This window comes from Paenibacillus sp. FSL H7-0942, from assembly GCF_045040715.1.
Lineage (GTDB): Bacteria > Bacillota > Bacilli > Paenibacillales > Paenibacillaceae > Paenibacillus > Paenibacillus amylolyticus.
This window is the reverse complement of record NZ_CP150279.1, coordinates 576,712-807,397: the sequence shown is the minus strand read 5'-3', so window position 1 is coordinate 807,397 and position 230,686 is coordinate 576,712. Positions and strand designations below refer to the sequence as shown.

General features: G+C 47.0%; 206 protein-coding genes, 3 rRNA genes and 2 riboswitches (2 of these 211 running past the window's edge). Of the genes, 56 read left to right on the top strand and 153 right to left on the bottom strand.

Annotated elements, in window-relative coordinates; genetic code table 11:
* Nucleotides 1–1,082, top strand: the 3' portion of a protein-coding gene (locus tag MHI48_RS03740) for an endospore germination permease (protein ID WP_340019195.1). The gene continues 43 nt to the left of window position 1, outside the view; the window shows 1,082 of its 1,125 coding nt (coding positions 44–1,125); its start codon lies beyond the left edge, outside the window; it ends in the stop codon at nucleotides 1,080–1,082.
* 99 nt (nucleotides 1,083–1,181) lie between these two features.
* Nucleotides 1,182–2,309, top strand: a complete 1,128-nt coding sequence (locus MHI48_RS03735) for an endospore germination permease (RefSeq protein WP_340388925.1) — start codon at nucleotides 1,182–1,184, stop codon at nucleotides 2,307–2,309.
* Between the two features lie 91 nt (nucleotides 2,310–2,400).
* Here the strand turns inward: MHI48_RS03735 and bcp are convergent, their stop codons facing one another.
* The 4 genes from bcp to MHI48_RS03715 are packed head-to-tail and all read right to left on the bottom strand — an operon-like array spanning nucleotide 2,401 to nucleotide 5,544.
* Nucleotides 2,401–2,865: a thioredoxin-dependent thiol peroxidase gene (gene bcp, locus MHI48_RS03730; protein ID WP_405143049.1), complete on the bottom strand. Its 465-nt coding sequence runs from the start codon at nucleotides 2,863–2,865 to the stop codon at nucleotides 2,401–2,403.
* 45 nt (nucleotides 2,866–2,910) lie between these two features.
* Entirely contained in the window at nucleotides 2,911–3,696 is a 786-nt protein-coding gene (locus MHI48_RS03725) for an ABC transporter permease (protein WP_036668209.1), read from the bottom strand.
* A 5-nt stretch (nucleotides 3,697–3,701) separates the two neighbouring features.
* Complete coding sequence (locus MHI48_RS03720; protein ID WP_036614077.1) at nucleotides 3,702–4,496, bottom strand: ABC-2 family transporter protein; 795 nt, start codon at nucleotides 4,494–4,496, stop codon at nucleotides 3,702–3,704.
* Nucleotide 4,497: 1 nt separating this feature from the next.
* Nucleotides 4,498–5,544, bottom strand: a complete 1,047-nt coding sequence (locus tag MHI48_RS03715) for an ATP-binding cassette domain-containing protein (RefSeq protein WP_036614079.1) — start codon at nucleotides 5,542–5,544, stop codon at nucleotides 4,498–4,500.
* Nucleotides 5,545–5,756: 212 nt separating this feature from the next.
* On the opposite strand from MHI48_RS03715, the gene MHI48_RS03710 reads away from it, so the two are divergent.
* Nucleotides 5,757–6,800, top strand: coding sequence for an LCP family protein (locus tag MHI48_RS03710; RefSeq protein WP_047841428.1), 1,044 nt, complete (start codon nucleotides 5,757–5,759; stop codon nucleotides 6,798–6,800).
* Nucleotides 6,801–6,931: 131 nt separating this feature from the next.
* Nucleotides 6,932–8,251, top strand: coding sequence for a glutamate-1-semialdehyde 2,1-aminomutase (locus tag MHI48_RS03705; RefSeq protein WP_405143046.1), 1,320 nt, complete (start codon nucleotides 6,932–6,934; stop codon nucleotides 8,249–8,251).
* Nucleotides 8,252–8,389: 138 nt separating this feature from the next.
* Here MHI48_RS03705 and MHI48_RS03700 read toward each other — a convergent pair whose 3' ends face one another.
* Nucleotides 8,390–9,784, bottom strand: coding sequence for a PLP-dependent aminotransferase family protein (locus MHI48_RS03700; protein WP_405143044.1), 1,395 nt, complete (start codon nucleotides 9,782–9,784; stop codon nucleotides 8,390–8,392).
* 159 nt (nucleotides 9,785–9,943) lie between these two features.
* Here MHI48_RS03700 and MHI48_RS03695 point away from each other — a divergent pair, with 159 nt between their 5' ends.
* From MHI48_RS03695 to MHI48_RS03680, 4 genes are all read left to right on the top strand, one after another.
* Nucleotides 9,944–10,879 carry a DMT family transporter gene (locus MHI48_RS03695; RefSeq protein ID WP_405143042.1) on the top strand — a complete coding sequence of 312 codons (936 nt, stop codon included), beginning with the start codon at nucleotides 9,944–9,946 and terminating at the stop codon, nucleotides 10,877–10,879.
* A gap of 220 nt (nucleotides 10,880–11,099) precedes the next feature.
* On the top strand, nucleotides 11,100–12,206 hold the full coding sequence (locus MHI48_RS03690; protein ID WP_405143040.1) for an endospore germination permease: 1,107 nt from the start codon (nucleotides 11,100–11,102) through the stop codon (nucleotides 12,204–12,206).
* Nucleotides 12,187–13,656, top strand: a complete 1,470-nt coding sequence (locus MHI48_RS03685; protein ID WP_076254884.1) for a spore germination protein — start codon at nucleotides 12,187–12,189, stop codon at nucleotides 13,654–13,656. The genes MHI48_RS03690 and MHI48_RS03685 overlap by 20 nt, the downstream gene beginning before the upstream one ends.
* Nucleotides 13,653–14,810: a Ger(x)C family spore germination protein gene (locus tag MHI48_RS03680; protein ID WP_405143038.1), complete on the top strand. Its 1,158-nt coding sequence runs from the start codon at nucleotides 13,653–13,655 to the stop codon at nucleotides 14,808–14,810. Before MHI48_RS03685 ends, MHI48_RS03680 begins: the two co-directional genes overlap by 4 nt.
* A gap of 86 nt (nucleotides 14,811–14,896) precedes the next feature.
* Here MHI48_RS03680 and MHI48_RS03675 read toward each other — a convergent pair whose 3' ends face one another.
* The 14 genes from MHI48_RS03675 to MHI48_RS03610 all read right to left on the bottom strand — a co-directional run bounded on the left by MHI48_RS03675 (nucleotide 14,897) and on the right by MHI48_RS03610 (nucleotide 30,743).
* Complete coding sequence (locus MHI48_RS03675) at nucleotides 14,897–15,313, bottom strand: sensory rhodopsin transducer (protein WP_405143036.1); 417 nt, start codon at nucleotides 15,311–15,313, stop codon at nucleotides 14,897–14,899.
* Nucleotides 15,314–15,790: 477 nt separating this feature from the next.
* Nucleotides 15,791–16,999 carry a rhamnogalacturonan acetylesterase gene (locus tag MHI48_RS03670; RefSeq protein WP_405144577.1) on the bottom strand — a complete coding sequence of 403 codons (1,209 nt, stop codon included), beginning with the start codon at nucleotides 16,997–16,999 and terminating at the stop codon, nucleotides 15,791–15,793.
* A 105-nt stretch (nucleotides 17,000–17,104) separates the two neighbouring features.
* Nucleotides 17,105–17,944 (bottom strand): carbohydrate ABC transporter permease, encoded by an 840-nt coding sequence (locus MHI48_RS03665; protein ID WP_017690747.1) that lies wholly within the window; start codon nucleotides 17,942–17,944, stop codon nucleotides 17,105–17,107.
* 2 nt (nucleotides 17,945–17,946) lie between these two features.
* Nucleotides 17,947–18,849, bottom strand: coding sequence for a carbohydrate ABC transporter permease (locus tag MHI48_RS03660; protein WP_047841423.1), 903 nt, complete (start codon nucleotides 18,847–18,849; stop codon nucleotides 17,947–17,949).
* Between the two features lie 139 nt (nucleotides 18,850–18,988).
* Nucleotides 18,989–20,272, bottom strand: coding sequence for an ABC transporter substrate-binding protein (locus tag MHI48_RS03655; protein ID WP_405143034.1), 1,284 nt, complete (start codon nucleotides 20,270–20,272; stop codon nucleotides 18,989–18,991).
* A gap of 222 nt (nucleotides 20,273–20,494) precedes the next feature.
* On the bottom strand, nucleotides 20,495–22,048 hold the full coding sequence (locus MHI48_RS03650; protein ID WP_405143032.1) for a response regulator: 1,554 nt from the start codon (nucleotides 22,046–22,048) through the stop codon (nucleotides 20,495–20,497).
* Nucleotides 22,023–23,810, bottom strand: coding sequence for a histidine kinase (locus MHI48_RS03645; protein ID WP_339189917.1), 1,788 nt, complete (start codon nucleotides 23,808–23,810; stop codon nucleotides 22,023–22,025). Before MHI48_RS03645 ends, MHI48_RS03650 begins: the two co-directional genes overlap by 26 nt.
* Before the next feature lie 250 nt (nucleotides 23,811–24,060).
* Nucleotides 24,061–25,383 (bottom strand): stalk domain-containing protein, encoded by a 1,323-nt coding sequence (locus tag MHI48_RS03640; protein WP_339189919.1) that lies wholly within the window; start codon nucleotides 25,381–25,383, stop codon nucleotides 24,061–24,063.
* A 305-nt stretch (nucleotides 25,384–25,688) separates the two neighbouring features.
* The gene (locus MHI48_RS03635; protein ID WP_047841418.1) at nucleotides 25,689–25,979 is read right to left on the bottom strand and encodes a hypothetical protein; all 291 of its coding nucleotides are present in this window, start codon (nucleotides 25,977–25,979) and stop codon (nucleotides 25,689–25,691) included.
* Between the two features lie 24 nt (nucleotides 25,980–26,003).
* Nucleotides 26,004–26,867: an inositol monophosphatase family protein gene (locus MHI48_RS03630; RefSeq protein WP_197997992.1), complete on the bottom strand. Its 864-nt coding sequence runs from the start codon at nucleotides 26,865–26,867 to the stop codon at nucleotides 26,004–26,006.
* A gap of 107 nt (nucleotides 26,868–26,974) precedes the next feature.
* The gene (uvsE, locus tag MHI48_RS03625) at nucleotides 26,975–27,976 is read right to left on the bottom strand and encodes a UV DNA damage repair endonuclease UvsE (RefSeq protein WP_036614105.1); all 1,002 of its coding nucleotides are present in this window, start codon (nucleotides 27,974–27,976) and stop codon (nucleotides 26,975–26,977) included.
* Nucleotides 27,977–28,131: 155 nt separating this feature from the next.
* Nucleotides 28,132–28,455, bottom strand: coding sequence for a hypothetical protein (locus MHI48_RS03620; RefSeq protein ID WP_017690758.1), 324 nt, complete (start codon nucleotides 28,453–28,455; stop codon nucleotides 28,132–28,134).
* A 30-nt stretch (nucleotides 28,456–28,485) separates the two neighbouring features.
* Nucleotides 28,486–29,586, bottom strand: a complete 1,101-nt coding sequence (locus tag MHI48_RS03615) for a D-alanine--D-alanine ligase (protein ID WP_036614110.1) — start codon at nucleotides 29,584–29,586, stop codon at nucleotides 28,486–28,488.
* Between the two features lie 137 nt (nucleotides 29,587–29,723).
* Nucleotides 29,724–30,743: an amidase domain-containing protein gene (locus tag MHI48_RS03610; RefSeq protein WP_197997991.1), complete on the bottom strand. Its 1,020-nt coding sequence runs from the start codon at nucleotides 30,741–30,743 to the stop codon at nucleotides 29,724–29,726.
* Nucleotides 30,744–31,105: 362 nt separating this feature from the next.
* Here MHI48_RS03610 and acnA point away from each other — a divergent pair, with 362 nt between their 5' ends.
* A complete protein-coding gene (gene acnA, locus MHI48_RS03605) occupies nucleotides 31,106–33,820 on the top strand; it encodes an aconitate hydratase AcnA (RefSeq protein WP_405143027.1) in 2,715 nt (904 codons plus the stop codon).
* 140 nt (nucleotides 33,821–33,960) lie between these two features.
* Here the strand turns inward: acnA and MHI48_RS03600 are convergent, their stop codons facing one another.
* The 5 genes from MHI48_RS03600 to MHI48_RS03580 form a co-directional block, all read right to left on the bottom strand.
* Entirely contained in the window at nucleotides 33,961–34,170 is a 210-nt protein-coding gene (locus MHI48_RS03600) for a hypothetical protein (RefSeq protein ID WP_076329847.1), read from the bottom strand.
* Nucleotides 34,171–34,183: 13 nt separating this feature from the next.
* Entirely contained in the window at nucleotides 34,184–34,744 is a 561-nt protein-coding gene (locus MHI48_RS03595) for a VanZ family protein (RefSeq protein ID WP_076329848.1), read from the bottom strand.
* Between the two features lie 28 nt (nucleotides 34,745–34,772).
* A complete protein-coding gene (locus tag MHI48_RS03590) occupies nucleotides 34,773–35,636 on the bottom strand; it encodes a M15 family metallopeptidase (protein ID WP_076329849.1) in 864 nt (287 codons plus the stop codon).
* A gap of 99 nt (nucleotides 35,637–35,735) precedes the next feature.
* On the bottom strand, nucleotides 35,736–36,824 hold the full coding sequence (locus MHI48_RS03585; protein ID WP_076329850.1) for a HAMP domain-containing sensor histidine kinase: 1,089 nt from the start codon (nucleotides 36,822–36,824) through the stop codon (nucleotides 35,736–35,738).
* On the bottom strand, nucleotides 36,817–37,512 hold the full coding sequence (locus MHI48_RS03580) for a response regulator transcription factor (protein ID WP_076329851.1): 696 nt from the start codon (nucleotides 37,510–37,512) through the stop codon (nucleotides 36,817–36,819). The genes MHI48_RS03585 and MHI48_RS03580 overlap by 8 nt, the downstream gene beginning before the upstream one ends.
* A gap of 84 nt (nucleotides 37,513–37,596) precedes the next feature.
* Between MHI48_RS03580 and MHI48_RS03575 the strand changes: the two genes are divergently transcribed.
* The 4 genes from MHI48_RS03575 (at nucleotide 37,597) to MHI48_RS03560 (ending at nucleotide 40,945) form a co-directional block, all read left to right on the top strand.
* The gene (locus MHI48_RS03575; protein WP_036614123.1) at nucleotides 37,597–38,547 is read left to right on the top strand and encodes a YafY family protein; all 951 of its coding nucleotides are present in this window, start codon (nucleotides 37,597–37,599) and stop codon (nucleotides 38,545–38,547) included.
* Between the two features lie 73 nt (nucleotides 38,548–38,620).
* Nucleotides 38,621–39,442, top strand: a complete 822-nt coding sequence (locus tag MHI48_RS03570; RefSeq protein WP_076329852.1) for a zinc ribbon domain-containing protein — start codon at nucleotides 38,621–38,623, stop codon at nucleotides 39,440–39,442.
* Nucleotides 39,443–39,905: 463 nt separating this feature from the next.
* Nucleotides 39,906–40,073 (top strand): hypothetical protein, encoded by a 168-nt coding sequence (locus MHI48_RS03565; RefSeq protein WP_155985120.1) that lies wholly within the window; start codon nucleotides 39,906–39,908, stop codon nucleotides 40,071–40,073.
* Between the two features lie 182 nt (nucleotides 40,074–40,255).
* On the top strand, nucleotides 40,256–40,945 hold the full coding sequence (locus MHI48_RS03560; RefSeq protein ID WP_076329853.1) for a hypothetical protein: 690 nt from the start codon (nucleotides 40,256–40,258) through the stop codon (nucleotides 40,943–40,945).
* 381 nt (nucleotides 40,946–41,326) lie between these two features.
* On the opposite strand, the gene thiC is transcribed toward MHI48_RS03560, so the two are convergent.
* A complete protein-coding gene (thiC, locus tag MHI48_RS03555; RefSeq protein WP_143781522.1) occupies nucleotides 41,327–43,111 on the bottom strand; it encodes a phosphomethylpyrimidine synthase ThiC in 1,785 nt (594 codons plus the stop codon).
* Nucleotides 43,112–43,526: 415 nt separating this feature from the next.
* A riboswitch (TPP riboswitch) is annotated at nucleotides 43,527–43,640 on the bottom strand.
* 149 nt (nucleotides 43,641–43,789) lie between these two features.
* Entirely contained in the window at nucleotides 43,790–44,533 is a 744-nt protein-coding gene (locus tag MHI48_RS03550; protein ID WP_017690772.1) for an IclR family transcriptional regulator, read from the bottom strand.
* Between the two features lie 359 nt (nucleotides 44,534–44,892).
* On the opposite strand from MHI48_RS03550, the gene MHI48_RS03545 reads away from it, so the two are divergent.
* Both MHI48_RS03545 and MHI48_RS03540 read left to right on the top strand, forming a co-directional pair.
* Nucleotides 44,893–45,918, top strand: a complete 1,026-nt coding sequence (locus MHI48_RS03545) for an alpha/beta hydrolase (protein ID WP_076329855.1) — start codon at nucleotides 44,893–44,895, stop codon at nucleotides 45,916–45,918.
* Between the two features lie 148 nt (nucleotides 45,919–46,066).
* A complete protein-coding gene (locus MHI48_RS03540) occupies nucleotides 46,067–47,347 on the top strand; it encodes a Fe-Mn family superoxide dismutase (RefSeq protein ID WP_076329856.1) in 1,281 nt (426 codons plus the stop codon).
* Nucleotides 47,348–47,495: 148 nt separating this feature from the next.
* Here MHI48_RS03540 and MHI48_RS03535 read toward each other — a convergent pair whose 3' ends face one another.
* The 8 genes from MHI48_RS03535 to MHI48_RS03500 form a co-directional block, all read right to left on the bottom strand.
* A complete protein-coding gene (locus tag MHI48_RS03535; protein WP_036614132.1) occupies nucleotides 47,496–47,720 on the bottom strand; it encodes a hypothetical protein in 225 nt (74 codons plus the stop codon).
* Nucleotides 47,721–47,790: 70 nt separating this feature from the next.
* Nucleotides 47,791–48,645 carry a biotin/lipoate A/B protein ligase family protein gene (locus MHI48_RS03530; RefSeq protein WP_083677605.1) on the bottom strand — a complete coding sequence of 285 codons (855 nt, stop codon included), beginning with the start codon at nucleotides 48,643–48,645 and terminating at the stop codon, nucleotides 47,791–47,793.
* Between the two features lie 188 nt (nucleotides 48,646–48,833).
* Nucleotides 48,834–49,427, bottom strand: a complete 594-nt coding sequence (gene folE / locus MHI48_RS03525; protein WP_036668229.1) for a GTP cyclohydrolase I FolE — start codon at nucleotides 49,425–49,427, stop codon at nucleotides 48,834–48,836.
* Nucleotides 49,428–49,531: 104 nt separating this feature from the next.
* A complete protein-coding gene (locus MHI48_RS03520) occupies nucleotides 49,532–49,795 on the bottom strand; it encodes a YneF family protein (protein ID WP_017690778.1) in 264 nt (87 codons plus the stop codon).
* A 165-nt stretch (nucleotides 49,796–49,960) separates the two neighbouring features.
* Nucleotides 49,961–50,992, bottom strand: a complete 1,032-nt coding sequence (locus MHI48_RS03515; protein ID WP_017690779.1) for an HD-GYP domain-containing protein — start codon at nucleotides 50,990–50,992, stop codon at nucleotides 49,961–49,963.
* A gap of 15 nt (nucleotides 50,993–51,007) precedes the next feature.
* A complete protein-coding gene (gene queG / locus MHI48_RS03510; RefSeq protein ID WP_339196899.1) occupies nucleotides 51,008–52,888 on the bottom strand; it encodes a tRNA epoxyqueuosine(34) reductase QueG in 1,881 nt (626 codons plus the stop codon).
* A 172-nt stretch (nucleotides 52,889–53,060) separates the two neighbouring features.
* Nucleotides 53,061–53,645, bottom strand: a complete 585-nt coding sequence (gene lepB, locus MHI48_RS03505) for a signal peptidase I (protein WP_339199897.1) — start codon at nucleotides 53,643–53,645, stop codon at nucleotides 53,061–53,063.
* Between the two features lie 347 nt (nucleotides 53,646–53,992).
* Nucleotides 53,993–54,418 (bottom strand): GNAT family N-acetyltransferase, encoded by a 426-nt coding sequence (locus MHI48_RS03500; RefSeq protein ID WP_017690782.1) that lies wholly within the window; start codon nucleotides 54,416–54,418, stop codon nucleotides 53,993–53,995.
* Between the two features lie 420 nt (nucleotides 54,419–54,838).
* Here MHI48_RS03500 and MHI48_RS03495 point away from each other — a divergent pair, with 420 nt between their 5' ends.
* A complete protein-coding gene (locus MHI48_RS03495; RefSeq protein WP_036614138.1) occupies nucleotides 54,839–55,450 on the top strand; it encodes a superoxide dismutase in 612 nt (203 codons plus the stop codon).
* A 316-nt stretch (nucleotides 55,451–55,766) separates the two neighbouring features.
* On the opposite strand, the gene mutY is transcribed toward MHI48_RS03495, so the two are convergent.
* Complete coding sequence (mutY, locus tag MHI48_RS03490) at nucleotides 55,767–57,134, bottom strand: A/G-specific adenine glycosylase (protein WP_405143019.1); 1,368 nt, start codon at nucleotides 57,132–57,134, stop codon at nucleotides 55,767–55,769.
* Nucleotides 57,135–57,163: 29 nt separating this feature from the next.
* The gene (gene acpS / locus MHI48_RS03485) at nucleotides 57,164–57,562 is read right to left on the bottom strand and encodes a holo-ACP synthase (protein WP_076216711.1); all 399 of its coding nucleotides are present in this window, start codon (nucleotides 57,560–57,562) and stop codon (nucleotides 57,164–57,166) included.
* A 250-nt stretch (nucleotides 57,563–57,812) separates the two neighbouring features.
* Here acpS and MHI48_RS03480 point away from each other — a divergent pair, with 250 nt between their 5' ends.
* Entirely contained in the window at nucleotides 57,813–58,628 is an 816-nt protein-coding gene (locus MHI48_RS03480) for an alpha/beta hydrolase family protein (RefSeq protein ID WP_405143017.1), read from the top strand.
* Nucleotides 58,629–58,789: 161 nt separating this feature from the next.
* On the opposite strand, the gene nadE is transcribed toward MHI48_RS03480, so the two are convergent.
* From nadE to MHI48_RS03465, 3 genes are all read right to left on the bottom strand, one after another.
* On the bottom strand, nucleotides 58,790–59,599 hold the full coding sequence (gene nadE, locus MHI48_RS03475) for an ammonia-dependent NAD(+) synthetase (protein WP_047841401.1): 810 nt from the start codon (nucleotides 59,597–59,599) through the stop codon (nucleotides 58,790–58,792).
* A gap of 139 nt (nucleotides 59,600–59,738) precedes the next feature.
* A complete protein-coding gene (locus MHI48_RS03470; RefSeq protein WP_017690788.1) occupies nucleotides 59,739–60,173 on the bottom strand; it encodes a BrxA/BrxB family bacilliredoxin in 435 nt (144 codons plus the stop codon).
* Nucleotides 60,174–60,395: 222 nt separating this feature from the next.
* On the bottom strand, nucleotides 60,396–62,072 hold the full coding sequence (locus MHI48_RS03465; RefSeq protein WP_405143014.1) for a nitrogen regulation protein NR(II): 1,677 nt from the start codon (nucleotides 62,070–62,072) through the stop codon (nucleotides 60,396–60,398).
* A 213-nt stretch (nucleotides 62,073–62,285) separates the two neighbouring features.
* Here MHI48_RS03465 and MHI48_RS03460 point away from each other — a divergent pair, with 213 nt between their 5' ends.
* On the top strand, nucleotides 62,286–63,554 hold the full coding sequence (locus MHI48_RS03460; RefSeq protein ID WP_405143012.1) for an NAD(P)/FAD-dependent oxidoreductase: 1,269 nt from the start codon (nucleotides 62,286–62,288) through the stop codon (nucleotides 63,552–63,554).
* A 141-nt stretch (nucleotides 63,555–63,695) separates the two neighbouring features.
* On the opposite strand, the gene MHI48_RS03455 is transcribed toward MHI48_RS03460, so the two are convergent.
* The 3 genes from MHI48_RS03455 to MHI48_RS03445 form a co-directional block, all read right to left on the bottom strand.
* A complete protein-coding gene (locus tag MHI48_RS03455; protein WP_076329860.1) occupies nucleotides 63,696–64,079 on the bottom strand; it encodes a hypothetical protein in 384 nt (127 codons plus the stop codon).
* A gap of 275 nt (nucleotides 64,080–64,354) precedes the next feature.
* On the bottom strand, nucleotides 64,355–65,602 hold the full coding sequence (locus tag MHI48_RS03450; protein ID WP_076329861.1) for an ABC transporter permease: 1,248 nt from the start codon (nucleotides 65,600–65,602) through the stop codon (nucleotides 64,355–64,357).
* Nucleotides 65,603–65,623: 21 nt separating this feature from the next.
* Entirely contained in the window at nucleotides 65,624–66,355 is a 732-nt protein-coding gene (locus MHI48_RS03445; RefSeq protein ID WP_076329862.1) for an ABC transporter ATP-binding protein, read from the bottom strand.
* Nucleotides 66,356–66,550: 195 nt separating this feature from the next.
* Here MHI48_RS03445 and MHI48_RS03440 point away from each other — a divergent pair, with 195 nt between their 5' ends.
* Nucleotides 66,551–66,844: an AbrB/MazE/SpoVT family DNA-binding domain-containing protein gene (locus MHI48_RS03440; protein ID WP_179086607.1), complete on the top strand. Its 294-nt coding sequence runs from the start codon at nucleotides 66,551–66,553 to the stop codon at nucleotides 66,842–66,844.
* A 1-nt stretch (nucleotide 66,845) separates the two neighbouring features.
* The gene (locus MHI48_RS03435) at nucleotides 66,846–67,238 is read left to right on the top strand and encodes a type II toxin-antitoxin system death-on-curing family toxin (protein WP_076329864.1); all 393 of its coding nucleotides are present in this window, start codon (nucleotides 66,846–66,848) and stop codon (nucleotides 67,236–67,238) included.
* Nucleotides 67,239–67,318: 80 nt separating this feature from the next.
* On the opposite strand, the gene MHI48_RS03430 is transcribed toward MHI48_RS03435, so the two are convergent.
* The 3 genes from MHI48_RS03430 to MHI48_RS03420 form a co-directional block, all read right to left on the bottom strand.
* Nucleotides 67,319–69,136 (bottom strand): hypothetical protein, encoded by a 1,818-nt coding sequence (locus MHI48_RS03430; RefSeq protein WP_405143008.1) that lies wholly within the window; start codon nucleotides 69,134–69,136, stop codon nucleotides 67,319–67,321.
* A gap of 49 nt (nucleotides 69,137–69,185) precedes the next feature.
* Nucleotides 69,186–70,535, bottom strand: coding sequence for a hypothetical protein (locus MHI48_RS03425; RefSeq protein WP_405143006.1), 1,350 nt, complete (start codon nucleotides 70,533–70,535; stop codon nucleotides 69,186–69,188).
* A gap of 207 nt (nucleotides 70,536–70,742) precedes the next feature.
* Nucleotides 70,743–72,074: an MFS transporter gene (locus MHI48_RS03420; protein WP_339196877.1), complete on the bottom strand. Its 1,332-nt coding sequence runs from the start codon at nucleotides 72,072–72,074 to the stop codon at nucleotides 70,743–70,745.
* A gap of 347 nt (nucleotides 72,075–72,421) precedes the next feature.
* On the opposite strand from MHI48_RS03420, the gene MHI48_RS03415 reads away from it, so the two are divergent.
* A complete protein-coding gene (locus MHI48_RS03415) occupies nucleotides 72,422–72,883 on the top strand; it encodes a MarR family winged helix-turn-helix transcriptional regulator (RefSeq protein WP_017690799.1) in 462 nt (153 codons plus the stop codon).
* Nucleotides 72,884–73,354: 471 nt separating this feature from the next.
* On the opposite strand, the gene MHI48_RS03410 is transcribed toward MHI48_RS03415, so the two are convergent.
* The 3 genes from MHI48_RS03410 to MHI48_RS03400 form a co-directional block, all read right to left on the bottom strand.
* Nucleotides 73,355–74,860, bottom strand: coding sequence for an MDR family MFS transporter (locus MHI48_RS03410; protein ID WP_405144574.1), 1,506 nt, complete (start codon nucleotides 74,858–74,860; stop codon nucleotides 73,355–73,357).
* Nucleotides 74,861–75,061: 201 nt separating this feature from the next.
* Complete coding sequence (locus tag MHI48_RS03405; RefSeq protein ID WP_036668244.1) at nucleotides 75,062–75,634, bottom strand: GNAT family N-acetyltransferase; 573 nt, start codon at nucleotides 75,632–75,634, stop codon at nucleotides 75,062–75,064.
* A 199-nt stretch (nucleotides 75,635–75,833) separates the two neighbouring features.
* Nucleotides 75,834–76,130, bottom strand: coding sequence for a hypothetical protein (locus MHI48_RS03400; RefSeq protein WP_036614170.1), 297 nt, complete (start codon nucleotides 76,128–76,130; stop codon nucleotides 75,834–75,836).
* A gap of 185 nt (nucleotides 76,131–76,315) precedes the next feature.
* Between MHI48_RS03400 and MHI48_RS03395 the strand changes: the two genes are divergently transcribed.
* Nucleotides 76,316–76,813 carry a GAF domain-containing protein gene (locus MHI48_RS03395; RefSeq protein ID WP_036614172.1) on the top strand — a complete coding sequence of 166 codons (498 nt, stop codon included), beginning with the start codon at nucleotides 76,316–76,318 and terminating at the stop codon, nucleotides 76,811–76,813.
* 151 nt (nucleotides 76,814–76,964) lie between these two features.
* Here MHI48_RS03395 and MHI48_RS03390 read toward each other — a convergent pair whose 3' ends face one another.
* From MHI48_RS03390 to MHI48_RS03345, 10 genes are all read right to left on the bottom strand, one after another.
* Nucleotides 76,965–77,777, bottom strand: coding sequence for a TipAS antibiotic-recognition domain-containing protein (locus tag MHI48_RS03390; RefSeq protein ID WP_169482775.1), 813 nt, complete (start codon nucleotides 77,775–77,777; stop codon nucleotides 76,965–76,967).
* A gap of 369 nt (nucleotides 77,778–78,146) precedes the next feature.
* Complete coding sequence (locus MHI48_RS03385; RefSeq protein ID WP_405143003.1) at nucleotides 78,147–79,571, bottom strand: aldehyde dehydrogenase family protein; 1,425 nt, start codon at nucleotides 79,569–79,571, stop codon at nucleotides 78,147–78,149.
* A gap of 233 nt (nucleotides 79,572–79,804) precedes the next feature.
* Nucleotides 79,805–80,227 carry a universal stress protein gene (locus MHI48_RS03380; RefSeq protein WP_036668248.1) on the bottom strand — a complete coding sequence of 141 codons (423 nt, stop codon included), beginning with the start codon at nucleotides 80,225–80,227 and terminating at the stop codon, nucleotides 79,805–79,807.
* Between the two features lie 18 nt (nucleotides 80,228–80,245).
* Nucleotides 80,246–81,466, bottom strand: coding sequence for an MFS transporter (locus tag MHI48_RS03375; RefSeq protein ID WP_036614180.1), 1,221 nt, complete (start codon nucleotides 81,464–81,466; stop codon nucleotides 80,246–80,248).
* 230 nt (nucleotides 81,467–81,696) lie between these two features.
* Nucleotides 81,697–82,149: a MerR family transcriptional regulator gene (locus tag MHI48_RS03370; protein WP_036668251.1), complete on the bottom strand. Its 453-nt coding sequence runs from the start codon at nucleotides 82,147–82,149 to the stop codon at nucleotides 81,697–81,699.
* 1,443 nt (nucleotides 82,150–83,592) lie between these two features.
* On the bottom strand, nucleotides 83,593–83,994 hold the full coding sequence (locus tag MHI48_RS03365; RefSeq protein ID WP_036614185.1) for a hypothetical protein: 402 nt from the start codon (nucleotides 83,992–83,994) through the stop codon (nucleotides 83,593–83,595).
* The gene (locus MHI48_RS03360) at nucleotides 83,991–84,500 is read right to left on the bottom strand and encodes a MauE/DoxX family redox-associated membrane protein (protein WP_036614188.1); all 510 of its coding nucleotides are present in this window, start codon (nucleotides 84,498–84,500) and stop codon (nucleotides 83,991–83,993) included. The genes MHI48_RS03365 and MHI48_RS03360 overlap by 4 nt, the downstream gene beginning before the upstream one ends.
* A 256-nt stretch (nucleotides 84,501–84,756) precedes the next feature.
* Nucleotides 84,757–85,200, bottom strand: a complete 444-nt coding sequence (locus MHI48_RS03355; RefSeq protein ID WP_036614191.1) for a hypothetical protein — start codon at nucleotides 85,198–85,200, stop codon at nucleotides 84,757–84,759.
* 26 nt (nucleotides 85,201–85,226) lie between these two features.
* The gene (locus MHI48_RS03350) at nucleotides 85,227–85,835 is read right to left on the bottom strand and encodes a winged helix-turn-helix domain-containing protein (RefSeq protein WP_162158989.1); all 609 of its coding nucleotides are present in this window, start codon (nucleotides 85,833–85,835) and stop codon (nucleotides 85,227–85,229) included.
* 385 nt (nucleotides 85,836–86,220) lie between these two features.
* Nucleotides 86,221–86,877 (bottom strand): winged helix-turn-helix domain-containing protein, encoded by a 657-nt coding sequence (locus MHI48_RS03345; RefSeq protein WP_405142999.1) that lies wholly within the window; start codon nucleotides 86,875–86,877, stop codon nucleotides 86,221–86,223.
* Between the two features lie 332 nt (nucleotides 86,878–87,209).
* On the opposite strand from MHI48_RS03345, the gene MHI48_RS03340 reads away from it, so the two are divergent.
* The 4 genes from MHI48_RS03340 to MHI48_RS03325 all read left to right on the top strand — a co-directional run bounded on the left by MHI48_RS03340 (nucleotide 87,210) and on the right by MHI48_RS03325 (nucleotide 90,937).
* Nucleotides 87,210–87,659, top strand: coding sequence for a hypothetical protein (locus tag MHI48_RS03340; RefSeq protein ID WP_405142997.1), 450 nt, complete (start codon nucleotides 87,210–87,212; stop codon nucleotides 87,657–87,659).
* Nucleotides 87,660–87,662: 3 nt separating this feature from the next.
* Nucleotides 87,663–89,417, top strand: a complete 1,755-nt coding sequence (locus MHI48_RS03335; protein WP_036614196.1) for an ABC transporter ATP-binding protein — start codon at nucleotides 87,663–87,665, stop codon at nucleotides 89,415–89,417.
* Nucleotides 89,392–89,829 (top strand): hypothetical protein, encoded by a 438-nt coding sequence (locus MHI48_RS03330; RefSeq protein WP_036614199.1) that lies wholly within the window; start codon nucleotides 89,392–89,394, stop codon nucleotides 89,827–89,829. The genes MHI48_RS03335 and MHI48_RS03330 overlap by 26 nt, the downstream gene beginning before the upstream one ends.
* A 103-nt stretch (nucleotides 89,830–89,932) precedes the next feature.
* Entirely contained in the window at nucleotides 89,933–90,937 is a 1,005-nt protein-coding gene (locus MHI48_RS03325; RefSeq protein ID WP_036614202.1) for an LCP family protein, read from the top strand.
* A 925-nt stretch (nucleotides 90,938–91,862) separates the two neighbouring features.
* On the opposite strand, the gene MHI48_RS03320 is transcribed toward MHI48_RS03325, so the two are convergent.
* Both MHI48_RS03320 and MHI48_RS03315 read right to left on the bottom strand, forming a co-directional pair.
* Nucleotides 91,863–92,249: an SdpI family protein gene (locus tag MHI48_RS03320; RefSeq protein ID WP_051449564.1), complete on the bottom strand. Its 387-nt coding sequence runs from the start codon at nucleotides 92,247–92,249 to the stop codon at nucleotides 91,863–91,865.
* A gap of 175 nt (nucleotides 92,250–92,424) precedes the next feature.
* Nucleotides 92,425–94,758: a heavy metal translocating P-type ATPase gene (locus tag MHI48_RS03315; RefSeq protein ID WP_036668253.1), complete on the bottom strand. Its 2,334-nt coding sequence runs from the start codon at nucleotides 94,756–94,758 to the stop codon at nucleotides 92,425–92,427.
* Nucleotides 94,759–94,985: 227 nt separating this feature from the next.
* On the opposite strand from MHI48_RS03315, the gene MHI48_RS03310 reads away from it, so the two are divergent.
* Nucleotides 94,986–95,357, top strand: a complete 372-nt coding sequence (locus tag MHI48_RS03310) for a metalloregulator ArsR/SmtB family transcription factor (protein ID WP_036614212.1) — start codon at nucleotides 94,986–94,988, stop codon at nucleotides 95,355–95,357.
* A gap of 151 nt (nucleotides 95,358–95,508) precedes the next feature.
* Here the strand turns inward: MHI48_RS03310 and MHI48_RS03305 are convergent, their stop codons facing one another.
* From MHI48_RS03305 to MHI48_RS03255, 11 genes are all read right to left on the bottom strand, one after another.
* Complete coding sequence (locus MHI48_RS03305; protein WP_036614215.1) at nucleotides 95,509–96,669, bottom strand: AI-2E family transporter; 1,161 nt, start codon at nucleotides 96,667–96,669, stop codon at nucleotides 95,509–95,511.
* A 309-nt stretch (nucleotides 96,670–96,978) separates the two neighbouring features.
* Nucleotides 96,979–98,013 (bottom strand): LLM class flavin-dependent oxidoreductase, encoded by a 1,035-nt coding sequence (locus MHI48_RS03300; protein ID WP_051449565.1) that lies wholly within the window; start codon nucleotides 98,011–98,013, stop codon nucleotides 96,979–96,981.
* Between the two features lie 159 nt (nucleotides 98,014–98,172).
* Nucleotides 98,173–98,484: a helix-turn-helix transcriptional regulator gene (locus MHI48_RS03295; RefSeq protein ID WP_036668255.1), complete on the bottom strand. Its 312-nt coding sequence runs from the start codon at nucleotides 98,482–98,484 to the stop codon at nucleotides 98,173–98,175.
* A 113-nt stretch (nucleotides 98,485–98,597) separates the two neighbouring features.
* On the bottom strand, nucleotides 98,598–99,179 hold the full coding sequence (locus tag MHI48_RS03290) for an NAD(P)H-dependent oxidoreductase (protein WP_036668256.1): 582 nt from the start codon (nucleotides 99,177–99,179) through the stop codon (nucleotides 98,598–98,600).
* A gap of 167 nt (nucleotides 99,180–99,346) precedes the next feature.
* Nucleotides 99,347–99,790: a MarR family transcriptional regulator gene (locus MHI48_RS03285; RefSeq protein ID WP_327196762.1), complete on the bottom strand. Its 444-nt coding sequence runs from the start codon at nucleotides 99,788–99,790 to the stop codon at nucleotides 99,347–99,349.
* Nucleotides 99,791–99,950: 160 nt separating this feature from the next.
* Nucleotides 99,951–100,628, bottom strand: a complete 678-nt coding sequence (locus MHI48_RS03280) for an NAD(P)H-dependent oxidoreductase (RefSeq protein WP_036614223.1) — start codon at nucleotides 100,626–100,628, stop codon at nucleotides 99,951–99,953.
* 211 nt (nucleotides 100,629–100,839) lie between these two features.
* Nucleotides 100,840–102,585 (bottom strand): methyl-accepting chemotaxis protein, encoded by a 1,746-nt coding sequence (locus MHI48_RS03275; RefSeq protein ID WP_405142992.1) that lies wholly within the window; start codon nucleotides 102,583–102,585, stop codon nucleotides 100,840–100,842.
* Between the two features lie 196 nt (nucleotides 102,586–102,781).
* Nucleotides 102,782–103,240, bottom strand: a complete 459-nt coding sequence (locus tag MHI48_RS03270; RefSeq protein ID WP_036672736.1) for a DUF523 domain-containing protein — start codon at nucleotides 103,238–103,240, stop codon at nucleotides 102,782–102,784.
* A 59-nt stretch (nucleotides 103,241–103,299) separates the two neighbouring features.
* Complete coding sequence (locus MHI48_RS03265) at nucleotides 103,300–104,577, bottom strand: hypothetical protein (protein ID WP_036672738.1); 1,278 nt, start codon at nucleotides 104,575–104,577, stop codon at nucleotides 103,300–103,302.
* Nucleotides 104,574–105,152 (bottom strand): RNA polymerase sigma factor, encoded by a 579-nt coding sequence (locus tag MHI48_RS03260; protein ID WP_405142989.1) that lies wholly within the window; start codon nucleotides 105,150–105,152, stop codon nucleotides 104,574–104,576. Before MHI48_RS03260 ends, MHI48_RS03265 begins: the two co-directional genes overlap by 4 nt.
* A gap of 231 nt (nucleotides 105,153–105,383) precedes the next feature.
* Nucleotides 105,384–106,118, bottom strand: coding sequence for a bifunctional 2-polyprenyl-6-hydroxyphenol methylase/3-demethylubiquinol 3-O-methyltransferase UbiG (locus tag MHI48_RS03255; protein WP_036672742.1), 735 nt, complete (start codon nucleotides 106,116–106,118; stop codon nucleotides 105,384–105,386).
* A 162-nt stretch (nucleotides 106,119–106,280) separates the two neighbouring features.
* On the opposite strand from MHI48_RS03255, the gene MHI48_RS03250 reads away from it, so the two are divergent.
* Nucleotides 106,281–107,636 (top strand): MATE family efflux transporter, encoded by a 1,356-nt coding sequence (locus MHI48_RS03250; RefSeq protein WP_036672743.1) that lies wholly within the window; start codon nucleotides 106,281–106,283, stop codon nucleotides 107,634–107,636.
* 157 nt (nucleotides 107,637–107,793) lie between these two features.
* Here MHI48_RS03250 and MHI48_RS03245 read toward each other — a convergent pair whose 3' ends face one another.
* The 12 genes from MHI48_RS03245 to MHI48_RS03190 all read right to left on the bottom strand — a co-directional run bounded on the left by MHI48_RS03245 (nucleotide 107,794) and on the right by MHI48_RS03190 (nucleotide 121,995).
* Nucleotides 107,794–108,147: a FlxA-like family protein gene (locus tag MHI48_RS03245; protein ID WP_036672744.1), complete on the bottom strand. Its 354-nt coding sequence runs from the start codon at nucleotides 108,145–108,147 to the stop codon at nucleotides 107,794–107,796.
* Between the two features lie 252 nt (nucleotides 108,148–108,399).
* Nucleotides 108,400–108,516 (bottom strand): 5S ribosomal RNA (gene rrf, locus MHI48_RS03240).
* Nucleotides 108,517–108,595: 79 nt separating this feature from the next.
* Nucleotides 108,596–111,523, bottom strand: a 23S ribosomal RNA gene (locus tag MHI48_RS03235).
* A 309-nt stretch (nucleotides 111,524–111,832) separates the two neighbouring features.
* A 16S ribosomal RNA gene (locus MHI48_RS03230) occupies nucleotides 111,833–113,385 on the bottom strand.
* Together the 16S, 23S and 5S rRNA genes form the textbook arrangement of a ribosomal RNA operon.
* Before the next feature lie 538 nt (nucleotides 113,386–113,923).
* The gene (locus MHI48_RS03225; RefSeq protein ID WP_036613154.1) at nucleotides 113,924–115,144 is read right to left on the bottom strand and encodes a TraB/GumN family protein; all 1,221 of its coding nucleotides are present in this window, start codon (nucleotides 115,142–115,144) and stop codon (nucleotides 113,924–113,926) included.
* Between the two features lie 1,099 nt (nucleotides 115,145–116,243).
* Nucleotides 116,244–116,669 carry a MarR family winged helix-turn-helix transcriptional regulator gene (locus tag MHI48_RS03220; RefSeq protein ID WP_036613157.1) on the bottom strand — a complete coding sequence of 142 codons (426 nt, stop codon included), beginning with the start codon at nucleotides 116,667–116,669 and terminating at the stop codon, nucleotides 116,244–116,246.
* Nucleotides 116,670–116,761: 92 nt separating this feature from the next.
* Nucleotides 116,762–117,106, bottom strand: a complete 345-nt coding sequence (locus MHI48_RS03215) for a DoxX family protein (protein WP_036613160.1) — start codon at nucleotides 117,104–117,106, stop codon at nucleotides 116,762–116,764.
* A 573-nt stretch (nucleotides 117,107–117,679) separates the two neighbouring features.
* Nucleotides 117,680–118,975, bottom strand: coding sequence for an ABC transporter permease (locus MHI48_RS03210; RefSeq protein WP_036613163.1), 1,296 nt, complete (start codon nucleotides 118,973–118,975; stop codon nucleotides 117,680–117,682).
* Complete coding sequence (locus tag MHI48_RS03205) at nucleotides 118,968–119,870, bottom strand: ABC transporter ATP-binding protein (protein ID WP_036613228.1); 903 nt, start codon at nucleotides 119,868–119,870, stop codon at nucleotides 118,968–118,970. Before MHI48_RS03205 ends, MHI48_RS03210 begins: the two co-directional genes overlap by 8 nt.
* A 20-nt stretch (nucleotides 119,871–119,890) precedes the next feature.
* Nucleotides 119,891–120,787: an ABC transporter ATP-binding protein gene (locus tag MHI48_RS03200; RefSeq protein ID WP_036613165.1), complete on the bottom strand. Its 897-nt coding sequence runs from the start codon at nucleotides 120,785–120,787 to the stop codon at nucleotides 119,891–119,893.
* Nucleotides 120,788–120,802: 15 nt separating this feature from the next.
* Nucleotides 120,803–121,192: a GntR family transcriptional regulator gene (locus MHI48_RS03195; RefSeq protein WP_036613231.1), complete on the bottom strand. Its 390-nt coding sequence runs from the start codon at nucleotides 121,190–121,192 to the stop codon at nucleotides 120,803–120,805.
* An 89-nt stretch (nucleotides 121,193–121,281) separates the two neighbouring features.
* Entirely contained in the window at nucleotides 121,282–121,995 is a 714-nt protein-coding gene (locus tag MHI48_RS03190) for a hypothetical protein (RefSeq protein WP_036613234.1), read from the bottom strand.
* Nucleotides 121,996–122,188: 193 nt separating this feature from the next.
* Between MHI48_RS03190 and MHI48_RS03185 the strand changes: the two genes are divergently transcribed.
* Entirely contained in the window at nucleotides 122,189–122,533 is a 345-nt protein-coding gene (locus MHI48_RS03185; protein ID WP_405142985.1) for a hypothetical protein, read from the top strand.
* 110 nt (nucleotides 122,534–122,643) lie between these two features.
* Here the strand turns inward: MHI48_RS03185 and MHI48_RS03180 are convergent, their stop codons facing one another.
* The 9 genes from MHI48_RS03180 to MHI48_RS03140 all read right to left on the bottom strand — a co-directional run bounded on the left by MHI48_RS03180 (nucleotide 122,644) and on the right by MHI48_RS03140 (nucleotide 130,259).
* On the bottom strand, nucleotides 122,644–123,015 hold the full coding sequence (locus MHI48_RS03180; protein WP_036613171.1) for a hypothetical protein: 372 nt from the start codon (nucleotides 123,013–123,015) through the stop codon (nucleotides 122,644–122,646).
* 142 nt (nucleotides 123,016–123,157) lie between these two features.
* Nucleotides 123,158–123,622, bottom strand: a complete 465-nt coding sequence (locus MHI48_RS03175) for a DUF420 domain-containing protein (RefSeq protein WP_036613174.1) — start codon at nucleotides 123,620–123,622, stop codon at nucleotides 123,158–123,160.
* Between the two features lie 34 nt (nucleotides 123,623–123,656).
* Nucleotides 123,657–124,580, bottom strand: coding sequence for a cytochrome c oxidase assembly factor CtaG (gene ctaG, locus MHI48_RS03170; protein ID WP_036613176.1), 924 nt, complete (start codon nucleotides 124,578–124,580; stop codon nucleotides 123,657–123,659).
* Between the two features lie 108 nt (nucleotides 124,581–124,688).
* Entirely contained in the window at nucleotides 124,689–125,009 is a 321-nt protein-coding gene (locus MHI48_RS03165; RefSeq protein WP_036613178.1) for a cytochrome C oxidase subunit IV family protein, read from the bottom strand.
* A gap of 3 nt (nucleotides 125,010–125,012) precedes the next feature.
* Entirely contained in the window at nucleotides 125,013–125,639 is a 627-nt protein-coding gene (locus tag MHI48_RS03160; protein WP_047840264.1) for a cytochrome c oxidase subunit 3, read from the bottom strand.
* Nucleotides 125,636–127,486, bottom strand: a complete 1,851-nt coding sequence (ctaD, locus tag MHI48_RS03155; protein WP_370511460.1) for a cytochrome c oxidase subunit I — start codon at nucleotides 127,484–127,486, stop codon at nucleotides 125,636–125,638. The genes MHI48_RS03160 and ctaD overlap by 4 nt, the downstream gene beginning before the upstream one ends.
* A 71-nt stretch (nucleotides 127,487–127,557) precedes the next feature.
* Entirely contained in the window at nucleotides 127,558–128,610 is a 1,053-nt protein-coding gene (gene coxB, locus MHI48_RS03150; protein WP_036613183.1) for a cytochrome c oxidase subunit II, read from the bottom strand.
* Nucleotides 128,611–129,175: 565 nt separating this feature from the next.
* Entirely contained in the window at nucleotides 129,176–129,937 is a 762-nt protein-coding gene (map, locus tag MHI48_RS03145) for a type I methionyl aminopeptidase (protein ID WP_036613186.1), read from the bottom strand.
* A gap of 133 nt (nucleotides 129,938–130,070) precedes the next feature.
* Complete coding sequence (locus MHI48_RS03140; RefSeq protein ID WP_017690840.1) at nucleotides 130,071–130,259, bottom strand: hypothetical protein; 189 nt, start codon at nucleotides 130,257–130,259, stop codon at nucleotides 130,071–130,073.
* Between the two features lie 399 nt (nucleotides 130,260–130,658).
* On the opposite strand from MHI48_RS03140, the gene MHI48_RS03135 reads away from it, so the two are divergent.
* Both MHI48_RS03135 and MHI48_RS03130 read left to right on the top strand, forming a co-directional pair.
* Nucleotides 130,659–130,934 (top strand): hypothetical protein, encoded by a 276-nt coding sequence (locus MHI48_RS03135; protein ID WP_036613189.1) that lies wholly within the window; start codon nucleotides 130,659–130,661, stop codon nucleotides 130,932–130,934.
* 192 nt (nucleotides 130,935–131,126) lie between these two features.
* Nucleotides 131,127–131,465, top strand: coding sequence for a DUF4870 domain-containing protein (locus MHI48_RS03130; RefSeq protein WP_036613192.1), 339 nt, complete (start codon nucleotides 131,127–131,129; stop codon nucleotides 131,463–131,465).
* A gap of 96 nt (nucleotides 131,466–131,561) precedes the next feature.
* Here the strand turns inward: MHI48_RS03130 and MHI48_RS03125 are convergent, their stop codons facing one another.
* From MHI48_RS03125 to MHI48_RS03115, 3 genes are all read right to left on the bottom strand, one after another.
* Nucleotides 131,562–132,374 carry a DUF418 domain-containing protein gene (locus tag MHI48_RS03125; RefSeq protein WP_179087977.1) on the bottom strand — a complete coding sequence of 271 codons (813 nt, stop codon included), beginning with the start codon at nucleotides 132,372–132,374 and terminating at the stop codon, nucleotides 131,562–131,564.
* A 736-nt stretch (nucleotides 132,375–133,110) separates the two neighbouring features.
* A complete protein-coding gene (locus MHI48_RS03120; protein ID WP_036613194.1) occupies nucleotides 133,111–134,472 on the bottom strand; it encodes a nucleobase:cation symporter-2 family protein in 1,362 nt (453 codons plus the stop codon).
* A gap of 1 nt (nucleotide 134,473) precedes the next feature.
* On the bottom strand, nucleotides 134,474–135,061 hold the full coding sequence (locus MHI48_RS03115; RefSeq protein WP_036613196.1) for a xanthine phosphoribosyltransferase: 588 nt from the start codon (nucleotides 135,059–135,061) through the stop codon (nucleotides 134,474–134,476).
* 57 nt (nucleotides 135,062–135,118) lie between these two features.
* Here MHI48_RS03115 and MHI48_RS03110 point away from each other — a divergent pair, with 57 nt between their 5' ends.
* Both MHI48_RS03110 and mscL read left to right on the top strand, forming a co-directional pair.
* The gene (locus MHI48_RS03110) at nucleotides 135,119–135,265 is read left to right on the top strand and encodes a hypothetical protein (protein WP_155985102.1); all 147 of its coding nucleotides are present in this window, start codon (nucleotides 135,119–135,121) and stop codon (nucleotides 135,263–135,265) included.
* Between the two features lie 96 nt (nucleotides 135,266–135,361).
* Nucleotides 135,362–135,461, bottom strand: a riboswitch (purine riboswitch).
* A gap of 271 nt (nucleotides 135,462–135,732) precedes the next feature.
* Nucleotides 135,733–136,227: a large conductance mechanosensitive channel protein MscL gene (gene mscL, locus MHI48_RS03105; protein ID WP_036613199.1), complete on the top strand. Its 495-nt coding sequence runs from the start codon at nucleotides 135,733–135,735 to the stop codon at nucleotides 136,225–136,227.
* Between the two features lie 239 nt (nucleotides 136,228–136,466).
* Here the strand turns inward: mscL and MHI48_RS03100 are convergent, their stop codons facing one another.
* Entirely contained in the window at nucleotides 136,467–136,769 is a 303-nt protein-coding gene (locus MHI48_RS03100; RefSeq protein WP_017690846.1) for a hypothetical protein, read from the bottom strand.
* 79 nt (nucleotides 136,770–136,848) lie between these two features.
* Between MHI48_RS03100 and MHI48_RS03095 the strand changes: the two genes are divergently transcribed.
* A complete protein-coding gene (locus MHI48_RS03095; RefSeq protein ID WP_036613203.1) occupies nucleotides 136,849–137,544 on the top strand; it encodes an NUDIX domain-containing protein in 696 nt (231 codons plus the stop codon).
* A gap of 269 nt (nucleotides 137,545–137,813) precedes the next feature.
* Here MHI48_RS03095 and MHI48_RS03090 read toward each other — a convergent pair whose 3' ends face one another.
* Together MHI48_RS03090 and MHI48_RS03085 are read right to left on the bottom strand one after the other, a co-directional pair.
* Complete coding sequence (locus MHI48_RS03090) at nucleotides 137,814–138,620, bottom strand: TrmB family transcriptional regulator (RefSeq protein ID WP_036613206.1); 807 nt, start codon at nucleotides 138,618–138,620, stop codon at nucleotides 137,814–137,816.
* A gap of 73 nt (nucleotides 138,621–138,693) precedes the next feature.
* On the bottom strand, nucleotides 138,694–139,509 hold the full coding sequence (locus MHI48_RS03085) for a zinc ribbon domain-containing protein (RefSeq protein ID WP_036613209.1): 816 nt from the start codon (nucleotides 139,507–139,509) through the stop codon (nucleotides 138,694–138,696).
* A 349-nt stretch (nucleotides 139,510–139,858) separates the two neighbouring features.
* Here MHI48_RS03085 and MHI48_RS03080 point away from each other — a divergent pair, with 349 nt between their 5' ends.
* From MHI48_RS03080 to MHI48_RS03070, 3 genes are all read left to right on the top strand, one after another.
* Nucleotides 139,859–142,441 (top strand): UvrD-helicase domain-containing protein, encoded by a 2,583-nt coding sequence (locus MHI48_RS03080; RefSeq protein WP_405142979.1) that lies wholly within the window; start codon nucleotides 139,859–139,861, stop codon nucleotides 142,439–142,441.
* A gap of 31 nt (nucleotides 142,442–142,472) precedes the next feature.
* Nucleotides 142,473–142,778: a hypothetical protein gene (locus MHI48_RS03075; RefSeq protein ID WP_036668596.1), complete on the top strand. Its 306-nt coding sequence runs from the start codon at nucleotides 142,473–142,475 to the stop codon at nucleotides 142,776–142,778.
* A 95-nt stretch (nucleotides 142,779–142,873) separates the two neighbouring features.
* The gene (locus MHI48_RS03070) at nucleotides 142,874–143,242 is read left to right on the top strand and encodes a hypothetical protein (RefSeq protein ID WP_036668594.1); all 369 of its coding nucleotides are present in this window, start codon (nucleotides 142,874–142,876) and stop codon (nucleotides 143,240–143,242) included.
* 90 nt (nucleotides 143,243–143,332) lie between these two features.
* On the opposite strand, the gene MHI48_RS03065 is transcribed toward MHI48_RS03070, so the two are convergent.
* Both MHI48_RS03065 and MHI48_RS03060 read right to left on the bottom strand, forming a co-directional pair.
* A complete protein-coding gene (locus MHI48_RS03065) occupies nucleotides 143,333–144,403 on the bottom strand; it encodes a Gfo/Idh/MocA family protein (protein ID WP_036613216.1) in 1,071 nt (356 codons plus the stop codon).
* A 47-nt stretch (nucleotides 144,404–144,450) separates the two neighbouring features.
* Nucleotides 144,451–144,927 carry a GNAT family N-acetyltransferase gene (locus MHI48_RS03060; protein ID WP_017690853.1) on the bottom strand — a complete coding sequence of 159 codons (477 nt, stop codon included), beginning with the start codon at nucleotides 144,925–144,927 and terminating at the stop codon, nucleotides 144,451–144,453.
* Nucleotides 144,928–145,176: 249 nt separating this feature from the next.
* On the opposite strand from MHI48_RS03060, the gene MHI48_RS03055 reads away from it, so the two are divergent.
* Together MHI48_RS03055 and MHI48_RS03050 are read left to right on the top strand one after the other, a co-directional pair.
* A complete protein-coding gene (locus MHI48_RS03055) occupies nucleotides 145,177–146,247 on the top strand; it encodes a copper amine oxidase N-terminal domain-containing protein (protein WP_036613219.1) in 1,071 nt (356 codons plus the stop codon).
* A 144-nt stretch (nucleotides 146,248–146,391) separates the two neighbouring features.
* Complete coding sequence (locus MHI48_RS03050; RefSeq protein ID WP_405142976.1) at nucleotides 146,392–146,607, top strand: hypothetical protein; 216 nt, start codon at nucleotides 146,392–146,394, stop codon at nucleotides 146,605–146,607.
* Nucleotides 146,608–146,947: 340 nt separating this feature from the next.
* Here the strand turns inward: MHI48_RS03050 and MHI48_RS03045 are convergent, their stop codons facing one another.
* The 12 genes from MHI48_RS03045 to MHI48_RS02990 all read right to left on the bottom strand — a co-directional run bounded on the left by MHI48_RS03045 (nucleotide 146,948) and on the right by MHI48_RS02990 (nucleotide 162,126).
* The gene (locus MHI48_RS03045; protein ID WP_036613221.1) at nucleotides 146,948–147,349 is read right to left on the bottom strand and encodes a RidA family protein; all 402 of its coding nucleotides are present in this window, start codon (nucleotides 147,347–147,349) and stop codon (nucleotides 146,948–146,950) included.
* Between the two features lie 234 nt (nucleotides 147,350–147,583).
* Nucleotides 147,584–148,558 (bottom strand): D-alanyl-D-alanine carboxypeptidase family protein, encoded by a 975-nt coding sequence (locus MHI48_RS03040; RefSeq protein WP_036613223.1) that lies wholly within the window; start codon nucleotides 148,556–148,558, stop codon nucleotides 147,584–147,586.
* Nucleotides 148,559–148,965: 407 nt separating this feature from the next.
* The gene (locus tag MHI48_RS03035; RefSeq protein ID WP_083677586.1) at nucleotides 148,966–149,778 is read right to left on the bottom strand and encodes a hypothetical protein; all 813 of its coding nucleotides are present in this window, start codon (nucleotides 149,776–149,778) and stop codon (nucleotides 148,966–148,968) included.
* A gap of 46 nt (nucleotides 149,779–149,824) precedes the next feature.
* Complete coding sequence (locus tag MHI48_RS03030) at nucleotides 149,825–153,028, bottom strand: DEAD/DEAH box helicase (protein WP_076319479.1); 3,204 nt, start codon at nucleotides 153,026–153,028, stop codon at nucleotides 149,825–149,827.
* Between the two features lie 227 nt (nucleotides 153,029–153,255).
* Complete coding sequence (locus MHI48_RS03025) at nucleotides 153,256–153,675, bottom strand: chemotaxis protein CheW (RefSeq protein ID WP_169480758.1); 420 nt, start codon at nucleotides 153,673–153,675, stop codon at nucleotides 153,256–153,258.
* A 122-nt stretch (nucleotides 153,676–153,797) separates the two neighbouring features.
* Nucleotides 153,798–154,004, bottom strand: a complete 207-nt coding sequence (locus MHI48_RS03020) for a hypothetical protein (protein ID WP_179087976.1) — start codon at nucleotides 154,002–154,004, stop codon at nucleotides 153,798–153,800.
* 386 nt (nucleotides 154,005–154,390) lie between these two features.
* Nucleotides 154,391–155,338 carry an aminopeptidase gene (locus MHI48_RS03015; protein ID WP_076254680.1) on the bottom strand — a complete coding sequence of 316 codons (948 nt, stop codon included), beginning with the start codon at nucleotides 155,336–155,338 and terminating at the stop codon, nucleotides 154,391–154,393.
* Nucleotides 155,339–155,431: 93 nt separating this feature from the next.
* Nucleotides 155,432–157,423: an alpha/beta fold hydrolase gene (locus MHI48_RS03010; protein ID WP_083669871.1), complete on the bottom strand. Its 1,992-nt coding sequence runs from the start codon at nucleotides 157,421–157,423 to the stop codon at nucleotides 155,432–155,434.
* A gap of 60 nt (nucleotides 157,424–157,483) precedes the next feature.
* The gene (locus MHI48_RS03005; protein WP_036607516.1) at nucleotides 157,484–158,050 is read right to left on the bottom strand and encodes a TetR/AcrR family transcriptional regulator; all 567 of its coding nucleotides are present in this window, start codon (nucleotides 158,048–158,050) and stop codon (nucleotides 157,484–157,486) included.
* A 433-nt stretch (nucleotides 158,051–158,483) separates the two neighbouring features.
* A complete protein-coding gene (locus tag MHI48_RS03000; protein ID WP_036672088.1) occupies nucleotides 158,484–159,782 on the bottom strand; it encodes an ABC transporter substrate-binding protein in 1,299 nt (432 codons plus the stop codon).
* A gap of 626 nt (nucleotides 159,783–160,408) precedes the next feature.
* Nucleotides 160,409–161,245, bottom strand: coding sequence for a carbohydrate ABC transporter permease (locus MHI48_RS02995; RefSeq protein WP_047840283.1), 837 nt, complete (start codon nucleotides 161,243–161,245; stop codon nucleotides 160,409–160,411).
* Entirely contained in the window at nucleotides 161,245–162,126 is an 882-nt protein-coding gene (locus MHI48_RS02990) for a carbohydrate ABC transporter permease (protein WP_036607341.1), read from the bottom strand. The genes MHI48_RS02995 and MHI48_RS02990 overlap by 1 nt, the downstream gene beginning before the upstream one ends.
* Nucleotides 162,127–162,269: 143 nt before the next feature.
* Here MHI48_RS02990 and MHI48_RS02985 point away from each other — a divergent pair, with 143 nt between their 5' ends.
* Both MHI48_RS02985 and MHI48_RS02980 read left to right on the top strand, forming a co-directional pair.
* The gene (locus tag MHI48_RS02985) at nucleotides 162,270–164,099 is read left to right on the top strand and encodes a sensor histidine kinase (protein WP_036607344.1); all 1,830 of its coding nucleotides are present in this window, start codon (nucleotides 162,270–162,272) and stop codon (nucleotides 164,097–164,099) included.
* A 5-nt stretch (nucleotides 164,100–164,104) separates the two neighbouring features.
* Entirely contained in the window at nucleotides 164,105–165,733 is a 1,629-nt protein-coding gene (locus tag MHI48_RS02980) for a response regulator (protein ID WP_036607347.1), read from the top strand.
* A 91-nt stretch (nucleotides 165,734–165,824) separates the two neighbouring features.
* On the opposite strand, the gene MHI48_RS02975 is transcribed toward MHI48_RS02980, so the two are convergent.
* The gene (locus MHI48_RS02975; protein WP_076319480.1) at nucleotides 165,825–166,055 is read right to left on the bottom strand and encodes a hypothetical protein; all 231 of its coding nucleotides are present in this window, start codon (nucleotides 166,053–166,055) and stop codon (nucleotides 165,825–165,827) included.
* A 39-nt stretch (nucleotides 166,056–166,094) separates the two neighbouring features.
* Complete coding sequence (locus MHI48_RS02970; RefSeq protein ID WP_405142970.1) at nucleotides 166,095–167,057, bottom strand: arsenic resistance protein; 963 nt, start codon at nucleotides 167,055–167,057, stop codon at nucleotides 166,095–166,097.
* Between the two features lie 232 nt (nucleotides 167,058–167,289).
* Between MHI48_RS02970 and MHI48_RS02965 the strand changes: the two genes are divergently transcribed.
* Nucleotides 167,290–168,048 (top strand): tryptophan-rich sensory protein, encoded by a 759-nt coding sequence (locus tag MHI48_RS02965; protein WP_405142968.1) that lies wholly within the window; start codon nucleotides 167,290–167,292, stop codon nucleotides 168,046–168,048.
* Between the two features lie 116 nt (nucleotides 168,049–168,164).
* Here the strand turns inward: MHI48_RS02965 and MHI48_RS02960 are convergent, their stop codons facing one another.
* From MHI48_RS02960 to MHI48_RS02945, 4 genes are all read right to left on the bottom strand, one after another.
* Complete coding sequence (locus MHI48_RS02960; protein WP_017690870.1) at nucleotides 168,165–168,539, bottom strand: RidA family protein; 375 nt, start codon at nucleotides 168,537–168,539, stop codon at nucleotides 168,165–168,167.
* Between the two features lie 148 nt (nucleotides 168,540–168,687).
* Nucleotides 168,688–169,374, bottom strand: coding sequence for an oxidoreductase (locus tag MHI48_RS02955; protein WP_405142965.1), 687 nt, complete (start codon nucleotides 169,372–169,374; stop codon nucleotides 168,688–168,690).
* Between the two features lie 106 nt (nucleotides 169,375–169,480).
* A complete protein-coding gene (locus MHI48_RS02950; protein ID WP_235193865.1) occupies nucleotides 169,481–170,638 on the bottom strand; it encodes an MFS transporter in 1,158 nt (385 codons plus the stop codon).
* 208 nt (nucleotides 170,639–170,846) lie between these two features.
* Entirely contained in the window at nucleotides 170,847–172,262 is a 1,416-nt protein-coding gene (locus MHI48_RS02945; RefSeq protein WP_338707671.1) for an ATP-binding protein, read from the bottom strand.
* Nucleotides 172,263–172,502: 240 nt separating this feature from the next.
* Between MHI48_RS02945 and MHI48_RS02940 the strand changes: the two genes are divergently transcribed.
* The gene (locus MHI48_RS02940; RefSeq protein WP_036607365.1) at nucleotides 172,503–173,156 is read left to right on the top strand and encodes a phosphatase PAP2 family protein; all 654 of its coding nucleotides are present in this window, start codon (nucleotides 172,503–172,505) and stop codon (nucleotides 173,154–173,156) included.
* 4 nt (nucleotides 173,157–173,160) lie between these two features.
* Here MHI48_RS02940 and MHI48_RS02935 read toward each other — a convergent pair whose 3' ends face one another.
* The 6 genes from MHI48_RS02935 to MHI48_RS02910 all read right to left on the bottom strand — a co-directional run bounded on the left by MHI48_RS02935 (nucleotide 173,161) and on the right by MHI48_RS02910 (nucleotide 178,462).
* The gene (locus MHI48_RS02935; RefSeq protein ID WP_405142962.1) at nucleotides 173,161–174,672 is read right to left on the bottom strand and encodes an HD domain-containing phosphohydrolase; all 1,512 of its coding nucleotides are present in this window, start codon (nucleotides 174,670–174,672) and stop codon (nucleotides 173,161–173,163) included.
* Between the two features lie 191 nt (nucleotides 174,673–174,863).
* Nucleotides 174,864–175,847: an anti-sigma factor domain-containing protein gene (locus MHI48_RS02930; protein WP_405142961.1), complete on the bottom strand. Its 984-nt coding sequence runs from the start codon at nucleotides 175,845–175,847 to the stop codon at nucleotides 174,864–174,866.
* Nucleotides 175,844–176,440 carry an RNA polymerase sigma factor gene (locus tag MHI48_RS02925; protein ID WP_036607374.1) on the bottom strand — a complete coding sequence of 199 codons (597 nt, stop codon included), beginning with the start codon at nucleotides 176,438–176,440 and terminating at the stop codon, nucleotides 175,844–175,846. The genes MHI48_RS02930 and MHI48_RS02925 overlap by 4 nt, the downstream gene beginning before the upstream one ends.
* Nucleotides 176,441–177,631: 1,191 nt before the next feature.
* Entirely contained in the window at nucleotides 177,632–177,943 is a 312-nt protein-coding gene (locus MHI48_RS02920; RefSeq protein ID WP_017690878.1) for a hypothetical protein, read from the bottom strand.
* Nucleotides 177,944–178,206: 263 nt separating this feature from the next.
* The gene (locus MHI48_RS02915; RefSeq protein WP_017690879.1) at nucleotides 178,207–178,314 is read right to left on the bottom strand and encodes a hypothetical protein; all 108 of its coding nucleotides are present in this window, start codon (nucleotides 178,312–178,314) and stop codon (nucleotides 178,207–178,209) included.
* Nucleotides 178,315–178,357: 43 nt separating this feature from the next.
* On the bottom strand, nucleotides 178,358–178,462 hold the full coding sequence (locus MHI48_RS02910; RefSeq protein ID WP_017690880.1) for a hypothetical protein: 105 nt from the start codon (nucleotides 178,460–178,462) through the stop codon (nucleotides 178,358–178,360).
* A 443-nt stretch (nucleotides 178,463–178,905) separates the two neighbouring features.
* Between MHI48_RS02910 and MHI48_RS02905 the strand changes: the two genes are divergently transcribed.
* Nucleotides 178,906–180,030 (top strand): PsbP-related protein, encoded by a 1,125-nt coding sequence (locus MHI48_RS02905; RefSeq protein WP_405142958.1) that lies wholly within the window; start codon nucleotides 178,906–178,908, stop codon nucleotides 180,028–180,030.
* A gap of 179 nt (nucleotides 180,031–180,209) precedes the next feature.
* Here the strand turns inward: MHI48_RS02905 and MHI48_RS02900 are convergent, their stop codons facing one another.
* Entirely contained in the window at nucleotides 180,210–180,536 is a 327-nt protein-coding gene (locus MHI48_RS02900; protein ID WP_076319483.1) for an MTH1187 family thiamine-binding protein, read from the bottom strand.
* 773 nt (nucleotides 180,537–181,309) lie between these two features.
* Between MHI48_RS02900 and MHI48_RS02895 the strand changes: the two genes are divergently transcribed.
* The 4 genes from MHI48_RS02895 to MHI48_RS02880 all read left to right on the top strand — a co-directional run bounded on the left by MHI48_RS02895 (nucleotide 181,310) and on the right by MHI48_RS02880 (nucleotide 187,082).
* Nucleotides 181,310–183,628 (top strand): ribonucleoside-diphosphate reductase subunit alpha, encoded by a 2,319-nt coding sequence (locus MHI48_RS02895; RefSeq protein WP_405142956.1) that lies wholly within the window; start codon nucleotides 181,310–181,312, stop codon nucleotides 183,626–183,628.
* A 209-nt stretch (nucleotides 183,629–183,837) separates the two neighbouring features.
* On the top strand, nucleotides 183,838–184,869 hold the full coding sequence (locus MHI48_RS02890) for a ribonucleotide-diphosphate reductase subunit beta (RefSeq protein ID WP_036607380.1): 1,032 nt from the start codon (nucleotides 183,838–183,840) through the stop codon (nucleotides 184,867–184,869).
* A 182-nt stretch (nucleotides 184,870–185,051) separates the two neighbouring features.
* Nucleotides 185,052–186,026, top strand: coding sequence for an SMI1/KNR4 family protein (locus MHI48_RS02885; protein WP_405142954.1), 975 nt, complete (start codon nucleotides 185,052–185,054; stop codon nucleotides 186,024–186,026).
* A gap of 21 nt (nucleotides 186,027–186,047) precedes the next feature.
* On the top strand, nucleotides 186,048–187,082 hold the full coding sequence (locus MHI48_RS02880) for a phosphotransferase family protein (protein ID WP_405142952.1): 1,035 nt from the start codon (nucleotides 186,048–186,050) through the stop codon (nucleotides 187,080–187,082).
* Between the two features lie 128 nt (nucleotides 187,083–187,210).
* On the opposite strand, the gene MHI48_RS02875 is transcribed toward MHI48_RS02880, so the two are convergent.
* From MHI48_RS02875 to MHI48_RS02795, 17 genes are all read right to left on the bottom strand, one after another.
* The gene (locus MHI48_RS02875; protein WP_405142950.1) at nucleotides 187,211–189,022 is read right to left on the bottom strand and encodes a S9 family peptidase; all 1,812 of its coding nucleotides are present in this window, start codon (nucleotides 189,020–189,022) and stop codon (nucleotides 187,211–187,213) included.
* Nucleotides 189,023–189,129: 107 nt separating this feature from the next.
* Nucleotides 189,130–189,936: a 4'-phosphopantetheinyl transferase family protein gene (locus MHI48_RS02870; RefSeq protein ID WP_405142948.1), complete on the bottom strand. Its 807-nt coding sequence runs from the start codon at nucleotides 189,934–189,936 to the stop codon at nucleotides 189,130–189,132.
* A gap of 30 nt (nucleotides 189,937–189,966) precedes the next feature.
* On the bottom strand, nucleotides 189,967–191,190 hold the full coding sequence (locus MHI48_RS02865) for a M16 family metallopeptidase (protein ID WP_405142946.1): 1,224 nt from the start codon (nucleotides 191,188–191,190) through the stop codon (nucleotides 189,967–189,969).
* Nucleotides 191,183–192,490: a M16 family metallopeptidase gene (locus MHI48_RS02860; RefSeq protein WP_405142944.1), complete on the bottom strand. Its 1,308-nt coding sequence runs from the start codon at nucleotides 192,488–192,490 to the stop codon at nucleotides 191,183–191,185. The genes MHI48_RS02865 and MHI48_RS02860 overlap by 8 nt, the downstream gene beginning before the upstream one ends.
* Before the next feature lie 24 nt (nucleotides 192,491–192,514).
* On the bottom strand, nucleotides 192,515–193,492 hold the full coding sequence (locus tag MHI48_RS02855; protein WP_211084218.1) for a hypothetical protein: 978 nt from the start codon (nucleotides 193,490–193,492) through the stop codon (nucleotides 192,515–192,517).
* A gap of 2 nt (nucleotides 193,493–193,494) precedes the next feature.
* Nucleotides 193,495–194,676, bottom strand: coding sequence for an arginase family protein (locus MHI48_RS02850; RefSeq protein WP_405142942.1), 1,182 nt, complete (start codon nucleotides 194,674–194,676; stop codon nucleotides 193,495–193,497).
* A gap of 27 nt (nucleotides 194,677–194,703) precedes the next feature.
* Nucleotides 194,704–196,092: an MATE family efflux transporter gene (locus MHI48_RS02845; protein ID WP_405142940.1), complete on the bottom strand. Its 1,389-nt coding sequence runs from the start codon at nucleotides 196,090–196,092 to the stop codon at nucleotides 194,704–194,706.
* Between the two features lie 18 nt (nucleotides 196,093–196,110).
* Nucleotides 196,111–197,079 (bottom strand): hypothetical protein, encoded by a 969-nt coding sequence (locus MHI48_RS02840; protein ID WP_036672135.1) that lies wholly within the window; start codon nucleotides 197,077–197,079, stop codon nucleotides 196,111–196,113.
* On the bottom strand, nucleotides 197,072–198,229 hold the full coding sequence (locus MHI48_RS02835; protein ID WP_051449817.1) for an acyl-CoA dehydrogenase family protein: 1,158 nt from the start codon (nucleotides 198,227–198,229) through the stop codon (nucleotides 197,072–197,074). Before MHI48_RS02835 ends, MHI48_RS02840 begins: the two co-directional genes overlap by 8 nt.
* Nucleotides 198,229–198,951 (bottom strand): hypothetical protein, encoded by a 723-nt coding sequence (locus MHI48_RS02830; protein WP_036672138.1) that lies wholly within the window; start codon nucleotides 198,949–198,951, stop codon nucleotides 198,229–198,231. The genes MHI48_RS02835 and MHI48_RS02830 overlap by 1 nt, the downstream gene beginning before the upstream one ends.
* A 15-nt stretch (nucleotides 198,952–198,966) precedes the next feature.
* A complete protein-coding gene (locus MHI48_RS02825; RefSeq protein WP_339196788.1) occupies nucleotides 198,967–199,923 on the bottom strand; it encodes a 3-oxoacyl-[acyl-carrier-protein] synthase III C-terminal domain-containing protein in 957 nt (318 codons plus the stop codon).
* A gap of 20 nt (nucleotides 199,924–199,943) precedes the next feature.
* Nucleotides 199,944–200,795: a hypothetical protein gene (locus tag MHI48_RS02820; protein WP_338707663.1), complete on the bottom strand. Its 852-nt coding sequence runs from the start codon at nucleotides 200,793–200,795 to the stop codon at nucleotides 199,944–199,946.
* Nucleotides 200,796–200,821: 26 nt separating this feature from the next.
* The gene (locus tag MHI48_RS02815; protein ID WP_036672144.1) at nucleotides 200,822–201,082 is read right to left on the bottom strand and encodes an acyl carrier protein; all 261 of its coding nucleotides are present in this window, start codon (nucleotides 201,080–201,082) and stop codon (nucleotides 200,822–200,824) included.
* Nucleotides 201,083–201,100: 18 nt separating this feature from the next.
* On the bottom strand, nucleotides 201,101–202,387 hold the full coding sequence (lysA, locus tag MHI48_RS02810) for a diaminopimelate decarboxylase (RefSeq protein WP_036672146.1): 1,287 nt from the start codon (nucleotides 202,385–202,387) through the stop codon (nucleotides 201,101–201,103).
* Nucleotides 202,388–203,776, bottom strand: coding sequence for an ATP-grasp domain-containing protein (locus MHI48_RS02805; RefSeq protein WP_405142937.1), 1,389 nt, complete (start codon nucleotides 203,774–203,776; stop codon nucleotides 202,388–202,390).
* Nucleotides 203,715–204,725, bottom strand: coding sequence for a 3-oxoacyl-[acyl-carrier-protein] synthase III C-terminal domain-containing protein (locus MHI48_RS02800; protein WP_051449819.1), 1,011 nt, complete (start codon nucleotides 204,723–204,725; stop codon nucleotides 203,715–203,717). Before MHI48_RS02800 ends, MHI48_RS02805 begins: the two co-directional genes overlap by 62 nt.
* Before the next feature lie 121 nt (nucleotides 204,726–204,846).
* Nucleotides 204,847–205,041, bottom strand: a complete 195-nt coding sequence (locus MHI48_RS02795; RefSeq protein WP_036672150.1) for a hypothetical protein — start codon at nucleotides 205,039–205,041, stop codon at nucleotides 204,847–204,849.
* 184 nt (nucleotides 205,042–205,225) lie between these two features.
* On the opposite strand from MHI48_RS02795, the gene MHI48_RS02790 reads away from it, so the two are divergent.
* Entirely contained in the window at nucleotides 205,226–206,476 is a 1,251-nt protein-coding gene (locus tag MHI48_RS02790; protein ID WP_036672152.1) for a helix-turn-helix domain-containing protein, read from the top strand.
* A 120-nt stretch (nucleotides 206,477–206,596) separates the two neighbouring features.
* On the opposite strand, the gene MHI48_RS02785 is transcribed toward MHI48_RS02790, so the two are convergent.
* Nucleotides 206,597–206,800, bottom strand: a complete 204-nt coding sequence (locus MHI48_RS02785) for a hypothetical protein (protein WP_036672153.1) — start codon at nucleotides 206,798–206,800, stop codon at nucleotides 206,597–206,599.
* Between the two features lie 135 nt (nucleotides 206,801–206,935).
* Nucleotides 206,936–207,355 (bottom strand): metallothiol transferase FosB, encoded by a 420-nt coding sequence (fosB, locus tag MHI48_RS02780; RefSeq protein ID WP_036672156.1) that lies wholly within the window; start codon nucleotides 207,353–207,355, stop codon nucleotides 206,936–206,938.
* Nucleotides 207,356–207,510: 155 nt separating this feature from the next.
* Between fosB and MHI48_RS02775 the strand changes: the two genes are divergently transcribed.
* From MHI48_RS02775 to MHI48_RS02760, 4 genes are all read left to right on the top strand, one after another.
* Nucleotides 207,511–208,410 (top strand): glucose 1-dehydrogenase, encoded by a 900-nt coding sequence (locus MHI48_RS02775; RefSeq protein WP_036672159.1) that lies wholly within the window; start codon nucleotides 207,511–207,513, stop codon nucleotides 208,408–208,410.
* Between the two features lie 124 nt (nucleotides 208,411–208,534).
* Nucleotides 208,535–210,145 carry a gamma-glutamyltransferase family protein gene (locus MHI48_RS02770; protein ID WP_036672217.1) on the top strand — a complete coding sequence of 537 codons (1,611 nt, stop codon included), beginning with the start codon at nucleotides 208,535–208,537 and terminating at the stop codon, nucleotides 210,143–210,145.
* 367 nt (nucleotides 210,146–210,512) lie between these two features.
* Nucleotides 210,513–211,520: a BMP family protein gene (locus MHI48_RS02765; RefSeq protein WP_405142933.1), complete on the top strand. Its 1,008-nt coding sequence runs from the start codon at nucleotides 210,513–210,515 to the stop codon at nucleotides 211,518–211,520.
* A 26-nt stretch (nucleotides 211,521–211,546) separates the two neighbouring features.
* Nucleotides 211,547–213,199, top strand: a complete 1,653-nt coding sequence (locus MHI48_RS02760; RefSeq protein ID WP_036672162.1) for a methyl-accepting chemotaxis protein — start codon at nucleotides 211,547–211,549, stop codon at nucleotides 213,197–213,199.
* A 1,018-nt stretch (nucleotides 213,200–214,217) separates the two neighbouring features.
* Here MHI48_RS02760 and MHI48_RS02755 read toward each other — a convergent pair.
* From MHI48_RS02755 to MHI48_RS02735, 5 genes are all read right to left on the bottom strand, one after another.
* Complete coding sequence (locus tag MHI48_RS02755) at nucleotides 214,218–215,336, bottom strand: IS110 family transposase (RefSeq protein WP_076327767.1); 1,119 nt, start codon at nucleotides 215,334–215,336, stop codon at nucleotides 214,218–214,220.
* A 280-nt stretch (nucleotides 215,337–215,616) separates the two neighbouring features.
* Nucleotides 215,617–217,296: an NAD(P)H-hydrate dehydratase gene (locus MHI48_RS02750; protein WP_405142930.1), complete on the bottom strand. Its 1,680-nt coding sequence runs from the start codon at nucleotides 217,294–217,296 to the stop codon at nucleotides 215,617–215,619.
* Between the two features lie 202 nt (nucleotides 217,297–217,498).
* A complete protein-coding gene (locus MHI48_RS02745) occupies nucleotides 217,499–218,131 on the bottom strand; it encodes an NAD(P)-dependent oxidoreductase (RefSeq protein WP_036607440.1) in 633 nt (210 codons plus the stop codon).
* Nucleotides 218,132–218,449: 318 nt separating this feature from the next.
* Nucleotides 218,450–218,878: a GNAT family N-acetyltransferase gene (locus MHI48_RS02740; RefSeq protein WP_036672164.1), complete on the bottom strand. Its 429-nt coding sequence runs from the start codon at nucleotides 218,876–218,878 to the stop codon at nucleotides 218,450–218,452.
* Between the two features lie 28 nt (nucleotides 218,879–218,906).
* A complete protein-coding gene (locus MHI48_RS02735; protein ID WP_036672166.1) occupies nucleotides 218,907–219,725 on the bottom strand; it encodes an imm11 family protein in 819 nt (272 codons plus the stop codon).
* A gap of 180 nt (nucleotides 219,726–219,905) precedes the next feature.
* On the opposite strand from MHI48_RS02735, the gene MHI48_RS02730 reads away from it, so the two are divergent.
* A complete protein-coding gene (locus tag MHI48_RS02730) occupies nucleotides 219,906–220,793 on the top strand; it encodes a hypothetical protein (protein ID WP_340031758.1) in 888 nt (295 codons plus the stop codon).
* Between the two features lie 978 nt (nucleotides 220,794–221,771).
* Here the strand turns inward: MHI48_RS02730 and MHI48_RS02725 are convergent.
* Nucleotides 221,772–224,483, bottom strand: coding sequence for an S-layer homology domain-containing protein (locus MHI48_RS02725; RefSeq protein WP_340032982.1), 2,712 nt, complete (start codon nucleotides 224,481–224,483; stop codon nucleotides 221,772–221,774).
* A gap of 364 nt (nucleotides 224,484–224,847) precedes the next feature.
* Here MHI48_RS02725 and MHI48_RS02720 point away from each other — a divergent pair, with 364 nt between their 5' ends.
* Both MHI48_RS02720 and MHI48_RS02715 read left to right on the top strand, forming a co-directional pair.
* Nucleotides 224,848–227,169: a helix-turn-helix domain-containing protein gene (locus MHI48_RS02720; RefSeq protein ID WP_340031757.1), complete on the top strand. Its 2,322-nt coding sequence runs from the start codon at nucleotides 224,848–224,850 to the stop codon at nucleotides 227,167–227,169.
* Nucleotides 227,170–227,522: 353 nt separating this feature from the next.
* Complete coding sequence (locus MHI48_RS02715) at nucleotides 227,523–229,061, top strand: extracellular solute-binding protein (RefSeq protein ID WP_405142926.1); 1,539 nt, start codon at nucleotides 227,523–227,525, stop codon at nucleotides 229,059–229,061.
* 98 nt (nucleotides 229,062–229,159) lie between these two features.
* Here MHI48_RS02715 and MHI48_RS02710 read toward each other — a convergent pair whose 3' ends face one another.
* From MHI48_RS02710 to cysT, 3 genes are all read right to left on the bottom strand, one after another.
* Complete coding sequence (locus MHI48_RS02710) at nucleotides 229,160–229,399, bottom strand: YezD family protein (protein WP_036607453.1); 240 nt, start codon at nucleotides 229,397–229,399, stop codon at nucleotides 229,160–229,162.
* 156 nt (nucleotides 229,400–229,555) lie between these two features.
* Nucleotides 229,556–230,431, bottom strand: a complete 876-nt coding sequence (gene cysW / locus MHI48_RS02705) for a sulfate ABC transporter permease subunit CysW (protein WP_076329677.1) — start codon at nucleotides 230,429–230,431, stop codon at nucleotides 229,556–229,558.
* 67 nt (nucleotides 230,432–230,498) lie between these two features.
* On the bottom strand, nucleotides 230,499–230,686 hold the 3' end of the coding sequence (gene cysT, locus MHI48_RS02700; RefSeq protein ID WP_036672173.1) for a sulfate ABC transporter permease subunit CysT. The gene runs 649 nt beyond the window's last position; only the last 188 of its 837 coding nucleotides appear in the window; the start codon falls outside the window, past its right edge; the stop codon is at nucleotides 230,499–230,501.

Sequence of the window (230,686 nt, the reverse complement as noted above, 5' to 3'; positions counted from 1 at the left end):
TCATCTTTATGATGGTGGTCGGGGATATGATGCTGATCTACCCCTCGGTCATCACGTCCTATGCCAAACAAGACTCCTGGATTTGCGCTTTTATAGGCGTTCCTCTGGGGATGGCACTGATGGCCATGTTCCTGAAGCTATGTAGCATGCACCCAGAAAAAAATCTGGTGCAGATGGCACGAAGCATTCTAGGGTTCTGGCCAGGTACTTTCTTTTCCTGCCTCTACCTGTTCTTTTTCATTATTGGCGCTTCCACACATACGAGAGAAGTCGGCGATTTCATGACCACTCAAATCTTCCCGTACACTCCCCTTCGCATCATCATTCTGATGTTCGTCATCGTGATTGCCTGGGGAGTGTCTCATGGATTAGAGGCGATGGGGCGAAGTAGTGAACTACTGATGCCCGTCGTTATTGTGTTTATTGTCGTTCTTGCAGTCTGCCTGCTTCCTCAGATTGATATCAGAAATTTGAAGCCAGTAAGTGATACGGGTGTTGTCTCTATCTCGCAAGGCATTCTGGTAAGCATTATATATCCAATCGGTGAAGTCGTTCCCATCATGATGATACTGCCCTATGTTGCCAAGCAGGCTCATCGAACACGGGACGTAATTATTGCAGCTGGCCTAGGTAGTTTGGTATTGGCAACACTCGTTACCATATCGTTGCTGGTCTTGGGTGCCTTTCTTACGCAACATAACATATATGCTTCGTTTATTTTGTCCCAGAAAATCAGTATTGGGAACTTTTTTGAACGTATTGAAGCGATTATGGCTTCTTCCTGGCTGATCTCTACGTACTTCAAAGCGATGATATACTTATACGCCTTTATTGTTGGTTGTGCGGAACTGTTCAAGCTTAAGCAGTATCAGATACTGGTACTCCCTGCGTCCATACTTGTGTTCGGATTAGCCAATCTGATCTCACCAAGCATTACTTTTATCGTGATCACCATTGTTCCATATTGGGTAGATTGGGATACTACACTGGGGATCATTCTGCCGGGTTGTCTCCTGCTGATACAATTGCTTAAGTCTTACAGAACATCATCGGTTACTCCAAACAATTCCTCACAAAAATGAGTACAAATTTTTTCGGGGAAGGAGCCTGGTATAGATGGAAAAATGGAGTCCATCCATGAAAGTCATCCATGCTGAATATAGAGAAGGAGAACGGTGTCTATGTTAATTAAGGAGAAAATCACCATTAGGCAATTTGCAGTCCTTACCTTTCTCGTCATGATTGGGGACATGATTCTACTCTACCCCTCCGTGGTTACTGCTTCCGGTAAACAGGATGCATGGATCTGTTCTCTTATCGGTCAACCGATCGGCATGCTCATCATGTGGGTGCTATACAATCTTCATCAGACGCACCCTGATCTTTCCCTTATTGAAATCTGCCAAAAAATACTTGGCCGGTGGGCAGGGTCTGTTTTGGCAGCTGCATATCTATTTTATTTCGCCATAGGCGCTGTCATATGTATCCGTGAAGTCGGTGACTTTATGACCACACAGATCTACCTTCAGACCCCCATCCGGGTCATTCTAATTATCCTTATGTGCGCTCTGGTCTGGGGGCTTATGCATGGCTTGCATACAATAGGAGCAAGTAGTGAAATGCTGACTCCAATCGTTGTTGCATTTATGATTCTATTATTTCTGGGGCTGATGCCCAAAGTAGACAGTTCAAATCTACAGCCTTACTTGGACACCCCTTGGCTTCATCTGATGCAGTCTGTCATTAGAGGGGCTTTCACTTCCTTTGGTGAACTAATCGTGATCACCATGGTTCTTCCTTATGTGATGTCCGGGCCTCACATCAAACGGGACATGTTACTCGCTACTTTATGTGGAGGGCTGTTGCTAACCACATTGTTGGTCATTTCACTGATGATATTTGGCCCCTTTCTGACACAGCATGACATCTACATCTCCTATACCCTGTCCCAAAAAATTAATATCGGCAACTTTTTTGAGCGAATTGAGGCGTTCATGGCGACCGCTTGGTTAATTGCTACCTATTTCAAGAGTCTGCTGTATATGTTCTCCTTTGTCGTTGGAACAGCTCAGCTATTTCGGTTAAAGACATATAAACCTCTCATCCTGCCATCAGCGATGTTATTATTCGCGTTAGCTGTACTGATTTCTCCCAATGTCATTTTCTACACCAATACGATCATGCCCGCTTGGGTGGATTGGGATATCACGGTAAGCTTTATTATTCCGCTATTCCTACTGCTTGTGCATCGGCTTCGTTCGGGCAAGAGCAAGAACAATTCAACCAATCATAAACGATTGCCCACCTAAAAAGGCTGTGTTCACGGTAAATTCCGCGAAGCACAGCCTTTAATGATGAAACGGTTAAGATGTATTTATTCACACATGTCTAAATCATTAATTACAATGTCTTCAAAGCCTCAAGCGCAGCCTCGATATGTCCTTTGACCCGAACTTTGGACCAGTCCTTGATCAATATCCCCTCTTCATCAATCATAAAAGTGGAGCGAACCATACCCATGTACTCCTTGCCATACATTTTCTTCAGCTGCCATACACCGTATTGCTCGGCTACAACGTGCTCTTCATCCGACAACAAGGTGAAAGGCAGTCCATATTTGGCGATAAACTTGTCATGTTGTTTCATCGGATCGGTGCTGATTCCGAGAATGACCGTGTTCAGCCCTTCAAATTCAGCATGTCGATCCCGGAAATCACAAGCTTGTTGCGTACAGGACGAGGTCATATCCTTGGGGTAAAAATAAAGCAGTACCCGCTGTCCGCGGTAATCCGAAAGCTTTACTGATTCTCCCGTACTGGACGGAAGCTCAAAATCCGGTGCCAATTCGCCTACATTTAACGTCATGTCAGTTCCTCCCTAATCTCCCCCATGAAATGCTATAGGGCGTTATTATGAACCTGCTCCGCGATACCGCTTCACGCCAAAATTCCACAACAGCAAGCCCATCGAACCAAACACCAATCCCATCACAGGTGTAAGCAGCGCCATGCGATGCATCTCGGACCTCTCCAGGAACAACGCTGCGGGATAGATCCCCACAAAGGCAAACGGAATGATCCAGGTTAACAGCACCTGAATAGCACGGTTATAGATCGTTACCGGGTAGCGTCCATATCCTTGAATGTTATACATCAACGGCAGGATACCTGTTGGCGCGTCCGAATAAAAGGATAGTGAAGTCAATGTGGTGTAGATGCCGGCATAGATCATGACTGAGCTGAGTGCCAAAATAATCAAGGCAGGGATATGCCACCACTCCAGCATCAGACCCATCTCTGCGCCACTGAAGATCATGATGATCAGGCCGATAAACGAACCCATGAGTGCAGGCGGATCTACATTTTCAAGCAATATCTGGAACAGGTTATGTGCAGGACGTGTCAGGATCCGATCCATCTCACCTTTGACGATGTACCGCTCACTGAATCCCCACAGATTGATAAAACAACTGAAGATGCCATAGGGCACCATAAAATATCCATAAACAAAGAGCACTTCACTCTCACTCCAGCCGCCCAGGTTATCCGTATGGCGAAAGACCACAAAGATAAAGATCAGGTTAGTTGCCTGGAACAGCAGATCCGATAGGATCTCCACCCAGAAATCAGCACGGTACGTGAGTCGTGTTTTCATGTAATTCTTCAAATATTCCCAGATCAGACCCATATAGTACATATCTGTTATCCCCCTTGCACGAACAGACGCTTGCGCGCCTTACGCCAGATCAATACCATCGGAAGCAGCAGTACGGCAAACCAGAACACCTGAATACCGAGTACACTCCAGATGGCGGTACCTTCCACTCTTCCAGTGAAGACGGAACCGGGCAGATACGTAATGGCCTGAAAAGGCAATACTTTCATCACCGCAGACATCCAGCCTGGATACAGGCTGATCGGGATGATTAGACCGGAGAACAAATCAACCACGACGCGTTTCATACGCATCATGCCTTCATTGTTTTCCACAAAGAATGCCGCCAGTCCCGTTATCACATTAATCTGGGAATTAATGAGGAAACTGAAGAACAGCATGACGAGAAAGCCAATCCACGCCGATGGCGCCGTAGGCAATTCAACCGGGAACAGCAGAATGGCAATGAGCATCCCCGGAATCATGAGCAGCAGGAAGCGGAAAATACCTTCGCCAAGACCCTGCATCATTTTGACCATAACGTAATTGATCGGCCTGATGAATTGAATCGCAATGGAGCCATCCCGTATATCTGCGGCAATCTCCCGGTCCAGGTTGTTAAAGTAAAAGGCACGTGCCATCCAGGATACAGCGATGTAAGTGGTCATCTGTGCTGCCGTGAAGCCGCCGAGTTCACCACTGCTACCGTAAATGGCTTGCCAGGTAAAGTAATACACGCCGATATTCAGCGTATATATCAAAATGCCGGAGTAATAATTCACCCGGTATGCCAGCATCGTTAAAAAACGGATGCGCATAAAATCAATAAATGCACTATTCATCTCAGGATACACCCACCGCTTCTTTCCCTGCTCCCACAATCTCGGGACGCTCGGCGGAACCGGATTGGTAAATACTGCGCACAATCTCATCCGTGTTGATCTCAATAATCTGAATATCGGTAATATCGGCTTGTCCAACGACACGTCCGAGTACATCCGAAACATTCAGTTCCAGCGGAATCCATACGGATGCGGACAATTCATTCTCAACCGTCCAACGTACAGGCAACGCAGCAGTCCATTCCTGCATCTGACTGATGTTGTGAGCTGAACCAAATTTGAAACGGATCTCCCGCTCCTTACCCCACTGGGATTTGAGATGATCCAGACCTCCATCATAAATGATGTTGCCTGCATCAAGCATGATCACCCGGGAACACAGTGCCTCAATGTCCTGCAAATCGTGGGTTGTGAGCAGAATGGTCGTTCCATGCTCCTTGTTCATGTCTTTCAAAAAATCCCGAATTTCCGACTTCACGACAATATCCAAACCAATAGTTGGCTCGTCCAGGAAAACAATACTTGGATTATGCAACAAGGCTGCCACTAACTCGCAGCGCATACGCTGACCAAGACTGAGCTTCCGTACCGGACGACTTAGCAGGTCCTGTAACTGCAACCGCTCAACCAGTTCATCCAGCCGTTTGCGGAAATCGACCTCTCCGACACGATATACTTTGCGCAATAAATGGAAGGATTCGATAACACCAATATCCCACCACAATTGACTGCGCTGACCAAAAACAACACCTATATTCTGTACAAACTTCTCCCGTTCCTGATACGGAACATATCCACCAACCGATATTTGCCCTGAAGTAGGCACCAAAATGCCAGTCAACATCTTGATCGTTGTTGATTTACCGGCACCGTTCTCCCCAATATATCCACATATTTCACCCTGCGGAATCTGAAACGAAATATCATTTACAGCCAATACCTCTTGGTATTGGCGTGCAAACAGGTCCTGGAATGCGCCCTTCAGCCCACCTCGGCTTTTCTGGACGCTAAACGACTTGCGCAAATCTTTGACATCAATCGCCAGCATGATTATACCTCACTTGGATTTTGTTGAAATTGCTTGTAGCCCAAAAAGAAATTATAATGGTATCAGTCAAAATTCAGCAAGCTTTAAAATAGTCTGGAGCCGCGTCCTGCCCTTATGTTGGGAAAAGACGTGTACGGAAAGCTTCGACTAGTTCTTACTTGAATACTCGAACTCGTTTTTTTATTTCATCTCAAATACAAAGGAGAGCTAGCATGACCAGAAAGACGAAGAGAACCATATGGATTTCTCTTGCCGCCTTCGTGTTAATTATTGGAGGAGCAGCGGCATATTACTTCGGTTCTATTCTCAATCAGTTGGACGGTTTGGCAAAGGACGGCGACGATTCACCATTTGCAGGCATCGAAAATGTGGAGAAAGTAAATACGCCTGACCCACCCAAATGGGAAGGCACAGAAACGGTAAATATTCTCGTTATGGGTGTCGATGCACGTGGATTGAAAAAAGGTGAAGTTCCTCGCTCCGACAGCATGATGGTTGTATCGCTCGATCCACTGACCAAAAAAATCAATCTGTTCTCCATTCTGCGCGACACTTACGTCAATATTGACGGATATGGCAAGGAGCGGATCAACACCGCTATCACCCATGGTCCTAATGCAGCGATGCAAGCTGCCGGCGACCTGCTCGGCATTCCTGTACAGTATTATGTGTATACGGATTTCCAGGGATTCATCAAATTGGTGGATGCCGTTGGCGGTGTTGATTTTGATGTGGAGAAAGACATGCACTATACAAGTAAAGCAGACAACAACGAATACGATATTGATCTCAAAAAAGGGTATCAGCATCTGGATGGCGAGACAGCGCTCATGTACGTTCGTTTCCGCCATGATGCGATGTCGGATTTCGCTCGTTCCGAGCGTCAGCGTGAGTTGCTGAAAGCTGTAACAGCGAAAATGCAGTCAACAACTACCATTGCCAAGCTGCCTGCCATTCTGGAACAGGTTAATCCTTACGTAGATACGAATCTGACACTCTCCGACATGTGGAAACTGGGTGGACTCGGATACCAGAGCAGCATGAACGGCAGTGAGCAGATTCCGCCAATGAACTTGCTGAAAGAAGAACGTACAGCAGGCGGTGCGCAAGTATTGACGGTTACCAATGAAGAGAAATTGAAGCAGCATATTCAGGATATTATTCACCCGCCTGCTACTACGGATGATAGTACAACCAGCACCGAAGATAAAACAGCCAGTGGTGACGATCAGAAGTCAGAGCAACCGGCTCAGTAATCTAAACATGCAGAGGGCAGCCATTACGCTGCCCTCTCGTTGTGCCCGGCTATACTATTATGAGAAAATCATCATATCTTTCTGTGGTTTGTACCTTTATCATATTTTGAATTACGAAAGGAAGTTATCTTATGAATACATCACGTTCCCGTTCCGAACTTCTATACGCAGAAGCACTTGAGCATATTGTAGGAGGTGTAAACAGCCCTTCACGCTCGTTTAAAGCCGTTGGTGGCGGTGCACCTGTATTTATGAAAAAAGCTCAAGGTGCCCACTTCTGGGATGTCGATGACAACCGTTATATTGATTATCTGGCCGCTTACGGTCCGATTGTTACAGGACATGCCCACCCGCATATTACGCAGGCCATTACGGAAGCAGCGGCAAATGGCGTGCTATACGGTACCCCGACTGAACTTGAGATCAAGCTCGCCAAAATGCTGAAGGAAGCCATTCCTTCCATGGATAAAGTGCGTTTTGTAAACTCCGGTACAGAGGCGGTCATGACTACGATTCGGGTCGCTCGTGCCTACACCAAACGCAACAAGATCGTAAAATTCGCCGGATGTTACCATGGTCACTCCGATCTGGTGCTTGTCGCTGCCGGTTCAGGCCCGTCCACGCTCGGAATTCCTGACAGTGCGGGAGTTCCAGCCAGTATTGCACAAGAAGTCATTACTGTGCCCTACAATGATCTGGAAGCCCTGAAGGATGCTTTGGAGCGCTGGGGTGATGATGTCGCCGCGGTCATGGTTGAGCCGATCGTTGGGAACTTCGGTATGGTTATGCCGGAGCCTGGCTTCCTGGAAGGTCTCTGTGCCATGACACGGGCCAACGGCTCACTGGTTATCTATGACGAGGTTATTACGGCTTTCCGTTTCCATTACGGTTCTACTCAGACATATGCCGGACTCAATAACCATGCGGAGATTGAACCCGATCTGACGGCTCTTGGTAAAATTATTGGTGGTGGCCTGCCAATCGGTGCTTACGGCGGACGCAAACATGTTATGGAGCAGGTTGCTCCGCTTGGGCCGGCTTATCAGGCGGGAACGATGGCTGGTAACCCTGCATCCATCTCGGCTGGTATCGCATGTCTGGAGGTCCTGCAAGGCGAGGGTGTATACGAAGAGATGGAACGTCTTGCTATCGACCTGACGACAGGTCTGCAAGCTTCTGCTGACCGTCATGGCATTGCGCTGACGATCAACCGGATCCGCGGTGCGTTCTCCACCCATTTCTGTGACCATCCGGTTACGAATTATGATCATGCTCAAGACACGGATGGAGAGCTGTTTGCTTCCTTCTTCCGTCACATGCTGGACCGTGGCATTAACCTGGCTCCATCCAAATATGAGGCCTGGTTCCTGACCACGGCTCATACAGACGAGGATGTTCAGGCTACATTGGAAGCCGCAGAAGCTTCCTTCAAGGCGATGGCTCAGGAATAAATTAGATTATTTCCATTCACAATGTAGCGTACAAGCTGCATCGTTGATAGATAGTAACTCAAGGAAAAGGCGTCCAACAAGTGATCAACTTGGGTGGACGCCTTTTGTTATTTACGGACAACACTCCGATTCTTCACGTTATCTCTGCCTGATCTGAAGTTTCAAAATTTCCTCCCGGATCTTCTGCATCCCTTCCTCGATTCGCTGCTTCGGCACATTGGAGATGTTCAAGCGCAACATTTGATCCTGATGCACCTGATATGTTCCCTCCGGATAATACCGTTCTGTCGTATCAACGATGACTCCGCGCTTTTGAAGCCGGGACAGCAGAATACGAAGCGGCATATCACCCGCCAAGGGCAATACGGTATGCTCCCCTCCTGTTCGAGGAGCGTCCATAAATGGAGCAAAGTCTGGATATGTGTCCAATTGCTCATGCACCGTGTTCATCCGGGCAGCGTAGCGGTTACGAATCACTTTCCTGTGATGAGCAAACATTCCGCTGTGGACATAGATCTCCAGAGCAGCTTGAGACAGAACGGAAGTGTCGATATCGAGCATTTTTTTGTAAGCTCCAAAAGATTGAATTAGTGGTGAGGGCAGAACAGCTACACCAATGCGCAGACCTGGAAACAAAATTTTGGAATAACTCTTCAAATAGATGACCCGGCCTTCCGTATCATAGGACCAGAGTGGGTCCTGTTTCGTATTGTCCTCCAGATCGGCCAGATAATCGTCCTCCACCAGATAGACATCGTACCGCTGTGCAAGCCGGATCAGTCTCTTCTTGTCAGCAACAGTCAACGATGTGCCAATTGGATTGTGAAAGCGCGGCATGACATAGAAAAACTTGATATCTTCCTCAGCGAACTGACGTTCAAGTGATGCCCAATCCAGCCCGTCCAGGGCACGTCTCACACCGGCAATCGGCACATTTAATCCACTCAGTAGCGAGGGCATATTGTGATAGGTCGGTAGTTCCAACAGTACTTTTCTCTTTCCATTGGGAAAAGGCATCAATGCAAGTACAGCCAGTGCCTGTTGCACACCTGACGTGATAAAAAACTGCTCCGTTCTCGTAAACACCTGATAATCCGCAAACTGCTTCTGCAACAGCAGAATAAGCGAAGGTAATCCCTGATCCGTGCCATACATGAATAACTCTGCCTGCTTCTTCTCCATCGCCTGATCCACACAATGACGAAAGTCTGCATAAGGGAAGACCCGTGGATCAGGAGCAGCCGAAGCGAAGTCCAACGCTCCCTGCCAGTCCATGTCCTGAGCACCTGTCCCGTTCTGTACGGCATAATAACCGGATTGAGGTATGGCATACACCAAATGCCGCTGTTCCAGCCACTCATATGCACGAATAGCTGTACTTACACTGCATTGATATTGTTCTGCTACAACTCGAACTGCTGGCAGTCGAATGCCCTTATCTGCCCACTGGCGACGATCCTGCTGCTGCATCTGTTCCTGAATCCATTGCTTTAACGCTTCGGCAATCACTTCGTATTTTCTCAATGCACCCATCCCTCTCCAACAACTGTACCGATACAGTTTAACCTTTTATCTATTGTAGCACGATGCACCTGGCAGTATATTGAATAAGGCCAGCACATGCCTCGAACCTGACATAATTCAGGATAATGAAAGATAAAGCGCTATGACTACTGTATTGGAGGAGCATTCATGAACACAACACACACTCGGGGATACGCCTATATCGCAGCTGTATTGTACGCAGCTATTATCGGTCTATCTTTTTTATTTGTTAAAATGACCGTCACGGTTGCACATCCAATCGATGTGCTTGCCCACCGATTCGCCCTGTCGTTGATCGTTGTCAGCATTCCTGTCATTTTTGGCTGGATCAAAATCCGACTGAGCCTTCGTGATCTGTGGCGAATCATTCCACTTGGGCTGTTATCTCCCGTCTTATTTTTTGCCTTTCAAGCCTTTGGACTCGTATCTTCCAACTCATCGGAAGCCGGTATTATTCAGGCTATGGCCCCTGTATTCACACTCGTTCTGGCTTCAGTTTTCCTGAAGGAACGCACATCCACGATGCAGAAGTTGTTCCTGCTTCTGTCTGTCGCTGGAGTGGTTTTTATTTTCATGATGCAAGGAAGCGGCGTATCTATGAGTAACCTGAAGGGCATTGCATTATTGCTACTATCCACGGTATGTTTTGCAGGGTATGGTGTGCTTGCAAGACCATTAACCCAGAAGTATAAACCAATGGAATTAACTTGGGTCACACTGATGGTTGGCTGTATTGTATTTAACGCCGCTTCCCTGATCCGACATGCGTCCAACGGCTCCATGATGGACTATATCAAACCGCTTGGAGATACATCCTACCTGGGTGCACTCGCTTATCTGGCGATCCTCTCCACCATGATCTCCACCCTGCTCGCGAGCTATGCCCTGACCCATCTGGAGGCTTCGCAAATGAGTGTATTCAGTAATCTGTCCACGCTCATCTCCATCGTAGGAGGTGCATGGATATTGCATGAACCAGTGGGTAGCCATCACTATATTGGTGCATTGTTGATTATCGCCGGTGTGTTTGGCACCAATATGAGCGGTCGCAAACATAGGCTGGTCAGTGGGATAAAAGCATGATTCCCCATATTGAGACAGCGCGGAAGTTGGTTCGCCGGTTCAACGAGTTATACGCTCCCATCCTCCCCAACCCCCGCATTTTGACTGGAGAGCGGCTCGGGAAACGATCTTAGAGGTAAAAGAAGCCATGGGTATTCGTTATTTCGACTGACGGTATGAAGCGCTCCAATCACGTTAACACTGCTGAGGACAGTCTACTGGGAAAAGGGGACCCCTCAGCATGAAACGAACACAACCTTCTTTTTTACAAGCTATGATGTTGATCATGTTGTCCGTTGGCTTGATCAGCCATGTTCTGATTATTCCTGCCCTTTTGGCTGCGGCCAAAAGGGATTCTTGGATTTCCGTCCTGTTATCAGCCGGACCATTTCTGATATTTGCGCTAATGCTCGCCTATGTCTCTTGTTTCCTCCAACATCAAAACCTGCATGAATGGTTAACATCCCGTCTCGGCAAGCCTATCGGTCTGTTCTTTCGAGTTGGTAACAGTCTCTTTTTTCTGAGCGCAATCTATTTCACCCTGCACGAAACCACGACTTGGGCCAAAACAAATTACCTGACAGAAACGCCAATATTGGTAACCAGTATTGCTTTGATGACTCTCTGTGCCTACGCTGCGTATAAAGGTATTCGCTCACTGGCATTTACGGCAGGATTGATCCTTCCACTGGTGGTACTGCTGGGCTTCTATGTTGCAATTGTGAACACTCAATATAAGGATTACAGTCGTCTACTGCCTGTGTTAGAACATGGCTGGCATCCGGTGCTGAATGGCATGATTTACAGTCTTGCAGGCATGTTTGAACTGCTGTTCATCTGGTATATCCAGCCTCATCTCACCAAACGTATACGTGTATGGCAGTATCTGATGCTCGCACTCATTCTTGTGGGACTAACAGTCGGCCCACTCATCGGGGCGATTGTGGAATTTGATCCTTTTGAGGCTGCCAAAATGCGATATCCCGCCTTTGAAGAATGGCGAATCGCCTCCTTGGGCAAATACATCGCCCAGACCGACTTCTTTTCCATCTACCAGTGGCTCGCAGGCTCGTTCACCCGGATTAGTCTCGCCATGTATATTGTAGTAGAAATATGGAATATTAAGAGCTCTACCAGAAGGCTTATCAGTTGTATCTCGTTAGGTGTCTTCTTTATTCTAACCATGTTGTATCCTCTGGATGATATGACCTTCGAAAAGCTTCTGGTCGAATACATATTTCCGTTCAATCTCGTGTATCTGAGCGGATTTGCGATTATCGCGACGACGGTTGCCTTTATCCATTCACGCCATCAGAGGAGGAAACATCATGGAGCATCAAGCGATTGACACCACGTCCCATGAGACACTGCTTGCCTCTTTGAAAGAGCAGTTCAATCCATGTGCAGATGTCGTTATTCAGACCTTTCCTGTCAAAGATGAATCTGATCAGCCCGTAATTCTGCTTTATTGCGACGGTCTCGTCGACGGTAAACAAATTAACCAATTTATTATTCCACGTCTGGAACAGCACTCCCTGATCATAGAGGAATCACATCCTAAAGAACTGGGATTAACATTGAATCCGTTGGATGACCTCACAGATACTAACAAGCTTAATATGTTGATATTTAGTGGACAACTACTGATCATTTTCGGTAATGGTGTGCAGTCCTGCAGTGTGGATATTGCTGATATCCCGGGACGCAGTCCCGAAGAATCGGCTATTGAGACATCAGTTAAAGGCCCGCGCGATGGATTCACCGAAGAACTCACTACCAACGTGGCCCTTATTCGCAAACGAATGAAAACATCTTCGATGTGTTATGAGAAATATGTCAAAGGCGGTCGTACCCAGACAGCCATTGGACTTCTATATGTAAAAGATATTATCAATCCAGATATTCTAAAAGAAGCTCGGCACAATCTGGATCAGATTGAGATTGACGGCATACTGGGTACCTCAATCATGGAGCGAGCTGTCATGGGAGGGATTCGGAGTATCTTTCCACTTACAGATAATACCGAGCGTCCTGATTTTGTCGTTGATTCCCTGTTAAACGGTCGTTTTGCCGTTTTGATCGAAGGTTCTCCTGTAGCGGTCATCGCACCAACTACACTTTTCAATCAATTGAAGTCTCCGGAGGACGAAAGTACACCCTTTTTTATCGTTACTTTTGAACGGATATTACGTATTTCAGGACTGCTGATCGCCTGTTTCTTCCCAGGCTTTTATATTGGCCTGACCAGCTTCAATGTGGAACAGATTCCCCTGCCTCTTCTGGCAACGATTGCTGGGACTCGAATGGGCCTGCCCATGCCCGTGACGCTGGAAGCGTTCCTGATGATTTTTATGTTCGAGCTATTCAACGAAGCAGGGCGTAGGTTACCACGTGCGTTGGGGCAAACGGTCAGCGTTGTTGGCGGGCTTATTATTGGGGATGCTGCCATTAGAGCCGGGATTACGTCCCCTACGATTATTGTCACGGTTGCGATCTCGGTCATCTCTAGCTATATTCTCGTGAATACTGTGTTAAGCGGGGCTACTGCCCATGTTCGGATCGGGATGTTACTCATCTCTTCCATTCTTGGATTATTCGGTTTTATGATCGGACTATTAGCCTTGTTGGTGCACCTCGTATCGTTGGAGTGTTATGGCGTATCCTATCTGTCACCTGTATCTCCCTACATTCCCGGAGACTTCACTCAAGCCGTATCCATGCCACCTTCCATGAAAAGAACCAAGCGCCCAGAAGCACTTCATACACAGGATTCTACTCGCCGGAGGAAACGTCCGTGAAACGATGGGCATCCATAAGCGGCCTTCTTATAAGCTGCTTGATCCTGCTAACGGGGTGCTGGGATTCCAAAGAGGTGCAAAGTATAAACTTCATTACGGCGATAGGAATTGACTATGTAGACAACCAGTATATTGCTTATGCCCAACTGATTGACTTCTCCAGTATTGCAAAACAGGAAACGCCAACTTCCCGGGAGACAAGGGATATCTGGACTGGACGGGGCGAGGGTACAACACTGAACATGGCTATTAACGACTTGTATGAAACGTCACAGCAGCTAACGCTCTGGACTCATGTGAAAGCTATTGTTCTATCCAAAAGAGCTTTGGATGGTCGACTGGAGGATATCTTTAATACACTTCTTCATTCAGGCCAATTGAGATATACACCCTGGATCTACGCTACAGAGCATAACATTCCGGATATACTCTCTCCCTCTGCATTGTTGAACCAATCCGCCCAGACCATTGAATTATTTGAGCCCATGAGACTATACAAACAGCATTCCGCTTACGAACCTATCCGGCTCCATCAGCTACTTGATGGATTACGGGAACCCGCTTCTGTCGTTCTTTTACCCTCGGTGTCAACGAGGAACGAGACTTGGTTCAACGGCGATAAAACGCCTCCCCTTGTTAGAATGGATGGATTTTATGTGATATCCAAAGGCACAAGTCAGGGTAGAGTTGCAGGAGCAGACGCAGATGGTACACGATACGTAAATTATGAGCGTGTACATCAGTACCCACTATATGTATATGCGAATGGTGGGAAAATTCCTGACTTAACTTTGATGCTTCATCATCCCAAGACGAGAATCACGGCGAGGAAGCAAGGTGATGGCGTAACATTTGATCTGGCGACTACGGTTAAAAGTGCCATCATTGAGGACCATGGAGCCCCGCGTACGCCTCATGCCATGGAACAAGAAGCGGAGAAACAGATCGAATCCCAAATCCGAGATACGTTTGAAAAAACCAAGGAACGCAAGATCGATTCATACGGTCTTGTGGAACACTTATATCGCCACAACCTTCCCTTATGGAAACAGGAAGTCTACAACCGGGCGGATCCACTCCAACGTTTTAAGCTTGGAAATGTGGAGGTTCACGTGGATATCCTGAATGCGAGCACGTATAAATACAGCGAATAAATGAAGAAATAGAAGCCCCGTACCTGCATTGAATGCAAGGTTACGGGGCTTCTTACCATCTCCAACTATGCTGTCGATTGGGGAAGTTATCCTAATGGATACGCCATGACACTCATCAAAGCCAATTCAGGCTGGGTCGTGTCCAAACGACTGTACTGGACGATAACGGGGATATTGCTCAAAACCGTAATCGCATAAGGTACGCCCGGCGGAATAGACTGCTCCCCGGATCGTAGCGATGCAGTGCGAATATGCTTCGTCCTTCTCGCTGGCACTTCAGCGACAATACCTTCGAGTGGTTCTCTGTCTTCAAAGTAAATCGTGATATGCAGCTCCGCATCCGTGGCACTGGTGTTCAGTACACAGATGCTCTCATGACTCTCCAATGTGCCCCGGCTCTCCGGGGGAATGTAACCATCCGGAATGACCCAGTAGGTGTGACCTGTAGCTGCTGAAACATTCTTACGGGCAGATGTGCCTGATTCTGTCTGGTCAGGTGTCATTGAAATACATCCTCCTTTTTTGCGAGTGCAATATTAAGTTAAAAATGTGGGGCTCGCGGGGCAGTCGCTTCGGCGGGCGGATCGGGCTGTGGGCCGCTGTTGGCTCGGGATTTCTTTGGCTCATTCGCGGGGGAAACTCTTAAAACCCGTGGGCTCGCGGGGCAGCCGCTTCGGCGGGCGGATCGGGCTACAGGCCGCTGTTGGCTCGGGATTTCTATTCAATTCCCCCTCAGCAGAGGAAATCCCGCTCCAAAGGCGGACGCTTCGCTCCCTCTACCCGATTCCGCCCTCCTCCGCTGCTACGCTCGCCTGTTTTTTAAAAGATTATTGCCTTCGCTCTTTCGCTGGGCAACTTTTGCTGGCTCGTTACTTCGTTTAACTCGCTTGGCTTAAATACAGACGCACAGGACTTAAAATCCTGCGGGAACTTATCCCCTAGAACAATAGAATTAGATCCTCTACTGATACTGATACTTATTACCGCAGATACATCTGCAACGGTTGCAATTGCAACTCGCGGATGGCTTCTGCCACCTGCTGGGCAAGGCGACGGGCGCCTCGTTCCTGAAAATGCGTGTTATCCTCCACGCCTGAGGGGAAGTTCACATACTCGCCTGGTAGTACCCACATAAAGTCGTCCTTGGTGCCTTCAACGCCCGCCTGCTCGAACAGAAGACGGCTGCGCTCAGCCAGATCGATCAGCGGAACATCTTCCTCTTCCGCCAGCTCACGCACGGCGATGATATAATCGCCGTGGGTATCGGTCAATGTGCCATCATCCGCAAAATAGCGACGATGCACCGGGGTTATGAGCACTGGACGAGCCTTGGCTTCGCGTGCAGCATCGATATACTTTTTCAAATATTCCTTATATGTTGTGAATGGGTCCGTCCCACGTTCAGGGTCAGGCTTCTCATCGTTATGTCCAAATTGAATAAACAGAAAATCTTCGGGCTTGATTCGCTCCAGAATGGCGCTTAATCTGCCTTCATTAATAAAGCTGCGGGAACTGCGGCCTGACTGGGCATGATTATCCACTGCCACATCATGTTTGAACTGTGCCGGCAATAACTGGCCCCAACCGCAATACGGATATCCACTTTCCGGCTGATCTGTTACGGTTGAATCCCCGGCAAGAAATACGGTCATGGTCTGATTCGCAAGAGTAATCTCCAATGCATTGATTCTCGGTGCAGGACCGGAGAATGACAGACGAAGTCTGCCGCCGCGAACAACAACCGAGAATCTAACCTCTGCGTATTGTCCGGGAAGTGTGCGAATGGTTGGCAGTACAAGCTTGCCTTCACCAGCTTTCACGCGTGTCACTGTCTCAGCCAATTCATCCCCTGCAACAAGTAATACTTGGTAGGTTCCGTCTGGAACATCCACGATGAACGATGCTTTGAGCGGAATACAGAAGCCTGAACGCAATCGGGCAGACATGGTTGTCTGCCCCGAATTGTTATGATGTTGTTTCGTGGGATTCGACACATCGTCATCACGAATGCGTTGTTTCTCATACACCAGAGATCCTGCCTCGAATCCGTACCCTCCGCGTTCCTCATATGCGGTTGTTGCAGTTACTTTCAGATAATCCCCTGTCTCATCTGCTCTTCCCGAGTCTGGTCCAAAGTTAAACTTCCAGCTGGTCACGGACACTGCCTGGCCCTCTGCCGCTGCCTCCATGGCAACGGCCTGACTACCCTGAGCTTTATTCAAAAGCGATAACCTCCTTGGTTAACTTTCGTAAACGTTCATTCGGGCGAAGATACGAAGATACAGTAATCTGGCTTATCCTTTCAATCCGCTGGTGCTCATCCCTTGAACAATTTGTTTCTGGAAGATGAAGAACACAGCTACAACCGGAACCAGACTGACGATGGACATGGCGAACATTGCACCCCAGTTGGAAGCAGATTCGCTATCGAGGAACATTTTCAGCGCCATCGACACGGTGTATTTATCAGGTGAGTTCAGGTACAATACCGGACCGAGCAGATCCTCCCATCTCCAGTAGAAGGAGAAAATGGCTGCAGTCGCCAGAGAAGACTTGATCAGCGGCATAATAATCTGGATATACAGTCTGAATTTGTTACATCCATCGATGGTTGCAGCCTCATCCAGCTCCTTCGGAATCGTTCGAATGAACTGTACCATCAGGAAGATGAAAAACGGCATTCCGAAGAATGTAGGTACAACGATTGGCAAGATAGTATTCAGCCAGCCGAGCTTCGTGAAAATGATGTACTGAGGAACCAATACCACGTCATGTGGCAACATCAGTGTTAACATCATCAAGGAAAACCAGAACGTGCGTCCCTTGAAATTCAGTCTGGCAAAACCAAAAGCGATCAGCGATGACGATATCACAGCACCGATGGTAGATATCACTACGATTACAAGTGAGTTCGTGATGTAATCCATGAACGGTCTTCCCGCTGTGCCTTTCCAGCCATCTACATAGTTGCTCCAGATCCACTCCGCAGGAAACAGGGTATCCGCTGTGACGAATATCGTACGGCTTTCCTTGAATGAACTGAAGAGCATCCAAAGTACGGGATACAACATTAGGAGGGCAAGAGCTGCAACGAACAGGTGATAAATGGGCCATTTCACATTTCTCCAAACCATCGTTACTTCCCTCCTTCAGATTCGTAGAACACCCAGTACTTGGATGTCAGGAACACAGCTACCGTGAGTATACCGATCATGATCAGCATGATCCAAGCCATGGCCGAAGCATAACCCATGTTGTTAAACATAAATGCCTGACGGAACAGATATAGAGAGTACAGCATCGTACCGTCCATTGGACCGCCTTCGCCTTTGGAGATAATATAGGCAGGTACAAACGTCATAAATGCACCAATCGTCTGCATAATCATATTGAACAGAACGATCGGGCTAAGCAGTGGCAAGGTGATGCTGAAAAATTTCCGTATAGGGTTCGCGCCATCCACACCTGCTGCCTCGTACATCTCAGTAGGGATATTTTTGAGACCAGCCAGGAAGATCAGCATGGACGAACCAAACTGCCACACAGACAGTGAGATGAGCATAACCAGGGACGCATTAGGGTCACCAAACCAGCTTATAGGCCCTATCCCGATTGCCGTTAGAGCACTGTTGATAACACCCTCATTACTGAAGAGGTTACGCCACATAATGGATACGGCCACACTACCACCGATAATGGATGGCAGGTAATACAGCGTCCGGTACGTTCCAATCATACGAGAGCCAGTGTTTAGGACCATCGCTACGAAGAGGGCAAAGATCAACCTTAACGGTACCCCAATGAATACATACAGAAACGTTACTTTGACCGAGTTCCAATATTTCGGGTCATCAAAAAACATTTTGGTGTAGTTATCAAGCCCAATCCACCGCGGAGAAGTGAACAAGTTATAACTCGTGAACGACATATATAAGGACACAAACATGGGGATGAGTGTGAAGCCCAGGAAACCAATAATAAACGGGCTTATGAACGCATATCCAGTTAAGTTTCTACGTAACGATGAATACTGCCTCAATGGAACGAACCTCCTTCATGGATCAGCTTGCTCCCTCATCGTGGCTTCGGTCATCTGGACGGGGAAAGGCCCTCGCATTTGCGAGTAGCCCCATTCCCGACCATCCCTGAAGTGGGACGAGCAAGCCATCATTCAACTGTTATTTATTGTTCGCAAGTACAGATTCGGCGTTCTTGCGGAATGTCTCTGCTGCTTGTTCAGGTGTAATTTTGCCAAAGTTCAATTCTTCAACCACATCTGCTAGGGAAGAGATTACTTCAGGTGAACCAACTGGTGGCGGAGAACTCATTGGTGAAGCCTTAGGCTCCATGGCTGCTACGAATTCAAAGACCTGTTTTGTTGCGTCACTCAGCTCAGGTGCGATAGCTTCTTTGATTGCTCCTGAAATTGGCACACCGCGCTCACCTTTGATCAGTTTGTTGGCTTCCACGTCATTCACCCAGAAATCAATGAATTTAGCTGCTTCTTCCTTCACTTTGGAGTTGGACGTTACACCCCAATACATACTTGGTTGCATATATAGTCCTTTTTCCATATCTGGTCCTGGCATTGGAGCGATTTCGAGTGGACGGTTCGCTACCTGTTGCAAGGCTACGAACTGGTTGGACCATTGCCATACGCCAATTCCTTTTTCCTTCACGAGATCCGATTCCTCAATGATGCCTTTGGTTTGGTTAGCTACATCCGGCGTAGGTGCTGCACCTTGCTCGATCATGCGGCGCATGAGTCCGAAGAACTCCACAAACAATTGATCATCATCATAGCCAAGACCTGTTCCTTCCGCATTATAAAGCGACAATCCTTTGGTACGCAGGAAGTAGTGGAAGAAAATATCCGGAGCTATCCCTCCATCCAAATACAGACCTTTATCTGCGGTTTGTTTGCCCAGTGCTTCGTACGATTCCCAAGTCATATTGTCAGGGATTGCATCCACGCCTGCTTTTTTAAGCAATGCCGGATCATATTGGAAGCCCAGAACGTTAACACCGGCAGGTACACCGTATTGTTTACCGTTAATTACACCTGTGCTGATAACATTCTCGGATACATCGTCCACTTTGATCTGGTTGCCCAGATAAGGCGCTAGATCCTCAAGCTGACCATTCTGTGCATATTGGCTGATGTAGGAAATATCCATCTGAACGATGTCAGGCAACTGATTTGCCGCTGCTTGTGGTGCGAGCTTTTTCCAGTAGTCATCAAATGAAGCATATTCCACGTCGATTTTGACATTCGGGTTTTTCGATTTGTACAGGTCGATGACCTTCTGTGTATATTCATGCCTTGCATCCGAGCCCCACCAAGCGATCCGCAGGGTAACTGAGTCATCTCCAGATGCTCCTTCATTTCCTCCACCTGAGCTACATGCCGCTGTAAACACGAGCAAAGCAGCCATCATCAGGAATATTGCCTTTTTCACCATGCCAATCTCCCCTTTTATGTTGATATGGTTGTGTGAACGAGCTATCCTTTTTATTTCTGATAACGCTTTCACAAACTTGTTAATGTCATTTTCGCAAATGTACGACCATAGTTGAATACACAAAACCGTCTTGTTGGTTCAAAAAACAGAGGAGGACAACAGTCCCCCTCTCGGCGCTGTTCGTCCTCCCCAGACATGAATCACATGATTGGTAGCTCATTGTTATATGCCGATCCTGCGGAATTCCGTAGGTGTCATCCCGGTCCATTTTTTGAACACCTGACTGAAATATTGTGAATTCCCGCCAAATCCGAACAATTCAGCAAGCTCAAACACTTTCACATCCCCACCTCTGCGAATATGGTCACATGCGCGTTCAATGCGCAGGCGATTCACGTAGTTGGAGAAATTCTCCCCTGTGACTTTTTTGAAAATCTTGCCCAGGTAATCTGGATTCATATAGAGCATCTGATGAGCGACTCCATTGAGCGAGAGATCCGCCTCTCCAAAATGACGATCCACGATATCCATCATCTTCTCCACGGCTGAAGACTGGCGGCTGATATGGTTTTTGTAATAACCGGAAGTTAATCGGGCCGCACTGCTTGCAACAAAAGACTTCAAACCAGATAACGTATCGATATGCGGCAGTTCTGCCATACGCTGGGTGAATTCCGTTGCCTCCTCAGGTGGACAGACATGCACCATCGCCGAGTAGAGCTGCACTACATAAGAGCGAGTCACTTCAATTTCCAGCTGCTGACGTGATAATAGATCAAACAGACGTTCCACCTCTACCGCTGTTTCCTCGGTATTACCCGATTTGATCAACTGACACAGTTGCTCGGCATCCTGTTCTACATGCAATCCGTCGCATTCTCCGGCCAGTACCAGATCATTCTTCGTAATCAGCTTGCCTTCACCGATAAAGAAGCGATGGTTCAGATACTGCAACGCCTCACGAAACAACCGCCGCGACTGAATCATTCGATCTGCTTCACTCAGCGCAGCGGTCACTTCCAATTTATATAGTCTGGTGAATGCAGACCGAACCTCTTCAATACTTTCTTTCAGTCCAGCCGGATCAGCTGAATCCGCGAGCAGAATGAGGAGTTTGCCTTCAATGGTTGTGCTTAACAGGACATGTGGGAGCAGGTCACTGGCAATGTTTTTGATCGCAAATAAGTGGCTGTAATCATGTTCATCTACAATTCGGAACAGCAGTAACCGAACTGCGTTCTCTTCAAGCTCCAGATCAAACAGCTCCTGATAATACTCCAGATCAACCGGACCATAGGTGCGGTTGGTCATGAACTCCAGCAGAAATTGCTCCTTTACATGCGGAAGGACTCGCTGCAATCGCTGTTTCATCTCACCTGCAACATGCTCCTTCACCTGGGCATCCTGATGTTCCTGCAACAGTTCAGTTAATGCATCATGGATCTGATTCTCGTTGCAGGGTTTGAGCAAATAATGCTTCACACCATATTGCATCGCTCTGCGAGCATATTCGAACTCCTTGTAGCCGGATAACATAATGAAACGTACTCCCGGGTATGCTTCAGATGCCTTCTCTATGAGTCCGAGACCATCCAGACCCGGCATGGAAATATCCGTAATGATAATATCCGGTCTCGACTGCCCAATTTTGTCCAATGCTTCGATCCCGTTCCTCGCCGTACCCACCAATTCCGTACCTGCTGCGGCCCAATCGACCACTTGGGAAATCCCCTCCAGAATGACACGTTCATCATCTACGAGCATCACTTTGTACATCGTCATCGTCCTCTCTGATCCAAGGTATGCTGATCGATACTACAGTTCCTGATCCGGGCTTGCTGCTCATCACCATTCCACCTTCATCACCGAAGGTCAGTCTGATTCGTTCCTGGATGTTAGATAACCCAATGCCCTGTCCTCTTGTCTGAATACGTCCTTCGTGTAGCTGTTCCAGGAATTCCGGTGTCATCCCCGGACCGTCGTCCTCAACTTCAATAATCACCTTATCTCCATCTGCTCTCGCCCGGATTCGAATCCGGCAAGGGTCAATGCTTGGTTCGAGTGCATAATGTATCGCGTTCTCCACCAACGGCTGTAATGTTAACTTCGGTATCCGTGCCGTTCCTACCTCCGGGGCAATTTCCATGTCGAAATCCAGTCTTTCCTCAAAACGTGTGCGCTGAATTGTCACGTAACTGCGGACAATGTCCAGCTCCCTTTCCAGCGTAATCCACTTCTCGGACATGTTCACAGAGCTACGCAACAGAAATCCGAGAGCCTCAACCATTTCCGAGATCTGTCGTTGCTTCTGTACTTTAGCCAGCCAGTTAATGGATTCCAGCGTGTTGTATAGAAAATGTGGATTAATCTGCGCCTGAAGCGCTTTCAACTCCGTCTCACGAATCACCAGTTGCTTCGCATAATTCTCATCAATCAATTCACGTATCCGTTGAAGCATCATCTTGAATGTGCGATGCAACAGCCCAACCTCATTCTGTGGAGATATCGGAACATTGCCGAGGGCAGCCTCCTCCAGCTTATCCAGATCTCCTTTTTCGATATTACGCATCTTTTTGATCAACTGTGCAATCGGATGGGTAATACTGCGAGAGAATCTCGCTCCAATAATAAGCGCCGCCAGAAAGATCATGATGAAGATCACCGTGACCAACTGTTTGACAAACTGGATCTTTTTAAACATCTGGTCAAACGGGGTTGTGTACAGATAGGTCCAATCCGTATAGGAAGAATGAGCACGAGCTACAAAGTGTCTCCCCTGCTCCAACATGGCAATTCCATAGGGCTGGGTACGCTTCAGTTCAGACTCAATCTCGGCTTCACTGACCGACGATTCTGTTGGATAGATCACTTCTTTTCCATCCGTAATGAGTAATTGGGAGTCCTCAGCCGGTTCTTGCATCTGGTCCTGTACAATTCGGTCCAGCCGGACGCGGATGATCAGTGTGCCAAGGTCCTCCAATGTAAATGCTCCGCCAATAAAGGATTTCACCTGTCGAACCGACAAGAGTCGGGACTGTTTATCCCCACTGGTATGCCATGCATTGGAGCCCGAGTATTGCTGTCCCAGTGCAACCAGTTCCTTTTGCTTCGACTCCGAAATTCCCTCCCGATTGCCTGCGGCCATAACGTTATTATCATTATCGATAAATAGCATGGAATAGACGTATTTTTCGGAACCGGCATATGCGACTAACCTGTTAGTAATTTTTTTACGCAATCCATTTTTCTCGTAACCCGTTTCGGCCTTTTTCAGTTGGAGCAGATATTGCTGAAGCGGCTCGTCCGACATCACCTTGAAGGAGAGATTAGAAATTTCACGAAGTTGATTCTCAATACCTACCGAAGACATATTGAGGACCTGCGAGGATTTCTCATAGATCTGGCGGTCATAGATGCTGAACACATATCGGAGTACGGACGCATAAAACGTAAAGCTGATCAACATCAAAAGTCCGATGAGAAGAATCGTTTTGTGGTGAATCGGTAGTGTTGTGAAAGCGTTTTTAATTTTGTTCATCCTAAGCGCTCCTTTGGCTTGCGAGGGGTGCCTGTCATACTATGCATTAGTGGTTTTATTGTAAGTTATTTTCATATTTACACATCCATTGGTCATCTGACAAGATATATTTATGCAACATTTTAGGTCATTAGAGAAGGTATACATCTGTGTCAGCAACGTAAAAAGAACACAAAACAGCCAGAATACCTTGAACAAATCAAGGTATTCTGGCTGTTGAATAACATCATGTTAAAACATGAAATACAATTTACGGATTAACAAAAACAGTTTTCAGCTTCGCTACATATTGCACATCAAAGCCAAGACCTTCAGCCACCATGGCAAGTGGTACATATGTTTTGGACTCTTTGCCTACCTTATTCAGGAATGCAGGTGTATCCACAGTAACCGATGCTCCATTTACCTTCACAGCATTGGCACCAATCTTCACCGCAACTTTCCGGTCTCCATATGTAATGGTTGCGGTTGAAGTTTTGTTATCCCACACCGTAGTAGCACCGACCGCATTCACGATGTCTTGAATCGCCACAAAGTTTTTGCCGTTACGGATAATCGGTTTGTACGGAGTATTTAATGTTTTGCCACTCACAATAATGTTCATCGGCTCACCTGTCGCAGGTGTAGTCAGCTTGGTGTAGTCGCCCCAGATCGTTTTGGCAAATACTTCGGCAATGGCCGCATATCCAAATTGGTTCGGGTGGAAATCACGATCTTTGATCATATGTGTCATCGTGCCTTCACCACCAACAAACTCCTTGGCCACGTGTGCGACTTTGACATCGGTACCCTGAGCAGTGAATTGTGCTGCAATGCCATCAATGGTCTGTGTGAAACCTTGGGATGCCTCCATCAGTTTGGCATAAAGTGCCTTGCCTGCTACTTCTGGCATCGGTTGATACTGGTCGGCGATGACAATTGTAGCTGTCGGATTAATTTCATGGATATCATTAATCGTTGCACTAACGTTGGCTGTATATGTTGCGAGTAATTCTTTTACCTTCGCTTGCAGATCCTGATCACTCAGTTTGTCTGCTGTACCGAGAAGCTCAGATACATCATTTCCCCCAATGGTAATTGCAACCAGATTGGCCTGTGCTACACTCTCACGGATTGCAGCAGTATTGGCTCCGATCTGTCCCGCTCTTGGATCAGGAAGACTTGGTTGAATGGCTTCAGAAGTCAGCGTTTTGCCATCCTTAATTGCAGTAGTAAAGTTTTTCAGACCACTGGTTTTCAATCCGGCAATCCCGTAGTTGTCCACCTGTGTACGTCCATGCAGCAAACCTTGCTCCTGGAGACGTTCTACATAACCATAAGGCAATTCTTTTGTGTTGGGCTCATAACCTACCGTTATGGAATCTCCCAATGTGACGATGCGGAACTCCTTAGTTACGGCTACTGCATCTTTCTTCGCTGTCAGCGAAGTCTCGTTTGTACCCGCTGGCAATACACCGGTTTTGGTGTCAGCCGCGTGTGCAGGCAATGCAGATGATGTAAAGAGCAGCATTCCTGCCAACATGCTTACCGTTAAACCGGCAGCTGTATTTTCCCATATACGTTTACGCTTCATTCAGGTAACACTCCTTCTCGCAAATCTATAATAATTTACACTAATATACGTGTTCAAAAAGGGCGGTTTTCAGTACCGAGAAGATGGGATGAAGCTAGGCATCCTTCGTAATCAAAAGCGGACTTTTTGAGCAACCTCACTAATATATAGTACATTGGTCATTCCAATGACATAGGTTGGTGTTACTCTATTCTATCATTTTAAAGTAGGCGTTGTCCTCTCTACTGAGAGCACACATGAAATAACAGACTCCCTAAAGGGGAGCCTGTTATTGGTTAAGCTCAGCTATGACGTTCAGTGATTAGTTAAGATTGCGGCTTATTCGAGTCTTCAGCAATCGAATGACCCTTGTCACTCTCCGGTTTGTTCCCGGTAGCTCGCTCCAGATACCGATCATAACGATCATCCACTTCGCGTGCCATCTTCCGGTACTTTAACGTTTCCTCGACAATTGGATCACGTTCTGTCTGGATTCGCACTTCATATTTGGGAGGAATCAGCTGGCGTTCACGCTGATTGGTGTCGCCGGACTCTTCCATGTCCCCTTCCGTCAGCATATCACTGAGCCGTCGTTCCAGTTCTTTGGATTCATCCATTGTTTTCGCTCCTTATAATGAATTTCATTCCAAGCCGGTTGCTTTCGCTTCCTTCAGCACATCCGTCAGTGCATCATGGATTTTGCCATTGCTGGCAACGACATGATTCACAGACAGTTGGTAAGGCGTTCCGATGGTATCGGTCACCTTGCCACCTGATTCTTCAACCAACAGTGCACCTGCGGCAATATCCCACGGTTTCAATCCAACTTCGGTGTAGGCGCTGAGGCGTCCTGCGGCAACATATGCCAGATGGAGGGCGGCAGATCCGCCTGCACGCAAGTTACGAACTTGCGGAGCAAGCGCCTGCACAGCCGCCATATTCAGTGGCAACGCAAAGGTTGTGTCTGCCGGGAATCCAACCGCAATCAGGCTCTGAGCCAGTTCCTGTTCACCAGATACAAGCATCCGGTTTCCGTGAACATATGCTCCTTTCCCTTTTTCCGCAACAAACATCTCATCACGGGAAGGGTCGTAGATCACGCCGACAATGACTTCACCATTGTGAGCCAATGCGATGGACACCGAATAAAACGGGAATCCGTGTACAAAGTTTGTCGTTCCATCCACAGGATCAACAATCCACAGGAACTCTTCCTCCTCGGCCTCTTTCAGTGCTTTTGCCGAAGCTTCCGGTCCCGGTTCGACGCCCTCTTCACCCAGAATGGCATGGTGGGGAAAATGCGTAAGAATCAGGCGGCGGATCATCTGCTCCGCTCCTTTATCCACTTCGGTCACCAGATCTTGGGGTGAATATTTGGTGCCAAGTTCAGCTACCGTCCCAAGACGGCTTTTGATCCATTCGCCAGCTTTGGAAGCTGCATTAATGGCAACGGCAGTATAGCTTTTGCTTGTCACGACATAAGGTGTCTTTTCCTTCTCATTCAAAGCGTTCACTCTACTTTCTATATCAATCTACGAAAAGTTGAAATACTTGTTAAAAGTATACGCCCCACAGGTCATAAAGTTTCTCGTTGCCCAGGCCCCTTTTGGCACTACGGATGAATGATGACGGTAGACTCGTCCACCCACTCTACACCCTCTTCGTGATAGAATGCCAGCTTCTGCATCAGTTGCACAAGAGCCTCATCCTTGCGTTTGGCCTCAATCATCACGTCAAGTCTTGGGGTGTCTGCTGCGATATGACGCAAGAAATCGAGCACAGGCTCTACCTCCACACCATCGGCATGACCTCGCAGATCCTTCTCACTCTTTGGACTGGAGACATGGATTTTGGGTGGCAATGGCTGATCAGCCGGTGAATCTGCCTGGGCAAGCGGTGACTGCCAGGTCTTTAGAATATCAGGCCACAGATCCCATGCCTGTTCTCCTTCGTTGTTCACCCAATGGTGATGGATATCCAGTACCATGGGCAATCCCAAGCGCTGGCACACGGCAAGTGTCTCAGGCGCATTGAACGTTTTATCATCATTTTCGAGTGTGAGCCGCTCCTGAATGTCCCGATCCAGCTTCAAAAAGTTTTCTTCAAAACGAAGCGCCGCCGAAGGCTTGTCCCCGTATGCACCACCAATATGTATATTGTTCTTGGCAGTGGCATTCAGCCCCATGGCATCCAGCATCCGAACATGATGACGAAGGTCGCGAATCGAGTTGCGCAGAACTTGCTCGCGGGGGGTACTAAGTACGGTAAAATGATCCGGATGAAAGGACACACGCATATGATTTTCCTTCACAAAATCACCAATAGCCGCAAAGTCCTGCTTCAGCGCCGGGAACGGGTCCCAGTCATTCAGGTCCTCGTGTGTTGCCAGTGGAATCAATTTGGAAGAGAAGCGATATACATGAATATGGCTACCCTTGTTGTGCCTGAGCAAACGTAATGTATTGTGCAGGTTCTCGGCTGCAATCCGTTCGAGCTTGCGGATCGCCGCTTCCCTGTCATCGATTTTGTTAAAACTCGACATGGTCATGGTCCGGGAAGGCGAGGCGTTCTCTATAAGCACGGACATTGCCACGTAACCAAAGCGTACGAGCATGAATCTCTTCCTCTCTATTAGGGCGGAGAACCCACACGGCATATTCAGCCGTCAGGATGTACCGTCACTGTATATAACCAAGTTTTACCCTAAAAGAGTGACCATAATCGTATTCTGGCAAATCCGTCCTTCCGACCCGCACTTACAGTCAACAACTACTCCTGTGCTTGCTCCCCAAAGAACATCTCATCCGCAAGGGCAGTCTGGATGCGTGATTCTTCCTCAGTCAATTTGCGGATGAGTAGCATCTCCACCTCGGTTACCTCTTGCCCCTGGAAGTTGATCTCCGCAATGGAAACCACGATCTTGACGATGGCTACAGCCACGTTATCCGGTGTGTATGCAATCACTTTCTGGCCGGTAGGAAATACCCGGAAGCCCTGTTTGACCATTTTGCCGCGTCCGTATTCAAGCAGTTCGAACAGCTCCTGCTCATTCTTGAACTTGCATACGGAATTGAATTCAGTCTGAAATCCCATGCATATCCCTCCTGATCTTGTGGTCGCAGGCTACGCCTGTACGCCGTTCTCGTAATTCAGTGCCTGCTTGCGGTTGTAACGCTCCAGTGCCAGCTCAATCATGCGATCCAGCAGTTCGGCATACGATACACCTGTCTCACGCCAAAGAAGTGGATACATGCTGTATGGTGTGAAACCAGGCATGGTGTTGACTTCATTAATAAGCAAGGCGCCGTCATTTTTCCGAATGAAGAAGTCGGCGCGTGAAATGCCGTTACCTTCAATCGCACGGAACGCCTGCAAAGCTGCCTCGCGAATGCGATCTGCGGCCTCTGGGTCCAGTGGAGCTGGAATCAGCATCTGTGATTGACCATCAATATACTTGGCTGCATAGTCATAATACTCACCGGAGGATACGATCTCACCTGGAACGGAAGCCATGGGCTCGTCATTACCGAGGACGCTGACCTCAACTTCACGGGCTTCAACGAACTCCTCAATGACAACCTTCGTGTCATACCGAAGTGCAAACTCGACAGCTGTCTTCAGCTCATCGCGGTTACGTGCTTTGGAGATGCCTACACTGGAGCCCAGATTTGCCGGTTTGATAAAACAAGGATACCCGAGCTGATCTTCGACCTGTACGATCATTTCATGCTCTGTCTGCTTCCATTGTGTCGCGTTAAAATACGTAAAGGCACATTGGTCAATGCCAGCCTGTGCAAACAGCTTTTTCATGACTACTTTGTCCATGCCGCCAGCCGAAGCGAGTACACCTGCACCTACATATGGCATATCCGCCATCTCAAACATGCCCTGAATGGTGCCATCCTCTCCAAACGTACCATGCAGCAGAGGGAACATCACGTCCAGCGCTTCTGCTCCGCCATACAAACGGCCAAACAGTGCGTTCAGCGCATCCTGCGTTCCGCCTGCCGATTGCTCCAGCTTCAAGTCTTCAATCTGCGCGAACGGCGCATGCATGACAGGTCCTTTTTTCCACGTACCCTGCTTGGAGATATAAAAAGGAACCAGTTCATACTTTTCATAATCAAATGCGTTTGTTACAGCAAACGCCGTTTGCAGCGATACCTCATGCTCGCCCGATTTTCCGCCGTACACGACGCCTACTTTTAATTTATCCATACTCATGTGTACCCTCCGATTATCTGTGCCTGATGCTGTCATGCTTGCATGCTCAGCACCCTTGTTATTCTGCTTGCATTATCTGGTCTTATTTTACACGGAACTGGATGTCTGCGTCACCGCATCCCGAAAATCTTTCGTCATCAAAACTCATCTGCAATATGAAAAAGCCGGTATACCGTCCGCTCCGTCCAAGCGTAAGAATCCCGGTAATCCCAAAATCGGTGACGGCTGCTAACCGTATGTGCGTTAACAAGCGGCATGCCGCCCGCATCAAACGCGGTCACAACGGTGCTGTGCTGAAATCGTCCATCTCCATCCCAATCGTAGAGAATAACATCGCCGAGCATCAGCTGCTCAGGACGCTCCACTTCTGTCGCGGTCAGACCCCAGCTGCTGCCTGACAAATAACGCTCCAGACTGTTGGAAACTGCCCAACTGTAACTCCACATTTCGGAGCCGTTCACATACCCTTTATACCACCAGCCAGCTTCTCTTCTACCAGTATAGTGGATGGGTGCGCCCCCTGCAAAGAGACATTGAGACACGTAATTGGTACAATCCACATCAAATTCCTCAAATGCCGGATTCCCCGCATTCCACCACCGATCTGCATAGGCAACCGCCAGATCTCTGCGATATGACTGCTGCCGTGAGCTTCTTCCTTGACCCAACACTTCCCGATTCAGCAGCGGCCGATTCATCGCCTGTACAAAATCAGCTTGTTGAAACGGACGTCCTTCCCCAGCAGGGCGACGCTCCGGCACTTCTCGCTCGACCCGTCCAATGATCCATCCACCACTCTGCCGCAGAAAGGTTAACCGCTCCCGCTCAATCCGGTCCTCCCGGTGGGTGATCCCGCTCTTCTCGTAGAACAGTCTGCTGTACAATTGTACATCCACCACCGCTTCTTCCTGGCCATCCATAAGCGTGCGCACAAGCTTGGCGCTGGTCTCGCTGCGAAGAGGCACGGCGCGCCGCTTACGATACCATTCGTCCAGCCTTGCCATACGCTCTCCCCGTTCCACCACGAAGTCAGGATCGGTAACGATCCGTTCGCTGGTCTGTGGACGGTAGTCGATCTCACAGCGATTGTACTGGTTCACGTAAGTATATAAGGCACTCTTCCATTCCCGTTCCAAGCCTATGTCCCCCTTTGGCATGAGTTCTGTCTGGAATATTTCATTGCGTATATAAACTCCTACTATTCATATGAAAGGGTCTTCGGTTGTATGTACACGGCTCAGGAGGGAGATCCGAAATTCGGCAAATACAGGTACACAAGATATCTTATTCCTGCTCGCTTCACGAAAACGCCTTCATCGGTCCAAAAGCTTGCTTGATCAGGCAAAAAGACCTTTACGTACGGAGGTGAAAACGGTATACTTAAAACTAAAGTTATGATTATGAAATTACGTTTCATCTGATGAAACTAACGAACAAGAACACGGAACGATGAAGGCCTGTTCTTCACCTAAATGAACGTTTTCTTCATCTCACCGACACATCCCAAGGAGGTACATGTATGTCAGCAAAGAATCATTTCTCCGCCGCTCGCAGTCTTGAGGTTGGAGGCAAGTCTTACCGCTACTACAGTCTCGATGCTCTTCAGGAAAACGGCCACGGCGATCTTTCCAGGCTTCCTTTCTCCATTAAAGTGTTGCTTGAAGCAGCAATTCGTCAATTCGACGGACGTGCTATCACCGAAGAACACGTAAAACAACTGACCGGCTGGGCAGATGGCCGTGACAATAACAAGGAAATTCCATTCATCCCTGCACGTATCGTTCTGCAGGATTTCACCGGTGTACCGGTTGTCGTTGACCTCGCTGCAATGCGTGATACCGTGAAAAAAGCAGGTGGCGATCCAAAACAGATCAACCCGCTCGTACCCGTCGATCTCGTTATCGACCACTCCGTTATGGTTGATGCTTTTGGTACCAACGATGCACTTGATTACAATATCAAAGTTGAGTTTGAGCGTAATGAAGAGCGTTACCGCTTCTTGCGTTGGGCGCAAACGGCATTCAACAACTTCCGTGCAGTTCCACCATCCACAGGGATCGTTCACCAGGTTAACCTGGAGTATCTGGCTTCCGTGGCAGCAACAAAAACCGTGGACGGCGAGACCGTTGTATTCCCGGATTCCCTCGTAGGTACAGACTCCCACACCACCATGATCAACGGACTTGGTGTTGTTGGTTGGGGTGTTGGTGGTATTGAGGCTGAAGCAGGTATGCTGGGCCAACCGCTTTATTTTGTAACACCAGACGTTATCGGTTTCAAACTGACAGGCAGCCTGAGCGAAGGCGCAACAGCAACGGATCTGGCACTAACCGTTACCCAATTGCTTCGTAAAAAAGGCGTTGTTGGTAAATTCGTTGAGTTCTACGGCCCAGGTCTTGCCAACATCGGTCTGGCTGACCGTGCAACAGTAGCCAACATGGCACCAGAATATGGAGCAACGATCGGTTTCTTCCCTGTTGATAGTGAAACATTGAACTATCTGCGTAACACTGGCCGTCCTGACGAACAGGTAGAATTGGTTGAAGCTTATTACAAAGCTCAAGGCATGTTCCGTACTTCAAGCACCGTTGATCCTGAATTCACAGATGTGATTGAACTGGATCTCGGCTCTGTTGTACCAAGTCTTGCAGGACCAAAACGTCCACAGGATCGCATCGAGCTGACACAAATGAAAGAAAGCTTCAACAGCATCATTCGCACACCTGTAGATAAAGGCGGCTACGGTCTGAGCGATGAGAAAATCGAACAATCCGTACCTGTGAAGCATTCGGACGGTTCCAACAGTGAACTGAAGGCAGGCGCTGTTGTGATCGCGGCGATCACAAGTTGTACGAACACTTCGAATCCAAGTGTTATGGTTGGAGCGGGACTACTGGCGAAAAAAGCAGTTGAACGCGGCCTGACCAAACCAGGATATGTGAAAAGCAGTCTGACACCAGGTTCCCTTGTGGTTACCGAGTACCTGGAAAAAGCAGGCCTGATCACGTATCTCGACAAACTCGGATTCAACGTTGCCGGCTACGGTTGTGCAACATGCATCGGTAACTCCGGCCCACTGCCGGACGAAGTGAGCGAAGCTATTGCTGAGAACGATATGACCGTAGCGGCTGTATTGTCCGGTAACCGTAACTTCGAAGGCCGTGTGCATGCACAGGTTAAAGCCAACTACCTGGCATCACCACCACTCGTTGTGGCATATGCACTTGCGGGTACAGTGAATATTGACTTTGAAACCGATCCAATCGGTTATGATACGAACAATGAGCCTGTATTCCTGAAAGACCTCTGGCCTACTTCCGAGGAAATCAAGGATACCATCGCAAGTTCCCTGAACGCTCAGATGTTCCGCAACAAGTACGAGAATGTATTTACAGCCAATGAGCGTTGGAATTCAATCTCTGTACCGGAAGGTGAATTGTACGAGTGGGATCCGAACTCCACGTACATTCAGAATCCTCCGTTCTTCCAAGAGCTTGGCGACAAGTTGAACGATATCGCAGATATCCGTTCTGCACGTGTCATGGCATTGCTTGCGGATTCCGTAACAACGGATCACATCTCGCCAGCAGGTAATATTGCACCATCCAGCCCGGCTGGACTGTACCTGAAAGAGCATGGCGTAGAGCGCAAAGACTTCAACTCCTACGGTTCACGCCGTGGTAACCATGAAGTCATGATGCGTGGTACGTTTGCCAACATTCGTATTCGTAACCAGGTGGCTCCTGGTACAGAAGGCGGTATCACGAAGTACCTGCCAACGGACGAGGAAATGTCCATCTACGATGCTTCCATGAAGTATCAGGATGAAGGACAGAACCTGATCGTTATCGCAGGTAAAGAGTATGGTACAGGAAGCTCCCGTGACTGGGCGGCAAAAGGAACATTCTTGCTCGGCGTCAAAGCCGTTATCGCAGAAAGCTTCGAGCGTATTCACCGTAGTAACCTGGTCGGCATGGGCGTAATGCCATTGCAATTCCAGGAAGGTCACGGCTGGTCCAGCCTTGGTCTGAACGGACGTGAAACGTATGACATTACTGGCCTCAGCAATCATGTGAAGCCAGGACAAGAGTTGAAAGTTACCGTAACTCGTGAAGACGGTACACAGTTCGAATTCCCTGTCATCGCTCGTCTGGACAGCATGGTTGACGTGGATTACTACCATAACGGCGGTATCCTGCAAACTGTATTGCGTCAAATGATGAAAAAAGCTTAATTACATGAATCATTAATGTGATGAAGTTATACAGAAAAGCTCCCTGCCACGTGCAATCAGCACGTGGCGAGGAGCTTTTTTGGCTTTGTTTTTTATAATAGGAATATGTTTAAAAATCAATCTTCAAAGCCAACTGCCTTTTAATGCCCAATGTGATGTGCGGCTTGATCTAACAGTTGAATTGTGCCCATGATCAGAAACAAACACGACAGAGCAATTAACGAGCCGCCAACCCATCTAGACATGATCACTCGCTCCGTGATCTGTTTTTCCGAAGCATCCGTTACCTTGTGTGGATACACGAGAAATATTAGCCCTGCGCTAATGAACAGTACAGCCATTATAATCAAGTTGTTCCCCTCCTTACACGTGACTTTCCTTAGAATTTAACTTTTTCGTCGTCACGCGGGATTCTCCTCCCACCAACACCTTACTCAGACCCATAGCCATAGTGAAAACAATATATCCAATCAAGCCGCCGAGTGTATTAAGCATCAGATCATCCACATCGAATATGCCCATGCCAGTCACTAACTGTGTCACTTCATAGCCCAGACTGAGCAGCAGGGACAGCAGGAGCACCTTTACTCCAGAGAATAACTTGTTGCCCGTCAACACAGGGATGAAGATGCCCAGTGGAATAAAGGCCAATATATTGCCTACTAGATGGATTGCGGTGCCAGGACGATGTAACGACAGACTGTTCCAATCTCGTGATATTTCCTGAAATGGTGTCAGGTTGACGGTTCGGGTATGGACCAGATCCGGTTGTTGCAAGAACGCCATCAGTCGATCCTTCACGATGCCAAAATCGACCGGGCTTCCTTTAAACAGGATCAGCTTAGTCAGCAGATATAAATAGATAGTGAAAACGGCAATCCAAAGGATGTAATGTTTGCTTTTCTTCTGGTTGTTGTGCTTCATGCTGCTCCTCCTCCTTTGTGTTGCCCTGTTATTTCTTTACGGTGACGATGACGCCATCCATGTTATCACCCGATATTTCAGTTTGGCCTTGTTCAGGTATGTACACGGTCATATCTTGGGTGGCACGGTAATAGCGGATATGATACGCCTCACCCTCTACTTCAACAGTAATGTTCTCTTTTTCTTTTAACAATTCAAGGTACTCCTCCAGCACTAGATTATTATCATGCATGACAGCACTATGGGGCAGGCCTACATATCGAAAGTGCCATGGTTCATATTGAATACCTGTAATGCGCACTTTATCCTTTGGGTAACGCAAAATAAATCCGTATTTCCATGCATTCTTCTCCAGCCATGCTCCCTCTGGTGCTTCATTCATGGCAGCCAAGCTGGAACCGACATCCAGGGATAACCCGAGATTGTGCTCACTGTGTCCCGCAGGAAGCGCATAGTCTGAACCCTTTTCCCGATAAAGCTCGTCCTGCTTCGCAAAATCCCTGTACCCACTACTGATGAGAAAATATCGGACTCCCTCTTCGCCTGCTGCTTCAACCATCTTCTGAAACTCCTGCGCCACCTGTCGTGATAACATGATTTTCTGATCCAGTATCCCATATCCACGAAGTAGATCATCCTCATGTGCCACATATACAATATCGGATTTAACTCCTTCCGGGTGAACGGGGTATTGCTTATCAACTAGTAACAAGTTGCCCTTATGTACCTGATCCTGAATGTTTCCGGTGACGGATACGGTATAACCTGCGGGATTTTCACGCGTATTCTGAATCTCAATGGGCAACTCATCCTTCTGCTGAATCCATCCCGGTGATTGCGTAACGATATATCCGATCAAAACGATACATATCAAAAAGCCCCACTTCTTCATGCTTGTTCCTCCTTTTACCTCATACATCAAGGATAGACAACACAAGTTAAAGAAAAAGCAGGGCAATTTTAAAGTTTTTCTTAAATTTGATATCAGACCTCATTGAAATACGGGCAAACGAACTTCGAACTGCGTCCGTACCACGTCGCTCTGGGCCGAAATTGTACCGTCATGCTGCTCCACAATATTGCGAGCGATAAATAGGCCGAGGCCTGTCCCACCCTCCTGAGGAGTCCGGGCACGATCTCCGGTGTAATACATATCGAAGATATGTGGCAATTCCTCCGGACGAATATGTCCACCATAGTTAATCACCTGAATGATGACCTGTTCTGCATCCCGATATCCATTAATATCTACGTACATGCCATCCTTGCCATGTCGTGCAGCGTTAATCAGCAGATTCTCGAACACACGTGCCAGCAACTCGCCATCACCGGAGATGGTAAGGTCAGTGTCTATTTTTAGTCGGGCGACTAGTTTGTTCTTTTCAAATACAGGATAGAGTTCTTCGTTCATCTGCTTCAGCAGCTCACTAAGATCCAGCTGTGTCTTGTTTATAGGTAGCCTGCCATAATTCATGCGGGTAATTTCGAACAAATCATCAATCAACTTCTCTAGACGCTGTGATTTGGTGAAGGCAATCGACGTAAAGTGCCTAACCTGTTCCTCCGTCAGATGTTCATCCTTCATCAGCAGATCCAAATATCCAAGCACTGAGGTCAGCGGTGTTCGCAGGTCATGCGCCAGATTGACAACAAGCTGGTCCTTACTATTTTCAGCAAAATCCCCTCGTTCTACCGCTTCCCTTAGCTTCTCACTCGCCAGATTCACATCCTCTGCAATCGTACCTAATTCGTCCTTGGATGAGATCTGTACACGATGCTGAAAGTCTCCATTCGCCAAATGACTGATCCCTGTAGAAATATCCTTGAAATACGTCACGTAGGGCTTGGTAAACCAGAAGAAAAATAGAATGGCGAGCGGGATAAATAAGAGCAGAAAAAAATAAATATCTCCGATACTTCTCATAAAATGACGATATTCAGCAAGCGGATCTTCTAAACGGACACCCGAATAATAGGCTTGTAAAAGCTTGTAAATGCCATAGGTAATTGCACCAGAGGCAAGCATGCTTAACCCTAGCAACATAATCATGGTTGTACGAAAACTTCTTCGTTTAGTCATTAAACGTGTACCCCACACCCCAGATGGTTTTGATAAACTTGTTCTTGTTCACATCTTCCCCCAGCTTTTTGCGCAGGGTCCGAATATGGACCATCACGGTATTCCCACTCTCGTAATAGGCTTCTCCCCAGACCTGTTCAAAAATGTTCTCAGCACTGAACACCTGCTTGGGGTGGCTCGCGAGCAGATACAAAATGTCGAACTCCTTCGGTGTTAGTTCTACTGGTTTGCCGTAGAGTTCAACGCGATGTTGATCTGGCGTGATGATGAGCCCGCCCTTCTCCAGAATGGACCTTTGCACAGGCACAGACTGGCTGAATTGCAGAGAACGACGCAACTGAGAGTTGACCCGGGCAACAAGCTCCATCGGATTAAACGGTTTGGTCATATAATCGTCCGCGCCCATCACAAGCCCCGTAATTTTATCCATATCTGACGTTTTGGCACTTAGGAAAATGATCGGTAAATGATGCTGTTCCCGAATTTTACGTGTCACCTCATACCCGTCCATACCAGGCATCATAATGTCCAGAATCGCCAAATCTATCGCTTGGGTCTGAACAGCTTGAACCGCCGCCTTCCCATCAAAGGCCTTGATGGTGTGATATCCTTCTTTTTGTAAATGTAAAGCAACCAGATCAGCGATCTCAACTTCATCGTCTGCGATCAGAATCGTAATTCGCTTCATTGCTTATTCCACTCCTATGTGTGATGCTCAACAATATAACATATTTGAATCCAACAGATAAACCAATGAAAGGAATCCATACATATGAAACTGGAGCGTTTATTAGCCATCGTGGTGTTGCTAATCAATCGTGGACGGGTACAAGCCAAAGACTTGGCAGATATGTTCGAAGTATCGATCCGGACCATCTATCGAGACATCGATACATTGGGTCAAGCAGGTATCCCTGTAGTGACGTATCAGGGGGCAAGCGGCGGGATTGGTCTGGCAGAGGGTTACCGTCTGGATCGAAACGTATTAACAGACAAGGACCTCGCTTCTATCGTCACTGCACTGCGCAGTGTATCCACTTCCCATGCTAATGCGGCGCGTGAGCTTCTGGTCGAAAAACTCAGCAGTATCGTCCCTGAATCCAAAAATGACGATTTTCAGGCTAATACCAATCGATTCATCGTTGATTATTCAACCTGGACGCATCCCGAAGCGCTGAAAATCAAGCTTGAACTTATCGAACAGGGTATGGATCAATTACGCCCCGTAACCTTTACCTACTGCAGTGCGGAAGGTATCCATACTCACCGAACTGCCGACCCTCATACCATCGTACTCAAGAAGCATTCCTGGTACCTGTACGCTTTTTGTCACGAGCGGAATCAATTTCGCATGTTCAAGCTTGTGCGCATGCAAGATGTTACACTTGCTAATGAGCACTTCGAGCGTAAAGTCATTAACCCACAGGACAGACCCTGGCAACAGGAATGGAGCCGTCCGGACAATCAAGCTAGGTTAACCTTGAAATTCCATGCTCGCGTCCGTCATATTGCGGAAGAATGGTTTGGGATCGAGAACGTCATGCCTGATGGGACAGGGTATTACATCAGCCAGGTTGCTTTTCCCGAGGATGGCTGGTTATATGGGTTCATTCTGGGCTTCGGCGCGGACGTTGAAGTATTGGAACCTCAGCATATTCGGGATGAAATCTGCCGTATCGCGGAGCAAATTGTACAAAATTATATACCTCCGACTCAAACCTGACAGACAGCTGTCCAGTTCCTACCCTTATACTTCAGATATATTCAATCTGTACATATATGAGGAGGAACTAATCATGAACGTCACTGTATGTCAAAGCTGCGGCATGCCGCTCACAACCCCTGCCCAATTCGGAACGGAAGCAGATGGAAGCACAACCCGTGAGTACTGTATCTATTGTTACAAAGAGGGCAAGTTTGAGCAGCCCGGTATGTCACTTGAAGGCATGACCGAGATGTGCACTGCCATTCTGAAGGACGAAGGCATGGATGAGGAATCCGCTCGTTCGATGCTGCGTAACCAGCTTCCTTTTTTGAAGCGTTGGCGCACGAATACAACGGATCAACATACAGAATCTCTCGCTGAAAACTCTACTGCTTCCGCTAATCCTGGTCAGGTAACAACAGAGCATTCGTTCTCTGCCCAGCCCGTTCGTTATGTCACTCTCCCTGGCAAACGTATTGCCGGCGTATCCGCCCGCACAACCAACGCCATTGAGATCAGTGGCAAAGGTTGTATTCAGGGACTCTGGAACAATTATTTTGCCTCAGAGCACCTCCCTGCACCTGAAGTTGTTGTTCGCTATGGTTGTTACACGGATTACACCGATGGGATAACCGGAGAATACACCATACTGGTAGGGCATGAGGTCAGTCCGAACGAATCATTGCCTGAAGGATTGGATGACATTCTACTCCCTCCTGCAACTTACGCCGTATTCACTTCCAGAAAAGGACCGATGGCAGAGGTTGTTGGCGAAGCTTGGGGAGCCGTGTGGGCATGGGACAAACAAAGCGATCGTACGTTCACCGGGGATTTTGAATTATATGATGAACGTAGCCTGAATCCCGAAAGTGTACAAGTGGATATATACATCGCTGTTCGCCAAAGTAGATAAAACCAACACGATACCACCTCAGACAGAATCCAAGTTTCTCGCATCCTTCTTCATATCACGTAAGCTGCCGGGTTCGCTCGGCAGTTTTTTTTATATCCGGAACTACATTACCCCCTAAACAACCCGACCATGGTACCAAGTTAGTTAGCATGCTTTGCATCATTTAACCAGATAATATGCCTCATAAGCGGGTACCATTGACTTCCTTAAAATTGGGACTATTCACATAACAACCGATTCGATCCTCCCATATCAAACCTTTCAAATCAGGTCCTTTACTCCTGAATTTTCCTAAAAACGTTTACATCTCCTTAAAACCGGGTAAAATCACTACAATCCAATTGGAATTACGCTTTAAACTCTTTTATTTCGTCTAACAAGTCACATGTACCTATATGCGCACCTGGCATGGTAACCAGTCGAAATACATAATCCAAAAAAACGCATCAAAGGAGGAACCAAGATGATCCGCATGCCTATTCAGCAAATGATCCCGTACCATCACCAATATCCGCGCAACACGGCGACCACTGCTCCTAAAAAGGAGAATGAGAACACTCAAGGTCTATCCTTTCATGAAATTCTGCAACAAAAAATGGCGAAGAAAAATACTTCTCCTTCCCTTAGATAAAAATGGACACCGGACCGACCCTAGTCGAGTCAGGTTATCAACCGTCCTTCCGTAGCTTGGCGGAAGGGCGGTTATTGGCGTTGAGCCATAAACGACTGTACAGTTCTCAGGCATGTTTCTATAATGGTTTAAATATCTAAAAGATCCATGACATATACGAACTGTAAAAGGGGACTTAGCACATGATCACCATTGGTTGTTTTCACGCTCATTATTCCAACATCGCCTTAATTGAAGAGACGCTTGCTCCTTATGAAGTTGAATTGGTCCATTACGTGGATCCAGGTCTGGACCGTCTTAAACATGACGCTGACTTTTCCGCGGTCGTCATTCACGAGAAGGTAGCCCAGACGCTCCAATGGATCGCTGAGTGTCATGCCCATGCCATTCTGGTCACGTGTACCCTGTTTGCGACAGCATTGGAGCAGGAAGCCATACAGGTCCCTGTGCCTGTGATCGGCATAGATGATCCGTTATTGCAGGAGATGCGGCGAGTACCAGGAGATTACATAATAGCATTCACCAATCCGGCAACCGTTGAAGGAACGATGGCACGGTTGAATCGGGTATTACAGCAAGAGGATGAGAATGGGCAACTACACGTTGCCAAGACATCTCAGACGGAAGCGGTGTGCATCCCTGGGACATTTGAGTTGATTATGCGTGGAGATCAGCAAGGGTATCTCGAAGTGGTACGTGAAGGCTTACAGCAGATTGCTGAGCAGCATCCGGGTAAAACGGTAGTGGCAGCCCAGCTGTCTATGGCTCCCGCTGCTGCACAAGTTACAACGAATCGTGGTATTCAGATCCATAGCCCGCTGGCATTGCTTGCAACGTATTTGGAGAAGGATTTGGGCTTGGCTCGACAGTAGCTGCTGATTTGGAGTGAAGTAACAAGTTCTATCTGAAACTATGCAACTATGAACTCACTTACTTAGTAACACCACAAATTAACGAGGTGAACTAATATGCGATTCCTCTATATTGTTTTACTGTTTATAGTAGGTTTTTCCTGTTCCGCATTTCTATACGGAGGAGCACCAAAACTCAGTGATGCTCTTTTATTCGTTATCGCAGGAATTCTGTATAAGATATGGACCACACTTAATCACAAAGCTAATTCTGATAAAGGCTGAGTATGGTTAAGAATACATACATGACATAAAACTAAAAAAAGCCGTTCTTCTCTGCAATGACAGAGAGAAACGGCTTTATCTCTATTTCAGACTGCCCAGCTTGCGCTGTACCGGCGCCTAGGAGCGTGTCCGATATTCCTCGGCCTTTTCCTGCATCCCGGCAGCTACAGCCCCATTCTCGGACAACCCTTTGTCTGCGGCAAAGGCACGAATGTCCTGCGTAATGCGCATGCTACAGAACTTTGGTCCGCACATGGAGCAGAAATGAGCTTCCTTGGCCCCTTCTGCTGGCAGCGTCTCGTCATGGTAGGATAATGCCCGTTCCGGGTCCAGTGACAGGTTGAACTGGTCCCGCCAGCGGAACTCAAAACGTGCCTTGGACAATGCGTCATCGCGGCGTTGAGCACGCGGATGGCCTTTCGCCAGATCGGCGGCATGAGCTGCGATCTTGTAGGCGATGACCCCTTCCCGCACATCATCCTTGTTGGGCAGGCCCAAATGTTCTTTTGGCGTAACATAACAGAGCATGGACGTGCCGAACCAGCCAATCATGGCTGCCCCAATGGCGGATGTGATGTGATCATATCCTGGCGCAATGTCGGTCGTTAGCGGCCCAAGTGTGTAGAACGGTGCTTCTTTACAGATCTCCATCTGCAAGTCCACATTCTCCTTGATCTTATGCATCGGCACATGACCCGGGCCTTCGATCATCACCTGCACATCATGCTTCCATGCGATCTGTGTCAGTTCCCCAAGCGTAGCCAGTTCCGCCATCTGTGCTTCGTCATTGGCATCGTAGATACTACCTGGACGAAGCCCATCTCCCAGTGAAAATGCCACATCATACCTTTTCATAATCTCACAGATTTCTTCAAAATGGGTGTACAAAAAATTCTCCTGATGATGCGCAAGGCACCATGCTGCCATAATGGAACCACCCCTAGACACAATACCTGTCATTCGCTTGGCGGTCATGGGGATATAACGCAGCAGTACACCTGCATGAATCGTAAAGTAGTCCACGCCCTGCTCTGCCTGCTCAATGAGTGTGTCACGGTACAACTCCCAGGTCAGCGCTTCCGCTTCGCCATTCACCTTCTCCAGCGCCTGATACAGCGGCACCGTACCAATCGGCACAGGTGAATTGCGGATAATCCATTCCCGGGTGGTATGAATGTTTTTGCCTGTGGACAGATCCATCACCGTATCCGATCCCCATCGTACCGCCCAGGTCATCTTCTCCACCTCTTCCTCAATGGAAGAAGATACAGCAGAGTTACCTATGTTGGCATTGATCTTCACGTGAAAATGACGACCGATCAACATCGGCTCACTCTCCGGGTGATTGATGTTGGATGGCAGAATGGCCCGTCCACTCGCCAGCTCCTGTCTCACAAATTCCGGCTCCACGCCTTCACGAATGGCGGCGAATTCCATCTCAGCCGTAATGACTCCCTGTCTCGCGTAGTGCATCTGAGTCACGCAGCGTTCTGGCTGTGCCCGCAGCGGTTTGCCACGTAATCCGGGGTACTCTTCAGCGCCGGCTCTCTTCCCTCCGGGCTTCAGTCCGTTATCCTCCGGTTTAACCATACGGCCCTGATAAGCTTCAACATCGCCACGCTCTGTGATCCAACGAGTGCGCAGAGCTGGCAGACCTGCGCGGATATCCGCATGAAATTCGGGATCGGTCATGGGGCCGCTCGTATCGTAGACACGCAGCGGTTCGTTATGCTCCACCCCTTGGGGAGTATTCGTGTCATGAAGGGCTATCTCACGCTCCGGTACAGCAATGTCCGGCCGTGAGCCCTGAATGTAGACTTTGCGGCTGCCCGGAAAGGGCTGAACCCGTCCGGCCGCCCCTGTTTCTTTTTCCACCTGCTGATCGTTATGTTCCTGTTCCATCGCTTGTTGTCCCGTTTGATTTCCTGTACTCATGTCGCTCGTCTCCTCCTCAGTGTTCGTCGCTTGTTTGGTTGGTTTCATCATTAGGTCGCTTACGTACCTGTCCAAATCATGCGCAATGCAGAGAAGAAAGAGCGATCCTACATCAGACCAGGAGAGACACTTTTCATGTACAGTATCAACAGAACGGAGGCTGCCACAGATCATCGATCTATGAGACTTCCCTCCTCATCCAAGCCCACTTTTGCAGGTTAGTGAAAAAGAAGCCCATAGAATCCGCGCTATATCGCCCGTTCCCTGTATATAAAAAAGCCGGTCCCCGAAGGAACCGACTTTTATGTCCATCACCAATAATGCACCTTCAATCAGCTCCTTAACGGAGCCCTACAAGGGTCACATCATGTGGTGGTTGTGGTCATATCGCCGATTACTTCCCTACGCTGGTATGATCCAGATCAGGTGCAAAGGGTCCGGAATCTCATGCGATTCCGTCTCAGTCCGGACAATTCGGACTCCCCCAGTAACGTTAATAAGTTGCGGCTTACATAAGTCCGCTGTTCATATTCAATGAAGCCGGCCCCGCTGGGCCGTCCATTACAGAGTAGCGCAACCGGAACATAAAAACAACCTTTATATTCCAGTACACCAACTCAATTGGAGAAAAACCTTACCTCACCATCAGGATAACATGAGCCCCATTTGCGTAGCAGCATCCTTCAACACAGGTGCGTATTCATGCAATGTCTCCTGTGAGAGTCGGCTGACAGGCCCTGAGACCGAGAGGGCAGCTGCAATATTGCCTCTGCGATCCATAATCGGTACCGATACCGCGGCAGCTCCCGGCTCACGTTCCTCGTAACTTGTGGCATATCCGTTATCCCGGATATCTCCCATCTGCGCCAAATACACTGCGGGATCAATAAACACCGGCCATTCCGGCCCGTTCATCAGTTCTTCACGATCCTCGTCCGTGGCAAACGCCATCAGGACTTTGCTGGAAGCGCCCACAGACAGAGGAAGTCTAACACCGACTGGAGCGACTCGGCGGATCGCCTGATCACTTTGCACAGCCTGAATCCGAATCCGTTCACTGCCGTCACGCAGGTACAGACTCACGGTCTCCCCCAATCGATCTCTCAGTCGCTCCATCGCAGGCAGCAGCAGAATAGCGGGATCATCACTGCGGGACATATGAGCTGACAGCTCCCAGATTCGGATACCAAGTCGGTACTTCTCTGTTGCTGCATCGCGGATCACGAACCCTCGATCCTCCAGCGTAGCCATCAAACGGTGCACTGTACTTTTGTGCAGGCCAATCTGGCTGGCAATTTCGGTGAGTCCCAGATCACTGCGTGTGGTAAAACATAATAATATATCCAGCGCCCGTTCCACAGCCCGGACGGTTAACTTGCGATCTTCCATGGCATAATGCCCTCCTCATGTTTCATCACATGAAACTTGGTTACATAAATTATATGAGAAACGGTCTCATCTGTAAACCAAAAAGAGCCAAAATCAAAATAGGCCAACGTGTAAATTTTTCCTTTTTATAAGACTTAATCCCCTGTAATTTACACACTAAGGTAATGTTACCCATATATCTTAAGAACTATATAACAATTGCGTAACAAATGCCCTCAATCAATTGACTTTGACTATATTGGAACATACGATAAAGATATATTACATTAAGATATCGCTCTGAAGCAGGCTCTGAAATCGACGCAATTCTCTTTTCATGTCGTTGTTATCTTCAACTGAACTTCAAAGGAGGGGCATTCATGTATCAATCATCCCAGAGCGAAGCCCCGCTGCAAACAAAAGTGTCCGATCTGCCCTCTTCCCTATCACCGAGGCTGATTCGGTTCAAACATATTATCGTAGCGTTGCTGCTCTCCGTTGTATTTTTTCTACTGTTTTGTTTTATCGCACTGCATGGTTATATCGCATGGGTATTATCCAATCCAACGGTAGCGCCTGTCTTCTCCAATCCGATGCAAGCCAAGAACATGAAGTATGAAGACATCACGTTCCCGGCAGCAGATGGCAGCCGCACGATGCAGGGATGGTATATACCTGCTGACAATGCTGCAAGCAAAACGATTATTTTCAGTCACGGCTATGGTGCCAATCGTGAAGAAACATGGGTACCCATGTATGACCTGGCACATTATGCTCATCAACTTGGGTTCAACGTGGTCATGTTCGATTATGGCTTCGCCTCACAGGTGAACAAAGCTGTAGCCACAGGTGGCAAAGCTGAGTCACAGCAACTGCTCGGTGCGATCCAGTTCGCCAAGCAACGTGGTGCGCAGGAACTGGTTGTCTGGGGCTTCTCGATGGGTGCCGGTACAGCGTTACAAACCGGACTGATTACGAAGGAAGTGGATGCAATGATTCTGGACAGTGCGTTCCTGCTGGAGCCAGATACGCTGTACCACAACATTCACAACCAGATCGATCTGCCACGTCAGCCTACACTGGAGATCATGAAACTGTTGTTCCCTGTTCTGAATGGTACCGGATTACAACAGATTCCATACCAGGAAGTGAAAAAGGAAGATTATCCGTTCCCGATTTTCTTCATCCATGGTACAGAGGACGAGAAGGCGCCTTATCCAATTGCGGAGCAACTCGCCGCCAACCAGACCAATCCGTACTCCGATGTATGGATTGTCCAGGATGCGCATCATGAGTTGATCTTCCGGGAGCATCCAAAGGAATATCTGCGCCGTGTCTCAACTTTCCTCAGTCATGTAACGAAAACAAGCAGTGACGATGTGCAGAACACGAATAATGGACAATAACCAAATTTCAATCATCGAATTTTTTTCAGAGCCCTCAGGGGCTCTTTTTTTGCACTCATAGGACAACAAGCTCACGGAATATACTCTTGGGACGCATGAACAGACGGTCTGCATGCAATGAATTTCATCTGAAGGAGGTTCAACATAGATGAACTGGTATGGATATGGTCACCTGCTGCCTCTGCGGACATTGGAGGAAATCCGTTTCTGGAAAGAGCAGGAGAAAGAACATACACTCGTCATCCGTGCCCTGGTTCCTGATTTGGAGCCCCCATACGTCAAGCTACTGGAGGAATGGGAGGTTACCTTTGCAAACAGTGAGCGAGTAGCCAATCAGCTTTTAAAACAACTATTGCCCGCAACCCATCCACCTGCTCCCTACATGGTTCGTTGTATCGATCAACTTGTGTTGGCAGCTCGGCAGCAATCGAGAGAGTTCATCAAACAGCTGTATGTTCTTCTGGAGCAAAGTGCTGCTGTGCAAGCTGTTCCGCTTGCCAAAGTACTCATTCTGCATTTTATTCGCGAGTCGGAGTATTTTCTGGGCGTATTGGATACGCTTGGCCAACCTGGCATCTTGCGTGAAACGGATTCGGAACCGTCACTTTTTCTGGAAAATGCTCTGCATACGTCAGGGCCAGGAAGCATCCATCGCCAAGCTTCAGAAGCCCCAACTTCTCCAGAGGGAAATGTAAATGCACCTGCCGGTTCAGCTCATATCCAATCCGCAACCATTCAACCACCTTCTACCGGAACAACACAAGCCACACCCAGCTCTACAGCACCTCCTGTAAAAGAAAAGCCGGTTCCCATTGGAGGACACACACTGCCGCCTCTCCCCTATGCGTACAATGCGCTGGAGCCACATATTGATGAGCTGACGATGCGTATCCATCATGACAAACACCATCAATCTTATGTGGACGGACTAAATGTAGCAGAGAAGAAGCTGGCGGAATCGCGAAAAAAGAATAACTTTGAACTCATCAAACATTGGGAACGTGAACTTGCCTTCAACGGGGCAGGCCACTACCTGCATACGATCTTCTGGACAATTATGAACCCTGCTGGCGGCGGCAAACCTTCCGGTATGCTCGCAGAGCAGATCAAGCGAGATTTCGGGAGTTATGAAGCGTTTAAGAATCAATTCACAGAAGCCGCGAACAAGGTGGAAGGCAGTGGCTGGGCGATGCTTGTCTGGAGCCCGAGAGCACATCGTTTGGAGATTTTGCAGGCGGAAAAACACCAGAACCTGTCCCAGTCCGATATCGTACCACTCCTGCCACTGGATGTGTGGGAACATGCCTACTATCTGAAACATCAGAATGAACGCAAAAAGTATATCGAGGATTGGTGGAACGTTGTCTACTGGCCCGCTGTGGCCGAGCGTTACGAAACGGCACGCAAGTTGTTGTGGCCGCCTTATTAAGCTTGGGGTTAGATGGTTTAGAGAAAAAAAGAGATATCTCCAGCCGAATGACTGAACGATATCTCTTTTGGTGTATACAAAAAAGCAAGCCTCCTGTAAAAAGAGACTTGCTTGTATTTTGAGAGACTTCCTATTTTTAAATGTTCACTTAAGAAGCACAGCCCTCGCAAGCCACATAGTTGTCGCCAACCTGTTTGCTAATGGAGATCAGATCGCCAAGCTTGATATCAGACTCATCTGTAAACTCCAGATCGGCTATACGTGCAACGATCAGTGCAGCAGCCTCTTCCTTGCTTGTTGCCATTTGGCTGAACTCGGATTTTTCGCCTGTTGATACAACCTCATATAAATACGTATATCTCAATGTGTCCATCCTAACACTCTCCTTCCGAAATCACATCATATCATCTCTATTAACCAATTCCAAGCCCTAGTAAAAAGTGTTAATCGTAGCGCAGCTTCATCTGCTCAGCTGTCAGGCGTACTTCTTCAGAGCCAACGCTAAGCACCCTGCTGGTCTCCGCAAGTGGATAGCGATCGCGCAGTGTCCGAACCAAAGCCGCAGTATATGCCGCAGCCGAAGGTACACCTGCCAATTCTTTCAGACTTGCCATCGTGCCAGGCTGAACATCGGGATATCCTTCACTCGCCCCGCCTGCTGCATGCTGATAGAATTGTCGCACATCTGCTGCCAATTGATCACCCTGACCGTCCACGATGATAAAAGCCGTAATGATATACGCCTTTGCCTGCCTGCGCTGGGCAATACCACAGAATTTTAGGCCACCTACACTGACATCATAATCTCCCGGGCAAAAAGCACCCTGAACCTCACCTGTCTGCGCCTGATTCGACCACGGCGTTAGCGACTCGGCAATAATCGAAGCCATCTTCCGGAAATCATCATGAATATTGATGGAATGTCCGGGATTAGGCAGAATCAGCGACACATTAACTACCCCTGGGTTCAAGGGTACTGCCGCTCCACCGGAAGGCCGAACACAGACCGCTGTCCCTTGGCTTCTAATCTGTTCCATCGCTTCTACAGCCTGTGGCAACCTGCGGTCACGCAGACCCGCTACAAAGGCATCTGGGTGTCTCCATATATGTGCAACAGGTAGATGCCCTGCCCCAACCCGCCTGCACATAACTTCTTCCCAAGCAAAAGCTTCGAGTACACTACTACCTTGTCGCATGAGTGGTGTCTCCCAGATTTGCAGACGCAATGTAGCCTGTTGATCTGCCTGTAGTCCCTTTTCCGGCTGAACCGGTTGATCTGAATGGGAAGGTACACTCATCGTTCCATTACCTCCGGCTTAACGAATTCATATGTATCCAGTATATAGGAATGACAACGCATATATAAATAAGCCGGTTCCCAGGGAACACGGCTTATTTATATCACATCCTATGGCTAGAAACTGCTGCTTCCAAAACCAAAGGAACTTACTCATCCGGCTTGTCCAACGAGTGGACATACCTGATCTTAATCTTTTACCAAAGACAAGAACTCCGCACGTTGTGCCGGATTCTCACGGAAAGAACCACGTACAGCAGACGTAACCGTCTTGCTTCCAGGTTTCTTCACGCCGCGGGAACACATGCACAAGTGCTCGCCTTCCACAACGACCATAACTCCATGAGGCTCAACGGCCTCTGTCAGAATGTCAGCGATCTGTGAAGTAATACGTTCCTGCACTTGAAGGCGACGTGTTACTGCTTCGACCAGACGAGCCATTTTGCTCAGACCAACGATCTTGCCGCTTGGTACATACCCAATGTGCACCTTGCCGAAGAACGGCGCCATGTGGTGCTCACACTGACTGTAGTAGACAATATCCTTGACGATAACCAGTTCTTCATGATTCTCGTCAAACGTGACACCGAGCACATCGCGCGGGTCTACTTCATATCCGCCAAAAATTTCTTCATACATTCGGGTCACACGTGCAGGCGTTTCAAGCAGCCCTTCACGTGTACTATCTTCTCCGATCAATTTCAGGATCTGCTCTACATGATACTCGATCTTCTCCCGATTGTCGGATACTTTTGAATTCAAATAATCTTTAACGCCAGCCACTGCCAAACGCCTCCTTTCGAACCACAATACTTTAAGAGGTTGTTCAAAAAGTACGACCCAACTTTTTGAACACGCACTTTAAGCAGTTATTCACTTAACTGCTATTATTTTCGGCGGCCCGAACTTTTACGCGCAGGATGCTGTTGCGGCTGAGGCATTTTCGCTCCTGGCTGCTGATTCTTCATCATCTGCTGGGCACGCTGCATTTGCTTGCCATTCAGGTTGTAGCCCATTTGCTTCGCCATTTTCTGAAGCATGTCCGGATTGCTTTGCATTTTCTCAAGTTGTTTACGCAAGTAGAACACCCCGATGAAAAATCCCCCGACCAGACCAACAATCAATGTAATAATCGGTATAACAATATCCATCTCTTAGACACCTCTGTATGCATTCTAAAAAGCCTGATAATCCGTGTCACTTCATGATGTTTGACACACATGTTGCAAACCTGACACAGAGCGGATTTCCTGAAAGTATCATAGCATTTCCGCACGCCTTGAGCAAACGGATTTTCCAGTTGAACCGCACACAAGCTACGTCATGACAGCTTCAATGAAAACGGTTGTATGCTGAGCCAGATCGATTTCAACCACATCCAGAGAATAACGCGTACTTCCGCGTGCCACCCTGATCACAGGTCTGCCGGGCAATCCCCGATGTTGACGCACAATGACTCCAGTCTCTTTGGTGGACAGTCGTACCGCTGTACCATTGGGATACACGGATACACTCTTGTTGAACTCAATCAGAATGTCCCGATCCAGCTTTGTACCAGACAACGCCATCATCTCTTCACAGGCCTCATGTGGCATCAAACTGTCCTTGGATAAACCATTAATGAGATTATCATAGATATTAGCCACACTAACGATTCTCGCAAACAGATGAATGTCACTTCCCTTGATCCCTCTCGGCATGCCTGTACCATCTACATGCTCATGATGTTGCAGGGCTGTATGGGCGACCAACAGACTGAACTCCCGTTTGTTCTTAATCACTTCGAATCCACGCCATGTATGATGCAGCGAAGAATTTGCAGCAGAACCACTGCCAGGAGGTTCCCCCACTTTGCCAATATCATGCAATAATGCCCCCACAGCAAGGTCCTTCAGTTGATTATAATTGAGTCCCATATTCAGTCCGATGACCGAAGACAACAAACATACATTCATCGCATGAACATACTGTGCATTGTCTTTGGTACGAATATCGGTGAGCTGCACAAGCATTTCACGTCCGTTCAGTACATCATTCAGCAACTTCTCTATACTGAGGGCAACTTTTCTCGGACTCCAGTCTTTCCCGGATCGAATGGATTCGAGTGTGACACTCATTTCATTAATTATTGCCCGTTTCGTGGTTTCATCCAGAATGTCTTCTGCATCCACATCTTTATACGCTTCATCCTGGATGTATAACATGGTCACGCCAATACGCTTCAGCGTATTGACCATGTATACGGTGAGCTGGACTCCGGCAGACAGCAGTACCGTGCCGTTACTGGAATATACCGTCTTGCCCAGAAGCTCCCCCGCTTCCACGCTCTCCACGTTTACATACTTCATGAACGTCCCCCGCTCTTACGATAGCTGCTCCAATGCGAGCAATTGCTCCTTGGTTTGCAGACCGCCTACATAACCCACCAGGGTACCGTCTTTACCACTGATACGGTGACAGGGAATAATAATCGGAATCGGATTCTTGCTAATGGCGTCCAGAACTGCACGAACAGCCTTGGGTCTGCCGATGATTTCCGCAACCTGTTGGTGTGATGAGGCCTCTCCATAAGATATATCGGACAGAACTTGCCATACTTGTAGCTGGAATGGTGTTCCAAGCCGATCAAGCTGCAAGTCGAACGTTTTTCTCTCCCCTGCAAAATACTCCTTTAACTGCTTTGAAGCTTCGCTGAGCTTCTCTTCATTCTTCTCATATCGATACTCGCCAATCCAGATGCGGGCCCATTGTTGCAGATGAGCTTCGCGTACGTGAAAGGCGCCAAAATCGATGTGACACAGCCCTTCATCCGTCGCGCATAACGTAAGAGTACCAATCGGTGTCAGTACCTCATCGTAGTATACGGGCTTGCCATGAAGACCTGTAACGGCTGAAGGTTTCCACGCTGCGGCTTCCGGTTTGTCAGGCTGTGCAGACTGCTCACTACCCGGTTCAATCCCGGCTTCCATTTTCAAATCCTGTTGTAACGCAAGTAAGGTATTGTTCTCGTTATTCTGTTCCTCTGGCTGCTTCTCACTCACTTGCCCAGCCTGTGGCTGTTTGGGTAAGGTCTCGGACGAACTCAGTCGCTCCTCGGCCTTCTGCAGCATGCTTAGTACGTTCCCATCTTGTTCGTTAGCGGCAGCTTCCCCAATTGCTCTCATGGCGTCTTCTCCTCCAATTCTGCTTAACGCCCAGGCTGCGGTTCCCCGCAACTCGGGGCGCGGATCACGTTTTAATACTTCTGTAAGTTTGGGTACAGCACTTTTGTCTTTGAAATTACCCAGGGCAATAACGGCGTTGCGTTGAATCGGCTTTTTGCCCCGCCAGGCGGCGGAACTCTGACCGAAACGTTCCTTGAATTCCCGGTTACCGATGTCTAGCAGCGGCAGTAGGAGTGGCTTCACAATCTCCGGATCGGGGTGAAACTCGGGATGGTGATCCCAGTTCTTGCCCCGGTTCTTCGGACAGACAATCTGACACGTGTCACAACCGTACAGACGGTTGCCTATTTTCAGCATAAATTCTTCATCCACGAACCCTTTTGTCTGGGTTACAAAAGAAATACAACGCTGTGCATTCAACTGCCCCGGTCCCACCAATGCTCCTGTAGGACAGGCATCAATACATTTTGTACATTCACCGCAGTCCTCGGTCACAGGTGTGTCTGGTTGAAAAGGAATATTCGTTACCAGTTCTCCGAGAAAAATCCATGAACCAAATTTGGGTGATATAATGGCACAGTTTTTGGCACTAAAACCAATCCCTGCACGCTGGGACACCGCACGATCCACCAATGCTCCGGTGTCTACCATGCTTTCGATCATGGCTTCAGGTACGCGTTCCTTTATAAAATTGACCAACTTGTCCATCGCTGCACGCAGGACCTGATGATAATCCTGACCCCAAGCCGAACGGGCAAAAATGCCTCGATACGCACCAGGCTCCGATTTCGGCGGATTAACCATTTTGGATGGGTATGCCACGGCTATTGCAATAAGTGAAGCGGGCTCGCCATCTTTTAAGGCGGGGTGCACCCTTTTTTCAATATCCGGCTCTTCAAAACCTGAAGCATACCCTTTATCCCGCGACTGCTCCAGCAGCGACTTCAGGGAAACAAAGGGATCAGCCGAAGCAAAACCGATATCATCAATGCCCAGTCCGGGGCCAGCTGCCTTGATCTCCTGTTTTAACTTTTCCCATACGGAGGCATCCTGTGCTGCCCCGGTCTGTACGCTCGTCATTTCTCTTCCCTCTCTTCTTCCGACACTTATTCCTTAAATAGTGAACGCCCGCCTCACGGTAAGAGGACAGGCGTTAATTTCTATATATGCCTTGCATACTTGAATTCAAACGGAACGAACTCTATATGGTTTAACGCAAAATGCAGTCTGAAGTTGTTGTCCTGTAAGCATTTTACAATTTCTTCAGTTCAGAAAACGGCCAGAAAATAAATTCAGCCTTGCCTACAATCTGGTCGGATGTAATACTGCCAAACACTCGGCTATCCTTACTTTTGCCTTCATGACGATTATCCCCCATCACGAAGAAATGATCCGGCTCCAAGGTAATTGGGCCAAAATCTGGGTCCTGCACCTCAATATCGGTGTACGTTTCCGCTTGTTGCTCGCCGTTCACATATAGATGGTGATCCCTAACTTCAATTGTATCTCCCGGAAGTCCAACGATCCGTTTCACCAGAAAATCCTTCTTCTCCACACCTTCGCTTGGATCACGAAGTACGATCACATCTGATCGGGAAGGATTACCCAGATGGTATACGATTTTGTTGACGAAAAGGCGATCTCGCTCAACCAGTGTCGGCTGCATGGACTGTCCCTTGACCATTGACAGATTAAACACAAACAGGTTCAGCAGCATCATAATTACAAAAGCAACAACAATCGTTTTGACCCAGTCCCACAGCTCGACAACCCAGGATTTCCCCGGTTGTTCAGGCTTTGACGGTTCATTATGTTGCTCGGAAGTCACATGTTCCATTGAATGATTATTGGAATTCAAAGGGACACCTCATTTATTAAATAGTTGAATTAAACTTGTAACATGGTGACCATACTCCCATTCAGTTTACTTCATTTGAGGGAGTGAAACAATTGGTTATGAGCACCAATACCTTGGATATCTTGAATATAACCGGGATAGTCAGGGTGATTTAAATAGAATTCAGGCACTCCGAAGCATGTTCAGAAAATGAGGAAACCAGAGGAATATGACGTGAAGAACACTCATATAAATAGAAAGGCACATCCCTCACGTTCTTACACGTTAAAGAGATATGCCTAATATGAAATGAAAATCTTTTTTTTATTTCTTTTTAAACATGCAAACTAAGCTTTGGACAAAATACTAAGAGTCTGGAAAGCGCTCATAATCTGATTGGCACCGTAACCCATTGCTTCATATAGAGGCATGGCTACTTTGTTGTGCTCATCACCCGCCACCCATACTTGGCTGACTTTACGCTGCTGGAACCGCTGTTCCATAGCCTCGACAAGTGTTTTGCCGACTCCACGGCGACGATAGTCTGGATGTACCGCAATACGGTAGATACAACCCTGGTTGTGATCAATCGTACCGATCAAAGCGCCTACGAGGTCTCCCTCTTCTTCCGCAACCATGATCAGGTCAGAATCCCATGACAATTGACGGGCAAACGGGCCCATCGTGTTCTCATAACACTCTTCCGATAGTGCAACCTGGAGAAGCTCCGTCATCTGGCTTGCATCACTCAACTGAAAGGAACGAACGTGCATGTCTTAAATCTCCCTTTTCGTTAGCTTAGATGAGGTTTTTTACAAAAAGGGAATCCCTTTTTACCAAAAACCCAATGTTCATATAATGACAAAAAACGAGAAAATACCGCTTCTTCGTCAATTAAACCATACTTTTCTCCATAAAACACGCATTTTCTTTTGAAAGCGCTTAATTGTAACCGTTTACATACGAATATTAAACTTTCCATCCATTTTAACGGCTGGAAACACATAAATAGTTGCATAAAGGGTAAAATATGTTTGTTATCTCTGGCCCATCATTAGATCAACGCCTCGGGGGACTTAATAAACAAAAATGTTGCTTAATTAGCTCGAATGCGGTTTAATATTAGTGGCAAGGGTATTATTACATATGTACCTGTTTTCAAAAAAACCTAAAATCTCAGGAGGTATTTCATTATGACTTTTCAATTACCAGCACTTCCTTACGCTAACGACGCACTGGAACCACATATCGATGCAAAAACGATGGAAATCCACCACGATCGCCATCACAATACTTATGTAACTAACTTGAACGCAGCTCTGGAAAGCGCTCCTGAACTGCAAGAAAAAAGCTTGGAAGATCTGATTGCTAACCTTGACAGCGTACCTGAAGGCATCCGCACAGCGGTTCGCAACAATGGTGGTGGACATGCTAACCACAGCCTGTTCTGGGAAATCATCGGACCTAACGGCGGCGGCGCTCCTACAGGCGATATCGCAGCAGCTATCGATAGCGAACTGGGTGGCTTTGATAAATTCAAAGAAGATTTCGCTAAAGCAGCTACAACTCGCTTCGGTTCCGGCTGGGCTTGGCTCGTAGTTGGTAAAGATGGTAAGTTGTCCATCACTAGCACACCTAACCAAGACAGCCCTCTCTTCGAAGGTCTGACTCCGGTTCTGGGTCTGGATGTATGGGAGCACGCTTACTACCTGAACTACCAAAACAAACGTCCTGACTACATCGCCGCTTTCTGGAATGTAATCAACTGGGATGAAGTGAACAAACGTTACGCTTCTGCAAAATAAGACTGTTAGCATGCAACAGTTAACATAAAAGAGAGCCTGATTCGGTCATCATGACCGTGATCAGGCTCTCTTTTTGCTACCGCTATAGTTATAGTTAATGGGTGTTTTGTTTCTAACGAACCCAGGACACGCTATTGCTCCATATTTGATCGTATCGCGAACCTAACGAATCTCAGAGTAGCTATTTCCCCAAATATGGGCTTTGATACACACTTTTGGGTTGATTTGTCTATGATAACATCACTCAGGTTCGTTAGAATTCATAATTGTGGTATATCCACATGATAAGACCTCTGGAGTTCGTTAGCTACCCCATTTAATCATTCACTTGATCATACGCACCAGCAAAATAACTGCTGATCAGCTTCAGAAATATATTCGGGAATGCCATCTTATCCATATCTTCCGGACCGATCCAGCGGTAGGTCAAGCCATCGCCTTTACCTGTCAGTGTCGGAGTACTCAGTGCTAGGTCACTAACGTCAGATGATGACATCAACATCTCTCCATCGTTAAGCGATGTTGAGATGTTCTGCGCATTAGGCGTGCCTGGCTCCGATGAATGCGTCGTGTCTGACTCAGGTGACACAGCTGATGATGAGGCTGTGCCCTCCCTTGTTGCCGCCTGTGCATCGTAGGCGGCTCTGGCTTCCGCTGCGATCAGCGGAAGCTCACTGCTCTGGTCCTGCTCGGTACACTTGTACACCTGCAGGCTCCAGACAATGTGGCTGAACACATGCTCCGCATGGGTAGCCAGCCCTTCCGGGCGGGCAGCGAAGCCTTCCGCCCACAGACTGCCGGCCAGCAATGCCATGGCCGGCTCATCCGCCAGCGGCGCCGCCTTCTTGCTTGCTGCGGCAGGCGCCGCGAGCACATGCGGCAGCTCCCACATGCGGGCCAATAGGCCCGTGTCTGGGCGCTGGCGCACAAGCACTTGGCCGCGATGAGCACCGCGGCCCTCCACAATCGCGACCAGCCGCTGCTCAGGGCGCGGCGGCTTCGCCTTGGTCTTGACCGGCAGTGTAAGCTCTCTTCCGGCGATGCGGCCGGAACATTGCTCCATGACCGGGCAAGTCAGGCAGTGCGGCGCTTTGGGTGTGCATACCAGCGCACCAAGCTCCATCAGCGCCTGATTGAAATCACGCGCCCGCCCTTCCGGAATGAGCTCTCCTGCGAGCTCTTCCATCAACACCCGGGTGCTGCCCTTCATAATGTCCTCATCGATGAGGAAGTATCGGGACAGTACCCGCATGACATTGCCATCTACCGCAGGTTGCGGCTGGTTGAAGGCAATGCTGAGAATGGCCCCGGCAGTATACGGGCCCACCCCTTTTAATGCAAAGACAGCCGGCTTGTCCTGCGGCATCTCGCCTCCGTGCAGCTCCATGACTTGTCTCGCGGCTGTCTGAAGATTACGTGCACGGGAGTAATAACCAAGTCCCTCCCAATTTTTCAACACATCCTCTTCGGGTGCCTCCGCTAACGCTTGCACGGTCGGGAAATTCCCGATAAAACGATTGAAATACGGAATTACCGTATCGACCCGAGTCTGCTGAAGCATAATCTCCGATACCCATGTGAAATACGGATTGCCGTGGCGACGCCACGGCAAATCCCGTCGGTTGACCATATACCAGTCCAGCAAATTCACGCTGAAATGTTGTTTCTGTTCCTGTAAACCCATATTTCCGTCCTCTCCTATTGCCAAGCTAACTACTTTTCCATCTGTTCCACGATCGCAAAGGCCGCTGCCAATTCCGTCTGATGTGTAATACTCAAATGAATGTCATATTGCTTATCATATGGCAGCTGCAGACGTTCCCAGGCTTGACTGGACAGCGAGGCCACTGGACGTCCTGTCCCATCAGGCAGCACCTCAATGTCAGTGAAGCCCATGACACCACCAATACCGCAGCCAAATGCCTTGGACACCGCTTCTTTCGCTGCAAATCGACCGGAAACAAACTCCGTCATCCGCTTCCCTCGACGAACTGCGATCTCCCGCTCTGCTGGCGTTAAAATTCGTTTCAGAAAAGCTTCCGCATGGCGACCGGACAGTAGCTTCCGCATACGTCCAATCTCCAGCACATCATTACCTATGCCATATATCATCAACGCTTCACCCGCTTAATCTTTTATACTGTAAGAGGTTATTCAAAAAGTTCCATCTTCTTGGTACTGAAAACCGCTCTTTTTGAACCTTCATTGTAAAAGATCTCCATTCAATCACATGATCCGTAACTCTCCGAACACGTATTCTATTGTAGCAGGAGGGACGATCAGAAGCGAGTACCTATCCGCATTACCATATATGCTAAAATATGAATCAGGAATCGTCTGAAATTCCTAGGAGGTCTGAATAATGCCCATAACTTTTGAATTGCCCACTGACGTAGATGCGATCATTCGCGGAGACTTTTTCCCTGCACAACAACCCGCTCAAGGTGTCATCGTTCTGGCTCACGGATACAAAGGCTTCAAAGACTGGGGCATGTTCCCCTATGCAGCTGCACAGCTAAGCGAGACGCATCATGTGCTGACCTTTAATTTCTCTCACAACGGTATCGGCGAATATCTGGAGCAATTCTCTGAACTTGAAAAGTTCGCAGTGAATACCTACAGCCGGGAGCTTGCCGATCTGGCCCTGGTACTGGAACATGTGGCTACACAACCTGAACTCACTGGACTTCCTGTATACCTGGTTGGTCATAGCCGCGGTGCGGGCGTAAGTCTCGTCTATGCACTGGATCATCCCGAGCAGGTGGCAGGTGTCATCTCCTGGAATGGCGTAACCAATCTGGATCTCTTCACAGCGGAGCAAAAAGAAGAAATGCGTACGCATGGCCGCAGCCATGTCGTTAACGGACGAACAGGCCAGCAGATGCCACTGGACGTGGCTATTCTGGAAGACCTGGACAAGCATAGCAAACGTTACGCTATCATTGACCGCTTGGCTTCTTCACCTGTGCGAGTCGCACTCATTCAGGGAACAGAAGATCCACAGCGTCTGCGGGACGGTTCTGCTGCACTTGTGCAAGCACGCCCTGATATCCCATGGCACCAGATTCCAGAAGGGAACCACACCTTTAATACGGTACATCCATTCAAAGAAACCACTCCGCAACTGGAGCAAGCCATCACCCAAACCCTGCAACAGATCAAAGAATTGAATAGCTAACTCATCTTTAATATAGTAGTCACCTGGATTTTTGCGGTTTCTTGTTCCACATAACAAAAAGAGTCACTGCGTGAGCAGTGACTCTTTTTGCATTCCCTAAGAGGGATGTTATTTCAATGTTAGTGTTAACAGCTTATAACCAGCATGCTTTTCCACCCGTATTAGATACCAGGAATGGCATTGCGTTTGTGATGTGTCCGCGTATAGAACGCTTCAAGGCGCTCTTGTGCAGCCGGATCGATCTGTTTGCCTTCGAGATAGTCGCTGTTTGCTTCATACGAAATTCCCAGCTCATCTTCGTCCGTCTGACCTTCCCACAGTCCTGCCGATGGTGCTTTGTCCAAAATAGCCTGTGGCACATTCAGATATGCTGCCAACTGGCGTACCTGACGTTTGTTCAGGGTGCTCAGTGGTGTGATATCCACAGCACCGTCGCCCCATTTGGTATAGAAGCCTGTAATGGCTTCAGAAGCGTGATCCGTACCTACAACGAGCAGGTTCTCTTCAAACGAAAGCGCATATTGCATAACCATACGAGTTCTCGCTTTGACATTACCTTTGCCTTGGTGAGTCATATGGCGTGGGCTGCCCAAGGATTTGAAACCTTGCTCCACTTCCAGCGCAATCTCGTTAACTGCATCTTCGATATTGGTTTCCACGACATGCTTCAGATCGTATGCTTTGGCTACAGCGTAGCTGTGATCGATATCGGATTGTTCACCATAAGGTTGGAACACACCAAGCGTTTTGTACTCTTGGTTGTTCTCTTGCGTAAGCTCGTCCGTCGCTTTTTTGCAAAGCGCCGTAGCCACTGCACTGTCAATACCGCCGCTGATCGCAATCAGCAAACCCTTGGCACCCGCATTTTTCACATACGTTTTCAGAAAATCAACACGTTTGCGTACTTCCTCTTCCTCATTAATGCTTGGTTTAACCTTCAATTCAGCGATGATCTGTTGTTGCAAACTCATCGTTCACACACCCCGTTTCTAAATGAATGAAATTTGATGTCCAGCTTGAAAGGTCCGAATGGTTCAATAACCTTATCTATCCAAAATGAAACGCCCCGGCATCGGTGATCCGAAGGGCGGGGCGTTCTATTGGAGCGAATTAACGGCAGTAACGGTCAAATGCACTTTTGAGATCAGCCGCAATATCCTCTGCAGAACGGTCTTCCACTTGATGACGCTCAATAAAGTGAACGAGTTCTCCGTCTTTCATCAGAGCGATGGACGGTGAAGATGGAGGATACGGTGCAAAGAATTCACGTGCTTTTGCAGTTGCTTCTTTGTCTTGACCAGCAAATACAGTGTACAGGTGATCCGGTGTAATATCGTGCTGCAGTGCTTGGGACACACCTGGGCGACATTGACCCGCGGCACATCCGCAGACAGAGTTAATAACAACCAGCGCTGTTCCTTTTGCATCCGGAAGACTTGCTTCCACTTCTTCAGGAGTACGCAACTCCTGGATTCCTAGACGAGTTAAATCATCCCGCATCGGTTGAACCATATCTTTCATGTATTGATCAAATGACATCGACATTCGGTTTCACTCCTTATAAATGGTTGTTCTATGATCTCGATAGAATTAAAGGCCAATAAACTCTCCAAAACAACGTTACATTCATATCGAACATTATGGATGTAATGATGTGCTATTCCTATTATACATCCATAAGCAATGAAAGCAAGATTCAGAAACCGCCTGCGGAAAGGCTTCTTCCATAATATTATGTCTCAATGTCTGGCAATATATGCTGAATGACTAACGTTCAAATGCCACTTTGAAGGTCGTGCCCTGGCCTTCCTCCGATTCCACAGTAATGGTTCCATTATGTCGTTCCACAATACTCAGGCACATGGACAATCCAAGTCCGGTTCCCTTGGCTTTTGTCGTATAGAAAGGTTCAAACAGCTTTTCCTTCTTCACTCTGGGTAGACCAGGTCCTGTGTCACGTACACACAGTTCCACCTTATCATCCACAATCCGTGTCTCCAGCGTAAGCACACCCTTCTCATTCATGGCTTCCATCCCGTTACGGGCCAGGTTCAACACCACCTGTTTGATTTCCTTAGAATTGAGATTCAGCTTTGGCACATTATGGGCCAACATGAGTTCTATACTCTGACCACGCAGGTTCGCATCCGCCCATAACAATGGACTGAGTTCATGGATGATATCGTGTAACTGGGATTCTTCTTTCTCAGCAATACGATTCTGAGCCAAAGACAAGAAATCATTAATGATACTGTTGGCCCGGTCCAGTTCTTCCAGAACGATCCGGTAATAGTGATCGAGGGAGTCAGGACTCTTTTCTTGCATAAGTTGAAGAAAGCCCCTCACAACCGCCATTGGATTACGCACCTCATGCGTAATGCTTGCAGCCATCTGCCCCACCAGACTGAGACGATCCACATTATCCAGTTCACTTCGCAACATCTCAAGCTCCGTGATATCCTGTATGATCAGCATGGCTCCTGTAACTTCTCTCGCAGACTCTGTTGAAAAAGCATAGATCGGTACGGTTCGGGACTGAAATACGTATGCACCGTAACGAACGGTCAACCCACTAATCTCACCATGAACGATGGCTCTGCGAATGCTTTTATCCATCTTATCCGCCTGACCTTGTTCAACAAATTGACTGGCAGGCTGTCCAATGAGATCAGGCGTGGAGGTACAAGGTAGCTGCTCCCTTGCCGTTTGCTCCATCATCTCATTGACAAACATCACTGTGCCTTGTTTATCTACGGTAGCAATGGAGAGAGGCACTGCGTTCAGAATCTGATGAAGTTTCTCCGTTTCAGCTATGTATCGGTGGTGGACTTCCGAGAGATGCTGCTCCAGCCCGCGATAGTGCTTCATCCGTTCCAGCCATAGCAGACTCAGACTGCCCGCAACAATGGCTCCAGCGGTATATCCAAGTGCTGTAAGTATCATGTAGGTCGCAGAGTAAGTGGATTCATTCTGGAGGGATGCGATCCATAACAGACTCGTTACAACCAGTTCCATTGTAATCAGGATGATGAGGATCGCCATTTTGCGCGAAGGTGTATTATGCTTGAATCGTTTGGCAGACAACCATACAATAGGATAGAGAAGAATGCCCGTATGAAGGAGAAATCCGTACAGATCATAGGGATGCGCAATAAGAAAATAGAAGAGAATATGTAGAATGGACAGCGTTACGCCTATAGCGGACTTACAATACAAAATAACAAGTATCACAGGTACGATGCTTAGTGATATGGGTACGGCCATCGGGCTTGCATAGAGCGCAAACAGCAGACACAATAACATGCTCAGGGCACTTGTCACAGCAAAACTGGTATGAACGGTTCCGGCATGTTCCATTTTGGCAATAGCTCGCTTGGAGAGTACCAGACGGAATAAGGGAATCAGAAATACCGCCGACCCTGCCAGCAGTACTTGTAAAAGCATGTCCTTTAACGCAACCACAATGCCATCTCCTCCTCTGCCTGCACATTCCCTCATGTATTTCTGATTAAAACATAGGCGACAGTATATTACAATATATCCCTTAAGACTGCACAATAGAACTGCTCATAACTCCATTATATTTCAGAAAAAGCCAGGAGTAGACACATTTTTCGTAAAACAGACAAATTCAATGAAAAAAGAGGGTAATAACATATGTATGATGTCATTGTAATTGGTGGTGGATCTGCGGGCCTGATGGCTTGCGTTGCTGCTGCCGAGCATGGAGCCTCCGTGCTTCTGCTGGATAAAGGAGATCAACTGGGTCGTAAACTCGGTATCTCTGGCGGAGGTCGATGCAATGTAACCAATGCCAAGGAAACGGATGAACTCATCCGGCATATTCCGGGTAATGGACGCTTTTTATATAGTTCGTTTCAAAATTTGGACAACCAGGGAATCATGCGTTTCTTCGAGAATCTCGGAATTGCCCTGAAAGAAGAAGACAACGGCAGAATGTTCCCTGTAACCGATAAAGCGAAAACAGTCGTGGATGCGCTGGTTGGCAAGATTGTCTCCCTCGGCGTTGAGATTCGCACCAAAGAACCGGTCAAGGAAATTATTCAGAATGGTCAGCAGGTACAGGGTGTTAAATTGATATCTGGTAAAACCATTCTTGGGCGCTCTGTCATCATCGCTACCGGTGGCAAATCCGTCCCCCAAACCGGATCAACCGGAGACGGTTATCCCTGGGCTGAGGCTGCGGGTCACACAATTACAGAGTTATATCCAACCGAAGTGCCCATTGTGTCTGGAGAGAGTTGGATTCAGTCCAAAGAACTGCAAGGTTTGTCTTTGAGGGATATCGCTCTATCCGTAGTGGATGCCAAAGGAAAAACAGTCATCTCTCATCGCGGGGATATGATCTTCACGCATTTTGGAGTGTCTGGACCGGTCGCACTGCGCTGCAGCCAATTTATCCGCAAGGTTCAGATGAAGACTGGAAACCCACAGGTCATTATGAGCATTGATCTGTTCCCGGAGCTGTCCCTAGGTGCATTGGAAACACAGGTGCAACAGGTATTGGAACAAGAATCCCGCAAGGCTGTCAAAAACATTTTAAAAACATGGGTTCCTGAACGTATGATTCCCTTAATGATGAAACGGGCAGAGATCAGCGATGACCTCACGTTCCACCATTTTCCCAAAGGTATGTTAAGCAACTTGTGTGGGCTAATGAAAGCTTTTACCTTCCGTGCAGACGGAACAAGATCGCTCAAAGAAGCCTTTGTTACTGGGGGAGGAATCCACTTAAAGGAGATATACCCAAAAACAATGGAATCCAAGCTGCTGCCTGGACTATTCTTTTGCGGTGAAGTTTTGGATATTCACGGCTACACCGGAGGGTATAATATCACCGCTGCATTCTCCACAGGATACACGGCTGGTATGCATGCGGCAGAATATAAACACGCTAAACTATAATAGGTATTACACACTTAAACCGTATTATGAATTAGCTCAGATGCCAAAAACCCCGATATCCACATCTGTGGACGATCGGGGTTTTTGGGCATTGTTCCATTTTAGAAAAATTGGCTCGAACTGCTCTTAGCTTGTGATGCTCTATGCTTTCACACTGCCTGAAAATCCATCAGCCGAATCATCGTATGTTGGGTCATCGCTATAGTTATGTCTGCCTTGCTCAGCCTGGCTTCCCTGGTTTCCGTTTGCATAACCCTCATTCCAATCTTCATTCACGAGATGAGCCGGAATCGATATATTCTGAAACTGATCCAGTTCTTCCGTTTGCGAGGCAAATACGGCACTACCTCCATGAGATTGTACAATCTCTACGGCAGACTGAGGATCTTGGCGATCTGTAGGGATGTACAATTCCAGCGGGCCGGACTGATATGGCTTATATCCCAACTCCTCCAAGGTTGCCCTGGCGGCATTCAACGCTGAATCGTCTGAGAAGTGCACCTGTAGTTCGCTATTATCCATCATCGTCTCTTCCTCCTTGCTACAGCTAATCTCTCATCATCCATGGATGAGATTCTTCTTCTATAGCATGGGCAGATATAGCGCACGATATGCTCTGATTTAGAAAGGAATTCCTTTAGGGCGTGTCTGAAAACTCCGAAGGAAGCAGATTTTGCCGAATTTTCGTTCCAAGCAAGGAAGTTTTCCGCAGGCGTGCCGGGGCACGTCAAGGGAAAGTGACACAGCATGGGGCGAAAAGGCGGTAAAAGATGAACTTCAGCGAGTTTTTGAGACACGTCCTAGGCCCGGGTCAGCCGAACCCATCCGGCAATAGATAAGACGCAGAGTCCAAAAGCCACCGCACCTGCAGCTGTCAGAATACCGACGATCCAGCCGAGCCAGGCCAATCCCAACGTGAATCCCATAAGAATACATATCGGGATGAACAACATCCGAACCATCATTGAACCTGCAAGATGCAGCGCCTCCGAGTCATACGTTATAAGCTGAACATAGTCGGACGTGGCAAAAACATCCCAGGAACGATAAAACATCACCGTCAACATGATGATTAATAACGCACACACGATAACATTGACCGGAAAAGGTGGTAAGGCAACTGCTGCGATGGATAGTCCTCCAAGCTGCAGATACAATTTCATCGTGGCCGAGTTCCGGAAAAATGCCTTGAATGCAATCTCCGCTGTCCGATTCGCGATGGAACGATTGTGTAACAGTTTACGCGGTTTGCGGAAGATAATAGAACGTGTTCGTGGGGCTTTCGGCTTGCTCACCGCCCGGCTTAACATTATAGCTGTAAGCTGCAGCCTGCTCCGCAGATCCTCCCGCACATCCCCTTCAAACGTTCCCTTCATCAATAGCCTCATCTGCCCGACTGTAATTAGAAGAAGCATGATAATTACAATTCCAAATATGATTTTCCACGTCTGTCCATGCATCCATGATGTCGCATTAATGGTCATATAACCTATGCCTATGACGAGAGGGATCATCTGAATCCAGCGTCGCCATCCTGTATGTCGAACCTTTGTCATATGTAGTGTTATGGCTTGGAATGAAGCTACTGCACCAAACCAGACAGCCATAAGTGCAATCTGGAGATTCGACATCTCATAGACACGGGACCACAGGGGTGCGGTCAGCGCTGTAATCAGGATCATTTTGCCCAGATGTTGCAGACAGGACCGGTAGAGCCCTTGCCTCATTAGCGTTCGCATCCACAACGGTCTTGATTTCAAAAACAATACATCCGCTTCCTCCACAAATATCAACACACCACCGGTAAGCATAACCACGTCGATCAGCCCGGTCAGTACGGGGAGCGGTAATCCTGTCGCCCATGCAGGCAGTGGTTTGGTCCACAGACTCGTGTACCATCCAATCAGATAGAGCAGACCCGGAACAAGCAGGTATACCCACACTGTCCAATCCACGACGAGTCTGAGATTTTTCATCTGTTCCCTGAAATGTTCTTTGCGTCTTCGTCTGTATAAACGAAGTGGGGTATAACGCTGGGAAGTTTCCATTCTCTCTCACCCTCTCTCTATCTAAGACGTCAGTATATCGAAACAGTCAAACAAAGAGGCTTCCGGCAATCCTGCCGCTTCACGGATCTCATCCAATGTTCCCTCGGCAGCGGATCTGCCCGAAGCAATCAGAATAAACCGGTCGCAGATTCGTTCAGCGGTATCCAGTACATGCGTAGACATAAGCACACCCGCGCCGCGGCGACGTTCATCATCAAGTAATTTTAGAAAATCCTTGGTTGCACGAGGGTCCAGTCCGATGAACGGCTCGTCCACAATATAGATATCCGGTGAAGACAGAAATCCGATCATCAACATCATTTTCTGCCGCATGCCCTTTGAAAAACTAGCTGGAAGATCATTCCGAACATGGTCCATACCGAAACGAACCAACAGTTCCTCCGCTCGGGCAACAAAAGCTTCTTCCTTCATTTCATACGCCGCTGCGGCCAGATCAAGATGTTCCCATAGCGTCATATATTCATAAAAAACCGGTTGCTCCGGGATATAGGCATAACGACCATCTCCCCCAATCGTCACTTCATAGTTCGCATGTTCCAGCAGACCAAGAAGCGTTTTGATTGTGGTACTTTTGCCCGCACCATTGGGTCCGATAATACCTACCAATTCTCCTCGCGCCACATTCATTCGAATATTGCGTATGGTTGATTGTCCCGGCTCGTATCCTGCCTCTGTAATATGTACGTCCAATATGGACTCCTGTACTTCCGTACTGTTATATTCCGTTCCCATATCATTCACTCCCTGTTCTGATCAGGCGTTTATTTCATTCTTTATGTTTTATTGTAATCGAGTTGCGGGTTGTATGTTTGATCATTTTGAGCATTTTGAAGTACAAACCATGTTATAATGTTATTACATACTAACATTAATACATACAAATGTATTACTTTCATAAGTTGGATCATACTATAGGAGGAATATATCATGAATGGTGGGGCTCAGATGAAAGAGGAGCATTCCAAAAAAAAAATTATTTCTCGCAAAATAGGCAAAATGGGAAACAGCTTGGGCATTAGCTTGCCTAAGGTTTTAATTGATAAGCTCCATGTTTCTCAGGGCGATGAGATTGAATTTATTGAAAACAGTCAGGGAGAAATTGTACTAAAAAAGGTTAAACAAATGAAAATACCCGAAAATGTAAGACCCGAAGTACTGGAAGCCTTCTTCGACGTTTTCGAAGAAGATGAGGATATCCTTAATGATTTAAGGGATCGTTAAGATGACCATATTCCTTTCCATTGAAGAAGTAGTAGCCGCTCACCATTTTATGATGAAGAAGATGAATGATACAGCACAAGCTGGGATTAAGGATTCTGCTCTGTTGGATTCTGCGATAAATAGACCTCTCCAAAGTTTGTTTGGAGAGGATGCCTACCCTTCCATATTTGATAAAGCTACTGCCTTATTAGAGTCATTGGTTAAAAACCACTGTTTCTATAACGGAAATAAACGTACAGCTTATCTTGTAACCAAGTCCTTTCTGCGAGTGAATGGCTACCATTTGCAGATGGAACGTAAATATGCCGTAGAATTTATGGTCAACATTGCCGAAGGCAAGTATACATTTGAAAAGATAGTGCGCTTATTAGAAGAACATTCAGAAGAACGCTAACTCATATGTCGTAACAATGCAAAAAAAGAAGCAGGGGTTCCGGAGTCCCTGCTTCTTCATATTAAAGTGAAAATCTCATATTACCGATTTGTTTCCACCACGGAAGTAGTTTCACTCTCTGCATCTGCATCCACGTTCAGACCGAGATCCAAGGCTCCACGGCTTTCGCTCGCGTAGTTGCTGTTTACGTTACGCTCACTGTCTTTCACGCTGTGGTTGCTTTCAGTTTGAGCCATCGTTGCACTCTCTCCTTCCGCATTCACGTTCAAACCGAGATTCAGCGCTCCACGGCTTTCGCTCGCAGTGCTACTGTTTACGTTACGCTCACGGTCATTCACGCTATTGTTGCGTTCGGATTGAGTCATCGTTGCACCCTCTCCTTCTGCTTTCGCGTTCAGACCCAGATCTAGTGCTCCACGGCTTTCACTCGCATAGCTGCTGTTGTCGTGACGCTCGCTGTCTTTCACGTTGCTGTTGCGTTCAGATTGAGTCCATGTTGCACTCTCTCCCTCCGCTTTCGCGTTCAGACCCAGATCCAGTGCGCCGCGGCTTTCGCTCGCGTAGTTGCTGCTGTCGGTACGCTCGCTGTCTTTCACGCTGTTGTTGCGTTCAGTTTGAGTCCAAGTCGCACTCTCTCCTTCTGCATTCGCGTTCAGACCAAGATCCAGCGCTCCATGGCTTTCGCTCGCATAACTGCTGTTCACGTTACGCTCGCTGTCTTTCACGCTGTTATTGCGTTCAGATTGAGCCATTGTTGCACTCTCTCCTTCTGCATTCACGTTCAGACCCAGATCCAGTGCTCCACGGCTTTCGCTCGCATAGCTACTGTTCGTGTTACGCTCGCCGTCTTTCACGCTGTTAGTGCGTTCAGATTGAGCCGTCGTTGCACTCTCTCCTTCTGCTTTTGCGTTCAGACCCAGATCCAGTGCGCCACGGCTTTCACTCGCATAGCTGCTGTTGTCGTTACGCTCGCTGTCTTTCACGCTGTTGTTGCGTTCAGATTGAGTCCATGTTGCACTCTCTCCCTCCGCTTTCGCGTTCAGACCCAGATCCAGTGTGCCACGGCTTTCACTCGCGTAGCTACTGTTTACGTTACGATCACGGTCATTCACGCTGTTATTGCGTTCAGATTGAGTCCATGTTGCACTCTCACCTTCGGCATTCACGTTCAGACCGAGATCCAGCACTCCACGACTTTCACTCGCATAGCTACTGTTTACGTTACGATCACGGTCATTCACGCTATTGTTGCGTTCAGATTGAGTCCATGTCGCACTCTCACCTTCGGCATTCACGTTCAGACCAAGATCCAGTGCTCCACGGCTTTCGCTCGCAGTGCTACTGTTTACGTTACGCTCACGGTCATTCACGCTATTGTTGCGTTCGGATTGAGTCATCGCTGCACTCTCTCCTTCGGCATTCACGTTCAGACCAAGACCCAGTGCTCCACGGCTTTCACTCGCGTAGCTGGTGTTTACGTTCCGATCATCGCGGCCTCTTGAATAGTCGTTCATCGTTGTACCTTCTCCCGACACATTGGCATTCAGGCCAAGGTCCAGCTTGCCAGAACTGTTACGCTCAACTGTGTGGTCGGAAGAATGATCATTGTAACGGTTCATACTCTCGGAAGATAAGCCGGCGTTAAGGCCAAGATCCAGATTCAATGCTCCAGTTGCACTGGATGAACCTCCGTAGCTACCATTGTTCCCGTGACCTGTGTCACGGTGTCCTGACAGAAGAGATCCCAGTTCCAGGCGCAAACCTGCATTTAGATCCAGATTACCACTGCTATTATTGCTATAGCTATCTGCGTAAGTTGCCTGCGAAGCTCCCAGCAATCCAGCCACCAACGTACCCGACAATACCGACAATTTTACCCAACGATTCACTTTTTTCATGATTATATACACTCCTTCTCAATTTTGGTTGAATTAACGCCATTGTTGCTTAAGAGAAAGAGGTATATTGCGGCGGCCTCCCAGGTGGTGCCTGTGACCATTGACTGAACCCATCGAGCCGTTCCATTCGGAAGGCAAAATCGTAATCTGGCGTAACCAGACCCGTTGTTGCTCCCGGAAGTGCAGCGGCTGGAGCGGTTGCTCCACCTCCAGTTACACCGGTCGAACCGGAGCTTGTCCCGGCGGAAGCATTAGCTGCTCCGGGAGAAGTTGCTGCAACAGACCAACTTGTTGGTCGTTCTGTGCGAGGTTGCAATGGAGATGTTGCATCAGCATTATCTTGTTTCAGATCGGCTTCCTTGTTACTCTGCACTTGTTCAGTGACAGCTGGTTTAGCAGTTGTCTGATCTACGAGGAATAACTCGTTATCGGGCAAACCTGCATTAACATCGGAATCCTGCGTCAGATCGGTTCCTTCCATAGGCAATGCCTGCGGGACAATAGGTTGTTCTGGACGTACTACTGGTTCCGGGGTGACCTCCATCACTTTACCCGTAACCTGTATTGCGTCCTGTCCTTCCTCGTCGTTCTGTGGTGAAACAGGATCTGCGAGTGCACTCGAACTGGAAATTTCAACATTCGGTGTTTTGACGAGCGTCGGCTTTTCCGGAGTGACTACAGGCGGTTCCGGCTTCACACTTGGAATCTCCACCTTTTCCTGATCAGGATTGAGTTCAGCGGATACGTCTACAACTGGAACTTCTGCTTTTACAGAGGGCAACTGTACATTTCCCTTACTCAGATCCACATGGGATGAAGAGATATTGACCGAAGTAACTTCAGGTACATCCACCTTCACGGAAGGCAATTCAACCTTGCCCTGCCGAAGGTCTGTTTTCACAGCAGACGTCTCTGCCTTGATCACATTGGGTACCTCTGCGGTAACGCCAGGCAAGGAAGCTGTACCTTCATTGAGGTTCACCTGACTGCTTGATACATCGGCTTTGAACACCGGTGTATCCGCCTGTACAGACGGCAGTTCGACGGTTCCCTTCTTCGCATCAATCCCAATCTCTGATGTTCCGGCCGATCCAAGCGGTGTATCTACTTTCAGCTCAGATACACTCAGCTTACCTGTCGATTCATTCGCTTTGATCGACGGAACTTCAACATCCAGCAGTGGTGTGGATACCGATACTGACGGAGTCAGGTTCAACCCGCCATCCGAATCACGTGAAAACAAATTTAGCGACAATCCGCTGGACGGTTCTTCAGAAGATACCTGAGCCTCGTCTGCGTATACATGTGACGATCCAAACCCCAGCATCAAAGTCCCGGCGAGTATAGCCAGTGGTATGCTTCCAAGACGCACTATCGATTTTGGTAACTTTACATTCAAGTTGCTTCACCCCCTTTCCGCTAATGCGTTGGTGGGACAAGGTATATGAGTTTTCCCCTAGGAATAATTAGAATACAGGGATTTCTGCCTGTTCCTCATTAAACGTGAAGGCGTTTACTCAAACGCTTTATAATCAAAAACTTAAAATTTGAAGTAAATTCAAACCTTCATTTCAACTGTTCTAACCTGAGCAGATCCGGCCTGTTTTCAGTCGCCTGCAATCATGGTCTTGGCTTCAATGGAGCCAGTCAGATCGGCTTTTTCCCCGCTACGTTTCATCAAATAAATCAAACCAAGCAGGGTCAGCAAAATGCCTGAACAGACAAAAGCCGGCACTACACCAAATGAAGTGACCATGAATCCGCCTACCACCGGGCCCATAATATTACTGGCTGTCATCACGCTGCCTACCGTTCCAAACACCCTGCCTGTCATCGCCTCAGGTGTCTGTTCCTGCAACAGGATCTGAAAGGGGACAATTGCAAACCCAATTCCAACACCTGCCAGGGCAAAGAGGGATACTAACAACAGATTGGCACCTAGCCCAGCGTGCGGCCAAATCCCAACAATAACTCCGGCTCCGCCGATAACCAGACCCATGAGTATGGTGCCCAGACCCATTTTCAAAACATGCCCTGCATGCTTCCACTTCCGTACACTCATCGCTGCAATTAATGTACCTGCGCCACTTGCTGCCACGCACCATCCCAGCAGATCAGTTGAAATTCCGGGAAGTTGTCTGAATAACACCACAGTCTGTGAATCGGCAAATTGCAGAAAAAGTATGGCTGAAGCAAGCAAAATCAGAGACGTTCCTACATGAGGGAGAGATGCAAGCATGCGGATACCCTCCAGTGTTTCTTTCCAAAAAGAGCCTTTTGAGCGGTTGCGAACATCCCCAGCTGGCTCTTCCTCTACTTCTGTTACGTTATGAATTGCGGTTTGGATCACCCGAGTTCCAGGAATCCACAATAAAATGATGCCGGAGATCAGAAAAGACGCTGAATCGAGAACAAAACACCAGGTAATTCCAAAGGCGGCTACCAAAAGTCCGCCAAGCGCTGGACCAATAATTTTGGACATCTGTTCGATCACCGAGCTGATGGATACAGCTTGCGCAAGTTGTTCGCGGGGTACAATTTCCTTCAGCTTTCCGTTTTTGGCCGGAGAGAAGATTACATCAAACAGGGATTTGAGGACAAGCAGTATGTAGACGTGCCAGATCTGGTCAGCAAAAATTAACGCACCCACGATGATGATCCGTGCACCATCAGCTACAATCATCAGCCATTTTCGGTTCAGGCGATCTGCAAGTGTGCCTGCGAATGGCCCTGTCAACAGAATGGGTAGTGCTGCGGAAAGTGTGACAAATGTAATCTCCCATGGCGTTGCATTCCAGCGGATACCCACGAGGGTCAGAATTGCGAGCAGATGCAGCCAATCACCCAGATTGGAAATAGCCTGTGCCACCATCAATGTTACAAAAGATCGGTTATTCTTCAGCGGTCGTTGTCCTTCAAACGTTAAATCACTTGTCATCCTTCTTCTCCTCCATTATATTCCAATTCATAGTATGAACTCATTATATAGAGCAACCCTTAACTCGACCTCCTGCCAGAGGCGGAGAAAAAGCGACATCTGAAGGATGATTTTTCAGCATGATGAATGATCAAATTTTAAATGCTAAAAATGCAAATCTTGTGACATATCGCATGTTTTTCGTAGAAATAGAAGTTTACAATTAAACCATGGCGACAACCTGAATCGTCAAACATAACTAACCAACTCATATAAGTTGAAATACTCTTTTACATGAACAGCATAACGGAGAGGACCCCTCTTCATCATTTCAACTTATAAAACTAATCTGAAAAGGCGGGATCAGCATGCTGGAATTACAAGAAATCGGAACCGAACGTTCACTTCATCTGTACCGCACCTTGGCCCAGACATTCAAGAGCGTGAATGAACACGCTGTATCCGGAAGCAAAGTGCATGGCTTCAACCCCACCGCATACGGGGTGCTCGAAGTGTTATATATGAAAGGAGCTCAGCCGATTCAACAGGTTGGCGCACAACTTCTGCTGCAAAGTGGTAATGTGACCTATGTGATCGATAAGCTGGAGCAAAAAGGATTGTTACACCGCAAACATTGTCCGCAGGACAGACGTATCATCTTTGTGGAACTGACCGAAGAAGGACAGCGCACCATGGATGACATCTATCCAGGCTATGCGTTGAAGATTGATCGGGCGGTAAGTGGACTAAGTGAGGAAGACAAGGAATTGCTGTCCGAACTCTTGGGAAGGCTTGCACATTCTGCAGACCGTTTATCAGCGAGCAGCTAGAGCGTATCTTCAAACCTGCCGAAAGCCGGAGCGGAACAGAATGTACTGGAGCAGCTATGGAGCGGGAGCGCTAACGCTAACGAACCTGTGACGTCTTATTCAGGGGTTTGAAGCGCTCGCAGCATTTTAAGGAATCTGACACACGCTATCTTTGAATAAACAGCCGTTAACAACGTCTTTTTCAGGTGATTTCGGGAAATAACTTGTCTCATGTTCCTTACAATTTAGAAAGAGGAGCAGAAGGTCAAATAAGACGTCCTCCGTTCCTTAGAAATTCGTCTGGACGATTCACCAGGATCAGCCAGCCTGTACTTCAAAATGCTTTAGACCCGGATATCCCACTAACGTATCACTTGCCTGAGTTTGAAGATACACTCTAGTCCACTGCACATGTGCCAACAAAAATAACCGGATTTGCCTGACATCGGCGAATCCGGTTTTTCATATGTTTTTCGTATATATATCTTCTTTTTACTTTGAGCCTTGTGGCTGCGGTGGAGCATCTGCATCTTCGGGTACAATTAAACGTTTGCGTAAAGCAAGCGTCGTTACCCACGAGACCAATGCAATGACAAACATAATCACAAACAAGGAATGCAAGCTTCCTTCCAGCACGTTACGCAGTAGCGCCCATTTGTCATCAGATAGGGCAGCATCCGTATGTGGTGCGAGCAGTTCGTTCAGATCACTCTCCGAAATTCCCGCCTCCGCCAGATTCTGTTCACTGGATAACGTGGAGATCCGATAGTTTAACCAAGTGCCAAAAGCCGCTGCACCAATCGTCTGTCCCAACGTACGCATGAACGTGTGCAATGCCGTAGAGGAGCCACGCTCCTTATATCCTACAGAAGACTGCGCAATAATGGTGAAGATTGTAAAAGCAAAACCGAAACCAAGACCATAAATAAAGGTCAATACAAATAGCACAGCCTGCGGGGATGTCCCGCCAACCAGAAAGAGTCCACCCGATCCAATCGCAATACCGGTTAACCCAATCAATGCGGTCATACGTGATCCAATTTTCATTAACAGACGGCCTGCCATCACACTACCAATGAGCCAACCCACCGACATCGGTGCGAGCAGCAGCCCGGATTCCGTCGCATTACCTCCCCGAACCCCCTGCACCCAGAGCGGCAAATAACTGGTCAGGCCGATCATCAAAGTACTGGTCAGCAGTCCAGCGATATTCGCCACACGGATGTCCCGAATTCGGAACAGATGTAGTGGAACCATTGGAGCCTGAGCTCTTTTTTCCACCACGAAAAATAAAATGATAAACAGAGCGGCGACCACACTCAGCACAACAATCAACGGAGAACTCCAGGCATAATATTGCCCACCCGCCGACAGGACAAACAACAATGCGGTAATGCCCACCGTGAAGGTCATCGCACCAACATAGTCAATTTTGGCTGTACGCGGAGAGATATCTTCCTTCAGATAACGAAATACAAACCACATCGCAAGCAGACCAAATGGCACATTAAAACCAAAGATCCACTGCCAGCCGAGATTATCTACAAAATAACCGCCAAGCAGCGGTCCCGCCAGAGAGGAAATGCCCCACACGGAGCTAATCCAGCCTTGGATTTTGCCACGTTCTTCAATGGCGTAGATGTCCCCAATAATCGTAAATGTAACAGGAACTACTGCACCCGCACCGATCCCTTGAATGGCACGAAAAATAATTAATTGCTCCATGTTCTGCGAAAGACAGCACAAGAGTGAACCCAGTAAAAATAAGGCACAGCCGATCAGAAATACAGGCTTTCGTCCATACAGGTCACTGATTTTACCGAAAATGGGCGTACTCACAGCCATCGTCAACAGGTATGCCGTGAAAATCCAGCTCAGCAGCTGTACACTCCCCAGCTCACTGACAATGGTCGGCCCTGCCGGACCAATTACGGTGCCTTCAATTGCTGACAGAAATGTCGCGAGCAACAGCCCCGTCAAGATGAAACTGCGCTTCAAACCTCCAGTTGCATTCACACAAACCCTTCTCTCTTCATTCTCTATATAATTGGTACGTTAATTTACACCTCTACTACGAACCAGCACAAACTTCCGATGTAGCTTTCTTTCAGAAAGCTTTAAAGGCGAACGCTTCGCTTCTCCAGCTTTGTTCTGTTTCTTCGTTTACGTGTATTTAAAAAAAATCATATATTCTCTCTTTTATTTACCTTTCTTGCGAAGGAACTCATCATACAACATGGAATACATTACCATATCCTTGTATCCGGTGGACGTATGTTGCACCTGTCGCAGCAATCCTTCCCGCGTGAAGCCGCGGTTCGTCAGGAAATCGCCGGACGCCAGATTACGCGGATCAACCAGCGCTTCAATTCGATTAAGACCCATGGTCTCATATCCAAAGGGCAGCAATGCGGAGAAAGCCTCCGTCATATAACCATGTCGCCAATAATCACGTCCCAGCTCATAACCGATCTCACCCCGGAAGGCGCCTTCAAGCTGCCATGTGTTAAAGCCACAGCTGCCGATGAGCTTGCCTGTTTCTTTGAGTTCGATCCCCCAGCGGATCGCATCCTCTTCTCCTGCCATTTGGTTGAGCAGTCCAATCATGTCCGCCGCTTCGCTTGTCCCAATCATGGGTGCAAGATTCATGTAACGGGTCACCTCGCGATCTGACCAGCATGCGAACATCTGAGCCGCATCCCGGCGACGCATTTTACGCAGACGAAGCCGCGCAGTCTCCATTTCGGGAATTCTTCCTTTGCATTTATACATATAAAGACACTCCGATCCGATCTATCTCCGCAGACCATAATATTCACTAGTCATCTAATCATAACCTGCGCCGAATGGCAACTGTTCAGTCATGCACACACGTCAAAAAACCGGGCCAATTTCGCTCCCGGTCTTGTTGTACGTATGGAACAATTCAAGTTTGAGTGAATTACGGAATCATGGCTTGTCCTAATGAATTTTAAGCTTTGGACGTTTTCTTGCCCTTTCCCAGTAATTCATCGCTAACCCGGCCAAACACAGCCGTGATTTCCTTGAATTCTTCGATGCCAGTCCCGGTCAGGCTCCATTGGTCCCCGTGGGCGGTCAGGAAGTTCTCCTGTGTCAGGTGTTCAAGCTCCTGCTTGATCTCCCGCTCTCCAACGCGATATCCCCGTTCTTCCAATAGGGGCAGTGCCTCGCTAACGTTCAAATCCTGATTTTGCGCGAAATATAGTAGATGAATCCGTACAAAAAGATTCTGTACCTCTGCATGCATAAGCCAAGCTCCTTCCCGGGTTATAGCCCTCCGTGGTTGCTAAGTAATTACCCCACGTAAGAAGCTGAGAAACAGGAGGATTCTTCAGGTATTCCCTTCCCTTTCCGAAATCCTCCGCTTGACTAACCGCATCCTCTGCACTATCTTGAAAATAAGTACCATTTTGCTCGGGAGGGTGATTTACCATGTTTCAAGCTGTTTCCTATGAAGGAACACGAAGTGAGCAGCACACCGCCGTCCTGGGACAGTTAAGTGCTCTGATCCGCGATGAACCTAGTGCGATTGCCAATCTGGCCAACGCTGCTGCGCTGCTCAATGTATTTATGACCGACACCAATTGGGTCGGCTTCTATCTGTATGATGGAAAAGAACTGGTTCTCGGGCCATTCCAAGGACTGCCTGCCTGTATCCGAATTCCATTGGGACGTGGTGTATGCGGCACATCTGCTGCGGAAAAACGTACCCTGGTCGTTGATGATGTTCATGCCTTCCCAGGCCACATTGCCTGTGATGCAGCATCGAACAGTGAGATTGTCGTACCTATTATCAAAAACGGCGAACTGTACGGGGTGCTGGATATCGACAGCCCGATCAAAAACCGTTTTGACGACGAAGACCGCGTCTTCCTGGAGAAAGCCGTAAGCCTGCTCACAGAGCAGTTGGAGGCAACCATACCCCTTTAGGAAATGATGAATAAGGTGATCGGAGTCTCATCACACACGATGATGAAGAACCCGTAATAACAAAGAGCGCAGTCCTCTCAGAGGTCTGCGCTCTTTGTTATCCATTATGATTCACACCCATGTTCTTGCTCGCCCATGTTACTTTATGCATCTAGGATAAATCATGTTCCGCTTTAATCATCATCCCATCCCGCAGGAATTCAGCCAGCCTCGGGTGGTAACCATCATACATCTGACGGAAATTTTTATGCTCTACATACAGATTGGCCAAATCCCGATAGATCTCAGCGGTGGGTGTATAATAACCTTTGATCCATTCAAGATGCCTGCCAATAATCTGTTGTACTTTTGCACTACCGGGCTCCAATCCGTCCTCAATGGCCTGTTGCAAGTCCAGATGAACTTGATCAATTTTCGCCTGGGAATCCAGATAATCTTCTTTTGACTTCAACTCCTGATTTTCAGGTAATGTGGATGAATTGGAAGATTGGATGTCGGACCTCTGAGCACCGTCTGTCTGCACATGGTTCATATCATTAGTGACTACAGCTTCAGAACCCGATTCATTCAGCAACTGGTGACGCCCCTTATTTACAAAACCGATATAAAGATCATGTTCATCAATTTCCTGTTCACCTTGCAAATGAGAGATCGTTTTGTCCAGTGTCTGAATCAATCCATGCAGACGGAGTGCCTTCTCCAGAATATCAATGCGATGTTGCTTCATGATGCGTATGACATCCTGAGGATTATCCCGTAGCATCGGGGCAATCTCATTCTCCTTCATACCTACTTCCTTACAGAAAAGGATTTGCTGGAGTCTCAACAATTCCTGCTTTTCATAATAGATGTCCTCATCTATATCCCCAAAAGCCGGATTCAGAAGACCTGTCTCCGCATACTGGCTCAGTTCGTTCAGACTTACGCCTGACATTCCCGATACGTCAACCATGGAATATGCCATTTGAATACACCTCCTGCCTGTCCTGCAACTCCAGAGTTCAGGCTTAATTCATACTGCATTTTATTTGAATAATGAGAGAATATAAGACTTTCGGCAATGCTGTACCGCTTCATTCCGCTCGTGCTCTGGATGGGTACATCATGCTTCAGTGATATGAGCGGCGTTTGGTCAGTTATGTTGCGGTATGTTAACTATGTTATACCCGTCTCATCAGATGTGAACCCGCAGTCGGCGAAGAATCCGCATGTATTTTTGAAAACTTTTTCCATGATCTTCATATAAAAAAACCTGTGCCATTATTCTGGCACAGGCGTGTGTGATTATGTTTTCATTGGAATACGGTATATCGAGTAAAATAATGGAAGAGAATCACCCTTTGTTAAACATAACAAATTTCAATTCTGTCATTTCCTCTACAGCATATTTTACACCTTCACGTCCGATACCACTCTGTTTCACCCCACCATAGGGCATATGATCCACTCGGAACGTCGGAATATCATTAATCATAACTCCGCCTGCTTCAATCTGATCGACAGCATGGAGGGCGGTATGGATATCGTTTGTAAATACGCCTGCCTGAAGCCCGTATATCGAATCGTTAACATGTTCAATACCCTCTTCAACGGAATCTACCGTATTGATCACAACGATGGGTGCAAACACTTCCTGACAGGATACCTTGGCATCACGCGGAACGTTAATCAATACCGTTGGACGAAGAATGCCTCCTTCAGCTTGACCGCCTGCTGCCACCTCAGCCCCTGCCTGTTTGGCTTCTTCAATCCAGTCGAGTGTACGCTGTACATCCTTGGAGGTAATCAGCGCAGAGACCACCGTATCCGGTCTCAGCGGGTCTCCGACCACCACTTGTTTAGCCGCTTCAGCGAAACGCCGAATGAACTCATCCGAAATATCACGATGTACGTAAATCCGCTGTAGCGAGATACATACCTGTCCCTGATACGTGAAAGCACCGGTCACACATCGAGGAACCACTTTGTCCAGATCTGCGTCCTTATCCACAATCACCGCTGCATTCGACCCTAGCTCCAATGTCACGCGTTTTAGTCCTGCTTTGCTACGAATGCTCGTCCCTACCGCTGGACTGCCTGTAAACGTAATATGAGCAACACGGGGGTGCTCCACAAGCACATCACCAATGGTTTTGCCATCACCACTCACCACGTTCAGTGCACCATCCGGCAGTCCGGCTTCCTGAAGCAGATTAGCGATGTAATAGGAAGACAGAGGCGTCTGTTCCGCAGGTTTGAGTACGATCGTATTGCCCGCTGCCAGCGCTGGGCCTACTTTGTGGGCTACCAGATTCATTGGAAAATTAAACGGCGTAATCGCACCGATGACACCTAGAGGTTGCCGCATCGTATAACCGATACGTCCTTCTCCACCTTTGGCTGCATCCATCGGAACCGTCTCTCCGGTCAGCCGCTTGGCTTCCTCAGCGGCAAAACGATATGTTTCCACCGTCCGGTCAACCTCGGCCAGTGCTGCCGTAATTGGCTTCGCCGCTTCAAGCGCAATGATTCGCGCTGCTTCTTCCTTGCGTTCTTCAAGCATGGAGGACAACTTGTACAGAATATCTGCACGCTGATGTGCAGGCATCTGGCGCATTGCCTTCCCAGCTTGAACCGCAGCTGCAACAGCAGCCTCCGCTTCCTCGGCTGAAGCCGAAGAGACTTCTGCCAGCGTTTCCCCGGAGTATGGTGCTTGAAGTGTTTTATAATCTACAGATTCGGTCGGTTGGCCACCGATAAACAGATGTTGTTTTTTCATATGCTGCATCCTCCATCCTTTTAGAGCCTATTGAACTTAAGAATATTACACTGCCACTTCGATGACAGAACAACCATAGTCTCATGTAAAAGTTCAGTTCAATTTATATAATCTATTTATACACTATTTCCGTGCCATCAACCCACTACGGTATTCGGCAATCATAGCTTGTAACGTGCCTGATGAGCCATTGTGGCAATCTTGAGCTATTGCATTATAAAGGATTTCACAACCTATTTAACCGTCAGGACGGGGCATTCTGCATGTTTTAACACGCTATGACTGACACTGCCCACGATCATCTCTGCGATCATACCTTTCCCAGCCGCGCCCATCACGATCATTCCACAATCTCGTTCACGCGCCACACGGCAGATCTCATTAACGGGATCACCTGCAATCAACAGCGTTTCATATGCAATGTCACGCCCGGACAACTGATTAGTCACCGGTTCTATAATATGTTGCCCTTCTTCGGCAATCCGAGCTTCCAGATCAACACCCAATGCAGGTTCATTGATAGAGATAGCCGGATTCACATGCACGATCAACAGACTTGCGGGTTGTTTCATATTTTCAGCCAGGATCAGTGCTTGCTCCAAAGCCTTATGCGCATGATCCGAACCATCAACAGCAACCAATATACGTTTCAACATTGCAATTCCTCCTGTGAATTAATGAGATGTAATGGCGGAATCGATATCCCGCAGATGATGACGGCGCACCAGCAGTACCACGACTCCAACCAGAACCATTAATGCACCAAAATAAAACGGCGTTTCCGGCAGGAACCACTCGGACAATTTACCCGCAAGCCATGGAGCAAGTGCACCACCCAGGAAACGAACGAAGCTGTATGCAGCAGAAGCAACAGAACGCTCTACAGGTGCAGCTTCCATAACAGCCGTTGTAATTAACGTGTTGTTAATCCCAAGGAAAATCCCCGCTACAATGACTGCCACAATAACGGTAGTTGGTGAACCCATCACCGTACCTACTGCCATAACAACCAGATCAATCGCGAACAATGTAAGCATGACACTCATGGACGGAACCGATCCGAATCGGCGTTGTAATCTTGGTGCCACGAATACCGACGTAATCGCCAGCATCAGTCCCCAGCCAAAGAATACATAACCCAAGCCGTGCTCATCCAGATTCATGACATATGGTGAATAAGCCATCAAGGTAAAGAAACCAAAGTTATACAGGAAGGCGGTAATCGCCAATGTTTTCAGTGAAGGATAACTTAATGCTTTAAACGGATCGGACAAAGAACTGCGTGTTTTCGGTTTGGCCATCTTGGGCAACATAAATGTAATGCTGATAAAGGCAATCGCCATCAGAACAGCCACCCCATAAAACGGGCCACGCCAAGAGATGGAACCTAGCTCACCACCAAGCAGCGGTCCAACCGCAATCCCGAGACCAAGCGCTGCTTCGTACAAAATAATCGCTTTGGCTGTCCCCGACGTGGACAGTCCCACAATGGCAGATAACGCCGTTGCGATGAACAAGGCATTACCCAGTCCCCAACCGCCACGGTAACCAACCAGTGCACCTACCGTGTCTGAGGTACCGCCGAGGAACGAGAAGATAATAATCAACAATATACCGCTGAGCAGCGTCCACTTCACACCAATCCGGCTGGATACGACACCTGTAATCAGCATCGCTACCCCGGTTACAGCGTTATAACTGGTAAATAGCAGTGACACCTGGCTTTTCGAAGCATGCAACTGATCTGCAATGGCGGGCAGAATCGGGTCAACCAGACCCAGACCCATAAAAGATATGATACATGCAAAAGCAACCGCCCATACCGCTCGCGGCTGGGATAACAGGCCCCCACGTGATGAAGGCAATTCGTCCGGTAATGATGGCTCTCTTTTCATACGTAATTCCTCCTGTGAATAATTTATGTGGTGAAATTTTTCATTTGAAAACAACCGTGAAAATAATGAAAACATTCTATACATTTTCAGAATTAGAGGTAACAAAAAGGCACAAATGACACCGAAACATCCGGTGTTTGTACAGGATCGCCACAGGTACTATGGTGCTCACTCCATGTAGCGATTATGTGTATACAGTTTTGTTTATTTGAAAATAGATACTAATTCGGTTAGCCGTCTTCATCACCCTGCAGATCATGTGCCTGTAACTTCTGAATACCGCTCCGAACGCGTTCACGCAGCTCTTCCAGTTCAGTCTGTACGGCATGTATGCTCTGAAGTTTCTGCTCAATCAGTTGCAGCTGACCATCCAGCGTTGTTTCCATCGCGGTAAGCTTCTCGATCCGTTCTCTTACTTCGGTCGTCTGCTGGTAGTCAAAACGTTGTTCGTTCAAGGCATCTGCTGTTGCCACATAGGTATGTAACTCCTGAAGGGAGAATCCAAGTACCTCTTTGGCGCGAACCACCTTTTTCAGATAATCGATATCCTCCCGAGTGTACAACCGCGTACCGCCATCTGTCCGCTGAGGTGAAGGCATGACACCAATCTCTTCATAATACCGAATGGTTCGCTTGGTCAAACCACATTCCTTGGCTGCGTCGTCGATTTTATATAAACTCATTCCTTCACCTCTACTTCTTTTTATATGTCTATAATGTTATGTACATAATTATATATAATATTAACGTTAACGTCAACGTTAGATTTTGTGTATGAAGTCTTAGCGAGTTTAACATCCTCTTCGCTTCTCTATCTTCAATTGAATAGGAGATTACCCATTCGTTGAATAGCCGACCTCTCACAACACCCTACGTGTTGTTCAGCATATGGCCGTATTTAAATTTACGTCTTGAGTTGTCAGTAAATACACAGAAAAGAATATGAATCAGATTTTCTGAGGTTAGGTTCGCAATAACCAAAACAGAGAGGGTTCTGAGAACTATCGTGGACGTTGGACGAAGAACCTTTTTAGTGCAGAAGAAGAAACGGCTTATCTGAAAGCGCAGGTAGAATATTTCTAAAAAGCTCAACACGAATTTGCACGGAGAGGGAAGCTGGATTTTGAAGCCCAATGCCAGCCCGTTCAAGGAATAAACAAGTGGGCACTGTGGTTGGGTGTGTAAAATTGCTTAAATTCATCGCGCAGGTCACTACAAACGGATGAAGAGTGTTGTCCTAAGAGAAAAACAAGTAGATTGGGATGCACATATAAAAGCACATATTTTTTTAGGTATTCACCAGCTTCGTCCTTATTCTGGCTACTGACGTATGCGAAACGCGTTAGGAAAGGAAGGCTTCGTGGTGAATCACAAAAAGGTTCGTCGCTTATCGAGAGAACTTCAATTATTTCTATAATTTTCATAATAATATTCTATAGTTAAACCTCCTACTCATCTTTCAATAATTTAAATATATAGTTAGATAACAAAAAGCTTTTTAACTATTGTTCATACTTCCCAAAACTGCCCCATACGATTTATCTTCTAACATAGACTACTCTTTATAAATCTGTAACACTCATTCGTATGTATTTACATATGGAACAGATAAGGACGGAATCAGTAGTACTTCCAAATGACGAAACTTACTATATGATTCAAAGAGCAAGTCAAGTCCTTTACTTTCGAAAAGAACTTGACTTGAGAAGAGAATTTAGATGATTTATATCTTGATGAAAAGGTCTCCTACTACTCTTATAACGATCATTTCGACGAAACTTGTAAACTAGACTTAAGGATGTTTACAGTCACAGCCTTCATAATCTGAACTCACATAAAAACAATTTGTAGTTCCGGATGAATTTTTGCAGCGGTCATAATTATGAACATACCCTATTCCCCAGATATCACAACCGTCTTCACATGTTCTATTTTGGTTACATTTCCCTACATAAGACCAACCACTCGGACACCCAGCCATTCTATTTCCTCCTCTTAATAATAGTTTAATTAATTCAAAGAAACGATATCCCTGTATTCCAATCATAATAATATAAAACTTATACTAGGGATATTCCTATTATATTCCACATTTAAGATTTGGAAATAAATAATATCTAAATCTTTTATAAGTAATTATTTGCATTTTCAATTATTTTTAATTTTCTTCCATTTAGAATGTAAGCAACGTTAGTTTTATAGATTGACGGTTCAACCATAACAGTAGAGGCATGTAATAAATTAATATGTTTAAATTTTTTCTGTTTGGTTTTAAATAACCATTCAGGACCATCAAAGATAACTATTGTGTTTTGAAATGTTCCAATAGCCAACTTTTCTTCAATACTTTGGAATTCCTGCGCTCGATAGTTTAAAAAAATGAAGTTATAAGAATCAGTACTACTTAGGTTAAGTTGAGAAACACATTTGGACAATAACGCCTTCTGCATATCTTTTAAGTTTTGATTAATCAAAATCAAAACAATAATTAATGCAACTAGAACAATACCTATTATTAGAATATTCATAAACTTGGCCCCAGTTTCTTGATTTTTTTCAAAGTATCCCAAATATCAAAAATCACAATAAAAATACTGTACGCCAATAATAAATATAGTGAATGTCTGATGTCTCTTTGTTGATTTGAAATAATGATTTGAACTAACGATAGAACAATAAAAAATATATTTCGCAAAATTGGGTTTTTATTTAGAAAGCTCACTTTCCCAAAACAATTACATGATTCTATTCCGCTTTCACGTTTCTTCCTGTAAGTAATAATTGTGAAAAATATGAATAAACATATTGTTGCAACTTCTTTATATGGATTAAGAACGTGAAATGCATATAGGATTGCTAACAGGAACTCCAATATAATTACAGTGACAGCAGCCACTTGAGCTAAAGATGACGGAACAATGTTGTAACTCTTGATTTCATATGAAAAGTTAAAAATATTTCTTGCTTTGAAATAAAAGGAAACGAAAAAGATAAAAGAAAAAAAATAATCTATAAGAATCAATGTTAATCCCATTATGACCTCCTGTAATCAGATCGAAAGACAAACATACATTTTAGGTTCCACCATAAAAGTTCTCTATTTTGTAACGTGAAAAATTTCAAAAAACAATTTATCTTGAAATTCAGTCGCCTTTGCGTCTAATCATAAAAATCTTCGCTAATCAGAGGAAAACTCTACTGTTAGCATACGTATTACGATTGTATGAAGATAGCTGTTTCTACTAACACTCCAATTAACTGAGCGTTGTTACAGTAAGTAGGCCTTACGTTTATGAATAATCAAAGTATGGTGGTATTGCTAAATTGTAATAATCCAGACCACAAACGTAGCTTTTTATGATAAAGCCTTCTTTATCAATACTGTATAACCATGGTATGGTACCTGTATTAAGTTGTTCTTTCATTGCTTCTGAGCTGAAGGAACAGATTTGATAACTTTTAAAAATGGTTTCTAAAAGTTCTTTCTCTCGTTCTGGAGCATCAATTAAAATAAGGACGTTAGCATCTGTATGTTCTTTACTGAATTCAACCAAAGACTCGAGTGCACTCTCACAAGATCTACAAGACACACTTAATAATAGTATCATTAGATACTCATCTTTAATAAAGTCATATAGATATGTTGTTTTCTCATGAATTAGTACATTCGGCAGCAGTTCACCAACTTGAAGTACTGAGGGTCTATAATTCATTTTTTTAAATGGTAAATTCATGATTAATCCTTCCTTTATTTCAATTTTTATAATTTCAGAATATAACCGCCACCATTTCTGGTTAATAAATATTTAGGTTTTTTTGGATTTTCCTCTATTTTTTTTCTTATTTTTTGTATAGTCATATAAACATTAGCTTCACAACCAAAGCCTTTCCAAACAGATTTCAAGAGTTCGGTTGTATAAACAACACTATTACAATGATTAATGAGAAATTGAAGAACTTGATATTCCCTAGAACTTAAATCAATACATTTATTATTTTTTAAGACAGCTTTTCTGTCAAAATCTAAATGTAATTTTGAAGCATAAATACTTTTTTTTGTATTCAGCAAAACATTTTTTTGAACATTTATTCCAATTTTACCAAGAATTCTAAATGTCTTATCAACACAATTAGTCGAATCATAATACAGATAAATATCCGCTATAGCCCCTAAGTATAAATTTATTAAATATTGCAATTCATGTTCTTTCCTAACCATTGATAAATGAAGAATTATTTTCTCTATTTCACCTAAATGAATTTTTTGCAAATCATCTTTGCTACTAACAGTAATAATAGACGCTCCATTAAATAATGATTGTACATATGCTAGGAAACTTAGGTTATCGGTCCACAATAAAATTTTCATATGAACTCCATTTCTCGGTTGGTACATAGTCATTAGCTTTACATGCATTCCAAAAATCCTAGTAATTAAAGAACACCTGCGGTATATTGCAGGCGTTCTTTCTTAATTTTTATTATCTACACTCGCAATCTTCAAAAGTACTAGTCACATAGTAGCATTTCGTTGTTCCACTTTGAGAGCAACGGTCATAAGTATGCTTATATTGGATTACAAATCCAGCATAAGCGGGATTGTCACAAGAAGATGTACTACAAGAATAGTCAGTACATGTTCCAATACGAGTCCATCCAGAAGGACATGCCATTCTATTACCTCCTCTCATTTATTCTGTCATTTACATTCATAAGTTTATAAAAAAACAATTGTATAAATCTATAAATTTATCCTAAATTTGATTTGGATAATTAAAAATGTATCCCCCTCCTTTTTTAGTGACTAATAGTTCAGGAGACTTAGGATTGATTTCGACCTTGTTTCTGATCTTTTGAATAGTCATGTATACATTTGCTTCGGAAGTTAGCCCTGACCAAACTCTTTTTATTATTTCCTCTGTATTAATAATCTGTCCTTTATTTTCAAATAGAAAATAAAATAGATTAAATTCCTTTTTAGTCATTTCAACTTCGATGTTTCCTTGAATAATCACTGATCTATTCATTTTGTTTATTTGAATCATTTCTTCACAACAAAACGATGAAGAATTAAATTCATTAAATGCAGCTTCTCTTTTTTTTAATTGGTAACGCTGATTCTTCAAGAAATTATGTAATTCCTTATTCCAGTCTTGATCAATAACAATTATATCTATACCTTGTTTCACTTTTCTTCTTAGAAAAATGAAATCATTAATTGAGAAATTTGGACAATCAAGGATGATGCACCTAATGTAGTTCTGATCAACACTTAGAAACGAATGAACATCAGAAACAATAATGAATCCTCCCGTCTCTAATAGTAGTGTGTTAATTTGTGCGGTGTATATAACTGAATAATCCTTCCATATAAGTGTCGACAATAAAATCCCTCCTTTGATTGTAGTCACGACACTCTGTGCGGATTCTGCAATTCTTTGTTTGAAGAGAGAAAGGCAGCAATGATGACATTGTTTATCTTATGGATAAAAATTAAATTTTATATTTATCTTTAATTCATACAAAGAGATTAAGTTTAGGAATCAGTACTAGCATATATTATGAAGCTATATACTAAATCCTGGTTTATACTCTATCAATATATAATAATTAACACATAATTAACAATAAAGTCTATATTTTCAACAAAATAATTAATATTATATAAAATTTAGGGCTTATTTATGTAAGAATGTTTGGTTTCTCCTTATGATGATAATTAAAAACTTAGGAGCGATATTAAATGGAAAAGCCTGAATTCTTGAAAAAATATGACTTAGATATTCTCAAAATTGATGATTTTTTACCAAACATGCCTCTCTCTGACCACACCAACTTACATGACTTAATTGAAGATCATTTAATACTATTTTTAGCAAGCACTCATTGCGACTTGTGTGAACAAACACTAGAAGTTATTGATAAGTATACTGAGATGAATCATGATCTAAATATCGTAGTTCTTTTAGACTCCGATCCATCTAGCATCGGAATGTTAATCAATCACTTTAAAGAAAGGGCTCAATTCTATTTAGTTCCACCTCATATCATGAATAAATACTTGAAAATGAGATTTTTACCTGTTGGTTTCGCAATTGATTGTAATATGAAAATTGTCACTACACATTCTGTTCAAGATATGAATTCATTTCAGGATCTGATAGAACCTTTGCAATTGGAAATTATGAGGTAGATTATGAAGTTTAATTTATTAAAAAAAGAAATTCATCATAATTCTTGGAGATTGTACGTGACAATTCTTGTGTTAGGCTTGTTAACTGCATTGCTTTCTACAAGTCAGATAGAAGTAACAAAACATTTAACAGATACGTTAGTAAGTAATTCAATTAATTCCCAACAAGTTGTTCTATGGATGGGTCTTCTTTTTTCAGTGTATATTGGCATGAATTTAATCAAAGTCATTAATACATACTTTCAAGATAAAGTACGTATTCAAATGAGCTTTAATCTGGACACCATATTCTTAAATAAAATTAATCCACAAACTATTACAAATGTAGAAACGCCTAAGTATCAAAATGAATTGAACATCGCAAAGTATGGATTCGATTCTATATCAGGTTTAACTTTATCTTTTCTACAATTTGTTAGTCTTTTATTCTCCATAACTTTCTATTTCGTTGTTATATTTCAGAAAATTTGGTTTCTTCCCTTTATAATATTATTGCTCAACTTACCTAAATTGCTCACTGAATCTAAATTGGCAGTGAAAGATTATCAATTTGTCGAACAAACTACAGAAGTTTCTAGAAAACGTTCAATCCTTCAAAGCCTCCTCTTAACACCATTAGCTATTAAAGAAATACTGATATTTTCTGCTAAGCCTTTTATACTGAACCATTGGGATCAATCGTATAGAGAAGAAATTATACAAACATTAAAATACAAAAGACATGAGTCTGTAAAAAAACTCATCCTTGGCCTTCAATCTAACTTGGGCCTGCTGTTAAATCAGTCTGTTCTAGTCTTTGCATTAATGAATAAAATAATATCATTCGGAGATTACATTTCACTTTTAGCAGCAATTACAATGATCGAATCCTCATTCTATGGTGTTGCAAGTTATTACAGACAAATTAAGCAATATCATATATCAACTAAGAAATTGGTTGATTTTTTTGGAAAATATTCTAATATAGGTATAGAAAGTAAAGATAGTGTAAGTATAAGATCAAAAGATTTATCCATACAAAACCTTAACTTCCAGTATCCTAACCAAAAATTTAAAACTCTTAATGGAATTCATCTAAATATTAAAAGTGGAGAAAAAATCTCTATTGTAGGCAGTAATGGATCTGGAAAATCGACTTTATCTAAAATTATTGCTGGATTACACGATATTGAAGCTCAAACTGTCTTTATTGGTGGAATAGATATAAAATTGTTAGATTCAACCTCATATTTTAGCAATTTTTCTATGGTAACTCAGGATTTTATGAAATACCCTTTTACATTAAAAGAAAATATCTCTCTTTCTGATAAACCTAATATTGAAAAGATTCTCAGCATTAAAAGAACATATTCAAACCTCATTCCTGATATTGATTTGAATACTGTATTGGGATACGAATATGAAGGTTCTAGACAACTTTCAGGTGGTCAGTGGCAAAAGGTTGCTTTAGCACGAGCATTATATAAAGATTGCGAATTTATGATCCTAGATGAAGCCACTTCCGCGTTGGATCCGGAGTCAGAATTCAAATTTATTAATACGTATATTCAAGAAGAACGAAGAAAAAATTTAATTTTTATCACTCACCGTTTAAATTTATGCAAACTTTTTGATCGAATTATTGTTATGGATAATGGGAGAATAGTAGAAGTTGGTACACATCATCAACTCATGAATTCAAGAGGAACATATTACAACTTATATCAGAGTCAAAAAATGGAGGAAGAATATAATGGGCTTGTTCAAACAACTATTTAAGGATGCTCAACACGGAAGCGAAAATGTAATAGAGTCATTTCGACCAGGAGAAATGTTCCCTCACCATGACCGTCAGCCAAAAAGCAATGTTGTTTTTTTATCCTTAACTTGCCAAGATTGTATTGAGGTCATCACAGCCATACAAAAGGCTAGTACAGCAGAGCACAATAAAGAAAAGATTAATCTAGTCCTATATATCGTTGCTACGGTTGAAGAAGTCAAAGAACTTGATACTTACTATAATTCGAGTTTCACCATATATGCGATTACAAAAAAAGAGCTCGTAGAGAAGTATAAAGTTCCTAGCACGCCCTACTGTTATCACACTGATCAAAATCATCAAGTAATCAGCACAACTGAATTTGACGATGTGAATTCATTTATGAAAATGATAACTGCTTTTGACTTTTGATTGTTCTCATCTATAATTTAGCGGGGTTTTCTTTGAGAAAATATATTTTTCTCCTAGAGCCCGCTTTCCATTTGTATTCATTATTAAAGGAGTGGCATAATTGATGGTATCCAGGAAACAAAAAAAACATAAAAAATTTAATAAAAAAAAATGGGCTATACTGACTCTTACAGCACTTATTCTTCTCGCTGGTTCAACCTATTTATTTAGAAAAGAATTATCTGTATTTGGGTTTAATACAGTGTTAAAGAAAGATGTAAAAAAAACGCTAGATAAATCATACAAACCCGTGGGATATGAAAGCAAAAGTCCTAAAGTAGAAGTGAGCGAACCTTTTTCCTTACTGTTGCTTGGTATCGACCAACGTGAAGGTGAACCTAGTCGGTCAGATACAATAATATACTCTGTAATACGGCCTAAAGAGGATAAAATACTACTACTCTCCATTCCTAGGGATACTTACACCGATATTATCGGAAGAGATGTAACATCCAAAATAAACTCTGCATATGCCCATGGTGGAGCAAAAATGACCATAGATACCGTGGAGAATCTTCTGAAAAATAAAGTAAATTACTATGCTGCTGTAAATTTCAATGGGATGAAAGACATTGTTGATGCAATAGGTGGAGTTAAATTACCGATAACTGAATTAATTGAAAACAAAAATCCTATTCATGAAAAATTAAGAATAGAACCCCATAAGCCAATTTATTATGGTCAAGATGCTTTAGCCTATGTCCGTTACCGTGAAGATTCTGATTTTAAACGTACCGAACGTCAACGTATTTTTATCAGCGCTTTGATGGATAAAGCTTTGGAATTGAAAAACATTTCTAAAATTCCAGAATTAATAGATATTGCTGGTTCTAATTTCACAACTAATATGGACTCTGATTTTATTCTGAACTTAGCAGAAACTGTTTACTTAAAGGATTCCTCTCCTAACTTTGAAAATTATATGCTTCAAGGTAATGGGAAAATGAGAGGAACGACTTGGTATTATGACATTGATTCTGAAGATTTAGAATACGCCCAAGATCTTATTGCAAGTTGGCTGGGTAGTTCTGATGAAGAGGGACTTCTACATCCTAAAAATATGGATTAATAGAGTTTTTAGTTGAAATAGCAAAAAAACTAGTAGGAGCATAAGCCCTACTAGTTTAATTCACGTTAGCAACATTGTGAATAATGACTATCTGCCCAATAGCAGTCAGTTGCTCCTGTTTTGTTATTTCTGCATCTGTGATACTCGTGTCTGTACCAAGTATATTCTAATACTGGTACGGTGCTGCACACTTGATTAAGGTTACAAGACCATTGATCGTTACATTGACTAGTATAAGTCCAACCTGATGGACATCCCGCCATATAAATCAGCTCCTTTCTAATATGTATTATATATCCACATAATACAAAATAACATAAATTATATATAAAAAAATACTAAATAATACAATAAATTCTTTTTTGTATAAACAATACTTTATGCAATCCTGTTTGATTATTATTTGATTGAGATAATGTTACTAATGGGAACTTTATATTATTAATAAGCCCTACTCTCTTCCTCTTCATGGTTAGCCAAGTTAGATTAGCGTTCATTCGCATAAGGACTGAAAATAGGCTGTACAAAGTTCATTTTTGGACTGGGTATTTCTACGCTTCAAACAGAATTCCGCCGTGTTTGCTTTAACATTTTCTCAAGCAGCCTTTCCTATGAATCGTTTACGTTGGTGCTGTCCGTTTCGGTTATCTTTACATGACTGCACGTTCCACCATATCCTTCGCGTTCCGCACTCTTCTTTTGCGTTAATCCCTCCTTTCCGAAGTTTAGCTGTGCTTCCTACTGTTTTAGAAACTTTCATCGACGGATACCAACTCGCGATGGATACCCTTGCTCTTTGCCTATGGGTTCTTAACTCCCCCAACAGCGAACTTTCACCACTTAACTAGTCCCCGTGATTGGTACATACAAAAAAGACCCGCTTCACACGCAGGTCTTCCTCTGTACACTATTCATTCACTTTACCTTAAACGTTCTGCTCATTCTGTTGCTGTTGAGCACGCTGCATTTGCTTCAACCGGCCTTCAACTCTGGTAAACAATCTGAACGTATAGAATCCTGTAGCAACCAGACTCAGAACCAAAGCTCGTACATCTGTAAGCCAGAAACCGATAATGCCGAATATCGTAATAATCACACCAAATTGCATCATCAGATTGGCGCTATAACTTTGCGCTTCGTCCCATAACTCGGGATTACTCATTGCACGCGGGGTCCGATAACCATATATTCCGTTAATCATTTTCGGTGGTTTTTTGAACACCATCAACCCCAGAATGAAATAACACACTCCAATGATGATCCCTACTACTGCTCCTGTCAAAACGTTCTCCCCTTCACTGTTGTCTTCCATAGACCTGCTCACATTGACACTCCGATGACAGAATAACCTGCGATGGTAGCTTCGCTTCTTCAGGTCATCTCTGTCCTCTCCGTTCTCGTGTAAATGTCTGGTTAGACTTATCTACATAAAAATATAAAAACGGCTCTACGTATATACGAAGAGCCGCCTGGATCGTTTCGTAAACTTAGATATTCTTCACACGAAGTACACGCATGGCGTTCAGGACAGCTAGCACCGTGACACCGACATCCGAGAATACCGCTTCCCACATGGTAGCTATGCCAAACACACCGAGTAACAGGAAGATCGCTTTAACTCCCAGAGCAAACGCGATATTTTGCCACACAATCATTCGTGTACGCTTAGCAATGCGGATTGCACTCGCTAGTTTCGACGGTTCATCGGTCATGATGACCACATCTGCCGCTTCAATCGCGGCATCTGAACCAAGTCCACCCATGGCCACACCCACATCGGCGCGTGCCAGCACAGGTGTATCGTTGATACCGTCACCGACAAACACCATTTTCTCCTTCGGAGATTTGGCAGCTTCCAGTTGTTCCAGTCGCTCGACTTTGTCCTGTGGTAACAATTCAGCGTAGACCTCATCCACACCCAGCTCACGTCCTACCGCTTCACCTACGGCTTTAGCATCACCTGTCAGCATGACCGTTTTGCGGATGCCGAGTTTCTTCAGCGCCTGGATGGCCGCGGCTGCGTCATCCTTCACTTCATCGGCAATGATCAGATGACCAACATATGTGCCAGCTTCAGCCACGTGGACTATCGTTCCAGCCGTCTCTGGTGTGGTATAGGATATACCCGCCTGCTTCATTAATTTGGCGTTGCCTGCCAGCACTTCCCGACCATCGACGCTCACCTTAATCCCATGTCCGGCAACTTCGTCATAACCTTCAACACCTTGCGTGGGAATGGCTTTGGCCCAAGCTACGCGAATGGATTCAGCAATCGGATGATTGGAATTGGCTTCGGCAATGGCTGCAAGCTCCATCAGTTCTTCTTCCGTGCGTCCACCTTCGGGACGAATGGCTGTTACTTTGAATACACCTTTGGTTAGTGTACCCGTTTTATCAAAAACAACAACTTTCACATCGTTCAACGCTTCAAGGTAGTTACTGCCTTTGACAAGAATCCCGTTACGTGAAGCTGCTCCGATACCACCAAAGAAACCAAGTGGAATAGAGACCACGAGCGCACAAGGACATGAGATAACCAGGAAGACCAATGCACGATAGATCCAGTCGGCAAATGTTGCACCACTAAGTATCAACGGCGGAACAAATGCAATCACGGCTGCAAGGATAACAACAACCGGTGTGTAATATCGGGCGAATTTACTAATAAAATGTTCTGTTTTCGCTTTCCGGCTGCTCGCGTTCTGCACCAGGTCCAAAATCTTGGATACCGTTGATTCACCAAACGTTTTGGTTACTTCAATCGTCAACATACCATTTTTGTTCACAAATCCACTCAGTACATCACTTCCGGGCTCCAGCTCACGAGGTACCGATTCACCTGTCAGAGCAGAAGTGTCCACCATGGAACGCCCAGCTCTAACGATACCATCCAGCGGTACTCGCTCTCCTGCTTTCACGACAATACGATCACCAATCTGTACGTCTTCCGGAGATACACGCCGGGTCTCGTCACCCGAACCCGTCAGGATATTCGCGTAGTCCGGGCGAATGTCCATCAATGACTGAATCGACTTGCGTGACCGATTAACCGCCATGCCCTGAAACAGCTCCCCGAGCTGATAAAAGAGCATGACCGCTACCCCTTCGGGATACTCTCCAATAGCAAAGGCACCCAAGGTAGCGACAGACATCAGGAAGTATTCATCGAATACCTGACCGCGGATGATGTTTTTGGACGCCTGGAGCACGATATCTCCCCCGGCAATCAGATAGGCGAGCGCATATAGAGTAAACTGTGCCCAGCCCTCCAGCGGCGACCAGATTGCGGCTGCGAGCAACACAGAACCTGCAGCAAGACGAGCAAGCAACACTTTTGTCTGTCCTGCACCATGTTCATGCGAGTGGCCTGCATGGGCATCATCATGGGTATGGCTGTGATCATGCCCAGCATGACTCCCGTGCTCATGTGTATGACCATGTTGATGTTGATCATGAGTATGCGAGTGTTTGCCATGTGAATGTGAATGTCCATGATCATGTCCAGTATGGTCATGACTGTGGTTATGCGCACCAGCTGCACTTCCTGTGTGGGTGTGCACATGTCCGTTCACGTGTTTTCCTTTTTCCGAAATGCGAATATGCGGCTCCAGCCGAAGCACTTTGCGCTTTGCTTCTTCCACTACCTGTTCATCCATGTCGGAAGTGGTGTGCAGCGATAATGTTTTGGTAACAAAATTGACAGAGCATTCGTTAATGCCCTTAATTTTTTTGACGCCATTTTCAATCTTCAATGCACAGTTTGCACAATCCAGTCCATCAAGCAGCAGTTCCCTTTTCACCTGTTCCTGTCCGGTTCCCATGTGAATTCTCCCCTTTGCAGTACAAAAACGATGTTATATTTCAATTGCATTCAATATATGAGCACTCATTCATATGTTTGGTTACCCCTATTATATGCACGCCTAAACATGAGTGTCAACAATCATTGTTGATTTTTCATACAGATTATGCTAATAGTAATCATTTCGCTTTAGGCGGGTTTTGGATATAATAGAGCTATAGTTGTTAACATAGGCGGTGATAGGAAATGGAACAACCGGTTAAAGCACCAAGCGAATGTGATGCAGCCTGCTCAGGTACTGAAGCCGACGTGCAGACGATTCGCACTTCACTCATAGATCGGGAGACGTCTTCCGAGATGGCAGATTGGTTCAAGGCATTCAGCGACCCCACACGTCTACGTATTATTGATGCGCTGTTACAGAAGGAATTATGTGTTCATGACCTGACGGTTCTGCTCGACATGGGACAGTCGGCCATTTCACACCAGTTGCGTTCACTCCGCAACATGCGGATTGTCAAGCGGCGCAAGGAAGGCAAGACCGTGTACTACTCTCTGGATGATGCTCATATTGAGCAGATTTTCCTGCAAACGCTCCAACATATTAAACACAGCTAGGCAGCAGCCAAGCTTGTTCATGAAGAAGAACCCCCGCCTCTCGGCTGTATGCCGATGGACGGGGGTTCTTCTTGGTAAGGGTACCGTTTTATACAGGATACAAAGTGACTAAATCTTCTGATTAACTATCTCTTGGAGCTTGCCACTTCGGTTATAAAAGATTGTTCTTGTTCGGGTCGTACAGGCCCGATCTGTCCTTAAACCAGTTGAAGATATGTGATACACATACTTTGAGCACCGCGTATCCTGGAACAGCGAGCAGAATGCCCACGACTCCAAACAGATTACCCGAAGTCAGAATGACAAAGATAATCGTGATAGGATGGATTTTCAGCGTTTTACCCATGATCTGTGGTGAGATGAATTTACCTTCAATTAACTGTACGATCGTCCATACGGCAACCATTTTCAGCAGCATCACCGGAGAAGTGACGAGTGCCACGATCAATGCTGGTGTAATCGCAATTGCAGGTCCCAGATACGGAACAACACTTGTGAACGATGCGATAATTGCAAGAATCAATGCATAATCCAGACCAATGACCATATAACCGATGTAGAGCAGAATACCGATGCAGAAGCTGACGATAATCTGTCCACGAATGAATGAACTGATCTGGTGATTGATGTCTTCCAGCACATGCATTGCGCCCGTACGGCTCTTGATCGGCAGGAAAGACAGAATTTTCGCTGGCAGCTTCTTGCCGTCTTTCAGCAGATAGAACAGAATGAATGGAACCGTTACGATAGACAGCACGGTCTCAGTGAAAGCTCCGAGAAATCCGCCCAATTTGGTCCAGGTCGAGTTCAGAATTTCAGTAGCCTTTTGGGAGATTGTTCCCCACCAGTCCTGCGAATTCAGATTCACCGTTTCCTGGAACTGACCGAACAATTTACTGCCCGTAAGCTCCTCAAACTGCTGTTTTACCGTCTCACTGTAGGTTGGGAAATTTTCAATCAGCCCCACAATCTGGTTACGCACAACCGGAATGACCGCCAATACTACGACTGTCAGAATGCCTCCAATCGCAAGATACAGGATCAGAATGGACCAGCCGCGCTTGATTTTCCACCTTTCCATCACATCCACAATCGGATTCAGCAGATAGTAGAGTATGCCTGACAGAATAATAGGTAGCACAATGGTTTTGATGAGTACTGCGAGCGGATGAAGAACAAAGGATACTTTGGTCAGAACCATCACGTTCAGTCCCACCAACAGCAGAATCAGCAGAAATAGGACAAACTTGTTGTTAAGAAAAAATCGTTTGAACCGCTCCGGCCAAACGCGGGGTTGCTCAGGTTGCTCCATAGGCGTGTCGTCCTCTCTTATGACCCTTATTCAAAACTAAACTATAAAGCTAAATAAATGCCCACACACGAAAAAAATACCTTGTACAAGCCAACATATGTATAACACTCTGGATTTATACGTATGGTGCTGTTTAACCGTTTCAAATTAAACCGGTAAAGTCATTTTACCCCAAAATGAGTCTTCTGCCCCACACGAATCATTTGCAAATTCTCCCTATTCAAAAACGGCCCGCCTCCCTGGGAGACGAACCGTAAATTTATAGCTATACCCTACCAATAAGCCAGCTTTTATGCTGAAAAATGAAGATTAAGCTTTTCCTGCTAATTGTGCGATTAACTCATAGGAATGCAGCCGTGCCTTATGATCATAGATCATCGACGTAATAATCAGCTCATCTGCCTGCGTCTGCCGAATGAAAGATTCCAACTGTCCACGTACGGTTTCTGGTGAACCATTAACAGCTGCCTTCAGCGTCTGCTCAACACCAGCTTTCTCACGATCCGTCCATTTGCCTTCCATCTCTGCCGGAGGCTGTACCAATCCCGTTGTGCCGCGAATAATGTTCAGGAACTGCTGTTGCATCGTTGTACCCAGCCATGCTGCTTCCTCGTCTGTATCCGCAACAACGGCGTTAACACCAACAATCACATGTGGCTCCTTCAAGCTATCAGATGGTTGGAAGTTGTTTCGATACGTTTCCAGTGCAATCCGGGTGTAATCGGGCGAGAAGTGGCTGGCAAAAGCAAACGGCAATCCCAGCTGACCTGCCAGACGTGCACTGAAATCACTGGACCCCAAGAGGTAAATTGGAATATTTAATCCTTCTCCAGGAACTGCGCGAACAGGCGCATGATAAGATGTCGCCGAAGCATCAAAGTATGCTCTGAGTTCTGCCAAAAGCTCAGGGAAATCTTCCCCACTGTTCAGATCTTTACGTAGTGCAAGCGATGTACGGCGGTCACTACCTGGTGCGCGACCCAGTCCCAAGTCAATTCTGCCAGGATAAAGGGATTCCAGAGTACCAAACTGCTCAGCGATGACAAGCGGTGCATGGTTAGGCAACATGATGCCTCCTGAACCCAGACGAATCGTTTTGGTTCCACCAGCCAGATATCCAATAACAACCGAAGTTGCGGAAGAAGCAATACCCGGCATGTTGTGATGTTCAGCTACCCAGTAACGGTGATATCCCCAACGCTCTGCATGCTGTGCCAGATCAAGACTGTTGCGCAAAGCATCAGCAGGTGTTGCACCCACAACGACGGGGGCCAGATCCAAAATGGAAAGCTTAACGTCATTAATATGTTCTTTATGGGATGAAGCCGTATTTTCAGTAGTCATTATCATTTAATCTCCTCGATGATTATATTTTTGTATATCCAGATATATAGATTAATTAAATCGCAATTGGATATGGTGATGTGTTCATAATCTAGCCGTTTACATCCGGACGGAATCCCTGCCTGCATATGCATCCTAGCTTCCGTTCCGGCATCCGGCTTATAACTCGTTCTGTACGTACTCGGCAAACTGACGGATTGTCTCCTCGTTGCGCCGATAATACGTCCATTGTCCTCTTCGCTCGGAGAGCAGCAACCCTGCCTTGAGCATAGTCAGCAGATAACTGGAGATAACCGACTGAGCCAGTCCAGCCTTCACTTGAATCGTACCAACACAGATTCCGTTCTTGCCACCATCCGGATGCTGAGATAGTTCCAGCGGTGGGAAGTGTTGCTCCGGGTTTTTGAGCCACAACAAGATTTGTCTACGTGTCTCGTTCGATAATGCTTTAAATATAAGTATAGGTTCCATGGGTAAATTATACCCCCTTTCATCCATTTTGCAAACACATGAACAAACAAACCGACTCATGATCGAGTCGGTCTGGTATCATATGGAATCCGTATCTGGATTCAACATCCATATTAGAAATTGGTTGTAATCGTCTGTTTAACCTGATCCAACATGGCTTGATATGCGGGGGCATCCAGGTATCCAATACTACCGAAGAGCAGATGATCTACGGCTTCAATACCTACAAAATCGAAGATACCTACGTCTGAAGTTAATTTCAGTCCAGCGGTCATGCCAATCTGATCATAAATTTCACTTGGTGTACCATGTGTATTGATGATGAGTCCTTTTTTGCCTGTCAGCAATTTCTCGATTCCCGCTTCACCTGCTGCATATGCAAAACCATAGGCGAATACACGGTCAACATATCCTTTCATAATGGCAGGAAGACCTGTCCACCAGATCGGATAGATGAATGTGATAACTTCTGCATCCGTAACAAACTGTTGCTCTGTTGCGATATCCTGTGGTGTCTGTCCTGCACGCATGGAAGCTGTGTCAGCTTCAGTCAGTACGGGTTGGAATCCAAGTTTGTACAAGTCACGAACAACCACTTCATGGCCTTGAGCTTCGAGAGCTTCTACAGCAGTATTGAGGATTGCGTTATTCAAGCTGTCTGTGTGTGGGTGAGCATATACGATAAGATGTTTCATGGTGTGAATCCCTCCAGGTTTGGTTTGAGTTAGGTTGCGAAAATGGGGTTACATTGATACGCTCCCGCATACATAGATATCTATGTATATGGGCAAAAAAATATTTGGGCTCCTCTGCCTCCACCCCAGTCAAATCTGAAAGGGTTGCAGACAGAAGAGTTCATTCATTATAACTTTCGGACAATAATGGATAACAAGCTCTCCAATTGCTCCGACTGTTCATCGGACAAGCCACTATAGATGATGTCATTAATCTGCTCTGATACCTGATGGAAGATCGGTTCGAGTCGCTTCCCCTGTTCGGTTAGGCGAATAATCGTCACCCGGCTATCTTCCGCACTCTTGTTGCGTTCAACATAGCCAAGCTTCTCCAGCTTGTTGACCAGTACCGTTACCGTTGGTTGCGTGCGTTGAACACGTTCAGCCAACATCTTGATCGACAGCGTCTCTTCCCGGTACAAGAACATCAATACATCTCCATGAGAAGGAACAATCCCTGTTACCTCATGCTGTTCCAATTCGTGTACAATCCGTTTGTTGACATGGTCTCTGATTCTTGCAATCAGTGCAATTGCGTTGTATTTAGGCATGACCTCATTATACATAGACATCTATGTAATTTCAAGTTCTTTTTATAAAAAAGAAAACAGCCCTTTCCATCCTGCTAACATGTGGAAAATATCGGGCTGTTTCGATTCTACTTTGATCCTGATCTATAATGTTAGATCTTAGCTAATCGTTTTTTGAATTCATGTTGGATTCATGCTGAATTCAGTTAATCCATTGCGTGATTTTCTCAACGGATTGTCGGGACTTCTCACGCTGGGGCTCCTCTGCCCGATAACCGAAGGCTGCCATCATGGAGACGCCCCATGCGCCATTTTCCAGCAAGCCCTCTTCTTCCATAATACGGTGGACGCCCTCACGGCTGAAACCTTCGATTGGACAAGAATCAATCTCGATCTGAGCTGCCGCCGTCATCATGTTGCCAAGTGCAATATAAGTCTGTTTAGATGCCCAGTCGAATAATGATCGTGGATTATCCAGAATTTTCTGGTTATTTTGAAACTTTCCATAAGCCTCACTTGTTAGCTCAAATACGTTATTAGGCATTCCCTTTGTTTCCTTCAACATGTACTCCGCATAGGGAGAATTATAACTGGCATCTGATCGGGCCAAAATAACAACAAAATGGCTTGCTGTAGCCAATTGCTTTTGAGCGCCGGAAGAGACTTCGGACAGACGCTTACGCAGGTTTGGATTTTGTACAATCAGAAACTTCCACGGTTCAAGGCCAATGGAACTTGGAGATAATCTGCCTGTTTCCAATATAAATTGGAAATCCTCATCCGAGATTTTGCGGGTATCATCAAATATCTTTGTTGCATGCCGGAAATGATACGCCTTTAAGATGTCTTCCTTTGTCTTTGACTTTGCTGTAACTTCCATGGAGCTCCACGTCCTTTTTATAACTTTTTTTATGTTGAACAATAATGTTTAAGTGGTTTCATCTCAAGTATTATTTTAGGCTCTATGTGTATAAATTAAAAGTACGCACATTATTGTTTCTTGGTTTATAAAAGTAAGTATTGGATGAAAGACAGCAATAATCCACTGGGCACATACATGGCCCTAGTAGATTATCTATGACTCTTTTCTTTTAAATCTTGAAATCTTGAACCAGCTTATTCAGATTTAATGCACTATCCTTGACTTGATCAGATTGTTTAACTACTTCCACAGATTGCGCAGCAGAGGCAACCATATGTCCTGCAATTTCCTGACTGGATGCGGCTGATTGTTCACTTGCTGATGCAATCTCGTGAATGGAGCCCACTAGTATTTTGATATTCGCAGTCACTTGTTGTGAGGTTGCATTGAGATCTTTAACTGCATTGGCATGATCAAGAGAATCGACATAATACTGTTCAGCTGTATCCTCCAATAATTTATAATCTTTGCCAACCTGATTGAACATAAAGGATAGCAACTCTTTGGCATTCGAGGACAGATTGGTTACAGACTGCATAACTTCCTCCGTGACCTGCTGAATTTGATCGGCAGCCTGTCTGGAATCATCAGCCAACTTTCTAATCTCGCTTGCAACAACCGCAAAACCCCTGCCTGCTTCCCCAGCCCTTGCAGCTTCAATGGATGCATTGAGTGCCAGCAGATTAGTCTGCGCTGTAACATCCAAAATAGACTGAGATAATATACCAATCTGATCTACAGCAGTTGCACGTTCCAGCGCTTCTGACATCTTCTTACTCGTATGATCGTACATGTCTATGGCTGCTCGGCTCGATTCGCGGGCTTCCTGCTTCAACTTTTCAGCCTTCGTGCTGGTCACATAGGCGGACTCTACTTGTTTAGATGTCTGTTCCGATATATATTCAGCTCCCTGTTGCATCTCATTAGCCGAATGATTCATATTTTCCGTATGGGCTGAAGCCTCTTCCATTGCAGCAGAGAGCTCTTCAACTGTAGCTGATACTTCACGAATTCGTTCATTCAGACCAGCCATGTTCTGGTTGGTAAGATCGCTAACCTGGTTGATATGATGAGATTCCTGAACTACACCACGAATGACATTTGTTGTGGAATCGGTCATTGTACGAATAGCTCGTGCGATGACACTTATCTCATTATTTCCCTGTGTTAGATGCGGATCTAAGGATGCCGTTAAGTTGCCTTGTGTTATTTCTTCACAATAACGGGTGATAGCTTTCATTCGTTGACGTATACTGCGAATCACTACAAATGAAATAAGAATGAGTGCTGCAAGTGAAAACAAAAGAACCGAACCGAGCACCAATGCTCGCTGCTGAATTACTTCCTGTGTATCCGCATAGAGCTTGGCTGACTCTTCTTCGTTATGCGCACTCAACAGGGTGATCGTCTCCACAATTGCTGTACTGCTTTTGTTAATTCTTCCTCTCTCTTCACTATCGTAGGTGCCCGACATCTTTTTGGTATCCATGATTTGCTCAATATCCTGATAATATGTATCCATCTTTGCTACCAAATCTGCAAATATCTCTTTTTCTTTGGTATCCAATGTTCTTGCTGAAAATTCATTCAAGCCATCCGTGATACTCTTCTTACCTTTCTGAACCTGATCGTACTGTTTGTCGGTATACTCTGCATTATCAAGAACCTTTGTATAATTGGCGCGCATATTATAGAAATTACTTTTCAGTTCAAGAACATTGGTTTGATGCTGGAAGCGGTCATTATAGAGGATGCCTTGTCCCGTTTTTGCTTCGTTCATTCCGAAAATCCCAATCAGAAAAACAGTAAACAAGCCGATTAGACTAATTACAGTCATGATGACCATCGTTGTTGTTAATTTCATATTTTTGAGTTTATTTCCTTTCTTATTTTTTGGCTTAGACTGAATTGACATGATTATTCCCCCACTTTAAATAGTAGATAGCCTTATATATCTTATATCTATATCGTATGTATCCATATTGTTTGTTAGCATTTCAGGAAAATCGACTTTATTCATTTGATGAGAAAAGTAATGGGAGACAACAAAAAAGCCGCCAGGATATAATCCAGCGGCTTTTCTGTGAATATGAAACGATAATCTGTGCGACCTATAGTTGCTGCATCCATTCATTTTCAGAAATGACGGTATATCCTTCTTGTCTCAACAATGCTGAGGTGACACCTTCTCCAGTTACCTTGTGATTGGCAAAATTCCCATCATAGATCATCTTTGTACCACAGGACGGACTAAACTCCTTCAGTACCACACACGATACATTCAATTCTCGCGCCCATTCGAGCGTCTGATAGGCTCCCTTAATATAAAGCTCTGTGACATCCTTGCCACTTTTCTCGATCACTTTTGCAGTGCCTGCCAGTACGTCCTTGCCCGTGCCACCGATAATTTCAGCTGGTTCCCGTGGAGTCGAGAATCCGCCAAGCAGCTCCGGACATACCATCTTAGCCTGCTCCTGCTCCACCAGCTCCTGAATTTTCTCATCCAGGCTCGCTGTTCCATTGTAACGGCAAGCTACCCCTGCCAGACATGAACTCACCAAATATTTCATCGTTATCTCCTTATACACATTCCATCTATGAAGTAAATTGTAACATATAAGATCAAGCTCTATAACTCGCCTCTGGTAATCATCTTGATCCGTCCATCTTCCCTGTATTCAACCTGAAAAACATCCGTGCTCGACTCCAGTTCAAATGTGACGACTCCTAATTGCTCAGCATTTCTGTGAAGTTTATAAGCATCAAAATCAATGTTAAATATCTTCTTCACTATTAGCCCCACTTTTTCTCTAAGAAGAGACTCATCTATATTATATAATTTCTCATGATAAGCCTCCATCTCTTCGATGTTGCCTATTTCTTGTTGCTCATAATGATTAGCATCCCCTACGGTATAACCCAAGCCCTCTTTTCCTTCGGTCATCTGTACAAAGTAGTTATCTTTAAAGGAAAAAAAGACTGTATCCTTGCCAATTTCATCATCTTTGCTTCGGCTTGCTCTTACCAGATCAAGATTGGCTTTACCAGACAGAGCCTCAATCGCGTTTCTGGCATCCGTCAGCGCTGCCTGGGATACCTGATCAGGACTAAGGTCGCCTGTGATCGAAACAGCCTGGTCCTGCTGCCATACAATCTCCCCATAACCATCGCCAGTCTCATTTTCTAACCATAATGTCGTATGTGATATCGGCTCCAATTCCCCTTGCTTCATACTCACAAAACGTTGGACTGACGCAGGTTTAAGCGTTGGAGTGCTGCCTATACTTTGCAAAAGCGATGGAATTTGACGCAGATAACGGTGTTCCAGCTTGCTTGGCTGCATCTCACGTCTCATCTTTACTTCACGCAGATTCCCTGTTGTCGCATCGAGCCATATCTGCGCATACTCCTTCTCGCTTTCATTTCCAGCCTCTACATATATTCTGCCGGACACAGGCAGGTCTTCCACTTTCTTAATCTTCAGCTGTTTACCGAGATCGTCTCGCATCGTAGTCGCAACATTTCTTTTCATTTTGTCGGTTAGCAGATTTGTGTTCAAACCATCGGATAACTGTAACGCTGCTGTCGGATAGACCTGCTCGATCACGGGTTTCACCAGCTGTCCATCATCCCAGATCCATAGGAACAATCCAGCAGCAATAACCAACGCACCCATACCGGCAACAAGAGGCCCTCTTCTAGGGCGACGCTTATGTGAAACGTTACCTACTTGCGGCCTGGACAAATTAGCCTTGCTCTCTGGCCTATCTCCCTTGCTTCCCTCTTCCGACTTCTTCATCCACTCCACCTGTTGAAGCACCTTTCGCTTGTGATCCTCTGTAAAAGGAGACAAAGCAAACGGTCCCTTCCGGATTTCCTTTTCCCATTGCTCATCCTTGTGTGTCATTTGCTTCGCTCCTCCCATTGTTTCCGTACCTTATTCTTACCTCGGGATAGTCTGGATTTTACTGTGCCTAAGCTGATTTTCAACATCTCAGCAATCTCACTCGTCGTAAGCTCATACTTCAGATTCAGCAAAAGAATCTCCCGGAACTTCTTTGGCAACGCCAGAACAATATCCCAGATTTCATGGATATGCTCCTTACGCATCACTTCCATCTCGGCCGAAGGATGTGCAGACTGCTCTGCAATCATGACTCTTTGGCTCGAACCCCCAAGCTCTGTCTCAATGGGTAACGTCTCTCCCCACAGACTGCTGCGAAAAAATCTGGATTTTCGATATGTAAAAGTGGTGTTTCTAGTAATCGTCAACAGCCAGGTTTTCAATGAGCAATCTCCACGATAATGAGCGATCCCCGAGTACGCCCGAATAAATACCTCCTGTGACAATTCATCTGCCTGTTCGGCACTTTTGGTCAGAAAATAAGCGTAATTCCACACGTCATTTCCGTAGTCATCCATTATGCTGCTAAGTGTGTAATTGTCTATGGTCTGAGCCTGTGCCAGTAATTGATCATCCAACTGTTTGTTCACCTCACTTAATATGACTGAGTCTAATGTGATTTGGTTCCCTATTTTGGACATTATTTCTTATTATTGTAGCAAAATAAAAAAACAGCATGTTCAACATCGCTGAACACGCTGATTCCTTCAAGTTTACTTAGTTAATAATCTCTATCAGAAAGCTTTTAGGTGAACGCTCCACTTCCACAGTTTCTTTCTGCCCTCTAGTCTAACGTATCATTTTCATCGTTATGCTTTCACCGCAGCAATCATCAGAAACATCGGTCTCCGATTCTCGTCTCTCAGGCCTGGAACCTGTTCCATCATCTCCAAAGATGGCTTGGATTCAGCTACCTGTTGAATAGCAAACCCTGCCTTAATGAGTTCATTTAGATGTGTTGCCAGTGTGCGATGATATTTAACCACATCCTGATTCAGAAAGTTCGCCATACGTTTCCCTTCATCATGGTAATCATCCACGGGCCAGTGCAGGATTTCACCTTCGGGTCCGTAATGCCAATCCTGCGCAGCGCGAGCGGTGAAGATCGGATGTTCGGAAGATAGTACAAATGTGCCCCCTTCTACGAGACAATCATTGATCTTAGCGTACACCGTGTCTAATCTTTCAATATAATGCAAGGCAAGTGAACTAATCACAATGTCGAATTGTGCCGGTGCAAAATCAATATCTTCAATCGCCAGCTGCTTGTACTCGATCTGCGGATCGTCCGTCATTTCACGAGCACGCTGAAGCATATTTTCAGACAGATCTACACCGATCACTGAACTCGCTTGTTGCTCTCGCGCATACCGGCAGTGCCAACCAAAACCACATCCCAAATCCAGCACACGCTTGTCCTTCAAATCAGGCAAAAGAGTCTGCAGTTCATGCCACTCCCCCGCTGCATCCAGCCCTTGAACGGAACGTGCCATCTTACTGTAGTTATTGAAAAACTCAGCTTCATCGTATTTATTTTGTTTCATCAAGAGATTCCTCCCGCCTTATAAATATCCACCTACTCTATCACATAAACAATATTTAAACGCAAAAGTTGCCAAGAGAATTCATGGCGTGTTATCATACAGAACGAACGTTCAGTATTATTAAATATAGAATGAACATTCAGTTTACTAACGGAGGTCATTATGAATACGAATTGGACGCATCCATTGGAAGGGCAATCTGTAGGTAAAGCTTTTATAAGTTACCTCGTGCCTTCTGTATTAGGGATGCTGGTAGTTGCTTTTAATTTTATTATCGACGGCATTATGGTTGGACACAAACTGGGTTCTACCGCAATGGCCGGGATCGGCATTGCCTCACCTGTCTACACGCTCTTTGTTGCCATGTCGCTGTGGATTGGTATGGGCGGGGCAACGTTGTACTCCAACGCTATGGGTAGAAAAGATATCACTTCAGCCAAACAAATTTTCACCAAATCCATTATGCTCATTATGTTAGTTACGGTAGCCATTGGATATGTTGCATTTACATTCAAAGACAAACTGGTATACTCCCTCGGTGCAAACGCCGAGACTTTCCCGTTTGCTTCGGACTATATGAATATCATGTTATTGTTCGGGTTCGTTTTCACCATTGAGAATGCACTCTCTGTCTTTGTACGAAACGATGGGAACCCCAACACGTCGATGTACGCTCAGATTACGTTTGCTGTAGCCAATATCATCATCAATTATATAACATTGTATGTACTTGAATGGGGTGTACGCGGTGTGGCCCTCGGTACAATTGTATCGGCGTCTCTTGCGCTACTTGTTCTGTTCACTCACTTTTTCAAAAAAACAAATAATCTCACGTTCACCCGGTTCAAGTGGAACAACAAACTGCTGGCTTCCCTGCTGCTCATTGGTTTCCCCAGCTTTCTGGCTGAACTTGGCATGTCGGTCTTCTCTGTCTCTCACAATATCTCCATGGACCGCATTGCAGGCACGGATGGTGTAGCATCCTTTACCGTGTTGAACTATATTCATGGTGTTGTATTGTTGGCTTTCCTGGGTCTCGCATCCGCTGCCCAACCTCTGATAAGCTATTATCACGGTGCCAATCAGATTAAACGGGTACAACAAACGATACGTTTAGCCACTAAAACAGCTCTCGCATGCGGTCTGTTGTTACTGGTTGTTGTTCAGATCGGTGCACCTTATTTCGTGCAAATCTTTGGAAACTTCAGTAGTGGCGTAACGAATAATGCCGTTTACGGATTACGTATATTTACATTTGCCTATGTCTTTATGGGTGTTAACTTTGTCATGAGCACCTATTTCCAATCTGTTGGTAATGCCAAAATGGCCATCTGGATTACAGCTGCGCGTGAAATGATTATCATGATTGCGTTGATTGCGATCCTCCCTTCATTCTTTGGTGTCACGGGTGTGTGGCTTGCCGTACCGCTGTCCGAAATGCTGGTTCTCGCAACCATAGCCCTGTACTATAGAAAACGATCCCTTACGGATCGAATACACGCGTTGCAGTCTGAATAACGTTAACAGGTAATAACAGCAACAGATAGAAGATCAATGGAACGTAGATAAAATGTAGGTAGACCTCATAAATAATCTAAAAAACTAATATACAAAGCCCTGCACGATCAATATAGATCGGTCAGGGCTTTTGTTTTATCCTAAATTTAGATGTAAATTAGATACGTATATCAAATCGACCATTGCTGTCTGTCATTGCGTTCGCAATCTCCTTAGGGGTAGCTACTCCCATTCCATTGGATGGTGGTTGGGCAGGTGGAGCCTCCTTCGTAGCAGTTGTACCGGCTCCTTGAGAGCTTTGCTGTGCAATCTGGTTCTCAATCTGTTTGATCTGCTGTTGAAGCTGTTTGGTCTTTGTCTCCTTAGTCTGTTCATCGTCCTTGCTGGATTGCACTTTCTCCAGCTGAGCCTCAAGCTTCGTCTTTTGTTTCTCCAAGCTGCTTGAATTGTCCGAACTCGAAGATGTCGATATGTATGATGTAGTGGAGCTGGCTGTAGAAGATATATTCATTATGATTTCCCCCCTCTTTACTTAGCTTCACTATACCCTATCCCACTGAAACGTACGTTAAATTCAACTGAAAGGTTGCTGAAGGAGCTAAGAATCAGAAGTCGAACAGAGGGAAGTATGCATACCAGCATTAATAGTCTGATCAATAATATTGAAAGTCTTAATATAAGTGAAGGATCTTATTTTCGTCTCATCTATAAAAATAGTAAAACAAAAAGACACACTCGATATCATCAAGTGTGTCTTTAGATTGCTTGGCGGCGTCCTACTCTCCCAGGACCCTGCGGTCCAAGTACCATCGGCGCTAGAGGGCTTAACGGTCGTGTTCGGGATGGGTACGTGTGGAACCCCTCCGCCATCGCCACCAAACGCGTAGCTTAGCTTACATTTCAGAGATCGTTCTCTGAAAACTAGATTCGAAACGAAACATGCGTATTACAACTTGCTATTGGATAAGCCCTCGACCGATTAGTACTGGTCAGCTCCATGCATTGCTGCACTTCCACCCCCAGCCTATCTACCTCGTCGTCTTCAAGGGGTCTTACATACTGGGAAATCTCATCTTGAGGGGGGCTTCACGCTTAGATGCTTTCAGCGTTTATCCCGTCCGTACATAGCTACCCAGCGGTGCTCCTGGCGGAACAACTGGTACACCAGCGGTACGTCCATCCCGGTCCTCTCGTACTAAGGACAGCTCCTCTCAAATTTCCTACGCCCACGACAGATAGGGACCGAACTGTCTCACGACGTTCTGAACCCAGCTCGCGTACCGCTTTAATGGGCGAACAGCCCAACCCTTGGGACCTACTTCAGCCCCAGGATGCGATGAGCCGACATCGAGGTGCCAAACCTCCCCGTCGATGTGGACTCTTGGGGGAGATAAGCCTGTTATCCCCAGGGTAGCTTTTATCCGTTGAGCGATGGCCCTTCCATGCGGTACCACCGGATCACTAAGCCCGACTTTCGTCCCTGCTCGACTTGTAGGTCTCGCAGTCAAGCTCCCTTATGCCTTTGCACTCTTCGAATGATTTCCAACCATTCTGAGGGAACCTTTGGGCGCCTCCGTTACTCTTTAGGAGGCGACCGCCCCAGTCAAACTGCCCACCTGACACTGTCCCCGCACCGGATTACGGTACCAGGTTAGAACCTAGATACGATCAGGGTGGTATCCCAACGTTGCCTCCACGCAAGCTGGCGCTCACGTTTCAAAGGCTCCCACCTATCCTGTACAGATCGTACCCAAATTCAATATCAAGCTGCAGTAAAGCTCCATGGGGTCTTTCCGTCTTGTCGCGGGTAACCTGCATCTTCACAGGTATTAAAATTTCACCGGATCTCTCGTTGAGACAGCGCCCAAGTCGTTACGCCATTCGTGCGGGTCAGAATTTACCTGACAAGGAATTTCGCTACCTTAGGACCGTTATAGTTACGGCCGCCGTTTACTGGGGCTTCGGTTCACAGCTTCGGGATTGCTCCCTAACCACTCCCCTTAACCTTCCAGCACCGGGCAGGCGTCAGCCCGTATACTTCGCCTTACGGCTTCGCACAGACCTGTGTTTTTGCTAAACAGTCGCTTGGGCCTTTTCACTGCGGCCCCCTCGTGCTATTCACACTACCGGGGCACCCCTTCTCCCGAAGTTACGGGGTCATTTTGCCGAGTTCCTTAACGAGAGTTCTTCCGCGCGCCTTAGAATACTCTTCTCGCCTACCTGTGTCGGTTTGCGGTACGGGCACCATCACCTGGCTAGAGGCTTTTCTTGGCAGTGTGAGATCATGACCTTCGCTACTATAATTTTCGCTCCCCATCACAGCTCAGCCTTACAATGTGCGGATTTGCCTACACATCAGCCTTACTGCTTAGACGGACATCCATCAGTCCGCGTCACTACCCTACTGCGTCCCCCCATTGCTCATAACGGCTTACGGTGGTACAGGAATTTCGACCTGTTGTCCTTCGACTACGCCTTTCGGCCTCGCCTTAGGTCCCGACTTACCCTGAGCGGACGAGCCTTCCTCAGGAACCCTTAGGCTTTCGGCGGATCAGATTCTCACTGATCTTTTCGTTACTCATACCGGCATTCTCACTTGTATAATGTCCAGCGCTCCTTACGGTACACCTTCAACCCTTATACAACGCTCCCCTACCCCTGATGCAAAGCATCAAGCCATAGCTTCGGTGGTGTGTTTAGCCCCGTTACATTTTCGGCGCAGAGTCACTCGACCAGTGAGCTATTACGCACTCTTTCAATGGTGGCTGCTTCTAAGCCAACATCCTGGTTGTCTGTGCAACTCCACATCCTTTCCCACTTAACACACACTTGGGGACCTTAGCTGATGGTCTGGGCTGTTTCCCTTTTGACAATGGATCTTAGCACTCACTGTCTGACTCCCGGAAGTAAGTCTATGGCATTCGGAGTTTGACTGAGCTTGGTAACCCTTGCGGGCCCCGCACCCAATCAGTGCTCTACCTCCACGACTCTGTTTTCCGAGGCTAGCCCTAAAGCTATTTCGGGGAGAACCAGCTATCTCCGAGTTCGATTGGAATTTCTCCGCTACCCCCACCTCATCCCCGCATTTTTCAACATGCGTGGGTTCGGGCCTCCAGTGCGTGTTACCGCACCTTCACCCTGGACAGGGGTAGATCACCCGGTTTCGGGTCTACGTCCACGTACTAATTCGCCCTATTCAGACTCGCTTTCGCTGCGGCTCCGGCTCTTCACCTTAACCTTGCACGGGAACGTAACTCGCCGGTTCATTCTACAAAAGGCACGCCATCACCCCTAAAACGGGCTCTGACTTTTTGTAAGCACACGGTTTCAGGTTCTATTTCACTCCCCTTCCGGGGTGCTTTTCACCTTTCCCTCACGGTACTGCTTCACTATCGGTCGCTAGGAAGTATTTAGCCTTGGCAGATGGTCCTGCCGGATTCATACGGGGTTTCACGTGCCCCGCACTACTCGGGATCCGTCTCGGAGGGAACCAACTTTCAACTACAGGGCTTTTACCTTCTTTGGCGGGCCTTTCCAGACCTCTTCGCTTAACCGGTTCCTTTGTAACTCCATGTGAGACGTCCCACAACCCCAAAGAGCAAGCTCTCTGGTTTGGGCTTCTCCGCGTTCGCTCGCCGCTACTGACGGAATCACTATTGTTTTCTCTTCCTCAGGGTACTTAGATGTTTCAGTTCCCCTGGTATGCCTCTACATAACCTATGTATTCAGTTATGAGTAACTGGAAATTACCCCAGCTGGGTTTCCCCATTCGGACACCCCCGGATCAAAGCTTGCTTACAGCTCCCCGAGGCAGTTTCGTTGTTCGCCACGTCCTTCATCGGCTCCTAGCGCCTAGGCATCCTCCGTGTGCTCTTAGTAGCTTAACCATTTTGTTCCGGTTTCGGTCGCTCGCTTCCCTTGTTTTGCTTGCGCAAAGCCAAAAGTCGCTCTCACCCGATACCATCACAAAAGCAATTTAACTACCTTTATACACTTGACTTGTTTGCACAAGTTCAGCTAAAAAGGAATGTTCTAATTCGCGTTTGTTTCGTTTCGATATCTAGTTTTCAAAGAACAAGCTCCATGCAAAAGCAAGCTGTTTGAGAGTTTGAGCTCTCAAAACCGAACAACGAGTGAGTGTTTTGCAGCTAAGCTGCGTATTTGAATGTTTCCACTCGGGAAACGATTCTCCATAGAAAGGAGGTGATCCAGCCGCACCTTCCGATACGGCTACCTTGTTACGACTTCACCCCAATCATCTATCCCACCTTCGGCGGCTGGCTCCTTGCGGTTACCCCACCGACTTCGGGTGTTATAAACTCTCGTGGTGTGACGGGCGGTGTGTACAAGACCCGGGAACGTATTCACCGCGGCATGCTGATCCGCGATTACTAGCAATTCCGACTTCATGCAGGCGAGTTGCAGCCTGCAATCCGAACTGAGACCGGCTTTGTTGGGATTGGCTCCATCTCGCGATTTCGCAGCCCGTTGTACCGGCCATTGTAGTACGTGTGTAGCCCAGGTCATAAGGGGCATGATGATTTGACGTCATCCCCACCTTCCTCCGGTTTGTCACCGGCAGTCTATCTAGAGTGCCCATCCGAAATGCTGGCAACTAAATATAAGGGTTGCGCTCGTTGCGGGACTTAACCCAACATCTCACGACACGAGCTGACGACAACCATGCACCACCTGTCTCCTCTGTCCCGAAGGAAAGATACATCTCTGCATCGATCAGAGGGATGTCAAGACCTGGTAAGGTTCTTCGCGTTGCTTCGAATTAAACCACATACTCCACTGCTTGTGCGGGTCCCCGTCAATTCCTTTGAGTTTCAGTCTTGCGACCGTACTCCCCAGGCGGAGTGCTTAATGTGTTAACTTCGGCACCAAGGGTATCGAAACCCCTAACACCTAGCACTCATCGTTTACGGCGTGGACTACCAGGGTATCTAATCCTGTTTGCTCCCCACGCTTTCGCGCCTCAGCGTCAGTTACAGCCCAGAGAGTCGCCTTCGCCACTGGTGTTCCTCCACATATCTACGCATTTCACCGCTACACGTGGAATTCCACTCTCCTCTTCTGCACTCAAGTCACCCAGTTTCCAGTGCGATCCGGGGTTGAGCCCCGGGATTAAACACCAGACTTAAATGACCGCCTGCGCGCGCTTTACGCCCAATAATTCCGGACAACGCTTGCCCCCTACGTATTACCGCGGCTGCTGGCACGTAGTTAGCCGGGGCTTTCTTCTCAGGTACCGTCACCTTGAGAGCAGTTACTCTCCCAAGCGTTCTTCCCTGGCAACAGAGCTTTACGATCCGAAAACCTTCATCACTCACGCGGCATTGCTCCGTCAGGCTTTCGCCCATTGCGGAAGATTCCCTACTGCTGCCTCCCGTAGGAGTCTGGGCCGTGTCTCAGTCCCAGTGTGGCCGATCACCCTCTCAGGTCGGCTACGCATCGTCGCCTTGGTGAGCCGTTACCTCACCAACTAGCTAATGCGCCGCAGGCCCATCCCCAAGTGACAGATTGCTCCGTCTTTCCAGTTTCCTTCAGGCGAAGAAAACAATTATTCGGTATTAGCTACCGTTTCCGGTAGTTGTCCCAAACTTGAGGGCAGGTTGCCTACGTGTTACTCACCCGTCCGCCGCTAAGTATCAAGGAAGCAAGCTTCCTATCAACTCCGCTCGACTTGCATGTATTAGGCATGCCGCCAGCGTTCGTCCTGAGCCAGGATCAAACTCTCCAATAAAGTATTGAAAAGAGCGATAAGCTCATTTTGAATCTGACGAGATTAAAAATCTCATTTGTGCTCCAGTCGATTCAAGCCAAGGCTTGTCTCAAACTTTCGCGTTCATTCTGCAAGCAGAATGTTTACTCACTCGTTGTTCAGTTTTCAAAGATCAAACTTGTTTCGTTACCGAATGTCGTTCTCTTCAGCAACTCTTATATAATATCATGTCCGAACCAACTTTGCAAGCTCTTTTTTTAAGTTTCTTTCGAAGCTTATTTCAATTGCTTGCCGCACCGTGTATCTCGTGTTTTTTTGGCCGGAAATAGAATATACCATGTAGAACACACACTTGTAAAGAGTTAATTTCAAAACTTATCAAATCCACGATCTAACCATATTAAGGACCTTCAATCTACCACGAACTCTTAGGTTCAATTTTATTATCCTGCAGCTTAATCTTCTTTATTTAAATCTGTCTTTCTTCTATATATAAGAAGGCAACCCTCTCAACTCTTATATTCGAGACGAAAGGGTTACCTTCTATAGTAATCTATATTTATTTACGTTCTACTTTATATCCCTTATCCTCAAGCAGTTTCACGATGCCGTGATCGCCCAAGTAGTGTGCCGCACCAACAACAATGAAATATTCCTCACCTTTGCCGTTTTTCAAGTAACCATCGATTTTGTCCGCCATACCAATGTTACGATCAACCAGCATTGCTTTGTTATATTCCTCGTTAGTGGAGAAGCTGTTTGTCAGTTCAAGCAGTTGCTCGTCATTACCCGTTTTCCACATCTCAGCCATTTCTTTCACACTGTTATCCAACACGTCGAAGTTTTCGATTGTCGCTTTCAGTGTTTCCTCTTGTGTTTCTTTGGAAAAGTCGTTAAACATACCAAGTTGAGATTGATAACTCTCCAACTCGATAACTGGAAGTTTGCGCTCGATCGCTTTCTGGATGAAATACAGATCCACTCCTGCTGACGCTTCGTATCCTGCCGTTGTGGACTTCAAACTTGCAAGTGTGCTCTCTACCACCCAAGGCTTAAATGCATCCAAAGCGTTAGACTCCAGACCATTTTTCTTCAATACATCACCCAGCTTTGTATACGTTTCACTGGAAATGTGGTCTTTCAGTGTTGTTCCATCTTGATACGAACCCAGACTTAGAACCAGCTTTTGCTGCTCTTCGTCAGCGGCTTTGCTAATATCAATCTCTACCCCGAGATAATCTGCTTCGGCAAAAGCTTCTTCAAACTCCGGACGCAGTGGGTAGAAGCTCTCATCCGCAATATGCATGGACCCTACCAGATAGACGGTGTTGCCATTGCTTTCAACTTCCCACATGAAGCCACGTCCACCGGTTTGAGCAGTTTCAGTTGCTCCACCTTTGGATACCAGCAGCACGGTGCGCGTTGCAGCATCCCAGCGAACTTCATAACCCGCTGCATCACCGACGATGCGGATTGGAGCATACGTTACACCGTTGATACGTGTAAGCTTGCTTTTAAGTGTAATCGTTTTGCCATCTACTACAGCCGTGATCGTATCATCTGTCGCAGTTGTTAGCTTCACATCCATAGCATCCAGCGTGGTCCGCAGTGGAACCAATGTTGTACCTTTCTCCAGGATCGGCGCTCCTGTAGCATATTTCACAGCTTGGTCATTAACCTTGACGGAAGTTCCTTGTGGAGCAGCCATAGCTGGCACTGCAGATGCAAGCAAACCTACTGAGATGGTAAGAGATAAGAGCATGCGTTTCCAATTCTTCATATTATGTATCCTCCTTTAAGGAATATAGTTGCCAATCCAATTTTTAATAGAATAGACATACTTAGATACTACGGATAAAGGTGGGAATTGGTGCCACTCCAAAACGGAGCAGCACTTTCTCCCTTCATTACTCTCATTAGAATAAGAAACAATAAAAACGAAACCGTCGTATAGGTTTAATGCTAGATATTCGCAAAATCCAAGCTATGCCAAGATAAATAGATACTGATCAGAGCCAGGAAAAAGAATGCTATAGAAACCTTCGGATTGCCCAGCAGCTTCACCCCATATGCGACGAAGAAAATAGCGATAGCTAAGCTTTGGTAGTTGCCCTGCTCTGAAAAGGCTGAACTGCTAAATACAATTGAAAGTAGTAGTGTAGTCAGGATCGATCAATGCTTTAAACCACAGAGGTTCCCTCAAAAACTGTATATAGAACCCTTTTAACTGCTGCATGATCATCGACCCTCTCCTGAACTCGATTTAATATGACCACCGACAGAGCACACCACTTGTCATAATTAGTGAGAAAAAGTCATCAATAAAGCTTATCTATCAGGACATATTTTCATGATAAGTAGGAAAAAGCGCAAAACTCATTTTGCATATTCATGCATGCTAATATATACGGATTTTTGCGATATTTTTTCTTAATTATACATAGCAAAAAGACCACTATCTAGTATTAGATAACAGTCTCATTTTAGAATACTTTATTCATTTAAATTAAAATCATTCCGTCTTCTATTCTTCTACAGAAACATAAATACTTAATCGTATGCGAATTGCCGCTATCTCAAAACCAGTTAGAATCATAATCCAGTGATCTTTCCTCCCCTTCTTTCTCTAGTAATATGTTCAGGAAAACATCAAGCAGCTCCTATCAGCTTGAGTACAACTAAAAATATTGCTGGGATAATCGAATTGATGGAATTAAATATTCAGTGAACTATGATATTCGACCATATATTTCTGATAGCTCCTTCTAAAGTAAGTAGAAGCTGGATCCTTATTCTTGCTGCTTCATTCGGAAAGAATCTCACAATTTTTGTGCTTCGGCATGTAGTTGTCATGATTCATCCTCTGGTATAGAGTCTAACTAATCTTCTTGCACATTTCGGTACAGTTTATCTAATATCGTTTTTAACTGATTTAATTCATCGTGTTCCAAACCTCGTGTAACATAGTCATGCGCGTTTTTAACTGTTAACAACAGCTTTCCTTTAACTTCTTGACCTTTAGAGGACAAATATAAATAATGTGAGCGCTTATCTTGATCATGAACAATACGTCGAACCATGCCCTTGCGTTCTAAAGAATGTATCATTCTCACTACCGTTGTTTGATCCCGATCGATGGCCTCCGCCAGCTCTTTTTGAGTCATAGCTTTATCTATATCAAGACAGGAGATAATGCTCCACTGCTCCGGTGTAACCTTGTAGGGCTTTAATTGTTTCGTAAAATAGTTTGTAAGCTTGACATCTGTACGATGGATCAAGAAGCCGGTAATATTATATAAGTCCATTGCAGTACCCTCATTTATCATTTTCTTAAATCAAATATAGTCGATCTCTCAAAGGTTACACATGAAATCCGTCAAAAATTCGTTAATTTCGTTTAGAAAAAATGATACATGGATACAATCAAGCTAAGTATGAACAAAATGAGTGCTGGAATGGCCTTCTGAATCGGGTCTTTAGCTAAGACTATTAAAGTAAACGCTCCAGCAAGCATTGTTCCGGCTAGAAGCAAGCCAGCTAAAATTGCTGCGACAGGCATCCAGATGCCAACGATCATACCAGCTGCCCCCACAATCTCGAACGACCCAGTCAAAACATTAAAGAACGATGGCAGTCCAAAACGTTTAAACTCATTGGCCATTTTACCGGAAATAATTTTGCTTCCTGTAAAAAGGAAAAAAACACCTAATAGAACCTGTAAAACTGTGATAAAAATGAACATATCTACCCCTCTTTCATAAAGTTATGCATATGAATTTAATATATGCTATAGCATGTATTTTGTTTGAAATTTTATATATTGTCAACCCTAAAATAAAGCTTTATAGATTATAGCCCTCTTATGTCCTTTTAATTTTTCTTAGATTATCGTTCCAAAGGAAGCTTTCTTTTTCACATATCGTTAATATTTCTAGCATGGATAATTCAATTTCTGTTCTTTGTTGAACTGTGGTAAATTTCTCTGTAATCAGCCAATTAAAAGCCTATGCTTCTTACTTTCAATAAATTTAGTAATAAACAAAGGTAATTTACTTAACTTATTGTCAATTCGACCTACGGAATGTAATTTAGCTTGTTTATACAAAAATCAACCATCCCAAATTAAATAAAACTTCTAAGTAATTATTCGTTCTTGACTGTTTGTATCGAACACCATTAAACAACATGTAGCGCGTTCAACATTAAATTGGCCACCAATGGCTGCAAGCTAATTTCAAATAGAGATATGCATATTTATGGATAAATATGCATATCTCTCTAATTATGACAACACACACACCTTCAAACACTCCACCTAGATCTTATATGCCTTCATGGCTTTAAACAATTCCTTAAAGGTTGGACGTTTACCGTACATCAACACACCTGTGCGATAGATTTTGGCTGCAAGCCATCCGAAGATGATAATGGATACGATGAGAATGGCTAAGGACGTTAGAATCTCCCAAGTTGGCGCAACTCCTGCGCCGATTCGTACCAGAATCGCGGTCGGCGACGTGAATGGAATGAAGCTTGCGATTTTCAACAACAGAATGTTCGGCGTAGAAATACTGAAGATCGCAATATAGAAGGAAACAAGCGACAACATCGTAATCGGCAGAACAGCCTGACCGAGTTCTTCAGTACGGCTTACCATTGAACCAATGGCAGCAAACAACACGGCATACAGGAAGTAACCCAGAATGTAGAATATGAGTCCGTACACAATAACTGCACTATTCACATCACTTACACTCATATTGAAATCACCTAATACTGCACGGTTATGCGGCAGCAAGATATTTCCGGCAACCACCGCTCCGAAGATCCCGATTTGCAGCATCCCCACCATGAAAATACCGATAATTTTACCAAACATCTGACTGAGCGGTGATACACTCGTAATCAGAATCTCCATAATACGTGAGCTCTTCTCAGCTGTGATCTCAGAGGCAATCATGTTACCTGTCATCATCGTTGAGGTAAACAGCAGGATGATCAGCAAGTACACCACAATATAGTTAATCGGGCTCATTTTACCTTCAGACTCAGTACCTGCTCCGCTCTCATCTGTACTCAAACTTTGCTCAGTGAGCTTCACAGGTGTTGTAATCAGTTCCTTCTGCTCCGCTGTGAGTACATCCTTCACAACCACATCCAGCTTCACACTCTGCAACGCTGCTTCAATGGATGCAATGATCTGAGGTGATACGTCTTCTGCTGAATATAGAATGGGCTGCGGGAACTCTTGCCCGGAAACAGCTTCAAACTTCAGATAACCATCGGTAAGCCCTGCTTCCACATCCGCCGCAAGAGCAGCCTCATCTTTGTCACCACTGGCAATGAATCGATAGGCCTGATCTCCTTGAGCCGCAGAGAAGCTCTCCAGTTTCTCGGAAACTTCAGGTTGCCCTGTACTCAAAAGACCAATATTTACAGGATTACTACTTGAAGCTCCACCAATGGAACCCCCATTAAATAAGGTAATGAAATACGGGACATTGAGTCCGATTGAAATTAAAAGTGCAAGTACAATGGTCGTTACCATGAATGATTTCGTTTTAACTTTGTTTTTAAATGTAAAACCCGTAATCGTTCCCATTTTATTCATTCGACTCACCTACCTCACGAATAAAGATTTGGTTAAGCGTTGGTTCCTTCAGTTCAAAGTGTTCCACTGTCGTCTGAGTCATGGCTGTTCTCAGAATCTCTTGAGCCGCTTCCACCTGACTAATATGTATCAGGTAACCACGCTCATTTCGCTCGACTTTCTTCACACCAGGCAACTGTTCAAGTCCTTCCACACTACCAATCGTACCCAGGAATACCTGTTCACGCGGATACCGGCTCTTGATCTCCTTGATCTCTCCTTGTACCACCGTGTTGGAACGATGCAGAATGGTGATCTGACGACACAACTCTTCAACGTGCTCCATACGGTGTGTTGAGAACAGAATGGCCGTGCCTTCGTCACGCAATTCTTTGACGGTGGACTTGAGTAATTCCACGTTGACGGGATCCAGTCCACTGAACGCTTCATCCAGAATGAGAATCTGCGGTCTATGCACTACAGCCGCGATAAAGCCCATTTTCTGCTGATTACCTTTGGATAACTCCTCGATCTTCTTATCGTAATACTCAGGTACCTCAAACCGATTCAGCCAATACTTGAGGCTCTGATCTGCGTCCTTACCATTCATGCCACGAAGTCGTGCCAGGTAATTAATCTGTTCGCTGACTTTCACCTTCGGATACAATCCGCGCTCTTCCGGAAGATAACCCATAATCTGTTGTAGCTCCGTATTATAGGGCTTGCCGTTGTACAGGATATTCCCTCCGTCAGGGTGAATCAGTCCAAGCACCATACGCATTGTTGTTGTTTTACCTGCACCATTAGCTCCGAGCAGTCCGTAAATCTCCCCCTCTTTTACATTGAGCGTAACTCCATTAACGGCTGTTTTGTCTGCATATTGCTTGACGACTTGCTTCAATTCCAATCGGTTCATCATTTATCGTCTCCCTTCGGTTATTTCCACTGTACGGGTGCATACCCGGCAATCCAGAATGCCAGCACTTCATCCAATTCCAAGTTACGGATTTTCAATACCCGGTTATTGGACAGCTCCAGCCTCTCCTGCGCCTCGCTGACCCGGGTTGTAATTACGCGAACCAGACCTCCCTCTTCTATAGAAGATTCCACAACACCAGGAATACTTTCTGGCCTTAAATCTCCTTCATACCAGACTTCTTTCCACTGATCGAGCACCATATCTTTCTCGGCCATCCCCAGTGACTGACCACGGTGCATCAATACGATGTAATCCGCAAGCCTTTTGACTTCGTCTGCAATATGTGTGGCAATCAGAATCGTGGTGTCTCCCCCCGCCATGAAGGTACGGAACTGCTCAACCATCACTTTCCAAGCAAAGGGGTCCAATCCTGATGAAGGCTCATCCAAAAGCAATAGTCTTGGGCGAGCTGCAATTGCAGCTGCAATCTCAAATTTTCGCCTTTCTCCCTTGGACATCTTGTTCAGCTTCACATCAACAGGTACTTCCATATCCTGAATCAGTTGGTCGAACAACTTCATATCCCAACGTGGGTACCAGTACGCCCGGAAATGGGCCGCTTCTTGTGCTGTTATCCGGTTCTCTTCTGAACCAGCGTTATCTGCCACAAAACCAATCTGTTGTCTCAGTTCAATGGGAAGTGGCCCATCATGTTCCTGACCAAACCATATAATCTGCCCAGCATCTGGCAGCACCACTTGCTGTAACATGTTAAGAAGGGTGCTTTTGCCTGAACCGTTGTGACCGAGAATAGCCACTATATACCCTTCCGGGATGGTCAGATCAATTGGGCCGATAACTCTGCGTTTTCGCATTTTGGATATGCCGTTCAACTGGATTGCTATGGGTTCCACGTATGAATCACTCCCTTACTTCACGTAAATAGCCTTCAGGACTTCCCGGAATAGGCTCTCCATCTCTTCTTCCGTACAGCCTACCGATTTCCCGGACTGCACCGCTGCCTGCATCGCTTCCTGTGCGGCCTTTAATCTATAATTTTCTCTGTCACCGGCTTCTACCTGGGCCACAAATGTACCTGTCCCCTGCTTCGTACGAAGCAAGCCTTCATTCTCCAGATCCTGATAGACCCGTCTAACCGTAATAACACTGCAATTCAGTGCTCCGGCGAACTCACGAATGGACGGCAAATGTGTTCCCTCCCCCAACTGACCCGTAATAATTAACGATCTTAACTGATTTTCAATTTGGTGGTATAAAGGTTCAGCGCTATTTTCATTAATTTGAATGGGTATTTTCACATCTTGCACCTCGCCCTCCGGTACACTCCAGTCTGTTACCTGACCGTGCCGGTTTCATCCTGTATTCGTACATAAGCTCAATTCTCATTTTAATTCAAATCCCGATGAACCAGCTTCTTCAGCGTAAAACGACTAGACAGCCATAATCCCGCTACGCCAGCCACCAGAGAAATCCACATGATCGGGGAAAGCAGCCCCCATGATTTACTTCCATCCATTACAATCCGTAATCCGTAACTGCCTGATATTCGAATCAGTATGGATATGCCAATGGCGAATGGTATAAAAAGCATACTGAGAAGCAAGTATTTCTTGCCACTGTTCAGAAACTCTCCGTAAATATAGAACCCTGTTACCAAAAGGCCATAACCTGTACAGGTAAGGCTAAAGGCCAGATACTGATCCCATCGGAATCCTTCGACATGAAGGTTAACCACGTATAATGATCCGTAGAAAAAGATTCCATTGTACGTAAACGCCATCAGAGACTGCTGTAGCCTGGACCACATCACCACTTGTTCAGGGATGGGAATTCTACGATAGTAGGCCAGCATCTGCGTATAAGAATCTTCCTGTATGTAACGGAAGGAGCGCCTGCAGAACATAAACCCTTGAAATGGCAACATGATTAAAAAGAAGGAATCCACTACTGGATTAATAATATCTGTCTGTTGTTGTCCTAAAAACATCACACCGCTCATGCCGCCAGTGTATATCATGAATAATGCAGACCATAGCCATTGGAGCCTATCCTTACTCATCTGGCTGCGGGTCAACCACCATGCCTGCTTCCATTCGTTCATATGCATGCCTGCCTTTCACCTGTCATTCACTCATGTTGCTTACTGTGATTACTGTATATATCAATATACACAGTATACAGACCTGTTTCTCATCCCGTCAACCCCTAATTTTCCTGAATCAGGAAGACGGGATGGGACACAGTACGAATTTACGTTAAAATAAATTAGAATCATAGAAAGGAAGGTTACAGCTATGGATTGGCTGGTAGAGATCGGATTTGTCCTCCTTTTCCTTATCGTCGTAATCTGGTTGGTCCTTCGGGATGAGCCTCATCGTCATTCTGCCAAAAAAGGCAGATACCGCATCCGCCGTAACAACGGTTATACCGACTCTGCTTCGGGATATCCGGTCATTATGGGAGATGACTCCTACGATCGACATGCCAAACACACACCGGATCACAAACATCATGAGTCGGATTCTTCATCAGACACACATTCTCATCACAACAGCGATAGTGGTAGCAGCAATGACAGCGGTGGAGATAGTGGCGGTGGAGATAGTGGCGGCGGAGACAGTGGGGGTGGCGGGGATTAAACATCATTCCCCAATCACAAAAGAAGGGCTGTACCCGTTATTGTGTAAACACAATTCGGGTACAGCCCTTTGCCGCTCTCTAGCACCTGTTAGAAGAAGAGGCCTTACGATTAAACGAGGTTATAACCACTAGGCAGACTGCGATCCCTGCGGATTGCGCGAATCTGAGCCAGCGTTAACCGTTGATTGGTGGAGATCAGGGATTCCACATCATTGCCACGGATCAGATCATCCAAATCTCTCAAGTTGGTGTTGCCTCGGAAGACCCGGAATCCACCTTGGAAGTTAGGACGTGTAAACACAACCAGTGTTGCATTAGAACTTGTTGAGAAAAAGCGCAGGCTCTCCACCCCATCCAAAATATTGTCCAGGTTACGAAGACCCGTGTTGCCACGATAGATGCGGCTTCTCCCTCTGTAGTTCTCTTCTGAATACACGGTAAGACGTGGATACGTCTGACTGACGTTGACTGTTTTTTTCATTTTGTTTCCCCCTCTCGAACTCATTCTATGAATGAATGAGAGAGGAAGCGTGGACGAATGATCTGCTAGATTCGTCCATTTTCATATTTTCAGAAGGTTATAGTGACGCACGCCCGAGTAACCGGAGGTTATATCTCTACTTCTATACGCCGAGGATAACTTCCCATACCGGACGTGTATGACCACCAGGATATAAGAGATATAAAAGAACATACACAACAACACCTGTTAGCGCTGACCCAAACCAGATCATGGACGTGAACTTGCCCCAGCGGCGATGTGTTCCGAACTTCTTTTTGAACCCCAGTACCAGTGTGGAGATGCCAAATATCGCTGCCACGGTAGCGAGGATAATATGAAAGATCAGAAATATCCGATAAAAGATCTCCAGATCCGGGTCCCCGCCCCAAGCCGTATTGCCCACGAACACTGTACGAGACATATAGATCACAAAGAAGATTAGAGCTGCAATCGCACCTGCTACCATGGCGGACTGATGAGCCTCACGTTTCCCCCGAATAATCAGTACCCATCCAATCCCCACCAGTACTGCACTAATCACAATGAAAGAAGTACTGATCGTTGGTAGCCAAAAATACATATCCATCGTGTGTTCCCCCTCTTGTCAGAACATTACTTCATTATTTGGCAGCCGGATTGAGCGGCCCTCCTGCGCCCCCTGCAGGATACGAATCATCATCATCTTCCTGCTTCTCTTTCCGATACCATTGGAAAAAGACATAAGCCAGCATGGAGGCAAAGATTCCTTCCTGAATAAACTTCATGACAATGCCACCGACCTGCTGATCTTCTTTCGCAGAAGACAGGAAGTTGAAGAACGCAGGCCCACCGAATGAGCGAAGTAATGCCGTAGAATCTCCAGACACACAATACCGCATTGCTTCAGCCCATACTGCCGGGTTGCTGTACGTCTGATACAACGGCTCGGCCGCAAAAATAATCAATCCACACGCAGGCGTGAGCAGTACCATATTCAGAAAAATAAAACCAATCTTGGATAACCCCGATGCTTGTCTGCCTTCTGGTAACGGATTCAGCAATGTCCACCACATGAGCATCGAGGTGATGAACAATGCAATATAATACAACCGGTGAACGGTAAAATTCAGCATGACGTAATCATGTACAATCGGTAGGTGATACAGCGAGAACAGCCCGTTAAAGAGCACTGCCGCAACGATCGGATGAGCCAGGAACGATAGCTGTCGTGTAGGCAACCAGCGTACGATTTTGCGCCATACCCAGATCGGCAAACCTTTCATCATCAGCGGCGGGGCTACCAGATAGGAGAACGCCATGCTCACCATATGGAAGCTAAACATCACGTGACCAAGCAGATTAAATGGTCCAGCTTGAGCCAGATACAGGACAAACAGCCCTGTAATAAACATGATTTTCTGTGCAGCAGTCGCAGGTTCTGCATCCTTTATTTGCTCGCTTAACGGTCCCACAAGCACCAGATAAGCCGCAGCAATGATCAGAAATAAAGCCAGTATAAGCGGACTCCATAAATCATTGAAGCTAAAATATTGCAACCCGAGCATACGGGAAACCTCCCCGTGACCTGATTTGGTTGTTGCCTTCATTACTTTGTGAAGATTCATTCGCCAAAAAGGGGAAAAGACGGCGGCATTGCGCCGCCGCCATCTCTTTTACCACCAGACCCAATAGAGTGCCATAATGATGCACGTAAAGGCTACGAAAAAGCCAAAGGCCATGAACAGAATCGGCATCAAGTGCCCTTTGTCCTTCAAGTGCATCCAATAACCCAATTGAACGAATACTTGAAGAATAGCCATGACGAGCAAAATAATAATGATAAAGGTTGTGTTGACCCCTCCGGCAGAAGCAGCCGCAAACGCAATCAGCGTAAGAATAATGGAGAAGATAAACACCACGACGTGTTTCTGTGGCCCTTCCGTCCGGTGACGGTGTTTCACAGGCTGTTGATCTGTCTTATCCTGTGCCGACATGTGCTACCCCACCTTTCCGAGCAGGTACACGACCGTAAAGATGAACACCCATACCACGTCAATAAAGTGCCAGTACATTGCGGAGACGTATACTTTAGGTGCGGTTACGACCGTCAATCCTTTTTTGAACAGCTGACCGATAATGATTCCGATCCACACAATACCAAAAGCAACGTGGGCTCCGTGGAACCCGACCAGTGTATAGAATGCTGAACTGAATGCACTCGTGGTCATGCCAAACTCTTTATGTTTCACATACTCGTAGAACTCGTAAATTTCCAGTGCGAGAAATCCCATACCCAGTACTACCGTGATGCCAAGCCACAACGCCAGTGCATCTCGCTTGCCCTTATGCATGGCCTGAATCGCAAATACACTCGTCAAACTACTGACCAGGAGAATGAACGTTGCAGCGGCCACAAGTGGCAGGTGGAACAGTTCATTCGCCGTAGGTCCATCATTAGTTTGGCCACGAAGAGCCAGGAAGGTAGCAAAGAGTGTACCGAACAGTACCGTCTCGCCGCCAAGGAACAACCAGAAGGCGATAAGCTTGTTACGGCCTTCCAGCGTTGCTTTCTCCGGTTCATGCGGCAATTTGTCGTTCACCGGTTCGGCATGTGAGGTTGTCATGTTCTAGCCCCCTTCTCATCCTGATCCTCCGGTTCAATATGCCAGCCATGATCATCATAAAGTGAACGAAGTGCCATTGCACCGAATGTGATTACGAGACCAATAATAACTACAATATAATTGTTGAAAATGACATTCATAAATGCATTACCAAATTCATCATTGCTGAACATCAAGCCAAGTCCGGCGATAAAGATACCTACTGACATTACAAACGGCAACGGCGTTGCTGAAGGCATATGAATCGAACCTACAGGTTCTGCCGGTGTCATCTCCGTATGTCCTGCCATTTTTTCCTTCCAATATGCATCAATTCCGCGTACCAGCGGCGTCTGCTTGAAATTATATTCCGGCGGCGGAGATGGAATAGACCATTCCAGTGTACGGCCGTCTTCCCACGGATCGTTTGGCGCGCCAGCCGGTTTTTTCATTGTGATCACGATGTTCACGAGGAACATGATAACCCCAACACCCATTAGAAACGCACCGACGGAGCTGACCAGATTGAGCAGGTCAAAGTCCTGATTCGGCAAGTATGTAACGATCCGGCGCTGCATCCCCATCAGACCGAGGAAATGCTGTACAAAGAACGTTAATTGGAAACCGATCATAAATGTCCAGAACGTCCATTTGCCCAGTGTTTCGCTGAGAATACGTCCGAACATCTTCGGCCACCAGTAATGCAGTCCCGAGAACAATCCAAGTACGAGTCCCCCTACAATAACGTAGTGGAAGTGGGCTACAACAAAGTACGTATCATGGAACTGGAAGTCTGCCGGAGCAGATGCCAGCATAACGCCTGTAACACCACCCATAACGAAGGTTGGGACGAATCCAACAGCAAACAGGTTTGCCGCGGTAAAGCGGATCTGTCCACCCCACATCGTAAAGAGCCAGTTAAAGATTTTGATCCCGGTAGGTACGGCAATCAACATCGTGGAGATGGAGAAAAGCGCGTTGGCTACATTACCCAGACCTGTTGTAAACATGTGATGCGCCCATACCATGAAGCCCAGAAAGGCAATCAGGATGGTGGCAAATACCATGGAGCTGTATCCGAACAAGCGTTTACGCGAGAAGGTCGGAATAACCTCCGAGATAATACCAAATGCCGGCAAAATCAGAATGTATACTTCCGGGTGCCCGAAGATCCAGAAGATGTGCTGCCAGAGTACCGGGTTACCGCCACCTGCTACATCGAAGAAATTCGCTCCCAGTATACGGTCAAACGTCAAAAGTACAAGCCCTACCGTGATGGCAGGAAAAGCAAAAAGGATAATGGCAGATGTAATAAATGTCGTCCATGTAAACATCGGCATCCGCATGTAGGACATGCCTGGAGCACGCATTGTAATAATCGTTGCGAGAAAGTTAATGCCCCCGATGAGCGTTCCCAGACCCGCGATCTGAAGGCCAATGGTGTAGAAATCCACACCATGCGTTCCACTGTACTCACTGCCCGAAAGCGGAGTATATGAGGTCCAGCCCGCATCCGGTGCTCCGCCCATAACCCAGCTCAGGTTCAGCAACAATCCACCAAAGAGGAATGTCCAGAAACCCAGCGCGTTAAGAAACGGGAAAGCAACGTCCCGTGCCCCGATCTGCAAAGGCACGACAGCATTCATAATGGCAAAAATAAGTGGCATGACACCAAGGAAAATCATCGTTGTTCCATGCATTGTAATCAATTCGTTGAAGACCTGTGCCGATACAAAATCATTCATAGGCTTCATCAGTTGAATCCGAATCAAAATGGCTTCAATGCCGCCGATTCCAAAGAAAAATCCACCCGCAACCAAATAGAGAATGGCGATTTTTTTGTGATCGACGGTGGTGATCCAATCCATCAAGCCCCTGTACCTCTTGACGCTATGCGCATGAGCCAAGGTTGTGTACCCCCTTCTTCGTCCTTGCTGTTCTATTCATAGTCCAATTTGTAGTTGGCCAGATATTCGGCAATTCCGTCGATTTCTTCATCCGTCAACCCAAGATCTTTGGGATTCGGCATGGTATTGCCCGGCTTCACGGATTGTGGATCATGGAGCCATTCTTTCATGTTATCCAGTACCGGATTACCTTCTTCCTGTCCCTCGCGAGAATTCAGCAAAATGCCTGCGACAGATTCCTTGCCGCCAATTCCCGTCAGGTTAGGTGCAACCGGTCCACCTTGATCACCAACAGCGTGGCAAGAAAGGCAGTTTGTTTTGAACTTTTCGGCCAATTGAGTGTCTTCAGGAAGGACTGCAGGTGCTTTCATCTGGTTCACCCATCTGTCAAAGGATTCCTGACTCACTGCTTTTACCTTAAACTCCATAAAAGCATGCGATCTGCCACATAATTCGGCACATTTACCACGGTAAACGCCTTCATTCGGTGCAGAGAAACTGAACTTGTTAAGTGTTCCATCCGGGTTTGTGTCCATTTTGCCCGCAAGTGACGGCACCCAGAAGGAGTGAAGCACGTCAGCGGTTTTTAATTCGAATGCAATTTTTGTTCCGGTCGGGATGATGAGATCTTGAGCGGTGGTTACGTCATATTGAGGATAAGTGAATTCCCACCAGTACTGATGCGAGGTGACTTGGACCTTAAGTGCATTTTTGTCATTGGACAGATCTTCGCCTTGGGCAAAAATCGTTTGGACCGTCGGTACTGCCAGAACAATAACCAGCAATAACGGAATGGCTGTCCAGATTACTTCCAGCTTGAAATTACCTTCAACCTGTTCGGGCATCTCAGTCTGCCCGGCTCGTCTACGAAACCGGATCAGAACATAGGCCGCTATGGCAAATACAATGATGAGCACCACGATCATAATCGCGATGGATAACTTCATCAGATCATATTGGCCTTGCGCTACAGGACCCTGAGGTTTCATTACCGACAAGTCTTCCCGCCCGCATGCGGATAGCAGCAAAGAGAACACCGCCAGCAAGGGGAGAATTCGCTTTGCAACCTGCCACTGTTTCATCATTGATCTACCCCACTTTTTTACGTTTTCGTAGATTACCGTTGTCGTTCGGTAGAAAGGCAACAAAAGGTACGTTTCAGCACGATACGCATAATCCTCTTCATCATACAGAACGCTTAGAAAAATAACGCTTCCAGTACTCCCGTGATTTCCTGCTCAGGGCATGTCTGCGCATTCTTCCAATTCATTCTATATGCTTCAATCACTTATTAAATATAAGTTGAGGGTATGATTTTGTCAATCTTTGGACACATGTTCACAAATTGTTCACTTTATGTAAAAAACCGCTCTACAACTTGATTTGCAAACGATTTCAGTTAAAAGTATTACACTCTACATTTGAAAATTTTTGCCAAATTTCGGTGATAAAACTCGATTTATTGGTGATTTTTCTCACATTGAAAACATGTGCTATTATGCAAAAGAAAGATCAGAATTTATGGAAAACCTCTTCCATATCCATTCAGAAGACATGCCTATCGCTCCATACCGCTATCTTCAAGCTCAAAACAGCATGGAGCATTTGGGAGAAAGTTCAACTCAAGTCCTCTTCTTCTCTGATTTCATCTCACGTGCCATCGGTCAGAATCAAGGGGCCATTCCCAGTAATCGCAACCGTATGCTCATACTGGACCCCCCAGCTGCCATCTACCGTCCTTACCGTCCATCCATCGTCATCCCACACAACGGCCCCAGAACTGCCTTTTGTAAAGATTGGTTCAATCGTAATAACCATACCCTCCGTGAGCATCGTGCCCGTTCTGCGTTTGCCATAAGGCAACACATTTGGGGGTTCATGAATATATTGACCAATCCCATGACCAATGAGAGGCTTCACAATTCCGTACCGATACAATCTGGCTGTTCGTTCAATGGCACTTCCAATATCTCCGAGTGTATTCCCTGGAACTGCCTGGGCAATCGCCCGCTCAAGTGCCTTCTCCGTGCGCCTCATCAGCTTGCGAATGGATCTGCTTGTTTCACCAATTCCATATGTCCAGGCCGAGTCAGCAAGCCAGCCGTCTTTGTTCACCACCATATCGATGGTCACTACATCCCCGCTCGCCAACTCCTCTTCCCCAGGAAATCCGTGGCAGACCACTTCATTAACAGAGGCACACGTCGCGTAAGGATATCCTTTATACCCTTTTTGCTCCGGTGTGGCTCCTCGTGCTGCCAGAAACTCTTCCACCCGCTCATTAATCGCTGCTGTCGTGATACCAGGGACCATCCACTGCTCAATATGCTGGTGACAGCTCCACAAAATTCTTCCTGCTTCCCGCATGTAGCCAATCTCTTCTTTGGTTTTCAAAATAGGGTCCACATGCATTCATCCTTCCCGCTGTAGGTGTACTACCATATATATGCAGCAGGAACGCAAAAAAAACCGCCTTCCGGAGCTTAACGCCCGAGAGACGGTTCTATTCATTATCGGAACAGTATAATCAGAGTTGTGTGTTGTTTCAGGACACGGAAGAATCCATCTTGACAAGCTCATGCTCAACCACAGAAGTCAATTCTTCCTCATATCCACCCGTAATCCGGTATTTTCTCACGTACTCCTTCACGAATTTTTTTGGATCCTTAGGACGGAAAATCCGAGTCATTTCCCTCAAACTTTCTTTGACCTCATTGTGACCTTTCGTTGCCATTGTAATTCCCTCCCAAAACGTTGAAAGTGAATGCTCCGTTTAGAGAATGCCGAATAAGTCTTAAATGCCATCCATGAAGTTGTGTGCGCGGCTTAAAGCAAGCTTTAGGTCGGGAACCTCGCTAGAAAGCAAGTACCTGACACTATAAATACCCGATATGATTCGGAATGAATCATAATCTTATTGTAGCATATTCGGAAGTATCTTACGACTTGACGATTTCCTCTAATAAATATAACGGTTTTCATGCCCAAAAAGTTTAATTCCGAATCATATGTTAAGATTGCCACCATTCTATACGGAATTAATATATCCAGCATAACACCGAACTATTCGGGGGATATTATCACGGACAACCCATACAGTTAAATTACTGGTATCCAAAGGAGGCGTCGTCTCATGGACCGCAAAGAACAAGATATGCTGCCCCTTTCTCATGAAAAGGTGGAAGTAGACGGAGTTTACATCAATGAAGCCGGACGTGAGGAACATCTGCACCGGGGGCAACATTTCCCGGCCGATCCCGTTCTTGGCAAGTCGGAATGGAAACTGACCGAATATGCATATGATAATCATCACGAAGGAAGAACCGATGAGCGGTTGGTTCCCAAAGAAAACGACACCGATAAAATGGGCAAGATTACAAACCCTCGCAGACAGATCGAGGGCGGATAACGATTTCGTTTAAAGCAACGTTTAATCGTAAACGATAACAGGGGCAGAGTAAGCTGTACAATGGCTTGTTCTACCCCTGTTTTCTTTTTCCTATGTGTTGATCCCCATCCGTCACAGGCAAATAAATTCATCGGTTCAGTTCTGTCCACCTCTCTCATAACCTAGTTAAAAAGGTCAAAGGAGGCTGGACCGATGTCCCCCATGAAATCGTCTAGCGGTCTGGATGAAAATATTGCCGGCATGCTTTGTTATCTGTTTACCTTTGTAGGTGGGATTGTCTTTCTCGCTGTGGAGAAGCGGAGCCGGTTCGTGTTATTTCATGCGCTGCAATCTGTAACGGTCTTTGGCATCATTATGGTTGGGCATGTATTATCGGCTTTCCTTCCGTTGTTCGGACCACTGGTGGCATCGCTGTTATCCCTGCTTGGTGTAGTGGTCTGGCTTATTATGGTCGTTTCCAGCCTGCAGGGGAAATGGTTGAAGCTACCGTGGGTTGGCGATTTTGCAGAAAAACAGCTGCGTCATCTGTAACTTCAGGCAGAAGGTATACGTGTTCCAAAAAGAAAAGACGATCCATTTCCGTTCAACCGGATGTGGATCGTCTTTGATTATAACGAGGGAAACGAGTCAACCTCTCACCCCCGTATCATGAACACGTGGCTCAGAATGCTTTTTACGGATCGGAATGAAACTTAGATAAGTACCACATCTCCATACCCATTCCAGCGGCCCATACTGGAACCAGCGCATCCACAGATTACTCGCGATGACTTGTACAATAACCATGCCAATGCACACAAGGGTAGACACCGTATACGACACAGCAGCATCTGCAAATATGAGTTGGTATACCACTAACAAAATGATGGTCTGTGCAATATAATTGGTCAGGGCCATTCGTCCGAATGCATGCAGGGGACTTAACATTTTGGAAAAGGTCATGTTCTGGTTCAATCTCAGTAATGTACTTAGATAAAAGATGGATACCACCGGACCAATTGCCACACCGATATGTTCTAATCGAAAAGCAGCATCCATATTGGCTTGCTCAGCAACAGGCAGGCTCGCACCAATCACTTCGTATAGAAACGGACTCATCGCATCCGGAGGAGCAACCCACCACATGATACCGATCCCCACCGTAGAAGCGATGAATGAAATGAACCAGATTCTGCCCAGATACGGGAGTCCTTTCTGGATCTTCTCCATCAGTTGATATTGACCTGCTGACAATCCCAGTATAATTAAAAAAGGAATCGTTAGCATTTTGACACCTATCGCGGCGGCTGCAATAAATCCCACCACACCGATCACCAAATTCACAGTTCGAGGTGCCCAATATAACGGAATGACAATCAGCCCTATGATAGCATAAAGAAATAAAGCTTCTCCAGCCTGATACTGTTGATGAATATATCCCAGCGCTAATAAAATAAGCATCCTGCGGATATAGAGAAACAGCTTGGTATGACCTTTGGGAGCTGACCGGCTTAGAAAAAGATAAAATCCAAGGCCAAATAAAAAACAGAAGATATCGTAAAAACGTGCCTCCACCAAAAAATATAATGCTCGTTGGATCCAAAAATCTACACGAGTATCCGGCTTCAACATAACCCACAATGCCAATACATTTACGAATGGTAGGCCTATCAAGGAAAACCCTCGAAACAAATCCAGAAACTTCATTCGATCTTGTTTTAATACAGGTTGATAATTCATCGTTCCTCCCAGTGAAATTATTGTTATGTAATCAAAAAGCGATTGGATCGCTTATCTCTTTGGTGTATATCCCCATGCATGATAACAGTCTATCCTTCATACAACATGGCTTGCCATCGAATTAGGTGAATAACTTCTTACATCCGGCATAAGGTCTTGTTCCTGTATTGTTCCTGTACAGCAGCACATTGGACGCTATGCTGATGATAAACAAAGCAAAAAAACACCGAAAACACGACTCTGCTGAGTCTGTATCTTCGGTGTTTCACATATAAAAGTGTCTCTTTCATTTATTCATGGGATTGAATATTCATAGCATAAACGATGTATGTCATAAACCATTCATGCTGTATATCACCATGATTAACCTGATTCATTATTTATCTTGTGAATCGTCTATTTATAACAGTTAACATAACAATACTGCTGGATAATAATCCTAGCCTAATTCGGCTATTTAAGCTGACTTGCCCGTCTCTCCAAGGATGGCATCTGCCTGTTGTTCAGCCATCTTGGCAGCCGTTTCCTTGGTACCCAGACCATTAAACAGCAGGTTCATGAAGATCGCCGTGAAGCTGCCTGCAATGATACCATTACCGAGCATAATCTGAGCCCAGGCCGGTGCACCTGCGAACAACTCAGGTACAACGGTAACCCCAAGCCCCATACCTACAGAACAAGCGATGACAAACAGATTTTCATGTCGGTTCAGATCAACCTGACTGCCGATAATCCGAATGCCTGATGATACCACCATGCCAAACAAGGCCACCATGGCTCCGCCAAGTACTGCCCCTGGAACGAGCTGTGCGAGGGCTGCAATTTTTGGTACAAATCCAATGACCACCAGGATTCCACCAGCTACTACAATGACATCACGTGTCTTCACACGTGTCATCTGTACAAGTCCTACATTTTGCGAATACGTTGTATACGGGAACGAGTTGAAAATCCCGCCTAACACAATGGCTAGACCCTCTGCGCGATAACCGCGCGCCAGATCCTTGGACGACAGGTCCTTGTCCAGAATTTTGCCCAGAGCCATAAATACACCTGTGGACTCGGCCACGCTGACAATCGCCACCAGAATCATCGTCAGGATCGGTACAATCTCAAATGTCGGTCTGCCGAAGTAAAACGGCTGAACAACGTGGAACCAACTTGCATCGCGGATAGGAGCAAAATTAACCTCGCCCATAAACCCTGCCGCAATCGTACCTACAAGCAGACCAATCAATACTGAGATGGAACGGATAAAACCGGTTGTAAAACGAGTCATTAGAATGATAAAGAGCAGCACGCCAAAACCGAGCATGAGATTAACTCCGCTGCCAAAATCTTCTGATCCCTGACCGCCGCCCAGATCGTGGAAAGCAACCGGAATCAAGGTTAAACCGATGATCGTAACCACCGAACCCGTAACCACTGGTGGAAAGAGCCGAATAAGCTTCCCAAAGATTCCGGAGAAGATCAATACGAACAGCCCTGAGGCAATAATCGCTCCGTAAATGGCAGATACTCCACTGTTCATCCCGATTAGGATCATCGGAGACACAGCCTGAAATGCACAGCCGAGCATGACAGGCAGCCCTACGCCGAAATATTTATTTCCCCATACCTGAAGCAGTGTAGCCACACCACATGCGAGCAAGTCAATGGCAATGAGATAGGTTAGTTGTTCCTGTGTAAAACCCAATGCGTTACTGACGATCAATGGAACGACAACAGCTCCTGCATACATCGCAAGCACATGCTGTAGTCCGAGGGAGAACGTTTTGATTGGATGCCGATGCCGTTGAAAGATACGTTCGCGTGCCATATTAGTTCGTGCCCTCCTCGTCCGCAAATGTAACCTGTCCATCCGACAGTGCCCCGATGCGAACCAATGATTCCACACGGTATCCTGCTTCTTTCAGCAAGCGACCTCCCGGCTGGAATGCTTTTTCAATCACAATACCGATACCCACCACTTCAGCTCCAACCTGCTCCACAATGCGAGCCAGACCAAATGCTGCTTCGCCATTCGCCAGAAAATCATCAATGATCAGCACGCGATCACCAGGCTTCATGAACTTCTTGGCAACGGTAATTTCATTGGTCTCCTGCTTCGTGAAGGAGTAGACCTTCTCTACCAGAATGTCTTCCGTCAGTGTGAGGGACTTCTGCTTCCGTGCAAAGATCAGCGGCACGTTCAGCTCCAACGCAGTCATGATACCTGGGGCGATCCCTGACGACTCAATCGTCAGCACGCGAGTAATATTCTCGCCTTCAAAGCGGCGAATGAATTCTTTACCTACTTCCTTCATCAAAACCGGGTCCATCTGGTGGTTCAGGAATGAATCCACTTTGAGTACTTGCTCGGACAGGACAATACCTTCCTGTCTCACCTTGTCTTTTAACAATTGCATTGTAATTCTTCCCCCTGAATGCCCTCCGCACAGAAGCTCACATGCTCTTCCAATCGCATGGTAAAAAAGCAAAAAGCCCGCCTTTTCACACGCTGCGGAATAACCGGAGACGGGAAAGACGGACTTGTACGTATATGGACAAGCCGTATGGATGCTGCAAGTGTACTGGTTGGACAGAATGACAGGAGTTCAATCCTGCTGTGAGAAACCTCAAACAGTGTAATCAGAAACAGATAAAAGCCACTTGAACCTGCTCTTCAGTCAAACTGTCTGAGAATGATCTCATGCCAACCCTACAAAACATTGCAACATCTTTCCCGTAGTCCGATCATTCCGGTGATCAGGTAGAGACATGCAGGCCTATTCCTGCACATATACGAGTAACGGCATATTTAATTTTTTGGCTCCATGATTCGTTACAATGTATGATCGCGAACCTGAATGTAAAAGGTTAAACATAACTGACAATGTTAGAAGTATACCGAATCGACGCCGTGAAATAAAGAAGTATTTTCATGGAAGTTGCGGAAACTTGTCTTAATTTGCAAACAGGGGGTGATTGGAATCTATTTTTTATGTACAATATGAGAACGGAAGCGCGGATCTGAACGGAGAATGGATGGAAACGCGGCCTAGATTTTGAATCGAATGATCAAAGGAGATATGTAAACATGAAAGGCGTACTTAACGAATTCAAGGAATTTGCCGTCCGCGGCAACGTCATCGATCTGGCGGTCGGTGTCATTATCGGGGCTGCTTTTGGTAAAATCGTCACATCCCTTGTGAATGATATCATCATGCCCCCGGTTGGAAAACTGATGGGTGGAATCGACTTCAGTCAGAAAATCATCAACCTGGACCGGGATATCAAAACAGCAAACGGACAGGACATCACCACCCTCGCTCAAGCCAACGAAGCTGGGGCTACCGTGATTGCTTATGGACAGTTCATCAACGTCATGATTGATTTTCTTATCGTTGCGTTCTGTATCTTCATGCTTGTGAAGGGCATTAACTATCTGAAAAGCAAAGAACACAAAAAGCCCGAGCCGCAAAAAACGACCAAGGCTTGCAAGTATTGCCTATCGGAAATTCCAGCCGCAGCTACCCGCTGCTCGCACTGTACTTCAGAGCTCGAAGCTGAAGGCACCGGCGCTCTAGCATAATTACAATGAACGTTTAAAGACGCACCGAGTTGAATTACGGATAAATCCTGATGTGGGGGACAACCTCTTACTTGCTAGGGTTTATGTATGAAAAGCTAGCCATATGGGCTTCATTAACTATGGGTTGCGTAGCTTAAAGGTTTGAAGGTTCCACCGTAAAGGTGGGGCCTTTTTTGTGCCTATCATACATGTATTACATATGCTCCCCCATGAATTTCATTTGCGGCCATGCTCATGAATTAGAAACGGCGTGGCAGCAAATGCTCCAGGATCGACTTCAGATCTTTATCTTCTTTGTAAACTTCTTCCCCAGTATCAAGCTCTGTCACACGAATATATTCAAAGTTGGCCGAAGCATCCACTGGCTTGAACAACAACTGGGCCTCATCTTCCAAACGTACATTAAATCCCATATCCTTAAACATGCTGCTTAACTGACTGTTAGCCGGTTCCTGACCTTGCCCTACAAATATAAGTCCTCTAAGACTTTTACGTTCCTGAGGTTGCGGATAAATCACCTGAAAGTGTACAATGCATTCCATACGATGGTTCCCCTTTCGTTTAAAACATACTTTGTGAAATTTTGAACTTTAAAATCTGCTATATAAGGAGATACGTTTCATGACCCCAGAACGTTTCGACATTTATGACGATCAGCAAAATTGGATCGGCACTTCACTCCGCAGCGAGGTCCATGCCAAAGGATATTGGCACCGTTCATTCCACTGCTGGATCGTGCGTGACGAAGGCGAGCAGCGACGGGTCCTTTTTCAGCGGCGGCGTGATATTAAGGATACCTTCCCCGGATGTTACGACATTACAGCAGCAGGTCATCTTACCGCAGGTGAACAACTGCAAGACGCCAGTCGTGAGCTGGAGGAAGAACTGGGTGTTTATACTCCATTCGAGGCACTAACCTATCTACTCACGGCTACACAGCAGCTCCAAGGAGAGGTGCGTGGTGTCCCATTCATAGATCGGGAATTCAGCGCCGTCTATGGATTATGTCTGAACCAGCCGCTCGAAGCCTACGTTCTGCAGCCTAGCGAGGTGGATAGCCTGTATGAAGTGCCGCTGGATGATCTACTCGCTTTGTTTCGTAATGAGATCGAAGTCATTCAAGCTACCGGAGTTCAGACTCAGCCGTTGATATCACCGCCACATTCCATCGGTCATAAGGACCCGTCAAGCAGTGATCATGCAGCTGATGAACCGGAACGTATCGTTCGCGAGATTCGGGCAACGGAATTCGTACCCCATGGTACAGCTTATTATACGGACGTGCTGGAAGCTCTGTATCACGTGCCCAAAGAATGATCGTGTACAATCCTGTTCAACCCGATCCAGTTCAATCGAATGTTCATAGCTTCATTTTCTCAAAAATAGCATAACTTCATACCTTTACTATCGACTTGACTAGGAACAGATGCTGTGACGAACATCACTGTCATATCTCAAACCAGCACAAACAGGCGTCTGCCTTCGGGCAGCGCCTGCTTTATGTACACACGTATTCGTTTCGTCAAGATAGGTACCTATGTGCTGGCATGTTCACTCCATCAGAGGTGAATTAGTCGCCGATCTGTCTAGCTCTGGTCAACCTCTCCTGAAGGAGAAGACCAATAACGCGCAGAGAGTTCTTCGTACCGGTGCCCATAGCGGGACTCCAGTTCCTCCCCCATATCCTGTTCCAATTCGTACAACACCAGCTCTTGAGCAAAATGATTCAGCAGCAGCCCGGTCATTACCGGATGCTCCGTAACTAGTGCCTGTGTGGCGCATGATTCACCGCGCATGCCTAACATGCACCAGCGGCGATCGACCACCAGGGAAAATTTCCGACCATTACCTGTACCATACATAGGCAAACCCGGCCAAGGGACAGGCTGATCAAGCATGCCTTCGCCACCATCACACGACCATAACAGCCGCACACCCCGAGCTTCAGCCTGCTGTAAGTCATTACGTAGCAACTCTGCTTCTTCACGCCAAACGTCTACGACAATCTCATGCTGAGCCTCGGCCAATTCACGGCTCAGATTCTCAAACACATTTTTGTCACCTTCGACGTTATAGAAGACAGGCTTCTCCGGTTCACTCTTGGGCATGCTGCTCTGGACATAATCCAGCGAGGTACGCATTTGATCGGAGATCATACGTGTCATCTCCTCCGGCTTCAGCACACTATACTTCGCTGGTTCCCCCGGACTACACCGCAAGAACCCACGCTGCTCCAGCCGTTGCAGGGTCGCATATACATTGGAACGGGACACGCCCAGCCGCTTCGCAACCTCATATCCCGAGGCTGATCCCTGACGAGCGAGTTCCACCATAATTTTAGATTCCATCTCGGTAAATCCGAGATGACGCAAATGATGCAGCAGTTGGTCCATATTCCCGTCCCCCCATGCTGTCAGCAACCCGCACTGCCTCACACTGATGCGGCAGTGCTTCTACTGCATCAGATCAGATCTGTTCGGCACCACAGCGCGGGCACCACTTCGACCCTTTGGGTAGCTCGGCTGCACAAATCTGACAATTCACCATTTCACGTGACACTTCGGTCTGTACGTCCACCGTATTCACGATCGGGTTGTTTTCTTTCCAGTAGCGGATGCGTTCGTCCAGTTCCTGCTGACGCTCACGTTCCCGTTGCATCTCTTCATCTCTGCGACGTTCCCACTCGGCATCAAACGCTTCCTTTTCTTCCTGGGTAAATTCCGTACTGTTATATTCCGATTCCGTTTCCAGATCCGCTATGGACGGAATGACCGTATGGTACGGCTCGTCTTCCTCCAGTTCCAACTCAGGTGGCGCATCGTAGAAGTCCGGCTCTGGAGTTGGGGTCTGAGCTACAGCTGCCTCCTGTCTTGCGGCTGTGGTGGCTCCTGCAACTCCTGCTGCTGCTACTTTGGGCGCTGCTGTCTTGAGTTCACCCAACTTGCGTCCGCATTTAGGGCAGAAGTTGGCATCCAGGGAAGCGACGTGTCCACACTCGCACAACCGTTCGTTCTTGAGTTGTGCAATCTTGTTGCGCAGACCATCAATCTCGTCCTGCAATTCGTCGCAGAGCTGCGACAGATCCACCATCTCTTTTTCTGCACGCGTCATATCCTGTGCCCGATAACCCTCATAGAAGATGCGACCCATATCTGTAAAATGGACTTCCTGTTCCTGTTGCAAGCCCACAATCTGGTTGTTCAGTTTCCCAATCTCAACGGCGTGTTGGGCACGCTCTGTTGCTTTGTTCGCTCCGTCTTTGATGCGCTGAAGCAGTTTCATGACCATTCCTCCTCTGTCCCGTCAAAACCAATATTATCATTTCTATTTAGTAGTAAATTAGCATATTACATCCTTCATGCAAAATGCTCAGGCATATAACTTATACGATATCATGCCAAAAAGTTGCGTAATCTCGTGCAGGTGCCCGTTTTATACCGATACTGGATGAAATCGGGGGCTTTCGTCAAGACCATATGTTCGGGTATAATGAAGCTTTGGCCCTACTTAACCGCCTGATTAGGCGACTAACTCTATCATACCAATTTACAATGCGATTGTGAAAAGGGCAAATGGTTTACTTTTAGCCGGGATAGTCCTATCCCTGAATGCATACAGAGGTGGATGAAACATGTTAAGTCCGAACTCAACGTTCTACCCCCGTCCGCTCGGGGTTACCCCGGCGGCGTCCCTGCCCCAGTCCCCGTCTGCTCCGCTGGAGACCAGTCGGCAACTCGTGGGTAATGATCAACAGGATGCCTTTTATTTTCGTTCTCTGGAAGAGGTAGGCATCAAGTTAAACGCACCACAAATCTCGGCAGTCCGTCACGGCAGAGGACCGATTCTGACGCTCGCCGGAGCCGGTTGTGGCAAAACAACTGTACTGGCTGCAAGAGCCGGCTACCTCATAGAGGTCAGTGGCGTACATGCAGGCAGTATCCTGCTGGTGACGTTCACGAACAAGGCCGCCACCGAGATGAAAGACCGGATCGCCGCATTGCCAGGCATACGTCCGGCAGCCGCGAGAGCCGTACAGGCTCGCACCTTCCACTCTTTTGCGCTGACATTATTGCGTCATTACGGTGTGCAGGAAGAGATCTTTGGCGAGTCACGAGCCCAGCATACGGTGCTGAAGATGCTTCTTCGCCAAAATGGCATGAGTGAAGCCTTCCAGCCTGAAAGTCTGCTGGCCATGCTGTCCGCATGGAAGATGCAAGGATCGGAAACAACCGACTTGCCTGAAAAATCGCAGGAAGAACGCGATGCCAAGCGTGTTCTGCTTGGTTACGAAGCCTGGAAGCAGGATCGCGGCAAAATGGATTTTGATGATATTTTACTGCGGGCAGCCGCGCTACTTCGTGATCCTGCTGTTCTGGGGCCGCTTCAGAAGCGTTTCCAGTACATTATGGTGGATGAGTTCCAGGATACCAACCATCTGCAGTATGAAATTGTGCAAAAACTGGCTTCCGCTCACCGCAATCTGATGGTTGTGGGAGACGATGACCAGACGATCTATACCTTTAATGGCGCACGCCAGGAATCAATTTTGGAATTCGATAAAGTATACCCCGGTGCACGCATTGTGACGCTGGATATCAATTATCGTAGTGATGCACGCATTCTGGGACTCGGAAGTGAACTGGTCGCCCGCAATAAACGCAGACGTGACAAACGGCTACGTGCCGCTGGAAACCGCGGCGATGCCCCCCGTTTCGCTACACCCTCCAATGCGGAGGAAGAAGCAGCGTGGGTCGTAAACCAGCTGTGCCAGCAGGTTGAAGAAGGACAACACACCTATCGCGATATTGCGATTCTTCACCGGACAGCCAGCAGCAGCCGGGCTGTATTCGAGCAGCTTGTGCTGAAAGATGTACCTTTTGTACAGCATGGTGCTTCTCCGGTGTTCTATGACCAGTCTCTCATCAGACCCCTGATGGATCATCTGCGTCTGTCCCTTGACCCACGAGCCATGGATGCTCTTCCAAGTGCACTGGGTCCGCTCTACGTCTCACGCGATGCGGGTCTGGAATGGATACAGCGTTGTGAACAACAACAGGCGAAGAAATATCCGCTCATCCATCTGGTGAAATGGGAAAAGCTGAAACCATTTCAGCAGGAACAGGTCAAAGAACGCATCAAACTGATCAAATCACTGCACAAACTAAAACCCATCATCGCCATTCAGGAGATGCGCAGGCAGTTCTACGACAAGTATATGGAAAGTGGTGATCCCAGCATCTTCACCCACTATAAGGAAACGATGCTGGAAACTCTGGATGAATTCGAAGCTGCTGTCAAAAAATTCGAAACGGTAGAAGAGTTCATCCAATTCGCGGATGAGCTGTCCCGCAGACACCGTGAGATGGAATCTTTGCGTCGTGCGCAGGATAGTGACGCGGTACAGCTGATGACCATTCACCGGGCCAAAGGACTGGAGTTCCCTTGTGTGTACTGGATCGGAGCCAGTGAAGGCATTGTGCCTCACAGTACCGCACTGCGTCAGGATATTCCTGAGGATCAGAAAGCTGCGCTTGCTGTGCAGCAGACAGATGCCGAACTGGACATGGCGCTGGAGGAAGAACGCAGGCTCGCCTACGTTGCCATCACACGGGCCAAGCAGTACTTGTATGTCACCTCACCGGCGAGCCATCACGGAAAACCAGCGGATGTGTCCCGTTTCCTGCTTGAAGCCTTCGGCATGGAAGTACCGGACAAACGCAAACCTCGTGAGGAGAGCCGGACGAGCAGTCAGGCTTCATATGGTAAAGGCAACGGACAGTATGCCCGCTCGTCCGGCTCAGGTGCCCGTTCCGAAGGTCGGGATGTGGCACAGCGTCGTGCCATCAGCCACAGTGACCGTCGAGACTACGAGGTCCACAACGAACGTGATGAGGATCGCCTCGGTGAACGGCGTGGCAGTGGTGAAATTCGCAACCATAAGGCATTCAGCACTCCGGGTGTGAGTCAGACAGCTGCGAGTTCCTCCAGTTCGCAGTCGCACACTTCAGGTTCAGGTAATGCTGAGCGTACGGAGACCGTTGCGATCTGGAAATGCAGTTCGTCCACCTGCAAAGCGTGGCTAAGACAGAAACCGGCTGTACCTTCAAAAGCAACCAAGAAGGTATCATCGGGTCCACCTGCCTGCCCTCTATGTTCAGGATCGATGGAGGCCGGTACTCGCCAGGTTCCTGTAACGGGGAGATTTGGGAAATAACTCAAAGGAAGAGGTCCCTTAGGAGTTAGCGATGATTATTAAAGAGCGGATTCAAGAAAGATTCGACACCCTACAGGAATTGTACGATATGTGGTTTACCGAAAATCCGGCTTATATCGCTCCCAAAGAAAAACTTTTTCCACAATCACATATTGAGAGACTTAGAACCATTACTTATCTATTGGATAAAGGGTTCATCGTCGTTAATCCCGTTAAAGATGAACCATCACTCGTGTCAGTCAGTATTACAGTAGATGGAATTGATTTTTTTGAACAAAGTCGATTAGAAGGTAAAGGTAATGGCTGGTCATATGTGACTGAACATGTGGATGAGTAAATAACACACGAGCATAGTAGCTCGTTTCAGGGCGCTTTTTGCTGTTTATTAACAGTAGAAGCGTCTTTTTTCCATTTCAGAATGGGGGTTGGAATATGCAGGACGGCAAACAACATCTGTATGTATCGGTAACACATAATCTTATTGAGCAAACAAAGAACGAATCTACACCCTTTGAGGTGTTGGTGGATGACGAACAGTTGGGCCGATTGAAAGATCTGATGAAGGTGCTGGAGGATGACGATGCCTATACATTGCAACGGGCGCCAGTACCCTACAAATCGGCAGACCATGATGAGGCAACGGAGCAGTTTTCGGATGGCATGACCTTGCTGTACACCTTTCTGTATGACCACGGCACGCCGGATACCCGGCAGGCAATTGAAACCATGAACGTGCTTCCAAGGCTGCAGGATACGGATTATGATGACCCTGGATACGAGAATTCACCACTGAATAAATGACCTGATGCCAAAAAGCATGCGTAACCGCAGATCACGCGGAAGACGCATGCTTTTTAATATGCCGAAGGACAACTGCCATGTAAAACGAACTCAATCCAGACGAATCTCCTGCCCTTTCTCAGCGGATTCGTAGATTCCGCACAACATGCGCGTGGAAGCCACACCATCCGCAATTGGGCTGATCGGCTCTGTACCGTTCAGGCAGCAATCCACAAAGTGGTCAATCTGGTTCTGGAATGCACTATGAATATGGAGACCCGTATTGTCCGTCTGGGGTTCAATATTCAGGATGGTGTTATTTTTCTCCGTGACGATCAGTGTCTCCGGCTCCAGTTCGAACCCACCACGCTCGCCGTATAATTTCACCGAAGATTCATCTCCGCGTGCATGCAGGGTAAAGCTCACATCCACCGCCAGCGAAGCCCCGTTTTCAAACCGAATAAGTGCATTCGCCATATCTTCTACGTCATTCACAGCTGCGCTGTAGTCGGCTGCTTTGTAAAAAGAAAGATGTTCGATATGGGCACGATTGCCCAACTTCCGATACGTATTACCACTGACCGTAACAGGTTTCGGCCTGCCCATGAGGTACCAACATTGGTCGATAATATGTACGCCCAGGTCAATCAGAGGGCCGCCGCCGGAACGGCTTTTGTCAGCAAACCAACCGCCCGGATTGCCGTGTCGCCGTAGAATGGAAGCTTTGGCATAATACAGTTCACCAAACTCCCCGGCATCAATGAATCTGCGCATCATCTGCATATTGTTATCATAACGCCGCACAAATCCAACGATAAAGGTACGTCCACTCTTCTTCACCGCTTCTTCAATCCGGAGCGCATCTTCCACATTGGTTGCGACCGGTTTCTCCAGCAACACATGCTTGCCTGCCTCCAATGCAGCAATGGCAAATTCCGCATGTGTATTATTCCAGGTACAGATACTGACAGCATCCACATGTGGGTCCTCCAGCATCTCCCGATAATCGGTGTACACGGATTGAGCATCATACTTCTGTGCCGCAGCTTTAGCCCGTTCTTCGTTCAGATCGCAGATCGCATAGATGACGGCATCCTCGTTTTTGGCATAACACCTCATATGAAGATCCGATATTGATCCCGTACCGATCATTCCGATGTGCAACATTTGTTTCGTGCTCATCATCGTCCTCCCTTCCTTTTCCACAGCTTCCACAACATCATTATTGTCTAGTCTGCCCGCAGCATGCCTTCGTAAATACCCGGCGTTGAATTTTCAATCTTCACGGCACCCAGCGTCCGGGCATAGAAATCCACAGGTCCCGCTGATCCGATAATCGCATACCCGTAACCGTCCGCCTTCATCGCATGCATACAGGCCAGTAACAAGGCCGTGCCTACACCTTTGCCCCGTGCATCCTGGCTCACACCGGTCGGTCCAAAGAAGTTGCGACATGTCGCTTCGTAACAGGCAAATCCAATCATTTTCCCATGCTCAACCGCAATATAACAGGACACCGGCTGACGCGCAAAAGCGACCTCACATTCATCCACCCAAGCCTGACTAAAGTGTGACCTCACCCAATCCAGTACAAGCTGTTTCTCTGGGGCAATGGCTCTTCGAATCACAATGGAGGATTCCTCCAACGCTCTCAGTCCACTCTCTTGCTCCGGCAAACGATAGAGCGCTACCAACATATCACTCATCTAATCCGTTCCTCCTCGTACTTGAATGTGAAATAGGACAAAGGTTTGGCCACTTACCTGAAATTAACCTGATCCTGCTGCGGATAACCTGCAATACAAGCGATATTTCTAATTTAAACTAACCTACCGCTTACATTCATTGCATTTCAACTGCAACACTTAGACGATTTGTCCCGTCTATTAACTTGAAGCGCGGCCCTAAGGAAGATTTTACCGCGTCAGTACACAGATTAGAAGGGATGAATATTGATGAACAACAACATGAAAAAAGTAAGTGCACTGATGGCCCTATCCATGGCATTGGGTGGTGGAGCCGCTTATGCAGCAACACTGGACAACACAAAACCAGTCCATCAAACATCCGTTTCAGCAGATAGTAACGCAGCGAGTGTAGTAAACGTATCCGTGAATGGCGCAGCCATCTCTGATGGTTATTGGAACAAAGATGGCAAAGTAGCCATGATCCCGCTGCGTGATCTTACCGACGCACTGGGTATTGAACTGGAATGGAATAAAGAAACTAAAACTGCAGAGCTGACTCGTGGTGCTCTCTGGACACAGGTAATCACAGGCAAGGATCAATATTCTGTGAATAAAATGTCACTCACGCTGGGTACAGCGCCCGAAATCACAGGCGGCAAATTGTATGTACCGGTTTCTTTTGCTGAGAAAGCACTACATGGACAAGTGAACACAACGGGGAATCAAGTGACTATCTCTAGTGAAGAGGACGTGAAGACGGTTACTGAACGTGGTGTAATTACCAGAATCTCGAACCAAGATAAATATAAGTCCATCCAGATTGGCGGTGCAGGTACGGATGGTATTGTGCTCAATCTGAGCGATGAGACAAAATTCATCTCAGTTGAGGGGAAAGAGATTGCACTGACTGATCTGGCCATTGGCATGAACGTGGAAGCTGAGCATTCCCTGATCACCACCCGCAGCCTGCCACCACAAACGCCGACCTATACAGTCACTGTGTTGGATGCGGCTACAGCATCTGAGGCACAACCTAAAGAGCTTCTGGGTACAGCGGGTACAATTGAAAATGTAACATCAGCTGAAGGCAGCATCTCACAGATTGAGATTACAGGTACACGGTTAACAGAAACCGCTCCTGACCATGTCGTGCTGAACATTGCTGAAGACACGCTGCTAGTGAACCACGAAGGTGAAACGGTGAAAGCTGAAGAACTGACCAAAGGCGCTAAAGTCATTGGGTTCTACAGCCCTGTGTTGACGCGTAGCCTGCCTCCAATCGGAACAGCTTGGAAAGTGGTTGTTGAAACACCTGCAGCAGAGCTGGAAGCGAAATAATACGGTTAGAAAAACGTCTGACTGAAACACATGTTATATGTTGTTGCAGACGACCGTGTGCATCGCTTAGCGCGGGGTCATGAGTGTGGAGCGTCATAATGACCAGCCATCCGCATGTAGCTCCTGACGCGCGGTGTAATGAGTTTGGCGCATCAAGAACTCAGCCGTGCGGCCAGGCGGCGAAGTCAATTCAAAATAACCTTATCCGCTTGTCTTTTGACAGGCATGGATAAGGTTATTTTTTTGGTTTTGGTTTTGGTTTTGGTTTTTGGTTTTTGGTTTTTAGTTTTGGTTTTTGGTTTTGGTTCTGGTTCTGGTTCTAGTTCTGGTTCTGGTTCTGGTTCTGGTTTGGTTTTTTAGAGTGTGTCTACAAACTGCTTCAAACTGAAGGGTATCTGAAACTTGTCCGGAGCAGACACGTGCGATGTTCGCTGCATACGAAATACGTTGCATACTGAATGTAAGAGCAAGCGGAGTTAACGCTAACGAATCTGAGGCGTCTTATTCAAGGACTTGAAGCACCCGCCTAAATCTAAGGAATCTCAGGCACGCTATGTTTGAATAAATAGCTGTTTATAGCATTTTATCAGAGGAATTTGGGAAATAACGTGTCTGATGTTCCTTACATTTTAGAAAGAGGACCTTATCGCCAAATAAGACGTCCTGGGTTCCTTAGAAATCATCCGGATAACCGTCAGAATCAATCGGCTTGGACTTCATCTTCAACAATCGCTTCCACTTCAATCTCAACCATCAACAAGGGATCAATGAGTGCGCTAACTTCAACCATGGTGGCTACAGGCTGGATCTTTCCAAAAAATTCACCGTGTGCCTTGCCAACTTCCTCCCATCTGGAGATATCGGTCACAAACATCCGGGTTCTCACCACATGCGACATGTCAGCCCCCAGTTCTTTCAGTGCATTCTCGATCGTCTGCAAAACGAACCTTGTCTGTGCATACGGATCACCCGCTCCAACAACTACACCATCTTGCATCGCGGTTGTACCCGCCACTTCAATTCGGTTCCCTACCCGGATGGCACGGCAATATCCCACCAACGGTTCCCATGGGGAGCCCGTAAATACCTGCTGTCTGCTCATTCTCTCGTCCCTCGCTTTGGTTGTATTTGTCTCTTCAGATTAAACATGAATTATATCAGTCCCCCATCATCTCAGACAATGGAATCAAGTTTAATTCTATCTTAACTCCATTAACATTTTTGCACAGAAAAAAATCCCCTGAATGACTGCCCATTGGTTAGATCAAGGACGGTTCATTCGGGAATTTATGAGAAATAGTATCTTGTCTTTTTCTTTAAGGATGAAACATCCAAATTACAACTTGATATTAGCCTCATCGAAGTATTCTTCTAGAGTTAACCCACTCTTCGCCACATCCGGTGCCAAATCTGTACCGATGTACCGGATATGCCAAGGCTCATAGACGTAACCTGTGGTATCTTCTTCACCTTGCAGATAACGGATGACATATCCGTATTCTGCAGCATGTTCAGCCAACCACTGGCCTTCCTTCGATGTGCCAAATACCTCTTCCAGCACATTGCCCACACTCGGACTCGATACATCGATGGCAAGACCCGTCTGATGTTCGCTTCGGCCTGGCACAGAACTCACACGATCTGTGTATTCTTGACCTTTGGTTTTGACATTATTGTTATAGATGGATACCTGACGCTGATATGAACGATAACCGGATACCGCACGAAGCTCAATGCCATCCGCTTTTGCACCTGCAAACAACTTCTCCAGTGCCTCCGCAGCTTCCTTGCGCATATGCCGCTTCTCGTGTGGTTCGTCGAAGGAGAACGGTACATTCGGCTCTACCAGATCGTCCGGCTCGTACCCGTCAGGCAGACTCCGTTGTTTGTTCACAATGACGGTCATAGACTCGGCATTGGTCACCACGGATTGTGCATCAATCGTCGTTTGCAGTGCGCTGATACTGCGTTTCTCCAGCAATGGATCTTCCGCTGTCGCGCCATTCCCATTGTCCGAAGAGCCCTGCTCTCCGCCCGCTGAAGCATTATCTGACTCACTGCCTGTATCTTCATCATTGTTGCCAGAAGATGATGTGTCATCCCCGCCAGCATTGTCGCCATCCGTTCCCTTATCCTCCGTAAAATGAACCGTTGTGCCGTCCGTCTCCTGTTGTGTGTTACCTGTTCCATTCGGATTCTGGCTCTCCTCTGTGCCTGAACCGTTCTGGCACGCGGCAAGCAATGCTCCGCATATCATCAATGAGGACAGCATAACCACCATGCGGCGCTGTCTTCCTGTAGTTGATTTCATGTAAAAACTCCTATCGCAATAATATAAATGTTATATAGTTCTCAGCGTGCAATGTTCCCTGCGACAGTATACCTTAATTGGGAGCGAAGCTCCACCGGTAAAGACCTCCTTTAGAAGAGATCCGAATGAACATATACGGGCTGTACAGCCTGTATGATCGTTTTTTGGACTTTTAGAGCAACATCCCCGTGCTGTACACAATAGAATTGAAATGGGAATATACCTTCATATATCCAATATGCAAAAAATTGATTATACCGAGATGCACTTTATTAATGAGCATTAGCATTGTTGGATAAAGACAAAATTCATCTTGTACCGGGAAATGAATTAAATCAAATAATGCAACATGCTGCCATAAAAACAAGCAGGGGTGATCTGAGATCTCCCCCGCTCTGATGGGTGCATCATTTGGTTGCTGGGCTGTCCGTCTTCTTCTGGACAGCCTGCCACATCCGCGCGGCTACACGCTCGCGGATCAAATCCAACCCTGCGGTGGCCGGCACGCCCGGCAGCAGCGCCGTCAGCTCCGGCAAGGCCGGCGGCTTGCGCGGCTGCGCGAGGCGCACCTCAACGGCGCCAAAGCCCGGCCCCGGCTGGTGCATGGCGCCGTCCGCGGCAGCCTCGGCGATCCACTCGCCGACGGCAGCGCCGCCTTCGCCGCCGCGCACTTGCGGGCGGCCAGCCGTTTCCGCTGCGCGGCCGGGGCCGCTGGAATCATGGGCGAGTTCCTCCGCCCATGCCCCCAGCACGCCGGCGAGCAGCGCTTCGCGCGGCAGGCCGGCGTGCGCCAGCTGCAGCAGCGGCTCGGCCGCGAGGCGCGCGGCTACGGCGCGCTCAGCGGCCGCGGCATGCGCGCAGCCCGGGCGGCCGCAGGTGCATGCCACGGCCGCACTGGCCGTTGCTGCGCCTGGCGAGCCCTCGGGCGCTTGCGCAGCCGGCAGCAGCCCGGCGAGCTCCTCGGACGCCGGGCCGCCGCGCAGCAGGGCGTACAGCGTCAGCGGGCGCTTGCGCAGCTGAGCCAGCACAGCCTCGCGCTGGGCTTCGCTCAGTCGGGCGGGCGTTCCCGTGACCGTGAACATGCCTGCGGCCGATCCGGTCTTGCCCTCAACAGCGGAAGCGGAAACGGAAACTTCCTGGTCGGCTTCCGCTGCTGTATTTACTTCTGCTGTCCATCCACCGGGGGACATATGCAGCTCGATCTTCCATTTTTCGCTCACAATAATCCCCCTTTCTCATCATCTATATTCCTCTGAGTGTTCAAGGTCACAGCCACGTCTCACCCTGAAGAGAAATCAGGCCACGCAGCTCATCATCCGACATCTCGGTAAGCCAATTCTCACCCGAACCAACGACCTGCTCGGAGAGTGCCTTCTTGCTCTCAATCAGTTCATCAATCCGTTCCTCCAGTGTTCCCTGACAGATCAGCTTGTGCACCTGCACGTTGCGATTCTGCCCAATTCGGAATACACGGTCCGTCGCCTGGTTCTCGACCGCGGGATTCCACCACCGATCATAGTGAACCACGTGACTCGCGCGTGTCAGATTCAGACCTACACCTCCAGCACGAAGAGATAGAACAAACATGGATGGTCCCTCTCCTTTTTGGAAAGTCTCCACCATATCGTCTCTTTGCGACTTCGATACACCGCCATGCAGGAAATAAGGTTCTTCCTCGTATCGCTGTTTCAACCTCGACACTAACAGATCTCCCATGGCAACATACTGCGTGAAGATCAGGGCAGATTCCCCGTTATCACGGATGGCGTCCAGCAGTTCAAGCAAACGCTCCATCTTACCGGATGCCTCAGCCTTGCCATGGTCTTTCCGAGTGCTGTCCGCCAGCACCGGATGGTCACAGATCTGCTTGAGCTTGGTCAGAGAGGACAGAACAATTCCCTTACGGGCGATGCCATTTCTGCCATCCAGACCACCCATCAGATCGTCCACCACACGTTGATACAACACCGTCTGCTCCGGGGTTAGAGAACAATACGATTTCAGTTCAAGCTTCTCTGGCAGATCCTTGCGAATATCCGGATCACTTTTCAGCCTGCGCAGCATGAATGGAGATACCAAACGATGAAGCTCACGCAATGATGCTGCATTTTCTTCAGATGGTCCCAGTCCCGTATAACGCTGACGGAACGATGAAGCGGTGCCCAGATACCCCGGATTGAGGAACTGAAAAATCGACCAGAGTTCGCTCAATCGGTTCTCTACAGGCGTTCCTGTCATCGCAATACGATGAAGTGTAGACAGACGCATCACACTTTGCGCTTGCTTGGTACGGTAGTTCTTAATATATTGTGCCTCATCCAGCACAATGGTGGACCAGTGCAACGAAGCCAGATCCGGTCCATCTCTGCCTGCCAGATGATAGGTCGTCAGTACAATGTCATGCGTCTGCGCTTCTGCCTGGAATTCGTTCCCGTGCAGCCGTTGTCCGCCATGATGAATATATAGCGACAGATCCGGGGCAAACCGCTTCAGCTCACGCTGCCAGTTTCCAAGCAGCGAGGTAGGACACACAATAAGTGCAGGCAGATGAACAGGCTGCTCATGCGTGTGCTGATCCGCCGGGAAAGAATGATCTGATCCATTCAACAGCTCATTCTCACGGGCTTCCTCTTCGGCTGCCTGGCGTTCCTCGTGTTTGCGGTCCAGCAGACAGGTAATTACCTGAATCGTCTTCCCAAGTCCCATATCGTCCGCGAGACATACGCCAAAGCCCAGCTCACGCATCGCGGATAACCATTGGTAACCTCGTTCCTGATAAGGTCTGAGTTCACCATGCAATTCTGCCGGAACCTGCCGAGGCTCAATGCTGCGAAGCACCTGTCCATCGAGCAGGAAAGCAAGCATCCCATCAGATTCGGCACCAAAGACGGAGAGGCCCTTCCATGCGGAATCCTCCCCTTCATCCGCTGCCAGATGCAGCCATTCGGAGAGAGGCATATATTGTTCTTCTTCTTTTTTCATATAACGCAGGACTTGGCGAATCTCTTTTGTATCCACTTCAATCCATTCACCACGGAACATAACATACGGAACTGTGGATTCAGCCAATGCTGCCAGTTCCTCCGCCGTGACCGGTTTACCATCCAGCATAGGCTCCGCTTTGAAAGCAACCAATTGTTCCATGCCCAGTGCCGATGTGGCTCCAGGCAACCGCTCTGTTCCCCGATTCAACATCTGCAGACGCAGTCCCGCACGACGTTTCCCGGCTCGACTCCACCTTGAAGGCATGAGAACGGTTATCCCGGCCTTCTGCAAACGTGGAACCGCATGCGTGAGAAACTCAAAGAAACCCTGCTGCTCCAGCTTAATTTCCTCCGGACGAGCGGTAAGCAGCGCCGTCTCCAGTTCAGGTGCCATTTCTGCTGCTTGCCCGAGTGCCATCAATAATTGCTCTGCCGCCGAGGTATATAACACCTTCCCCCGGTCCAGATCTCGCTCTGGATGTGCCCAGATCGTCCGTGCAGGCAACCTCAAGCTTGGTTCCTGCTCACTGTCCGCCCAAAAGCTGATCCCCCAGATCGTTTCATGTTCGCCCAGCGGTGGCTCCAAGCGGAGCACCAGCTTCAATTGGCCTTCAGCAGGTGCCATCTCTTCTGCTCCCACGATTGGCATTGACGTTCCACCAACTTCTTGCAACGTATGAATAAACGCTGTCATATCGTCCGTCGGCCCTTGCACCGTCACAGGACGGAACATCGAGATCAGACTGTTCCACCAGAGTTCGGCTACTGGCGAAGATCCGCGTCGATATGGGGTGCGGTAACGGGACAGTTCACTGTCCATGCCCTCCAGTTCACTTGTCACTACAGCATGAATCATGCCACTCATGAATGAAAATAATACCGCAGCCCCTGCTTCTTCACGCGTTTCCGGTTCCAATGAAGCATAAGCTCCAGGAGCAGCCAATCCAATCGGAGGCATCGCTTCAGCAAGATCGCGGAAGCGTTCGATGTCCTCCTCCTGCTGCAAGCGTGGCCGCCATACACCTGTTAATGTCTCTTGCCCGGTCCGTCGCCGTGCTCCGGTCTTTGCTGCGAATTCAGCCGATGGAGCAATTGCTCCCCGCAACAGCAGCTCCTGTGTGAACTGCGCTGCTTTGATCCAGTAACGCATCTCTTCTCCAACCTGAATTCCGGCTGCATTTAACAAACGGTCATCCCATTGCAGCAGCAACCTGAAGGCATCCTTAGGCGAGACTGCCAATCCTTCCAATGTGCGTCCCAGCAGTTGACGCCGCTTCGTGTTCTTCGCTTCAGCCGTGTTCCTCAGCGGATTCGGCCAGCGCAGCTCCGCAAGACGCAGAGCGGCAGGCTGAAACAGACGACCCCCGTCGCCAAAATTCAACCTTCTTACCACGTGGCTCCATGCATCCACACGTGGTTCCGATGTTTCACCGGAAAAACAAAAAAATACGTCACCAAGCCATACTCCATACAGCGATTGCATCATTAAAGTCTCCCGTCATCCCTTCGCATTGTTACTCTCCATCATATACGAAAATGACCGGATTTAAAAACCTTTGCCCACAAAAAGTGGTTATTCTGATGGTTAGGGGGTGTCTCAAAACGCCCTAGAGGCACAAAAAAATGTCCCTTCACCCTAAAAGCGGATGAGGAACATTTGGGTAAACCGAAGGATAATACTGAATATTGAAAGAATTACGGATCGTTATACTCCTATGATCTGATCAAGCTGCCCAGCAATACATCCAGGTTCAAAATACCTGCACGATGATCTTCACAGAACCCGATCTTGTCAAAAACGCCAAGCATGAAACGGCGGTGTTCCTCAGCTGGTTCCTCGAAACGATCATAACTTACGACAGAATCGACCATATCTACGATAAGCGGTACAAATCCACCTTTGTAAGGCACCACAATAATACGTGTAGAAGTGGTATCCTCCTGGTCTGGCATGCCTAACAATACACGAAGACTCACCACCGAAACGACCTTACCGTACAGCGAAGCAAAACCTCGGATCTCCGGGCTTCCAAATGGAACTGTTGTTACCTGTACCATTCTGATGATCTCATGAACTTCATCAATTCGTAGTGCAAAGATCTGGTCTCCTACCGAAAAATTAATATATTGCATTCCCTCGTCCATAGTTATCCCCATATCCTCTCATTCCGTATAATCAGATCATTATAAAATATAAAAACAAAACCACATGAAGAGCACTTTATTTGGCTAAGTGACCTGCTTGTGGTTCGCATTCACCAAGTCACCACAGGTACTTTCGTCCCACTAGATGTTACTTTGGTGTATCGGTTATTTTTGATCAAATGTTTAGGCTTCAGATCAATTTTGCCAACTTCAACAGACGTTGCATTACGGTTGCTGTCTCCGCTCTGCTCATTTGCCCTGCTGTGGAGGGTGGTGGAAATCAGTCGTTTTAATATTGAGCGTAAGTAACCTGACATCGGATTAAAAAATTATATTCAAAAAAAGACCAAAGATCAGCTTTATGCCGATTTTTGGTCTTTTTTATCCCCATATATTATGGATCTGTTTCTATGTTTTCAAATACTTGGAACAAAAAAGCGTTATTCCTGTGGATAACTTGTTTAATTACTCCAAAACGACTGTTTTATCGCATGAAAACACGAGTTATACCTGATTTGTGGATAAGTTGTGCACATATTGCACACATGCTGTGGATATCTTTGGCGTTTCATGTGGATATTCATTAATTTAATGTGGACATGTTGTGTATTTGTTTGTAAATCTGACGTAAAATCCGAATTTCCGCTTCAGTTATCCATTACTGTGGACACGTTGTGGACATGCCCAATTTCCTTCGCTGTAGTTATTCGACCAATTCACCCTGACGCATGATCAGCCTGTCATCGATGTACACGTCCGGCTTTTGTACAACTGCATCAATATGAACACCTGCGGCAATCGTTCCACCAAATGTATTATTGCTGCCAAAGGCCACATGAATTGTGCCGTACACCTTCTCATCTTCCAGCACCACACCCGTGATTCGTGCCTTGTTATTGGTACCGATCCCGAATTCGCCGAGAAAACGACCATCCCCCTCACCCAGCGTTTCCAGTAATTGAGCCCCATCAGGTCCTTCAGCTGACACCAACCGTCCTTCACTAACGGTCAATAGCATCGGTTCACGGAGTGCCCCAATTCCAGCAACGGAACCATCTACAACAATACTGCCCTCGCCCTTGCCCTCAACGGGAGCAATATAAGCTTCTCCTGACGGCAAGTTGCCCGATTCACCAGGGTTCAAATACATACCTGTGCTTGGTACACCGTTACGATCTTCAATGGAAAAGGAAAGACTATGGCCCTGCTTCTCTATTCGCACATGGCGACCTGCGGTTAATAGAGCCGTTACCTTCTCGGTCAACGCCTTTACTTGCGAATATTCAGCTGTAATGGCTCCGTTCATAAACATATCCTCTGTCATGCCAGGCATGGTTGCCACTCGGGTCCCTGAAGCAGCGGCTTTTTTGCGTGCTTGGGTATGTGTTACTGAATATTTTGTTACACACACGGCTACATCTGCTCGAATCATGGCCTCTGCAATCGGCGCAGGTGGCTCTTCTCCAGATCTGCTGCGTTCCTTCATGATTAACAGGACCGACTCTGCACCAAGTGCTTTGCCTGCCTCATAGATGGATTCAGCCAGATCCCGTTTCATATCGTCTGCGATAACTACCAGATTCTCTCCGCTACGCAGTCCGAGACATTCGGTTAGCACATTTTTACTGATTTCCACACGTTGCTTGCTCATACATTCATCTCTCCTGTCTTTGGTTCAGCTCTCAAAAGTCGACTTGACCCTTTCGACAATTGGCACGGGATTCCTGCATGTCCAAACCTGAACTCACCTTAAGGTATCGGCCCATTCGGCGAGAATTGCAGCTGTTTCCTTATACTGAAACGTCGGAAAGTAATGTCCATAGGGTACATCTATCCGTTTGACCTGTGAGTTCATATCCTGGGGATAGTGATATTCCTGATCTTGATTGGCCCATACAACTAATACATTCTTGGCATAATGCTGACTTTCCATTTTCGCCCACAACGTTGATCTGGCGCCTTTCCTCTGACCCGAGTGGATCCAGCGCAATAAGTCTGCATGTGCTCCTGCAATGCGAGGGGACTGGAGACTGGAGCGTATTCTCTTGCCCATGGTATCGGCCATAACACTGCTGTCGCCTACGCCGCTATGTGAACTGAACATTTGATTCCAACTTTTCTCCGATCTGCCACGCAGCAGGGAGCGCATCACCCCTCTTGGCAAACGAGAAATCCATCTCAGCACATTCGGATTCGAATTGTTAGCTACTGGCTGAAGCAACCCCAGTCGAATGTCTGTCCGCCCGCTACGCATCTGTGCCGCAGCTGCAATAGCAGCCCCGATCGAATGACCAACCAGCTTCACCGGACCTTCAAACTCGCCAAGAGCCGTAAGCAGTGCATCCACCTGACCTTCAAACGCTTCATCCCCCTGATGCACCGGAGACCGTCCGAATCCAGCGAGATCGATTAACCATACCGGGTTCCCGGTCCGGTCCCTAAGCTGTTTTCCTAAAGGTAACATCTCATCCGCAGATTGAAGCAAACCATGTACAATAATCCAAGGCTCTCCCTCACCCTCCCAACCAAGCATAGCCATATTTCCACTTCGAGACCGATTATAATCTGTCGGAAAACCCTCAGGTAACGGCGTATACCGAAGACGATAGTCTAGATCGGCTGTAACCAGCGGAAGCTGTTCCCGGATGTCCGGCCAGGATTGCCCCATACGTGTGAACAGAGCCTCCGTCTCTTCAACCGGGAATGACCTGTTGGTAATAAAAGCAACCGACTCCGTTGGAACACCACTGATGCGTGAACCACCTGATTTCATGATCCATTGAATCCATGGTAGTGGCACAGCCCCTTTCGGCTTGGGTACGTCCAATTGCTGCGCCAAGAGTTGCAGCAGTTCCTTCATATTGGGATTGTCTTCCCTCCGCGCCAACAGTGGATAAGTTCCTCCGACTGGAGCGGCTTCACTGGATAGAAAAACAAGCGTCTGTGCAACAAGGTCATTCTCCACAAGCGGTAACCAATAGGATGAACCTCCCGGCACTACCGGCATAAGTCCTTTCTGAATCGCCTGAATGAGCAGCCCAATCCCACCCGTTTGCTCGGTTTCACCTGTGGGACGTGGCCCAACCACTGTACTCGGATTTACAACGGATAAGGGATAGTGATGCTGTTCAGCATGCTCGCGAATGTGCAGATCGGCATGGAACTTCATCTCTTCATATGCACTTTCATTGTTATCCACATGCTCAACCTGTAGATAATTCCCCTGTTCATTCCGCTCTCCATAAGGACTCATATAACCAACAACGTGGATAAAGTGTCTCAATCCATGAGTAGAGTGGATTTCCTGTGCTAGCTGTGCCACTTCTCTGGCCCCGTTCATGAATATCTGCTCGGCTACTTTTCGTTCCAAAGTGACGTCCATCGTTCCACCCGCGTGAATGATCACATTTGCTTCAAGAGCACGCTCCCGATCTACTGCGGTAAGGCCAAGACCCGACATGGATAAATCACCTGTAATAAAGGTAATCCGCTTGAAATCCTTCACTCCATAAGCCTTCAGCACAGTTCTGGCTCGCTGTTCCGAACGAACCAGCAAGAGCAATTGTGCGTCTCCCTGCGTGAGTTGTTTGACCGTTTCTTTGCCGATAAAACCTGTGCTTCCTGTCATAAAAATGGTCGTACTTGCCATATCAGACTTACTTATTACCTGATTCATGTTTGTTGAATGTGCTGCTGTGTTTTCTTCATTGGATACACGGTTAGTATGTACAATCATTGTGTTACGGCCCCTTTTAGTACTTTATAGTACTAGTTATATTCAAAAAAAGAGCTTCGATTAACGAAGCATCTGACAAAACGTACGTGCCGATTGTTCTATAATCCCAACATCACGGGCAGTTCCCGCTAGGATTAGCGAACCTTCCAGTGCTGCAATAAACAACAACGCAGCCGGTCCCGGCTCGATCTCTTTGCGAAATTCACCACGATCCAAACCTTGCTGAAACAACTTCTCCACCATCGGTCTAAGCTCACGAAAGAATCTGGATATGCTTTCCTTCACTTGGGGTGCACTGTCCGGTGTCTGCATATATAACGTAACAAAAGGACAGCTCCCTTCGTAATTTCGGCCCTCAATGCCTGCCGACAGTAATGCCATGAATGAGTATATACGCTCCTCTACTCCTCGCTCACGCTGACTGAGCAGCAGATACAGCTCCGACTCATACTGGGCAATCCAGTATTGAACCACGGCCTGGAGCAGTTCCTCCTTGTTTTTAAAATGATAATAAATATTTGACTTGGATACCCCACTCACTCGCACGACTTCATCCATGCTAACGTAGCTGTACCCCTGACGCAGAAATAATTGTGCCGCCACTTCAACTGCCTTGGTCCGGTTCACCGGATTGGAACTTTTGGATTTGGCGGGTCCCGTATTCATTTTTGAATTTGTCATATTTAGTACTATACAGTACTAATCAGTTGAAAACAAGTATTCCTGTTAACAAAAGAGGACCTCCCACTCCAACTACTCCATACTTGTCCACATTTAGAGTGTAATACACACAGGATATCCACATATAGTATTAACTCTGTGTTAAATAAGTCATTAGATCGTTAAATCACTCTCGGGTTATCCACATTTCAGGGATATAACCGACTTTGAACTTTTCAGAGAGCGTCATTGGCTCCTCGGTAAAACAAAAATAGGCCAACCAGAATAAAATTTCTGGTTGGCCCGTTTCAATTAACTCATATATCCGATAGACTAACTTTTCTATCCGAAGATTTCTGAACAGTTTTCGGTAACCTGTGGATACCGTCCATGATCCGGATTATTTTTTCAGACTATCCCAGTTCTGTTGCAATGCGTCGAGCAATCCGGCTTTATCCGATTTGCCTGCAACGTAAGCCTGAATCGTGCTACCATACTCTTGTGGAACCCCTTCAGGGAAACGGTTGAAGTTCCAGCTGAGTGTTTTATTTTCCTGGCTATACTTCATGATCTCTGTGGCGAGGTCACCCAGATCCTCTTCGGATGCCGTGATGGAACTGAACGCCGGAATGAATTTGAATTCTTTTGTCATGTATTGTTTCCCGATATCCGAAGTTACGAGCCATTCCAAAAACTCTTTTGCTTCCGGTTTCACTTGGGAATTCTTGTTCACAACCCAATAGTTCGGCACGCCGACAAACAATTTGTCATTGGGTTCATTGTTAATTGGCATTGGGAGGATACCCAGATTCAGATCTGGATCGATTCCATCGATCTGTACTTGAGTCCAGTTTCCTTGTTGCATCATCGCCGCTTCTCCACTCGCAAACAACGTAACTTGCGTATTGTAGTCGGTTGTCAGCGGGTTTTTGTTGCTGTATTTCAGCGTTAAGTCGAGCAAGTTGATCCAGTCGGCGAACACTTGGTTGCCAGGAATCTTCTCCGTACTTTCGTTGAGGCCTTGAATGAATTTCACCGGATCTGCCTGATTGGCAAATGCGACGTTTACGTTATGATTGCCCAGCACCCACCACTCCTGATACCCGTTAGAGAATGGGGTAATGCCTGCGGCTTGAAGTTTCTGTGCCGCTTGATCCAATTGTTCCAGTGTCGTTGGAATTTCGGTAATACCTGCTTTTTGGAAGAGGTCTTTGTTATAAATGAAACCATAACCCTCCAGCGCGAGCGGCTGTCCGTAGAGTTTGCCGTCTTTGGTCATTGGCTCTTTGGCTACTTCGAGTGCATCCTTGGCCCATGATTCTCCAGACAGATCTTCCAGATATTCAAGCCATGTATCCAATTCACGATAACCACCTACGTTGAAAATGTCCGGTTGTTCTCCAGCGGCAAACTTGGCTTTTAATGCAGCACCGTAGTCACTGCCGCCACCTACAGTCTGAATGTCCAGTTTGACGCCTGGATGGGAGGATTCATATTCCGCTTTGAGACGGTTGAGCGCTTCCGCGATTTCGACTTTGAATTGGAAGATTTTAATGGTTTTATCTCCAGCAGCAGCCTCGCCACCACCTTGAGTATCCGTGTTGACCGGACTGCCACTCTTGTCCCCATTGCCACAACCCGCGAGCATTACCGAAAAAGCAATCAGCATAAGCAACGTCAACTTTGTCATTCTTTTCATACATACACTCTCCCTATAGTAGTTTCAGTATAACCGTTCCACTAATGAATATTTACACTGGCACTCCGATGACAGAATAACCTTCCCTTGAAGTGTGTTTTCATTCTAACGAACCGAGCGCAAGCTATTCGCACCTATTTGCACAGGTTCCCATTATAACGAATCACAGCGACGTTATTTCGTCGATTTGGTCGAATTTTAAGCCTCTGACGCCGTTTTACACCAGAATAACGTTACTGAGGTTCGTTACAATTTGTATTCCTTGATTATCCACCTATTAAGATGCGGTGGATTCGTTAGCGCTTTGAAAAAGGAGCATACCATCACTCTGTAGAAGAAGTTCCTGGCCATATAAGCTTCTTCCTTGGTCTTTTCTCTTTATTGCTCTTTCCCCAGGAGTCATGCCCAAGCTATGCGGGCATGACTCCCTTTGCACACCTCCATGCGAGGTGGGAGCAAAGGGATCAGGATGCGATGTAGGAGCGGAGCGTTCGCCTTTGATACTCGGTGGCTTCCTTGCCCTAATACATTCAGGCCACCGAGGAGCAACAGCGACCGAAAGCGCAACTTGATCCCGCCAGCGACCTGTACTCGCACTCCGCCACAGCGACCCTGCACTCGCACCCTCACCCTTTAACTGATCCAGCCGTAATCCCCTGAATGATGTACTTCTGCATCAGCAGGAAGAAGATAATGATCGGCATGATGCCGAGCACAAGTGCTGGCAAGGCCAGATCCCATTGCTTCGTGTACTGACCGAAGAGTGCAAAGGTCGCAATCGGGATTGTACGCAGGTTGGAGCTTTGCAGGATCAGGGATGGTAGTAGATAATCATTCCAGATCCAGAGTGTGTTCAGAATGATGACGGTTACATACATCGGTTTCATGAGTGGAAATACGATCCGGAAGAACACCCCGTAGGCAGAGCTTCCATCTACCCTAGCCGCTTCCTCAATCTCCAGTGGGACGGATTTTACGAATCCGTGGAACAGGAAGACAGACATCGGTGCCCCGAAACCGAGATAACAGATAATGAGGCCGCCAAGGCTGTCGATCAATCCCAGATTACTGGTTACAGTAACAAGTGGAATCATGATAGACTGGAACGGAATCACCATCGCGGCAATGAACATGCCGAACAAAATACGGTTGAACCGGGTATCGCTGCGGACCATTCGGTACGCGGCCATGGAACTGATCAGCACAAGCAACAGATTGCTGACCACAGTAACGATAAGCGAGTTCATCAGCGCGGACGGGAAGTTAATTTTCTCCCAAGCGTTAGCATAATTGCCCCACTGAAATACTTCCGGCCATGCAGCCGAATTGGTGAGTAGATCACCGAAGGTTTTGACCGAATTCACGAACAGGAAGTAAAACGGAACCAGGAATAAAAGTCCAAGGAGTACCATGACAATCTCGGTTACAATGGTACTGAAGCGGTAATTTTTCGTCGTCTCCATTAGGCTTCTACCTCCTTGCTCTTCGTCAGACGTACCTGAATCATGGTGATGATGGCAACGATTACGAAGAACACGAGCGCTTTGGCGGTTCCGATGCCATATCTGTTATTCACAAAGGCTTCATTGTAAATATTAAGTGCAACCGACTCTGTCGATCCGAACGGTCCACCTTTGGTCAGTGACAGATTGAGATCGAACATTTTGAACGACCAGGAGATCGCCAGGAACAGACAGATCGTTACACCTGGCATAATGAGCGGAAGAATGATGCTCCGCAGTACCTGCCAGCGACTTGCGCCATCAATCTCGGCGGCTTCCAGCAGATCAGGGGATACATTTGTCAGAGATGAGATGTAGATAACCATCAGATATCCTGCGGTCTGCCATACAAACACAATCACGATTCCCCAGAAGGCGGTTGGTTCGTCTCCCAGCCAAGGAAGGTTGAAGAAGGACCAGCCGGTTACATCGCCTACTGCTGAAAACCCTTTCACAAATATGAACTGCCAGATAAAGCCGAGCAACAACCCACCGATCACGTTAGGCATAAAAAAGATCGTACGCAGAATGTTTCTCGTCTTGAGCGGTTTGGTCAGGAAATACGCCAGGAAAAAACCAATCACATTGGTCAGTACCACACCAACCACGGTGAAGCGCACCGTAAACCAAAACGCCGTTTGGAACTTGGGATCATTCGCAAAAACATGCACGAAGTTATCAAACCCTACCCAATTAATGTTCTCGGATACCCCGTTCCAATCCGTAAAGGAATACACCATGCCAAGCAGGAAAGGGACCACGATGATGAGAATAAAAAACACGATGGAGGGACCCACGAACACTAGCTGCTGTAACAGCTGTGAAGATTTGCGATGCTTCATATCGTTCTCCCCTTCTATAGATGGATGAAATTGGTCTCTTTTTCTATTAAACCCCATTATCGCCGAGGGAAACACCGACCCTTGTGAACAGTTGGGGGTAAAATATTGTCCTCTCTTAACCTGCAACCAGAAGGGGTGTTCCGATGTCCAAATTCTACAGTATACGCACCAAATTGATTGCCTTTATGCTCATTGCTACCACCCTTCCGCTGCTCGCGTCGATCAGCATGACGTTTATCCAGACCAAAACGGCCCTACGGGAACAGGCCGTGGAAGAGAACAAACGCCTGATCTACCAAGCGTCCACCAATCTCAATAACTATGTGGATAACGTGGCCAGAGCGTCGCTCGCTGTGTATAACGACCCGAACTTTCTGCGTAACTTGGCAAAAATTCCTGGGGATTATCGTGCGGTTGCCGAGGTGTACACCACTTTGCAGACAATACGCGCGGCTGTGCCGGATGTATTCCAGCTGTATTTGCACTCTTTTGCCGCTAATCAATCCACCTTAATTACAAATCCCTTTCCGAAGCGGGAGGAACGAAAACAGGCCTATTCCGGCTCGCTTCATGGAAAAACAGGCGGTGACAGCCCTGATATTTGGGTGGAATCGGCCCACATGAGTCACACGTACGGATTCAAGGCCGCCTCCCCCGATGACCCTGCAAGAACAGTCATTACCCTGCATCGGGTGATCAAGGATATTCCGTCCACCGAGCGTCTGGGTGTACTCGCCATTGATCTGAATATGAATACCATTGCAGCGATAACCGGCAGGTTGTATGATCCGGCTAAGGAACAGATCTATGTTGTGGATGGTCAGAATCAGATCATTTACCAGGGACGTTCCGAGGCCAATCATACGGATGCACTGCGAGAGGAAACGGCCAGTGAACTGAATATCGCGCGAACTGGCGCTGGTACAGCCCAGAATGTCGCAGGACATTTTGAACAGGATCGTTCCATGTATGTATACCAGCAGCTTGGCAGCACGTACGCCGACTGGACCATTGTCAAACAGATTCCGAATGAGACCTTATATGCAAGAGCCACCACACTCACGTGGAACAACGCGATGATTGCCATTGCGGCACTTGTATTGGTCATTGTTGCAACCTTGTTCATCTCCATCCGAATCACCGGTCCACTCAAGCAACTCATGCGATATATGAACCAAATCCAAGCCGGGCGTCTGCACGTGGATATCCATCTATCCAGCCGAGATGAATTCGGGGTGCTCGCTCGTCATTTCCGAGATATGATGGATACGGTAAATAATCTTATTTTGCGGGAATATCGACTCGAAATCGCCAATAAAACAAATCAGCTCAAAGCGTTGCAAGCGCAGATTCATCCGCATTTTCTTTATAATACACTGCAATCGATCGGTACACTTGCCCTTCAACAGCAAGGACAACGGGCGTATATACTACTCACTTCCCTGTCCAAAATGCTGCGCTACAGCATGCGGGATCAGACCTCCGTGACCTTACGCGAAGAGGCGGAGCATGCCCGGTTATATCTGGAACTGCAGCAGGAGCGGTTTGGTGACCGCCTTGAGGTGGATTTGAATTTTGCCGAAGATACGCTATCTGTCGAAATGCCAAGAATGACGTTACAACCTTTAATTGAGAACTACTTTAAACATGGAGCAGATATTCAGCCTGGCAAAGGTCACATATCCCTATCCAGCCGCCGGATCAACGATCATTGGATTGAAATAGAACTGAATAATAACGGCCCATCCATACCTGAAGAAAAATTACTGGAGATCCGAGGATGGCTGCATCCAAGTCATACAACAACCGGGTTATCTACACAAGAATCCGACGAGTCTGAATCCATCGGTCTACGAAATGTAATACGCCGACTTCAATTGAACTCACATCCCGGTCACTCAGCCAGGCTTGAGATCAACAATCGGGAACCCAATGGTGTAAAGATCAGGGTTAAACTATACGCGGGAGAGTGAACAACATGAAGGCACTGCTTGTAGATGATGAAAAACATGTCCGCGATGCCATAAGGTTGCTTGGTCATTGGGAAGAGTTTGGCATTGATACGTTAATCGAAGCGGCAGACGGGGATGAAGCCATCGCCGCCATCACGGCACATCAACCTCAAATCATACTCAGTGACATGCGTATGCCGGGCAAGGACGGTATGGCATTACTTGAATGGATATCGGCTCATGCCCCACACAGCAAAGTGCTCGTTATTAGTGGATATGATGATTTTGAACTCGTGAGGCATGCAATCAGACATGGTGGCATGGACTACCTCCTGAAACCTGTGGAAGCGGATGAGCTGAATGCATCTCTATTAAAGGCCGTTACAGCTTGGGGAGAGGAAGACGCCATTCGGATACAATCCACCAGGCAATCCATTGTTGTTAATCGAATGCGCCCCCACTACCAGGATCGTCTGCTCACCGAACTTGCCGTCGGCAGAGGCAGCAGCCCATCACACATGCAGCGATTGCAGGATGAGTTGAATCTCCCTAGTGTTATCCCTGTCTGTAGTGTCGCTGTCACCAGCCTGTCCCATCTGGATGCAGGTTGTCTGGCAAAATATCGCAGTCAACCGGACCTGCTTGTGTTCTCGGTCCTCAATATCTGTGCCGAGATGTTATCCACACCAGACGAAGGCGTAATGTTTCGGCAGTTGGATCAACCGGACGAGATTGTTCTGCTGCATTGGGACCCATCCACTTCATTGGAACATATTCTGGACAAGGTTAATCAGGGATTGGAGCAGACGATTCAGCGCCGGCTTCATTTTGGCATCTCCACCTGTGAGTCCTACCCTGGCGGAATCTCAGCAGCCTATCTGGAAGCAAGTTCAAGACTGTGGAGACGTAACGCTGTGCAAATTAAACAGCGAATTCATGCGTCAGTGGAATCATCAAATGGAAATAAAATCAGGCGTTTAACCGCCCATGAAGAACCCCTGCGTATGGCAGCCATGAGTTGCCGAGTTTCCAGTGTAGCTGCTGCGGTTGCCGAGTGGCTTGACCCGATTACTGATCTTGAGGTTGTCAGTGCTGAGCAGATCCAGCAATGGATCGATGAGCTGGAATGGATGCTGAGCCGCTGGCTTGATGATACGGCAGGTTTGCCATCCAAAGAGGAGGAAGTGACGGAGGAGCAGTCTATTCCCTTTGCCGAGTTACCTTTTGACGCTGAAGGACTGCTATCTTTCCCCCTGCTTCGTTCCTTGTTGGAACAACGGCTGCTTGCAGCCGGAAAGGCGCTCACTGCCCATCACCCCGCCAATCCTGATCCCATGAGTGAGATTGCACGTTATATGGACGCCCACTATCAGGAGGACCTGTCCTTACAGCAGATTGCCGCGCGTTTCTACTTGAGCCGGGAGTATATCTCCCGCAAATTCAAACAGCAATTTGGTCTGAACTGGTCGGAGTATCTGAGCAAACTGCGGATCAACAACGCCAAGCTACTACTGCAAAATCCTTCCCTGCGAGTCGCCAAAATTTCGGAGATGGTTGGATTCCAGGATGAAAAGTATTTCAGCAAAGTGTTCAAAAAAATGGAGGGCATCACGCCAGTGGAATATCGTAAAACTGTATTTCAGGCTGGTACGTAACGAGTACCTGATCCGAATTAAAAAGAGTACTCCCGGCATGGCCCATCGGAAGTACTCTTTTTAATTTTACTTTTACAGAAAATAGCCTATATCATGACGATTTGTTGGCTCTTTCTTTTCTAAGATAGAATACGATCCGAAAGATTGCGGCTACAGCTATACCCAAGTAGAGATAATAAACTTTATTTCCCGTTGTATGAGCTGCTATGGGAAAAAAGACAACAACGAACGGAACCAGTGCAATATCCAGGTAGAACATGATCTTCCGATAAGTAAGAACTCTCATCTCCCCCTTTGATTTACCAAAAATGGTTTTATTCATTATATTAGATCATAACATAGACACGTCCTAGTCGGCTCATCAATCGCGCAAAATTACCGCAGGTACAAGCCGAATGTAGATTAGCTCCCCTGCAAGCTCCACCATCGTCTGAGTAACGATAACAGCCGCAGCTATGGTTGCCCATTCTGGCGGGAGTGCCAGCGCCAACGGCAGAACAACCAGCGAATTCCGTGTGGCTGAACTGAAGATCAGCGCCCGCCCCGCACCTGTATTCAATCGAAACTGCTTAGCAATGATTCGGGATATCCAAGGCATAATGATCATAAAAGCAACGTAGATCGGGATCACGTTCACGATGATCGCTATATCATTGTAGACTTTGCCAATCTGGGAGGCGACAACCACGAGCAGTGCGAGTGCCATCATCGGAACCGGGAGCCATGCCGTTGCGTTCATGACACGCTCCCCGCTCGCTTTACCTTTTGAGAAGACTTGTGTAACGACAGCGAGCAGCAGTGGAATAACGATCAGGAACAGAAAAGCCTCCACGAACGGCCCAACCTGCATGACCTGTGCTACCTCAGCACCCATCAATAGCCATAAATAAACCGGCAACAGAATCATTTGTATAACAAACAGAAGAGGTGTAGCGGCGAGCATCAGTTTCTCATTGCCCCTGCCGAGCTGCGTGAACACAATGACGTAATCAATACAGGGCGTTAGCAGTACCAGATAGACTCCGATCAGAACGCCAGGTGATTGTGGAAAGACCAGTGTAAGCAACCATACGACTACAGGTACAACGATAAAATTAGCTACCAGTAACGCGCCCATAAATCGCAGGTTGGACCAGGATTCTTTTAACTTTAAAAAGGGAATCTGTACGAACATGCTATATAACAAAATGGCAAGTATCGGAGACACCGTGTAGTGCAAAATATTCCCCCATGCCGAACTGCTTAGTCCTATCGCTGCTCCTACGAACAGTGCAACTACATAGAACCAAGTCTGCTGTTTCTCCATCGTTTCTCTCGAAAGCATTCTTCTCCTCCTCCGTTGGACATGTGGGACATAATATCGTGTGGACATATTCCTGCTTCGCTTCGCGTACATTGGGACAGAGTACCATTCCAACGTAGCGGCAAAGCACAAGAATTTGAAAGGTCATCTTGTGAATTTTTTGCGGCTGTTATTAGAATGTACGAGAACTGGGTATATTCATTGTAGACTGACCCGTGGTTCATTCATTTCGTTAAACCAAGGAGGAAACTCAATGTCACGTAACAATCCGTACAAGTGGTTAAACGCCATTGGTTTTATCGCTGTAATTATCGTGAACTACCTTTCCAACGCTCTGCCAATCGGAGGCAAGACCAACAAAGAAGTATCGGATATGTACCCTGTGCTGCTCACACCTTCAGGCTATGCCTTCTCTATATGGGGTCTGATCTACCTGCTATTAGCAGGGTTCGTGATCTATCAGTTCGTGCCCGCTTCCTGGAAAAGGGATTCGATTACCCGTCTCGGGTATTGGTTTCTGGCAAGCTGTGCCTTCAATGTAGCATGGATTTTTGCTTTTCAAAACTTGCAGACCGGTCTCGCTTTACTGATCATTGTACTGCTTCTATTGTCTCTGATCATGCTGTATGTAAAAACACGTGCCATTACGGTTCCGACCACTGCTGAGATCTGGCTTGTAAAGCTGCCATTCAGCATCTATCTCGGATGGATTAGTGTGGCAACCATTGTCAATGCAGCGGTGCTGTTATATAAAATTGGCTGGGATGGTTTTGGTATCAGCGAACCGACTTGGACGATCATCATGCTGATTGTCGGTATGGTGCTGGCTGTTCTCGTTAGCTTCCGTTATCGCGATAGCATATACCCACTTGTATTCACATGGGCATATATCGCCATTGCACTTAAACAGAAGGATGTCACTTCCGTATATTATACGGCAATCATCATTGCGATCGTCCTGGCCATCTATGCGGTATGGCTGTTCTTCGCCCGGAATCAAGATCGCGATTGAGTAGTTTACTTCAAATATAACGCTTAAATATAACGAAAACACGTAACGCAAACAGCCGATTCTGGTCTTCGACCTGAAATCGGCTGTTTATGTATAAAAGAACGAATAAGGTTGTCCTATTTCAGGGCAATAACTTCAATCTCCACCAGTGCATCTTTTGGTAAACGAGCAACTTCCACAGCACTGCGTGCAGGATAAGGCTGTTCGAAGAACGTGCTATACACTTCATTCACAGGAACGAAGTCGTTCATGTCTTTCAGGAACACCGTCGTTTTCACGATTTTATCCATACTTGTACCTGCTGCTTCAAGGATAGCCTTCACATTGCTCAAAGACAGACGTGTCTGCTCCTGTACATCTGCGCCGAACTCTCCCGTTTGAGGATTCAGACCAAGCTGTCCGGAAGTGTAGATGAAATCACCTGCATCAACGGCTTGACTGTATGGACCAATGGCGCCTGGCGCCTGATCGGTAGAGATTGGTTTTTTCATGGACGAGTTCTCCTTTGTGTTCGTTATCCTGCTACCGCATGGAGTCAGGGTTCGAACTCATTTTTGTTGCCTATTATACCACGATCTACCTCAAGCGAGAAACGCTCCTCACTAGCCACATGAAGTAAACAGCTCGTTCAAAGGTTTCTTAGCCCCCGTCCACACCAAGGACATGAATGACTTCATTTGAATACACATGGTTTCCCTTGGCTTGCACCAGCGCAATATTGGTCATGGCCTGTGCAATAGTTGCGGCGTGGACCGCCCGGTATTTGTCCGCTCTGCCTTTCATCCAGCGATCCAGAAACTTCATGGCATAGGCAGCCATCTGCTCACCAAACCGCTTCTCGTTTCGATCTCCCAGAATTAAGGAAGGGCGGAAGATATGCAATGACGGAAAACCGATATCGGACAATGCATCCTCCATTTCCCCTTTGGTCCGACTGTAAAAGACCCGGGAATCTGCACTCGCTCCCATGGAGGAGATCACCAGCATCTGTGATACACCATGTTGCTTCGCAATCGTAGCTGCACGAACCGGGTAATGATAATCCACCTGACGGAAATTGTCCTGACTGCCTGCTTTTTTGATCGTTGTCCCCAAACAACAGTACAGGTCATCGATTCCATCGAATAAGTGGTCTTGGCTCTCCAGCTGTTCCCAGTCCACCACATGCTGTTCCAGTTTGGGATGTTGCAGCTCAAGCGGACGTCTAACCAGAACGCGAACCAAGCTGTATGCTGGGTGCTCCAGCAGACTATGAACCAGTAATTCACCTACAAGCCCGGTGGCTCCAATCACCATGGCTTTCCGTTCGAGACGATTCAAATACATCCCTCCACTTCGCCATCTTTTTTGAAGTCATACCAGATACATATGATCAACCCAAATATTTACAAGGTTGTTCTGTCATCGAAGTGCCCGTGTAAATATTCAATATCTATTTTAACAGTACACGACGTCCAAGGGTAAATGTCAGAATCAGCATCACGACACCAACCCCCATCTGAAATCCATAGGCTGAGATCCAGGCCAGCGCATCGGACCAAGTTTCCATCTTTTCATACAACCAGCCACCCAACAACGGCCCGAGAAACGAAGTGACTCCGGTCAGAGCCGAATACACCGCGACAAACATCGGTCTTTCACTTTTGGGTGTGTCTCCAATCGTAAAGTTAAATGCCAGCTGGTTGAATCCACCTACCCCGATCCCAAGGAAGATATGCGATAAAAATAGTGCGATCAAAACGGGCATGAACGACATTAACCCCCACGACAAACAGGAGAGTGCAATGACTGGCAATGTCCAAAATAGGAGGGTTTTGTTGCTGAATCTGGCATTCAGATTACCCCAAACATAGAAACCGGCCATCATAACCAGCGTCTGGACTACCGTGATCAGGGATACCGTCTGATAATTGATGTTCAATAAATCGAGCATAACATAGGAATAAAGCGGAACAATCAAGGTCTGGATCAATAACCATGAAGCCAGGAACAGCGTTGCTTTCAGGAAAGAACGATCCTGGAACGGCTTGATGAACATGCGCCAGAAAACCTTTTCGGTAGAACGTTCGAAGGGAACGTCCGGATAGAAGAAATAGATGACTGTATTGGCAATAGCACAGATCCACACCGGAATAAACAGGATCAGAAAGCCCATTTCTCCCGGGTAACGGTCCAAAACAATACCGCCTGCAAATAAGCATACGCTTCCAAGAGCATTCAGAATCGTATTTCGAATTCCAAAATAACGCCCTCTCACCTTAGCAGGTACGATATCGCCAATTAGTGAAGTCCAGATCATACCGCCGATGGTATTTGATATAAAAGCAACCGTATACACGCCAATATATACGCTTACCCACCACTCTTTGGGGAATATGAACGGGATCAGTCCCGTTGCACTCCACAAGATGCGATGTGTGCCCACAAATAACAGAAGCATGCGTTTACGGCTGCGAATACGCTGCATCCAGTAAGCTGCTCCGATCTGGGCAATGTTCACAAACGTGGTAATCGCGAGCACAAAGCCGATATGTCTCGACCCGGCCCCAAGGTACAGCAGAAATCCGGTTAAAAATGGGCCTCCCAGCAAGGTCTGTAAAATAATTGCCGGTACACCCTCCCATGTTGCAATCGATAAATTCGTGCGTTGTGTCGAACCCTTGCGCCGTGGTTTGCTTGCTAACGGGGGAGGGTTAACGTTGACCGTCTTCTGTATGGGGATACACTCCTTAGACCGGGTCTCAAAAGCCGGTCGATGCTAGTTGTCATCCCAAATTCTACTCACGGCGCGAAGGTTGTCAACTCATTTTTTCACGGTCCAACGGGAGATAGAGATAGAAGGTGCTTCCTTTACCTTCAGTGCTCTCAAGTTCAATCGATCCCCCCAGTAATCTCGCTAAATCCCGACTGATTGACAGGCCTAGTCCGGTACCGCCAAATTTTCGACTAATCGACCCGTCAGCCTGTTGAAATGCTTCAAATATGGAATGATGCTTGTCCTCCGAAATACCAATGCCTGTATCCTGAACGGAGAAAATAAGCCATCGATTCTGAATACCTGCATTCTTAATCTGCTTGGTGCTTACGGTCAGCGTGACCTTCCCCCGGTGAGTGAACTTGATGGCATTGGACATCAGATTCCGCAAAATCTGTTGAACCCGCTGGGGATCAGACCAGAGCGTCTCGGGCAGTCCCGGTTTTTTGTCCAGAACCAACTGAATACCTTTTTTCTCGGCAACAAGCTGAAAGTGGCTCATGGCATCTTCTGTAAGTTGTGCGACACTGATATCCTCCAGTACAATATCCAGCCGCCCCGCTTCTACTTTGGAAAGATCTAGAATATCGTTAATGAGCGTAAGCAGTTCCTGCCCGGAGTGGTCGATCATATTGGCAAAACGTATAATATCCTCCTGATCCATTGTGTCGGCATTCTCGCTGATCATCTGGGCAAAGTTAATGACACTGTTCAGTGGTGTACGCAGTTCATGGGACATATTGGCGAGAAATTCGGATTTGTACTGTGAGGCAATCATCAATTGTTTTGCTCGATCCTCCAGTACAATCTGGGCTTTCTGTAACTCTTCCTTTTGCACAGATAAAAGCCGGTTTGTACTCTGGATCAGCAAAATACGATTCTGTTCATTCTGAAAATCACGTAAAATAAATGCAAAAATAAGGCTCAGCAAAATACCTGTAGGGAGTGTATAAGGCATAATATGTGAAAAGAAGTATGTAGCCGGGATCACACCAACGATAGCAATGTTTACACTATTGACCACATTGACGATAACTGTAACAAGGATTCCTTTAATAATCAGCCTGTAGTTGCTACGTCTCATCCATATATTCAGACCTGCACATATCACGCCCAAAATAGACATGTTAAGTACTGCCGCCAATGTAGCATCCGTGATGCCAAAAGTCAGCCTCGACAGCCCAATTCCAATACCCACGATGATTACGCTATAGGGTTGTCTATACGTTAGAACGGCTACAATTAAAGGAACATATCGAAGATCAAAGACCACTTCATCGGTGAGTTGAAACCCAAAAACCGTACTGATCCAACCTGCAAATATAAGGACAAGCACGGAGCTGATCTGCTTCACTCGGGAAGAGGTACGTATTACGACATATTTATAGAACACACTAGCAAGATATGCAATGGTAATAAGCATCCCCATATTCAATACGAACATTTTTGAAAATTGCATTCACTCACTCCTGTTGTACCGACTTTACTGGCCAAAGTGCCTTCGTCCGTATGTGTCTCTATCATATCATGCCCATTGAAGCTTCGGCATTCCTTCTTCGTCAAAAAAATACACAAAAATACACAAATCAGGATTCAATTTGTGCGCTGGTCGTAGTAGAATATATTGTTGTTTAAATTTGAATTAGTTATTTGCTGGGGTCATGCTCCTAGGGAGCATGAATGAAAGGAGTAAGGTGTTGTGCAATTGTTAAAAAGCAAATCCTATTGGCTGTCATTGAGTTTAATGCTGTCTTTGGCCGTCATGGGGCTCTTCTATGATATTCTTAATAGTCCAGAACGCGGGTTCGTAGTTCTTGATTCGCCGCTTGACCGGATCATTCCCTATGTGCCTGGCATGTCCATTCCATATTTGGGCTGGTACCCGTTTGTATTCGGTGTGCTCGCTTACCTGTGTGCCAAGGATCGCCTGACGTATTACCGCGTCTTGTTATCCATGAATATCTGTGTCTGGATATGTTATCTGATCTACTTCAACTTTCAGACCATGGTACCGCGCCCGGAACTGACGGGTACAGGCCTGGGAGCATCTGTTCTCGGATGGCTCTATAGCCAGGATCGTCCTTATAATTGTTTTCCAAGTATTCATTCTCTTCACTCTTATCTGGTTATGCGTGCTGTTCTTTCGGTTCCAAGCATCCGTAAACCCATCAAGATTTTGGTCGCCGCCGGGGCAGCAACTATTATAGTATCCACGCTAATGATCAAACAACATGTGATCTATGACGCCTTGGGTGCGGTCATACTCGGCGAGTGTGTTCTCACCATCATAACTGGCCTCGCTCTACACCGGAGACGCAGAAAAGAATCGAAGTGGACAGAGGGAATCAGCTGATCCCTCACTTCGATGGTTTCTGAAGATGCTGTTGTCGTCTCCATTCATCAATAAACAAACCTGCAAAATAGGGGTCCCATTGGGTCCCTTTTCCTTCTTCCAAAATGGTTAGCGCTCTCTCGTGACTCATCCCATTCCGATAGGGTCGATCAGACGTCATGGCATCAAAGGCATCCGCTACCGCAATGATGCGGCCAAAAAGGGGAATATCATCACCAGCCATCCCATCCGGGTATCCTTTGCCATCATATCTCTCATGGTGAGATCGTACACCAGGCAGAAAGTCAGCCATGGCATCAATGGGTTCTATCTGCAGCAAAATACTCTCTCCCTGCACGGGATGTGTCCGAATAATTGCAAATTCTTCATCGCTTAGTTTTCCATCCTTCAGCAGCACCTCATCAGGTATGCCGATTTTCCCGATATCATGAAGCAGGGCTGATTTGTACAATAAATCCGCCTGTTCCTCACTCATTCCGCTCAGCTTACCAATCATCAGCGAATACTCTGCCACACGCATGGAATGTCCTGCCGTGTACTTATCTCGGGCATCTAAAGCAGCAGCCAGCGTAGAAAAATAACTTTGCAACAGCTGTCGATTGCGTTCCTGTCTCATCTCCAGCCGATTAATCATCATATTAAAACCGGAGATCAGTGCCGAAAACTCATCCGCATATAGATCCGGAGCTCGTCTGCCAAGATCTCCCCCCTGAATTCGGTTCATCTCATGCGTCAGTTCAGCAACTGGATCACGAACATCACGAATCAACAGCCAGCTTCCCACCAGCGCAAACCCCGCGCCCAGAACAACGATGAGAATTCCCCACAGTATGTACTCTTTCGCAAATTCACTGTCCATATACTGAAGTCTGATATATGTAGCCAGGAAAAATAGAAATAGAGGAAATAAGCCAATCAGTGCCGTACTTAGCTGAAATTTACGCTGGATCGATACCAGGATTCGCCCTCCCAGTGAAGGTTCCATCCCGTATTGGACTTTGCCTCGATGTCGAATCTCAAGTAACAGGGGTCTAATCGCCCGCACCGTTAAGTAATACTCAATCAGCGCATGCATGATGGCAATCAGAAAGGCACACGCAGCGGCCACGACAGTATAGAAGTAAGGAAATTCAAGCCACCCTGTGGATATCATCCATAATGTTAATCCGGCTGCCGGAAGTGAGAAACCAAGCATGTGCGGACCCATGATCCGATATATGGTCTGTCCCGGAAAACGATGAATTTTCTCATACATGTGGTTCAATTCGTCTCTCTCGTGATGCTCGGAAGTGAAAAATTGTCTTATGGGGCCTAGCTGCACCCACAGCGTAATTAATTCTGCAACCAGCATGAACAAGAGTGAAATCAGCACAATGAAGATGAGCCGAACAAATTGAATATTGGGTATTTGCAGAGTAGATACCATAACTACTGTACCGACAACAAAAACAGCTGCCAGTGAACCGATCAGATAATTGCGTATCAGGCGAAAGATAAATGAACGGTATGCTTCCAACTGAACCCCTCACTCTCTATGTGCAACCAGTTCTCCCTTGAGATACAGGGAGATTAAGGGTATTGCCTTCTATTTGTTTATCGGTTGCTCCGACTAAAAAAATTAATAAAATCCAATGGATGGGCATCAGAACTGGAAAACACAAAAAGGCTGCTCCACGACGGAGCAGCCTTTGGTGATATATCCTATATTTATCCTTTAATCTTGGCAGCCAGAATCATTGTACCGCGCGGCTCATCTCCCATTGCATCCGGTTCAAGCGTGATGGCAACCGTATCATAGTCGTTGGCCGAATCCAATGTGTAGTATACTGCTCCCGTTCCGTCACGACTAAGGAAAGTACCCGCATTCTGAGGGGTATCTCCTTTGATCAACCAGACCTGAAAAGCCTCGTTGCCTTCCAGGTTCGGCAGGTTCTCAGCCTGCACAACCAGGTGAGTGCCTTTGCTGTCAATAACGATGGTTGCGAGACCCTGAGCTACAATGTCCTGCGTTGCAGGATTCAGCTTCACTGCCTCGCCGGTCTTCATGCCCTGTGCGGGCTTCAGAGCTGATGCCAGCTGCTCTTGCAGCTGTGCATTCTGCGCCTGTGCCTGCACCAGTTGCTCTTGCGTAGCCGACGAGCCCGCCGCTTGCTGCGTCAGCGAGTCGATCTGGCTCCGCAGCTGCGCCGTGTACACGCCCAGTAACAGTGCCGCGGCCGCAAGGCCGGCACTGGCTATGCGCCAGGCGCTGCTGCTGCGCGCACGCGCGCGCGCTTGTGGCTGCCATGGCTGTGCCTGGGCAGCCTCTTCCACCCGGGCCGCAGGCACCACCGTTACCGGCGGCAAGCCTGGCCCGGGCTGCGCCGCACGTTTGTGCTGCGGCGCAAGATCCTCCTGAAGCACCACGGGTGCTTCAGGCTCTGCAGGAGCAGCCGCTGGCTTCGCCTCGGCGCTCTCCTGCACATGTCCGAGCACGTTGCCCAGCACACGTGCTCGCATGCCTTGCGGCGGTGCTACAGGTTCCGCCGCCAGTGGCAGGAAGCCAGTCACTTCCTGCAATTCCCTTACCTCCTGGCGGCAAGGTTCGCAAGTTGCCATATGCGCTTCAAACGCCGCCACTTCCTCTGCTTCCAGTCCGCCCAGCACATACATCGGTGCCAGATCAGACCACTCCTCATGTCGTTCTATCATGGATGTATGCCCTCCCTTCCCGCGTCCGGATGCAATTCAGCATCGGCCAGCAACTTTTGGAGCTGTCGCATGGCAAGCCTGACACGGCTCTTTACTGTACCCAGCGGAATCCCGAATCGGCTGGATACTTCCTGCTGGGTTAATCCCGCATAATAAATCGATTCTATAACTTGTTGCTGATCACCGTTCAATTGGGACAACGCCTCTTTAATCCGGGTACCTTCCCATTTACGCTGCACTTCTTCTTCCGTGTTCGTATGTTCATCGGCATAGGCTGCCAGTGTCTCGTGTTCAACTGAAGTAGTCGCTGCCCCTTTTGATTTCCGCCTCAGCATGTCCACTGCAATGTTACGCGTAATCGCAAACATCCATGTGGTCAGCTTCCCCTGTGAGGCATCGTAACGTTCGGCATTATTCCAGACCCGCATAAAAAGTTCCTGAACGGTCTCTTCTGCCGTCATGGGATCACCAACGATCCGGTAGGCAAAAGAATACACCGCTCGCTCATAACGGTCATATAAAAGCTCCAGTGCGGAGGCATCACGTTCCGCAATCTGCCGCATTAACCTGCTGTCCTCCATCGATTCAGTCATGCGAGGGCCCCTTTCTGTTTCTTCCCTCTTATTATAACCTACGCAGAATCTTTTGAAGAGGATTACCCCTATGAAGAAATAGTTTGAAAAATTTTCTGTATCTTTTCAAACCAACCTTTCACTTTCTAACATAAAAACAGTCCGAAAACATGCTGCTCTGGTCGCGCTTTCCTTTTTATTGCAGAAAATTACAACCTGTGGTATACTATAAGAGTTGTATTAAACAACCTCATATGATTTCTGTCTTCTTTAAACCCCGGAATATTTTCTTCATGCTGCGACCGCAGCGAACTATAAGCACAATTAACCTATGAAGATTGAAGAACCTGAATCACAATAACCCGGTAGTACAGAGTTTCACAAGATGTTCCCATTCACACTGGCGCGGTCATCGGAGCCGCAAGGACAAAAGAGAGGTAGGGCTTTTGTTGTTTTGGATATCACTTATTCTTGAGAAGATTGAAAACATACACAAAGCACCCGGAATTGGGTTCCGGGTGTTTATCCATGTCTACATATCAAATTTAGCAACATCTACAGACTGTCGGACACCGTTCCTACATTAAGAAAAGTCCTCCTTCCACTTTTCAGACTAACCAGATAAATTCGGCTCTGCTTTTAAAACTTTTCCATTCTCCCACTGACTGCACTCCTCGATACTTCCTTACTTCCTTACTTCCTTACTTCCTTACTTCCTTACTTCCTTACTTCCTTACTTCCTTACTTCCTTACTTCCTTACTTCCTTACTTCCTTCTTCAATTGTGCAAATAACGCCGGCCTCTAAAGCAACTGTTTACGCTCACCAGACGCTAACGAATCCTGCACACCTTATATTGAGGATTTCTATGCTATGTAAAATCTAACGAATCTCAGCCACGTTAATCCATGCCACTTCATGAATATAGGCTCCAAACATGCCCAGGTTCAGATAATAAGACGTCTACGATTCGTTAAACTTGTGAAATGGGAAAAATGCATGGAATAGAGGCTGTGGAGTTCGTTAAAGAAAGTAATCCCAACGCTCCTTCACTTCTAATAAAAAAGGGACACCGCAGGATGGAATCCTACGTTGTCCCTTTCTGAATCATAGGTACGTTATGCCCCAACATGGAACTCAGACTTCGGAGTTTATTTAGAGCATCTATCACAACGATCCACGATTAGCAAAGTCCCCTTGCACTCACAAATCCTTAGATAAACATCGTTTTGGAGATGATGACCAGCAAGATGAACAGTACAAGGATCGTACCCATGGAACCCCAGCTTCCGCCGCCATGACCATAGGATACTCCACAACCCTGTTGATAACCGTGCATCATTGGAGCCTGATTGGCATGGTGTCCGTATCCATAGCCATATCCCATTGGCATTGTTCCACAACCATATCCATACCCATGCATTTCATGACCTGTGTATTGGTATCCTTGCATATGCTCATAACCTCCCATATGTCCGTATACGTGTCCCTGTCCGTTCGGTGAATTCGGTTTTACTTCGCTCATTGTTCATTCCTCCTTAACATTTGCCTACACCCCTAAGCTATGTATTATGCCTACCTCTGGACCGGGCTATCGCCCTCATTTTGACAAAATGGGCGTTTAGCCATGAGGAACCTTCCCCATTTTCGAAGCATACTCCGCCCTTCCATTTCTTGAATTCCACCAATTCTTCCGTTCAACCACAAGCTATCTTATCTGTCTGGCTCTCCACCATGCTTGTCCTCTAGAAAAAAAACCCCACCGGTTGCCCGGCAGAGCTCGCCATATTATACCCAGAAAGATTTAGTGATGATTACGAGGAGAATGAACAGAACCAGGATTGCTCCGGTCGATGTCCAGCCGCCGTATCCTACGCCTTCAACTACGTTGCTCATGCAGAACCCTCCTTTACAAATATATTAGGGTCCAAGCGGTTTATTAGATCAAGAATGCTTTAGAGATGATGACCAACAAGATAAAGAGAACCAAGATCGCGCCAGTCGATGTCCATGCGCCGCCGTATCCACCTACTACTCCACTCATGTAAACCCCTCCTTTGATTTGAGGTACAGTTCACTATATGCACCAATCACACATGGGACCGGGCTCAGGTCGAAAAATGGGCTGTTTTTTTGCCGACTATTCGTTAATTTCACCTACATAAAGGGTTAGTTCTTAAGTCGGAATGTTATGTTCATATATATTTAAGTCATAAATAAATCCCACGGTTATATCAACCAAATGTATGTACTATCGCTCAAAATGGATACCCATACGGTATATTATTAGCTTTTAACTTGTTAAATACAGATAAATTACCTTTTTAGCAATTATAAATACTGAAATCTTTATTTATGTTATTATTTTACTAATAAAGTAGAAAGGAGTTTCTATGCTCACCACCTAAACTAGATTATGCCAAACGAAATGATGACCTTAGAAAAAATCCCAACCGATGGGAAGCACATTAGGAGAAATTAGACATAATGAAGAAACTTATTACGATTTTGGCATTAGCCACATTGCTTACTGCTTGTGGTAATTCAGAAACAAACACAACAACCAATAGCCAAACGTCCGAAGCATCCACGGCAACTGAAACTGTTTCAACAGAAGCTAAAGCTGCGAAATACACTACATATAGTGGAGAAGGATTTTCTTTTGCATATCCTGAATCCTGGAAAAGCGTAGATACAAGTCAATTGAATGCTCCATCCATTAAAGCTGCTTTTTCAGACCAATCTTCATCAGTCACATTTGCAGATAATATGAATCTGACGATTGAGGCCAGCTCAACCGGTTCAATTAATCCTGAAGAATACGCCAATAATATAGTGGATTATTACACACAAAGCGGTTCAAGCATCGGCATTTCCGATTATAAAAAAACCAGCTACACAAACAAGCCTTATAAAGAATATAGCGCTGGTGTCTTGGAAGGAGCCTATAAGCATTCCTCGGGTACAGATGTTATCCTTGTGCAGTATCTGATTCCGACCAATACAGAACTCTATACCATGACGTTAACCTACGCCAAGGATACTTATAATCAGGATGAGATCAAAGATATCCTTGATTCCCTGAGCATTACTGCTCCTCTGGAGCAAACAGCACCAACTGCAACGACTGGAAATTCATCTGTTACGGCATCAGCTGCGGATTTCTTTAATGAGTTAACTCCGTACATTACAGAAGACACAGCCTTTATGGAGCAGGCATCTTATGATTTCTTTGGTAAACATAACGATGTATTCCCTGCCATTACGGCAGAACTAAGCAAAAAGGTACAGGGACTCGTTGACTCCAATGTAACGACCCGTCATCTGAATAAAAATGTAGCCAACTATTACAATACTTTCGTACAAGTTAACGGGGAAGTCATTTCCGTTGAAGAAGATAGCTCTCTCGGAGCAACCTTCTCTATCGTTCATGTCATGGATGAGAACGGAAACGATATTATAGCTTTGTACCCTGCAACGACTGGAGATCTGCTTGACGGCGATTACGCTACTGTGATCGGTGCTCCAATTACCAACTTCTCTTTTGAAAATGTTGGCGGTGGTTACACCAACGCCACGTTGATTGGAGCCTCATTGGTAGTTGCAGATTAATTAAAATGTTAAATGAGTATACAAAAAGACCAGCTTAATGAACGTTAAGCTGGTCTTTTTGTCTTTCAGTTTATAGATGTCAGAAATTCACGTTAACTACGCAGAGACACAATCTAACCTTTAATTAATGACTTATAACATACCGAATAACCGTATTTACGGATGTTTATACTAAACCATTAATTCGGACGCGCCTGAAGTGACGTCAGTTTATCCTGAACCGATTGTAACTTCTGTAAACTTGAGGCATCCGGTTTATCACGACGGTCGTCAATTTTGACGGATGTGGAAACACGCTGAGCTCCTGACAGAAACGGCGCTTCATGCAGAGCCGCAATTGCTGTAAAGATCTCGTTAAGCGGTCCCTCAATAATGGTGCTCATGGAAGTTAACTGATATGTAATGCCCCGTTGATGTTCCAATACCTTTTGCATGTCCGCCACATAACTGCTTAGACTGGTTGTACCCGTTCCGATTGGAATTACAGTCACTTCTGCTATTGCCATTTTGCTCCGCCTCCTCTGGGCCCCGTGAACAACCGCTGCCGCTAATTTCAGTCGATTTTTGACTGTTTTTATTCTACCAGTTGAATGCGTTACAATTCAAACTGACGTGAAGACGTCATTCAAATTGTTCAAAAATTTTTTTTGATAAATCTTCAAATCTTCCAGTCCTTTTCCTTTGCGGATTCCTGGCTTAAATGGTATACTCGGAATTACGTTTTACTGTATCGGCCCACTTTACAAACACAATATGTTGGGTTACAGTATGTTGACAGCTACAAAATGTAGTAACACTAGATTTCTCCGCTTCTATTAGTCACCTTCTGCATTCTCGCGAAAAACAGGATGAAATCACCTCCAAAGGCACGTCCCTGTAGGTGTAAATCGCTTTCTCGAAACAGAGTTGACATGGAGGTTAACGGGGCTGTTTGGACTGCATCCGGTATCCTCAAACTACAGGCACATCTGCAATAGACCAAAGCTTACATAAGCACCCTTTTCTGTCGATATCCAGAACTTCTAAGACAGTAAGGAAGCCAGAGCATCCATGGGCATTTTCAGCCGCGAGGCGGGAGAATGCTTTTTATATGAGCATGTTCTGAATTGTGCTGTTTTGTGCTCCTCAAGTTGAGCGATTTAAGACATGAACTTGTCACCGCCGTTTCAGTCTGCCAAAAGCAACCTTTACCTTTTTCTCACCGTAAGACAACACTCAATTCTTTATATAAAGAATTTCTCCAATTTATATCTTTAACATGCGAAAGCGAGGAATATTCATGCCACAAGTTGTGACCAAGCCGAACAACCGCCAGCTTGCCTTTGATGATATGCGCATCTCGGTATATGCCGACCGTACTCTAGAAGGACTGGAAATGCTGGACAAGGAACGTCTGGTACGTGGGGTAAACAGCAAGCTCCGCCGTGATGAAGTTACCGGAGACGAAATCAGCAACGCTTTTATCATGAGCGCACTGGAACTGGTAACTAAAGAGGAGCCTAATTGGAAATTTGCAGCGGCGCGCTCCCTGCTCACTTCCCTTTACAAAAAAGCGGCTACCAACCGCAGATACAAGTCTTACCCGGACGAGCCTTATGGCGCATTTCACCCTCTTCTTGTAGATCTCGTGAAGAAAGGTATCTACCGCGAAGAATTACTGGAATGTTACACCAAAGAACAGATCGACGAACTTGCTGAGTGCATTGACTACCGCAACGATCTGCTCTTCGATTATATCGGCTTGCTCACACTGGCAGAACGTTACCTCGCTCACGATTTTGACGGAAAAGTAATGGAATTGCCGCAAGAGCGTTACATGGTTATCGCCATGTTCCTAATGCACCAAGAGCCTGCCGAGAGACGTATGGATCTCGTCAAGGAAGCATACTGGGCCATGAGCAACATGTACATGACTGCAGCTACTCCTACGATGTCCAATGCAGGTAAAAAAGTAGCCGGTCAACTCTCCAGCTGCTTCATTGATACGGTGGACGACTCACTCGAAGGTATCTTCGATTCCAACACGGATGTAGCACGTCTGAGCAAAATGGGTGGCGGCATCGGCGTTTACCTCGGCAAAGTCAGAGCTCGTGGTTCGGATATCCGTGGTCACCAAAATACAAGTTCCGGTGTAATCCCTTGGATTCGCCAACTAAACAATACAGCGGTCAGCGTAGACCAGCTCGGTACGCGTAAAGGTGCCATTGCCGTGTACCTGGACGTTTTCCACAAAGACATTCTGGCCTTCCTCGATCTGAAGCTGAACAACGGTGACGAGCGTATGCGTGCGCATGACGTATTCCACGGCATCTGTCTGCCTGACTTGTTCATGGAGCGGGTATCCACCCGTGGCGAATGGAGCCTGTTCTGTCCGCACGAAACGAAGAAAGTGATGGGCTGGAAGGACGAGAATGGTCGTGCACTCGGACTGGAAGATTTCTATGATGAGTCCTTTGGTGAAGGTGCGTTCCGTGATAAATACGAAGAAGCGGTGAATCACCCACTGCTGTCCCGGATTACAGTACAGGCGATTGACATCATGAAGCGTGTACTGAAATCCCAACTGGAGACAGGTACGCCATACATGTTCTACCGCGATACGGTTAACCGCTCGAATCCTAACCGTGCACACGGTATGGTATACTCCTCCAACCTGTGTACCGAAATTATGCAGAACCAGTCTGCCACTGTAATTGAAAAGGAAGAACTCGTAACCAAGGATGGACAAACTCGCATCGTGATTTCCAAAGTGCCTGGCGACTTTGTTGTCTGCAACCTGAACTCCATCCATCTGGCACGTGCTATACCTCATAATGTATTGGAGCGTCTCGTTCCAATTCAGGTGCGCATGCTGGACAACGTTATCGACATTAACAACATTGAAGTGTTGCAAGCCCAATATACCAACAGCCAATATCGCGCAGTCGGTCTGGGAACGTTTGGACTTCACCACCTGCTTGCTCTCAAAGGCATTCATTGGGAGTCTGACGAAGCTGTAACGTATAACGATAATCTGTATGAAAAAATTAACTACCTGCTCGTGAAATCCAGTATGGAGCTGTCCAAAGAAAAGGGACATTATCCGAAATTCAAAGGTTCCGATTGGGAAAGTGGTCATTACTTCGACCAACGCGAGTACACATCAGGTGAGCGCGTAGGCGAGTTCGTGACAACCGAACAGTGGAAAGAACTTCAAGCCGAAGTACGACAAAACGGTGTACGTAATGCCTGGTTGTTCGCCATTGCACCTAATGGTTCCACGTCCATTATTGCCGGTTCAACGGCTAGTATTGATCCGCTCTATGAGCTGTTATCTTATGAAGAGAAAACAACTTACAAAATTGCCAATCCGGCTCCGGATCTGTCCGAAAAAACAAGCCCTTATTACCAAACAGCGTTCCAGGTGGACCAACATGCTTCCATTAATATGGCGGCTGCCCGTCAGCGCCACGTCGATCAGGGACAAAGTTTCAACTTCTATGTTCGACCAGATATCAAAGCAACAGAATTCCTGGAATTGCATCTGCACGCTTGGAGAGCCGGCATGAAATCAACTTATTATGTTCGTAGCCGGGCATTAACGATTGAAGAATCTTAATTTTTGCGCAAGTTACGTTTTATCCATGATAGAGAAGATTTACTAGATTCGAGGTGACCACCAGGGCATCCTGTTTTGATTGCAAAATGGCGTTGCCCTGGTTCTTTTTTGCCTAAAACACGATCACAGCATCGCAAGATGTTGATATAGATGATTTCCCAAAGTTCTGTCGGCAGAACATTATGAAATTTCAAGGAGTGAACGGAACAATGCAAGTACAGAAAATTTTTAACACCGAAGCCCCTAACCAATCAACCCGTATTATTGAAGGTGAATGCTCCGGTATCCTGAACTGGAACGACATTCGCATGCCTCATATGTACAAATTGTACAAAGTACTGCTGCTCAACCACTGGATTGCAGACGAGATTCCAATGTCCAAAGATGCTTCCCAGTTTGCTCAACTGGATGAGGAAGAGCAACGTACGTTTAAAATCAACATCTCCCTGCTCGCGGTACTTGATTCCATGCAGACGATGTTTGTTGGTGACGTAAAACGTTACTTTACTGATTCTTCACTCGAAGCGATCTCGGCCATTATCGGACAACAGGAAGTCGTTCATAACCAATCCTACTCCTACGTCCTGTCTTCGATCGTATCTGATCGGGAGCAAAAGGAAATTTTCGAATACTGGAAACATGATCCAGTCCTGCTTGACCGTAACCGTTTCATCGCAGATATTTACCAAACATTCCGGGACGAGCCGTCTCCACAGACGTTCTTCCAGGCCATGGTAGCCGATCTGGTACTCGAAGGTATCTTCTTCTATAGTACGTTTGCCTTCTTCTACAACCTGGCCCGTGACCAGAAAATGATGGCAACCAGCCAGATGATCTCGTATATCCAGCGGGATGAAAACCAACACTGTTACTTCTTCGCTGAAGTGTACAAACAGTTGCTGGTGGACTTCCCTGAACTGAACACACCTGAGAACATGGACTACGTATACACAACCATCCATCGTGCTGTTGAGCTTGAAACCAACTGGGCACATTACACACTCAGCAACGTGCGCGGTATTGACCTGAACGAGTTGGAAGATTACATCAAGTACATCGCCAACAAACGCCTGCGTCTAATGGGTATGGAAAAAGCATATGAAGGTGTGGATGTAAACTGCATGCCTTGGATTAAGCCATTCTCCGATGAAGCATTAAATGCAACTAAAACCGACTTCTTCGAAGCTAAATCCCGTAACTACGGTAAAGTTGGCGACGATAACGGATTTGACGATTTGTAAATTCTTCTGATCGGGTATCTACTACTTGAGTATATCTGGTATAAATAAACACAAATTAAAGCACTCCCTTTGATAGAATGCCTTCATGGCTATCTGCATGCGGGAGTGTTTTTTTGTCTCTTAACCTTGTAAGATAGTTTTGAAAGAGATTCATACCCCTCCTACGGAAGTGAGGCCTATTCATGGAAAGAGAACTGCTGGAACAAATCAACTTGTGGCATGAGCAGGACCAATTTAGTCTCATTATTGAACATATTGAACGAATCCCCGTCTCAGAGCGGGATTATGATCTGATTGGTCAACTCGCCAGAGCCTATAACAATGACGCACGTTACCGCGAAGCCATTCAACATTTGTTGTCTGTCCAGGAGCAAGGGGTAAGCGACCCGCTCTGGCAATACCGTTTGGGTTATGCATACTGTCATATAGCGAGTTATGAACAGGCATTACTGGCTTTTGAGAGAGCTGATGAACTTCTGCCCCATGATGAATCTACCCTTGAATTCCTTCGCGAGATTCGTCCCGAAGCGGACAAGATGCGTCAAGATCGCCAGCGTCATGAAGAGGAGCTTGCCGCATTCGAGCAGAGCGGTATACAGAACCATCTAAGAGCCGCTTCAGGGACTTATGATCCCGCAACGTTCTGGGTACAGAGTGATTATGCCCAGGAAAATCATGTATCAGAACCTTTTGATGAAGAAGAGATTTTGACTATTGAGAAGGAATTGGGTTACAAGCTGCCCGCTTCCTATATTCAACTGATGAATACGCAAAACGGCGGTATCCCTACGCTCACTGTATTTCCCACCAAAGAAGCGACTTCCTGGGCTGAGGATCACATTGCCATTTCAAGCATTATGGGAATTGGGCACGATAAAATATACGCACTCGCTGGTGAGCTGGGAAGTCGGTTCATGATCGAGGATTGGGGATACCCCGACCTGGGGATTGTGATCTGTGATTGTCCATCCGCTGGTCATGATGTTGTTATGCTGGATTATCGCTTCTGTGGCTCTGAAGGCGAACCCTGTGTAGTTCATGTCGATCAGGAAAATGATTATGAGATTACATATCTTGCGCCCAATTTTGAAGCTTTCATCCGTGGATTGGTCGATGAGGATACGTATGACCTGTCTGACGAAGAGAATGAGGACTAAAACCCAGGAGGGTCCGGCCATATGACAACCCGTATATATTTTGGTTCCAATCAACTTGGCGAAGTGGCCGCAGTTCCATTGCAGGATGCGCTGAATGAGCTTGACCTGGGAACCCTTGAAGATTATCAACGAACAGATAAAGGGGTTATGGGTCAGACACTGCTCATTCGCTCTTCCCGTGGAGAGTATATTCTGAAAGGCAATCCTTTATATGCAGGACAGTTACAGGAAGAAAAGTTCTTTGTAGAACAACTGGCAAAACATACGTCCATCCCTGTCCCTGATCCATATTTGTTACATGAAGATACCCATCTGCTAGGCTGGAGTTATGCCATAATGCCACGCCTGCCCGGGAATCATCTGTATGATCCAGCATTCCAGGCTTCACTGTCACAGCAAGATCAGGAAGAGATCGCCTGTATGTTTGCCCATACTTTGGCTGAACTGCATCGCTGGAAGGTGCCTGATGCCGGGGAATATGATCCTGTAGCGCAGCAGATTGTTTCCTTTGCAGGCGATTATCTGGACTGGTTGTACGGAACCATTCGTCACTGGTTACATGATGCTGAACAGTACTCGGTGATTACGGATGAAGATGTTCAGTGGGTGGACGAGCAATTCAAGAATGCTGAACCGGCATTTCGGTCCAGGGCTGTTCCGTGTTTTGTTATGGGAGACTTCAAGGTCGAGAATATTCTGATACAAAATCTGGACGACCGTTCTTCAGGGTGGCAGATTAGTGGTCTGTTCGATTTTACAACGGCCTATTTCGGAGACGGTACAGCCGACCTAACCAAAATATCCACCAGGTATGTTCGTGAGGGTCAACCAGAACTGGCCGCACAGTTCCTTCGCTGCTACCGGGATCTGGTCTGTGCAGCAGATGCGGAGAAATGCCAACACTTCCGCACACGTCTCCGCATGCATCTGCTCTATCAACGTATCTTGTGGTGGGGGGAAGCCAACGCCACAGGACAAGTGACTTGGGCAGCCGACCTGCCTTTTGCACAGTGGGCGCAGCAGTCCATTAATTCGATTGTCGCATTGTTAGATTAGTAGAATGTATCGTTCCATATATGTCGCCCAACATGCGGGCGCACGTATAAAACCGCCAGAGATCATCCTTGATCTTTGGCGGTTTTCCTCATTTCACTATATTTCAGTCAACGATGGAATTTCTCAACTTAAGCTTGTGCAACGGGTGACTCCTGATGTTTCTGCAAAAACTCCAGCATCCGGCGGTACACAAGAATCTCGTTTGTTTTCCTGGAGAAGCCATGACCTTCATCATCCAGAACGATGTATTCCACATCAAGTCCCTTCGACTGGAGCGCGGCCACGATCTGATCGGATTCGGCCTTCACCACCCTTGGATCATTAGCACCCTGAATGACCAACATTGGGTTCACCATCTGATCGAGATACGTAATCGGTGAATCCTTCGTTAAACGTTCGCGGTCACGGACCGGATCACCCAGCCAGTTATCCATCATCGGTTTCCAGTCTTCCGGTACGGATTCCAGGAATGTGAACAAGTTACTTGGCCCAAAAATATCGACCGCTGCCCGAAACAGTTCCGGATGGCGACCTGCCAATAACAGGGTCATATATCCCCCATAACTTCCACCTACCACAAACAACCGCTCTGGCGAGGTAATTCCCTGATCAAACAACCAGTTGATGCCGGCAACACAGTCCAGTCTTGGGCCTTCTCCCCAATCCCGCTCAACCAATTTGACGAATTCTGCACCATACCCGGTACTGCCCCGGAAGTTAGGTGCAAAGATATGATAGCCCTGAGCGAGCATCATCTGGAACATCGGCCGAAAAAACTTTGCTTCGGAAGATTGCGGCCCACCATGAGGCCAAAATACGGTGTAACCATTGGCTTGCTCTGGTTTTGCTTTGAACAAGAGAGCTTCAATCTCCAGTCCGTCGTAGGAGTTATACTGAATAACGTCAGGGTACACGAGATCACTTGGGTCCAGTCCGGTTACCCGATTGGCAGTCAGCGGCTCCCAGGACTCAGCACCTGCTATTTTGCGATAAATGTTATGCGGTTGAATCGCTCCACGTCCGAGGATATACACATTGCCAGCCTTTGTAACGTTCACCTGCTCTATCGTATCCAGCGGCATCTCTATGCGCCGAGGCTCATCGTCATTTTTGCCCAATACGTACATACGATTCTCTGGCCCTGTAAGTGTCCAGAAATATAAGGTCTCGGAAGCCTGATGCCAGCGGATGAACTCCACATCTTCCCCTTCGATTCTGCACAATAAGCGGAATTCGCGGGTATCGATACGGTATTCAGCCACATAGGCGTATGCGGAGTCATCATTGGTAATGAACAGAAGACGATTATCATCTGCAAAAATCAGATCAGATACCTGACTATAACGTTCTGAAGCTGGCAGAACCACCATTTCTTCATTGTTACGATACAGATGCGCCGTCTGATACGTATTGGAGTACATTTTTAAAATAACATAACTCTTCTCGTCAGGACTTACAGCAACCAGGCTGCTCGTAACCTCTTCTCCACTGTATAACAGTTCATCTTCCCCTGTCTCCAGATCGATGCGGCGTGAATTCAGATAATTCGGATTACCCGCGCTGGTAACATAATAGAGACGCTGTCCATCCTCGGACAACTCAGCGAAATAACAGCGATCATTCGGTTCTGCCGGAACCACAGGCAGTGGAACACCACCCTCGGGTGGAAGTGCATACAGATGATAGTTCTCATCTCCATCCCGATCAAACGCGGTAAGCAGATGACGTCCTTGCGGGTCTGCTTTGATAAATTGACTGCTCTGATTCAAGTACGTTAAAGGATACGGGTATCCTCCAGGCAAATCCATCTCCCAAATATTCGGCTGACCGTTCAGATTGCTGTCCATGAACAAACGTTTCTCGTCTGCCGATACGGCAAAATGTGAAATACGGTACGTCTGAAAATATTGCTCGACATCCGGTTTAGGGAACTGAATCATGACAAACCTCCTTGGAATTGAACCAACGAATTTAACATTGGTAAATTAAGGTACCATTTGTCCATATTATAGGTAATGCCAATGTTTAGACAATAGATATGTAAGATTTAATTACCAATTCCCTCGTAGCTTTGTATATGATTATCCACATTCATCCAGCGTATCAGTGGTATCTCCCTCCCTGTCACGCATAATGATGCGGAGTAGCTTTTGCCCATTTTCAAAGACTGCAGCACATACTTCTGTCCGGCCCATTCCAGCAATTGCTCATGATTTCGTATCGCTTGTATCGTATTTAAATTTCTCCACTGTCCACATAAAGATTGACCTGAAGCCTTGATCCAGGCCTCCTTGCCTGTGAGGACTTTCCACAGCAGGGAAGAAGAATCCTCACCGGAACATATGGCTTCCAGCACATGATCCCGCTCTTCTTCCGTCAGGAAACGTTGGATGATGGCTTTCTCTCGCAGTAGTGGACGTACCCATTCCACATCCACCCCAAGCTCGTTGTTAGTGAATGTAACCGCCAGTACACACAGCCCATTCGTATGCGAAAGGCTGAATTGCGGACCTCCCACGAGATAAGGCTTTCCGGAAGTGCCGTATTCAAATCGAATATCCCTTACCTGAAGCTGCATGTACTGTGCCAGTACTCTTCGCAAGAAAACCCTTGAAATCATCCAGCAATGAGCCTTTAGACGTGAGGTTTTGCTGATTCTGACCATACGTTCATGTTCTTCTGAAGTCATTGCATCGGAGTCCATGGCAGCCGCTGTCTGCAGTTGATCCTCCCTTATGGGCAAAGTCTGTGTCCAAATGTGGACCTCTGGTTCTCCTGAAAATGGCGTGGACGTATCATTCCCTTGTTCCCTCATTGCCAGAAGGCTGCTGATTGTTCCGGTGCTGGAATCCATATAGCCCTCCTCCCTATGCGGTGTTACATGCTAACGTATAACAACCATCCGCAGACGAGCAGTCGTTGCAATAGTTCTGAGACCACTCATAACCTCATCTTCTGTCAATTCAAGTGCATACTTGCTGAGTTGCATATAATCCAATCCGATTACCTCATATTCGGAGACGTGCATGCATCGCTGTTTTAACGAATCCATGCCTGCATAATACTTGCTTAACCACTTCATCCGTGCATAGTTCAAGTTGGATAGAGGCATCGTTCCGTTCTGAATATGCTCACACATCTCCTCAACCCGGTTATATAAAGAAACGGGATCAGCTGAATACCCACAAGCGTTCGAAAAGGCAAATTCCTTACGATAATAGTGGTCCCATTCTACACCTTTATGAAGCAGACCCAACTCCATACATTCCGCATGGAAATCGGAAGTTTCACCCAGTAAAGCTTCAATGCCAATCATGCAAGCGACTTGCTCTTTTAAATGCATCCCATCTTTGGCACGGAACCCATACCTTACAAGCGGCAAGGACAATCCACATTCAATCTCCCGATATTGCTTATTGGAGTCCTCGCCCAAATAGTCGGGTGTAACTTCTGACAGGTAGGTACCATTCAGTGGTTCCATCGCAGGGAATTTTTCCAGCATATCCGTAATGAACTCCGTTTCAACCGGACCGGCAACCGCTATCGCCATGTTCCCTGTGGCATAGCGAGTGTTGTAGGCATGCTTCAGCTCATCCGTTGTCATTTGGTACAGACTATCCGGTGTGCCTGCAACATCCATCGTGATGGGGTGATTGCTGCCATACATCATCTGAGTCAACTGCTGCAAAGCTCGCCAGGAGGGCTGGTCTGCATACATGGACAGCTCCTGATGAATGACGGACCGTTCCTGTTCCACATGCATCGGGGTGAAATATGGAGCAGCTAGCATGCCGGTGAACACCTCCAGACTTCGTTTCAAATCGCCTGTGCAGGCCATTTGATAAGTCGTTACATCGTAACGTGTCAATGCAGATGTCGAAGCTCCCAGAGTATGAAATAACGGCTTGACGGGCCGTTGATCCGGATTGTAGAACATCATATGCTCAAGGAAATGTGCTCTGCCAGGTAGGGCTCCATCATGGATTGAGCCATAGGACACGGACCACGAAACAAAAGTATGATGGAACTGGGGTTCGGGGAAAATGTGGACCGACAGACCATTGGATAAACGCCTGCGGACAGGTGCGCTATTCACAATACTATTCATGAGTCACCTCCTGCACTGGTGCGGAATATTCGCTCTCAGGATACAAAATCCAGGTGACAGCCTTTTTCATGCCAGAGGCTACCTCAGCCACTTGTTCCGCAGTAACGCAGGATATGGCTTCCAGGAATTGCGGAGTTGTCATCTGGACCCGGTTGAGCAATCGATCGATATGAAGGTTGACCACCTGCTCAGGCAGATCGTATCCCACTTGCACATAATGCATCACATTCTGAATAGCTCTATTCAGCTCCACTTCCTGAATGTCTCCCCTGCATATCCTCAGCCATTCAGCGTCTATCGCTTCAAGGACCTCTGTCACATATCCACTGTTTGTTCCCGTTGTCACATGAAGCATTCCCCGATAATCATCCAGCGTGCTGTAGATCTGATACACCCATTGCTTTCGTTCACGAAGCTCAGATTGAAGCCTGGAAGCTGGCGTTGCGCCAAACAGGGAATGAAAAAGAAACAGGGCAGGATAATCCGACGATCCATACGTCACTTCGGTGGTAAAGGCCGCATTAATCTTGCATTGCTGAACATCCATCAGTTCAAGCATCATCTCGCCTTCCTCCCGGCGCTCAGTAGGTTGACCATGCCCGATCACAGATGGGATAGCTCCCCCCTCAGCCGTGACAAGCAATGGCACAAAGGTCTCCATGACCTGAGCTATCATCACATCCGACTGGAAATCACCGATCACATGAATATGTAGTGGGCTACAAAGCACCTCCCGGTACCATTGCTGAAGTTCACCATCACGCACACAATGTTGCAGTTGCTCAACGTCGGCATTCCTGCTTCGTTCCGCATACCCAAGCCATTCCAGACTACGCCCCTGTACCACCTTGTCCCAATTGGAAACATCATAGCCAGCATGATGTTCTGCCCAACCAAGTTCCTCCTGGATCTGCACTTCATCAAAATCGAATACACCCTGAAGGCTCGATCCAAACAACATATCTGCGAGCAGCTTCAGCGCATCGAGCGTCCGTGCATCGGTCCCGGGCAGCAACCCTGCAGGGATACGCAACCGGATGGATGCGAGCTGAGTCTCCCCCTTCTGCTCCAATTCGCATCTTAGCTCATCGGCATACATAGACCATAGTTGCTGCTGTAGCCTTCTTTTGCCGAGAGAATCCTGCCTGAAAAGCAGCCGCACAATGACTGCAAATACCGCTGAGGGAATCCTTCCCTGTTCGTTAACGATACCCAGGTGGAGATAACAGTTGGCGTATTGGCTTGTTGGCATCACATGGACCGATAGACGATTGTACTGCTCCGTAATGAAAGACTGCATCCTTGCCTCCCCCTTATCTGACGGTTAACCCAAATTGTAGATCATGCCACTCGCGGTGTTCAGTCCAAGCTGACCGAATCCCTCCAGCGGCTTGGAGAACCAGTCCACCTGACTCTCAGCTTCCGCTGAATGAAGATTAGTCTCATCCTCTTTCCAGTGAATCACTTGCTGATGGTGACGGTCCCAGAATCTCCATAATGCAGGCTGCTTCAGCAGTTGATTGCGAAACGGCTCATATACACGTCCTGCTGATTCTTGAATATCCCCTTCTAAAATGAAAGGCGGCAAGAAAACAATTTTGGAACGAAAATCTTCAGTCAATGTCATGAAATAGGGGCATACAGGCTTGCGTGTCTTGGCTAAAATACGAAAAATACCGCTCCTCGTCCGGATGCGTGAACTCAGGAAAGGAAGCTCCACTGCGCGATTATCCGCGTTGAACCCGGTCTGACCATCTACGAAAAGGTTGAATGAACCTCCCTTCCGCAAATGAGAATACAATCGTATGCCAATCATCTCATCCTCGGCATTCAACAGATCAGCACCTGCAAACTGCCGTAGGGTATTCCAGGACGACAGCTTCTGTTCTTGCTCTACGGTGCCCTGCTCAGCCACCAGATAGAAGGGTAATCCGGACTTCATGTGGCCTGCGCGAATCTCCTGTCCGATGGTGATCATATTATGCCTGACGAATCCATAATGCCAGGTCAACAAAGCCCCACCTTCCTGCAAAGTCGCTTGCAAATGTTCAAGCCCCTCGACTTCATCCCAATCCATAAAGGAGTAAGGGTTTTTTTTGTGTTCATCAACCGTCCGCAAAAAAGCTAGGTAATCCATCCAGATCAACTCCGGTGACGTTTCCAATTGAAGAGGCGAAAGTTCCTTAACAATATTCATTAGCGCATAGAAGAATCCCAGTCGAATTCCGTCTGTCTTTTCCCGATACAGCTCCTCCCTGACCTGTTCCCGATGTAACGTATATAATGTACGAAAATCCTTCATCCTTACACCTCCTGTATACCCTGATTCATGGATACTCCCGCTCCCGACAGCATCTCTTCTCTGGCTACTCTAATACTGGAAGAATTTTTAAACCGCCGACGATTCCGGTCGATGCCATCCACCATATAGGCCAACATCCGAAGCGCCAGCTCATATTGTCCGGGAATGTGCCGATCTGATTGCACACCCTGTCCCTCTACCATATCCATCCCTTGATAAGCTATCGGTACTTCCAGTGCTGCAGTAACGCAGTCTCGAATGTTCTGCCACGTCGGCCCTGCAGCAATTGGAAAATCAACAAAGGGGAAGCTACCCGGATCAAGGGAATCCAAGTCAAAAGTTAAATAAGCCGAGTCGACATCGTACTTCTGCCTTACCTCGTTCAGAACATGGCTCACCCTCTCGGGTGTCATATGCTCTGCCGATATCTGAATCAAGCCAGAATGGCTGTACATCTGATCTGCTGAGCGAAGACCACGCAGGCCGATCTGTACAACAGCAGCAACCGTACCCTGCTCTAGCAGATGTCTTACAAAATTGGAGTGACTGGGATGCTCCTGATGAATGGCATCGATACCGCAATCATGATGGGCATCGAACTGTACCAGCACCCTTCGACTGCCCGTGGCCTTTGCCATCATCTGAAGCACAGCATGCGTAATAGAATGGTCTCCGCCAATACAGCACAATAGTGCCTGTTGATCCAGCGCATGATCCAGTGCGGCCGCAAGCCCCTTTTGATAAGGAACAGCTGTATCCGCCTCCGCTTCATTCATAAGACAAGTACCCCAATCCTGCATGGCTACGCTCTCAAGCAATCGTCTCCCACTTCCAATATCGTACAAGCTTGAATTCCCGGACTCTTGTAACGATGGATAGATGACCTTTTTCCACGATTCTACGCGTAACGCATGCGCAAGTCCGGCAACGGAGGAGTTTAACATGCTTGTCCCACCAGAATGAGGGATACCCAAGATCCCCAGTTGAGGAGCCCCATGACCGATGAGAGGCTCATACAAAAAAAAAGGCGCTTCCGCAGGTTCCACCCCCGGCAGATCCGGGGGGCGTTGTGGCTCCAGCTCTTTCGCAGGTTCCAGCTCATAAAACTGGCTGAACGTTTCATCCGCAGCGATCCACGCATCTGCAATGCGACGTACCAGATAAGCAGGTTCTGATGTTTTCATGCAAAAACCTCCTGTACGTAGTTAGAGTCAAGTCTGTGTGGAATAGCTCTTATTCGGCAACGTCGCTTCACCTTCTGTACTGATGTCCTTATCCGCAGACGACTCCACATATTCCCGCTTCAGCATTCGCATGAAAGGTAGCAAGAACGACGACATGCCGACCACATTCATGCCAGCAATCACCGCATAGAAGTAAGTAACCTCATTGAAGGCCCGAGTCAATCCCCAGCCAAGTGCGATAATAATCAGAAAATATACCGCATTCAGGATTATGGCCTGATATCCGCGCCCGCTCTGTTCCATCGTCAGCAGGGTTGTCATCATGGGACCCATGCCAATATAGGAAAGAGCTACGATGGACAGATACCGTGCTGCTTCTGCTCGGGTTGCCGCGTCTTCGATTAGGAATGCGATAAGCGGATCTCGCCAGATCCAGACGGCAACGGCAATGATTACGTATAGAGCAAAGGATTGCAGCAGACCTTGGCGATAGCTTGCATAGGCCCTTGGCCGGTGTGGTGACTGCAAATTATGATTGATGATAATGCCGATGGCGGATCCAATCACGATACCCGGCAGAATCGCCATCGTCTGAATTCGATAACCAACGCCAAAGCCAGCAACCGCCCCTTCGCCAAAGTGACTGACAATTTTATTGAAAAAAAATGTACTCAGAAAAATCATGCAGTACGAGATGAACACAGGAATACCGACATGCCTGAGGGCCATCAGATGTTTTTGGGCAAAAGCAAAGCGTTCAAAGATCATTTCCCGACGAATGAACAGAATCAGCAGGGAGATGGCCAAGGACAAGACGGAAGTGATCAGGTTGGCATAGATGATGCCCTTCAGATCCAACCCGAAGACCGACACAAATGTATACACAAGAGCAATGTTTAGCATCGCCATCCCAACCGCGTTCCACGAAGCTGCCTGTGCCCGGCCCAGTCCTCGTAACGCCGCACTGGTCACCGCCGCCAGGACAGCCGGGATGCTCACTGCCATCATGCCCCCTACGTACAGCGTAAACATGGGCCCAATGTCGGCAGGCACACGGTAAAACCATGAGAGCACAGGGGTCAGTAACATCACAATGCCCCCGGTCAGAATGGCAAGCAGCATTGCACTGCCCATCATGTGCACGAACAGCTGGGTAAATGCACGTGAGCCCCCGGCACGACTGCGCGCCACCGCGACCTGAACAGACAGCTGCATCGCTTCGATGATGGCAATCATGACGAATGAGACAGGAATATACAATGAGAGCACATATAATACACTTTGACTCGTATGACCCAAGAAGAATACATTGGCCAGTTGTGTAATCACGTTAACCAGAGAAGCGAGCAGCATCGGAACGGCCGTACGGAATAACAAACGATGGATCGAGCCGGCCGTATAATCGATCCCCTGCATGGGGTTCACCTCCACAATTCATGAAGTCTTGATTTCTTGATTCATTGTAAGCCTGCTGAGGATCGGCAGACGTATCACATGCACGCAACAAGCCGATATCATCCGATCGTCATCCCATGAGACGAGCATGACCCGATCATCCGGCCTGATGATCCCCCGCTCTAGCTTATCTGCCAGCTGTATCCATACATCACCGCTCTGATAATCGGTTCGTGGTACGCAGATGGTCTTAGAAGGGGAAATATGCAAAACAGCACTGCCATTGAGACGTAATCCCAGTCTCGACTGAAGAATGACATGCACGGCTCCATGGCTATCCATCCATTCGCGGATCATGCCGAGTGCCTCGGATGAAAAAGCCGTGGCATCATCCGATCTAATGATCCGTTTTCCCGCATAGTGTATCTGCAACGCTCCTTGACCAAGGCCTACCTCAAGCGCCACCGCCATGTCGCCCAAATCACCCTTAGGTTCAGATGGTTGACCATATGCAATCTGTCCATCATCATGGAGAATTCGCTGCTCCACCAGAACAATCGCAGTCCGTTCGTTAGGAAGCATGCTCCAAAGAGCAACCTGAATGGCCTCGGTGCCTGCGAGCGCACCCATATGGGTAATACCAAGTGGATGATCAACTCGCCACGGCGCCGTTTCAAGCATTCGGGCAAGTGGAGCATTCAGCGCATGACGTTCTGGACAGGTTTGGGCTAGGATCAACCAATCCCAATGCGGCTTTGTACCCAACTGCTCCAGCACCATAAGCGCAAGATCACCGGCTGTCACCCGTCTCCCGTCTGCCATAAGGGAGCGAGTCAGCGTTCCCACGCGACCATAGTAGTGATCCTCCATGTATATGTGCGGCGATACGTAAACATAATCATCCGGTGTTGGCCAATCCAGCGTGTACAGATGATCCTCCGCAGTAAGCCAGCAAATATGATCCACATAGATTGGTGCGCCAATATCACCATGAAGTGAATCAGACATGCTGCATCTTCCCGTTGGCATACGCCTGAAAAACGCTAATCTTCTGAATGGACGTTGTGCCTTCCATGAACTCAAAGGCCCTTGCATCGCGATACCATTTGTTCAACAGAGGATGCTCCAGCATGGAACCTGGCCCCATCATCTCCAGTGCCCATTCCGTCGCTTCCTCGGCAACTGACGCAGCCCGTATTTTACTGAGGGAAGCCAGATATCCCTTATTCGCATCATGGTCAATCTCTACTGCTGCATTCCGAATCATGCTGCGTAGCGCATGCAGACGCATCTCCAATCGCTCCAATTCTGTCTTTTCACGTTCTGTGAAGATCGTTCTGTGCTCCACAACATAATCATAAGCAGCCTGTGCAACACCAAGCGCCAATGCCGCCACACTAGGGCGCATCCGGTGGAATGTACGCAGTGCTCCCCACAGTCCACGCTTGGTTGGGCTTAAATGACGACCCAGAATATCTTTCTCTTCCAGTGGGAAAGCCTCGAATTGCAGATGGCTGAGTTGCAGACCGCGAAGCCCCATCGTGTCCAGCGGGGTTGCTGTGAAACCCGGCAGAGAAGGATCAACTATAGCGACCTGAATGCCCAGAGGCGTACGATTGGTCTGGGCAAATACCAGTCCAATACTCGCCCGGTGTCCGTTCCCAATGTAGAATTTATGTCCGGTTAGCTCCATTCCCCCATCCGGATGTCGCGTAATCCGCGTGCTGATCTCGGTTGCATCTGAACCCTTCTCCGGCTCTGACAAGGCAAAAACAGCCCAGGCCGGACCTTTCAGAAAGTGGCTATAAAAGCGCTCCTTCTGTTCCTCATCGCCCAAGTCAATCATGACGATGCTGGACATGGAAGGCCCAGGTCCTCCCAGAAAAACGCCCGCATCTCCTGCGGACAACTGCTCGATCGTAATGACTCTTTCCAGCGAAGAGAGTCCATAATATCGATCCTGACCTATGGTTACAATTGGCTGGCCGCCATACTCCGGGGGAATCATCATATGATTGATGGCCTGCAGGGCAGACGTGTGCAAAAAATCGGTGAGTCGGTCTGGCTCCCGGTCAATCGTCTGGCCGATCTGACGAAGCTCCACAGCATACTGCTTCATCACATGCTCGAATATCGCAATTGTTGATGGAGTAATCATCAATATTCCTCCTTAGCTGGCAACAGCATGTTTTTCACCAGTTGGCCTGCATATGTATATGCAGATACGCCATGTCTCAAAAAACCGAAACCGCCGCCAAGACGTTGAATCTGTCTGAAAGCTTCGTCCAATTCCTGATGTATCCACGCATGAACCCGGACCGATGGAAGACCTGGATTTGCTGAGAGGAAGCGGTCTTCAGGCAACGTTTCCGCCATGTAGAGCGTTGTCAGGATGTCAGCGACCATGCCTTTCACGAGCTGGTGCTGAAACGTGGATTGCCCGCCCGATATTCGCACCGACAAATGCCTGCGAACCTGCTCCAATCCAGCCTTGCACAGCTCTACGCGGAACTCAAGCAGGCGTGTTCTCAGCTCATTCGAGGTCACTTTCTCGCCTGATGTCTCTGCCTTCTCGCCCTCGTTCGGCTGTACCCGGCATAACAGTAGTCCAGAGGGCTCAAGCATCCGATCCTGCACATGAACGGCATGTAGTTGGTTCCAACGATACAGCCCTGCTGATTGTTCATGCCAAAGTAAAGCATCTTGTTCCATGAGATGAGCGGTTGCGAGCACGTAGGGACCTGTTGCCAAAAGCACTGGACGATTGTTCACCAGTAAGGTTTTTGCCTCCAACATTTCCGATATCGGAGCTACGGGGTTGCCTGCTGCCTTTGATCCGACGGGCTTAGCATCTGGGCCCTGGAATTCAATAACGTGCATTGTCATTCCTCCTGTTCATTCTTCTTCGCATCCTCCATGCTCCACCAGTGCAAAACCAAAAAAACTGCCGAGCCCGATACTGACCATGATGGAGCGTCCCTTCCTACACACCCAGTCCTGCTCCAATCCCGAACTCAGGTTAATGAACGGGTCGGTGGAAAAGGTATGTCCGATTCGCTGAATGTTATCCAGATATATCCGTTCAAGTCCAACTCCCGTACGTCGCGAGAATTCCTTCCAGGTAGTCCAGTTCACATTATGGGGAAAAATATGATTCACATCTTCGAAACTCAGGCCTTGCGTTGACAGCAGCTCTTCCATCCCTTGAATGATATGGTCCACATACAATCGGTTAAATGCCGAGATCTCATCGGCGGTTGCATGATAACCAGTATGGAACCGGGTATCTCGCAGCACATGCGCCGCCTGAACGACATGCTGACAGCTCTCTCTGCTCAATAGAACAGCTACGGCAGAATCACCCAGAATGGCCGATTTGCGCAGATAGCGCCATTCGGGAGGCAAAAAATTGAATTGATCCGCACAGATCAACAACACATTCCGAATGTGAGGCTGCGTTTGCGAGATTCGCTCAAGCCATTGAAGAGCGGCTATCGACGATGCACAGTTCATTTGGGATATGCCATAGAACGGTACATGTTCAAGCCCGAAGCGCTGAAGGACACGCTGCACAAGCCTGTAATCGCTCGGTGTCTGCACCTGAAAGGAATGGACATAGAGAACAAGGTCGATTCCGGAAAGGGCAGGTCTGGTCTGGAGCCGTTCCACAGCCTGTGCGATCGTATCGTCAAGCATCTGGCCCGGTTCCGTTACAGGCACACCTTCCAGGCGGTGGTACTTGCGCAGAAACTGAAGCTCGCCTTTTCCAAGCTCCAGGGCAGCCAGCACCTCTTCCGGCTGCTGAATCTGTTCAGGCAAATAGACGCCAATATCCACAATACCGAACCCCAATGTTCTCCCTCCTTCTGCGATTAGTGTCCATTCATACTCCATTCACAAGTTCGGATCAGCAAGGCGTGAACAAACGAATCCGTCTGCTCCAGATGCATAAGACATATGTACTCGCCCCCGTCCTTCTCTTCCAGTAACTCCTGTAATGCGAAGAATGGCGCTGCACTCCAGCGCGATGGATCATAATAACTCTTCGATCCACACTCCCTGTACCAAGCAGCCTGATTGCACAGCTGCTCCAGATCAGGATGGATGAGCAGGTTAATCTGATTCCGGTGAATGGATGCCCTGACACATAATCGATCAAGTACCATCTCCGCAGTATCGGCTACGGAATGCTCGGCATGTCGCATCTCTACACCAAGCAGGGAAGGTCCTACGCCTGTCATCCGATCAAGGTATATGGCTGCGGCCGTGTCCGGTCCAGGCGGCGAAACAAGTTCCATCGTTTCATAGGGGAGAGCCGTCTGATCCATGACCAGCAGCATGCCTTTCATGTAACCTTCTCTGCCCAGATAATGCTGAAGCATGTGGAGCGCCGCAAAAGGAGCACCAAAACCAAGATCATTTACAGCAAAACTGATAAAACGGGCCTGATAACGATCCATCAAATAATTCACAATTGATATATCCGGGCGGGTATTCGGAAAATTGTATGCCAGCAGCAACACATCCACATCCTGCATGACCCGATCAAGTCCCGTCTCTTCCAGCAGTTCCACACTCATCTCGTGATAGGCATTGTTGTTACGCCCCTGCAAAAGTTGAACGTCGTACTTGATCTGAGTACCTGCAAGCATATCTTGATGAAATCGCAGCAGTTCCGGATGTTCGAACGGAGGCTTCTTCTCCGAGAACAACCTGACTCCCATCTCCCGTATGGCAACAGGCGAAGCCATCAGGCCGCAATGAGCTGCTTCTCAATATAAGCAGCCAGGGAGCCTACCGTATCAAATACATCGGGCTCCAGATCATCCGGGTCAATCTCCAGACCTTCAATCCGGTCTTCCAGCGTCATCAGTAGTTCCAGAACCGAGGTCGAATCCAGGTACAGCTCGTCAAATAAAGATGTGCTTAATTGAATATCCTCCCTGGCTTCCGTATTCAACACTTCAGCAAGGGCACCTTTGATCTCTTCAAGCAATACTGCAGTTGTCATGATCATCATCTCTCCTCATCAATTGGTTATTGCCGTATGGGATATTTTAATCAAGCGTTGCTTGGACAGTAGATCCTGCGGAGTATCCCGCTCACGGATCAAGTGAGCCTCCCCAGCGACAATCAGCACTTCCGCCGGACTTCCATGACTCAAAAAGTGTGTGGGAGAAGCCGTTGGTCCGTAGGCCCCCGAATGAAAAACACCGATTAGATCGCCCCGTTCAACAGGAGGAAGCAATACCCGTTTCCCAACAACATCATTCGGCGTACATAAGGGACCCGTAATATTGTATTCGGCTACAGGGGACTCCCCATAACGCGTCAGGGAGGCAATCGGAAAATTACGCTTCACGTAAGAACCTGTGCCCACCGCCGCCATATGGCAGTTCGTTCCACCATCGGTTACGACGAAGTGCTCTCCATACGATTGCTTGACGTATAGAGCTCGACTGACCAACATACCGCAGGTGCCTACCAGATATCGCCCAAGCTCCATGAACAGCCGGGTGTTGGTATGACTATGCCGAAACGATTCGAACATTGGATTCAACTGTTCTGTCAGTGCGGCTATGGATAGGAACTGCTCACCTTCATGGTAGGGCACGCCCAATCCCCCGCCTACATCGACCATACGCAGCGTGATATCCAGCTCGTTCTCGATTCGATCAGCCAATTCCAGAATATGGCGGGTATTCTGAACGATCGGCTCTACATCCAACATGCGGGTTCCCATGTACACGTGAAGTCCCATGATCTCCACATGGGAGAAGCTCTCGAACTGTTCTTTCCCCTGGAGCACACTTTGTTCATCCATACCAAACTGACGTGGTTTGCCACCCATGGTCAGCCTGGAGCCTTTAACAGAAAAGGATGGATTCACTCGCAGCGCCACCGGCACGATTCGCCCCTCACTTGCAGCGATGATCTCTATGCGCTCCAGCTCCTGGAACGATTCACACACGATCGCATATATGCCCAGACGTATGCATGCCGTAATCTCGTCATCGCTTTTTCCGGGTCCAAGGAAAATAATGCTTTCTGCTGCTACTCCAGCCTGTACAGCCGTATGCAATTCGGCCAGGGAACATACCTCTGCCTGTGCTCCCATCTCCCGGAGCATGTGTACGATCGAAATATTGGGATTGGCCTTCAATGAATAGAACAGCTCCACTTGAGGCGTAAGCAATCCCCTAAGCTCCTGATACACCTGCTGCAACACATCCCCGTCATATACATACAGCGGGGTCCCGAATCTCTCGGCGATGTCCGAAACAGGCAACTGCTGAATCTGATATTCCTTAGACACTCACATCACCTCATTAACGGAAGATAGGACGGCTTCTATCGCTTCGTCGATCACTCCCAGCCGTTCAGGGGAGGACGCAATAATCACGCCATACAGACGTCCGGAGAACAAGGTCCCCTCACTTCTGAATGCCGCATTGACTGTGGCAAAATTATTAATCAATAATCCTTCGCCGCGTTCCGGTTCGAACATCAACGTACCCAACCGGGAACGAAGTACTCCGTATTCCAGCAGGTGATTGAGCCGGAGCGTATATTTTTTCGCCAATCCACATTGATCTTCGGGCAGCCATTGATACTGAATGTTGGTCTGATAGGTAGACATATTAAACCTGGCATTTATCTCAAGATTGGGCCAGATTGTACCGTCCTCGTCCAGAATGGCGTCCATGCCGGCAATGCCGTAGTATCCATCTCGATACAGAGCTGCTCCAATTCGCATGGCCGCTTCACGAATAACCTCAAGTTGAACATCGTTGAGCCGCGAAGGCATGAGATGCCCTTGATGTACGCCTTGCTCTACCAACGATTCCTTTACGCCAAGAAACTCGACTCCACCGGATCGATCGATGAGAATCTGGTAATTCAGGTCACAGATTTTATCAATCCATTGTTCAAGCACGTAGTTGATTTGTCGAATTCCTTTTTTGCTAGCCTGTTTCTCCAGCATGCTCATGCATTTGTGAAACCTGGCTTCATCGGTGATGACGGTAATTCCCTTGCCTGATACACCCATGGAATCCTTCAGCACAAGGCGTCCACCCTGCTCTAGAACGGCCTTTAGCTGATCGAAACCAGACACCAGTTCATCCAAAGACGTGCATTCAACGCCTGGAATTTGGCGAATACCCAGCTCCGCGTTGAGACGGCGGGAATACCCCTTGTCATTCACCCTGCGGAAGATATCTGAAGATGGAACAGCCAGCGGAATGCCGGTTCGTCGGGAGAATTCCTCTTCCTGATCCGAGGTTCCAAAGGGAACCAGATAAACATTCGTTCCAGCAGCCTGTGACAGCTCTCTCAGCTTGTCCATTGTCCTTGGACAATTCAGAAGATTCGCGGTAATGTTCAGTGCCGGATCATTGTGCTCCACCGTTATGCATCGGGAGCGACCAAACCCAAGCGCCTGTGCATCTGCCATGAATCCCTGATTCGGCGGCCCCTTGAGCAGGATAATATCGTTCTCTCCGGCGAGGAAAACACCCAGTTCCTCCATCCGATTAACAACGTCCGCAGCCGAGCCTATGCTTAATGAGGGCAGCTTGAGAATACCCGTTTCACTCCAGTACTCCTCCACCTCAAAATTGTTCAGATAGATAAAAGTAACGTCATGCTGGCCCGTTAACGCCCACTTGAGCTTGCTCGAAAAATCCGTCAATACGGTGGTCAAGGCCATCCCCTCCTATTCCTGCATACTGCATCACTGCTACGCTGAATGTAACCCCAAGTCCGACCGTAACAAGCAGATAATACTCCTCTGGTTGCAACAACTTCTGCTCTAGAATGGCTTGCAGATTAATAAATGGGTCCGAACAGAAGCAATGTCCGATCTCCTGTACGTTGGACGTATATATGCGTTCAAGGGGATAGGATAAACGGATAGCCACCTTCTTCCACGAGGATAGATTCACATTGTGTGGGACGATGTATCGAATATCCTGCAGCGCCAGACCCGCCTGCTCCACGGCTGCAACAATGGCTTCACATAACCGAGGCGTGTAGATTTCCTGAAACTCCCTGAGAATCTGCGGGGTTCCCGTTAGTACATTACAGAATTGGCCCAGGGTAACACTCGTCAGTCCAACGACACGACTTCCGTTACCCTTGTTACCCACCAGCACGGCGGCTGATGCCTCTCCCATCACGGTGGTATTGGGGATCAATTGCACAACGGGACTAAAGGTTTTTTCACCTGTCAAAATTAAAATATGATCATCCGCTTCCAATGAAGGCAGCAATGTCTCGGCAACATTCAGGGCAATTAAACCCGATGCACAGTTCTGCTGCGTAAGCGAAAACGCGATGGCATGCTGCAACCCGTAAGCCCTTTTCAGGGCTTGCAAAACTTTCATAGGAAAGGGGAAATTTTCCTGAATTGTGTGGCAATAAATGATATACTTAATCGAGTTAGGAGCGATCTCCGGGTTATTTACCACCTGGGTTAATACGCGCCCAAGCAACGAAGCCAGATCTCCATCCCTGTCTTGCCGAACCTGTTTCAAACCATGAATTTTTTCCAGTACCTTCGTCTGGGCATTATTGAGTCCCAGCACCTCGTTCAGTTCCCTGATCGGCACAATGTGCTCCGGAATGTAAGACCATATTTGCTTGATATGCATCGGCTTCAGACACCTCGTTATCACTAACGTACGAATCTCACTGAAATATAGGGAGATAAAGAGCTTCCGCAGAAGCTCCCATCTATGAATCTAGCGTAATGCAATAAGTAAGTAGGAAAAATCAGGCACGAGCCGCCGCTGCTGCACGAGCTGCTACAGCACGAGCCGCTACAGCACGAGCTTCAACTGCGCGAGCGGATACCGCGCGTGCACTGACTTCACGTGCCTCGCCCAGTACATTCGTTTCCAATTGTGCTGCTTCAACTTCTTTGCGCTTCAGTTGCTCCAGTGTAATGGGAGTCGCTTTAATGACCATTCATATCTCCTCCTTTCATCTTGGATACTCTGATTCTATAATCTCCCAAATTGGATTTAAACTGTAAATGGAGGTAAATGAACCTCTCACTCTCCTTACCCCTGCTTCTGCACGTTCGATGGACCCAACATACCAATCACATCTCCATTCCAATCAAACTATATTCAAGGGACGGTGAACGATCATGCTCGGACCCAAAATCCGGCAAATCCGGGAGCAGCTTGGACTGTCTCAGAAGCAACTGGCAGGTGAGGATATGACGCGTTCTTACATCAGCCTTATCGAAAAAGGTAGAGCCGTTCCCTCGCAGCGTATGTTAAAAATCATTGCCAGGAGACTTAATACACCCATGGAGTTTTTTTTGGGAGGAAGTGTATCGACAGATTCGGATATTGGTGAGGCTGTGTTGGAAAAGGCCAAAGCCTGTTACGCCGAGCAGAATGATTCTGCCTGCATCCGCATAGCTCGTAAAGTGCTGACACTGACGGAGGATACATCGGATCAGTCTGAAGCCTACCTGCTCATTTTGCGAAGTCACAACAGACTTGGGGATTATCGACAAGCCTTGGATGAAGGGGAAAACGCAGCATTTACGGTCATTCGAACGGGGGACAGGGAACGTATTGTTGAATATTATCTGGAAATGGGGAGAGCGGCTTTTCATGCAGAGCTGTTTCATGCTGCCCGGAAACATTATGAACAGGCGTATACGTACAGCAGCAGACTCAAACATCTACAGGAAGAACACATCCAATCGCTGACCTTTCTTGGCACAACTCATTTAAGACTAGGCAATGTGAATGAGGGGTTAAACTACTATCTCAAAGCGGAGAAGGAAGCCCAGATGGCCGGACAACCGGAACTGTATGGCGAGATTACGCTGGGTTTGGGCAAAGCCTATTATATGTCCGAACAGGACGGACACATGCTGCTAAGTTATGACTGGACCAAGAGATCCGTACAGGCCTATAAACAGGCGAGCAGCGAATCCTACGTTCTGGCACTTCACAACCTCGCCGTGATCCAGCTTCATATGGGGCAAAAAAAAGAAGCCCTCCCCTTGCTGGATGAATGCGCACGAATTTACGATAAACGCAATCTTCCCCACAAGAAGGCTTCCATATTAGAGGAAATCAGTAAAGTTTATTTGGAACAGCGTGAGCCAGAACAGGCAGAGGCCATCATCAAAGAAGCCCTCCAACTGCTGGATAAGCAAGATGAAGGGATGCTTCGTGCCAAACTGTATCGCTTGCTGGGTATTGTATTTCATGAGAAAAACAACAGCAATGAAGGTTATTACTTTTTAAGAATGAGTCACGATCTGCTTAAACGCATCTCTGCAAATCGCGAGGCTGACATCAGCCATCAACTCCTCCTGCTAAGCCTGCAAGAGCGTAAAATGAACTACGAAGATTATAAGTCATTTATCAAATAAAAGCGGATACCTTCTTCATCTAACAACTGAGGACATAGGGAAATGAACAGATGGATTTTAGGGTCTCTGAACAGGGACCCCACTTCCGGGAATCCACGGTGAAAGGGCACAGGATCAATCTCATCGAACAGGTACAGGATCATTCAGCTCCAGCAGCGTTTCCGTAGATACGGCATGCTTTTGTCCCTGCTGACCACTAAACTTAGCCGATCCTGCATGTGCTCCCGAAACATGAAGCTGTCCTGCAATAAAAGGTAGAAGCATGATGGTAACCATGCAGAGTTCACTTGCCATTGTAACGTATTTGCTTCCTTTACTCTCCATGCTCATCTCTCCTCATGTCTATAATCGGGTAGCATAGTCCACCATCGATTCCTGGCAACCTAAGACGTATTTTACGGATAATTGCAATGACTTTAAATACGTTAATCCCCATTTACCTCTACTTGCACATGAAACTCATGTATAAAAGGTCATATGATCTTTGTCTTCGCGATAATAATCCAGCCTTTGCTTCATCGTACCTGTATGCAGTTCGAACAGATGACCATCCGGATCGGTAAAATATACAGATAATGCATCCCGTGGATCTCTTGGCCTTCCGGGCAGAATGTCCGCCCCCGCTGCTCGCAGCTGCTGCACAGACGCGTCGAACTCCTCTTCTGTAACGGTAAATGCAATATGGGTATAGGTTCGTTCCGTATAGTTGCGAATAACATCCTCCTGATTCAGGGCAATCCACAGACCGGCAAGCTCAAAATAAGCCAGTTTGCGTCCTTTCACCTGAATTCGGGCACCGAGAGCCTGCTCATAAAAGGTAATGGCCCGCTCCAGATTGGATACGGAAAAGCACAAATGATTAATTCCTTGAATATTCATGTGGCTCCTGACACCTCCATCGATTTAAGGATCTATCCTTATTATGGTATATTCTGCGCAAAAAACAACCGCTCTGCTGTTTCCTCCCGCACCTTCTTCTGGGCGAATGCATAGGTTATCCGTATCAATGAACATTCGAGGAGGATGTAAAGCGAATGAATCCTGTCTATCCTTTTTATGGTGAGAAAACGGTATGCAAGGAGCAAAAGCTGGCATTTCCACCCCAGCATCAGGACCAGCAACCCGGTCTGGAAACCCTGATGGTGCCTGAACCGATCAGTGAAGATCCTGCCTATATCGGCAGCTGCAAACTCCAAGGTAAAGTTGCCATTATTACGGGTGGTGACAGTGGAATCGGCCGGGCGGCCGCCATCGCTTTTGCCAAGGAAGGTGCGGATATCGTCATTGCTTATCTATATGAACGGACAGATGCCGAAAGGACTCGTGAACGGATCGAAGAACTAGGACAGCGCTGTCTCTTAATCGAGATTGATCTCCGCTTAAAGAAAAACTGTGAAGCCGTCATTCGCACAACCATGGAAACCTACGGGAAGATCGATATTCTGGTCAACAATCATGGCGTACAGTATGTGCAGCCAAGCATCGTTGATATTACAGAAGAGCAGCTGTATCACACCTTTCAGACGAACGTGTTCGCCTATTTCTTTCTGATTCAGGCCGCTCTCCCCCATCTGTGCAGAGGTGCCTCCATTATCAATACAGCTTCCATTACAGCATATAAAGGTAATACCCAACTGATCGACTACTCTTCTACCAAAGGAGCCGTCGTATCGCTGACTCGTGTACTCGCCCAATCACTCGCTGCACATGGAATCCGTGTGAATTCCGTCGCCCCGGGACCCATCTGGACACCGCTCATTCCTGCCAGTTTCTCCGCTGAGGATGTACAGGTATTTGGAACAGATACACCCATGGGTCGAGCTGGTCAGCCTTACGAACTGGCGGCAGCCTACGTTTATCTCGCTTCCCGCGATTCATCCTACGTCACAGGTGAATGCATTCATGTAAATGGCGGCGATATGGTAACGACATAGGCTGATGTCAGGTTGGATTTGGCAGGTGTGGCAGGATATCGGTTGTTCAGTTGCGAAGAGGGTTAGGAGTATGATCCGGTTATGCCGGAGCCTGACATCTAGCGACAAGGAGCTGAACAACCTGATGAACTTCGATCCACTCTACCAACCGTATCCCTCTTACCGCGTGCCTGTGTATGCGAAACAAGGCATGGTCGCCACGTCTCAACCACTGGCTGCACAAGCCGGTCTGGATGTATTGAAAAAAGGCGGCAATGCCATCGATGCCGCCATTGCAACTGCGGCAGCACTCACGGTGCTGGAGCCAACGTCCAATGGCATTGGAGGCGATGCTTTTGCCCTCGTCTGGACCGAGGGCAAACTGCATGGCCTGAATGCCAGCGGCCCTGCGCCTCAGGGCATATCCATTGAGGCGCTTCAAGCGGCAGGCCATACGGAGATGCCGAAGCTCGGGGTTGTTCCGGTGACGGTGCCTGGCGCACCGGCGGGTTGGGCTGAGCTGAGCCGCCGTTTTGGGCGGCTCACGCTGGCGGAAGCGCTGGAACCGGCCATCCGCTATGCGGAGAAAGGTTATCCGCTTGCGCCTGGGCTGGCCCGCCACTGGGCAAGGGCAGCCGAGATCTATGCACGCCAGGGTGATGCGGAGGCAGGGCGTGCGTGGTTTGAGACATTTGCTCCAGGCGGGCGTGTTCCCGCAGCTGGAGAGATGTGGCGCTCGCCGGATCATGCGGCGACTTTGCGCCAGATTGGCGAGAGCGAAGCGCGAGACTTTTACGAAGGAGAACTGGCAGAGCGCATTCATTCCTTTATGGCAGAGCACGGTGGTTATCTGACTCGCGAAGATCTGAAGGCTTTTCAGCCGGAGTGGGTTGATCCCATCTCCGTCTCCTATCGTGGTTACGATGTATGGGAGATTCCGCCGAATGGACAAGGATTGATTGCTCTCGCAGCGCTTAATCTCCTGAAGGGATATGATTTTGACGAGAAAGAATCCGTTCTGGCGTATCATCAGCAACTAGAAGCCATGAAGCTGGCATTTGCCGATGGGGAGAAGTATATTACTGAAGAACGCAAAATGGGTGTGACGGTGGAGGAACTCCTGTCCGAGGCATACGCGGAAGAACGGCGCAAACTCATTGGTGATACCGCACGAGCACCTGAGGCAGGTGATCCACGTGCAAGTGGAACAGTCTATCTGGCTACGGCGGATGGTGAAGGCAATATGGTTTCGTTTATCCAGAGTAACTATATGGGCTTCGGCTCTGGATTGGTTGTTCCGGGGACAGGCATTGCTTTGCAGAATCGTGGACACAACTTCTCACTGGACCCTAATCATGCCAACGCCCTGGAGCCAGGCAAACGAACGTATCATACGATCATTCCGGGGTTCCTCACCCGTGGCAGTGAAGCAGTTGGGCCATTCGGTGTCATGGGTGGTTTCATGCAGCCGCAGGGTCATGTGCAGCTGGTTATGAATACGATCGATTATCACCTGAACCCACAGGCCGCCTTGGATTCTCCGCGCTGGCAGTGGACGAAGGGCAAAACAATTCTCGTGGAACCGGGTTTCCCGCAGCATATCGCTCAGGCACTCGCCCGCAAGGGACATGATATTCAAGTGGCAGTTGATCCATCCCAGTTTGGACGCGGTCAGATCATCTGGCGCAACCCGGACAATGGCGTATTATGCGGGGGTACGGAAACCCGAGCTGACGGCTCGATTGCGGCTTGGTAAAACTCGCGTCATTTTTATAATAGGATGATCACCTTATCATCCGTATAGGGTGAAATTTTAAGGCACAACAGAGATGATTCATGTTATCTCTGTTGTGCCTTTTTTCGACTTCCAACATCAGTAAACAACATACTGTAGATATTTATGTACCCTTTTAACCAGAGAAATGTAAAAATAATGTGTAATTCATGAAAAATACTTATTTTTTCGTAAATTTTCACTACATACCATAAATCACAGTGCCTTTCTGACCGATATAGATAAAGGGAAATCCTCACCATACGTGTCATCATGTACACGTCATTCCCTGGAGCTAAGGAACCATGCAAAACAGAAAAATGCGACTACAGAAATGAGGGTACCACACATGAAAACAAACAAGAACAGACGCGCAGGTCTAGGTCTCACCCTAATGATGATCCTGACGGTACTGATCCTGGGGGCATGTTCAGCCAACAATACAACAACGGCAACAGACAAAAGAACAAAGGTTGGGATCGTGCTTACGGAAGTGGGTCTGGGTGACCGTTCTTTTAATGATGCTGCTTTTGATGGACTGGTTCAGGCCAGAAATGAGAAAAGCATTGTCTTTGACTATCGTGAACCGGGCGACAATGCCGAAGCTGCATTTGAAGAGTTTGCGCAAGCCAAATTCGATCTGGTTATCGGCCTGAGTGATGCTGTCCAAGCGGATATGGAGAAAGTTGCAGCCAAATATCCTGACCAGCAGTTCCTCATGATTGACAGTCAGTCCGAACTGCCTAACATTGCCTCCATTTCATTCCGGGCGGAAGAAGGAAGTTATCTGGCAGGTGTTATTGCCGCTATGGCTTCAACGGAAGATCATGTTGGCTTCCTTGGTGGAATAGAGATACCGGTCCTTCGTAATTTCGAGCAGGGTTTTAAACAAGCTGTTCTGGCTGTCAAGCCGAATGCAACCGTTGATGTCGTCTACGCAGGGGACTTCGGCAATGCCGAGCTGGGTGAACAACTGGCTACAGAGATGATTCAGGAAAAGGGCGCTGACGTGATCTACGTTGCTGCCGGTCTCACAGGCGTAGGCGCACTGACGGAGATTCAGAAATTAGGGAAATACGCCATCGGTGTAGATACCGATCAATTCTTTTTGGCGGAAAAATCCATTCTTACGTCCATGCTGAAAAATGTGGATGTCTCTATCTATAATGCCGTTAACACGTTTGTTCAAAACAATCATACCTTCCCTCAAAAGGAAATCGTGGAGGGGCTGGCGGAGAACGCCGTGGGTCTGACTGCTCTACATAATATCACGCTCAGTGATGAACAACAGCAAACCTTCGAAGATCTGAAGGCAAAGATCTCTTCCGGTCAAATCAAAATTAAGCTTGATCAATAACCCATCGGATACAAGGAGGTACGCACATGAAACTACAGGGAAAACTGATACTTAATGCTCTAATTTCACTACTTCTATGCCTTGTGCTAGTCGCTTATATCATCATGCAATTGCTCAACATGAATGCCAAAAATCAAAATCTGGTACCAGCCATGCTCAAGGTGAGTGAACTGAACGCCAATCAGATTCAGACCCAGCAAGCGCTGGATGTCTACTCATTCTCCATGACAGCAGGAAACCAGGACGCCGTACTTCGCTTGCTGGATGAAGGTCAAACGATGATTCAGGAACTTACGGACGGATTGCTCGAAACAGATCAGCAGTTACAACTTATTCAGTCCATCGAGACAAAATTAGAAGCTCTCAACCAGGGAGCCACCGAAGCGATGAGTGCGATGAACAGTGCGGAAGCGAAACGTTACAGCACTCGGGTTCGGGGCATACAGAATGATATCTATTCGTTAGATGAGATGACTCGGGATCGTTATGATCAATATACCGTCGATTTGGAACGTGACATTCAGCAAACGTGGCAAGCCGCTCTGGCAGGAGCTATCGTATTGCTCGTCGCCGTGATGCTGTTTAATATGTATACTTCACGTCAGATTGCCAAGCGTATTCGAACACTCAAAGACGCCGCTGGACAAATTGCGGACGGTGACCTGACCGGACAATTACCGGAAGCTCGGGGCAAAGATGAACTCGATGACCTGAGTCGTTCCTTTGGTACCATGACTCATAATATCCGCGGCATTATTCAGTCGATTGGTGAAGCGGGTCATCGTGTCGATCTGATGGCGCAAGATATTGACCGCGGTAATGATACAGCCCAAGCGATTGTGCAGCAAGTATCCCGCACCACGGAGGAACTCTCGATTGGCAGTCAAAAAATTGCCGAGGATCTGAGTGAAACAGTGATGGTTGTGGACAAAATGCAGTCTACCTTCAATAGCAATCTGGAGGCCACTTCCCAATCGGTAATCGATGGTCGTGAAGTATTAACTACCGTTGAGGAAGGTAATAAGGCTGTAGCGGAGCAACTCCGCTTGGCCGAAGTGAATCGTATGGCGATGGCCGAGGTGGAACAAACGGTGCGGGAACTGGAAGAAAGCGCGGTTCGAATCACTACGATGACGGCATATGTATCGGAGATTGCCAAACAAACAACCATGCTCTCGTTAAATGCCTCCATAGAGGCTGCTCGCGCTGGAGAAGCCGGACGTGGCTTCGCTGTTGTTGCGGGCGAGGTGAACAAACTCGCCGAACAATCTGCGCAATCGGTCAAACATATCTATGCGGCTGTGGGCGAGATCACAACCTCCATGGACAAGGTGAAGAACTCTGTAGCACAAAGCATGCAGTTATTCGGCGAACAGGAACAAGCCACTGGCCAGACTCGCGAATCCTTCTCTGCTATTCGTGAAAGTGTGGAGCGCATTAGTACCGGCATCCATCAGCTTGCTGAGGACATGCAACACTCCAATGAACTCAGTACGCAGGTGCAACAAGCCATCGAAAATATCAGTGCCATCACCGAGCAGTCGGCTGCCAGCAGTGAAGAGATCACCGCCTCCACATCGGAACAACAACGTTCCTTCGCTGATGCAAGTATCAAGGTGAAGTCATTGCGTGATATTAGTGCAGAGATGCATCAGGAACTGCTGCGATTCCGGCTGTAAGCAGGATGCCGGAGAATTTTGGGTTGGACGTAGTTCAGATGTAGTTGAGATGCAGGTTAGATGCAGATTATAGGCATGTTATGGGCAGGTTATAGCCGAGCCAGGATTAGGTAGCGTGAACATACAAACAAATAAAGGGGAGCCTCCGTCATGCATCATGACAGGGCTCCCCTTTTCAGTACTAATCATTGTTTCATCCAACCATTAATTCGTTTCAAAGATATGAAAGTATATAAATTGAACTAAACATTTACACGAAACGGAGAAGACAGAAAGAACCTGAAAAAGCGGAGCTAAAAGTTGTCTGAAAGAAGCTGCCTCAGAAGCATATACTTCGCCTAAAAGCTTCTTGAAAGAAAGCCGCTTCGGAAGCATATGCTATCCCCGGATTTCCTAATTTATAAAAGAAAAAACTGGGGATAACAGCGATCGGAAGGTTGTTCTGTCACCGGAGTGTCCAGTGTAAATATTCTTTAGATCAACTTATATAGATAACAAGGCATCAACATTTCAGATCCAAACGTTTAACGAACTGAGCAAACCTTATTGGGCCATTAATTGCATGTTATAAAACCTAACGAATCTCAGGCACTCTATTCACTAATTTAGTCCGGTTTTTCAGGTGTTTTATCTGAAATACACAGAAATAACGTGGATGAGGTTCGTTAGCTTTTGCTCCTCGATGTAAACCGTGGTATAAGGTGTATCAGGTTCGTTGCTATGAACGTTTTTGTCAAGCCCATCACAAAATGCTGCTTTTCGCCGAAGCCCTAAGCGCGGGAGTCCATATGCGAGCGACGGTTGGCACGCTGCTATCCGTGGGTTGGTTACCACATGGTATGCCTTCGTCAAGGAGAGCTGTTACAAGCTAGCCACGCACGTTCAGCCCATTAAAAGCCTAGTGCAAACGAACCTCGCACATTCTCTCCTGAACCTTCCATGAACTCCCGGGCTTAGGGCTCCGGGGTTTTCCCCTTTTTCCGTTTAAACCATCCGTCTCTTCAAGATGAATAACAGATTACTGAGCGTTCGGTAGCTCCAACGTTCGGGCGATCGCCCAAATGAACCCGGTCAGTTCCCTGGCCACCGCGGTGACCGCGACATTTTTGTGTTTGTTTAATCCATAAACTAAACGACGGAATTTTCGGTGCAGCCGTTCCTGGGCTTTCCAGGAAATGAGCTGTATGTCCGCAGGCAGACCTTCCAAACGGCGGGCCAAATCCCCTTTAATCGCAGGCTGATGGCGGTAACTCCATGCCGATTCAATCAAGGTGCGACGCAATCGTCCATTTCCCGCTTTGGTGAGCGAGCCTCGTTGGGTACGGACTCCAGACGAATGCTCACGCGGAACTAGGCCTAAGTAAGCCATGAGCTGAGCAGGAGAACGGAACCGGGCAAAGGAACCGATCTCCGCAGCAAGCGTGACGGCCGTGAGAAATCCAATGCCACGCAGAGACTGTAAAATCTGAATCAAATCGGCTTTGGAACTGGTCGCTGCCTCTTCAATCAAGGCTTTTTCCAGTCGACCGATGCGTTGCTCGATCTCGTCCATGGCATGAAGGTACTCCGTAAACGCAATCTGCATAGGCGCATTCGGGAAGGTCAGTTGTCCAAGCCATACGCGATATTTTTTCGTCCAGCGACGTTTGATTTGTTCAGGCGGATGGATCTGGTGACGCAATAAAAATTTGAGCACGCGTTGACGAGCCCGGTGAGCATCTTCTTTTGCCGATTCGCGTGCCCGAACCAATTCACGAAGCGCCTCATCTTCACGTGCTGGAACGTAAATCGGCGTAAGCTCGCCTGCACGGAACAGACGTGCCAGTTGCTCGGCATCCCGTCGATCGGTTTTCACGTGATCGCCGGAGCGTTTGGGGATGAGTGAAGGAGCAATGACGACACAATGGGCCCCCATGGATTCGATCCAGCGGTAGGTTTCGTATCCTGTAGGACCGGCCTCATAACAAAACGAGAGGGAGCTTGCCGGACCCAACTCTTTGATGAGTTTGCGTAAGGCAGCAGGCGCATGAGCAATGGTACCGTAATACCGCGGCTTGTCTTTACCCTCGTCAGCAATAGCGACAGAAATTTTTTCTTTGGATACATCTAAACCAATGAATTTTGTGGTAGACTTCATAGGGATAGCTCTCCTTTGCTGTGTAGCTCTGAAATGGTGGTCTTCTTACTGTCCATTTTAACCTACGATGTGCAGCAATATGGAGGGCTATTTTTTGCGGTTACGTTCATCATAGCTAGGGCACTGGGAATTGGGTAGTGAGCACTGAGCAATGGACATCGTGCACTCATCTACTTTTAATGCGCTGGTGCGCTAGTTCGTTGGATCACTTGCAGTTTAGAAATGATTAGTCATAGACAGTAACCCAAAACCATAAGCTAGTCCCACACCTGCCCTATCCTCACAGTGCGTCGATGATGTCTCCGGCCAGCAGGGATGATGGGTCACCGCGCAGCAGTGCTGCACGTTCAGCGGCCTGTCCGTGGAGATATACGCCGAACGCGGCGGCTTGCTCCGCGCTGAGCCCTTGGGCAAGCAGACCGGCGATGATGCCGGTCAATACGTCTCCGGCACCGCCAGTCGCCATGCCGGCGTGCCCGGTGGTGTTGATGTACGCCTCGCCGGACGGCGTTGCGATGACCGTTCGTGCTCCTTTGAGCACAAGGGTCACGCCCTGCTCGCGGGCGTATTTTGCAGCGTGCCCAATGCGGTCACGCTGCACCTCTGGGGTCGACATGCCCAGCAGTCGGCCCATCTCGCCAGGGTGCGGCGTCAGAATTGTCGCCGCACTTCGCTGGCCCCAGTCGCGAGGCCCATGTGGGCCAGCGTCTGCCAGCATGTTGAGGGCGTCCGCGTCTATGACGAGCGGACGATCCGTATGTTGCCACAGACGGCACAGCCAGTCTGTGTCGCCCTTGAAGCGGCCGAGGCCGGGGCCGGTCGCGAGCACGTCGCGGCTCTCCGCGAGACGCAGCACGGCGTCGGCGGAAGCCGCGTTCCATTCGCCGCTGTCGCCATCGGAGGCGGCAGCAAGCATGAGCTCGGGCACGGTGCCGATGACATGCGGCAGCAATGCCGCGGGCAGCGCCCATGTGGCGAGCCCGCAGCCTGCGCGCAGCGCGGCCTTGGCCGAGAGCAGGCCAGCGCCGCTCATCGGCAGACTTCCTGCGGCCAACAGTACGTGGCCGTAGGTGCCCTTGTGGCCGTCCGGTGCCCGTAGACGGCCTGTATCCACGCGCAGCGCACCGCGCAGCACCTCGTCCGTCAGCAGACGGACCGAGGGGCCATGCTCTGGCGCAAGTCGCGCGGGAATGCCGATGGCGCGCACCACAATGCGCCCCGCAGCAGAAGCACCCGGGTACTGCACCAGCCCGCGCTTAAGCAGCGCGAGACATACGGTCACCCGGGCTTGAATGCAGGGCTTGTACACCTCTCCGGTGTCGGCGTCCAGCCCGCTTGGCACATCGGCGGACACGACCGGCTTGCCGCTGTCGTTCGCCGCCTCAATCAGCGCCGCGTAAGCTCCGCGCGGCGCTCCCCGCGAGCCGGTGCCCAGCAGCGCATCCACGATGCCTGTGCACCGGCTGAAGTCCACGGCTTCGCGCCCGTGGACAAGAGCAGGGATGCCAAGCTTCGCGGCGGCATCCCGTTGCACTGCGGCTTCGCCCCGCAGTGCATCAGGGGCATCGGCGTAGACTAATGTCACGCCAAGCCCTGCTTCAACCAAATGGCGCGCGGCCACCAGCCCATCGCCGCCATTATTGCCCTTGCCGATCAGCATGTACCACTGCTGATCTCCCGGGCGCTCCATCACCAGCGCCGGATCGGCGATGATGTCGCCACCATAACCTTGCCGATCGCCGGGCCCGGTGTGTGCCCGCCTCGCATCGGTCTGGCTGCTATAGCCAAGCTGCCCTGAATCCACAAGCCGGCCTTCTGCCTGCCCTTCCCGGCACAGCTTGATGACTTCCTCGGCTATGGCGCGGCCTGCATTCTCCATTAGACTTGCTGCCGGAATACCGAGCTGATGAATGGTATACTCGTCCACAGCTTTCATCTGTTCAGCGGTTACGATAAACAACGTTCATCCCTCCCCGTGACAAGCTCATCTCATACCTATAAGCAACAACATCGCACCTAAACGCTGTATCCTGTATGTGTATCGCTATCTTTCCCTTTACCTCATATAGTTACCATGATGCGCTTCATGCATCATTGGAAGCTCTATCGATCCGTGTACGAGACCTTCAGATTAAATCATCCATTCCAAAGCCTGTCTACTCTTAATAACCTACCGTAAACCGTGCTTGGATAAATTGCGGATCGTCCAGTTCGTCCACCAAAGCCGCTGCAAAATCGCCAACGGAAATCGAGCTTTCCCCGATATCATCCGTAATCACACGGTTCATGCCAACCCGGAACTGGCCTGTACGACGTCCTGTTGTGATTGTCGCAGCAGGGCTCATGTAGGTCCAGTGAATACCTGATGCTTCAATCAGGTCATATGCTTCTGCATGTGCTTTTGCCAGTGGTTTGACTTCTTCCGGGAATCCCGGCGTATCCATCAGCATATCACCGGAATCGGTTAGCAAACTTCCCGCTCCACCAACTACAACCAGACGCCCTGCTTTTGCCCGGCGCACACCCTCGATCAACGAACGTGTCACTTCCAGCATCTCTTCTTCTCCACCGAACTTCGGTCCATATGCACTCACAACCACTTCTTGACCCGCTGCAAAATCAGCCACCTGATCCGGGTTAAGCAGATCTCCCTGTTCTACACGCAAACGCTCATGAACCATCTCAACCTTCGAAGGGTCACGCACCACCGCTGTCACTTCATGCCCACGATCCATCAGCTCCCACAGTATCATCTTGCCAATCGCTCCGGTTGCTCCAAAAATGGCTACTTTCATATGAATTCCCTCTTTTCTGTAGATATCATTTCATCAACTTACCGTTATTTTAATACTTAATCCTATTGTTATATACCTTAAACGGCTCACGCCATCTTAAACCGGATGTGACATCTTGTAAACCTATCTCTTACAGCTTATATGTAGAAAAACAATCTTCACTGCGTGATCGAAGGAAACACCGCCATTCAGAAGCATCCCCTCTCCTCCCCATCAAGCAATACGGTTCATGTAAAAAAGCCGCTAATGCGGCTATACGGAGATGATTTCATAATCATATGAAGTGTAGTCTCGCATCAAAATTCAGTTTTCATTCCGCTAGGCAGTCGGCCCTTCTTCTCCCTGCCTCCACCACATGCCCTCCGATTTTGGGCTGGTATATTCAAATCCAAATTGAGCATACAGACGATCAGCCGGAACATCCGCCAGCAGACTGACCAAACCGCGAGCAGGCACAACGTCACGCAGATAATTCATAATCTCGCTCATGATCAGCTTTCCATAACCCATTCCCTGAACATCCGGGTGTACGGCAATGTCAACGACCTGAAAGAAGCAACCGCCATCTCCAATCACTCGCCCCATACCTACCAACATATCCTCTTCACGCAGACATACGGCAAACAGACTATTCGGTAGTCCAATCTCCGCCCCTTCCCTGCTCATTGGACTAAGACCCGCGATCTGCCGCAGGGCAAGATACTCCAATGCTGCGGGTGGTGTGTGTTCAATATTCACATGATCCATGAATTGTGCCCCTCTCCAACAAAATAAATTATTCTTTTATTCTGTCAACCACATGCCAAGACTTCAACAGCAAAACCGGCGGGATATATACAGGCATAATCCACTGGTAAGACAGATCTTGAAGCAACTGACCTAGCCATAACCTCCCTTGATAATCCAGCCGAATCCTCCACAGACCGCTAGCCATGGTTTCTCCCTGATCTACAAGTTCACGGGCATCATCATAGGAATACTCTTCTCCTTTATTTCGTTCAATTTCTTCAAGAGCTGCATCATATCCCCGTTGCTGCTCTTCTTCCATTTCATTTGTAAGGTCAGAATCATATATCACGGAAAAGTTAAGCCCTTTGAGCTTACGCTCTTCAATCCATTCTTTAAACTTTTCTGTAACAAAAACCTGAACACCAGGAGTTTCCTTAATCTTGAACATACACGTTCCTTCCGGTATTTTGGCAGGATCGAATACAAGCTTGTTAAACCGTGCCCAAGACCCATCTTTGAATCTACCAATATCAGAACGATGATAATCAACACAGTCCAATATATTAGTAACATTTAGTATGAACAATTCCATATTATCATTCGTTATGGGCAAAAATTCTACTTCGCTTGTTAATAAACTCTCTTTCTCCATCATCTCTTTAACTCTTTTTGAGAACACAGGTTTACCGATATGGTAATTCGGAAAATCCTTGTATGATTTTTTATAAAGGGTTTCTAAACCTATTGTTGTCCATCCTTTTATTTTAGATTGACCGTGGAAATCACTATTAATTGGATGATGATCATCTTCCACTGAAGCTAGGACCTTCGTTTTCGTATCATGATTAAACCTATAAAATTTCATTTCTCCCCACCTTAAAATCTTTCTATTATAATTACATCTGTGTCACTGAGCTACTCTAAGTATCATGACTTTAACATATGAATTCTGCTTGAATTCATCTACTTCCTGTGTAATAGTGAGAGAAAGCTTACGTGAAGCGTGTTTCATGATACGTGAAGTTGGTGCAAAGGAGGAACAAGTGTGTTTCAACGTTGGATTGAAGATCTAACATCGCGCCCAGGCGCTGTGGCTGTGCTGTTTGGAGTCATGGCTTTGCTTCTGGGGATATACATATGGTCTGCCACTGAAGTTCGCCGCAGCCACGAAAGGCGAATGAGAAGGATACGAGATACATTATACATAAGTACAGCCCTCTTGGGACAACTTACCATCCAGGAAAATCGGAATTATGAACGATCGGAACACGAACATGACGATCTGATAACAGCAATGTTAGCCTGCAAAGCTGCATCTTACCTATCTCCTCAGCTACAGGACCAGATCCGTGACTGTATTAAGGATCATGACCCTGCCAGAATCGGACTGATGCACAGAGCACTGGAACGGGAATGCACCGTATTATCGGATGAACTCAGCCGGGAGACTCATGCAGATCATTGGGGCACAGCGGTCTGGACCATCCTTCGGCCTGTAGCCGAACCAGCCGCACTGGCGGCTACAGGGTTTCTGGTTATAGATCTGGTATTTCGTCAGCGGATGTTGGACGTGCCTGTGGACTCATGGGACAGCATCTTGCCATGGATTCGCGCAATTTCCCTGATGATCACCATAATATATGGTTACCTGCTCTGGGCCAGCCCACGCCGGGATAGGTCAAGTACAGTAACCAAAATGCTCTCCTTGCTGATCGCGCTATGCTCGTTGCTCCATCTGATTGGACCTATTGCTGCGCCCTACGCCCTTGGATTACAGCTGATTATATTCACTTCGGGTTTCGGGTTGACTGGGACACGCTCTCGAAGTGAGCGCCCCTACGCAGGACATACGGATCTGGAACCAACGAAGCAAGTCTCTACGGAACTGGAAGGAAATACACGTCGTACATCTGGTACCAACACCGACGAATAACCTACGATTCAGCCGCTTCCGTATGATTAAACTTAGATACCCACATCGATGATACGAGACTTGGCCCTCCCTCGGCTGGATTTTCACCGATCAGGTCGTGTCTCCTTACTCGGCATGCTATACGATGATGGATGTCAGTGTCCCAAAATTATCGAGCTCCCGTCTGGCTGATCCTATTGAGTAGCCAATCTATTTTCTAAGGAACTCAGGACGTCTTATTTGGCCTCTACAGCCTCTTTCAAAATTGTAAAAAACCTCAGACACGTTATTTCCCAAAATCGCTCGATAAAAACGCTCTAAAACGCCGTACATTTCGATATAACGTGTCTCAGATTCCTTAGATTTCTGCGGGTGCTTCAAACCCTTGAATAAGACGCCTCATATTCGTTAGCGCTCAACCCCTGTTCATGCTCTGTTCCAAGCGCGACTGAGAGGAAACCTCGTTTCTCTCTCGTACGAAGCGAAAATTCTCATTGGTAGAGGAAAATAGGAAAATCGCTTTTGCGAAGTCCTAATTGCTTGCTCTTACATTTAGTATTTAGCGCTTGCCTACTCCGGACACGTTCAGATACAGTTCGGCTTTCAGGACGTGTTGAAAACATCCCCTATATCCCAACGTAACTGTACGCGAAAAGGGCTGAAACTACATTGTAGTTTCAGCCCTTTTCTATAATCTTTTCTTGCGAAGAATTGAACGATATAAAAAGAACTTTAATAATTACACAAAAACGGAGAGGACAGAAATAACGTGAAGAAGCGAAGCTACAAGTTTTCTGTAAGAATACTACTTCGAAAGCATTCACTACGCCTAAAGGCTTTCTGAAAGAAAGCTCCATCGAAAGCATATGCTTATCCCCGGATTTTTTCCTTTGAAGAAGGAAAAAATCTGGGATAACAGTGATCGGAAAGTTATTCTGTCATCGAAGTCGCATGTGTGACATTCTTTAGTTCACTTTGTATCATGCATAATTACTTCACTTATTTGGCTACAACATGTGCAATGACGCGGCCCTTTTCGTACGTGACAGTCACGTCATAACCTTCGGCAGTTACACTGTCGAATTCACCTGTAATTCCATTAGCCGTGATTAACGTAATATCTTTGGAACCTTCAATCTTATAGTTGGACAAGTCGAGTTTGAAACTTCCTCCATCAATATAGAGCTTTCTGCCGACATTCAGTTGACTGTTGTTGTCAGTCACTACCAATTCCAACGTACCGTTATCCATGGTAAAGTTTCTATCTAAGTTGAGTGCTCCGTCGACATCAACGACAACTGTTCCATTTTCTACATACAGATCACCTGTACCAAAAGCCGTTGCAGATTCAGCTACCAACGTTCCTGCTTGCAGCAATGTTCCGCCAGTGTAGCTATTTTTCCCTGTCAATGTAAGGGTGCCTGTTCCTTTTTTCGTAAGCATTCCACTACCGGTGATATCATTTCTCCACCAATCTTCTGCATTGAAGCGCCCTTTGGAAGCGTCCATATCCACAGTTACATTGTTCAAGAATGCGCCGTAGCCATCCGCAGCCGTGACCAGATCAATTCTACCCCAGCCCTTGGATTCATCCAGTACAGGATATCCAGAGTCAATGGATGTTGTATACAATACTTGTCTGCGTTGCTCATCTGTTAAATACGGTTGACGTGTTTCTAACAGGGCTTCTGCTCCTTGCGGTACAACTGGAGCCAAACCTTTGGTTCCGGTTTGTGGTAGACCGTAAGTCATCTTTTCTCTATAGAAGGCTTTATTGGCATCATGATCTTCCCATTTGTGTTCATCGTAAGCACTCTTGAACGTGTAATCCTCTGTTACGGTATGTGCATACTCATACAGACTCATATTTTTTTCCTTGGCTGCAGCTCCAAATACTTCTCCTGCATTCTTATAACCTTTCTCTAACACATCTTTATTCTCAGCCTGATTAAGTGCATATGCAGCCATGGCTGTGGATTGTATTCTTCCTCCGATAACATCAAGCGGTGAGTGCATCCCCGTTACGATTCGATTCTCGCCCAACTGAGCTGCTCTCGTTAACAATTCAGTGAATCGTTCTGGTGTAGCGTATGCCAAAGGAAATACGGATAAGTAAGCTGCACTGGTATGTCCGCTCGGAAATGCGCCATCTTTCCCTCTTCCATCCTCAGCGATTCGTTTGACATAAGTTAACGCAGGAATAAGTTTAACGTTAGTTTCGTATTGCTGGTAATGTTTTTCTCCTGTTGATTTGGTGCCGCCTGAAGCCAAAGGTACTTCTTTTTTCTCACCTTCGCCCAAGGTTTCCCATACAGGCAGTCCTTTGCTGTCAACAACTTCTTTCACTTCTCCATTGGAATTCATTCTCCACGGTCTAGGGGAAGAGTAGAAATATTTAGAGGGATTAGATGAGGCAGGAATTTTGAATCGAACCAGATCAACTAAATGAACCAAGTCTGCAAGTTCCGTCTTTGCTTCCCAATCTCCAATGCCTTGGCTTTCATCTTCCACTGTTTCTTCGGTCAATACCACATTCATCTCGTCCACCGTTCGTTCAACGTTTGTCTTTGGCTTGATGATATCTACATACGTGTTAGCCAACGGACCAAAGCCCTCCATCACGCTATAGATCTTATCTCTTTGGTCATCATAATAGGCTGCCAATGTCTCTTCACCTGTGCGATTTTGCGTGACCTTTTCTACATATTTGATATTGGCTTCCCAAGTTGCTTTGTTTCGGATCTCTTCATTTGCATATGTTTTCTGATCAGCAACAGCTACGGTTGGATCATTCTTAAAGCCGTCATAATATGGAGTCGGTCCATCTCCATACTTTGCATTTTTCCCGTCAGCTCCAATTTTAGTTGCCGCTGTTCCATCTCTCCAATCCGCTAGGTTCATGGACCATACTTGATCAAAACCGTCCAAAATATCAATAAACGGATTGGTTTCCGCAATATTTTTCAAGGTGTCGTCTCCGGCATTGGCTCCGTGCTTCACGGCGGACAACCGAGCTTCATCTGCTGGGGGATTAACATTCAGCACAGTTGCCGTTCCCTTTGGCTTAGCTGGTTTGGCAGCTGTAGTAGCATCTGTTTCCACAGCCTTAACGAGCGCAGACACTGCTTCGGCACGAGTAATGGAATTAAGCGGTTTGAAGCTTCCATCTGCATAACCAGAGATAATTTTCGCTGCTGCCGCTCCACCTACAGCTCCCTTGCTCCACGCCGCTATAGACGATGAATCGCTAAATACATTCGCTGCTGTTTCATTTAACTCCAGATTCAAAATGCCAGCAATCACTTTAGCTGCTTCTTGACGGGTGATCGGATCTTGCGGCTTCATTGTGCCATCGGTGTATCCATCTATATATCCATTCGCATTTGCAATAGAAATTGCTTCGTAATACCATGCACTCTCAGACACATCATTAAAGGTAATTTTAGCTTGTCCGGAATATCCAAAGGCACCGTTTACCAAATTCATAAATTCTGCTCTTGTAATATACGTATTCGGTTTAAATGAATGATCCAGGTAACCTCGAATTAATCCTTCATCACCCCACGCTTGAATATTTGCTTCCGCCCAGTGTCCCTTAATATCAGAGAACTGAATCTTCTGATCGGCTGCAAAACTCTTCTCTGCAAATGTCGGACCTACCATAGACAACATTAGAAGTAATGCCAGTGACTTTTTAAGTGGTTTTCTCATGGCTTGCAAATACACGCTCCCGTTATGGTAAATTATTTTTTTGCTTCTGCATCTGCAAATGAGTAAGAAAGACTCTATACAGATGTCTGATCTGCCGTTACTGTAGCATTAGGGAGCGTTTCGCATCTATAGAACAAATTCCGTTTTATATCAAAATCGTACGTTCCGGAGCTTATATGCCAAGAAAAATGGAGTTAGATACTACATTTATCAATTAAAATACCTACTTTTGTAAACGCTTTATTAACTGAAAGTAAATTATGGAGTGGGAGTTTGTTAAATTTCGATCAACATGATTTCTAGTCCTCGGCCTGCTATATAATGATGAAGTTGTTTAGAAACGAGAAATGAAGGGGGAAAAAGAATGCATAAGCCATTTCAGTCTGTGAGATCCAAGATGGTTCTTTCCTACCTTGCTGTTGTTCTTGTCATTGCGCTTCTTTTCGGCTCCATTCTATACCTCTTCTTCTCCCATCAATACAGCAAAGAGATTCGAATCAATAATCAGCTGTCACTGAAAAGCACTGTCAATACTATTGAGAGCTCCGTTATCCAGAAGGTGAATCAGGTCTATCTGTCCCTGGCACTCGGTAACGCCGCTAGTATCGATTTAGATAGCTTAAAAGGAAACCATAGCAAAATCCTGGACATCGAACAGTCCCTCAAAAATATGGTGCAAAATTACTCCGATCTCATTGAAGCTATTCATGTGTACGATACGAAGAACCACTTCATCGTCTCATCTGTATATGGGCTATTGCTCTATGAGGACACGCCTTCGAGTGTGGATCATACGACGGATTGGATTACTGCGATGAAAGAGACTCCAGAAAGCTCCTTATGGATGAAGACTCGCATGGTGCCTCAGGATGCTTATATCGAATCACGGGAACAAGGCAAGATGAGTCCTCTAATTTCCTATGTCCATAGTTACCCGTTTCAATCGTCTGGACAAGACAGTAAGGCCATGATTGCGATTGATATCAAAGAATCAGCGATCAGTCAGATCATTAAAAATATGCTCCCTGCTGACTATGCGAATACATTAATCATCGATCAGGATGGAACTGTCATATCTGCCGCGGACAAAACGTTGATAGGCAGCTCCACGGAGGAGAATCTGACGCAGTCGCTGCTAACCTTTCATTCTTCAGATGCGAGCTTCACACCTGTATTTAACTATGACTCTCATGTCGTTACCCAAGATCAATTTAAAGGAAATGCATGGAGAATCTACACAACCACACCTAATGAAAGCTTTTATTCTAAATTGGATAGCTTGAAGGAGATTTCGGTTTTTCTCGGTTTATTGGCTGTTGCGGTTGGGATAGCGATGTCGTCCATCTTTACCAGGGCCAACTATAGTCCTCTTAAACGAATCCTGAATAACATCAAGAGCCGGATGGATAGCCCAACCAGCTTAAAGCAGGACGAATATCGGTTCATCGATACAACGTTTAACAGTCTGTCCAATAAAGTTGATAGTCTTGAAGAAACCTTACAGGCCAATCACAGAATGATTAAGCATAGTATCATGCTCAATATGTTAAATAATCGATTTACACCCGAGGAACTTACGGAACAGCTCCAATCTGTTCACATTTCAATGGACTACTCTCGCTTCCGTTGCATCGTCATTGACCCTGTCAATGAGAAGTGGAAGGATCTGCAGCCACGACAGTTGCAGCATACGTTGTATACGATGATCCAGCAACTGGAGATTGCAGAAATGGATGGAACTCAACTGCTGGCAGAAGAATTGCAGGATCACAAAATAGCCGTAATCATCTGTACCAACCAACCCGAAAAACCGCTCTCTGATCACATTGTAGACTTTATTCACGCTGAGGCGAGCAGCAAATTTGGTCTGGAATTTGTACTATCGTTAGGCGGATGGGTAGAACACTTCACGAAGATTCACACAAGCTATCATCAGGCGAATACTCTGATTCGATACAGCTACTTTTTTCCCGAGCAGTCTGCCATTCAGGATCTTGATCTTCTGAACAGGGAAGCCAGCAGTTTGGAGATCCCGGAGTCATACCTCGTAAACTTTGAAAAGAAATTGCAGACTCGGGATGTGCAAGGTACGGTTCAGGCCATTCAGGAATTGGTCGCGTCAATAAAGGAAGGCCCCTATTCCGCCGAATACAGTCGGATCATCTTATTAAAAACGGTATCTATTTACGCTGAGTGTATTAATCAGATGCGCCTGCAACCTGCCGAGGCGAGTTCATTGAATATGTACAAACAATTTTCATTGTTCTACAATATCAACCGCTATTCGGAATGGATGATTCATCTCGTGACCGAATTTGTGATGCAGATGGAGAAGCGAAGTGAGGTACGAAGTGTGGATACCATCTCGGCTGTCAAAGCCTATATTCACGAGCACTTATCGGGCGATCTCACGCTGGATCATGTCTCAGAGCAAGTATTCATCAGCCCTAAATATCTGAGTAAACTTTTCAAGGAAGAAACCGGGATTGTTTATTCCGAATATGTTACGAATCAGAGAATGGAACGCGCACGGGAACTCATGACACAACGCGAAATTACGGTTGAGCAGGTCGCAAGTACGGTCGGTTACCGTACCCCTGCCTATTTCATTAAAAAATTCAAAGAAATTCACGGCTGTACACCAAAAAACTTCATGCGCAATCTAATGGAGCAGGGATCTATATAGGGTCAATTTAACATTTACACAAAAACGGAGAGGACAGAAAGAACCTGAAGAAGCGAAGCGTTCGCCTAAAAGCTTTCTGAAAGAAAGCTACTTCGGAAGCATACGCTATTCCCGGATTTCTTCCTTTAGAGAAGGAATCAAAAGAAATCTGGGAATAACAGCGATCGGAAGGTTGTTCTGTCATCGGAGTGTCCGTGTAAATATTCTTTGATTAAACCTATATAGAATTTGAAATCAGGAAAGGAGCTGCTATGAACCTTAACCTTTCAAGAAAGTTATGTCTATATTCCGCAATGCTCCTCCTTCTCGTATTTACAAGTGGGTGTACCTTTTTAGGGAGAGAAACAGCACAAGTGCAACAGCAGGACCATCTAGCAAGCGCTGAGAAGAGTACAACACCGCAGTATACGATATCCTGGACTATGCATCAAAATATCCCTGTTCCCGAGGACGCGGAAATGATTGCATATATTGAGGATAGGTTTGATGTCGATCTGGAGGTGTGGAATCTTGAGAACAAGCGGTACGAGGAACTGCTGGACCTGGAGCTTGCTCAAGGGAAAATACCCGATCTGTTCCGAATCAGACAACCGCATGATCTGCTTAAGTATCAAATGCAAGGGGTCTTAGCGGAAATCTCCCCGGAAGTCCTTGAACAATATGCGCCAAATATCGTACAGCGAATTCGTGATTATGATTCACATTACCTAGAGTATGGAAAAATAAACGGTGGCTTATATGGAATTCCGGCCATTAATCAGACCAACATCTATCGAACCCCTGTTGTATACCGAGAGGACTGGCTTAAGCAGCTTGGTCTGGAGGTGCCAAAGACATTAGATGAATTTGAAACGGTTATGTATGCCTTTGCCAAAGATGATCCAGACGGAAATGGTAAACAAGATACGTATGGCCTATCCAGAGAGGGCTTAAATGTCGTGTTTGGCGCCTTTGGACAGTCCGTTTTCACCGAGCAACTGTATTTTAATGAAAAAAACAACCAACTTGTGATCGGTGCTTTGGAGCCGGAGATGAAAAAAGCCCTGACTTATATGCAAAAATGGTATCGGGACGGGATTATCGACCCTGAGTTCATAACCGGTGAAAACAAAGGCGGTTATAAACATCTATCCCATGCTTTTATTAATGGAAAAATTGGGATGACCTCAATGGGCAACTACTATCATTGGAATCAAGAGGGGGATTACAGTGTCCTGAATGAAAATGGCGAGGAAACTCCGGTGGGAGCCTCGTTTAATGTGAATGAGCTACTAAAGAAGAACGCAACTGCAGAGGTTGTATTTGGTTCTCCCGTTATTGGTCCAGATGGACGTAGCGGTTCAAAAGGGAACAATCTGCTGATGAATTTTATTGCTATAGGTGCTGAGGCTGCAAAGGAGCCGGGAAAACTGGAGAAAATTTTGGAGATACTCGATTATGTAAGTGCCAACCCCGATCCGGAGGAGCAGATCAAAATGGAGTATGGCCTTCCAGGAAAACACTGGAATTGGAGCGTTGAAGATTCAAACTCGTTCCATTTACTTTACCCATACAATAGAATGGAGAATTATATTAATATGATCGGCTCAAGTATCGGGATGACGGTTCCAGGTACACCCTCGGACAAACGTGAACAGTGGGCTGCATCTGCAGGGTTGACGGAGAATGGTATCTATAATCGCCTGGAGGTTGCAACCCCTGCCCTGATTCAATATTCATCTGAATTGATTCGCATGAGAGACAGAGCGTACATCTCCATCATCACTGGCGATCAGCCTGTGGGGTATTTCGATACCTTTGTGGAAGAATTCATGGATGCAGGTGGGCAACAGGTACTGCTTGAAGCGAATCATTGGTATACGGAGCATATGGAGACAAGTCGTGCACAATAGGTAGGAAGATCTGGAACATGCATTTCCCATGAGTTTCTGGAAAGTATACATTTGTGTTCCTATGCACCAATCCTAGATTCCTGACGCCACGTCACTCTCTATCCCTTCGCACTCGCATTTGATCCGCGTAGTGAACGGGCTGAACTGCTTCGTGCCGTGCTTCCGGATTTGGAGGCGCTGCCTGAGGGCGTGTTTTCAAAACGCTTACGTTCGGTCCGCTCCATCTGCACAATCTGACCTTCGTGCACCACGATATGCAATGAACCAAACTCCATGTCATTCAGCTGTCCGGCAATTCGGTCCAACCATACCTCATCCACTTTTAACGGCTTAGCCATAGAGCCGCCTCCTCTTCTCGGGCTATTGCCCGCCATATTCCTAAGTACGCTGTCATCCAACGGATTTATAAATCATTCTTATCCAACCTATATACTTGGTTTATACATTAGCAGGGCTTCCAGTAGCTGTCAATCTGTATTTTCTTCTTCTCATCATCACTTTTCTGAAACGGCTTTGTGTCCAAGCCAGCTCTTGAGTAGCAACGTGGCAAGAGCCAGAATCAGGAGCAGGGAAGCTACGGCAAATGAAGCCGAGAATTGATATTCGTTATACAAAATCTCGACATGAAGTGGTAACGTATTGGTCTCCCCGCGGATATGCCCGGACACCACAGATACGGCTCCGAACTCGCCCATAGCGCGGGCATTACACAGAATAATACCGTACAGCAGTCCCCATTTGATGTTGGGCAAGGTTACACTCCAGAAGATTCGCCACCCGGAAGCACCCAGCGTAACCGCCGCTTCCTCTTCCCGGGTTCCCTGGTCCTCCATTAATGGAATCAACTCCCTGGCTACAAAGGGGAAGGTAATAAACAACGTTGCAATGACAATGCCTGGCAGCGCAAAAATGATTTTGATATCATGTTCGGACAGCCACGGCCCAAACCACCCATTTGAACCAAAGACCAATACAAAGATCAACCCGCCCACCACAGGCGAGATGGAAAAGGGAAGATCAATCAGGGTGATCATGAGTCCCTTGCCCTTGAATTGGAACTTGGTAATGACCCATGCAGCAGCCACACCAAATATCGTATTCAGCGGTACGGTAATCGCCGCAACTAATAACGTGAGTTTCAATGCAGACATGGCATCCGGCTCGGTAAGAGCCGCGATGTACACACCCCAGCCCTGCTTCAACGCCTCCATGAGCACAATGGCCAGTGGCAAAATAAGCAGCCATATGAGTACCAGGCTTGCCAGTCCAATCAACAACCATTTGACCCAGGGAGCTTCCGTTGTTGCACGGTTAGTTCCACGGCTGGTCTTAACGGGTGGAACAGGGCTCAGTGGAACAGAACCCGCCATATGCTGCACCTCCTTTGGTTTGGGTGAGTGACGTCTTTTAATATCCTTACTCCACCATGCTTCATTGTCATGCTCTGCCCGCCTTTCTGCTCCAACGCTGCAAGGAATTAATAATCAGCAGCAGGATGAAAGAAACTAGAAGTAGCAGCAAAGCTACAGCTGTAGCGCCTGCATAATCGAACTGCTCCAGCTTGGCCATGATCAGCAAGGGGGCAATCTCCGTTTTCATCGGCATATTGCCTGAGATAAATACAA

Excerpts from the sequence above, each read along its gene's own strand:
- MHI48_RS03735 (WP_340388925.1), top strand. The coding sequence starts at position 1,182 with ATGTTAATTAAGGAGAAAATCACCATTAGGCAATTTGCAGTCCTTACC.
- bcp (WP_405143049.1), bottom strand. The coding sequence starts at position 2,865 with ATGACGTTAAATGTAGGCGAATTGGCACCGGATTTTGAGCTTCCGTCC.
- MHI48_RS03725 (WP_036668209.1), bottom strand. The coding sequence starts at position 3,696 with ATGTACTATATGGGTCTGATCTGGGAATATTTGAAGAATTACATGAAA.
- MHI48_RS03720 (WP_036614077.1), bottom strand. The coding sequence starts at position 4,496 with ATGAATAGTGCATTTATTGATTTTATGCGCATCCGTTTTTTAACGATG.
- MHI48_RS03715 (WP_036614079.1), bottom strand. The coding sequence starts at position 5,544 with ATGCTGGCGATTGATGTCAAAGATTTGCGCAAGTCGTTTAGCGTCCAG.
- MHI48_RS03710 (WP_047841428.1), top strand. The coding sequence starts at position 5,757 with ATGACCAGAAAGACGAAGAGAACCATATGGATTTCTCTTGCCGCCTTC.
- MHI48_RS03705 (WP_405143046.1), top strand. The coding sequence starts at position 6,932 with ATGAATACATCACGTTCCCGTTCCGAACTTCTATACGCAGAAGCACTT.
- MHI48_RS03700 (WP_405143044.1), bottom strand. The coding sequence starts at position 9,784 with ATGGGTGCATTGAGAAAATACGAAGTGATTGCCGAAGCGTTAAAGCAA.
- MHI48_RS03695 (WP_405143042.1), top strand. The coding sequence starts at position 9,944 with ATGAACACAACACACACTCGGGGATACGCCTATATCGCAGCTGTATTG.
- MHI48_RS03690 (WP_405143040.1), top strand. The coding sequence starts at position 11,100 with ATGAAACGAACACAACCTTCTTTTTTACAAGCTATGATGTTGATCATG.
- MHI48_RS03685 (WP_076254884.1), top strand. The coding sequence starts at position 12,187 with ATGGAGCATCAAGCGATTGACACCACGTCCCATGAGACACTGCTTGCC.
- MHI48_RS03675 (WP_405143036.1), bottom strand. The coding sequence starts at position 15,313 with ATGACACCTGACCAGACAGAATCAGGCACATCTGCCCGTAAGAATGTT.
- MHI48_RS03670 (WP_405144577.1), bottom strand. The coding sequence starts at position 16,999 with ATGGAGGCAGCGGCAGAGGGCCAGGCAGTGTCCGTGACCAGCTGGAAG.
- MHI48_RS03665 (WP_017690747.1), bottom strand. The coding sequence starts at position 17,944 with ATGGTTTGGAGAAATGTGAAATGGCCCATTTATCACCTGTTCGTTGCA.
- MHI48_RS03655 (WP_405143034.1), bottom strand. The coding sequence starts at position 20,272 with ATGGTGAAAAAGGCAATATTCCTGATGATGGCTGCTTTGCTCGTGTTT.
- MHI48_RS03650 (WP_405143032.1), bottom strand. The coding sequence starts at position 22,048 with ATGTACAAAGTGATGCTCGTAGATGATGAACGTGTCATTCTGGAGGGG.
- MHI48_RS03645 (WP_339189917.1), bottom strand. The coding sequence starts at position 23,810 with ATGAACAAAATTAAAAACGCTTTCACAACACTACCGATTCACCACAAA.
- MHI48_RS03640 (WP_339189919.1), bottom strand. The coding sequence starts at position 25,383 with ATGAAGCGTAAACGTATATGGGAAAATACAGCTGCCGGTTTAACGGTA.
- MHI48_RS03635 (WP_047841418.1), bottom strand. The coding sequence starts at position 25,979 with ATGGATGAATCCAAAGAACTGGAACGACGGCTCAGTGATATGCTGACG.
- uvsE (WP_036614105.1), bottom strand. The coding sequence starts at position 27,976 with ATGCTCGTACGCTTTGGTTACGTGGCAATGTCCGTGCTTATAGAGAAC.
- MHI48_RS03620 (WP_017690758.1), bottom strand. The coding sequence starts at position 28,455 with ATGGGATTTCAGACTGAATTCAATTCCGTATGCAAGTTCAAGAATGAG.
- MHI48_RS03615 (WP_036614110.1), bottom strand. The coding sequence starts at position 29,586 with ATGAGTATGGATAAATTAAAAGTAGGCGTCGTGTACGGCGGAAAATCG.
- MHI48_RS03610 (WP_197997991.1), bottom strand. The coding sequence starts at position 30,743 with ATGCCAAAGGGGGACATAGGCTTGGAACGGGAATGGAAGAGTGCCTTA.
- acnA (WP_405143027.1), top strand. The coding sequence starts at position 31,106 with ATGTCAGCAAAGAATCATTTCTCCGCCGCTCGCAGTCTTGAGGTTGGA.
- MHI48_RS03595 (WP_076329848.1), bottom strand. The coding sequence starts at position 34,744 with ATGAAGCACAACAACCAGAAGAAAAGCAAACATTACATCCTTTGGATT.
- MHI48_RS03590 (WP_076329849.1), bottom strand. The coding sequence starts at position 35,636 with ATGAAGAAGTGGGGCTTTTTGATATGTATCGTTTTGATCGGATATATC.
- MHI48_RS03585 (WP_076329850.1), bottom strand. The coding sequence starts at position 36,824 with ATGACTAAACGAAGAAGTTTTCGTACAACCATGATTATGTTGCTAGGG.
- MHI48_RS03580 (WP_076329851.1), bottom strand. The coding sequence starts at position 37,512 with ATGAAGCGAATTACGATTCTGATCGCAGACGATGAAGTTGAGATCGCT.
- MHI48_RS03575 (WP_036614123.1), top strand. The coding sequence starts at position 37,597 with ATGAAACTGGAGCGTTTATTAGCCATCGTGGTGTTGCTAATCAATCGT.
- MHI48_RS03570 (WP_076329852.1), top strand. The coding sequence starts at position 38,621 with ATGAACGTCACTGTATGTCAAAGCTGCGGCATGCCGCTCACAACCCCT.
- MHI48_RS03565 (WP_155985120.1), top strand. The coding sequence starts at position 39,906 with ATGATCCGCATGCCTATTCAGCAAATGATCCCGTACCATCACCAATAT.
- MHI48_RS03560 (WP_076329853.1), top strand. The coding sequence starts at position 40,256 with ATGATCACCATTGGTTGTTTTCACGCTCATTATTCCAACATCGCCTTA.
- thiC (WP_143781522.1), bottom strand. The coding sequence starts at position 43,111 with ATGGAACAGGAACATAACGATCAGCAGGTGGAAAAAGAAACAGGGGCG.
- MHI48_RS03550 (WP_017690772.1), bottom strand. The coding sequence starts at position 44,533 with ATGGAAGATCGCAAGTTAACCGTCCGGGCTGTGGAACGGGCGCTGGAT.
- MHI48_RS03545 (WP_076329855.1), top strand. The coding sequence starts at position 44,893 with ATGTATCAATCATCCCAGAGCGAAGCCCCGCTGCAAACAAAAGTGTCC.
- MHI48_RS03540 (WP_076329856.1), top strand. The coding sequence starts at position 46,067 with ATGAACTGGTATGGATATGGTCACCTGCTGCCTCTGCGGACATTGGAG.
- MHI48_RS03535 (WP_036614132.1), bottom strand. The coding sequence starts at position 47,720 with ATGGACACATTGAGATATACGTATTTATATGAGGTTGTATCAACAGGC.
- MHI48_RS03530 (WP_083677605.1), bottom strand. The coding sequence starts at position 48,645 with ATGAGTGTACCTTCCCATTCAGATCAACCGGTTCAGCCGGAAAAGGGA.
- MHI48_RS03520 (WP_017690778.1), bottom strand. The coding sequence starts at position 49,795 with ATGGATATTGTTATACCGATTATTACATTGATTGTTGGTCTGGTCGGG.
- MHI48_RS03515 (WP_017690779.1), bottom strand. The coding sequence starts at position 50,992 with ATGAAGTATGTAAACGTGGAGAGCGTGGAAGCGGGGGAGCTTCTGGGC.
- queG (WP_339196899.1), bottom strand. The coding sequence starts at position 52,888 with ATGACGAGCGTACAGACCGGGGCAGCACAGGATGCCTCCGTATGGGAA.
- lepB (WP_339199897.1), bottom strand. The coding sequence starts at position 53,645 with ATGGAACATGTGACTTCCGAGCAACATAATGAACCGTCAAAGCCTGAA.
- MHI48_RS03500 (WP_017690782.1), bottom strand. The coding sequence starts at position 54,418 with ATGCACGTTCGTTCCTTTCAGTTGAGTGATGCAAGCCAGATGACGGAG.
- MHI48_RS03495 (WP_036614138.1), top strand. The coding sequence starts at position 54,839 with ATGACTTTTCAATTACCAGCACTTCCTTACGCTAACGACGCACTGGAA.
- mutY (WP_405143019.1), bottom strand. The coding sequence starts at position 57,134 with ATGGGTTTACAGGAACAGAAACAACATTTCAGCGTGAATTTGCTGGAC.
- acpS (WP_076216711.1), bottom strand. The coding sequence starts at position 57,562 with ATGATATATGGCATAGGTAATGATGTGCTGGAGATTGGACGTATGCGG.
- MHI48_RS03480 (WP_405143017.1), top strand. The coding sequence starts at position 57,813 with ATGCCCATAACTTTTGAATTGCCCACTGACGTAGATGCGATCATTCGC.
- nadE (WP_047841401.1), bottom strand. The coding sequence starts at position 59,599 with ATGAGTTTGCAACAACAGATCATCGCTGAATTGAAGGTTAAACCAAGC.
- MHI48_RS03470 (WP_017690788.1), bottom strand. The coding sequence starts at position 60,173 with ATGTCGATGTCATTTGATCAATACATGAAAGATATGGTTCAACCGATG.
- MHI48_RS03465 (WP_405143014.1), bottom strand. The coding sequence starts at position 62,072 with ATGCTTTTACAAGTACTGCTGGCAGGGTCGGCGGTATTTCTGATTCCC.
- MHI48_RS03460 (WP_405143012.1), top strand. The coding sequence starts at position 62,286 with ATGTATGATGTCATTGTAATTGGTGGTGGATCTGCGGGCCTGATGGCT.
- MHI48_RS03455 (WP_076329860.1), bottom strand. The coding sequence starts at position 64,079 with ATGATGGATAATAGCGAACTACAGGTGCACTTCTCAGACGATTCAGCG.
- MHI48_RS03450 (WP_076329861.1), bottom strand. The coding sequence starts at position 65,602 with ATGGAAACTTCCCAGCGTTATACCCCACTTCGTTTATACAGACGAAGA.
- MHI48_RS03445 (WP_076329862.1), bottom strand. The coding sequence starts at position 66,355 with ATGGGAACGGAATATAACAGTACGGAAGTACAGGAGTCCATATTGGAC.
- MHI48_RS03440 (WP_179086607.1), top strand. The coding sequence starts at position 66,551 with ATGAATGGTGGGGCTCAGATGAAAGAGGAGCATTCCAAAAAAAAAATT.
- MHI48_RS03435 (WP_076329864.1), top strand. The coding sequence starts at position 66,846 with ATGACCATATTCCTTTCCATTGAAGAAGTAGTAGCCGCTCACCATTTT.
- MHI48_RS03430 (WP_405143008.1), bottom strand. The coding sequence starts at position 69,136 with ATGAAAAAAGTGAATCGTTGGGTAAAATTGTCGGTATTGTCGGGTACG.
- MHI48_RS03420 (WP_339196877.1), bottom strand. The coding sequence starts at position 72,074 with ATGACAAGTGATTTAACGTTTGAAGGACAACGACCGCTGAAGAATAAC.
- MHI48_RS03415 (WP_017690799.1), top strand. The coding sequence starts at position 72,422 with ATGCTGGAATTACAAGAAATCGGAACCGAACGTTCACTTCATCTGTAC.
- MHI48_RS03405 (WP_036668244.1), bottom strand. The coding sequence starts at position 75,634 with ATGTATAAATGCAAAGGAAGAATTCCCGAAATGGAGACTGCGCGGCTT.
- MHI48_RS03400 (WP_036614170.1), bottom strand. The coding sequence starts at position 76,130 with ATGCATGCAGAGGTACAGAATCTTTTTGTACGGATTCATCTACTATAT.
- MHI48_RS03395 (WP_036614172.1), top strand. The coding sequence starts at position 76,316 with ATGTTTCAAGCTGTTTCCTATGAAGGAACACGAAGTGAGCAGCACACC.
- MHI48_RS03390 (WP_169482775.1), bottom strand. The coding sequence starts at position 77,777 with ATGGCATATTCCATGGTTGACGTATCGGGAATGTCAGGCGTAAGTCTG.
- MHI48_RS03385 (WP_405143003.1), bottom strand. The coding sequence starts at position 79,571 with ATGAAAAAACAACATCTGTTTATCGGTGGCCAACCGACCGAATCTGTA.
- MHI48_RS03380 (WP_036668248.1), bottom strand. The coding sequence starts at position 80,227 with ATGTTGAAACGTATATTGGTTGCTGTTGATGGTTCGGATCATGCGCAT.
- MHI48_RS03375 (WP_036614180.1), bottom strand. The coding sequence starts at position 81,466 with ATGAAAAGAGAGCCATCATTACCGGACGAATTGCCTTCATCACGTGGG.
- MHI48_RS03370 (WP_036668251.1), bottom strand. The coding sequence starts at position 82,149 with ATGAGTTTATATAAAATCGACGACGCAGCCAAGGAATGTGGTTTGACC.
- MHI48_RS03365 (WP_036614185.1), bottom strand. The coding sequence starts at position 83,994 with ATGAATATTCTAATAATAGGTATTGTTCTAGTTGCATTAATTATTGTT.
- MHI48_RS03360 (WP_036614188.1), bottom strand. The coding sequence starts at position 84,500 with ATGGGATTAACATTGATTCTTATAGATTATTTTTTTTCTTTTATCTTT.
- MHI48_RS03355 (WP_036614191.1), bottom strand. The coding sequence starts at position 85,200 with ATGAATTTACCATTTAAAAAAATGAATTATAGACCCTCAGTACTTCAA.
- MHI48_RS03350 (WP_162158989.1), bottom strand. The coding sequence starts at position 85,835 with ATGAAAATTTTATTGTGGACCGATAACCTAAGTTTCCTAGCATATGTA.
- MHI48_RS03340 (WP_405142997.1), top strand. The coding sequence starts at position 87,210 with ATGGAAAAGCCTGAATTCTTGAAAAAATATGACTTAGATATTCTCAAA.
- MHI48_RS03335 (WP_036614196.1), top strand. The coding sequence starts at position 87,663 with ATGAAGTTTAATTTATTAAAAAAAGAAATTCATCATAATTCTTGGAGA.
- MHI48_RS03330 (WP_036614199.1), top strand. The coding sequence starts at position 89,392 with ATGGGCTTGTTCAAACAACTATTTAAGGATGCTCAACACGGAAGCGAA.
- MHI48_RS03325 (WP_036614202.1), top strand. The coding sequence starts at position 89,933 with ATGGTATCCAGGAAACAAAAAAAACATAAAAAATTTAATAAAAAAAAA.
- MHI48_RS03320 (WP_051449564.1), bottom strand. The coding sequence starts at position 92,249 with ATGGAAGACAACAGTGAAGGGGAGAACGTTTTGACAGGAGCAGTAGTA.
- MHI48_RS03315 (WP_036668253.1), bottom strand. The coding sequence starts at position 94,758 with ATGGGAACCGGACAGGAACAGGTGAAAAGGGAACTGCTGCTTGATGGA.
- MHI48_RS03310 (WP_036614212.1), top strand. The coding sequence starts at position 94,986 with ATGGAACAACCGGTTAAAGCACCAAGCGAATGTGATGCAGCCTGCTCA.
- MHI48_RS03305 (WP_036614215.1), bottom strand. The coding sequence starts at position 96,669 with ATGGAGCAACCTGAGCAACCCCGCGTTTGGCCGGAGCGGTTCAAACGA.
- MHI48_RS03300 (WP_051449565.1), bottom strand. The coding sequence starts at position 98,013 with ATGACTACTGAAAATACGGCTTCATCCCATAAAGAACATATTAATGAC.
- MHI48_RS03295 (WP_036668255.1), bottom strand. The coding sequence starts at position 98,484 with ATGGAACCTATACTTATATTTAAAGCATTATCGAACGAGACACGTAGA.
- MHI48_RS03290 (WP_036668256.1), bottom strand. The coding sequence starts at position 99,179 with ATGAAACATCTTATCGTATATGCTCACCCACACACAGACAGCTTGAAT.
- MHI48_RS03285 (WP_327196762.1), bottom strand. The coding sequence starts at position 99,790 with ATGTCTATGTATAATGAGGTCATGCCTAAATACAACGCAATTGCACTG.
- MHI48_RS03280 (WP_036614223.1), bottom strand. The coding sequence starts at position 100,628 with ATGGAAGTTACAGCAAAGTCAAAGACAAAGGAAGACATCTTAAAGGCG.
- MHI48_RS03275 (WP_405142992.1), bottom strand. The coding sequence starts at position 102,585 with ATGTCAATTCAGTCTAAGCCAAAAAATAAGAAAGGAAATAAACTCAAA.
- MHI48_RS03270 (WP_036672736.1), bottom strand. The coding sequence starts at position 103,240 with ATGAAATATTTGGTGAGTTCATGTCTGGCAGGGGTAGCTTGCCGTTAC.
- MHI48_RS03265 (WP_036672738.1), bottom strand. The coding sequence starts at position 104,577 with ATGACACACAAGGATGAGCAATGGGAAAAGGAAATCCGGAAGGGACCG.
- MHI48_RS03255 (WP_036672742.1), bottom strand. The coding sequence starts at position 106,118 with ATGAAACAAAATAAATACGATGAAGCTGAGTTTTTCAATAACTACAGT.
- MHI48_RS03250 (WP_036672743.1), top strand. The coding sequence starts at position 106,281 with ATGAATACGAATTGGACGCATCCATTGGAAGGGCAATCTGTAGGTAAA.
- MHI48_RS03245 (WP_036672744.1), bottom strand. The coding sequence starts at position 108,147 with ATGAATATATCTTCTACAGCCAGCTCCACTACATCATACATATCGACA.
- MHI48_RS03225 (WP_036613154.1), bottom strand. The coding sequence starts at position 115,144 with ATGAAGAATTGGAAACGCATGCTCTTATCTCTTACCATCTCAGTAGGT.
- MHI48_RS03220 (WP_036613157.1), bottom strand. The coding sequence starts at position 116,669 with ATGGACTTATATAATATTACCGGCTTCTTGATCCATCGTACAGATGTC.
- MHI48_RS03215 (WP_036613160.1), bottom strand. The coding sequence starts at position 117,106 with ATGTTCATTTTTATCACAGTTTTACAGGTTCTATTAGGTGTTTTTTTC.
- MHI48_RS03210 (WP_036613163.1), bottom strand. The coding sequence starts at position 118,975 with ATGAATAAAATGGGAACGATTACGGGTTTTACATTTAAAAACAAAGTT.
- MHI48_RS03205 (WP_036613228.1), bottom strand. The coding sequence starts at position 119,870 with ATGAACCGATTGGAATTGAAGCAAGTCGTCAAGCAATATGCAGACAAA.
- MHI48_RS03190 (WP_036613234.1), bottom strand. The coding sequence starts at position 121,995 with ATGAACGAATGGAAGCAGGCATGGTGGTTGACCCGCAGCCAGATGAGT.
- MHI48_RS03185 (WP_405142985.1), top strand. The coding sequence starts at position 122,189 with ATGGATTGGCTGGTAGAGATCGGATTTGTCCTCCTTTTCCTTATCGTC.
- MHI48_RS03180 (WP_036613171.1), bottom strand. The coding sequence starts at position 123,015 with ATGAAAAAAACAGTCAACGTCAGTCAGACGTATCCACGTCTTACCGTG.
- MHI48_RS03175 (WP_036613174.1), bottom strand. The coding sequence starts at position 123,622 with ATGGATATGTATTTTTGGCTACCAACGATCAGTACTTCTTTCATTGTG.
- ctaG (WP_036613176.1), bottom strand. The coding sequence starts at position 124,580 with ATGCTCGGGTTGCAATATTTTAGCTTCAATGATTTATGGAGTCCGCTT.
- MHI48_RS03165 (WP_036613178.1), bottom strand. The coding sequence starts at position 125,009 with ATGTCGGCACAGGATAAGACAGATCAACAGCCTGTGAAACACCGTCAC.
- MHI48_RS03160 (WP_047840264.1), bottom strand. The coding sequence starts at position 125,639 with ATGACAACCTCACATGCCGAACCGGTGAACGACAAATTGCCGCATGAA.
- ctaD (WP_370511460.1), bottom strand. The coding sequence starts at position 127,486 with ATGGATTGGATCACCACCGTCGATCACAAAAAAATCGCCATTCTCTAT.
- coxB (WP_036613183.1), bottom strand. The coding sequence starts at position 128,610 with ATGATGAAACAGTGGCAGGTTGCAAAGCGAATTCTCCCCTTGCTGGCG.
- map (WP_036613186.1), bottom strand. The coding sequence starts at position 129,937 with ATGCATGTGGACCCTATTTTGAAAACCAAAGAAGAGATTGGCTACATG.
- MHI48_RS03140 (WP_017690840.1), bottom strand. The coding sequence starts at position 130,259 with ATGGCAACGAAAGGTCACAATGAGGTCAAAGAAAGTTTGAGGGAAATG.
- MHI48_RS03135 (WP_036613189.1), top strand. The coding sequence starts at position 130,659 with ATGGACCGCAAAGAACAAGATATGCTGCCCCTTTCTCATGAAAAGGTG.
- MHI48_RS03130 (WP_036613192.1), top strand. The coding sequence starts at position 131,127 with ATGTCCCCCATGAAATCGTCTAGCGGTCTGGATGAAAATATTGCCGGC.
- MHI48_RS03125 (WP_179087977.1), bottom strand. The coding sequence starts at position 132,374 with ATGCTTATTTTATTAGCGCTGGGATATATTCATCAACAGTATCAGGCT.
- MHI48_RS03120 (WP_036613194.1), bottom strand. The coding sequence starts at position 134,472 with ATGGCACGCGAACGTATCTTTCAACGGCATCGGCATCCAATCAAAACG.
- MHI48_RS03115 (WP_036613196.1), bottom strand. The coding sequence starts at position 135,061 with ATGCAATTGTTAAAAGACAAGGTGAGACAGGAAGGTATTGTCCTGTCC.
- MHI48_RS03110 (WP_155985102.1), top strand. The coding sequence starts at position 135,119 with ATGGTAAAAAAGCAAAAAGCCCGCCTTTTCACACGCTGCGGAATAACC.
- mscL (WP_036613199.1), top strand. The coding sequence starts at position 135,733 with ATGAAAGGCGTACTTAACGAATTCAAGGAATTTGCCGTCCGCGGCAAC.
- MHI48_RS03100 (WP_017690846.1), bottom strand. The coding sequence starts at position 136,769 with ATGGAATGCATTGTACACTTTCAGGTGATTTATCCGCAACCTCAGGAA.
- MHI48_RS03095 (WP_036613203.1), top strand. The coding sequence starts at position 136,849 with ATGACCCCAGAACGTTTCGACATTTATGACGATCAGCAAAATTGGATC.
- MHI48_RS03090 (WP_036613206.1), bottom strand. The coding sequence starts at position 138,620 with ATGGACCAACTGCTGCATCATTTGCGTCATCTCGGATTTACCGAGATG.
- MHI48_RS03085 (WP_036613209.1), bottom strand. The coding sequence starts at position 139,509 with ATGAAACTGCTTCAGCGCATCAAAGACGGAGCGAACAAAGCAACAGAG.
- MHI48_RS03080 (WP_405142979.1), top strand. The coding sequence starts at position 139,859 with ATGTTAAGTCCGAACTCAACGTTCTACCCCCGTCCGCTCGGGGTTACC.
- MHI48_RS03075 (WP_036668596.1), top strand. The coding sequence starts at position 142,473 with ATGATTATTAAAGAGCGGATTCAAGAAAGATTCGACACCCTACAGGAA.
- MHI48_RS03070 (WP_036668594.1), top strand. The coding sequence starts at position 142,874 with ATGCAGGACGGCAAACAACATCTGTATGTATCGGTAACACATAATCTT.
- MHI48_RS03065 (WP_036613216.1), bottom strand. The coding sequence starts at position 144,403 with ATGAGCACGAAACAAATGTTGCACATCGGAATGATCGGTACGGGATCA.
- MHI48_RS03060 (WP_017690853.1), bottom strand. The coding sequence starts at position 144,927 with ATGAGTGATATGTTGGTAGCGCTCTATCGTTTGCCGGAGCAAGAGAGT.
- MHI48_RS03055 (WP_036613219.1), top strand. The coding sequence starts at position 145,177 with ATGAACAACAACATGAAAAAAGTAAGTGCACTGATGGCCCTATCCATG.
- MHI48_RS03045 (WP_036613221.1), bottom strand. The coding sequence starts at position 147,349 with ATGAGCAGACAGCAGGTATTTACGGGCTCCCCATGGGAACCGTTGGTG.
- MHI48_RS03040 (WP_036613223.1), bottom strand. The coding sequence starts at position 148,558 with ATGAAATCAACTACAGGAAGACAGCGCCGCATGGTGGTTATGCTGTCC.
- MHI48_RS03030 (WP_076319479.1), bottom strand. The coding sequence starts at position 153,028 with ATGATGCAATCGCTGTATGGAGTATGGCTTGGTGACGTATTTTTTTGT.
- MHI48_RS03025 (WP_169480758.1), bottom strand. The coding sequence starts at position 153,675 with ATGCAATATATTAATTTTTCGGTAGGAGACCAGATCTTTGCACTACGA.
- MHI48_RS03020 (WP_179087976.1), bottom strand. The coding sequence starts at position 154,004 with ATGTCAGGTTACTTACGCTCAATATTAAAACGACTGATTTCCACCACC.
- MHI48_RS03015 (WP_076254680.1), bottom strand. The coding sequence starts at position 155,338 with ATGAGCAAGCAACGTGTGGAAATCAGTAAAAATGTGCTAACCGAATGT.
- MHI48_RS03010 (WP_083669871.1), bottom strand. The coding sequence starts at position 157,423 with ATGATTGTACATACTAACCGTGTATCCAATGAAGAAAACACAGCAGCA.
- MHI48_RS03000 (WP_036672088.1), bottom strand. The coding sequence starts at position 159,782 with ATGAAAAGAATGACAAAGTTGACGTTGCTTATGCTGATTGCTTTTTCG.
- MHI48_RS02995 (WP_047840283.1), bottom strand. The coding sequence starts at position 161,245 with ATGGAGACGACGAAAAATTACCGCTTCAGTACCATTGTAACCGAGATT.
- MHI48_RS02990 (WP_036607341.1), bottom strand. The coding sequence starts at position 162,126 with ATGAAGCATCGCAAATCTTCACAGCTGTTACAGCAGCTAGTGTTCGTG.
- MHI48_RS02985 (WP_036607344.1), top strand. The coding sequence starts at position 162,270 with ATGTCCAAATTCTACAGTATACGCACCAAATTGATTGCCTTTATGCTC.
- MHI48_RS02980 (WP_036607347.1), top strand. The coding sequence starts at position 164,105 with ATGAAGGCACTGCTTGTAGATGATGAAAAACATGTCCGCGATGCCATA.
- MHI48_RS02975 (WP_076319480.1), bottom strand. The coding sequence starts at position 166,055 with ATGAATAAAACCATTTTTGGTAAATCAAAGGGGGAGATGAGAGTTCTT.
- MHI48_RS02970 (WP_405142970.1), bottom strand. The coding sequence starts at position 167,057 with ATGCTTTCGAGAGAAACGATGGAGAAACAGCAGACTTGGTTCTATGTA.
- MHI48_RS02965 (WP_405142968.1), top strand. The coding sequence starts at position 167,290 with ATGTCACGTAACAATCCGTACAAGTGGTTAAACGCCATTGGTTTTATC.
- MHI48_RS02960 (WP_017690870.1), bottom strand. The coding sequence starts at position 168,539 with ATGAAAAAACCAATCTCTACCGATCAGGCGCCAGGCGCCATTGGTCCA.
- MHI48_RS02955 (WP_405142965.1), bottom strand. The coding sequence starts at position 169,374 with ATGTATTTGAATCGTCTCGAACGGAAAGCCATGGTGATTGGAGCCACC.
- MHI48_RS02945 (WP_338707671.1), bottom strand. The coding sequence starts at position 172,262 with ATGCAATTTTCAAAAATGTTCGTATTGAATATGGGGATGCTTATTACC.
- MHI48_RS02930 (WP_405142961.1), bottom strand. The coding sequence starts at position 175,847 with ATGATAGAACGACATGAGGAGTGGTCTGATCTGGCACCGATGTATGTG.
- MHI48_RS02925 (WP_036607374.1), bottom strand. The coding sequence starts at position 176,440 with ATGACTGAATCGATGGAGGACAGCAGGTTAATGCGGCAGATTGCGGAA.
- MHI48_RS02920 (WP_017690878.1), bottom strand. The coding sequence starts at position 177,943 with ATGAGCGAAGTAAAACCGAATTCACCGAACGGACAGGGACACGTATAC.
- MHI48_RS02915 (WP_017690879.1), bottom strand. The coding sequence starts at position 178,314 with ATGAGCAACGTAGTTGAAGGCGTAGGATACGGCGGCTGGACATCGACC.
- MHI48_RS02910 (WP_017690880.1), bottom strand. The coding sequence starts at position 178,462 with ATGAGTGGAGTAGTAGGTGGATACGGCGGCGCATGGACATCGACTGGC.
- MHI48_RS02905 (WP_405142958.1), top strand. The coding sequence starts at position 178,906 with ATGAAGAAACTTATTACGATTTTGGCATTAGCCACATTGCTTACTGCT.
- MHI48_RS02900 (WP_076319483.1), bottom strand. The coding sequence starts at position 180,536 with ATGGCAATAGCAGAAGTGACTGTAATTCCAATCGGAACGGGTACAACC.
- MHI48_RS02895 (WP_405142956.1), top strand. The coding sequence starts at position 181,310 with ATGCCACAAGTTGTGACCAAGCCGAACAACCGCCAGCTTGCCTTTGAT.
- MHI48_RS02890 (WP_036607380.1), top strand. The coding sequence starts at position 183,838 with ATGCAAGTACAGAAAATTTTTAACACCGAAGCCCCTAACCAATCAACC.
- MHI48_RS02885 (WP_405142954.1), top strand. The coding sequence starts at position 185,052 with ATGGAAAGAGAACTGCTGGAACAAATCAACTTGTGGCATGAGCAGGAC.
- MHI48_RS02880 (WP_405142952.1), top strand. The coding sequence starts at position 186,048 with ATGACAACCCGTATATATTTTGGTTCCAATCAACTTGGCGAAGTGGCC.
- MHI48_RS02875 (WP_405142950.1), bottom strand. The coding sequence starts at position 189,022 with ATGATTCAGTTCCCTAAACCGGATGTCGAGCAATATTTTCAGACGTAC.
- MHI48_RS02870 (WP_405142948.1), bottom strand. The coding sequence starts at position 189,936 with ATGGATTCCAGCACCGGAACAATCAGCAGCCTTCTGGCAATGAGGGAA.
- MHI48_RS02865 (WP_405142946.1), bottom strand. The coding sequence starts at position 191,190 with ATGAATAGTATTGTGAATAGCGCACCTGTCCGCAGGCGTTTATCCAAT.
- MHI48_RS02860 (WP_405142944.1), bottom strand. The coding sequence starts at position 192,490 with ATGCAGTCTTTCATTACGGAGCAGTACAATCGTCTATCGGTCCATGTG.
- MHI48_RS02855 (WP_211084218.1), bottom strand. The coding sequence starts at position 193,492 with ATGAAGGATTTTCGTACATTATATACGTTACATCGGGAACAGGTCAGG.
- MHI48_RS02850 (WP_405142942.1), bottom strand. The coding sequence starts at position 194,676 with ATGAAAACATCAGAACCTGCTTATCTGGTACGTCGCATTGCAGATGCG.
- MHI48_RS02845 (WP_405142940.1), bottom strand. The coding sequence starts at position 196,092 with ATGCAGGGGATCGATTATACGGCCGGCTCGATCCATCGTTTGTTATTC.
- MHI48_RS02840 (WP_036672135.1), bottom strand. The coding sequence starts at position 197,079 with ATGTCTGATTCACTTCATGGTGATATTGGCGCACCAATCTATGTGGAT.
- MHI48_RS02835 (WP_051449817.1), bottom strand. The coding sequence starts at position 198,229 with ATGATTACTCCATCAACAATTGCGATATTCGAGCATGTGATGAAGCAG.
- MHI48_RS02830 (WP_036672138.1), bottom strand. The coding sequence starts at position 198,951 with ATGCACGTTATTGAATTCCAGGGCCCAGATGCTAAGCCCGTCGGATCA.
- MHI48_RS02820 (WP_338707663.1), bottom strand. The coding sequence starts at position 200,795 with ATGGGAGTCAGGTTGTTCTCGGAGAAGAAGCCTCCGTTCGAACATCCG.
- MHI48_RS02815 (WP_036672144.1), bottom strand. The coding sequence starts at position 201,082 with ATGACAACTGCAGTATTGCTTGAAGAGATCAAAGGTGCCCTTGCTGAA.
- MHI48_RS02800 (WP_051449819.1), bottom strand. The coding sequence starts at position 204,725 with ATGCATATCAAGCAAATATGGTCTTACATTCCGGAGCACATTGTGCCG.
- MHI48_RS02795 (WP_036672150.1), bottom strand. The coding sequence starts at position 205,041 with ATGGTCATTAAAGCGACTCCCATTACACTGGAGCAACTGAAGCGCAAA.
- MHI48_RS02790 (WP_036672152.1), top strand. The coding sequence starts at position 205,226 with ATGCTCGGACCCAAAATCCGGCAAATCCGGGAGCAGCTTGGACTGTCT.
- MHI48_RS02785 (WP_036672153.1), bottom strand. The coding sequence starts at position 206,800 with ATGGAGAGTAAAGGAAGCAAATACGTTACAATGGCAAGTGAACTCTGC.
- fosB (WP_036672156.1), bottom strand. The coding sequence starts at position 207,355 with ATGAATATTCAAGGAATTAATCATTTGTGCTTTTCCGTATCCAATCTG.
- MHI48_RS02775 (WP_036672159.1), top strand. The coding sequence starts at position 207,511 with ATGAATCCTGTCTATCCTTTTTATGGTGAGAAAACGGTATGCAAGGAG.
- MHI48_RS02770 (WP_036672217.1), top strand. The coding sequence starts at position 208,535 with ATGAACTTCGATCCACTCTACCAACCGTATCCCTCTTACCGCGTGCCT.
- MHI48_RS02765 (WP_405142933.1), top strand. The coding sequence starts at position 210,513 with ATGAAAACAAACAAGAACAGACGCGCAGGTCTAGGTCTCACCCTAATG.
- MHI48_RS02760 (WP_036672162.1), top strand. The coding sequence starts at position 211,547 with ATGAAACTACAGGGAAAACTGATACTTAATGCTCTAATTTCACTACTT.
- MHI48_RS02755 (WP_076327767.1), bottom strand. The coding sequence starts at position 215,336 with ATGAAGTCTACCACAAAATTCATTGGTTTAGATGTATCCAAAGAAAAA.
- MHI48_RS02745 (WP_036607440.1), bottom strand. The coding sequence starts at position 218,131 with ATGAAAGTAGCCATTTTTGGAGCAACCGGAGCGATTGGCAAGATGATA.
- MHI48_RS02740 (WP_036672164.1), bottom strand. The coding sequence starts at position 218,878 with ATGGATCATGTGAATATTGAACACACACCACCCGCAGCATTGGAGTAT.
- MHI48_RS02735 (WP_036672166.1), bottom strand. The coding sequence starts at position 219,725 with ATGAAATTTTATAGGTTTAATCATGATACGAAAACGAAGGTCCTAGCT.
- MHI48_RS02725 (WP_340032982.1), bottom strand. The coding sequence starts at position 224,483 with ATGAGAAAACCACTTAAAAAGTCACTGGCATTACTTCTAATGTTGTCT.
- MHI48_RS02720 (WP_340031757.1), top strand. The coding sequence starts at position 224,848 with ATGCATAAGCCATTTCAGTCTGTGAGATCCAAGATGGTTCTTTCCTAC.
- MHI48_RS02710 (WP_036607453.1), bottom strand. The coding sequence starts at position 229,399 with ATGGCTAAGCCGTTAAAAGTGGATGAGGTATGGTTGGACCGAATTGCC.
- cysW (WP_076329677.1), bottom strand. The coding sequence starts at position 230,431 with ATGGCGGGTTCTGTTCCACTGAGCCCTGTTCCACCCGTTAAGACCAGC.